Genomic DNA, 230,686 nt, shown 5'->3' with positions numbered 1-230,686 from the left:
TCACTTTCAAACCATTTAATATCAGCAGTATACCTATCATGCCGTCTTCGCCAATTGGGCTGAACAGCGAGCTGTTAATTGCGTCTATCATGCAGATATCACTTTATATGGGCAGAAACGAGCGTCTGATATTGGCCGTCGGCTTTCATGTTAGCCAGTGTTTTATTGATGCTCGCCAGCAGTTCAGGCTGCTCTTTCGACACGGCGAAACCATAAAACTCAGCAGGAAAATCCAGTTTAATCATCTTTAATTCAGGATTTTTAGCCAGATAGTTAGCGGCAGGTTCGCTGTCGAATAACACTAAATCTACCTTTGAATTTTTAAGCTCCATAATGGCTTCGAAACCCGTATTAAAGGCGGTGATATTTTGGGTGTATTTTTTCGACATAATGTCAGCGGTGGTGCCTAACTGCACCGCAAAGTGTTTGCCCTTAATATCTTCAAGCGTATGAATGCTATCGTTATCTTTGTTGACGAGTACGACTTGAGTCGCTTCGTAGTAAGGCTCAGAGAAGTTTACGTTTGCTTGACGTTCGGCGGTTATCGTCATGCCTGAGGCGATAAAATCAATCTTGCCTGAGTTGAGTGCGACGATCAGTGAATCGAACTTCATGTTTTCGACTTTGAGCGTTTTGCCCGCATCTTTAGCGATTTGCTTGGCCAGATCGATATCAAAGCCTTTGATTTCATCGCCACTTTGGCCGCCAACATATTCAAAAGGAGGGAAGGCGGCATTAGTGCCAACGACTAACACGTCATCGCTTTTTCCGCATCCAGCTAACAACAAGGTGGCAGTTAAGGTCAGGCCGCCTAATAACATGGATTTTTTCATTTAAGACTCTCTTGTTCGATTTCACTATCAGTGTGGCGACTATAGGCAGATGAGCATTAAGTGTCAATAATTATGCTGTTAATTTGATTAAAAATTCATTTCTATTTTGCGGTTTTCAGTCGCAAGATTGAGGGGCGCTGCTTTCCTGTACAAATTTGTGTGTAAGTTGTTTTCTCTGGGTTGAATTATTGTGTTTTGGTCTATAACTATTGTAACTGTTAGGTTTTTGGCTATCTATACTTCTGTGGTGTTTATTAGCGGCTGCTCAATGAGAGTGTCATAATTTGAACTATCGCCTATTATTCTTTGATTAAATTGGCTAGTTTAGCCGCTCTTTAACGGCAACCTTAGTTGGTGTTATTCCTATTTTATGCAGTTTAATCCTCTGGCTGATTTGATTATCAAGCTAGAAACGATGTTTCAGGAGTTAAAAGTGAACTATCTCAACTCAGCATTAGTGTGCTTAGCCCTGTGCTTATCGAGTGCACTGCAGGCCGAAGAGCAAACTCAGTGGCATTACAGCTTAGGCAGCCATGATTTTGTGGTCGAGGATTCTCACACCTTAGGGGTGAATGCGAGTCTATTGTTAGAACATAAAACCCAAAGCGATATTTTGCTGACGGCGGCGCTGGATGCCTATATAGACGTAGATGTCGATAAACTCGACCCTGACCACATCCCTGTGTGGTTTAAGTCTGCCTATGCCGCGAGCGGTGAACTTTATCGTGTTAATCCCGCGTTTTCATTTGGTTGGCAGTTCGATTTACAGGGAAAGCGTAATACCGTTAGCTCGGTTGAGAAACAAGCTAAGGTATTTCCTGGGCTGACAGCTAACTTTGATGGGCAAGCATTACAGGCTCAGTTCAATGCGGGTGCGGGTTATTACTATCTCGAAATCGATGACGATGTGCCTAGAACTCGAGGTTACGATCGTGGCGATTTTGGGAATGGTACGTTTGCTTATACCTTTATGGGAAGTGTAGGGGCAAATGTGACGCCTAAGCTACATATGCAAGTGGCCGCACAAACCTGGCAAGACGAAGACCAATGGTTAGAGAATCAATATCGCTTTGAGCTGAGTTACCAAACCGATTTTTGGCGGCCTAATAGCGTGTTAATGCTGAGTGCTGAGCACACGCAATACAATTTAGACCACTATGCCAAAGTCGATGTTAACTCGGCTGAGTATTTGCCTATTCTGCCATGGGATAGCGATACGCTAGTGCGTTTAAGCTTAGTGGTTCCTTGGTAAGAATAGGGTTATTTATGGGTTAAGTGCTTCTCGACTAAGGCGATCATGGCTTGAGCCGCGAAGGACAATACTTGGTCTTTGCGCCAAAAGAGGGATAACTCCCAGCGCAGCTCGTCACTCGCCAGTGGGATATTTACGACGCCGGGCACGCTGTAGCGCCGCGCGATGGAGCGCGGCAATACCATAACCCCTGTGCCCGCGGCGACTAAGGCAATACCGAAATCGGCTTGGCTAACGCGGGTGATGTTTTTAGGGACAAATCCGGCGTGTCGGCAGGCATTGAGCACTAATTGATAGAGAGTGTATTCGGTTTCGAACATCACCTGAGGGTCGGCACTGAGATCGCTAAACGATAATATCTGTCGGGTGGATAACGGATTTTCCTTGGGAAGCACCACTACCATAGGATCGTTAAACACGCGTATGCCGTCATAGCCCTCATCAAAATCAATAATCCCAGTAGCCAGTTCAATTTCGCCCTTTTGGATTGCCGCGGTTTGCTCTACACCGCCACGGACGAGTAAGTGCATCTCTATCTGCGGATATTGCTGGCGATATTTGGCAATAATCGGGGCAAAAATTTCGGCACTGCCTAGAGGAGCCAATCCGAGATTGAGTTCGCCCGCGGTTAAACTGCGTTGGGCCGTGAGCTCAGAGAGCATGCGTTGTCGGCCAGCGAGTAACTCTTTGCCATGTCGATAAACAACTTCGCCCGCGGGCGTGAGTTTGACTTGGGTGCCGCGTTTACCGCGTTCGAGTAAGATGAGGTCTAGCTCCTCTTCCAATTGGCGTACGGCTTTTGATAGTGCAGGTTGGGTGAGATGGACTTTTTCGCTGGCTTTACCGAAGCCTCCAGCATCGACGATTTCGATAAAATAGCGGATAACTTTGAGGTCCATTAAGGTTCACCTTTAAATGTATTCTTAAAATTCATGCATTACATTCTTAATATTCATTTTTTTTATCAAATAGGCAAGCCTAGAATAGCCCTATAGAAAACTTTGTTCTAACCGAGAAAATCATGTCATTCCCACAAGCCGCAATACGTCAGTGTCGACATTGGGCTTTGTTATTAAGCCAAATCGGCCTCTTCTGTTTACTGTCCTTCGCATGTCACTGGTTCGCCACTTGGGCACATTCTCCTATTCCAGGAAGTGTGATTGGCTTAGGCATACTCTTATTTTTATTAGGTTTTAAACTTATTCCTGAAAATGCCGTGCAACTGGGCGCTGCTTGGTTGATTGGTGAGTTATTGCTGTTTTTCATCCCGCCAGTGATATCCGTTATTAAGTACGAAGGTTTGTTTGAGCAATACGGCACCAATATATTGTTCACTTTAGTGATGGGCAGTGTGTGTGTGATGTTTGGTACAGGCTTTGTGGTCGATAGAGTGTTTCGTTTTGAGCGCCAACTGAACATCAAAAAGCAAGCCCGTCGCCACGCTAAGGCGGCTTAATGATGACTGACTCAAAAGTGGTGGATTTTGTGTTGTCGCAGACCGGATTAGCCTTATTCAGCTTATTGCTGACAATATTCTGTTACTTCGGTGCCAAGCGTCTCTATAAGTACCATAGAGTCTGGTGGTTAGCGCCCATAGTGTTAGCGCCAATAGTGATTACCTTATTGGTGTTTAATCTTAAGATCCCGCTGCCAACCTATTTTGAATACACCCATTGGTTGATGGCCATGTTAGCGCCAGCGACTATCGCCTTTGCTTTGCCGATTTATCGTGAGCGTAACTTGATCCGTCAGTATCCGCTGACGATAGGGTTAGGTGTAACGGCCGGATTGTTTCTGGGGATGATGTCTTCTTGGCTGCTGGTGAAGTTTGTGCCTCTGCCGGTGGAGTTGTCTAAGAGTTTGCTGGTACGTTCGGTGTCGACGCCCTTTGCGATGGAGGCGACCAGTGCCTTTGGCGGCGTGCCTGAGTTGACGGCCATGATGGTGTTAATTACAGGCGTCATTGGCATCTTGGTGTGCGATCCCTTATTCAAATTTATGCGTATTCGTACTTCGTTAGGTAAAGGCGTTGCTCTAGGGGCATCTGCCCATGGTGCGGGCGCCGCAAAAGCCAATGAAATCGGCAAGCAAGAGGGCGTTATCGCCAGTTTGACTATGATTTTTATTGGTATCGCTATGGTGTTAGGCGCACCCGTTTTTGCATTGATTTTTATCTAGGTTTTGAATGCTATCGTGTGAGTTTTATGGCTTGAATTTACACACCTCAATTTCGGCAAATTTGCCTCTTCGAGCGCTAACTCCTTCTCGGTTATGCGCTTTTTTTTTGAGCTTACCTTCATAAAATGTGGCATGCTGTACCAAGTTGAAATACATAGTATTAATGGTGATACCTATGTCTAGTAAGTCAGACAAACAACCAAACACGCAATACAGCGTGAGTTTACGCCAGATTATTGAAAGTGATCTTGAAGCTATTTTTGTGCATCAAAGCGATCCCATTGCTAACCAGCTTGCTCAATTTCCTCCTCGGGATCGGGAAGCGTTTTTTAAACATTGGCATCAAAATATTCTGGGACAAGTGAATGTATTACCAAGGGCGATAGTGGTCGATGGCAAGTTTGTGGGCAATATTGGGCATTGGCAAAGTGATGGACAAGCGCTTATAGGGTATTGGATTGACCGTGAATATTGGGGCAAAGGTATAGCGACACAGACCTTAGCGCAATTTTTGCCTTTAGTCAGTTTAAGACCCCTCTTTGCCCATGTGGCTAAACATAATTTAGCTTCACAGCGAGTGCTGCTCAGACACGGCTTTGTGCTGACAGACCAACTGATACAAGAGTGTGAAGATACTGAAGCTTTACTCGAATTTGTCTTACGCTAGCGGATAAGATGCTATAACGCGACATTTTAGGGCGTATGTTAACGCTTTCATTCGCCTAAAATGACGTATTTAGATGCTTGAAACCACTGTTGTACAGGGACTTTTGTTAAAAGTGCAAAAAGTCGCCCATTATTTTCATTTCAAATTATTCTACTGAAAAAAGCCTCTTCCTAAGATTTTGTCTCTACTGTAATTGAAAAGCCTAGATCTAGATGCTTTATTGCTCTGGATTGGTGACAGGTTAAGCTGGTTTTATATAAAAAAATTGAGAAGAAAGTGCTGATCTTACTGATAAAAGTCTAATTGCATTCTATTTCTTTCACTGTAGAACTCCTATACTTAGCCAAAACCTGTGCCATAGCACAATCGATCCCTTATCTATTCAGTGAAATCTATATGAAGATCCGTTTTCTGCTCAGTAGTTTTATTCTTGCGTGCAGCAGTCTCACCGTTGCCACGACAGCGCATTCAGCCGATTCGGCCTCTGTCGCATATAAAAGCACCAAAACTCAATCGACAGCAAAAACGAAGCAAGCACCATTAAAGCAAGAAATTGCAGGACGTAGTGCGATAGTCGTGGACTTAAAAACCAATGAAGTGCTTTATTCCAATAATCCTAATGCAGTAATGTCAATTGCATCTGTCACTAAGTTGATGACAGCTATGGTAGTGCTGGATGCAAAGTTACCTATGGAGCAAAAGCTTGCGGTAAACATCCGTGATACCAAAGAAATGAAAGGTGTTTATTCTCGAGTTCGTATCGGCAGTGAAATCAGCCGTAAAGAAATGTTATTACTGACCTTAATGTCATCAGAAAACCGTGCAGCTGCAAGTCTTGCACATCATTATCCCGGTGGTCATAAAGCTTTTATTAAGGCGATGAATGCCAAAGCAAAAGCGCTGGGAATGAAAAATACCCGCTATGTTGAACCTACAGGTTTATCCTATAAAAACGTTTCGAGTGCCAGTGATCTGATTGTATTACTCAAGGCCAGTGAAAAGTATCCTATGCTAGGCCAGCTGAGTTCGACCGAGAAGAAGACGGTTACCTTTGCCAACCCAAGATACAGTTTAGATTTTCGTAATACCAATCGTTTGGTTTATAAAGATAACTGGGATATTCATCTAACCAAAACAGGCTTTACGAATGCAGCAGGGCATTGCCTTGTGATGCGTACTGAAATGGCAAAACGCCAAGTGGCATTTGTCGTGCTCGATGCCTACGGCAAATATACGCATATTGCGGATGCTAACCGTTTACGTAACTGGTTAGAGACTGGCAAAGTCACTCCTATTCCTGCTGAAGCTAAGCAATACAAGAAACAACGTAGCCAGCAGCAATTAGCTAAGTTGAGTGAGACCTAGTTTCTCGGTTGCAGCTCTATAAAAGTACAAACATAAAGGCCAGATGAGCAATCAATCTGGCCTTTATGTTTTAACGCTTTGAGTTTCTACTCAATTTTGATAAATTTATGATGGATTTGAGCGTACCATAGTCGTTATTTTATGTTCTCAAGGATGACATTTGTGTGGATGTATTTTTAAAAAAAATTCAACTTATCTATTTTCCCTTCTTATTTCTCAGCCTGTTATTTGTTTCTGGTTACAGTTTTGTCCATTGGCTGTTGTTGGTTAACCTTGAGTTTTTTAGCCTAGATGAAGATATCGTTAATTTGTGGCTGCCGCAGATACTGTCTTGGCTATTGTCGATCATTTATATCAGGCCTAGGCTAAAACGACTCAAGTTTGTTAAAGATAATTCGCGCTTTTTCTATTTATTGATCGCGGTGCAATTAATGGCTGTTCCTTGCATCGTTGCGCAGGAATATCTCAAGACTACCACGGGGAAGTTAACGCAATTAGCATCGATACAAGAATTGTATCTCCATAAAAATACTCAGTATTATCAGTTTCAGCAATCTTATATTGATAAGACGCAAATTGGTTTGCAGCGAAGCCTAGAGGTTACAGGTAAACATAGTAGTCACTTAAATATGGCGCTGTATATCGCTATGCCTATTTTTGCAGAGCGTGCAGACAGTTGGCATGCTAAGGCCCTCGCTTGGTATGGTAAAGTTTATCAGCAGGAGATCAGTAATCGACTTGAACCCAATGAGAAAGAAGCGCAATTCAAAGCGTTTTTGGCTAAATCCCTAAATGAGTTCAATGAGTTGGATCCCCAGAGTTTTGTTTACCTTGAACGATTAGCCCCATCCTCTCTTCGTTCAGAGTTGCTCAGCGCCGCACAAAAAAGTCCGCTTTATCAAGCTGAACATCAAACGATTTTTATGCCCAAATTTGAACCATTTGAGGCTCGTAATGGCTATAAGTTAGTGTGGATTTTTATCTGGTTTGTTGTTGGCGCTTTAGTCTGGTTTGTACTCTTACTGCGGGTCAATCTGGATGAGAAAAGCGTAAAGCCGAGACGCAAATAAATCACGCTCGGCCTTGGATTTAATAAAGTTTAGGCATGTTCAAACATTAAGAACAAGTAAACGATAAACAAGACTATATGAGTCGCGCCGTGCAATGCATTGGTGCGACCGCTGCTAAAGCTTACCTTACAGACCATTAAACTGGTGATTAACAGCACCATGTCGGCGGGTGACAGGCCTAAATGGACTTCTTGATCTATCACGCTGCCAATAATTAATACCGCGGGGACTGTGAGTGCAATCGTCGCGAGCACTGAGCCAAAATACAGATTCATCGCCCGCTGTAATTGATTGTTTAACGCGGCCTTAAAGCCTCCCACAGCTTCGGGGGATAAAATCAAGCAGGCCACAATAAAGCCCCCTAATGCCTGTGGAGCGCCTAGGGTTGCTACGCTGTAATTGATGGGCATAGCTAAGGTTTTTGCCAGCAAAATGACTACGAGTAAGTAGCCAATTAATAGAATCGTATGGTAAGCATTACTGCGCAGTATGCCGTGGTGTTCCTCATGGTCTTCATGATCGGCATCGACAAAGAAATGGCTGTGGCTCTTCGTCTGTACCACTAAAAAGACGCCATAGAGCAGAATCGAAATAATGATCAGCATCCAAGACATGGCTTTAGACATGCCGCCAATAGTGCCACCTTCGGTAAAATTGGGCAGTACTAAACAGAGTAGGGCGAGGGGAATAATCGCCACGAGATAGGATTTTACGCCATCTAAATTGAAATGCTGGGTATGGTAACGCCAGCCGCCAAGTAATAATGTAAAGCCCACTAAGCCATTGATGATCAACATGACGACGGCGAACATAGTGTCGCGTGCCATGACAGGGTTGGGTTCTCCGGTCAGCATCACGGAGGAGATCATCACCACTTCGAGTGAAATGACCGATAAAGTTAAGATTAAGGTGCCATAGGGATCGCCAAGCTTAATCGCTAGTGCATCTGAGTGGCGTACCACAGAGAAAATGGCCCAAGTCACTACACCCAATAGGGCGAGTGAAACGGGAATATAGGTCGAGAGGGCGGTGCCATCGGCGAGTAAGCTATCGCCACCGGTTTTAAAGAATACTAAGGTCAGTATTCCCAGTAGCAGGGCTAACTCGTCTTTCATAAATGTCTTCATAGGCAATTTGTCCTAAACGAAAAAAAAGGCCGTTAGTATAGACACTGGTTATGGCACACTTTGCATGAAACTTCCTTTAGATTTGGAGTTAAGGATAAATGTTTGAACTAGATCGCTTTTTAATCTAAAACCCCATTTTTAAGCTAGCCATGGTGTTCTGTTTTAATCAGCTTGCCGAGTTGATCATAATGATTCCAATCCCCTGATTCTCGATCGCTGAGATAACTGCCTTCAGTGCGTTTTTCACCATTAGGCCAAAAACTTTGCCATAGACCTTCCTTGCGATCCCTAAGATAAGTGCCTTGTTCGGCTAACTTGCCATTGTTGTGGTAATAGCTGGCATCGCCTTCTTTTTGGCCTTTCACCCAAGTTTCAACGAGTTCTGGCTTACCGTTCTGGTGATATTGCTTAACTTGACCATCAAGCGACCCCTTAGCATAAATTGCCTCTAATTTGAGTTGGCCGTTACTGTAATATTCTTTCGTTTGGCCATGGCTTTGACCGTCTAAAAACTCAGTGCTAGCAGCTTGCATACCGTCCTCAAACCAGCTTTCCCACAATCCAGTTTGATTACCTTTATCCATAGCCCCGCTGAGTTTTAGCTGGCCATTGTTGGGATAGTACTCGGCATATGTGCCTGTTTTATCATTTTTATCATAGGTTTCTGAGCGGTAAACCACTTGCTTAAAGCTGTAAAACTCGCGAATTCCGTGGCGCTTGTTTTCCTGCCAATGGCTTTTTTGCTGGATATTCCCCTCGGGGATTGTGCCATAGGTAGGGTCTTTTTCTTCGTAGCGATAATCCGTCCATAGACCGGTTTTTTGGTCGTCCAGATACTCCCCAGTCACACGGCGGCGTCCGTGGTAATACTCTGTATAGTTACCATTAAGTTTGCCATTGGCGAAGGTTTGCTCCCGTTGTTTCAGGCCTTCGCTGTACTGTATCCATAGGCCTTCTTTATTGCCGCTTTGATATGTGCCTTCTTCATTGGGATCACCATTGGCATACCAGCGGGCGAAATGGCCATCAAGAGGGTAACGACTGGCATTGTCTTTTTTATCCCGTGCGTAGTGAGATACTTCCCGAGGTTTACCGTTATCGTAAAATGACTCATATTTTCCGACCCATTGGCCATCGATACGTTCGCCGCGCTCACTCACTGTGCCGTCGTCAAAATAGGTTTCTGATTTCCCTGTTGGTTTACCTTCAACGTATTGATCTAGCGTCCGCAGCTTGCCATTGTTGTGGTAACGGCGTGATTCACCGTGACGTTGCCCTTGTCGCCATTGCTCGGAGGATTGCAGCTTGCCAGCGTGATAGCGCTCAAATAGACCATCCTTAAATCCCATGTCGTAGTGGCTTTTTTCGAGCAAATTGCCTTCGGTATCATAACGCTCCGATGGTCCATGAAGCGGGTATTGGCCATTGTCAGTCAGCTTTGAGTCTTGGTAGTTACGTAATTCTTTAAGTTGGCCGTTGTTGTGGAAATACTTTTGCGTACCAGCGAGTAGATCCTGTTTATAGTTGAGAGTGCTGGTGAGAATGCCCTCGGCATTAAAATATTGCTGTGGCCCGTCTAATGCACCATTAACATACTGTTCTTCAACTTGTAATTTACCTGCATCATTAAATTGCTGGCATTTACCTTGGCGTTGCCCAGCGCTATATTGGCAGCGGCTGGCGAGTTCACCATTGGGGTAAAATGTCCGTTCTTCACCCTCGAGCAGATTGAGATTAAACTGGCTGCTGCTCGATTTAGTCCCGTCATCGAAAAAGGTTTCCCATGCTCCTTGGCGACGGCCTTCTGCATCGAAGCGGCCCGTCACTGTGGCTTGTCCATTGGGATTTTGTTCTAAATAAGAACCTGAGAGTTGGTTGTTCGCATAGCTCTGGCTTTGGGACAAGGTGCCGTTTTCATAGAAACTTTCCCATTTCCCGTGGCGCAGGTTATCGAGGTAGCTTTCTTGGGCTTGCAGTTTGCCACTGGCATAGAAACGTTTTACTTGCTCCTTTTTACCGTCTTTATAGCGCGTCGTTTGGCTGAGATGGCCGCTGCTGTTGTATTCCTTCCATTCGCCCGTGGGCACGCCTTTGGTAAATTGCTGTTCCTCAGTAACGGCGCCGCTCAAATCGAACATATGCCAAGTGCCATCTTGATAACCCTGCTGATAGTTTCCTTCGACTAGTTTGCTGTTATTGGTATGAAATACTTGCCATTTACCATTAGGGATCCCCTCGGAAAACTGCCCTAAGGTATAGCCTTGGTTATCGCGCACTATGGCGATATCGCCATTTAAGGGCATGCCAGTGGCGAGATTGTAATAGCTGGGAATTCCGTCCTGTTGGCGGATTTCGACCATCATGGAGGAGAGATTTTGCGCTGCTTGTACATGGACACTGGTTAAGCTGGCTCCCGCAATCGCGAGGCTGATAAAGCGAAATGGCGTATTGAACATGCTGATTCCTTGCTCTGTTCTGGGTCTTAAGGCCGCGCGGTTTGCAGCCTATACAAGAATCCTAATTTTTTGCTGTTGAGTTTATTTATCGGGCTGTGCACTTATATACAGTGCACAGCGCCAAGGGTTAAGTTAATCGATTAAGCGAATATTCTTAGGCTAAAAAATAGGGAAAACATGGTCCGAGGTAATCACCGGCGGCGGTATTTCCCGATTTAAAAACTCGCCATGATGGAAGCTATTGATCACTTCTATCCAGCCATTATCCCTAAATTCGTATTGTTTACCATGAAGCCTGCCCTGCTCGTCATAATTCGCTATTTCAAGCACATAGTCTTCGGTATTACGCAGTTCCCAGTGGCCGACTTGTTTACCTTGGTCGAAGCGTCCGTACCAATAGTGTCTCTCAGGATTTGGCATTGGGTTGAAACCGAACTCACCATGGGTGTACACCCAGTCGCCATCCTGTTGCCCATTGCGGTATTCGCCCTTTTCATACAATTGGCCGTCAGTGGCGTAGCGTTGTACTAATCCTTCGGGTTTGCCATGGTTAAAGTTTATTAATTCAAGCAATTGCCCTGAACTTGTCTCATTACGGAACTCACCATCGAGCTCGCCTTGGGCATCATAGCTAAAGGTGAGGGAGGCATCTTCTTGTTGTTTTTTCCATTTGCCTGAGGGCTTGTCATTGGCATATTGGCCTTGCTCGGCCAGCCATTGTTCCCCTGTCTCATGGTTAATTTTCAGCATTTCGTAGGGGCCTTCGCGCTTACCCTCTTTAAAATACTCGCGGGTAATCACTTTTACAGTTTGACTTCGGTTTAGGGTTTGTAGATATAAACCGGTCAATTGGTTATCGATATGCTCGCTGCGGCTAATTAACTCTCCTTGCTCAAATATTTCGTTGAGAACCCATTTTTTAAGCTTGTCTTCTTCGATGTTAGAGGTAAGTTGACCGTCACTAAAGCGTTGATGCTTACGGTAAACCCAGCTGTTGTTTTGGTGTTTTTCTTCGGTTGAACTGAGCATGTCACCCTTTTCATCGTATTTAACCGATAAGGTCACATTCCATGGTGCTTCTATGATTTCCTTTTGTGCTATCTGGCCATTTTCATAGTAATCCAGCTGTTCACCGACTTTATAGTCATTGTGGTAGCGGTAGTGGCGCTTTACCTTGCCATCGTCGAAATATTCGAAGTAATCCCCGTGTTTCTTACCTTTGACATAAGCTTGGGTCGAAATGATTTTACCAAAGCCCCAATTGGTCTCGTTGCCATGTGTAAGCCCATCCACCATAGGGATTTCGACGTGTAAGTTGCCATTGTCATAGTACTGGGTAACACAAGTACCACTATTACAGACCTTGCCCCTAAGCTTGCCCTCGCTATCAAAAAGCTCGCTTATACCGACCTCTTTGTCATCTTTATAGGTCGTTTTGTACCGGGTCTTCCCATCTTCCCAGTAACCCGTTTCAAGGCCTTGTTTAACACCATTTTCATAGTGCGATTCAACATACAATTGACCCGTGGCGATATATTTTTTGAGCAGGCCATGAAGTTGACCTTGCTCGTTGCGAAAGCCTTGTTCGTAGGGCTTGCCATCCTCAAAGTAGCATTGATAAGCACCGCGAAATTGTTCGCTTGTGAGGGTTTTGCCAATTTTGTTATCGGCGAGGGCACTGGCGCAGAAAAGCATATCGTTATTTTTGTAATAAACCTCAGCCTTATAATTTCCGTCGATAACTTCGGTCGATTTTTTTAGATAGTATTGAGCCTGTTTTTCATCTTTGACAACCTTCCAATGGGCATCGAGTAACACCTTTTGTGCATTGGCATTGGCATTGGCACTGGCACTGATAGTGATACAAATAAGTACCAGTGCTCCAAGGAGCAGTTTTACTGTAAATAGACGCATAACCGCTCCTTTTTATGGCAAAGGTTTAAAGGTGAATTCATAGGGGATGTCGACGGGGTTTTGAGAGAGAGTCATATAACTCACCTTCGCTGCAGGGCCCGCCACACTCAAATAGCGGCCATCGACCAGCGCCTCTTTAATCCGCAGTTCGGTGGTTTCGGGCAGTCGAATCGTTAGGGATTTGCCTTGGGCATCCTCGACTTTAAAGTAGTTCTTAAGATCTTTACTCGGCTCGTCACCATAACCGGTTTTTGTTAGCCAAGCTTGTAAATCGATTAACCAAGGACGTGGGTTAGCTGCCTGCTCTAAGGGTTGCCAACTGATATCACCTTGGCAATGGATTTTTCCTTGGATGTGTTTATCGTAGAAAAACTGCCGCTCGCGGTCGGGCGTCATCAGGGTATAGGCTGGTCCGTTTGGGGCATTATGCTCAAACAGCCAAGTGACTTCGTGTTTCCCTTCTTTAAAACCTTGTTCTATTTCAGGTTTACAGGCACTCGCTAATGCGGCTGACATGGGAATATACAGATTATGGCCATTTTCAGTCTCAGGTTTTATCCCTTGGATCGCACTGATTTCGGCGTTTGATGGCTCAAGATCTTGATAGAGGAAGTTATTGAGGCTCGAATCGCCAAACTCGCTTAAGGGATTGGCCAGATTTTGGTTGTAGTCGGTAAAGGTCACAAAGCGGATGTTCTTGGTTTGGCTTAACTCCGGCTGTGGCCGGCTCTCCAGTATTACAACGGTTTTAGGGATTTCATCTAGCTTAAGTAGCAGGGCGCGGGTGCTAAGGTGATGAGGATCATCGACACCGATTAATTCCCCCAGTAGTTCCTTATCCGTCACCGTTAACCATTTAGGATAATCACCATCGCGACGGGCTTCGGCCATCTTTCCTTTAAATTGTTGAAAAGGAAGGTTAATGTTTTTAGTCTTACTCTGCTTTGTCACGACTTTAAATAGCTTTGCCTCGGCGTCGAGCACCTGAATGGTGAGGCTCGCATCGCCGAAGGCGTAAGGATTCGCGACCAGTTCATCCCACGACTTTTCGACTATCTTATTGCTTTCGGGGATAAGGGTCAGCTTGGCGGTGATATGGTCTATCTGCTTGAGTTTATTGGCGGTGTTGTCCCAGCCTGTGGCGATAAGATCCACCGAAGACTCAATCGAGCGGTTGAAATTCATCGCCACACCTCTGCTGTGCTGCCAGAAGTGAATGTCTATCGGATTTCCACTGGCATCAAAGGCGGCTAAGTCTTCATAATGCACATTAGCAACCACATATCGCGGGCTTATATTATGCACAAAGCGCAATTGCAGCACTTCTGGCGTGTCAGCGCCCCATGGGCCAATATTATCAAGAATACCTTGCTGATCAGGTAATAAGGATTTTATAAAGTCCTTATCATGGGCTTTATATTCCCGAGGAACATCGCTGATAGGGTACAGCTCTTTTTGCAGATCATCTATATCACGCTCCGCATCGTAGCGAGCGTCGGCATGCCAAAGCATGCTCATAATATAAGGGCTATCCTTGGGCGCCATGGCGATGCGGCGGGTGAGGGTACTGCCTTTGCTCTCTTCCTGTTGAAAAAACGCCATGCTCTCTAACCAGCCGGTTTTGCGGTTAAGCTCGAACTTTCCATAGGCCTTAAAGTTGTCTTTCTCACCTTGTACTACTGCAAATAACTTATCTTCGGTCACTTGCTCAACCGTCCAAGTTAGGCGTGCATCCATGGGGGCGCTGATGCTATAACCGACCCTAGGCTCAAGTGCTACAGGCAAGGTTGGAGCTTGTTTAAACAAGCTATTAAGATTCACCCAGTGGTCAAATAATTCCTTGATATCTTTTTGATCCATCTTGGCAATGGGAGTCAGTTGGCGGACTTCACCATTGTTAAATTCCACATTAAAGCCATCTTTAACCAACTGAAAGATTTCATTAGAGTTACCTTTAGGGTCGATATTACTCACCGGAATCGGCATGCCATAATCGCTAATTTGCAGCATATTAGGTTGGATAAAAAAACGGGCGTTATGGGTTAACGGCGTTGTTAAGCTGGTCGCCTTACCCTCTGCATTCTGTAATTGGTAATCCAGCAGCAGTCGTGCCTGCAGCACTTTGCGGGTTTCAAAGCCATCATTGAGGTTTATGGTGGAGATAATCTGATATTCACGCTCTGTGGGTATGTTGGTATTAACTGAATTGGAGGGTGACGTTGAGTTATCGCAGGCGGCGAGCACTAAGGCTATGCCTAGTGCTGTTATACCGATTGCGGCGTTAACTGCCTTGTATTTCACTATGGCCATTCGTACTCCTTTGGCTACGCATGTTATTGAAATGTAAACTCATTAATCTTTTTCTGGCGACATTATACACAAAAAATATCTGAGGCATAAAAGAAAACCCAAACCAAGCTTGCTTGATTTGGGTTTGTGTTGATCGCGGTTTTGCTGCGCGCGAGTGGCTAACTTAGTGGCTAACTTAGTGGTTAACTCAATGGTGAGATGAGTGCCTAAAAAAGCCCAAGCTGATGGATTACAGCGAGAGGATCACGCTGGCAATGGCCGCACTCATGAGGTTAGCAAATACACCCGCGGCAATGGCGCGAAAACCATTACGGGCGATAAATTCGCGGCGTTCTGGCACCATGCTACCCAGTCCACCGATCAAAATTGCCATAGTGGAAATATTAGCGAAACCACACAGGGCGAAAGTCACAACGGCCTGAGAATGGGCGCTCAGTTGGTCTTCGACTTTCATTAACTGGATGAAGGCTACAAATTCATTCACTACGATTTTTTGGCCAATAAGTGAGCCTGCAGTAATGGCCTCATGCCAAGGAATACCCAGCAGCCACGCCATAGGGGCGAACAGATAACCGAGTAAAAATTCGAAGCTTAACTGGTAACCGAACCATTCACCCACAGCGCCTAACATGCCATTCAGTAGGGCGATAACACTGACAAAGGCCAGTAGCGTGGCACCAATCCCGACAGAAATCCGCATGCCAGACATAGCGCCATCGGCTAAGGCTTCAACCACATTGGTGGCGCGTGGCAATTCGACAGAGGTGATTTCATCGGCGCTGTTTTTGTCATTGTCGCTAGGCGGCATGAGGATTTTAGCCATCAACAGACCCGCGGGTGCCGACATAAAGGCGGCGGCAATCAGATAGTTAAGATCGACACCTAAAGCGGCATATCCGACTAAGGTACCGCCCGCGACTGAGGCTAAACCACAGCTCATGACCGCGAAGAATTGCGAATCGCTCATGTGCTTTAAATAGGGTTTAATCACCAGCGGCGCTTCAATCATGCCGACGAAGATGTTTGCCGTGGCAGATAAAGACTCGGCGCGGCCCGTGCCCAGTAAACGCTGCAGACCACCACCAATAATGTTGATCACCTTAGGCATTAACCCAATATGGTATAAGGCTGAAATCAGTGCCGAGAAAAAGATGATGATACCTAACACATTGATTGCAAATACGAAGCCGACTTTACCCGTGGCGAGATCCCCAAACAGGAAGCCAATCCCTTCGTTGCCATAGGCTATCACGCTCGACACGCCCGCCGTAACAGACTGTAATACGGCCTTACCCGCAGGGACGTAGAGCACTAACAGGGCAAATATAATTTGTAAGCCTAGGGCTAAAATCACAGTGCGGTAGGGAATATTCTTGCGGTTCACTGACAGTAACCAAGCAAAAAACAAGATACTAATCATGCCTAATATCGCGGTCATAAGGGGTTATTCTTTTGAGTTAAGGAAGAAGCCGCGCATTGTAGGCCGAGTCGCAGTAAGGGCAAGTCGAGGGCGTTACTGGGCTGTTACGATAAAACAGTCGAAAATAGCAACAGTTTAACTTGCTGTTTATGCAGGAGAATAAAAGCTATTTTAGCTACTGTTGCCCAGAGGAAATAATATTTGTGCCTGTGGCAATAATCGAAATCATGCCACAGACGACTTTAGGCTGGTGTCGTAGTCAGTGCTGGTTTGAAATGCAGCTTAAGTGGTTGCAGTTTAAATGATTGTCTTACCTAACCAAGGTTTGAGCTTTTTATCCCAGTAGGGCGGGTGGCCGATATGGGACTTTAAACACTCGATTATCACCTTGTACTTAGTCGGTAAATGGCGCCGCCTTGGGTAAACTACATAAACGGGCATCTGTTGCAGTGGTTTCCAATCGGGTAAGAGTTGGATCAGTTTTCCGCTTTGAAACTCATCACTGAGTAAATACGTGGCCACATAGCCTATGCCGCGCCCTGCAATCACCGCATTGCGCACGGCTTCGGCTAAGTCGACACGGTAATTTCCCGCCACATGCACGGTTTGTTCTAGGTCATCCTTAGCAAAACTCCAGCGATCATAATTACGGCTCTTGCTTTGATAGATAACGCAATTATGTTGCGCTAACGCCTGTGGATGGTGTGGCACGCCATGCTTGAGTAAATAATCGGGAGAGGCGACCACCACAAAGTTAGTCTCGGCGAGGTGCTGGGCGATATAACCTTCGTTCAGCTGTTCATGGTTAGTGATCCACAGATCGAGGCCTTCTTCTAGCATGTCGGCTTTATGGTCGAACAGGCTTAGCTCAAATCGCAATTCGGGGTATTTTTGCTGCAGCACTTCCAGCGCGGGGATAATGTGTAAGGTGCCAAAGGACTGGGAGGAACCGAGGCGAATTGTACCACTAATGTCATCGCGGGCATCTAGCATAATAGCATCGGCATTTTGTGTCGCTTCAAACACTTGCTCACAGTAATGGGCAAACTGTTGGCCCGCGTCGGTTAGCACTAAGGTGCGAGTGGTCCGCTGGACTAACAGCAAGTTCAGCTCGGCTTCCAGTGCGCCAAGCTGCTTGCTGACATAGGATGTCGAGGTTTTTAATTTGGCCGCCGCTTGGGTAAAACTACCACTGGTCACCAGAGTGTGGAATATCACCATCTGGCTAGCTCTATGTTGTATCACGCTAGGCCCTCTAGAATCTAAATCGCTATTTTAAGCTAGCCTTGCCCTAACCGACAGCCGTTTGTGCCGATCGTGTGCTATTTCAAAACAAACTTACCAAACGGCAAACGTTAAAGTCAGTTGCCCTAAGTGCGATTCTTACTTTACTCTTGAGTTAAATCTTAACACCCACAAGCTAGGGAAGACGTGTTACCTGTGGTTAGCTTGTTCAATGGAGGAATAACGATGATACAACAAGACAAGCAAGCCTTAGCAGAAACAAGTCAGATACATGCCCAGAAAGTACAACCGATACCGCAGGAAGCCTTTGACTGGTATGACGAATATGCCCATGGCATTATCGATCGCCGTGAGTTTATGGGGCGGCTCGCAGGATTGGTGGCGCTAGGTTTCACAATGACGATGCTCACGGGCGCACTCTTGCCGAACTATGCACTTGCTGAGCAAGTCTCCTTTAACGATCCCAGTATTCAAGCCAGTTATGTTAAGTTTCCCTCGCCCAATGGTTACGGTGAAGGGCGCGGCTACTTAGTCATGCCCGATGAGTTATTGCTCGCGGGCAGTGCCGCAGGTGAGCCGAAAACCTTAGATCCCACTAAAAAAGCCGCAGTGGTATTAGTGGTGCACGAGAACCGTGGCCTTAATCCCTATATCGAAGATGTGGCTCGCCGATTAGCCGCGCAGGGTTATATCGCCTTCGCCCCCGATGCACTTTATTCCTTAGGTGGTTATCCGGGTAATGATGATGCGGGCCGCGCCATGCAAAGCAGTTTAGACAGAGCCAAAATCGAGCAAGACTTTATTGCCGCTGCGCAGTTTTTAAAATCCCATCCTCAAAGCAATGGCAAACTCGGTGCCGTAGGTTTTTGCTTTGGCGGCTATATCGTCAATATGCTGGCCGCCACGATTCCCGATGAACTCAATGCAGGCGTACCTTTCTATGGCACGCCAGCGGCTGCAGAACTGCGTAGCCGAGTAAAGGGGCCACTTATGTTGCAATTTGCTGGGCTCGATCAGCGGGTAAACGACACTTGGGCCGAGTATGAAACCCAGCTAAAAACCAATAAAGCCGATTATGTCGCTTATCTTTACCCGAATGTGAATCACGGTTTCCATAACGACTCCACTGGCCGATACGATAAAGCCACCGCCGAACTCGCTTGGGCGCGCAGCTTAGCTTTCTTTGATACTCGACTGCGTGGCTAAGTGGGAGTGAAGTTCCGCTTACTCTGATCCCGCTTACTTTGATTAAGTCGATGAGTGACCGATTCTCGCGCTCTATATCATTCAAGCAAAAGCCGACGCTAGAGTCGGCTTTTATCTTAAATCTCCCACATATCTATGTGGGTTAGTCGTGCTCGAGGATCACTTCTTTTAAGCTTTGGATGGTCTTCACATCGAGATTACCAGCTTGTGTGCTCCAGGTGAGTCTTAGGTAATTGGCTAAGTCTTTAATCTGCTCGTCGCTTAACTCATCAGCATATCCCGGCATGGCATAAAAGCTGGTGGTAGCGTTGTAATGCTGGCTCTGAATACCTTTTAGTATTACGGCGACGATATTATGAGGACTCGCTTTATCTAAGGTGGCGTTTCCTGCCATCGCGGGGGCGACATTAGGACGACCTTCACCATTTTGACCATGACAACCGGCGCAGTAACCTTTGTAGAGCGTATAACCTGGCAGTTCAGGTTTATGGCCGTTAAAGGTGAGCGGATCCGGTTTAAGATCATCGTCGTTATCGAGCAGATAACTGCTCACCGCGCGCATATCATCATCGGTTAAGTGGCTAAAGCTGTGATACACCACGGGATACATGCCGCCAAAGACGGTGCCTTTACGGGAGTAGCCTTTGGTAAATAGCGACTTAAGATCCTCATGGGTCCAGTTTTGCCTGTTAAGCTCGGCGGGGCGAATGTCCGATGCCTCTAGCCCTTCGATAATCGCGCCCTCAAAGTGCTTGTCCTGCTCCATGGCAAACATAGTGTCTCTTGGGGTGTGGCATTCACCGCAGTGCCCTAGGGCATTGACTAAGTAATTGCCGCGATTCCAATGCTCGCTTTTTTCCTTGCTCGGGGTAAATTCCTTGGCATCGTGGGCGACTAAGTTCCAAGCTTTTAGGCCAAAACGCAGGTTAAACGGAAAGTAAACATCATTGTCGCGGTTAGCTTGCTTGATGGGTTTAGTACTCATCAAATAGGCATAAATCGCCTGAGTGTCGTCGTCCGTCAGCAGGCTGTAGGACGTGTAGGGCATAGCAGGGTAGAGGTTGCCGTTGACGCCAACACCGTGGTGCATGGCATCAAAAAAGTCCTCGTAACTGTATTTGCCAATCCCGGTTTCTTTGTCTGAGGTGATATTGGTCGAGTACACAGCGCCAAAGGGCGTTTCGAACGGCAAACCACCCGCGAGTTCGCGCCCGCCGACTGCAGTATGGCAGGCCACACAGTCGCCTATCTTCATCAGATACGCGCCGCGTGCGATGTCGTTATTCGTATTGCCGCCTTCATCGGCAACGCTGCTGGAACAGGCGAGTAAACCTAGCCCTAAACTCAGGAGTAGATTGTGGCTCAACAGATTTTTTATCCTACTAATGTGCGGGAAATAGCGCGAGAAATAGCGCAGATTGGCTGATGTCATCACAGGGTTAGCCCCTTAGTTTTGAGGATCAGATCTTTGACCGCCGCATAGTATTTTACGTAGCCAGTACAGCGGCATACGTGTTCACTCAAGGCATCTTCAACGACTTTTTCAACTTGATCTTTAGCGATAGGTTGTCGCTCTAATCGCTCAAGCAGTGCGGTCGATTCGTTGACAAAGCCCGAGGTGCACCAACCACATTGAAACGAAAAATGCTCCAAAAAAGCCTCTTGCACTGGGCTCAGGGCGGTGATTTCGCCAAGGGAGTTTTGTCTAGCATGACCTTCGACAGTGCGGACGCGTTTACCATTGAAACGCTCAACACCATTGATGCAGGTACGCACCACTTCACTCATGCCTTGCTCGTCGTCGACGATCACTGTACAGGCGTGGCATACGCCCGCGCCGCAACCAAACTTAGTGCCTGTGAGGTTCAAGTATTCGTGTAGAAACTCAATCATCATCACACCATCGGCGACTTCAATCGGGCCTACGGCTTGGTTATTAATGGTCAGTTTAATAGACTGGCTCATGCCATGGCCTCCTTAATTTTTTTCGCTGTCATAGGTAAATCGTAAAAGCGGACATGGGTTGCTTGATACACGGCTTCAATCAGCGCCGCGACCACAGGGATCATCACCACTTCGGCGATACCACGGCTGGGATCGTTATCAGATAACTGCGGCAATATGGTATGACGTTGATCCCACACGCCCACATGCCGCGCTAACGGCACCTGATAGCGATTGAGGTTCCAGGTACCATTGCCAGCGCCTGCTTCAAATGGCGGTAAGCCTTCATGCAGTGCATGGCCAATCCCCATCGCAAGACCACCTTGAATTTGCCCTTCGACTAATTCTTTAACAATCACTTTGCCCGCTTCTAACCAAGTATGAGAACTCAGTAGCGTGACTTCGCCATTGCCTTCGTTAACGGCCACTTCAACCAAAGTGGCGCAGGGGGCGTAGTAAGTCACCATGGCATTGTTCAGTTCGGCTCTGGGATAACTCATGGCTTGACGGTCGATCAAGTGATAGCCATTAGACTTCATGCTGGCTTGACGCGCTTTGATACTCATAGTCGTGTCAGAAGTGGCCGCAAACGTTGCGTTCCCTTCGCCGTATTGCAGCGCCAGCGCATCGAGTGCTAAACGCTCTTTAGTGCCAAGAATGTCGAAATCGGCTTCAGCCCAAGCCCAGCGATTAAAGGCATGGCCCATCACGCCGACCACTAAACCCATATCGTGGGCGCGTTTAGCGAGAATATCGATAGACAGTGGCGGAAAGCCCAAGGCGGTTAACTTGCCATCGACCCAGCGACCATCGCGTGAGTTATGCAAATTAGTCGAGCCCATCGGGGTGTTAAAATACAACTCGTTCCAAATCGATACCGCTGCAGGCCATAGGCCGTGGCGATAGATAATATCGGCGGCGATGCGGCTGACATGGCTTTGGTAATAGGCCGACATAGACGCCGACGATGCCATGGCTTTAACGGGCGTCCAGCGTGGATTGGCCGCCATTTCATCTTGGCGTTGCTGCGAAATAATATAAGGATTATCGGTTTGCACTAATTGCATCGCATCCCAAATATCCACTTCGGCGAGTTTTACCTCATCGGCAAAGTTGCCTAGAGCATCGCTGACCACCACGGCTTGGGAGGTTTGCGTGCCAGTGCCCATTTCGATAAAGCCGATTTCTAGGGTGATTTTACCGTCTTTAGCTAGGCGAACCGCCGCACTTGGCGCTGCTGCGCCCGTACCATAATCTTTAGTGGCGATACCAAAACCGACGCCGTAACGCATCCCCGGATGTTTGGCCTCATAGTCCTTTTTATTCACCGCGCGGTTTTGCCACACGGGAGCTTGCTCGGCCATCTCGAGCATTTCGCGGTAACGTAAAGTACCGTTAGGAATCGCGCCTTGAGTATTGCGCTGGCCGGATTCCATCACGTTGGCGGCGCGCAGTTTAAAGGGATCAACCTTCAGCTCATCGGCGATCTCGTGGATCATGCATTCCATCGCCGTCATCGATTGCAGCGTGCCATAACCGCGCATCGACCCCGCATCTGGGTTACGCGACGCATAGGCGGTGGCGATAATATCGTTGCGCGGCGTGTAATAAATGCTTTGCATCGCTGTTGCGCCAACCGAGGTCACAGACGGAGTAAAGTTGACTCGTCCGCCGCCATCGACTGTCATCTGCGAAGTTAAGGCTTGGATTTTTAAGGTCGATTTATCCACCGCTAAGCGGCTTTTCATGATGAACGGATGACGTTTAAGCCCAGATTGGAATTGCTCGAATCTGTCATTGGCGAGTCGGATTGGCCCCTTGGCATAAATGGCCGCGAGCACGCCGTAATAGGGGAATATCGAATGGTCTTTCGCGCCAAATCCACCGCCGATATAAGGCGAGTGCACCACCAGATGTTTTACCTTGCCTGCCAGTGGGCCAGATAACAGCATGTGCACTGCCATCTCTTGAAAGTCCTGCGGCGACTGCGAGGTAATCACAGTATGAAAGGTTTGGCTAGCCGCATCATACCAGCCGTTAAAGGCTTCGGGTTCCATCATCATAGGATCGATGATCTGGGTGCGATATTCCCGCTCTAACACTTGCCATTGTTGATTGGCTTGGGCGATAGCAATCTGCTTATCTATCTCACCCGCATAATAAAGCCCGCGCTCAGACACTGTCCCTTTGGCATTCGGATTGCCTAACCATTCTGGCTTGCGATCTTTTACGCTAGGGAAAAATAGCCCATCGTGGAGCGGGCTATATAAATCTTCCCGATCGCCATTTTCACCTTCCACTCGAATAAGGCGCCAACTGGCGTACGGGTCTTTCGAGTCCGACACAAACGGCGTTTGCTCACCAAAGCGCAGTAAGGTCTGGTCAAATTGCAGTAAAGACTTAGCTTGCTTAAAGGCGGGGAAACTGTCGAACAACAATATCGCCACCGCATGACCTAAGTAGTCGGCGGTTTGCCCCTCGGCCAGTAACATGTTGTCACCGTAAAAATCGGGCAGCTTGATTTTATCACGGGCCAGATCGGCCGCAGTGATCACTTTATAGGGCTTAGCCGACGCGGGCAGGTGGTCGAGTGAAAAGCCTTGATAAACATGGGAGGCATCGGCGGCGCGAAGTATAAAAGCATAACCTTGCTGCTTGGGCCAGCCCTCCATGTCCATAGCACGGTAATCACGGCCATAGACCTTTTGGCCTGTGACCTTCGCTATGCCGTCGTTACGAAACTTAGGTTTGGATTGACCATTAACCTGAGTTTGCCATTGGGCTGCCAGTTCAGGTGAGACAATCGCCGCATTCGCGCGACTCATTTCCCACAACAAAGGGGCCGAATATACGGCAACCCCGCCAATCACACATTGCTTGATAAAGGTCCGGCGTGACGTATTAGATGGTTCCATATCTCAACCTCAGTTGTGCTTCCGTGTAATATCAGCCGCGCTGCATGGTATCGCCCGATATAAGCTTGTTGTCGATCGACTTTTTATTGATTGTTGCGACATAGCTTTGATAAACACTGAATGTAAATTTACATTAGCCACGTTAGCATGTAGGGCCGAAAATGCAAATTTAGGCGGTTAATCGTTGCAGTTTTGACCAAGCTAAATCAGAGTGTAAAACCCGTGTTATCAGGCTTCTGCAGTGATGTTCGTACTGTGATTCAACTCAGTTACGTTATGGCTGAATTTTGCTCAGAGCTCTTTGCGCTGAGCCCTTGAGCAATGAGCTCAATTGGGGCTTATTTGCGCGCCAAAATTAGGTCGCATGTAATAGTGAGTTAATACGGCCTAGCGGCCGAGGTGAATCAAAGTCGTGGGGCTTCACCCCACACCCGACCAAAAGGGAAAAAACGCCTATTCCCCTTTTGGAAATCCCCCGGCGTCCCTAGCGAAGTTACATGCATTGATTAGTGGCTTCGTGCTTATTCGAAAATAGCTAACGCTTCCGATGGGGCGTCCCTTCCCCCCGAAAGCTACACAGACGTCCTGTCTGCGTCACGCTATTTTCTTCAACGCCCTTCAGCAACTTCGCAGGGGAAGGTGTATTCCTTCGACTAAGGAGTTGTTGGCCAGTACCAATAAGGCTAATTCACAAATTAGTCATCACTTAACTATCTAATTTGTAATGCTAAAGTTATAGACAAGTGTACGCTATGTCGCTATCTTAGGTTTTTAACAAGGATGAGCTTTAATCGCGTACCCGCGATTCGAGTCACTTGCATCAGGACGATGTGTCTTTTCTCTTTCTTAGATACCCAACTCCTCCTGCAAATTGGTGAATATGCTTTGGCACTTATTTTCTTGTTGCTCTGTGTTTGTAGCACTGTACTGAGTGTTATGGGTTAACCGTTTCGCGTTGAGTTCGTTGAGTTAGTGCGGCCTAACGGCCGAGGTGAATCAAGGTCGTGGGTCTTCACCCCACACCCGACCAAGGAGGACTGCTCGTCCTATCCTCCTTGGATGCTCCAAGACGCCCCAACGGAGTTGAAAGCCCCTTGTGCTCATTGGCAAATTTGCTATCGCTTCCGAAGGATGCGTCCCTGCACCTGCGAAAGCTAGCTCGCCATCCATGGCGAGACTCACGCAATTTGCCTATTCGCCCTGCGGCAACTCCGAGGGGATGGGCGTATTCAATGAGTTTTGGTGTGATGTAAGATATAAAGTTTTTACTATTTAATAACAATGACTTAATTGCGGCAATAATACTGAAATTATTTTTGTCAGAGTGAATAGTAATCTGACTCAATTGATCAGGATATTGGGAGATAAATATGGCAGGACGTCAAAGTCAGCGGAAATTCTTTAATTTCTTACAACATGCTGAGCACTCTGGGAAAAGTTTCTCTAGGGAAGAGTTAATCGTAGCCTCTGGTTGGAAGGTCAGTACATTTGAAACCTATTACAACAAAGGCCAGATTACACAGTTTGTCACAGAGACCGGTGATGGCATTTTCCGCGCAATAAATACGCTGGATTTAACTTTTGTCGAGTTCCAAAAGCGATTATCCCAAAGTAAGCACTTTCAGGAGCTTGGTCATAAATGTAAATCGCAACTTTCCAAAGCGTTACTTAAAAAATCTCGCGATAACATGATGTTGGCGTTAGAGCTTTATAATCGTCCATCATTAGAGAATAAGTTAGACGGCTTTGTTTTGCTATTCTGTACTGCGTGGGAGCAACTTTCTAAAGCACGCTTAATTGAACGTGACGGTGAAGATAGTATTTTCGAGCCAGCAAATAAGAAAGGTATACGCCAGACGATTTCATTGAGGGCATGTTTGGCGCGTTTGTATGCTGATAAAGATTTAGTTCGAAAGAACATTGAAATGGTAGCTGATTGGCGTGATCAAGCTGTACATCTCTTAATGCCAGAACTACAAGCTATTGCCTCTAGAATATTCCAATCAGGTGTACTTAACTTTTCATCTGAATTTGAGGCATTTTCACAAGTGGCTTTTATATCGGTTCAACATACTGGAATGATGACTATAGTTGGTGATTTTAAACTCCCTGCAATGTCTTTATTAAAAACACAGTATGGTGCTGCAGCATATGAAATTCTTGAATTAGCAACCAGCATTCAGTATGAAGTTGAAAAAGCTGATGATATGAACTTTGCAATACCATTGAAGGTTCATTTGGTCTTTGCACAAGGTGAAGGGGATGCACAAGTGGTATTGACCAAGGCCTCGGGTACTGCAAGTGATCTTAATGAATTACGTCAAAAGCTAAAGGTTATAGAAAAGACGATAGATTTAGATAAGTCGCATCCGTATTCGCAGACAAAACTACAACAATTGGTAAATACCAAATTAGAAACCGATCGTGACCAGTTGAAGTTAGAGAAATGTATCCCAGGAAGAAATAAATTTACCGGAAGACCAGAGCTTAACAACCATTGTATTCAAGCGTGTATACAGAGACTTGCTTGGCAGCAATCTAACAATGAATATCATTACCATGCCAAGCTTGCAAACCGGCATCAATACTCTGAATCTGCTGTAACTGAACTAGTTAAGCGCATTACTCAGGAAGATGATTTCGTTGCTAAAGCTAAAAAAATGCTAAGTAAAAAGAAATAACCTAGTAAGGTTTCTGCTAAGAAAAATAAAGACCCCATTATTAAAAATAATGAGAAGAAATTATACAGGCATAGTTTTCGGGTGAAGGGACACTTTATCGAAAGCGTTAGCTATTTTCAAATAAGCACGAAGCCACCAACTAATGCTGGTAACTTCACTAAGGACGCCGAGGGATTTCCAAAAGAGGAACAGGCGTTTTTAACCTTTTGGTCGTGTGTGGGGGAGGGAGTCTCATGACCTTGATTTAAGAATGACTACGAAGTTTGTAACTACTGGTAGATGAGTATTTTTAAGTTTTACTCTGACACCATTTGTGATTACTTATTAAGCAAGGTGTGTGGAATGAATAGATTACTATTTACGGTTATAAGAGGGATTTTTTTTCCGATTTTTCTGTTATTCGTTACAGCATGTGGTTCTAATGCAATTTCTTATCAGCCTACACTAATGAGTTACAGTGAGGCGTTGAATGTTGTCGAGGAATTAACTATGACGCAACACTCAGAATGGAAACCTGATGAATTTGGAATAACGGATAAATATGTTTTTTGGAATTACGGCTTTGTTACTAACTCATCGAGTTCTGCTGCAATAATTGCTGACACAGCAATAGTTGGGAAAAGTCAGGCTGAAACGAAATTAAACAATGAGCGTATTTACTTTAGAACAATTAAAGGTGTGAAGTTACTTGATTGGCAGCGCAAGTTTAAGCAGTGGTATGTAGTCTCATTAGTTGATGCTGAAGATCGTATCACAAAGCACGCCTTGAGAACTCGAAGTCTTGATGATGCGAAGAGGTTTATGGATGCAATGGAGTCGATAATTAGGGAAAGAAAAGACTCGCAGTAGTAGCTTGACAATGATGGTTGTTTTTAACGATTTCTTGCTCTGGTGTGGAATGGGATTCCACGACTTTGATATTTTATAAGAGTTTTTATGAAAAAAATTAGTTTTTTTGGTATGAGCATAGTGCTTGCTTTGACACTTGTTATCGGCCTTGCTGTTGATTTTTTGGTTGAATTTAAGTCTGAATCGATTTTTATGCAGATGAATATTTTTAGCTTTAAATTATTGTTTTCGTTACTTAGTATGCTCTGTTTGTATATTGCTATTGCAGTCACTTTTAATTTGAAACTGTTACCTATGCTTATAGGTAAAGATTATCCGTCAAATTACTTTAAATGGTCTAAATTTCGACTTATAGAAGTTTTCTTTTTATTTAACTTATGGGCTATGGGGCATTTTCAATATTTCACCGTCGTAATAGTTAATTTAGCTTTGGTTGAGTTGATACACTTATATTTAGTTTATAAAAGTATCAATGATAAGCTCGAGTCTACTATATAAATTGGTATGTTGAGGACAATAAGGCTTGTGGAGTTGGCATAACTCTTTCAATGCGAAAAGTTAACTCTAATGCCACAGAAGTTCACTGATCCCCTGCGAAGTTGCTGAAGGGCGTTGAAGAAAATAGCGTGAGCGAGGCATGGATGCCTCGCTAGCTTTCGGGGTACAGGATGTACCATCGGAAGCGTTAGCGATTTTTGAATAAGCACGAAGCCACTAATCAATGCATGTAACTTCGCTAGGGGCGTCTTGGAGAATCCAAGGAGGATAGGACGAGCAGTCCTCCTTGGTCGGGTGTGGGGTGAAGCCCCACGACCTTTCGGTCGCAAGACCGATCTTAGATCTCAAACTGCGTTAGCGTAATAAAGATCCTGACTATTTCTAAAAATCAGTCAGGATCATAATCCAACACTGGCGCCAGCCACTTCTCCGTTTCCGCAATGCTCATCCCTTTACGCTTGGCATAATCTTCCACTTGATCGCGGCCGATATTACTCACGCCAAAGTAGCGCGATTTCGGGTGGGCGAAATACCAGCCCGATACTGCCGCTGTGGGGAACATGGCGTAGCTTTCGGTGATGTTCAAGTCGATAGTTTCATCGGGCTTGAGCAAGTCCCATAACAAGCCTTTTTCTGTGTGGTCTGGGCAAGCTGGGTAGCCTGGTGCGGGGCGTATGCCTTTGTATTTCTCGCGGATTAAGGCTTCGTTGCTTAACTGCTCGTCGGCCGCATAACCCCAAAACTCTTTACGTACCCGTTCGTGCATCCGCTCGGCAAAGGCTTCGGCTAAACGGTCGGCTAAGCATTTGAGCATGATGGCGTTGTAGTCGTCGTTGTTGGCTTCAAAACGTGCCACATGTTCGTCTATGCCGTGGCCTGTGGTCACCGCAAAGCCGCCCATGTAATCGGCGACGCCTGAGTCTTTTGGCGCAACAAAGTCGGATAGGCAGAAGTTGTCATTGCCGACACGCTCAAGCTGCATCCGCAGGTGATGTGTGGTCATTTCGACTGTGGTACGCGACTCATCTGTGTAGAGCTCGATATCGTCGTAATTGACGGTATTGGCAGGGAATAAGCCGATAACCGCTTTCGCCGTGAGCCACTTTTCTTCGATGATTTGCTTGAGCATGGCCTGACCATCGGCGAACAGCTTTTGCGCTTCTTCACCGACCACTTTATCGGTGAGGATTTCGGGGTAGTGGCCGTGCAATTCCCACGAGCGGAAAAATGGTGTCCAGTCGATACGCTCGACTAAGTCTTCTAATGGATAATTATCAAATATTTGGCGACCGAGCACGTTTGGCGTGAACGGGGTGTAGTTGGCCCAATCGTGTTGGCAGCGGTTTTCACGGGCCGCTTCGAGTGACACTATCTCTTTGCGCTTGGCTTGGGATAGACGCTTAGTACGCATGTCGTCGTATTCAGCATAGGTTTCGTCTATGGTCGCTTGGCGTGTCTCGTTGTTGATGAGCTTACTCACCATAGGCACGGCGCGGGACGCATCGGCGATGTAAATGGCGCCATGGGGATAATGGGGCGCAATCTTCACCGCAGTGTGGATTTTCGAGCAAGTGGCGCCGCCGATAATCGCCGGAATGGTTAAGCCTTCACGGTGGAAGGTTTTCACGTTATGCACCATCTCGTCCAGACTCGGAGTGATGAGGCCCGACATGCCGATGATATCGATATTGTGTTCTTTCACGGCGTCGAGAATTCGCTCCACCGACACCATCACACCTAAATCGAATACCTCAAAACCGTTACAGGCGAGCACCACGCCGACGATATTCTTGCCGATATCGTGCACGTCACCTTTTACTGTCACCATCAAAATCTTGCCGTTAGATTGGCCTTCGACCTTTTCTAGCTCGATATAGGGGTTTAAGTAAGCCACGGCTTTTTTCATTACCCGCGCCGATTTCACCACCTGCGGCAGGAACATCTTGCCCGAGCCGAACAAGTCGCCGACCACGTTCATGCCGTCCATCAAGGCGCCTTCAATCACATCCAGTGGACGTTTCGCTTCTTGGCGAGCGGCTTCGGTATCTTCATCGATAAATTCGGTAATGCCTTTGACGAGCGCATGGGATAAGCGTTGGCTCACCGGCCAGCTGCGCCATTCTAAATCTTCTTTCTTGCCCACCTGCGCGCTATCACCGCGGAATTTTTCCGCGATTTCAAGTAACTGCTCAGTATTGCTTGAGCCTTCCACTGAGCAGGGCAAGTTAAGCACCACGTTTTCGACCCGCACTTTAAGCTCAGGATCGATATCGTCGTAAATGGCTAACTGACCCGCGTTGACAATGCCCATGTCCATGCCGACTTTGATGGCGTGGTACAGGAATACCGCGTGAATTGCTTCGCGCACTGGGTTGTTACCGCGGAACGAGAACGACACGTTCGACACGCCGCCCGAAATCATCGCGTGGGGCAGGGTGGCTTTAATCGCTTTAATGGCATCAATAAAATCGACGGCATAGTTGTCGTGTTCATCGATACCCGTGGCAATCGCAAAGATATTCGGGTCGAAGATGATGTCTTCGGGCGGAAAGCCGACCTTATCGACCAGCACCCGATAGGCGCGGGTACAGATTTCGATTTTACGCGCTTTAGTGTCGGCCTGACCTTGCTCGTCGAATGCCATGATAATGGCCGCCGCGCCGTAGCGTTTCACTAAGGTGGCTTGCTCGATAAACTTGGCTTCGCCTTCTTTGAGGGAAATAGAGTTAACTATGCCCTTGCCTTGAATACATTTGAGGCCAGCTTCGATGACTTCCCACTTGGAGGAGTCGATCATAATAGGTACGCGGCTGATGTCGGGCTCAGAGGCAATCAAGTTTAAAAACTTGTGCATGATCTCGGCGCCATCGAGCATGCCTTCGTCCATGTTGATGTCGATGATTTGCGCGCCGCTTTCAACCTGCTCGCGGGCGACATCGAGCGCCTGCTCAAACTTGCCTTCTTTGATCAACTTTAAAAACTTGGCTGAACCTGTAACGTTGGTGCGCTCACCCACGTTAACGAACAGGGATTGGGCGTCGATAGTCAGTGGTTCCAAACCTGCCAAGCGGCAAGCGACTGGAATGTCCGGCAAAATACGTGGATCGTGACGGCTCACCGCTTCGCGGATCACGCGGATATGTTCAGGCGTACTACCACAACAACCACCGATAATATTGAGCATGCCTTCGCGCGCCCAATCTTCGATCACGTTCGCCATGTCCTCTGGGGTTTCATCGTAACCGCCAAACTCGTTCGGCAGGCCTGCATTCGGATGCGCCGACACATAACACTCACTGATGCGGGATAATTCTTCCACATAGGGGCGCAATTCTTTTGGCCCAAGTGCACAGTTAAGACCGATAGATAAGGGCTTGATATGGCGAAGGGAATTGTAAAAGGCTTCGGTCGTTTGGCCTGTCAGTGTGCGGCCAGAGGCATCGGTAATGGTGCCCGAAATCATGATCGGCAATCTGTCTTTAGAATGCTGACCGAATAAGTCATCGAATACGGATTCAATCGCAAACAGCGCGGCTTTGGCGTTTAAGGTATCGAATATGGTCTCGACCATAATGATATCCGCGCCGCCCTCAATCAGCGCCTTAGTGGATTCTTTGTAAGCAGTCACTAACTCATCGAAGCTGACGTTGCGGTAGCCTGGGTCGTTCACATCAGGGCTAATCGAACACGTACGGTTAGTGGGGCCTAACACACCGGCGACGTAGCGTGGAATGCCTGTGGCAGCAAAGGCTTCATCACAGGCTTCACGGGCGAGGCGCGCGCCGACTAAGTTAATTTCGGCGGACAGCGACTGCATGTCGTAGTCGGCCATGGCGATGGTGGTGGCGTTAAAGGTGTTGGTTTCAATGATGTCTGCACCGGCGTTTAAGTAGTCGGTGTGAATTTGTTTGATGATGTGAGGCTGTGACAACACCAAGAGGTCGTTGTTACCTTTGACATCTGTGTGCCAATTTTTAAAGCGTTCGCCGCGATAGTCCTCTTCTTCCAGCTTGTAGCCTTGGATCATAGTGCCCATGGCACCGTCTAAGATCAGAATGCGCTCTGCAAGCTGTTTGCGTATGTCTGCCAATATCTGGCCGGCTTTGGTAGAGGGTATCGTCATAAATAATTACCTTAAATACAGCTAAGTTAAGTCCAAAAATCGGCCATTGTTATGCTAAGTGCATTTTATTGTCGTCAGCCGACATTTTTTTAATACTTGTTCTTAAAAATTTGTTTTGGACATTTAAACGTATAGACGTCCATAATACGCGACTTATGATTGTCAGGGCAAGATGAAAGTCAAAGGCATTAGGAGCGAGAATCGAGAATTTAGGCCCTTGGCTTGAGTTCCTAGCATCTAGTCCCTAACTAAAAAGGCATATATGAAACAAGTTCGATTGTTATTGTTACGCCACGGTGAGTGTGAAGGCGGCGCTATTTTGCGGGGTCGTGTGGATGTGCCTTTAAGCAAAAAGGGTTGGCAACAAATGTCGGCAGCAGTTGAGTCACAGGCCAGCGTGTGCAGTGCGATTTACAGCTCGACTTCACGCCGCTGCGCCGATTTTGCCCACGCTTTTGCCGCCGAGCTGCACTCGACGGCGGCACGGATATCTGAGTCAAGGCCATTGCAGGCACAGTGTTTGTCGGGTTTACAGGAAATTGATTTTGGTGATTGGGATGGTTGTCGGCTCGATGAACTGTATCAACAAGAGGGCGAACACTTAGCGGCGTATTGGCAAGACCCTTGGCAAACTCCGCCACCCAATGGTGAAACTATGGCAAGTTTTGAGTCGCGGGTGAATGGGACGATTGACCAGATACTCGCCGCTGAGTTTGAACGATTGACCCTTGACTCACATAAAATGGGTAATGAAAACAGTACCGTTAATGAAAACGCTGACAATATGCCAGCCACTCAAGTGTGGGTCGTGAGCCACGGCGGGGTGATCCGTCACTTAATGGCGCGTGCCCTAGGGGTTGAACGGGCGGTGGGGTTTTATAGTCAACTCGATTTACCCGTGGCGGCCGTGGTGACTATTAATGTGCTGCAAGATGAACAGGGTGCCTGCTATTGGCGTTTAGATTGGCCGAGTGGGCGCAGGTGTTGAGGCCTTATTTCACGACCTAGGCGATATGGTGTAGGCGTGATTGTTTGGCGAGAATAAGCTGACATGAAAATATTCTGATTTAAACAGCATTGCCTAATGGGATAGATGTAGGATAATGCTTTTCCCTGACGTTTGAACGAGATAGCGTATTACATGCGCAATGAGTGATAACGTCGCAGAAATAGGTGTTGGGAATAGACTCTCTTTGTTCGAATCGCTCCGTTGTTTTAATTCACAGTGGCGTTGTTAACAAAGAGCATATCAACCCAAACATAATAGGGAATCGGGGAGCTGCTCGTCAGTCAGCCCGAACTGTGCCCGCAACTGTGAGTAGTTTAAAGAAGCGCCTAGATTCTAGAGCCTAGCTCCTTCTTTTCTACAAGTCAGGAGACCTGCCTATTTCTGTTATCGCTGCGTGCAGCCTTAGTTCTCGAGCGGGTGACTCGAGGGAGCAGATGACAATATGCACAACCTTTTTTATACAGGTTTGGACTCGATAGGAGCGCCGCTTAGGTGAAACTTTCCGCAATCCAAACTAACAGCCCCGTGAATGACAGTGACACTAACCCATCATTGGGCCCGTCAGTCGCGCTCAATGTGAGTCATTTGAGCTGGTGTATCGATGGCAAAACCATACTTTCCGATATTAACTTTACGCTGCCAACGGGGCAGATGCTGGGGCTGATTGGCCCTAACGGTGCGGGCAAGTCTAGCTTGTTGCGCTGTTTGTATCGGTTTGTTCGCCCGACTCAGGGCAAAATTACCCTTTTTGATCAAGATATTGAGCGCTTGTCGCCCAAGGCGTTTGCCTGTCGCGTTGCCGTAGTGCAGCAGGATACACCGCACTATTTTGACCTCACCACAGAGCAATTGGTCAGCATGGGCTTAACGCCCCACAAGGGCATGTTCGATACCAATTCGAGCTGTGATATTGAGCGTATTGCAAAGGCTTTAGAGAAAGTTGGCTTGAGCCATAAGATGCACCAACAATATGAGCACTTATCCGGCGGTGAAAAGCAACGCGCTTTGATTGCCCGTGCCATAGTGCAGCAGCCGCAGCTTTTAATCCTCGATGAGCCAACGAATCACCTCGATGTGCGCTATCAAATTCAAATCCTCGAATTGGTGCGTAGTCTTGGTATCAGCGTGATTGCCTCTATTCATGATCTTAATTTAGCCAGTGCCCTGTGCGACAGTTTGTTGTTGATCCATAACGGGGAAGTCAGCGCTATGGGGACGCCAACCGAAGTATTAACCGAGGCGCGAATTGGTGATGTGTTTGGCGTGTGTGCTCAGGTATCGCCCCATCCACAGCATAAAAAGCCCTTAATCAGCTATTTTTATGGTTACCACCATGTAGATCATGGCCTGAACGAGCGAGGCGAGGGCGGATGACTCAGGGGAGTAAACAATATTTCATCTCATATTTGGGGCGTATCGTGACACCGTTGACGAGACAACAACTGATGCTGCTCGTATTAGGTATCATCACTTTGATAACGCCTATTGCCGCGACGAGTTTTGGTGCGGCGAACATCAGTTTTACGGATGTTATTCAAGTGTTTATCAATAAGGCGACGAACCTCACTCAAGCCAATGGCATGACTGAGCGCATTGTGATGGAGCTCAGGCTACCGCGCATTTTACTGGCTTTTGTGGCGGGTGCGGGTTTGTCACTGGCGGGCAGTGTGTTGCAAACCGTGACTCGTAATCCGCTCGCCGATCCCTATTTGTTTGGCATTAGCTCAGGCGCGTCCTTTGGCGCTGTGGTGATGTTGACCTTATTCACTGGCTCTGGATTTTTTGATAATGCGGGTATGACGGCACATTCTGGGCTTTTTAGCGGTTCGGGTGCCTTGTCTGGATTACTTTGGTTTAGCTTGCCCTTGGGCGCTTTTATTGGCGCGAGTTTGTCGGTGTTGATAGTGCTTGCTTTGTCAGGCTTAGGGCTCAATAGCCAAGTGGAGCGCATGCTGCTCTCTGGTGTGGCGACCTCCTTTATGTTCGGCGCATTAACGAGTCTGCTGCTGTATTTCGCCAGTCCGCAGGCGACAGCCTCTGTGCTGTTTTGGAGTTTAGGCAGTTTTGCAAAGGCCAGTTGGTCCTTGTTAGTACTGCCGACACTGGTGATTGGTGCGAGTTTATTCATTATTTTAGGCATGAAACGGCAGATCATGGCGTTGCAGGCGGGGGATGAAACGGCGCATACCTTAGGGGTGAATGTGCCTAAGTTGCGGCTCAATATGTTGCTGCTCTGCTCCTTGATTACCGCTATTTTGGTGGCTACCTGTGGCGGTATCGGTTTTGTCGGGTTAATGATCCCCCATACAGTACGCATGCTGTTTCCCGGTCGTCAGCCGATTTTATTAACGGCGCTGGTGGGCGGCTTATTTATGGTGTGGATTGATGTATTAGCGCGCTGTTTATTGGGTAATCAAGAGTTGCCCGTGGGCATTATCACGGCCGCCATAGGTAGTATGTTCTTTTTGCTGATTTTGCGTAAGCGTAGAGTCATGCCGTAAATACAAGGTCATGCCGTAGGCACCTAGTCAGGACGTAAACCCAGAGTTAAGTCGTCATCCTAGAGTCATGTCGTAAGCGCAGGCTGGCGGGATAATCAGTATTTCTGTTGATATCCCACCCGCGATTGGAAATGCACAATTGGACATGTTCGTCATAGACGCGGGATGCGTTGTGGTTATTTAATGTAGATTACAAAGTGGAGTGTGGATGTCTCAGTCAGCCGTGTCTTTTCAAATAAGCCCTGTGAGTAAAGCGCAGGATCTGGTGATTCTGCAGAAAATTGATCTTAAGACTAAGCCGCCCGGCGCTTTAGGTCAGCTCGAATCCTTAGCCTTGCAGATTGCCCGCGTGCAAGCGACTGATTTGCAACAAACGGAGCAGCCACAAACGGATGTGCTCAAAATAGTCCATCCAACCATGTTAGTGTTTGCGGGGGATCATGGCATTGCCGCAGAAGGCGTGTCGATTGCCCCTAGCGAAGTGACTTACCAAATGGTGCAAAACTTTGCCCATGGCGGCGCCGCGATTAACGTTTTTTGTCGGCAGGTGGGCTTTAAGCTCGAAGTGATCGATTGCGGTATGTTAACGCCAGTTGAAGGGGTTGAAGGTATTATCGATCAACGTCTTGGCGCTGGAACGGGTGCAATCCATTTAGAGCCCGCGATGACGCTTGAAACCGTCGATAAAGGCTTTGCTATGGCGCGCGATTTGATTGAGCGTCACCATCAAGCGGGTTGTAACTTAGTCGCCTTTGGCGAAATGGGCATAGGCAATACCTCCTCTGCTGCGGCCATTATGGCGGCGATTATGCAGCTGGATGTGATTGATTGCGTTGGCCGTGGTACTGGCATTAATAGCGAAACCTTAGAACGTAAATTGATGCTGATTGAGCTCGCGTTATTGCTGCATCAAAGCGCCTTAACTGGGCCTAAGTCAGTGTTAGCTTGCCTAGGAGGTTTTGAAATTGTGCAGATGACGGGGGCTATGTTAGCCGCCGCCGAACGTAAAATGCTGGTGGTCGTGGACGGTTTTATCGCGACAGCGGCGGCATTAGTCGCGGTGCAAATCGCCCCCAATGTGCGTGATTATTTGATTTTTGCCCATCAATCCGATGAGCAAGGTCATCTGCGAATGTTAGAATTTTTGCAGGCTAAACCTTTATTATCCCTAGGGCTGAGATTAGGCGAAGGTACGGGGGCGGCCTTGGCATTGCCGCTTATTCAAGCCTCAGTAAATTTTTACAATCAAATGGCGAGTTTTAGTGATGCGGGGATTGAGGCTGTTGTATGATGTGCTCTGCTAAGTCGCTTATTTTACTTATTTAAAATAATAGCCTTTTAGCCAACCGTTTTAATTTTAAACCTTGCAGCAAGTGTGAATTCACTAAGGATGCTTTATGTCAGAACGCGAAAGCTGGCACAAAGAGATAGATTTATTTTTAGTTGCCATGGGCTATTTTACCCGCATTCCTATGCCTAAGTGGGTCGAAGTCGATAGCGATAAGTTGAATAAGGCCAGCCGTTATTTCGGTCTCGTCGGTCTTCTGGTCGGCTTGTTAAGCGCCATAGTGTTTTGGCTGACGCAGAACTGGCTCCCCGCCGGCGTTTCTGTTCTTTTAGCTATGTTGGTTGGCGTCTTGCTCACGGGCGGATTCCACGAGGATGGCCTCGCCGATACTTTCGACGGTTTTGGCGGGGGTTGGACGGCTGAAGACAAGCTGCGGATCATGAAAGACTCGCGCCTTGGCAGTTATGGCGCACTGGCGCTGATGTTGGCCTTGCTGCTGAAATGGCAGTTGCTAGTCGAGTTGGCCCTGTACGATCCTGTCGTGGCGGGTTCAGCACTTATCGTCGCGCACACTGTGAGCCGTGTGGTATCTGCCAGTATCATTTTTAGCGAAAAGTATGTCCGCGATGACGAGACCAGTAAGTCTAAGCCGCTATCGCAACATCAAGGCATTAATGAGCTGCTTATCCTGATCGCCAGCGGCGTATTAGTGCTGTTATTCCTCAAGGGGTTAGCGGCATTATCATTGCTATTGGTGATGATAGGACTGCGCCGTTTGATCATAGTGATTTTTAGACGCCAGATTGGCGGTTACACGGGTGATACCTTAGGCGCGGCGCAGCAAATATCTGAAATCATGTGTTATTTTGTATTGCTCGTTGTGGGTAACATACTGTGATCCACCTCGTCCTAGGCGGCGCCCGTAGCGGTAAGAGCCGCTACGGCGAAGCCTTAGTGCGTCAGTACACTGCGCTTGGCTTCGATGCTTGCTATGTGGCGACGGCGCAGGCGCTAGATGATGAAATGGCGACACGTATCGCCAAACATCAAGCAGGACGATCGGACGATGGTATCGAATGGCAATTGTTTGAAGAGTCGCTCGCCCTCACTGCACGGTTAAAACAGTTAGCAAAACCTGGGCGAGTGATTTTAGTAGACTGTTTAACTCTTTGGTTAACTAATCAATTACTTGCATCGAACGTTAACATCGATGATGAACCCGCGCCGACTGAGTGGAATGCGACTGACTTTGCCGTTTCAACCTCTGCTACTTCAACCTCTGAAGATAAAGCTCATGCGAGTTGGCAGGCCGAGAAAACCGCTTTTGTCGATTCCCTCGCCGAGCTTGAGGGAGTGGTGGTGTTGATCAGTAACGAAGTCGGTTCTGGCATAGTGCCCTTAGGTGAGTTGAGCCGACAATTTGTTGATGAAGCAGGCTGGTTAAATCAAGCCGTTGCGACCTTAGCGGACAATGTCACCTTAGTGGTTGCGGGTTTACCCTTAGCATTGAAACCACTTTAAACTTTGGGCTCAGTCCACGTTTTAAGCTTAAGTTGCATACTTAAGTGATTTTTAGACTGAGCTGTTATGTTAATGACTGCAAACTAGAATAAGCCTTTTAAACCTATGTCCTCTCCAAACACAGACAACACAGCCTGTGCTAATGCACTCGATACCGCTGACACACCTGTAGTTAATACGCCCGCAATTAATACGCCCGCAATTAATACGCCAGCAATTAATACGCTTGCGGTTAATTCACCTCGGCGCGCGGCAGTCTTGATGGTGCAGGGCACAACATCGGATGCGGGCAAGAGCACATTAGTCGCAGGCATTTGTCGTTTGCTCGCTCGTCAGGGGATTAAGGTTGCGCCTTTTAAACCGCAAAATATGGCGCTCAATAGCGCTGTCACTGTTGATGGCGGCGAGATTGGCCGCGCACAGGCCTTACAAGCCGTGGCCTGTTATCTTGAACCCCATACCGATTTTAATCCCATACTGCTTAAACCTAGCTCGGACACGGGCGCGCAAATTATCGTTCATGGCAAAGCCCTGACAACACTCGAAGCCTCGGCCTTTTTTGGGCCTAAATCTAAGGATTACAAGGCAATGGCGCTTGGCGCTGTGCTGGAGTCCTTCGAACGATTGACGGCCCAGTATCAAACCATAGTGGTTGAAGGCGCGGGCAGTCCGGCGGAGATCAATCTGCGCGAGGGCGATATTGCCAACATGGGATTTGCCGAAGCCGTTGATTGCCCTGTGATTATCATTGCCGATATCGACAAGGGCGGCGTATTTGCCCATTTGGTCGGGACCTTGGCCTTATTATCAGAATCCGAACAAGCGCGGGTAAAGGGCTTTGTGATCAACCGTTTTCGCGGTGATATTAGCCTGTTGCAATCAGGGCTCGATTGGCTTGAAACTTATACTCAAAAGCCTGTTTTAGGTGTGTTGCCTTATCTGCATGATTTACATCTTGATGCCGAAGATGCGCTGGTTGATTCGCCCACTAAGCAGGCGAAGAGTCGTTTTAAGGTGCGGGTACTCGTATATCCGCGAACCAGTAATCATACGGATTTTGATCCGCTGCGGCTGCATCCCGATATCGATTTTGACTATGTGTCATTGCAAACCCAAGCTGCGAGTCACGCCACTCATTTGCCCGCCGCCGATGTATTGATCTTGCCCGGCAGTAAGAATGTGCGCGCCGATTTGGCCTTTTTACGCCAGCAAGGCTGGGATAAAGATATTGCCACTCACTTGCGTTACGGAGGCAAAGTGCTTGGTATTTGCGGCGGTTACCAAATGTTAGGTCAAAGCATTGCCGATCCCTTAGGTATTGAAGACAGTGCGGGTGATACCGCAGGACTTGGCTACCTGCCGCTGAGCACAGAACTCAAAGCCGAAAAACAGTTACGACGAGTGAGCGGTGAGCTAACGTTACTTGGGGAAAAGGTTGCTGTGAAGGGCTATGAAATCCACTGCGGTGAATCAAGCTATCTTATCCCTAGGCTTGAACAAACGAATGTGCCCTTGCAGTTAATCCCTGAATCCACATCTGTGAGCTTTGCCGATGGCCTGCAAAGCGATGACGGGCAAATCTTAGGTACTTATTTACATGGGCTATTTGATAGCCCGGATGCGTGTCAGCTGATTTTGCGCTGGGCGGGATTAAACGATGCTAAGGCGATAGATATCAATCAAATACGTGAGCAGCAACTCGATCGTTTAGCCGATGTGTTAGCCGAGCATTTAGACATGCACAAATTACAGCCAATTTTAGAAGCATAAGTTTTAGAAACATAAGTTTTAAAAGTAGACATTTTTAGCAGCAGAGTGAAGAGAAGACCATGACAGCACAGAACGACAACGAACAAGCACAAATCAAGGCCGAACGCCACAAGGCTCGCCAACAGAAAGTGAAAGCCGGTGTGGATGCTAAAATTGCCGCCGCCCAAGAGGAGAAGGGGATTCTGCTGGTGTTAACCGGTAACGGTAAAGGCAAATCGACCTCAGGTTTTGGCACAGTGGCCCGCGCCGTCGGTCACGGTAAAAAAGCCGCGGTAGTGCAATTTATCAAAGGCACTTGGGAGTGCGGTGAGCGCAATTTACTCGAAGGTGCAGGGGTTGAGTTTCATGTGATGGGCACAGGTTTTACCTGGGAAACCCAAGATAAAGAAAAAGATACCGCCGCCGCTGTACTCGCTTGGGAAGCCGCCGAAAAGCTGCTGCAAGATGAGAGCATAGATTGCGTGATGCTCGATGAACTCACCTATATGGTGAGCTATCACTATCTGGATGTGGAACGTGTCCTTAGCGCACTTAAGAATCGTCCACCCATGCAGCATGTGATTATTACGGGCCGGGCCTGTCATCGCGCCATTATCGAATTAGCCGATACGGTCAGCGAAGTGCAGCCGATTAAACACGCATTCGAAGCGGGTATCAAGGCACAGCAAGGTTTTGATTACTAATCGAACCTTGTAAAAGTCGGCGCATAAGTGACGCAGCTTTGTTGGTTGCAATGTTAAGTAAGACGCGCGAATGGCTTTAGCACAGGCATAAAATGCGCTAAGTTTGAGGACTAGTAACTGCCTATTAGCAACTAGCGACAATTTGTTGTTAGTGACTATGGGTTAGCCTCTAGCCGTTCAGTGTTCAAAGCGTTCTCAAGGATGATCCTATGAATAAGCGTATTGTGATTTGTGCCGACGGCACGTGGAATCGACCCGAGAAAGATCTTAAGGTCGATTTCCCCACCAATGTGCTGCGCCTTGCGCGTGCTATCAGCCCGATAGCGGCAGATGGTAAACCCCAGCAGGTATTTTATGATTGGGGCGTGGGTTCCTATTACGATCAAACCATCGGTGGTGCGACAGGGCGCGGTTTACATAAAAACATCATGGATGGGTATCGCTATATAGTGCAAAACTATTCCCCTGGCGATGAGATTTATCTCTTTGGTTTTAGCCGCGGTGCTTACACTGTGCGTTGCTTGTGTGGTTTGATTAATAACTGCGGCATACTTAAACGCCCCGATGCGGCGTTGATTCAACAAGCTTTCGACCACTATAAAAAAAGCAGTGCGCCCTTTGCGCCTGATGGTGAAAAATCCCTCGAATTTAGAGCGAGATACAGTCATGAATCTCGGGAAATCAAGTTTGTTGGTGTGTGGGATACCGTTGGTGCTATGGGGATCCCTATTTCATTTTTAGGCTTGTTCGAAGATAAAGACGAGTTTTATGACACTAAAATTGGCCGCAATGTGCGCGTTGCCCGCCATGCCTTAGCCATAGATGAACACCGCAGTGATTTTGAGCCGACTATTTGGCAACTACGTGACAATATGGACATGCAGCAAGTGTGGTTTGTGGGCGCCCATAGCAATATTGGCGGCAGTTATAAACCCGATAAAGACGGTTCATTGTTGTCGGATATTGCACTGTTGTGGATGATATCCGAGGCGCAGAAATTTAATTTAAGCTTAGAGCCACACTTAGCCGCGAGTGTGCATCCAAATCCGCTTGCGACCTTACATAACTCGAGACGCAGTTTTTATCGGATAAAACAGGAATATTTGCGACCACTCGACCCTGAGCAAGTCCCAGTACTTTTGCATCATTCGGTGAAGGCCCGCTGGGATCAAGATCCTCAGTATCGCCCGAAGAATCTACAAACTTATATCGAACACTATGGCTGGCCAGAGCAGCTAGTTTAACTCTATAACCCCAAGTGACCTGAAGAGACTACGCCTGCATCTTCAGGCGGTTTGGGGATAAATACTAAGGCATATCATGATTAAGCGACACTTAGCTGGACTCGTTTTTGGGCTCAGTCTGTTTCTCCCTCATAGCGTATTGGCCGAGCCCGCTAAACGCATTATTGCGCTCTCGCCCCATGCGGTGGAAATGCTTTACGCCATAGGTGCGGGCGATACGATTGTGGCCGCAACCGATTATGCGGATTATCCCGAGGCGGCAAAAAATATCCCGCGTATTGGGGGTTACTACGGCATTCAAATGGAGCGGGTGATGGAGCTTAATCCCGATCTGATTGTGGTGTGGGATTCGGGTAATAAAGCCGAAGATATCAACCAGCTTAGGACGTTAGGATTTAACCTTTATGGTAGCGATCCTAAAACCTTAGAAGGCGTCGCCAAAGAGCTTGAAGAGTTAGGCCAACTTACGGGGCATGTTGAAGAAGCAAGCAAGGCTGCGGCCGCTTATCGCGCTGAGCTTATCCGATTGCGGGTTGAAAATGCTAAAAAATCAGAACCTAAGGTATTTTATCAACTCTGGTCGACCCCCTTGATGACAGTCTCTAAAAACAGTTGGATCCAACAGATCATCAGTGTATGCCATGGACAAAATGTGTTTTACGATGCCGCCAGTGATTATCCGCAAGTCAGTTTAGAAAACGTCTTGCTGACCTTGCCTGAGGTGATTTTGCAGAGTGAAGAAGAAGGTAATGTGAAAGGGGTTGATTGGCGCCAATGGCCAGAAATTCCTGCCGTGAAGAAACAGCATATTTATCAACTCAATGCCGATTTATTACATCGCGCGACGCCCAGAGCTTTACTCGGCGTTCAAGCCTTATGTGATGCCTTGGATAAAGCACGTTAAATAAAACGCCTGACAGATTATTCCGTCAGGCGTTTAGTCAGATGTTGCTATTTTCTAAGCGTTTAGAAAGGCGCGTTGATGTCGACCACATTAATCAGCTTGTGGTTTACAAACTCTTTCAATCCTAAATCAATCAACTCGCGGCCATAACCTGAGCGGCGAACCCCACCAAAGGGTAAGTCGGCCTTGACCATAGTTGGATGATTGACAAACATCATGCCTGTGGAAACCTGCTTAGCGACCGAGAGCCCGCGTTGGGTATCGGCGGTAAACACTGAACCTCCAAGGCCAAAAGGCGAGTCATTAGCGATGGCAATCGCCGCTTGCTCATCCTTCACTCTGTGGATACTGGACACAGGACCGAAGAATTCCCAATAGTAGGCGGGGTTATCTGGCGTCAGGTTTGTCAGTATTGTTGGCTGCACAAAGGCGCCTTGCTGCGGCACTTTAGGACCCACTTCGGTCGCGGTTGCGCCGTGTTTTACGGCATCACGGATCTTCTGCTTCAACTCATCGGCCGCGCCTTGGGAAGACAGCGGTGCCAGCGTAGTCGTCGAGTCCATAGGATCGCCGGCTTTTAGCGCTTCGATCCCCTTGATATAGCCTTTCATAAATTCATCGTAAATGGCTTCAACTAAGATCATCCGCTTAGATGATGTACAGACCTGTCCCGCGTTCCAGTGACGGCCAAACACAGCCCAGTCGATGGTTTTAGGCAGATCGGCATCTTCAAGTACGATAAAGGCATCTGCGCCACCCAGTTCTAGGGTGGACTTTTTCAGTGTCTTACCCGCCAGAGCGGCAATGATCGATCCCGCATCTTCTGATCCCGTGAGCGCAACACCATGCACTTTGGGCGAATTGATGATCTGTTCTATCTGCTCTCGGGTGGCATACAGATTTTGGAATGCACCTGAGGGCAGTCCGGCATCGCGCATTAAGCCTTCAAAGGCCGCTGCGCACTGGGGCACGTTGGATGCATGTTTGAGTAGTAAGGTATTTCCGGCTGCAAGCTGCGGCGCTAAGATGCGCGCAATTTGGTAGTAGGGAAAGTTCCAAGGTTCGATAGCCAATAATACGCCCAGCGGTTCGTTAACCAGTATTGCTTCACCTTCGGCGGGATCGGCAACCGGCAGTTTTTGCGGTGCCAGCAGTCGCTCGGCATGTTCGGCGTAGTATTCGAAAATTTGCGCCGACAGTTCGACTTCAGCTTCGGCTTCTGCTGTGACTTTGCCCATTTCTAAGGTCAGTAGATTGGCGTATTTGGACTTGTTGTCTCTGAGGATCTTCGATGCCTTAGACAGTATTGCGGCCTTGTCGGCAAAGGGAGTGGTTCGCCAGCTTAAAAATGCCTGATGGGCGGATTCTATCGCCTGTGTGACTTCGGTATCTGTTGCATTTGGAAATTCTTTAATGAGCTTTCCCGTAAAGGGATTGGTTGTTGCATAAGCCATATGTGCCTCCAAGCGTTTAACAAATAGAGCGTAAATGCCAGCTTTGGCATCGAGGGTGGAAATGTCTTGTTTGTTGTGGGCTTCCTTGCCATTGATTATGTGGCAAGGAAGCCTAAGATGAACGGTAAATTCGTGTGGCAGTAGGAACTGTCTAGGAATAATTAGTCAATTAAATCAAATGTATAGTTGATTTCTACCTACGGTTTACACGTCATGTTGTTACGGTTAACAAGCTTCAGCTGTTTTATAGCGTTCAGCCATGGCATTGGCGGCTATCATGGCTTGATAGACGTCATCTGCGGTTAATTTCATCGGCATATTGCCCATAGTATCGCCCTCAGCACAGGCTATCTCAGCCACTTTGCGCCACTCGGCCTCGATAAAGGTTTTCAGCCCTAAATCTGCGAGTGTGAGCGGCAGTCCTGCCGTTTTGATAATGCGGATAACGTTATCGATTTCGGCTTTTGGGGCATTTTCGAGCACGAGCTGAGTTAGCAGCCCAAAGACGACTTTCTCGCCGTGCTGAGCTTTATGTAACTCAGCCACCGCTGACATACCATTGTTTACGGCATGGGCGGCGGCTAATCCGCCTGCTTCTGCACCAACACCACTGAGATAGATGGTGGCTTCAATGGTTTGCTCTAGCGCAGGTGTGACTATTTTGTTTTTAACGGCGTCCATAGCAGCTTCAACATTTTCAGTCAGTAACTGATAACAAAGTTGGGCCAATCCCAGCCCTGTGCGGGAAGGCTTTTTCAGGACTAGGTTGACGCCATCTGATTGATAGCAGGCACGAGCTTCAAAATAGGTTGCCAGTGCATCGCCTATGCCTGCCGCAAAAAATCGGGCCGGAGCCGCGGCGATAATAGCAGTGTCGGCAACGACAGCATCTGGGTTCTGTGGCAGAAACAGATAGCGTTCAAATTCACCGGTTTCGGAGTAGATCACTGCAAGTGCAGTACAAGGCGCATCGGTTGAGGCAATTGTGGGGTACAAGATGACAGGCCGTTTTTGATAGAAGGCGACAGCTTTGGCGGCATCTAAGGTTTTTCCACCGCCAACTCCAACAATAACGTTGGTATGATGCCGTTCTGCCAGCGCGCCTAAGCGCTTTATCTCGGCTTCGCTGCACTCATAGTTGAATTTTTCGAGGTGGCTGCTGATCCCATTTTGATCTAGCCCAGCGACCGCTTCATTCTTCACGCGGCTGAGGATAAATTCATCGCAGATGATAAAAGCATTGTCACCAAAGTCCTTAACATAATCATGCATTTGAGCTAATAGGCCCTTGCCGATAATGAATTTTTTAGGGGAAGTGACGGTACGTGGAACGACAGTGCTCATAGAGCCTCCTTTGCACTTATGACGGTTATCCTTTCATTCTTACCCTAGCATACGCCTAAATTAATGTCATAGCATGAATGGTGGCAATGTTTTTATTGCTAAGCGTAAATTACTACTTTAGTGCTTAATTGTTAGATTAATAATGTGGTTTATTGTTTTATTCTTCGAGTTAAATGCTTTGGTTTCTCCCTGATTTAAGGCAAGGATAGGGCTGAGAGAGCGAGGCGATCTCAGCGGGCGAAGAGATGTAATATCTCAAAAAAAGCTAACGGTGGAATGCGTAAATAGCGGTAAACGTCTGCTGTCTAAACACTGCATAGTCATTAATGTAATGGGATTTTATTACCTTAAACTCGTCCCAAGTCTTGCTCGGTGTTCATGCTTTATGTGATGCTCTGTACAGTCGTTCATTGGTGTCATAGCGAGTGAAATTGTCGGCTGAGATAAAAGACCAGTAATCAAGGAGTAAAGATGACACAGCAGAATGCGTTAGGACAATTGGTCAGTAAAGGTACGTTAATATTCTTTTGTGGCAAAATGGGCTCAGGTAAATCAACCTTATCGCGACAACTTGCTGAGGCCGAAAACGGTATTTTAATCTCGGAAGACGCATGGCTGGCGGCGCTATATCCCGATGAAATTAAAGATTTTGATACTTACTTGAGCTATTCCGCTCGCCTTAAGCCTTTGCTTAAAAAGCATGTGCAGGAACTGCTCTGTTCGGGTGTTTCTGTGGTCATGGATTTTCCCGCGAATACTATCAATCAGCGCCTGTGGTTTCGAAGCATTTTTACTGATTGCGCCGCCCATAAACTTATTTATCTTAATCACAGCGATGCGCTTTGTTTGAGTCAACTCGATAAACGCAGACAAAGCCACCCTGAGCGCGCCATGTTCGATACTGAGGCGATGTTCTGGCATGTGAGCGGTTATTTTCAGCCGCCGACTCTGGATGAAGGCTTTGTTCTTGAGGTGATTGAAAGCTAAATAGTTGAAAGCCAAGTGACTGAAAGCAAGTGACTGAATAAAACAATAGGAAATATCATGTACCAAGTGCTTGAGGAGGTTGTTTCAGCCAATGATTTTGTTCGCCTACGACAGATTTCTGGCTTAAGCCCTAGACCATTGGAGGGCGCGATTAAGGCCTTGCCAAGGAGTTTATATGGCGTGCAAATAAAGCTCGCTGAGCAGACTGTGGGTATGGGGCGTGTGGTTGGTGACGGCGCGCTCAACTTCGAAATTGTCGATATTGCAGTGGATCCTGAGCATCAAGGTAAGGGATTAGGGCGGCTTATTATGCAACACATCATGGCTTATTTAGATCGTGAGGCTTTTGAGGGCGCGTATATTACCCTGATGGCGGATGTGCCTGAACTCTATGAAAAGTTTGGCTTTAAATTTAGTCGTCCCGCAAGTGAAGGCATGTATATGGTGAAATAACGGCGCTAACCAATACACTTGTAACTTAGGCACTTATAGCAGTAGAACTCAAACAGTAGAGCTCAAAACAACAATCAAAGGAAGATTACCCCATGAATACCTTACTTATTTGCTTATTTGTCGCCATGTTATTGCCATATCTTGCGAAAGGTCCAGTGGCTTGGGCTATGGCAAAGACGGGTGGTTACGATAATAATCATCCCCGTGCTCAGCAAGCACAGCTAACCGGTTTTGGCGCTCGTGCTTTAGCGGGACATCAAAATGCCTTTGAATCATTGCTGGTGTTTGGCCTAGCCGTATTAGTGGTGATTGCCACGGGCAAAGTGAATCCCACCACTGAGTGGCTCGCAATCGTCCATGTAGGCGCCCGCTTTGTGTATCACATCCTCTATCTTGCCAACAAAGGCACCTTAAGATCCCTCACATGGTTTGTTGCCATCTTCAGTGCTTTCGGGATTTTCTTTCAGGCTTTTTAAGCTTGGATATTAAAGGATCTGCGCCAGTTTTTTGATACTTTCCCGCAGATCATCAGGCGTATGAGCGGCATAGCCCAGTAAGATAGCTTGCCTTGGATAGGGGGCTTGGCAATATCGAGACAAAGGCTGTGCCCCCAAACGTATTTGGCGGCATTTGTTGATCACTTCCTCTTCGGTCAAGTCGCCCTTCAGCCAACACACGAGGTGAATACCTGAGTCTGAGGTTTGAACGGACAATTTGTCGGGCAGATACTGCTCAATTGCCGCGATTAGCGCTGTTTGGCGTGCTAAGCAGGCTTTTCGCACTCGGCGAACATGCCGCGCGTAATGTCCTTCGGCGATAAACAACGCTAATGTTGCTTGCTCTAGGTGAGCCGTGTGCGTATCGGCGTAATACTTTGCTAGCTGGAAAGCCTGTATCAATTTAGGGGGCACCACTAAAAAGCCGAGTCGTAATTCGGGCAGCAGCATCTTGGAAAAGGTGCCAGCGTAGATCACCCTTTGATGTTTATCGAGCCCCTGTAATGCCTGTATCGGACGGGCGCTATAACGAAACTCGCTATTATAGTCATCTTCTAAAATCCATTTACTCTGCTCTGCGGCCCAATCGAGTAAGGCCAATCGTCGTGGCAGACTTAGCATACCGCCGAGGGGAAATTGGTGTGAGGGCGCGGTAAAAGCCAGTTTCACTGAGGGCCAACGCTGTATCGCATCGGCAATATTTGTGCCCTCATCATCAACACTCACAGGACGAACTCGCATATTTTGCGAGAGAAAAGCACCTAAAGCCCCGTCATACCCAGGTTCATCAAGCCAGACTTCATCTCCCTGTTGGAGTAGTACCTGCGCTGTGAGGTTAATGGCCTGCTGAGTTCCATTGACTATGATGATCTGCTCAGGTGTGCAATTGAGGCCGCGGGTCGAACGCGCATAGTCACTTATCGCCTCACGCAGCGGCAAATACCCCTCGCTATGGTTTGATTTACCTAAGGTTTTACACGATTGCCGCCAAACTCGGCCTAACAGCCGCCCCCAAAGTTGGTGCGGGAAAAGATCGATACATCCGACGCCAATATTAAACATGCTATGGCTGTGGTCCGTATTCCCCTTTGCTTTCAGTCGCACCATTTCTATTAACTGTGGATTAATTTCTAAATCGGAATCAAAGGCTTGAGCGCTTTCTCTGGCACGGTTTGGAATATCGATCAGTTCATCGGGAATGGTATCTGAAACATAAGTACCCGATCCCGGTTTAGTCAGCAGATAACCTTCATCAATCAGGCGCTCAAACCCTTGCAGTACTGAGTTACGTGAAATCTGCATGGTTTCCGACAAGGCTCTGCTGGATGGGAGCTTCATTCGCGGGTGTAAACGTCCATCAAGAATTGCCTCTCTAAACGCATGATAAAGCTGATCTTTGAGGATGCCATCTTTGAGTTGCAAGTGAGGGAAATTGGATTGAGGTTTTTTCATTTGCTAACTGGTACTGTAAAAAATACAAAAAGTGTACCTTATGCGGTACCACAATTGAATCTAGAATCTTGCTTCAGTAAAACTGAGACCATTTACTTAATTTCAAGGAGTGCGCTAATGTCCAGCCAATCACTAACAGTAACCATTGATATGGTTAAAGAAACAGACTATTCACTCTGGTTACCACACTGGCGTGATTACCAGACTTTTTACAAAGTGGCGTTATCAGAAGCGACCACCCAAGCCACGTGGCGCCGATTCTTCGATGACCAAGAACCTATTTATTGCGCCGTCGCAAGAGAGGGCCAAAACTTACTCGGTTTTGTACACTATGTTTTTCATCGTTCTACTTGGGCCGAAACGGATTATTGTTATCTTGAAGACTTGTTTGTTGCCCCAATGGCAAGGGGTCAACATGTTGGAAAACAATTGATTGAGCATGTAAAGCAAGCGGCCATTGAACACAACTGCGCGCGCCTGTATTGGCATACACAGGAAACAAATTTAACCGCGCAAAAACTCTATAACTGGATTGGTGAAAAACCGGGCGTTATTGAGTACAGAATGCCGCTATAACTGTCATAAACGCATTAACGGGCTAGCTTATTAATGTATTTATTATCAGTGACTTGATAGTCTAAAATCCTTTCAATCCTAATGCTAAAGGGCTTTTAGCATTAGGTTTTAATGCACGTTTTAATTGCGACTAATCGCAGCGATCACCGCATCGGTCAGCTCCCGAGTATTCGCCGTTCCGCCCATATCGCGGGTTAAAGACTGCTTATCTTTCAATACGTTTTCTATCGCGCTGAGTATCAGGTCGTGCATTGCGCCATAACCTAAATGTTGCATCATCATAGCGCCCGCCCAAATTGTGCCTAAAGGATTGGCAATACCTTGGCCTGCAATATCCGGCGCCGAACCATGAACTGGCTCAAACATCGACGGAAATTCATTGTTTGGATTGATGTTCGCCGAAGGGGCAATGGCGATAGTGCCAGTGCACGCAGGGCCAAGATCAGACAGGATATCGCCAAACAAATTTGAGCCAACAACCACGTCAAAATGCTCGGGTTTCAGCACGAAATTTGCCGTCAGAATATCGATATGATATTGGTCGACCTTAACATTGGGATACTGTTTTGCCATTTCCCCGACGCGACTATCCCAATAGGGCATAGAGTGAAATATGCCATTGGATTTGGTCGCCGAGGTTAAGTGCTTTGCCTCGCGGCTTTGGGCTAAATCGAAGGCATATTTTAAGATGCGATCTGTGCCGCGACGGGTAAAAATGCTCTGCTGGGAGACAATCTCATGTTCAGTGCCTTCATATTGAATGCCGCCGACGGCGGAATATTCGCCTTCCACGTTTTCACGTACTACATAAAAATCGATATCGCCGGGCTTTTTGCCTGCGAGTGGGCAGGGCACGCCTTCAAATAACCGAATAGGCCTAAGGTTCACGTATTGCTCAAAGGCTCTGCGGATCGGTAGTAGCAATCCCCAGAGTGAAATATGGTCGGGAACTCCTGGAAATCCAACAGCGCCTAAGTAGATGGCATCAAAGGATTTTAGTTGCTTAAGTCCATCCTCTGGCATCATGCGACCGGTTTTATGGTAGGTTTCACAGGACCAGTCGAAGTAGGTCCACTCAAATGTCACACCTAAGATTTTTCCTGCGGCTTCGAGTGTGCGTATCCCTTCGGGGATCACTTCTGTACCTATGCCATCTCCGGCAATTACGGCGATTTTTACCTTAGACATCTTCGACTCCAATAGGGGATTCTGCGTTTTTTGTATGTTATTCCATATTCGTATCGTGTATGAATAGGCTAAATGTTTTGTTAAGGATTACGAATCGTGAGTCAACTGCCGCCACTTGAAGATTTACGGGTCTTTGTTATCGCCGCAACAAGCGGGGGATTTACAGCCGCTGCGGAGCAATTATCTTTTTCTCCAGCGTATGTGAGTAAACGCATTGGCCTATTAGAAAAAGCGCTCGGAGTGCGCTTGTTTCTGCGTTCTGCCAGAAGTGTCAGCCTCACCTTAGAGGGCAAGATTGCCTTGGAATGGTCCGAACGTTTGCTCGATACCATGGAGCAAATGAGCCTTGAAATTAGCTTAGAGCAGCAAGTGCCACGGGGGCGATTACGTATCGCAACTAGCACAGGATTTGGCAGCCACTGTATTGCGCCGATTATTTCAGACCTCGTGTTCCACTATCCCGAATTAGAAGTTGATTTAGAGTTGCTCGACCGCCCGGTCGATCTGGTCTCTGAAGGTTTTGATCTGGAGATCCGTGTCGGTGGCGAATTGCCACCGCAAATGATAGCTAAGCGTCTTGCGAGTAATTATCGGGTATTGGCGGCATCGCCGACCTATATCGACACGCATGGTATGCCAAACAATCTCGCTGCATTAGCCGAGCATAAGTGCATAGGGATCCGCGAGCGCGATCAAAACCATAGAGTGTGGCGATTGGAAAGTACGGCTGGCATAGCCTCGGTTGATTTAGCGGCTTCCTTGATGACCAACAATGGCACAGTCGCTAAGCAGTGGTGCCTTAAAGGCCACGGTATTATGTTGCGCTCCATCTGGGATTTACAGCAAGATTTCTTAAGTGGCAGATTAGTCAGAGTACTCCCCGAGTATCATCAATCCGCTGAAATTCATGTAATTTATGCTTCACGATTAGAAACGTCTGCCAAACTTCGCACCTGCGTTGCCTATCTTGAAGAGACATTACCTCGTTTTGCTGGCACTGGAATAAGTTGATTTTATTTCGCCAAGCTCTATTGGCGAGTGAACGCTCGCTATTTTCATATTGAGTTTAAATAAATCAAGGTGTTGGATTTAATTGCTGACATTGGGTCAAGAGGCGGCCAAGAAGGCGCTCGTCCTATTCTCCTTAAAAAATGATCGTAATAGGTCATTTTGTATATCTATTAAGCAAACTGTCAGGTTTTTACTGTTACCTTACGCCCCCGATGTATTGGCTAATCCCATTGCTACCGTTTTACCTCAGTTAAAGAGATACCATGTTTATAAAGTTTAAGCTTCTCGTTGCTATGCTCGCACTCATTGCTTTGTCTGTTTTATGCTCTTCGGTGTATGTGCAAGAAACGCTAGCGACTAAGCTGATTTCAAATAGGCTGCCAGTTGATACTCTTAGTTTTCAGTCTCAGACGGCTTCCAATCCTTTAGTTGCCAGTCAGAGTGCTCTGCATCATATGCAGAGTTTGCCAAAACTGATGACGACTTCCTTGGTGCAAGCGAATCAAGGTGCTGTTGCAAACCCAACGGTTGCTGAACATTTCTCATCCCCAAAAATGCTTGAGCAGTTATCCTTCGACAATCCAGAGGCTAAACAACTGAGTCTGAATATCAGTTCTCTCGATGAACTCATGGGCTTGTTTGACTCGCTTAATTACACGCCAGAAAGCTTTCGTGATGGTAATAAATCGGTCCCTAGATTGACCTTTGATGCCGTGGGAGAGGGCTGGAGTTCAGTGTCAAGCCAACTCCCGGTGAAGCAAAAGAAAATGGTGTTTCTTAGAATGATTGCCCCTTTAGTCTTATTGGCGAATGAGAAAATTTTACAAGAAAGACAGGTCATTATGTCTGCCCCCCTCGATGATATTGCGTTATTAGCCTTAGGGGTAAAGTACAAAGTAATAAGCACTGAAGATAAACCGCTGTTAGAAGCCCAAAGACAAATGCTACTTAAAAGGGTGGATATCCTGCCGCCATCGTTAGTGTTAGCTCAAGCGGCAAAAGAAAGCGGTTGGGGCACATCGCGATTTGCCCGTGAAGGTAATGCATTATTTGGGCAGTGGGATTTCAAGGGTAATGGTATGGAACCTAGGCAAAAGCGCCAAGGTTTAGGCAATTATGGTTTAGCACGATTCGATACACCATTTGCTTCAGTAGAAGGGTATTTGTTGAATTTGAATACCCATAATGCTTATCAGAAGATGCGAGATTTTCGTGCCCAATCAAGACAAGCTAATCAAGCTGTGACAGGCTCTGCACTCGCAGGGACGTTAGACCGATATTCGGAGCGTGGGCACGCCTATGTTGAGGCGATTCGTCAGATGATCCGCACCAATAAGCTATATCTGGTGGATGATATTTATTTAAGTGATGACGCCCCATTACATCTATTAACAAGAACAAACTAAGCGATTGGTAAAATAACCATTTTTACTTAGCCTGAATAAAGCGCACTTTAATTAGGCTTATATAGGTCAATTTAATCAAGGGCATCCGCATTACCCTATATCCAAATTTTAAACTTTGCCTTTTTGCTGGTAATTGTCTTCAAGGTCTTGAGTTAACCATTAGGATAAAAGGAGAAGCAGTGCCTGATGTTCGATATTAATGTTTACCTTTCTGTAATCGCATAACTGCCATCTGTGTTATAGCGGATGATAAACCCCTTTTTGTTACCATCATGGTAATACTTCAGGGACAGTAATCGATCCTTGTTATCGATTTCATATGTCCAGCCACGTTGCTCATTGTCGCTGTAATTGGACAGTGAATAACCGCCATCCTTCTTGTAGCGGATGCTGATTTGACTGTCTTGCCCCTGTTCATTATTTTGCAGCTTTTGGACATGTCCCTCTTCATCGAATTCATATTCTTTGATGAGGTTGCCATGATGGTAGTCAGAAAATTTGTATAATTTTCCTTTACTATCATAATAATATTGTTCCCCATGCTTAATTGATGGCGTATTTCTATAGGAGGAATTCACTATATCCTTACAGTCATTGCTATAGGGTTTTTCTCGCATAATGCACTCGTCCTGAGAGGGTTTGACTGGCAGGGTTTCGTCATATTCATAATGACTTAACTCCATAAGCCTATGATTGTGGTTAGGATCAAAAATAGCCTGCATGCCATGGTACTCACCTTTGCGATAGTGCCTAATGCCGCTAACTACATCCTGTGCTGAGTACCAAATACTCTGACCATCGAGCAGGCCCTGTTTATAATACTTATTGGCAAAGAGCACATTTTCATCGCTGATTAGTTTTTCTTCACCTTCGCGTAATCCATTGAGATAAGTCACTTCGATCCGTGATTTCTTGTCAGTTTTAAATACCCAAGGGCCAGTGCGCTTGCCATCAAGGTAAGCCCCGTTACCCACATAGTTGCGGTATTCGCCAAGCGAGACTTTATCTACCCAAGGGCCTTGTTTAATGCCGTTTTGATAGTGACCTTTATTGCCATTGCTCTCAAGCCATTCACCGTCTTTGACGCCGTTGCGATAAATGCCTTTTTCAGACAATCGCTTATCTCCTGTGTCTGCGCCATATTCGGGCTCATAGATTTCATATGGGCCATCGAGCACTCCTTGATTGTAATGGGCAAAACCGTAGTTATCTGCCTCATCGAACATGGACTGTGCAATCCATTTACCTTGCTTTTTACCGTCAAGATATTCACCTTCCCAATAGCTTGCTTGGCCGTCAGCCTCCATCCATTTACCGACTTTTTTGCCTTGTTTGTACTGACCATTCAACATGATATTGGCATTACGGTTATCGTAGGCGATATAGGGGCCATCGAGCACACCTTGGGCATAATGACTTTCAAGCGCAAGTCCAGCCCAAGAACCACCGAGATTCATATAATCATAAGCTGGGCCCGTTTTTGGGATCTCACCCTCACCGCTGTTTAGCCAGTCCACATCATCGGCTTCAAAGACAACGCTCACCAACACAAAACTGCCCTGTTGTTCGCGATAATCATTGCGATAAAAGTGGGTCACTAAACTGTATTGATGCTCGCGGCCTTGGGCATCTTTATCTTTGCGGGTGAGGGGATAACGTAATTTATATTCGTCCGCGGTTTTCACATCGGCGGGTAAACCTTTAGCATTGCGATAGCCGATTAAGGTTGGTTTGAGCTTGGTTGATCCATCGATAATCGCTTTAATTGCAGGATCTTCAATCGCCTCAACATCATAGGTCATGCGATATTGCTGCGGCGGAATTTGGTTTAACACTTTGTGGGTGTCGCTGACGGTAAATGACGATAACGTCGGGGCGACTTCATCTAGCACAACTTGAAGGCGTGGTAGCTTAGTGAGCTTTGAATCCTCAAAACCATAACCCCGTAAATGCTGACCATCAGCATCTTTAAGCATGACCACGACTTCTTTGTCGCCACCCTTATCAAAGTCATAGTAAAAAACTGCCACAATTTCAGCCGCACCATAATCATCAAGATGTACGCCGGGCGCATCGCCGTCGGACATTTCGCTCCACACTTGATTGTCTTTTTGGTGGAAATTAAGCCATTGGCCATTTGGTAAATCGACAGTGGGATGGATGGCTTTGCCCGCAGCGCTTGCCGCAGGAATAACCGTTAAAGAGGATAACAACATCATGCCCGCTGCAGTGAATAAACTGCGAATCGAAAGTTCCATTTAACTACACCTTTTACACCGATAACTTGCGCCTCATGCGCACCAGTAAACGGGCCGAATTTTATGCGAAGACAAGCACTTCAGGAAGTAGCTGATACAAAAAAGGCCGCAATAGCGGCCTGTTAAGATCCAACATTTAACAATCAGCGATGCGATATAGCATTTATTTCGCGGGTGTCTTTTAGGGTAATCATTTAGATTTTATTGAAAACGGGTTTTAAAAGAAAATGAGCTAAAAATATTACAATAACAGCTGCTTAAATTTAATGGGGCACTGAAGCAGTGCTTCAATTTTGCTTTGTTTCGCTTGTTCTGAATCTACATTCCCAGTGGTGTAAAACGTTATTTCTGGATCGAGTATCGGGCTACACGTTTGGTGTTCGATTTTCAACAATGAGTGCGTTCGATTAGCAATGGCTAATCCAGAATCAATGACGGTAACCTGGTGGGGAAGGGCATTTTTGATTTCTGCATTGATAAGTGGAAAGTGAGTACAAGCCAGCACTAATACATCGGTATTAAACGCATCGGGTTTGCTAAAAATACGCTGAATTTCCTGAGTTACAATGTCGGGATCAAACCCATTGCCGAGAAGTTTTTGCTCTGAGGCGAGAACCAGCACTTCAGAGTCTTCTACTAAAACCTTACATTCTGTGGCGAAATTCGTGATCAGCATCTTCACATAAGCTGAGTTCACCGTGGTGTGAGTGCCAAGTACCATCACTACCTTTGATTTTGATAACGAAGCGGCAGGTTTTATCGCAGGGACAACGCCGACAATAGGTATATTGAGTTCAGCACGAAGTAAGTCTAGCGCAATGGTACTCGCAGTATTGCAGGCGATAACGATGATATCGGGTTGAGTCAGTGAGCTTGCTTTGGATATAACGTCTAAAATTCGCTTTTTTAGTATATCGTGCGGCTTTTTTCCGTAAGGGAAAAAGCCAGCGTCAGAGACGTAACTCAGCCGTATGTTGGGGATTCTCTTTTTTATTTCGGCCGCGACAGTTAGTCCACCTGAACCTGAATCAAAAACTAATATTGAGCTATCCATTGCACCTACCTTCACATAATCAACACATTTAATTTTGCCATAGACACAGGAGCGTTAGTCGAATTGGCATACAGCTTCAAGAGGCGCATTTTGCTCTTTCAGCCTATTTTGATCAATGAGGATATGTTTGGTTAAGACTTTTTCGTAAACAAAAAATCTTTTGGTGAGTTAATGCAATCTACCGCAGGGTGAGATTATGAATACTCAGTTTTGTCCGCAGTTTAGTTGGGATGCCAACTTAATCCTTCGTGCGTTTGTAAATATTGCTGGAGCTTTATTCCGTATATCCATTAAGCACTATCATTCCAGTGACACGCCGACTTTGGTTTTAAAATAGTCCGTCCATGAGGGCTCGATGGCGGCATCTGCTGTATAGGACATACTAATGTCGCGATCACATGGATGTGAATAAGCGAACATGCCACGGACGGTCACTTCCATGATAGTGCCTAATTTGGTTAATTCCTGTGTATGTCTGATAGTTGATTTGATGTATTTCTAAAATAGAAATCAAAGTCGTGGGGCTTCACCCCACACCCGACCAAGGAGGACTGCTCGTCCTATCCTCCTTGGATGCTCCATGACGCCCCTAACGGAGTTGAAAGCCCCTTGTGCTCATTGCCAAATTTGCTATCGCTTTCGAAGGATGCGTCCCTGCACCTGCGAAAGCTAGCCAGCCATCCATGGCTGGACTCACGCAATTTGCCTATTCGCCCAGCGGCAACTCCGAGGGGATAGTGTATTCCTCAGACTCTGGTGTTATTGGTACATTATTAAGGCATAAAAGCTCTATAAGTTCAGTTTCTTAATTTAGAACGTTGTAAAGTGTTATTTAGCTAGAATTACCACCTTTGTTCAAACAGTGAATAGCTTTTAATATGTTTCGTTTGATATTCAAGTTCAGGAAATAAAGTTGCTTCGTATATTCCGCAATATTTAAGTTCATTTAATATATCTTCCTTGAACTTAGCTGGGATAATGAAGGAATGTGAAAATTTATCAAATTCATCGTTAACTTTAACATATTGTTGGTTATACAATATTTTACCTGTATGGCAGGTAAAGCAACCTTGTTGTGTGACTAATCGTTTGTTAAGGCGTTTTGGTGTGTACATGAATCCAGCATGTTTTATCTGTTCATGGGCTCCTCCATTGATTGCTTTACAAATCAAATCAACCCCTTTGTCAGATAGCTGGCCATGATATTTCTTTTCTAATTCTAAAAAATCATCAAAACGTAATCCATTAAAGAGAATCTGGTTATTTAAGAATTCAAGATGATCTTCGCGGATGGAAGATGCGACCTGTTTAAAAATATTATCAAAGTCATCTGCATCATTATATTCTATTAATTTGGTGAGAAATATTTTACCAAAATCAAAGTTGTAATAATCGAAATCAAATATATCGTCTACAAAATCGGGTAAAAAAAAGAGTTTACCATCAAGGTTATTTTCTGTTGAGCACGCAAAATAAAGAGCAACTAATACATTTTCCGTCCAATCGAGAAGTCTTGTCGGTAAGCCATAGTGTTGGGCATAAGTAAGAAGCTCTAAAACATCGGTATGACGTTCTCTTGCTTCTGGATGCATCCTTACAAACTCATCGATGAGCATGTTCTCATCATAGTATTTTCCGTCTATTGGCCTAAATAAACTAGGTACAAGATTGTGGCGGGCGTTAGATTGTCCCCTAAACCACCATTTCTTAGAGTTATTTGAAGTTTCTGTCTTTGCTAATTTAATGGCATCAGCCACACACGATATTACTTGCTGGTTTTCTGTATCCGAGTTCGGCAATTTGCAACTCCATTTGTAGTGGTATATTAAACTTGGCTATTTAATAAGAAAGACTATGAATTTACTCATAGAACTCGACAACCTAGCTTTGCAAAAAGACGGTTCTGGTGCAACTCCTTTTGATTATTAAGATGAGTTGTAATCACCTTGCACTACAGGAATACGCTATTCTCTACGAAGTTGTTGAAATATATTGATAAAAATTACGTGGCGACATCATGGATGATGGCGTAGGCTCGGGGGCACATTCTGAGCCGTTAGGTGATTTTTATTGGAGTATGAGACTGGTTACTAAGGTGTTTACGGAGATATGAGTCATTTAGCTACAGACTACTCAAGTGTTGACGAAATTAAGCACTTGCATGTAAGTGGCCGTTGGCGGCATGGATGCCGTCGTCGAGCCCTCAGGGATGAGTTGATGGCGTGTCACTGGAATGTAAGTGATTAATTTTATGCATACAAAATAAAGAACTAATCACTCTCTTAAAGAGGGAGTTGCTGTTAATTCCCTCTTGGTTGGCTCTTGATTTAACATCAGAGGTCAAGCTCACACGACTTTGACTTTTTTTAAAATTATAAAAAAAACCAATCAATTGGTTGCAAAACTCCATATGGCTTGAATCAACTCATCATTAATCTCAAACACCATCACTTCAAAGAGATAATCTTTAATCTCACTAATGCGTTTGCCCAACAACGATGGCTCAGCACATCGTTGTCAGACATCTACTGAATGTTACTTCGCGGTAATTGAGCCTTGAGTTCCTGCATCGGTATCAATCCACGAGCTGTCTTTATTCATGCTTGCATCAGGGTAAATGGTGAACTCCACCATGCCTTGTTTGAATTTGATTGCGCCATCACTATGGCTCGATTTTACGTGTTTACCATTAACCCAAACCTGATTTTTATCATCGATTTGAATGTTGGCAACCGTCGCGCCTGAGCTGGCGGTTGCAAGCCATTGTCGGGCATTGGGAATGATTACCTTAGCGTCATCTGCGGTTTGGGACATGGCGCTTGCCTTAGCATTTTCCTCTTTGGTTTTGTGGATATCGCAGCCTTGGGCTTCTGACATTTGGGTGCAGCCAGAGCGCTCGAGTAACTTGCGATATTCGTCGTTAATGGCGTAGCTATTTGCCGATATTAATAGTGCAATGCTTGCTGTGATGATGATTTTAGTGTTCATGAGTTCCCTCGTTAGTATCAAGTTGTTAATCGCTCATTGCTAGTTTGCAGTGTGAGCTGATGGTTAATTGTAGAGGGTGCTTAGCAATTTTCTATTGGGCAAAAGTACATTTAATTCTATGCCGGGTTTAGCCGTAATGACCTTACCGCTATTGCTGTTTACATTGCGGGGCATAAGCCATGCGCTGTTTACACGCAATCCTTGCGAGGTGATGCGTTAAAATACAGTTGATCACATCGATAAAATACTTTGCGTCTATTGGTTGATGCAGTTGCCCCCGTTTGCTCCATGTTTAGCGATTAATGCTCCAGCTGCTTTTCAAATTGTTCGAACAGAAAATCTAAGAATAATCGCAGTCGTTTGGGCTGATATTGGCGGCTGATGTATACCACGTTGAGGTCGGCACTTGAGACTGTGGTCGAGCTATTAAAGTTTTTCATGTAGCCATTTAAAACTGTCACTAAGCGTTGCTGATTAATGTCATTTTGCACATCGAGCAGTGATTTTAACGCGATCCCCGCGCCTTCTAATGCCCAGCAACGGATCACTTCGCCATCATCAGAAAACCGTTTTGGGGTGACAGTGACTGAGTTGCGGCCTTCTTGGTCTTGAAAGTGCCAAGTTTTGAGCTCTTCATTACTGCGCAGCATAGCGAGGCAATCATGATGGCTGAGGTCTTGCGGTTTAACGGGAGTGCCTTTACGCGCAAGGTATTCCGGGGATGCGCACAGCACCCGTCGACTTGGTGCGAGCCGCCTTAAAATCAGATTGCTGTCAGTTAAATCACCGTAGCGAATAACGACATCTATGCCCGATTCGGCAATATTAGACAAATTATCATTGAGATACAGATAGGGAACGATATCGGGGTAGCGGTCGGTGAAGGCGGACAAAATCGGCAGTATATATTGTTTGCCTATATCTTTTGGCGCAGCAATTTTTAAGGTGCCTTTGACCTCTTTTACCCCATTCTGCAGCAAATTTTCGGTTTCTTTTACATTTTCGATAATCCCCAAGCATGCTTGGTGATACAGGGCCCCAGAGTCTGTGAGTGACAGATGTCGAGTACTTCGATTGAGCAGCTTAACCCCGTAGCGTTCTTCAAGTGCTTGTAAGCGCGCCGTGACGGTTGCTGGAGAAAGTCCGAGCTCGCGACCCGCCGCTGCCAACCCTTGATGTTTCACTATGCTGATAAACAGCGCCATATCTGAAAATTTATCCATTTTCACTTCTATTGTTTGTCTGGGCTGAATAATGAATTCATATATTAATCAATTATCAAAATATGTCGAATGAATATACTGGCTCTACTAACCAATCAGCAGTACAGAGAGTAGTCACATGAGCAGCCATATCAGTAATCAGATTAGCAATCAGAGCAATAGCGATAAAGCTGTGGTTGTCATCATCGGCGGAACATCAGGAATAGGGGCTGCGCTTGCTAGGCAGCTAACGGCAGACAACCAGATTGTCCATGTCGCCAGTCGTCAAACAGGCGTAGATGTGGCGGACGAACAATCGGTAAATCGATTTTTTGAATCCATTGGTGCGTTCGATCACTTAGTGATCACCGCGGGTTCTTCTGCGCCAGCTGGCAAGGTCGTTGATGTCGATATTCAACAAGCTAAAGCGGCTTTTGACACTAAGTTTTGGGGTTCAATCAATGCTACAAAACAGGCGGTTCGTTACATTAAACAAGGTGGTTCTATCACACTAACCACTGGGATGCTGTCACGAAAAGTGGTCGCTAATACCTATGTTAAAAGCACAATGAACGCCGCCTTAGAAGCCTTTACTAAGGTGCTCGCTAAAGAGCTTGCCCCCATTAGAGTCAACGCCGTTAGCCCTGGATTAACAAGAACCGGGTCAATGCCAGCGCAAACGGCGATGTACGAACAAGCCAAAACCACATTGCCTGTGGCAAAAGTGGGTGAGCCGAGTGATATCGCTATGGCCTATTACCTTGCCATTAACAACAGCTTTATGACTGGCGCCATTATCGATGTTGATGGTGGCGCGCTGATTAACTAATGCGCTGAATAAATAGTGCTTTTACCCATGATTGCACCGAGCTGATAACACATCGCCGGTATGTTCCCTACACAAAATTTAAAATAAGCGAGATTACAATGAACAAGGAAAAAATGCCGTTACAAGTGTGGATACTAACGCTAGCAGCGTTTGCAATTGGCACTGCAGAGTTTGTGATTGCTGGTATCCTGCCACAAATTGCCACGTCTTTGTCTATTAGTGAAGGTCAGGCAGGGTATTTGATCAGCGCCTATGCATTGGCAATTGTGTTTGGTGGTCCTATCCTCACGATTTACTTGGCGCGGTTCAATAAAAAAACCGTACTGACCAGCTTAATGGTGCTGTTTATCTTGGGTAATTTGCTGTCGGCATTTGCCCCCAATTACACCTTGCTGATGATTAGCCGAGTGATTACTGGCTTAGTTCAAGGCCCATTTTATGGCATAGGTGCCGTAGTGGCGACCAGTTTGGTATCTGAAAAAATGGCCGGACGTGCTGTGGGTCAGATGTTTGCGGGTTTAACCTTAGCTAACGTATTGGGTGTACCAGGTGGCACTTGGATTGGCTTGCAATTTGGTTGGCAAACCACCTTTATCACAGTCGCGATATTGGGCGTTATCTCAATCGCGTCTATCTTCAAGTTTATTAATGCGACCGGCCATGGTGAAGCTAAAAATGTTTCGGCTCAGCTGCGAGCGTTTAAAAACCCTATGTTGTTGATTAGTCTTGCTATCACAGTGTTTGCTTGGTCCGGTTTTATGACTGTTTACGGTTATATTGCGCCAATTGCGATGCACATTACGGGTTTTAGTGAACATGCAGTAACGTGGATTTTAGTTATCGTCGGCTTAGGTTTGATATTGGGTAACACTTTAGGTGGGCGTTCATCGGATAAAAACCTGCAGAAATCGTCGATGTTTTGGGCGATAGCCATGATAGTGTCGCTGCTACTGGTTGGTTTCGCGCTGGACAGCAAAGTGATGTTTGTGATTGCCGTTTTTGTCTTTGGTATCGCTTCGTTTGCTAATGTTCCTGCGATGCAGTTACGGGTAATGAATCACGGTGGTGAAGGCCAAGAGTTGGCAGCAACCGCTAATATTTCAGCCTTTAACCTAGCTAATGCGTTCGGTGGATTTTTAGGGGGGATGGTGCTGGATAGCCAGATGGGCGCAGGCATGATCCCTTATGCAGCAGTGATTGTCCCTGTGCTTGGCTTAGTGTTTATTTCGATGGTAAACAAACGTGAGACACGTGCCGCGAATGCTGTAGCTGTGCCTAGTATTTAAATGTGGTAGAAGGTCTGATTACTTCTGATATAGGCTGCCATTTATTTTAGCTAAAATGCTCAATGTAACTCATTGAGCATTTTGTATTTTAGGCTCAAATGTAGCTGACCTTTGTGATTCTGCAAGATTGATTCATCTATCGTCTATCTTGCTTAATTTATATTCGGACTAGACACACTTTTAAATTCCACTTAATAACTGGCCATGTTAAGCATCAGAAATATGCCAACTCCCGGCGAAGCTACTAATCAATACCTGTAACTTCGCTAGGGTGAGTGCTGTGTAGCAGTGTTACGAACGAGAGTCAGGGATGGCGAACTGGCAGTTAGGCATCATCGCCATGACTGCTTTCTTTCCCTCTAGTATTTTCTCAGTTAAGTACACTATTCCAATAGCTTAAGTTGTGTTTGTCCCCATTGGGTGGCATAGGGCATCGTTTCTTGCGGGCTGAGGACAAACTCATTTTCACAGCCATCGCCGCGGGGCGTTTCCCAGAATTTGATCCCCTTTGGCTCAAGGGTGAGCTGGTAATATCCTGAGCCGTCTGATGTGGGGCATTCTGCGTCCGGTGCTTTGCCAGCAAACAATTTGTCCCTTAATGCAGGGGGTAAAGGATGACTCATACCCTCGAGCATGCTTTGTGGTTGAGTATCGGCGAGAAACCATTGCCATGGGTGGAAAGGTTTGCCGTCGGTAAGGGAGAAACTCACAAATTCTTGGCTGATACCATTGGCGCCATAACCTGCCGCCCAGCGATATAGGCGCACACTGAGCCAATGCTGATTAATAAAAATCGGTTCGGCAAAGGTTTCGTCAGTCACAAAACTGCCCATTTGTGCCAGCATTCTGCGGCGAGTATCAAAGGTTTGTGCTAGTTGGGCTTCATCGGTGAGCTTATGTTCAAGCCATTGATTAATTGCCAAGATACCCGTTTGTGGGCCTTTAAATTCGATACCCACATCTGTGCCAAAAGTCAGCGGGCGATACTCAATATTTTCGTAGTTTTGCCATTTACCTCGGCTGAGTTTTGGCGTGGTTTCTAGCGGTAGATTGTAAGCATCGGCACCACAATCCTCGACCTTATCTGGGCTGATTTCTCGCTCAAGTTGCACTGGTAATGATTTACTCGCGGTATCTTTAAACCAATGGCCGCTCAGTTTTTGTGGCGTGACACTATCAAACTGCCAATTTCCTGTATTGCCTTCTTCTTTCCACAGTTCATCTTGCTGCTCGAGTCTTATCGGCGTTAAGTAGCGTTGATAGTAATAACTGCCTGTTCCATATTGATTAAAACAAATTCTGACCTTGCTTTTACCTAACTGTCCCTGCCAGATCCCTGTGAGTTCATTGGCCGCAAAGGTCGGCAAAGAGAGCGTGGCGGTCAGCAACAGGCTTGAAGATAAAACGGAGAATAACATCCTTGTGGGCATACTGATTTTCTCTTAAAAGGTGATAAGTAAGGGCCGTATTCTAAGCGCTGGATACTGACCGATTGTGGATTAAAAATCAAAACGAACGGATAAAAAAGTCGCCCGTAGGCGACTTGATGTTAAAGACTTAAGGCTTATTTAACTTGCCAATCAATGGCTTCTCCAGCACGGATTGGCACTACGTTAGTATCGCCAAGCGGGTAAGTGGCAGGGACATCCCATGACTCTTTGACCAGCGTGATGGTATCGGTATTGCGTGGCAGATGGTAAAAGTCTGGGCCGTTAAAGCTTGCGAACGCTTCGAGTTTATCCAGCGCATTGACCGACTCAAATGCTTCGGCATACAGCTCAATGGCGGCATGAGCAGTGTAGGAGCCCGCGCAGCCACAGGCCGCTTCTTTCTTATCCTTGGCGTGTGGCGCTGAATCTGTACCGAGGAAAAACTTCTTGCTGCCGCTTGCCGCTGCACCTAACAACGCCTGCTGGTGGGTGTTGCGTTTTAAAATCGGCAGGCAGTAAAAATGCGGACGAATACCGCCAGCCAGCATGTGGTTACGGTTATACAGCAAATGGTGGGCCGTGATAGTCGCGGCCACATTGTCTGAGGCTTGAGTGACAAAATCGACTGCATCTTTGGTGGTGATATGCTCAAGCACGATTTTAAGTTCTGGGAAATCGGCGACAATTTTACTGAGGATATTTTCAATAAAGACACGCTCGCGGTCGAAAATATCAATGGCTGAATCTGTGACTTCACCGTGGACTAAAAACAGCATGCCGACTTCTTGCATGGCTTGGAGTACGGGATAGATGTTTTTAACATCGGTTACGCCGGAATCTGAGTTAGTCGTCGCGCCCGCTGGGTAGAGTTTAGCGGCGACAATTTTACCCGAGGCTTTGGCCTTGCGGATTTCATCTGGGCTGGTTTTGTCGGTTAAATACAACACCATCAAAGGTTCGAATTGTGAGCCCGCGGGCACCTGCGCTTTAATGCGATCGTAATAGGCCAGTGCGGTTTCGGTATCGATAGCGGGGGGCACTAAGTTTGGCATCACGATGGCGCGGCCCATATAGCGGCTGATGTCGCGCACTGTATCTTTAAGCTGGGCGCCGTCTCTTAAGTGAATATGCCAGTCGTCTGGGCGAGTGATTGTTATTGTAGTCATAGGGTTTGGTCTTTTGATCGTTTTTGCTGCGAGGGTGGCGGGATCTTATGTGGCAAGGATTTTACTGTAAAGGGAAACTCGGCTGTTTTGGTTAATAAATCTAGATTCTAGACCCTAGAATCTAGGAACTGCTTTTTCAATCGGACACTTTTCATTTCACTGCTGCGGACACTTTTAAATAAAAGCGCCAGTGTCCGCGGACACTTTTATCTGTAATTTTTTATTAAGATTATGAAAGTAAATGATTTTACTTGTTTGGCATAGGCTTTGCTAACTCTAGGGTAGAGATTTCCAATAGTGTCCGTTGATACGTTCCGGCACTGATGATTCCAACAGGGAAGCGAGTAAAGCCATGATTAAAGATACTAGCGGCCAAGATACAGTACTTGTGCCATCGACCTCTAAACGTCTTAAGTTACCGCTGATCATTGGCGGTTGCGCCTTATTAGTCAGCGCCTTAGTTTGGGCGAGCTTGGGCACTGATAGCGTGAGCAAATCCCTTAGCCGCAGCGACATCACTACCGCAAAACTCTTCGTTGGAACGTTAACCCGCGATGTGGCGACCACAGGTAAAATCGTGGCGGCCAATGCGCCTATTTTGTATAGCACAGAGGAAGGCACAGTGACCCTGCTCAGCAATCCTGGCGATACTGTTAATAAGGGCGATGTGGTCGCCAAACTCGATAGTCCAAGACTCACTAATCAGCTAGAGCAAGCCAAGTCCCTATTAGCGGGTATGGAGAGTGCATTAGAGCGCGCTAAGTTGGATGCAAGACGCGATCAATTACAAGCTTATCAAACCTTAGATATCGCAACGGTCGATCTTGAAGCGGCGGATAGGGAAAGCCGACGCGGAGAGGAACTGATTCAAAGTCAGCTTATTGGCCAAATTGATTATGAAAAGGGCAAAGATGATTTACACAAAGCCAAGCTGAAGTTTAAGCATGCCGAACAAGAAGTTGCGTTAACGAAAGATACGTTAACCTTTGAAATTAAAAATAAAGCCCTAGAAGTTGAGCGTCAAACTCTCGCGGTGCGTGAATTAGAACGCCAAGTCGATGCCTTGAATATTGTTGCACCTGTTAACGGCATTATCGGTAACTGGATTACCGAGCAGAAAACCCGTCTTAGCGCTAACCAACCGATTTTAACCGTCGTGGATTTAAGCGCCTATGAGGCTGAGTTAGCCGTGCCTGAGTCCTATGCGGATGATCTGGGTTTAGGCATGGAAGTCGAGTTGAGTTTTGGCAGTATTAAGTTAATGGGCAAGTTATCGTCGATTTCCCCTGAAGTGCGTAACCGTGAAGTGACCGCTAGGGTGCAATTTGACCAAAGCGACAGCCTAACACTGCGCCAGAATCAACGCATCTCGGCCAGAGTGTTATTAGAGCACAGACCCAATGTTCTTATGGTAAAACGCGGCGCCTTTATGACCAGCGGTGGGGGTAATGTGGCTTATCAAATCGAGGGCGATTTAGCCAGTCGTCGTGAGGTTAAGCTCGGTAGTACTAGCCTGAGCCAAGTCGAAGTGCTTGATGGTGGCAAAGCCGGAGATGAGTGGGTCATTTCAAGTGTTGATCCCTTTAATCACGCCGAACAGGTCAGGATTCATTGATGACCGATATTCGTAAATTATTAAACAACCAATTTGATGAATTTAACAGCGCAGTGATCAAGGTGAATGACGAAACCTGCTGCGACATGGACAAGAATAGGAGCCGGATATGCGTGATAAACAATTTGATATCAGCGTGTTGATGTCATCCAAAATGTTTGGAGTACTAGCCTTATTATTACTGGTGGTTGCGGTGGAATTAAGTATCGGTGAGGCCAATAGCTGGTTTTTCCTCGGACTCAATTTGTTGGAATGGAGCAATCCTTTGGATGAGTTTCGCCAAGTGGGTGAGGTTTCTACCGAAACTGCCAACCTTATGCTGGGCGCTTTTATGTGGTTTTTAGAGTGTGTCGTTGAGCCATTCTTTGGCTGATAAAGGTGTGCTGATTACGGTCGTACATGAGTCGATGCCTAAGGTGTAGACGCAGAGTCTAGGCGCAAAAATAGATTTGATTATTTAAAGGAAATTAACATGTTATCAATGAAGAATGTGAGCAAGGTTTTTAAAACGGATTTAGTAGAAACTCACGCCCTGCGCGATTTTAACCTCGAGGTGAACGAAGGCGAATTTGTCGCTGTCACAGGTCCTTCTGGCTCGGGTAAAACTACCTTTTTAAATATTGCAGGTTTACTCGAAGGTTTTACCCACGGTGACTATTTTCTCGATGGGATTAACGTGTCTAACTTGAGCGATAACAAGAGCGCCACTATCCGGAATGAAAAAATTGGCTTTATTTTCCAAGGTTTTAACTTAATTCCCGATCTTAACTTAGCTGAGAATATTGAAGTGCCGCTGCGCTATCGTGGTTTTAATGCCAAGGAGCGTCAACGTCGTGTACAAGAGGCATTAGAGCAAGTGGGCTTAGCTTCACGGCTCAAACATTTACCTACTCAGTTGTCGGGTGGACAACAACAAAGGGTGGCGATTGCTCGTGCTTTGGCGGGGGAGCCACGCTTCCTACTCGCCGACGAACCTACGGGAAACCTCGACAGCCTAATGGCACGTCAAGTGATGGAATTACTCGAAAATATCAATCAAGCGGGCACGACCATTATCATGGTGACGCACGATCCTGAACTCGCTCGCCGCGCCCAACGCAACATTCAAATTGTTGATGGTCAAGTGTGTGACTTTACTATGTATCATCAAGGTCATCGACATGTCAGTGACATCACCGCTGCGACTGATATCGACAAACTTGTCGCCAACGCCGACCGTTAAGGATATGCATTATGTTCTTTTATTATGTTGATTTAGCTTGGCGCAGCATTAAGAAAACCCCAGTGCTGTCGCTGTTGATGGTGTTGGCGATTTCGATTGGTATTGGTATCACGATTACTACGTTAAACGTGTACAAAATGATGTCATTTAATCCTGCGGGTGAACGCTCTGATGAGTTAAATGCGGTACAGCTTTGGAGCCAAGGTCCTGATTCTTGGGATGAGTTAAACTCGTTAGTGACTTACCAAGACGCGATGAATCTGCGCAACAATACCTTACCTAAACGCCAAGCTGCGATGTTTCGCACTGGGATGGCAGTGCAAACGGAGGATGCCAATTTTGCGCCTATTTTAGAAAGCATTCGGGTGACGGACAGTGACTTTTTTAAGCTGTTTGACGTGCCATTTTTGTACGGTAATGCGTGGGATAAATCCGTCGACACTGAACCTGCTTATCAAGTGGTGATTAACGATAAACTCAATCAAAAGTTGTTTGCGGGTCAAAACAGTGTTGGCAAAGTTATCTATCTTAATCGTAAACCTTATCAAGTGGTTGGGGTGATTGATGCTTGGGATCCTAAGCCTAAATATTATGATCCCACTAACGGTGCCTTTAACGACACGGAACAAATTTTTGTGCCGTTTTCGCTGACGCCTATCGAAGAGTTTGATATATGGGGTAACACGTCAGGTTGGAAGTTTGAGACGATGAATAGTTACAGTGATCGCCTTAACTCTGAAAAAGTGTGGCTGCTGTATTGGGTTGAGTTACCAAATAAAGACGCAGTAGCCAGTTACCGTTCTTGGCTCAGCAATTATGTGGCGGAGCAAAAAGCCCTAGGCCGTTTTACGGATAATAAATCTGCCGCTGACTCAGTCAAAGTATCCGATGTGGCAACTTGGCTTGAATACAATCATGTGGTGCCCGAAGACAATAAAATCTTGGTTGGCTTGAGTGTGCTGTTTTTAAGTGTTTGTTTAGTCAATATATTAGGTTTAATGCTGACAAAGTTCCTCAAGCGAGCTCCCGAGGTGGGAGTGCGCCGCGCTATTGGTGCTAGCCGTGGTCAAATCTTCGCTCAATATATGGTTGAAGTGGGCATGATTGGCTTATTCGGTGGTTTGCTTGGACTCGCTTGGGCCTACGCTTCGCTTTATGGGTTATCGGCCCAGTTTGAGGTCGCGAAGGGCTTAACCCATTTATCGGCGAGTATGTGGATTATCACCCCAGGTATTGCGGTAGGCACAGCCTTGTTGGCTGGCTTGTATCCCGCATGGGTAGTGTGTCGTACTAAACCTAGCGTTTATCTTAAAAGCCAGTAAGGGACTCATTATGTTGCATATTAAACCTATTCTCAGCAGTTTATTGCGCAGTAAAAGCGGTCCAGTCTTACTGCTTATTCAGATTATCTTGTCTGTGGCGATTGTGGCGAATGCGAGCTTTATTATTCAAGAGCGTTTAGCTCTGATGCAGCGTGATTCGGGGATTAAAGAGTCAGAAGTCTTGACCTTTAGCTTGTTCAACTTTGATCCATTGATTGATAAAACCGCGCAAAACAAAATTGATCAGCAAATTTTGCGGGGGCTACCCAATGTGATTGATGCGACCTCAACCAATATGTTGCCGTTAAGCGGTGGCGGCTGGTCGAGCACGTTAAATCTGGGCCCCGACCCAGATAGCGCTAAATCGACACCGCAATTTGCCATGTATTTAGGGACAGATCACACCATTGAGACCTTAGGCATTAAGCTGATTGAGGGACGTAACTTTTACCCCCATGAACTTAAGGATAACCTCGATAGCCCAAGCCGATTAGCGATCATCTCCAGTGTGTTAGCCAAAGCCATTTGGCCTGATGAATCCGCACTTGGCAAAGTATTGTACGAGGGCAAGGATGCACAGATCACTGTGATTGGCGTAGTCGAAAAACTGCAAGGCGCGTGGATTGACAGTTCTAGCCTTGAAAACAGCGTGATTCAAAATGTGGATTATGGCAGCAGTTCTTACATGGTACGGGCCAAACCTGAGTTTCACGCCGAGCTTAAAGACGCGATAAAAAAAGCGCTGCTGGCCGAGAATCCAAACCGCGTGCTCGATGGCTTTAAGTCAATCGAGGCCTTAAAAGATAGTTCATATCGCGATCATAAATTGATGATTACTGTGCTAACTATGATGGTGGTGTTGCTGCTGCTTATCACCTCGCTCGGTTTAACGGGCATGGTGATGTTTAATATCCAGCGCCGCACTAAGCAGATAGGTACCCGCCGCGCATTGGGTGCTAAAAAGCGCGATATTATCAGTTACTTCCTTGTGGAGAACTATTTGATTTGCTTAGCGGGAGGCGTGCTGGGCGGCTTGTTAGCGATACAGTTAGGCCAACAGTTAATGAAAATCTATAGCTTGCCTATGTTGGACTTAAGCTACCCACTAATTACTGTGGCAGGTTTGTTTATTGTCACCACGTTAGCGGTTTACTTACCGGCGCGTAAGGCGGCAAATATTTCGCCAGCAACCGCAACTCGCAGCGTATAGCGGAATATTTGATGTTACTCAAGGTACGATAAAAGCGCGACAAAAGTGCGATAACAATAGGATGTTATTGCACTTTTTGTTACTTTACGGTTAACAGTTTCACTTAGGACAACACTCACACTTATGGATACTATCCTTATCGTCGATGACAATCATGCCATCTGCCAAGCCCTAGGTTTGATGCTAGAACTCAATGATTATCGGGTGCTGATTTGCCACAGTCCAGAGGATGCCCTTGGGTTATTGACGACGCAAGATGTGGATTTAGTGATCCAAGATATGAACTTTACCCGAGATACCACCTCGGGTGAGGAAGGTCGGCAGCTGTTTTACGCCCTGCGCGAACGCCAAGGGGATTTGCCGATTATTTTGATGACGGCGTGGACCCAACTCGAAACCGCAGTTGAATTAGTCAAAGCGGGCGCTGCCGATTATATGGGCAAACCTTGGGATGACGCTAAGCTACTCAATAGCATCACTAATCTGATTGCGCTTTATAAACTCTCCCGTGCTAACCACCGCTTGGAGCGGGTGAATCATCAACGCCAAGTGGCGATCGCCGATGCGGATCTCTGCGGTATTGTCTTTGGCAGCGGTGCTATGCAGCGTTGCATTGATTTAGCCTTGCAACTGGCACGCTCCGATGTGTCGGTCTTGATCACTGGCCCCAATGGCGCGGGAAAAGACAAACTCGCCGATATTCTCCACGCCAATTCCCCCTTAAAAAACAAACCTTTCATTAAGGTTAATGTCGGTGCTTTGCCGATGGATTTATTAGAGGCTGAGCTGTTTGGTGCCGAGGCGGGCGCTTTTACTGGCGCGACTAAAGCACGTATTGGCCGTTTCGAAGCGGCTGACGGCGGCACGCTGTTTTTAGATGAAATTGGTAATTTGCCGTTATCTGGGCAAGTGAAATTATTGCGGGTGCTACAAACTGGCGAATTTGAACGCTTAGGAAGCCATAAAACCCAGAAAGTAAAAGTGCGGGTGATCAGTGCGACCAATGCGGATCTGGCCCAAGATATCGCCGAAGGGCGATTCCGTGAGGATTTGTTTTACCGCTTAAACGTGATTGAACTGGCATTGCCACCGCTGAATCAACGCACCGATGACATTTTACCTTTAGTGCAGCATTTTATTGGCAGCGATTTTAGCTTGAGTAAACCTGCGTTGCAGGCGTTATTACAGCACCGCTGGCCGGGAAATGTGCGCGAGCTTGAAAATGCCTGTAAGCGAGCGGTATTGTTGGCGCAAAGCCATGTGTTGACGGAAGCTGACTTTGGTTTGGCACCTGTTGCGAGTGTTATAAAATCTGCTTCCAGTGTTTCGGCTGTATCTGAGTCGCGGCTATCTGGCTTGAGACAGTTTGATCCTCAGCCTGTTTATTTGCCGGCTTCCATCCCCGTAAATACCGCATTTTATCATGAGTCTGTTCGTGCCCAAGTGTCGGATGCCAATGAGGCGATAGACGTGAGTCGAGAAGATATCGAAGCGGCGTTAAAACAGTATCATGGCGTAATTGCTCGGGTAGCAAAAGCGCTTGGACTCAGTCGCCAAGCGCTGTATCGGCGGATGGACAAGTTTGGTTTAGATAAGTCATAGGCTAAGTGCAGATGCTAGGGTAAAGGCTATCGATTAAGGAATCAGAGTGTTAATTCGAACTAAACTTATCATTTTTTCAATGGCTTGCTGCGCCTTTGGCGTCTTGCTGAGTTTTGCTTTGGTGAAGTATATTTCACCCGATGCTTCGTCTGTTGCCACGTCTAACACGATTGAAATCCCTGATGTTAATGTGCAACTCGATTTTGCGGAGCTTGAGAAAACGGTCGCCTCCATCGAACTCGCCCTTAACAATAGTGAGCAATTGCAGGAGGCTGCGGCGATGCAAGCGCACCAGAGGGCCGAGCAGATTAAAGCCGAGCTGCAAAAGCTTGAACAACTTAAACAAGAGCAGTTACAAATAAAACTCTTCAAGTTAGAACAACTTAAAGAAGGGCTGTTTAATTCTATTCCTCATGTGGTTGAGCCTTTACGTGTAGAACCGCTATCCATTTTACCGCCCAAAGCACCTGTATCTCCTGCGATATCTGCTGAGATAGCTAAGGGAGAGCGTGTATCGAGTTTGACCTTAGGTGAAGGTTTGTTCGTGTTGTTTCTCGCTTGTACTGTCTGTGGTTTAGGTATTGCTTGGTTGACTCGACATCTCGGCCGCAGTTTAGATTCCCTTGAAGTCGGCTTGCTAAATTTTAGTGATAATGACTTTAGTGTGAGTATTCCTGAACATGGCGAAGGTCAGCTCAAAACCTTAGCGCAGTTATTTAACCATTCGGCGGCAAAATTGCGCCAAGAAAGGCAGTACATTTACCAGCGGGAGTTATTACTGGATAAGGTGATTCAAAGTTCTCCCAATGTGATGTTGTTACTGGACGATCATCAGCGGCTCATTTACGCCAATGATGCGGCGCGTCACCTATTCCATAAAAAGGGCAGAATGGAAGGCTTGAGCTTAGATGAATTGCTGGTGGATTTGCCCGAAGTATTGGCCTTAGCGCTTAAACATGAAAAGAACGGACTCTTCGCCATGGGTGAAGATGATGTGGAAACTTGGTATTTAAGTCGCGGCCAATTTTTATTGAATAACCAACAGCATAACTTGATTTTGCTCAAGCAGATGACCCGCGAGCTCAATCGTCAAGAGGTGGCAGTATGGAAAAAAGTGATCCGCATTATTAGCCATGAACTCAATAACTCAGTCGCGCCCATCGCCTCTATGGTGAACTCCGGCCGACTGCTCACCAAAGATATTGATAATCCGAAGTTAACTTTGATTTTCGATACTATCGAGAATCGTACCAGTCATCTAAGCCAGTTTATCTTCAACTATGCCCGTTTTGCTAAGTTGCCGCTCCCGCAACGGCGTCAGGTGAATTGGGGGCAATTTACTGCCCAGTTAACTCAGCATTATCCCTTTAAACTCATTCATGAGTTACCTGAGGTTGATGGTTTTTTCGATCAAGGACAGATGGAGCAAGTGCTCCTCAATTTACTTAAAAACGCCCATGAATCTGGCTCAAACCCCGAGGATGTCACTCTATCGATTCGGTATCAAACCTTAGTGGATGGTGGAGGTTTTAGTATTGTGATTGAGGATCGCGGCGCAGGTATGTCTGGTGAAGTATTAGAACAGGCGCTACTGCCGTTTTACTCAACAAAACAATCGGGTACAGGCTTAGGTTTACCTTTGTGCCGTGAAATTATCGAAGCTCACGATGGCAGTATTAGCATGCATAATCGCAGTGACGGTGGCCTGTTGGTTCGACTATGGTTGCCACAATAATGCTCGCGTTTTGAATTAACACCGTAATGCGACTCTTAAGTCGCATTTTTATTGCTTATCTTATCCGCTTGTTTAATGCATAACTCCTATCCTCAACAGCCTCTTGGCGTATTAGCCAAATGGGCTATTTTTGCATTTTTACCTTAGCTCTTCGGGCTAATTTGCCCCTCAGCGTAATGACGGGAGATCTTTAACCCTGTTAACCTGTTTTATCGAAAATTTGCGTTAAAACTCACCTTGTTCTAACAGAGGTTAGTGCGGTTTTTAAGGTTCGATTAAAAAGGTTAAGGAGGGATAAGTGAAACAGTTAAAACAGCGTCTGCTTACTTACGTTTTATGTCCATTCCTGCTGCTGGCTTCCCCTATCACTATTGCCGATAACGACATTGAAATTAGTGGCTTAGTAATAGATAGAACTTTGACTCGGTTTGGTAAGGACTTTGGCTTTTACTACTCAAGCTATTGGCGCGAACTGCCCTTTACCCAAGGCTTTAACGTCACTCTGTATGAGACAGTGTTTCCACAGGCTGGAACCGTTTTAACCTTAGAGGTAAACGGGACTCGGATTTACACCACCCATTTTGGTCGTCGTGCAAATCCGATTAAAGAGAGCGCAGAGCTGGCGATTTTGCTTACGATTGATTATTTAGCGCAAGTCAGAGCCAATGCAATAACAGGTGATTTTTCAGGAACATCGGACGACTTTTAGGATAATAATAATGACATACAGGACGTTACTTGCTCTTGTCACGCTATGTGTGGCAAGCAGTGGCCAAGCCACTGAATTGATTTATACGCCAGTGAATCCCAGTTTTGGCGGCAATCCACAAAATGGGGTTTTTCTATTAAATAAAGCCCAAGCCCAGAATGACAATAAATCTACCTCGACCGAGAAGGACTTTGTCACCCGTTTTAAAGAATCCCTAGAGCGTAACGTCATCAACTCGATCACTCGAGGCGTGGCCGATGGCGAAGTTAAAGATGGTGAATACAACACTGGGGATTTTCGTATCCAAGTTGCTACTGTAGGGGATGGAGTTATGTTAACTATCACTAATATTGCAACCGGTGAAATCACTGTGATTGAAATGCCAGTATATAAAGGTGGCAACTAATGGCCCGTCTAGTGTTAGTGAGTTTATTACTGCTAAGTGTGTCGGCCTGTAGCCTGATCTCCAAACCCGATTTAAATATCACGGCTGCCGAGGTGAACCCCTTGAGTGAGGTGATGCGTGGGCTGCAAACTCAACCAGGACCTAAGTTTCCTATCCCTGTGGCCGTGTATTCCTTTCGCGATCAAACTGGCCAATATAAGCCGCAGGCTAACGTGAGTTCGTTTTCGACCGCGGTTACTCAGGGTGCAACATCGATGTTGATGCAGACTTTGCTCGACTCTAAATGGTTTACACCCGTTGAGCGTGAAGGGCTACAAAATTTGCTTACCGAGCGTAAGATCAGCAACAAACAGAGCGGTACTAAGGGCGATGAAGTGCCTGTATTATCCACCGCCAGATTGTTACTCGAAGGCGGGGTGATTAGTTATGAGACCAACACTAGCACAGGTGGTAGCGGTGTCGAATACTACGGCATTGGCGCCTCTGAAATGTACCGTGAAGATCTGGTGACCATTTATCTACGCGCCGTGGATGTACACACAGGTAAAGTCATGATGTCGGTCTCAACCAGCAAACGAGTCTTGTCCCAAGAAATGCGTGCGGGTTTGTTCCGTTACACGAGTTTAAATCGATTAGCCGAGGCTGAAGTCGGTTTTACTACCAATGAGCCAGTGCAATTTTGCGTATTACAAGCCATTGAATTGGCGGTCGCTGAGCTGATTGATAAGGGTATCAAACAAGGTTACTGGAGCCCAACTCAAGTGGCGCAGCCAGCAGAAAAAGCCCAGGAGTTGAGTCAGGGCTAGGTGCCTGAAAGCCGGTATTAGATGCTAGAGCAAAGTAGGCTTCTGCTTTAGCACTTAGTCGCGATAGCAAAAAAGAAAACCGAGCCAGTTAAGCTGACTCGGTTTTTTATTGCAGTTATTGCAGCAGTCAGTTGATATTTGGCTATTTTAGTCCGCTTGCATGGCCTTCCAAAACAGTTCAAAACTGGCATCGCGGTATGTTTTATCTGTCCCCAAGTGCGGGTTATCGATAAAGAATCGGGTTGCTGCTAGATATTGGCCGTGGCAGTTTTCTAGCATCAACTCCACTGGATAATGGGCGATTAGCCCTATCATTTGTCCCTGCTTAATGAGTTCGCTAATAAAGCCTAAGATGCTATTCATCGCTTGATCGCGCACCTTAGCTGCAATCATGGGTGACAGTGAATATTGCTGAAAAAACAGTTGTTTGACAGGGTTATCCAGCGACCAATCTATCGCACTTTGCCATAGTTGTAGGGCATTGTGTTTAAGATCGCTGGCCTTATGGGTGTTTAATAGTAAGGCATCGGCAAATTCTTGTTTTATGGTAAGAAACAAAGATTCCATCAAGGCTTCCTTAGAAGGAAAGTGATGGAACAAGGTGCCCGTTGCTACGCCTGCTTGTTTTGCAATTGAGGCGGTAGACGTGCCATGAAATCCTTGGCTGACAAAGAGCGCTAAGGCAGTATCGAGAATAGCTTGGCGTTTATCTGTCATGGTTTTAATGGGTTGTGTTGTTGATGGTTTATTCAAGATTTATCCCCCAATGACTAGCGCAAAAATAGCTTCATTAAGATGCGCTGAATAAAAGTGCCGTAGGGCGGGTGAACAAATTTGCCTGTGTTGAATCGGCCACGGCTGAGTACCGTTTTAGCGTGGCTGAAGGTCAAAAAGCCTTCCTTGCCATGGTAATGCCCCATGCCCGACGGGCCTATTCCGCCAAAGGGCGCATCGTCGGCGGCGACATGAAACACGGTTTCATTGATACAAACACCGCCAGAATGGGTCTGCTGGAGGATCTTTTGCTGAGTTGGCTCATCGAAACTCATCACATAAAGCGCTAAGGGTCTGGCTCTGTGGTTGATGTACTGAATCGCTTCATCTAAGGAGTCGTAGCCAATGATCGGCAGTAATGGACCAAAAATTTCCTCTTGCATCAATAGCATGTCTTCACTGGTGTGAGTTATCAACTGAGTTGCGAGTTTACGATGTTGGCTATCTATGGCTTCGTCAGTTGCTGAAATAACACGGGCACCTTTTGCTTTAGCGTCTTCGAGCACTGTCATCAAGCGGTCAAACTGACGTGTATTAATGATGCTGCCATAGTCCTTATTGTGGTTAATGGTGCCGTACATGGCCTTAAACTTAGCTTGGTAGGCGGCGATAAAGTCATCCACCTTGGCTTTAGGGCAAAGCACATAATCAGGGGCGACGCAGATTTGTCCGGCATTCAAACACTTACCGTAAATCATTCGTTCTACTGCTATCTCAAGCGGCATATCGGGGGCGATAATCACAGGCGATTTCCCGCCTAATTCGAGTGTTACTGGGGTGAGATTATTCGCTGCGGCGCGCATCACATGGCGGCCGACTGTGGTCGAGCCTGTAAAGAGTAAATGATCGAAGGGCAGGGCAGAAAATTGGGCAGCAATATCCGCCTCACCTTCAACAACTGCCACGTGGGATTCATCGAAGACTTGTGCCAATAACTGTTTGATCACTTGGTTGGTCGCTGGGGTAAATTCAGACATTTTGAGCATGGCATGATTACCCGCGGCAATGGCAGTTACTAGCGGTCCTATCGACAGCATGACGGGGAAATTCCATGGCACGATAATGCCGATCACCCCCAAAGGTTGATAATGCACTGTGACTTTGGCGGGTGCGAGTAAGATGCCAGCATGGCGAGCGCTGGGCTTGAGCCATTTTTTGAGGTTTTTCAAGCTGTAATTGATGTTGTTGATGACAGGCATAATGTCTGAGATCAGGCTGTCATCAATCGATCTATGGCCGTAGTCTTGGCTTAAGGCTTCGACTAAGGGTGTTTGAAATTGCAGTATGGCCGCCTTCAGTCGAGTTAATTGCTCCACTCGCGTAGCGTAATTAGGATTCGGCGCCGCTAAATAACTGCTGCGTTGGCGTTGGAGCAACTGAGTCAGTGGCGAAGTATTAAGGTGTTCGGTGGCCATATTCATAGTGGTTGCTCCAAGGGAAATGGTAGGCTGAGTCTTATTCGGTACTTTATTTAAGTAATCGTCTAGATTGAGTCTTTTATTAAATCAGTACCGACTGATTAGTCGGTTTATCCTAGCTTGCTTAGTGAGATGGTGCAAGGTATCTGGTGTATTTTTGAGCAAGATCACGGCTTGTTGTGGCGTTAGCTTTTACACTAAATCAAGGGTTGTTACATAAGGAGTATGTATGGCATTGTTAAAGCACGGAATTTCGATTGGTATTGAGCGTTACGGTGATGATGATTTTTTCGTTACCTTTAAAGCTATCGGTACCTTAACTCATCAAGACTACGAAATGATGGTGCCTGTGTTGGAGTCTGCATTAGCTGGGGTGAAAGATCCTGATATCTTCGCCTTGGTAGATGTCACCGAGTTGGAAGGCTTGGAACTACAGGCCGCTTGGGACGATCTCAAACTTGGGGTGAAGCATATTCGTCATTTCGAGAAAATAGCCATCGTCGGTAAGACGACTTTGCAGGAAGTGTTGGCTAAATTGGCAAACTGGTTTACGCCTGCTGAGGTAAGGTTTTTTGTTGATAATGGCGATGCTGTTGCTTGGCTTAGAGACTAAGGTTGTGAGATGAAGTTTGTGGTCTGCCAATGCGCTAAATCGGGCGTTATAGCAGCACAGTATAGATTCACCCAGCAATCCATTCGCGCCATAGAAGGAGTACAAATTATGCGTACAGGTCAAATACTCTGGCCCACAGATTTTTCGGAAACTGCGGCCCATGCACTGAGCTATGCCATTGAAATGGCTAATCTATACCATGTAGGGCTAAAAATCTTACATGTGGTTGAACAGCCGATCGGTGATGAAAACTTTATGATTCTATCTATTACCCCTGAAGAGCTTGCTAAAAGCATGGAGGAAGCGGCGGCAACTAAAATGCGAGCACTATTGGATGGATTGAATACTGAGCTTCCCATCACTACCTTGATCCGCCGTGGCGATCCTGTCTATCAAATTTTAGAAGAGGCCAACAGTAAAGACATTGGCATGGTAGTAATTGCTAGCCATGGCCGAACTGGGATTTCGCATTTTTTACACACCAATGTCTCAGAAGCGGTGGCGAATGGTGCAGCTTGTCCTGTGCTTGTGGTTAAGTAACTGGCTTTGACTCTATAAATCCAAAGGGCGCTTATAGCGCCCTTTCTTTTTGATTGATAAAGAATAATTAATTGAAATGGGTACGCAAGAAGCATAGCAAACTGCTATAAAATAGTGGTATTTTGGCCTTAATAATTAGCTTAATTAAAAACTCAAATGATGGATAAGCTTATGCGTACTCAAGAAGTGTTATGCCCTACGGATTTTTCATCCACTGCGGCCCATGCGTTAAAATATGCGGTTGAAATGGCAAATGTTTATCAAGTCGATATTCGGTTGTTGCATGTGACTAGCCCTGCCCGTGGCGCCCATTGTTATGGTATTGCGGTCGATATTCCCACTACATTGGAAAATGAACTCAAAGCTTTCGTTGATGCAAAAATGCAAAGTTTGCAGCAGGAAATGCAGCAGAACCTTACCGAAGGGCTCAATATTAAGTTAGTCGTGCGCCATGGTGATGCTATTGATGAGATTTTAGCGGAAGCCGTCGATGTGGGCATGGTGGTTATCGCTAGTCATGGTAGCAGCGGTTTAGCTGACTTTTTAAAACCCCACGTTACACAGGATATTGTTAAGTATGCCAAGTGCCCTGTGTTGGTGGTGAAATAACACTATGAGCTAAGTTTAGTAGGAATCATTTTTGATCATTTTAGGTTCTGTTAACTTAGTCGACGCCTCGGCTTCATTGTCAAATGACATCAGGCGTCGATACTTTTCCTGCAGAGCTACTAAGCTACCATCTTGGGTAATTTGTTTGAGTCCCGCATTAAAATCATCCCGAATTTGCTCACTGAGAAACGCGAACTTGTATTCTGTAGGTGGGAATATTTGATGGCAAATTGCCTGTTGTTTTAAGTCTTTATCAGTGAGTTTGCCCTCAAGATAGGCCTGCTTTAAATAGTATTTGAAAATATTTTTATCCATCACAACGACATCGGCCCTGCGCTTCATCAGCATATAAACCTGCTGCACTTGCCTCGCTTGTTCTTGGTAGCCGCTATTGGTCTTAACCATGTTGGCAAACTCTTCCCCCAGTAACGATGATGCACGTTGAAAGGCGACGACTTGTTTGTTGTTTAAATCGTTTATGCTATTGATGTTAAATTGATTGCTTTCTAGGCTGATGGCGCAGTTTTGGTAGGTTATCGCAACGTTGGAATAAAAAACGTTGTTAATCATTCCTTCTTTGATGTTGATGATGCCATCGAGTTTACCTTCCCTGAGTTCATGGAAAGTGCGCGCCAGTGGTAAGTAGTGGATAGAAGCAGTATGGCCTTTAACTGCGAGGGCTTGGTTAAGTAATTCGAGTTCGATCCCGCTATTTGTTGCTTGGATGACATAGGGTGGGATAGACAGGCTGACGCCTATCTTAATTTCAGCCGCTTGGCCGAGCTGAGCGCCGCATAGGATGAGTAACCCCATTAATTTATAGCGGTTACGACGAGCCACTGAGCTATTTGGCTTATTTAGTTTATGCGCCATAAGTTACCAACACCTCCGCGGTATACACTTGTAACTGTGTTTGATACTCGCCAAGTCATTCCATGACTTTCTTGAGTAAGTGTAGTGTGTCTGTGAACTCAGCACGGCTTTATTTATCAAATACACATTAACGCTTTAACCTATTACAGGCTCAAAAGGATGAGCCCGGCTCAGTCAGAAAAGCAATTTCCTCCGCCGTAGACTCCCTGCCTAAGATAATATTTCTATGTGGATAGCGGCCAAACCTGTCGATAATCGCTTTATGGCGCAGTTCAAACGCGAGGTTTGTTATCGCAGCTTCGCGATTAAACAGTTTTACTGCTACTTGGTGAATGGCTGCCGATTCGCTGTGCATATAGGGCATAAATAGAAAAGGGACTTGTTTGGATTTTAGTGCTGTATCGACCCGTTGGGCAACGGCTTCTTGGGCGAGCACTAAGGCTATCGCATCGGCTTCGAATGCGGCAGGCGTATCGCGGTAAATATTACGGGAAAATTGATCGAGCACTATTATCTCAGCCAATCGACCTTGAGGCGTGATTCGCCAATGTGAAAGTTCTCCCCGTTTAGCTTGAAGTAGTACACCTTCGAAGCGCTGCTTGATCTGGGTATCAAATTCAACATCTTTAATCCACCAGAGCTTTGGGTCAATGTCTTCAAACCAAAATGTCAGTATTTGGTCTGCTGTGATTGTCTGGCTCATTTTAGCCTTTCTTCATAGGTGTTGAGTGATATTAGAAATAACAGTTGTTGGGGGAGGATGACAAGTCGTTTCGTTTGATTTAAGTGCAGATTTGTTATCTGATGATCTTGTCGCGAACCGTAAGTATTTAGTATTGGCTATTGCCTTATTGACTGAATATAAAGTAGTTTTGATGATAATTACTTTTGTTTCCAGACAGGTCATCCTATGTCACTTTCAATGCCAGCATCCCAACAGGTTTCAAAGCAAAATAAGGCGTTTCTGCGTAAGTTATATTTGGCGCATTTAATGGATGATGACCGCCATAATCTATTATCACTCAATAAGTTAACCGGAATGCCTCGCCGAACTTTACAGGATGCTATCGCAGCTTTTGAGGATATAGGTATTCGAGTCGAGTTTGTGCAGGAAGGCAGCCGTAACAATTCAGGTTATTACCGCATAGTCACCTGGGGGCCGATCAGCAGCGCTTGGGTCGATACCCATCTAAGCGAAATCGCTGAGCTGATAGGGTTTTACGAGAAGTCAATTTAAACGCTGTTTGTTACCAAGGACGAATTTGAGAACTCTTCAACTGTTAGGTTTTATTCTTGCCATCGCAGGCGTCATTTTAGGATATATAACGCTAGCATCTATTGACGGTCAAACATCTGAAGCTTCTGTTGGGGCTGCGGGTTTAGGCATGATTTTTATGGTATTACCAACCTTTGGCTGTTCTGCGTTAATATTGGTACCTTCTTCTTTAACATTATGCAAATCAGAAGTAAGGCTACGTACCTATTTTAAAGGGAGTTTTTGGTTGAGTCTGTGGAAATTGAATTTAGTTATTTCTGCTGTATATATTCTTGCTACTCTTTATGTAGGCTGTTTATGGCTACAAATCAGCATTGGTCGTTAACGAGTGAATCATCTCGTTCATCATGTGTTCATTTTTAGGTTTAACCTTCAACGCGAGTCTCACCCGAGGATATTGCATTCGTTTGTATAGATATTTGAGCATTTTCTCTTCGTTACTCCTTTGCCAATTTTCTGGCCTGACCAGCCTAAACTCCCTATAATCGGCTGCAAATGTCATCACGTTACATAGTGTTCACATCTAAATACCCTACATACTTAAAATAAAAAGGAACCTTGTTCCATGTTAGAAAAACTGTTCAAACTGAAACAAAATCAAACGAGCCTCAAGCAGGAAGCGGTCGCAGGTTTGACAACATTTATGACGATGGCCTACATCATTTTTGTGAACCCAATGATGTTAGCCGATGCGGGCATGGACCATGGAGCTGTATTTGTGGCGACCTGTTTGGCTGCAGCTGTCGGCTGTTTGGTTATGGGGCTGATGGCGAATTATCCAATTGCGCTTGCTCCAGGTATGGGACTTAATGCCTTTTTTACCTACACAGTCGTGGGTGAAATGGGTTACAGCTGGGAGACTGCGTTAGGCGCGGTATTCCTGTCGGGAATTTGCTTTTTAATCTTGTCCTTAGTGCGTATTCGAGAATGGATTGTAAATAGTATTCCCATGTCGTTACGTATCGGTATTGCTGCAGGTATTGGTTTGTTCCTTGCTCTGATTGGCCTTAAGAGTGCCGGTATTGTGGTGGCAAGTCCTGCTACGCTAGTGACGCTGGGCGATATCACGGCATTTCCGGCGGTTATGGCTGTGCTGGGCTTTTTCCTCATTATTGCTATGGTGCAGCGGGGAATGAAGTCGGCGGTGATTGCCAGCATTCTGATTATCACTGGCCTAGGATTAGTGTTTGGTGATGTGCAGTATCAGGGCATTGTATCAATGCCCCCTTCAATCGCACCTACATTTATGAAGATGGATTTATCTCAAGTATTTGAAGTAACTATGCTATCAGTCGTTTTTGCCTTCTTATTTGTGGATCTCTTCGATACCTCTGGCACCTTAGTGGCGGTTGCACAGCGCGGTGGTTTTCTCGATGATAAAGGCCGTTTACCACGTCTGAATCGTGCCTTAACCGCTGACAGTTTAGCAACGATTGCGGGGGCGGCTTTTGGCACTTCCACCACGACAAGTTATATCGAAAGCACTGCGGGTGTGAGCGCAGGTGGTCGTACTGGTTTAACGGCCGTTGTGGTGGGATTACTCTTCATTGCTGCGTTATTTTTATCGCCATTGGCGGGGATGATCCCGGCATATGCAACTGCGGGCACACTGTTTTATGTAGCGATTTTGATGATGTCGGGACTGGTGCATGTCGAATGGGAAGATTTGACTGAAGCCGCGCCTGTGGTGGTTGTGTGCATATTAATGCCGCTAACGTTTTCTATCGCGACGGGCATTGCCTTTGGGATCATCTCATATGCAGCAATCAAATTACTCACAGGTCGCTTTAGCGATCTTAATGTGGGCATTTTAGTATTAGCCGCATTGTTTGTAGCTAAGTTTGTCTATGGTTGATGCTGTCGATTAATTCACCTGCACAGTAAAAACTCGCAGCGTAGATTGTTTACATTTTTTGAGGGCCATCTAATCGATGGCCCTTTTTAATGCGCGATTCTAAGCAAAAACGAAAATTTATCTCGAGTTAATAACTCCTTGCTACCAATTACTCAGCGGATTAGGTATAAGGATTGTTCGGTTATTTTGTTACAAATGAATAATGAACTTAAGTGAGATTGCGTATCGCCGCGTGGTAGTGAAGTTAGGGACGAGTGTGCTGACCTCTGGCAGTAAACAGCTAGATAAAGCCCACATGGTTGAGCTTGCTCGTCAAATGGCCGCACTGATGAAGTCAGGGGTCGAAGTCGTATTATGCACCTCAGGGGCAATTGCCGCTGGGCGTGAACATCTCCAATACCCGACGCTGCCCGACACTATGGCCAATAAGCAATTGTTAGCCGCTGTCGGGCAAAGTCAGTTGATCCTCGCTTGGGCACAACTCTTTAGTATTTATGGGCTGCATGTGGGCCAATTGCTGCTGACCCGTGCCGATTTGCAGGATAGGGAGCGTTACCTTAACGCCCGCGACACGCTCAATGCCTTGTTGGCGAATAATATTGTGCCGATCATCAATGAAAACGATGCCGTTGCCACCAATGAGATCAAAGTGGGCGATAACGACAATTTATCGGCGCGCGCAGCACTCTTATGCGATGCTGACTTATTGATTTTACTGACGGATCAAAAGGGCTTATTCGATGCGGATCCACGCACTAACCCGAACGCTAAGTTAATTTCACAGGTGGTGAAGATTGACGATAGTTTGCGTATGCTGGCGGGCGGTTCTGTATCGGGTTTAGGCACGGGTGGTATGTCGACTAAATTGGAAGCGGCGGATATTGCTCGCCGTGCAGGCATCGAAGTGGTTATCGCTTCTGGCCATCACCCTGATGTGATCAAAAAAGTGGTCGCCAAAGAGTCAGTCGGTACTCACTTTAGTGCCATCGAAAACCCGCTCGAAAGCCGCAAACAGTGGATTCTAGCGGGACCTGCGACTCAAGGTTCTTTAGTGCTTGATGCGGGTGCGGTCAAAGCCGTGACTGACAAGGGCCGCAGTCTATTGTCTAAAGGTATCGTAGGCGTTAAAGGTCAGTTTGAACGTGGTGCGACGCTACAATTAGTTGATCAACAAGGTAAAGTGATTGCTAAAGGGATGACACGATACTGTGGCCAAGCCCTGAGTTTGATTGCAGGTAAGCATTCCGACGAGATCGAGTCTGTACTCGGTTACGATTATGGTGACGCAATAGTGCACCGCAACGACATGGTTGTCTTATAAGCGAGGTCTGTTTTGAGTCAAATGAATCAAGATCAGTATTTACAGCAACTTGGCCAAAATGCCAAACAGGCCAGTTATGCTTTAGCCAATTTAACGGCGAGCCAAAAGGCTGACTTACTCGAAGCTATTGCCGATGCGCTGACGGCAAACTCCGCCGCCATTTTAGCGGCTAATGCTAAAGACGTTGCCGCCGCTAAGAACGATGGATTAACTGAGGCGATGATCGACAGACTGTTGCTCGATGATGCACGTTTAGCGGGCATTATCGGTGATATCAGCGATGTGATCCGCCTTGCTGATCCCGTGGGCGAAGAGTTTGGCAGCAAGTTATTAGATAACGGTTTAAGGTTGACTCGTCGCCGCGTACCGCTGGGCGTGATTGGGGTTATCTACGAGGCGCGCCCGAATGTGACTGTTGATATCGCGGTACTCGCCCTTAAAACGGGTAATGCGGTGATCCTCCGTGGCGGTAAAGAAACCCTTGAATCGAATAAGCTTATCAGCGAAGTGATCCGCGGCGCGATTGTCGCCCAAGGTTTGCCCATAGATGCGGTGCAATTTATTGATTCTTCAGACAGAGCCCTAGTGACAGGTTTACTTAAGCTCGATCAATATGTCGACATGATCGTGCCGCGCGGCGGTCAAGCATTGCAGCGCTTATGTGCCGAGCAAGCGACGATTCCAGTGATTTTAGGCGGCATTGGTATTTGCCACTTGTATGTCGATAAAAATGCCGACCTTGAGCGTGCCTTAGGCGTAATCGCTAATGCCAAAGTGCAGCGTCCAACTGTGTGCAATGCTCTTGATACCTTGCTGGTGGATGAGCTCGTGGCGAGCAGCTTTGTACCGCAAATTGCCGAATATCTGCATCGTTTAGGCGTGCGTTTTTCAGTTTGTGATACAAGCTTTAGCCTGCTTGATGGTTTAGGGTTTGATGTGACGCTCGCCAAGGCTGAGGATTTTGGCATCGAATGGTTGTCGTTAACCTTAGGTATCAAAGTCGTGAGCGATATCGATGCCGCCGTTAGTCATATTCGCCAGTATTCTAGCGGCCATTCGGAAGCCATTTTGACCGATGATATTCATGCAGCGGCACACTTTGTGAATGAAGTGAACTCAGCCGCCGTGTATGTGAATGCCAGTACTCGTTTTACCGATGGCGGTCAGTTTGGTCTTGGCGCTGAAGTGGCGGTGAGCACGCAAAAACTGCACGCCCGCGGTCCAATGGGGCTTGAGGCATTAACCACATATAAGTGGTTAGCTTGGGGTGATTACACCAGTCGTGTTTAGCGGTAAATACTGATAAACCCAAAGCCGTTAACGCATTGCGTTGACGGCTTTTTTGTTTGCGGTATCCAACTGAATAGCGACATCAATATGTTTGGCTAACGAGTTTAGCTGCTTATGGTGAGCGGGGTATAAGTAACAAGTAACCAGATACAGAAAAATATCGTCGACATAACGACAGTGAATTTACGAAAGGCCTTGATGTATTCCAAGGTATAAATAAAGTACTTTTCTTGTACTCTGCGAGTGAGTAAAACCGAAGGCAGCATAAAACTGCAATAGAGCATGACTACCATAGTAGTAAAACTGTTTCCCCAGAAATGCTCATAAATAAATAAGGCGATGCAGAGTAGCATGGCGCACCAACTGATAGGGCTGATGCTATTTTCTGGATTCCATTGGGTTGATTTTTCCATCTGACTATCCTTAGTCGATTTGTACCTCAGTACAATTTATAGACGGATATCACGGCTTTATCAAACGCTTTCCACTGTTAGACTCAGTACGCTGGCAGTTTGTTGCCGTTTGAGCCTTGTTCACCATTTATCTAACATGAGTGCGTACAACTTAAAGTGGAGTGAATTGCTTACTTAACGTCGAATGACTTGTGCTTAATGTGGTCGAGATAGCTTAAAGCATCTAGCTTAAATCATCTTGATATCGGCAAATTCGCCTTTGCAAAGCAGGGCTAAGTCTGTGGCCGCTAAGCTTATCTCTAAACCGCGTCTGCCCGCGCTGACATAAATCCTGTCGAAGCCTTGAGCGCTGGCATCAATCAAGGTTGGTAATTGTTTCTTTTGCGCTAAGGGACTAATACCGCCAACCAGATAGCCTGAGGATTTTTGTGCTAGGTCGGCATCGGCCATTTGTAGTTTCTTTTGTCTTAAGCATTTAGCTACGGCTTTTAGATTAAGCTGATGATCGACGGGCACGAGCGCGACGGCAATCGGTGCATGGGCTTTGTCGATGGCAACTAAAAGGGTTTTAAATACTTGCGCTGGTTCGAGCCCTAAGGTGTTAGCGGCTTCTTCGCCGTAGGCGGCGCAGTGTGGATCGTGGCTGTACTCTAAGATATCAAACGCGATCTTGGCTTTTTTCGCCAATCGGACGGCCGGGGTCATTTTATACTCCTTCACAAAATGGGAGATATTAGCGCTTAATCTTGGCTTAAAATGTTAGCCAGCTCTTTTAATTGGCTCATTGCAGTGAGCTAACATTATTTAAGGCTGTTACTCAACGATTATTCCGCTAGCTTTGTGCTTATCTTGTTTTTACGCTCTAAATAACGGGGCAGAAGTTGCTGCAACATCATCCCCGATAAAATAAAGGCTAGGCCGAGATAGGTTGCCATCGCAATCGTTTCTTGCAAAATCCACGCGATAAAACCAATCGACATCACAGGGGATAAAAACACCATAGTGCTGATGTTCGCGGTGCGAGTGGCGGTTTTCAGCGCCATTAACCAGAGCACGAAGGTAATGCCCATCTCAAATAAGCCCACATACATACCTGCAAATATCGCCTTAAGACTAAAACTGGGCAGGGTATCTGTCAGCAATAAGGTGACGGCAATAAAAGGTAAGCCGATAAGAAAACTCAATAATAAACTCACCACGGGATCGCCTTGATCTTTGGTGTTCACGATCCAATATAGGCACCAGAGTAAAGTGCTGGTGAGAGCAAGACCGATACCGAGCGGGCTATCAAAACTAAAGCCGCTGATATCGCCGCCGGTGGCAATGATAAACACCCCAGTATAGGCAATCAGCGCGGCAGCAATATCGCTCTTACGCAAATGTTGCTTTAACAAAGGCGCAGCCAGTAACGGCAGTAATACCGCCCAAGTGTAATTAAGTGACAAAGCTTGCTGCGCTGGCAGTAAGGAATACGCTTTAAATAGCACGACATAGTAAAGGAAGGGATTGATGAGTCCAGTCACCAGATAAAACATGGGGCGGCGTAAAAACTGTTGCTTGAGTAAGGAAAGCTTTTTTTGCCAAGCAAGGATTCCGGCAAGGGCAATAATCGAAGTGAGTACGGCAACAAACACCAGCTGCAGCGGTGTGTAGTAACTCAAGGCAATCTTAAAGGCCGTGGCCACTGTCGACCAGAGAAAGACCGCCGCCATGCCATACACGTACGCTAAATTCGAAGACTTCACTCTGCTACCTTACGAGGATAAACATCCGCCAAATGTGGGCAGATTGAATAACAGCTTTGGTTGATAAGCAAGACTATTTTATGTGATTGGATATTTTATCCCGCTGTAGATGCGAGAAAGATAAATCAGAAAATTTTTTTGTTCGCCCTTGTAATTAAATTCCCTGTCCCAATATAGGTATCAAGGCAGAGAAGGTGGCCAACGATGGACTTGATATTTAAACCGTCTAGCCCCATATCAAAACCAACTAAACAAATTTAGATTGAATGAAATTTTTCGGAGGACCTCATGGGTAAAATTATTGGTATCGACTTAGGCACAACAAACTCTTGTGTAGCTGTCCTCGATGGTGGCAAAGCACGTGTGTTAGAAAACGCTGAAGGCGATCGCACAACCCCGTCAATCATCGCTTATACAGATGATGAAACCATTGTCGGTTCGCCAGCAAAACGTCAAGCTGTGACTAACCCGACTAACACATTCTTCGCGATTAAGCGTTTGATTGGTCGTCGCTTTAAAGATGACGAAGTCCAACGTGACGTGAACATCATGCCATTCAAAATCATTGCAGCCGACAACGGTGATGCATGGGTTGAATCGCGTGGCAACAAGATGGCTCCACCACAAGTTTCTGCAGAAATCTTGAAAAAGATGAAGAAAACCGCAGAAGACTTTTTAGGTGAAGAAGTAACAGAAGCGGTTATTACTGTTCCTGCTTACTTTAACGATTCACAACGTCAAGCGACTAAAGATGCGGGTCGTATCGCAGGTCTTGATGTTAAACGTATTATCAACGAACCAACGGCTGCTGCATTAGCCTACGGTATCGATAAGAAACAAGGCGACAACATTGTTGCAGTATACGATTTAGGTGGTGGTACATTCGATATCTCTATCATCGAAATCGACAGCAACGATGGTGACCAAACATTTGAAGTGTTGGCAACCAACGGTGACACCCACTTAGGTGGTGAAGACTTTGACAACCGTTTGATCAACTACTTAGCTGACGAATTCAAGAAAGAGCAAGGCTTAGATCTGCGTAAAGATCCATTAGCAATGCAACGTCTGAAAGAAGCAGCAGAAAAAGCGAAAATTGAACTTTCAAGCACCAACCACACTGAAGTGAACCTGCCATACATCACGGCAGACGCAACAGGTCCTAAGCATTTAGTGATTAAAATCACTCGTGCTAAATTGGAATCACTGGTTGAAGACTTGATTATCCGTACATTAGAGCCACTAAAAGTTGCCCTGGCTGATGCAGATTTATCTGTAACAGACATCAACGAAGTGATTCTAGTGGGTGGTCAAACACGTATGCCTAAGGTTCAAGAAGCAGTGACAAACTTCTTCGGCAAAGAACCTCGTAAAGACGTGAACCCAGACGAAGCGGTAGCCGTAGGTGCTGCAATTCAAGCGGGCGTACTGTCAGGCGACGTGAAAGACGTATTACTGTTAGACGTAACACCACTGTCTCTGGGTATCGAAACCATGGGCAGCGTGATGACTAAGTTGATTGAAAAGAACACCACTATTCCTACTAAGGCGCAGCAAGTGTTCTCAACAGCCGATGACAACCAAAACGCAGTGACGATTCACGTACTGCAAGGTGAGCGTAAGCAAGCGAGCGCGAACAAGTCATTAGGTCAGTTCAACTTAGACGGTATTGAGCCAGCTCCACGTGGCCAGCCACAAATTGAAGTGATGTTCGACATCGATGCCGACGGTATTCTGCATGTGTCTGCGACAGACAAGAAAACCGGCAAGAAACAAAACATCACCATCAAAGCCTCTTCTGGCTTAAGCGAAGAAGAAGTGGCGCAAATGGTACGTGATGCAGAAGCTCACGCAGATGAAGACAAGAAGTTTGAAGAGTTAGTGCAAGCACGCAACCAAGCTGACGGCTTAGTCCACGCGACTAAGAAACAAGTGGAAGAAGCGGGTGATGCATTGCCAAGCGAAGATAAAGAGAAAATCCAAGCTGCTATGGCCGCTGTTGACACTGCCAGCAAAGGCAATGACAAAGAAGCCATTGAAAAGGCAACTCAAAATTTGATCGAAGCATCTGCTAAGCTGATGGAAATCGCTCAAGCTAAGTCTCAAGCTCAAGGCGGCGACAATGCCGACGCGGGCAAACAGGCTAACGCTGCTGCCGATGACGTTGTCGATGCTGAATTCGAAGAAGTGAAAGACGACAAGAAATAATGACTTGTTTTCAATCAAATAGATTGATTTCAAAGCGTTAATTTCTAGGCGGGCGTTACGGGGCAACCCTAACGCCCGTTTGTTCAACACCAGCTGAGAAGCATGAGATTATGTCAAAGCGAGATTATTACGAAGTATTAGGTGTCAGTCGTGACACCAGCGAACGTGAAATTAAAAAGGCCTACAAACGTCTGGCCATGAAATTTCACCCAGATCGCAACCCAGGCGACAAAACCGCAGAAGCTAACTTTAAAGAAATTAAAGAAGCCTACGAGATCCTAACCGACGCCGACAAAAAAGCGGCCTACGACCAATTTGGTCATGCGGGTGTGGATCCTAATCGCGGTGGCGGTGGTTACGGTGGTGGTCAAGGCGATTTCGGTGATATTTTCGGTGATGTCTTTGGCGATATTTTCGGCGGTGGACGTCGTGGTGGCGGTCAACGCCAAGCGGCCCGCGGCTCAGATTTACGTTACAACCTAGAGTTATCACTGGAAGAAGCCGTTAAAGGCTTAACCAAAGAACTGCGTATCCCAACACTGGCGACTTGCGATCTATGTGAAGGCAGCGGCGCTAAAAAAGGCACCTCTGCAACCACTTGTGGCACCTGTCATGGCCAAGGCCAAGTCCAAATGCGCCAAGGTTTCTTTGCGGTGCAACAGCCTTGTCCAACCTGTCATGGCCGCGGCAAGATCATCAAAGATCCTTGCACTAAGTGTCATGGCGATGGCCGTGTTGAAAAGAGCAAAACCTTATCGGTTAAGATCCCTGCCGGCGTAGATACGGGCGACCGTATTCGTTTAGCGGGTGAAGGCGAAGCGGGTGAGTTTGGCGCGCCTCCAGGGGATTTATACGTTCAGGTCAGTGTGCGTGAGCATGCGATTTTCGTCCGTGATGGCAATAACCTTTACTGCGAAGTGCCGATATCCTTCAGTAAAGCGGCCCTAGGCGGTGAGATTGAAGTGCCAACACTGGATGGTAAAGTCAGCCTGAAGATCCCAGCCGAAACGCAAACGGGCCGTATGTTCCGTTTACGTGGCAAAGGCGTCAAGTCGGTTCGCAGCCATGCGGTAGGCGACTTGCTCTGCAAAGTGGTTATGGAAACCCCAGTTAACTTAAACGATCGTCAAAAAGAACTGTTACGCGAATTTGAAGCCACCTTAACTGGTGAGTCGAAAAAACACAGCCCAAAGGCTGAGGGCTTTTTCGATGGCGTGAAAAAGTTCTTTCAAGATCTGAATAGCTAACTTGGTTTCGCTGCTAATAATATTAGTAGCGATAAAATGAAAGCCCTGCAAGGTTAACCTTGCGGGGCTTTTTTATATTCGGATTTTGAGTTTTTAAAATCTAAATCAAAGTCAAAGTCGTGGGGCTTCACCCCACACCCGACCAAGGAGGACTGCTCGTCCTATCCTCCTTGGATGCTCCATAACGCCCCTAACGGAGTTGAAAGCCCCTTGTGCTCATTGCCAAATTTGCTATCGCTTCCGAAGGATGCGTCCCTGCACCTGCGAAAGCTAGCTTGCCATCCATGGCAAGACTCACGCAATTTGTCTATTCGCCCTGCGGCAACTCCGAGGGGAGTGAACTTCTGTAGGAGCCGTGTCGGCTGTGAATCCCATAAGAGTTATGCCTATTCCATCATTTATCCGTATAGAACTAAAAATCAATATCGGGCAATTGATCATTCTCGTTCCGTACAGGAGTTACCTGTCTCATTTGTGATAATTGTTCAGTTTCTTTTTCTAAAATTGGTTTGTAAAAGACATGCGAAGAAATAATTTCACTTGTCTTGGTATTTATAATTTCAATTGACTTGTATAAATAGTTTCTCTCAAAGATGTTAATGCCAATTATGTTGGCGAGATTTACATCACTAGGTGTATGTGCTTTTATTTTTATGAAATATTCAATTGCAACTTTAATATTCCAATTGCTAACCCATAGAAGATATGTGAAAAATGCATCTGTTATATTTATTGAATAATTACAGGTCATTATTTTATTTTTTTCTTTCTCTGTGCTGAAAAGAGTACATGACCTTAGAGCGTATACTGCTTTTCTATACTGTTCAATATCCTCTAGGTTTATTACAGAGTAATATTTCTTTATGGTATTTATTCCATTTTTTCCTAAGTAGTGTCTTAATTTAATTAGGTCATCAATATGCGACTTATTCTCTTTGACAAACTTAATTTTTGAAATGTATTCAGGGGTGAAGATTTTAAGGTGTTTTGAGTAATGATGTAAAGAATCAAGCTCTAAGAGTTCATTGTGATAGTATAAATCTGGGGGCATGTCATTTAATATTGCTTCTATAGATTCAATTGTATCTGGAGTCACTTCAAGTTCTATACTGTTAGCCTTTCTTATGTTAAATAACCAACGTCTGAAATCTTTCATGCTTTGTTGAGTGAAAATTCCAAGTTCAATTCCTGAACATGTCAGTTTTGCTATCAAAGTAGTAATGTTTTTTCTGCTATTTATTCTGAAGCCATACTGTGAGTCAGCAGAGTTATCACTAACTGAGTAGTCACAATATGGATCGTGATTATTGAACCTAAACGTTGCTTGCCTAATTTCTCTATTGTCAGAATATGCTCGAGCTGCAGACACTATAGTGCCACCTTTAGCTGAGCAAATTGGGCACTCCATATCTGTGCGGCAAAAAAGAGCACTATCAAAGCTCTCGTTTTCACATAGGTTGATATATTGCTCTACACTAATTTCCCTAGAGAAATAGTTTGAATACGCAGTTATAGGCATAGCTTTAGGTTCTCAAAATAAATTATTAGTTATTAGGTATCACATATTTGTTAAATTTTCAAAAGCGAAATGTCAAAGATATGGTGTGCATATCTTTTTTAGTAAACCACAGACAATACCAAAACCTCAGAAGTACACCTTCCCCTGCGAAGTTGCCGCGGGGCGTTGGAATAAATTGCGTGAGTCCGGTCATGGATGACCGGCTAGCTTTCGCAGGTACAGGGACGTTGCCTTCGGAAGCGATAGCAATTTATCCATAAGACCAAGGCCAGTAATCAATGCATGTAACTTCGCTAGGGGCGTTATGGAGCATCCAAGGAGGATAGGACGAGCAGTCCTCCTTGGTCGGGTGTGGGGCGAAGCACCACGACGTTGATTTTGATTTGGATTTAAAAATTCAAACGAAGTTTGGAAATGGGGTATGCGTGAGCCATCAATTATAATCAATGGCTCTTTTGAGAGGTTACTCTTCTGGAACAGTAAATGCGGCTTCGGCTTTCTCTAACTCTTGCTCGGTTTTAAGCTGAAACGCTTGCTGCTTTTTAAGCTTGGCTTCTTCTTCAAGTGCCGCTTCTCTTTGTTTAAATTCGTGTCTCTCTGGTTTAGTCAGAAACTTAAACGCGAGCTTGTTGCCTAGCACGTAGGCGACCACGTCTTCACCTTTTGTGCGGCGTTCATCGACGCGTTGTGAAAAACGGGCGTTATCGCGGGCTTTACGTTCTTCGGCATTTAACTTACTCATAATCTGTTCTCCTCATTTAGTTAATCACGGTAGTGTTCCACTACGCTCAGTTAAACAAATGAGTTGTGTTGCACATTCATAAAGCTGATTGGGCGGGATTCTACCATAAGCGCTCACGAAAGCTGTGGGATTAAAATCTACCATCCCATCACCTGCGTTAACTTTGCGCACATAAGAAAGATGCGGCTAGAGTCTCTTTTAAGATAAACCATGAACACCGAAGTGACAGGCATTCACCTATTCCTGCGAACTGGCCGTTAGACATGAACCTTGTCGGCAGGGGAGATCCAAGAGGAGATTGCAGTTGATTCTCTTTAGGTCGGCTATTGATTTGACCTTTGGTTTAGAAATTCAAACGAAGTTTAAAATTTAGACTTTCTTAGCAGCGTAACGCAAATGCCGTAACTGTATCGTTGCAAACCGTACCGTTGCAATGAGTAGCGTTGCAAACTGTGCCAAGGCTTGCGTAAAAGCCGAAACAACATTGGTATTCAAAGGCAACTCTCAGTAAACTTTCGCTCCCATGTTTTGATCCGGTGCTGTGATGTCCTTTCCCGAGCTTTCTTCTTCCCCTGAGTCGTTAACTTTTGCTGAGCTTGGCTTAAATTCGGCGTTACTTAAGGCCTTGCCTGCAAGTCTTAAACATCCGACAAAGGTGCAGCAATTGGCGATTCCGGCCATTCTTGCAGGACGGGATTTGTTAGCCTTAGCACAAACCGGTAGCGGGAAAACCTTAGCTTTTGGTTTGCCACTCCTACAACAAATTTTGTTGCAACAGCAAACACAGTTGCAGGGCGCTAAGTCTGTACAGCCTCCAAATGTACTGGCGTTAGTGCTGGTGCCAACACGGGAATTAGCGCTGCAAGTGACTGAGGCGCTGCAAACAGTGGCGAGTCAGTTATCGACTTCGTTGAACATTCAGCTTCTGTGTGGTGGGGTCGCGCTGGAAGACCAATTAGCCGAACTTGCAGCCAAGCCGCAGGTATTAGTGGCAACCCCTGGGCGTTTACTGGATTTATGCAAACAGGCCCACGTCAGCCTCGATTCGATAAAACATCTTGTGCTGGATGAGGCTGACCGTCTGTTGGAAATGGGGTTTTGGCCCGATGTGCAAAAGCTGATGGCGTTTATGCCTAAGCTTAAGCAAACCTCGTTGTTTTCTGCCACCTTGCCCGAGGCTTTGGATACATTGGCGGGCAAGCTACTGGTGAATAAGCCGCTGCGGGTCGAAGCTCACAAGGTGAATTCAGTGGCTGGTGAAATCGAAGAACAACTCTATTTAGTCAACAAGGGCAGCAAAGCACAAGCATTGATTGCGCTGTTAAAACAGTATCAATGGCCGCAGGTGTTGGTGTTTATCAGCGCCCGCGATGATGCCGATGCCGTCGCTAAACGGCTCGCTAAAGCGGGGATGAAAGTTGCCGCGCTGCACGGTGAAAAAGAGCAAACCGTTCGCAGCCAAACCTTGGCCGACTTTAAAGCCAATCGTATCCAAGTATTAGTGGCGACAGATTTGATGGCGCGCGGCATTCATGTTGATGCCTTGCCTGTCGTCATCAATTTGGATTTGCCCATGAGTGCGCCTGTATACGTGCACCGCATTGGCCGCACCGCGCGCGCTGGCGAAAAAGGGCTGGCGATTTCCCTCGTGTGCCACGGTGAAATGGCAACTTTAACGGCGATCCGCAGTTTAACCGCGCGGGAGTTACCGCTGGCATTATTGGCTGACTTTCCGGTAACGGATAAGCTGAGTGAAAAAATCACTGATGGCGCCACTGAGATCAAAGTTGAGCGTAAGCGACCACCACGGGATAAACAGGCGAATCGCCGTAGCATCAATAAGCACAGCGCCAAAGAGTTTAAAGGTAAGCGCTGAGCTTGAAGCTATTCATAGCGTTCAAGTTTGGCGTGCCATAATCACTAAACAGATAACAGAATAAAGCGCATTGGCCGCTGTTATCACTTTCGCTCTGGGTGTAACTTAGTGACTTATTTACATTAAGGAGCTAAGTCATGGGATCGACATTGGCGTTAAGCAAAGCACTTCATAAAGTGGTGAATAACGGTTTAACGACCGAGCACTTTGTACTTAGGCCATTCCAGCGAGCGGATCTTGAGGCTTTTACCGCCTATCGAGCCGACCCTAAGGTCGCCAAATATCAAAGCTGGACGGATTACAGCTATAGCGATGCACTCACGTTGTTCGAGAAGATGGATTATGCACAATTTGGTGCGGTTGGTACTTGGTTTCAGCTTGCAATTGTCACTGTCGCATCGGGAACTACACCAACCCAATTAGTTGGCGATCTGGCGCTGCAATTTATTGATGAGCAGCAGGTGGAAATTGGCTTTACGATTGCGCCTCAGCATCAAGGTAAACATATTGCTTTTGAGGCCGTCAGCGCATTGCTGGATTACCTCTTTATTGAATTGCATAAGCATAGAGTTATTGCCATCACCGATGCACAAAATCTTGCCTGCTGTCGCTTACTCGAAAAACTCCGCTTTAGGCGCGAAGCCCATTATGTGAAAAACATCTTCTTTAAAGGTGCGTGGGGCGATGAGTTCGTCTATGCCTTGTTAAAGGAGGAGTATTAATTCCTTTTAGGTGCAAAGTATCGCTAACGCGCGCCGCCAGTGTTTCTCTATTTGGCTTATCTTGTCTATCTCAGTAAAATCTTTCCATTAGTTGAGCCCGTGTTGGCTCAAAGATCTTCACGCCCGTCATGGGATTTAAGGAGTGCCACATGAAATCAATGCGTTTAGGCTTAGTGGGTATGGCGGTCGCGCTCGGATTATCGGCCTGTGCGACCACGCAATCGCCAACGGGGCGAGGGCAGACCTTGTTGTATTCAGCGGCGCAAATGCAGCAGATGGGCGATTCCTCCTTCGAGGAAATGAAAAAACAGCAAAAAGTGAGTAGTGATAAAAAGCTGACGCAATACGTCAATTGTGTCGCTAATCGTATTACTGCAGTGCTGCCGGACCAAACCCAACGCTGGGATGTGGTTTTGTTTGACTCAGAACAAGTCAACGCTTTTGCTCTGCCGGGTGGGCATATTGGGGTTTATACCGGATTGCTTAAGGTCGCTAAGGGACCTGATCAGCTTGCTACTGTGCTCGGTCACGAAGTCGCGCATGTGTTGGCGCAACATGGTAACGAGCAGGTTTCCCGTGGACAGTTAACGGGCGTTGGAATGCAGATTGCCGATGCAGCGCTAGGGGCGAGTGGTGTGTCGAATCGCGACTTATATATGTCGGCATTGGGACTCGGTGCTCAGGTGGGGGTTATTCTGCCTTTTGGTCGCGCCCAAGAGAGCGAAGCCGATATTATGGGCGTAGAGCTAATGGCTCGAGCGGGTTTCAATCCGGCTCAGAGTGTTGAGTTATGGCAGAATATGTCGAAGGTGGGCGGTAGCCAAGGGCCGGAGTTATTATCGACCCATCCATCGAACAGTAATCGCATTGCTCAGCTACAACAATTGCAAGCACAGATGCAGCCACTTTATGCCAGTGCTAAAGCGCAGGTGAACAATCAATGTGTGGCGCCGAAATAAGCTGAAGTCTATTTAAGATCTAAGTGCCCGTTTAGTGAGTGTTCGCTGTCGTTTGCGCAGAGATATGTCTCCTTAACCTATTTATGCTTTTGGATAAATACGCAATAAGTGTGTAAAAAAGCCTCCTTAGTTAAATAAGCAGTCAGTTTATCAGCATAGCTCGCTGAACTATGGTAAACTGGCGCGCAAAATTCCACTGATAATTGAGAGTCGTTAATTATGTCTGATAAATTCAGTACTGTTGAACAGCAAGCAAGCTACGGTGTAGGCCGTCAAATGGGTGAGCAACTGGCCGCCAATTCTTTTGATGGTGTGGATATTCCAGCCGTTCAAGCGGGTTTAGCCGATGCGTTTGCCGGTTTAGAAAGTGCTGTGTCTATGCAAGATCTGCAAGTTGCTTTCACTGAAATTAGCGGTCGTATTCAAGCTGCTCAAGAGCAAGCTGCTGCTGCTGCGTCTGCTGAAGGCGATGCCTTCTTAGCTGAAAATGCTAAGCGTGATGGCGTGACTGTGACTGACTCTGGTCTGCAGTTCGAAGTATTAGTCCAAGGTGACGGTGCTACTCCAACTTACGAAGATACTGTTCGTACTCACTACCATGGTTCTTTCATCAATGGTGATGTGTTTGACAGCTCTGTAGTTCGTGGCCAACCTGCTGAGTTCCCAGTTTCTGGCGTTATTGCTGGCTGGACTGAAGCACTGCAACTGATGCCAGTAGGTACTAAGTTGAAATTATTTGTGCCACATCACTTAGCTTACGGTGAGCGCGGCGCGGGGGGATCGATTCCTCCTTATTCAACTTTGGTATTCGAAGTTGAATTATTAGATATCATCTAATATTGATAAAACGCCTAAGCCTGTCTTAGGCGTTTTCTTATGGAAGACAAAGAAAGATTGAGGAGATTGAAATGAGTGGACAAGTGAGAGTGGCAATCGTCGGTGCCGGTGGTCGTATGGGACGCACTCTTATTGAAGCGGCTTACAATCACGACCATATATTGCTGGGTGCCGCTATTGAGCGCGCTGGTTCTAGTTTAGTGGGCGTGGATGCGGGTGAGCTAGCTGGTGTGGGTAAATTAAAGGTCATGATCATGGATTCGCTGGATTACGCGACCGATGATTTTGATGTCTTGATTGATTTCACTGCGCCAGACGCCAGTATTGTCCATTTAGATTGGTGTGTGCGTCATAAGAAAGCCATGGTGATTGGCACAACCGGTTTCAATCATGCTCAAAAAGAACAGATCAATGCTTTTGCCGAGCAAACGCCGGTAGTGATGGCGCCGAACATGTCTGTGGGTGTCAACCTGATGTGGAAATTACTCGAACTGGCTGCCGAAGTCATGGGTGATTACACGGATATCGAAATTATCGAAGGTCACCACAGACACAAAAAAGATGCGCCGTCGGGCACAGCCCTGAAAATGGGTGAAGTGATTGCTAAGACCTTAGGTCGCGATCTTGAGAAATGTGCCGTGTATGGCCGCGAAGGGATCACGGGTGAACGTGATCGTGAAACCATAGGTTTTGCGACTATTCGTGCCGGTGACTTAGTCGGTGAACATACGGCCATGTTTGCCGATATCGGTGAGCGTTTAGAGATCACCCATAAAGCCTCGAGTCGTATGACCTTTGCTAACGGCGCTATGCGCGCCGCCCACTGGCTAGTGGAGCAAAAACCGGGCTTGTATGATATGCAGCAGGTTTTAGGTTTGCATTAATATTAAAAACGCCGATATGGCGTTTTTTTTTGCACCCAGATACCAATGGGTGGACGGTTTCGCGTTTTTCCTGTAAACTCGCTGGAATTTGTCAAAATTTCGTAAATTAGCGGAAATTGGTATCTTAACATAACATAAAAACATTATATTTCAGTGGCTTGGCTCTTTATGGAGGTCGCGTTGACAAAGTCTGCCTTACTCGTACTCGAAGATGGAACTGTATTCTCTGGCACAGCAATTGGTGCCGATGGTCTCTCTGTTGGTGAAGTTGTTTTTAACACTTCCATGACAGGTTACCAAGAAATTTTAACTGATCCATCCTACTCACGCCAGATTGTAACATTAACCTACCCACACATAGGCAACACTGGTACCAATGATGAAGATGTTGAATCCGATGGGGTTCACGCTTGTGGTCTTATCATTCGTGATCTTCCGCTCATCGCAAGTAGTTTCCGTAATCAACAAAGCTTAAGTGATTATCTCAAAGCGAACAATGTCGTTGGCATAGCAGATATCGATACCCGCAAGTTAACTCGTATTCTCCGTGAAAAAGGTGCACAAGCCGGTTGTATTATGGCTGGTGCAGACTTAGACGAAGCAAAAGCGCTCGCCGCTGCCAAAGCCTTCCCCGGTTTAAAAGGCATGGATCTCGCTAAAGAAGTCACAACTAAAGCTGCCTATCCATGGCGCAAAGGTAGCTGGCGTTTAGTGGGCGGTTTACCTGCAGATACGCCAGCAAATGAGCTTAAATACAAAGTAGTAGCCTACGACTACGGCGTTAAGCAAAACATTCTGCGTATGTTAGTGGACCGCGGTTGCGACGTCACTGTTGTACCAGCTAAAACCTCTGCCGCCGACGTGCTGGCGATGAATCCTGATGGTGTGTTCCTTTCGAACGGCCCTGGCGATCCAGAACCATGCGATTACGCGATTGAAGCAATTCAACAAATTCTGAAAACTGACACACCGATTTTCGGTATCTGTTTAGGTCATCAGTTGTTGGCTCTTGCCTCAGGTGCAAAAACCTTAAAGATGAAGTTTGGTCACCACGGTGCAAACCACCCAGTGAGCAACATCGAGAAAGGTAACGTGATGATCACCAGTCAAAACCACGGTTTTGCTGCCGATGAAACCACGCTACCCGCCAACATTAAGGTGACGCATAAGTCGCTGTTTGATGGTTCACTGCAAGGTATCCATCTTACGGACAAACCTGCGTTCAGCTTCCAAGGTCACCCTGAAGCGAGCCCAGGCCCGAACGATGCCGCCCCGCTGTTCGATCACTTTATCGAGCTAATCGACATATACCGTCAGAACGCCAAGTAGTACGCTAGCTAGGAGAAGAGAGAAGCAATGCCAAAACGTACAGATATAAAGAGTATTCTTATCCTAGGCGCCGGCCCAATCGTGATTGGTCAGGCATGTGAATTTGACTATTCTGGCGCACAAGCATGTAAAGCGCTGCGTGAAGAAGGCTACCGTGTCATTCTGGTGAACTCTAACCCTGCCACCATTATGACTGACCCAGAAATGGCCGATGCCACTTATATCGAGCCGATTCACTGGGAAGTGGTCCGTAATATTATTGCTAAAGAACGCCCAGACGCGATTCTGCCAACCATGGGCGGCCAAACCGCACTGAACTGCGCATTAGAACTCGAAGCTAAAGGCGTACTGAAAGAATTTAACGTCGAGATGATTGGCGCGACCGCCGATGCCATCGATAAAGCTGAAGATCGTAGCCGCTTTGATAAAGCGATGAAAAGTATCGGTCTTGACTGTCCACGTGCGGGCATTGCCCACAACATGGAAGAAGCTTACGGCGTACTCGATCAAGTGGGTTTCCCTTGCATTATCCGCCCATCCTTTACTATGGGTGGCTCAGGCGGCGGTATCGCTTACAACAGGGAAGAGTTCGAAGAGATCTGTTCACAGGGCTTAGAGTTATCGCCAACGAGTGAACTGCTGATCGACGAATCACTGATCGGTTGGAAAGAATACGAGATGGAAGTGGTCCGCGATCGCAACGATAACTGCATTATCGTCTGCGCCATCGAAAACTTCGATCCTATGGGCGTGCACACGGGCGACTCTATCACAGTTGCGCCAGCACAAACCCTGACTGATAAAGAATACCAAATCATGCGTAACGCCTCTATGGCCGTACTGCGTGAGATTGGTGTTGAGACCGGCGGTTCGAACGTACAGTTTGGTATCAACCCGAAAGATGGCCGTATGGTTATCATCGAGATGAACCCACGTGTATCGCGCTCTTCAGCATTAGCATCAAAAGCAACGGGTTTCCCGATTGCCAAAATCGCCGCTAAGTTAGCGGTTGGTTTCACCCTTGATGAGCTGATGAACGACATCACTGGCGGTCGCACGCCAGCGTCATTCGAACCTGCTATCGATTACGTTGTGACTAAAGTGCCACGCTTTAACTTTGAAAAGTTTGCTGGCGCCAATGATCGCTTAACCACACAGATGAAATCTGTGGGTGAAGTGATGGCGATTGGCCGTACTTTCCAAGAGTCACTGCAAAAAGCATTACGTGGTTTAGAGGTTAGCCGTAACGGTTTAGACCCTATCACTGACATGTCTAAGCCTGAGGCGATGGCGCGTATTCGCCTTGAGCTGAAAGAGCCTGGTTGCGACCGTATTTGGTACATAGCCGATGCGATGCGTGCGGGGCTGAGCTTAGATGAAATCTTTAAGCTGACCAATATCGACCCTTGGTTCCTCGTACAAATCGAAGAGCTGATCAAGCTTGAAGGTGTGGTTGCTGAAGTTGGGCTGGCTGGTCTGGATCATGACTTACTGCGCAAACTGAAACGTAAAGGTTTTGCTGATGCGCGTTTGGCCGATGTATTAGGCGTGAACGAAGCCGAAGTGCGTAAGCTGCGTGATAAGTTCGACCTGCACCCAGTCTACAAACGTGTGGATACCTGTGCGGCTGAGTTTGCAACAGACACAGCTTACATGTACTCAACGTACGAAGAAGAATGTGAAGCTAACCCATCGACCCGTGACAAAATCATGGTGTTAGGTGGCGGGCCAAACCGTATCGGTCAAGGTATTGAGTTCGATTATTGCTGTGTGCACGCGGCGTTAGCGCTACGTGAAGACGGTTATGAAACCATCATGGTGAACTGTAACCCTGAAACCGTTTCAACCGACTACGACACATCAGACCGTCTGTACTTCGAACCCGTCACACTGGAAGATGTATTAGAAATCGTCCGTATCGAGAAGCCAAAGGGCGTTATCGTGCAGTACGGTGGTCAAACGCCATTGAAATTGGCCCGTGCCTTAGAAGCCGCTGGCGTACCTGTCATTGGTACTAGCCCAGATGCCATCGACCGCGCCGAAGACCGTGAGCGTTTCCAGCAAGCGATTCAACGCTTAGAGATGAAACAGCCTGAAAACGATACCGTGACTACGGTTGAAGGTGCTGTGATTGCCGCTGAGCGTATCGGTTATCCGCTAGTTGTGCGTCCATCCTATGTACTGGGCGGCCGCGCGATGGAAATCGTCTATGATAAGCAAGATTTGCTACGTTACTTCAACGAAGCCGTGAGCGTATCGAACGCGTCGCCAGTATTGCTCGATCGCTTCTTAGATGATGCGATTGAAGTGGATATTGATGCAGTATGTGACGGCGAAATCGTGGTGATAGGCGCGATTATGGAGCATATCGAACAAGCGGGGGTTCACTCAGGTGACTCAGGTTGTTCTCTACCGCCATACACGCTAAGCCAAGAAATCCAAGATCGTATGCGCGTTCAAGTCGGCAAGTTGGCGATGGAGCTCGGTGTTGTTGGCCTGATGAACGTACAGTTCGCCGTGAAAGATAACGAAATCTATATGATTGAAGTTAACCCACGTGCTGCCCGTACTGTGCCATTTGTGTCCAAAGCGACTGGTGTGCCTTTAGCTAAGATTGCCGCGCGTGTGATGGCGGGTCAAAGCTTAACGTCGCAAAACTTCACTAAAGAAGTGATCCCACCTTTCTACTCAGTGAAAGAAGTGGTGTTGCCCTTTAATAAGTTCCCAGGTGTTGACCCACTGTTAGGCCCAGAAATGCGCTCTACCGGTGAAGTTATGGGCGTGGGCGATACGTTCGCCGAAGCCTATGCTAAGGCGCAGTTAGGGGCAACTTCTGAGGTGCCTAAGTCGGGCCGTGCATTATTGTCTGTGCGTAACAGCGATAAGAAACGCGTTGCCGATTTAGCGGCTAAGTTAATTGAGCTCGGTTATCAAATCGATGCGACTCATGGTACTGCGGTTATCCTAGGCGAAGCGGGTATCAACCCACGTTTAGTGAACAAGGTGCACGAAGGGCGTCCACACATTCTCGATCGCATCAAGAATGGTGAATACACTTATATCGTGAACACTACCGAAGGTCGCCAAGCGATTGAAGATTCTCGTCAATTGCGCCGCGGTGCACTGCGTTACAAAGTTAACTACACGACGACCATGAATGCTGCATTCGCCACTTGTATGGCCCATGCCGCCGATGACCGTACTAACGTGACTTCAGTACAAGAACTGCATCTGCGCGTATTGGCTAAATAAGCCACAGCGTTAATGCCGTTAATTAGAGGGCCGCATAACTTAGGTTATGCGGCCTTATTATTTAGGCCTGTGTCTATTCTATTGAATTATTGGGTCTATTTTATTTAGCCTGTTTTATTGAGTTGTGCCGTTTGATTTGAGTATGACTTAACTCATTTTATTGCCCATTTAGGTAGCCTGAAAACTATGTCTGCACCTGCCGATAGCCTTGCTAAAGCTGATACTTTTATTGCGCCGCCTTGCCTCGGGCAAATACGCGTACTCTATCAAGATAGCGACATTTTACTGATTGATAAGCCGAGCGGATTATTGAGTCTGTCGGGGAAGAATCCGCTGAATCTCGACTCAGTGCATTATCGTTTAGTGCAGGATTTTCCGACGGCCACTTTGTTGCACAGACTCGATTTTGGCACTTCGGGCATCATGCTGGTGGCGTTGAATAAAAGCGTGAATGGCTTGCTGACAAAACAGTTTCAGGCGCGCACGGTTGAGAAGCGCTATATTGCCTTGCTCCACGGGCATTTAGCCGCTGACAGCGGTGTGATTAATCTGCCGATCGCTAAAGATAGTGACCATTTTCCACTGCAGAAGATCTGCCATAGCACAGGCAAAGTTGCGATCAGTGAATATCAGGTGCTGGAACGATTAACCGAACCTTTCGCCACGCGGGTCGAATTTATCCCTGTTTCTGGCCGAACCCATCAACTGCGGATCCACAGTCAGCAATTGGGTCACTCAATACTGGGGTGCGATCTCTACGGCGGCGTGGGTGAGTGCGTGACTGATAAGGCTGATGCAGATGAAGCTGATATCACTAATACGACGAGCAGCAGATTAATGCTGCATGCGACCTGCTTAGCGTTTAATCATCCTATCACGGGTGAGCGTATTGACTGGGTTTGTGAGTGTCCTTTCTAAGTGCTTTCTTAATAGTCATAAAACTCAGTATTCAGCACTCATCACTTAGCACGTAGAATTTAGAGCAATGGGTTTAGTTGCTAAACCCGATACGTTCGGTTTGCATGGGCGGCGCATCGTTGGGGAGCCAAGTACGGTAAATCGTTGCGAAGGTGCCATCTGCTTTTATCGCTTCTAGGCTGTTTTTCCACAGTTCGATCACATCATTGGGCGTGCCTTGTGAGAAGGCAATGTAAAGATGATTAGCACTAATCGTGAAGAGCGACTCTACATCATCAATGCTCGCGCCTGCATCCGACAGAATACTCGGCGCGGTGAGATTGGCATTACACCAAAGATCGACACGTTGCTTCATCAATTGTTTTGCACTCAATAAGGGCTCGGATGAGGCGGCAATATTCGTAAATCCCAGTTCGAGCAATAGGCGTTCTTCCACCGAGGCACGATAGACACCAATTGCCTTAGCTGTCTTTGCATCCTCTATAGTGGTTATTTTTATACCGCTATTTTTTAAGGCATAAAAATTAGTCGTGCCGACAGCAACAGGCCCAATCATAGTAAACATTTGCTCCCTTTCTGCTGTGCGCGTCATAGTAAACAACACAGTATTAGGTTGCTCGGTCAGCATTTTCCAGCCGCGAGCCCAAGGTACGACCTTGATTGGATCTGGGTTGTTTATGCGCTTTTGAATTTCTTGTACTACCTGTACAGCTAAACCATCGGGTTTGCCATCGACAGAAAAGCTGATTGGTGACCATTCTTCGGTATAGATGTTGAGCGGCTGCGCGCGAAGAGAAAATGCGCTGCTAAGGGTGAGTGATAGGAATAAACTTGTGACTAATTTCATTAATAACCCTAAAAATTAGAATGTTATAATTGAGTCTCACTGCTTGCTCTTGAAACGATTAAAGATGAAGGCTGTGCTCAAATCAAGTATAGCTAGGGGTTCATTTTCTAAGATTAAATTTACTATACCGTTTTGAACGATAAAAAAAGAGCGCGAGTATGGCGCTCTTAGGTAGGCTTATTTATGGGCGATAGCTTATCTTTCTGTGCCTGTATATCACGCTCGATATACATCTCGCATAAGGTTATCAATGCAATGGACAACACGCATACTGGCGTCTTCCATTGAGTGCAGTTGTTTGACCATCTCAGGCAAATTACCTTTTTGTCTCGCATTGAGCGCCGCTTTTCCTGCCTCGTGTACCGCTTTATGTGGTGCATCTAATGCTTTGAAGTTACTTAAATGCTGATAATTCTCGGCACCAAATCCTTTGAAATACCATTGCCCTAGGCGGCACTCAGTGTGTGAGTTCACGTTGTGGTTATGCTGTGGTTTTTCAATTAATTGATAAACGCTACTTTTCCAGACTGCGTGATCGAGCTTAGTGGTATTCAAGAATGACGCTGTGGCTGCGTTATGGATAACGTGCTGCATTTGTTTTGAGCGTTGCAGGACATCTTCAACGACTTGACCAATTTGGGTTGAGGAGGTGGCTACATCAACGGCACTGCTTTGATTGTTATGAACAATTTCTTTAATCTCAGCTGCTTGCGCGACGATTTGTTTCACGAGCTTTTCAATATGGCTACTGGCTTCATGGGCTTTGCTCGCAAGCTGGCGCACTTCATCGGCCACCACGGCAAACCCCCGTCCCGCTTCGCCTGCACGGGCGGCTTCAATGGCGGCGTTCAATGCCAGCAAGTTTGTTTGTTCTGAAATTCCTTGAATTGCCGCAACAAATTGATTGATTGAAGAGGTCGTAGCATCGAGTTCTGTGACAGCTTTCATGCTGTTTGATGCTTGATCATTAATATAAGTCGCTCTAGTGCCTAAATTAGCAATGGCCACACGGGTTTGATCAAAAACGTGATTGAGTTCAGACAGTGATTCTTTTTCCGCAGAGAGTAATTCGGCACTGCTGGCTAAGCCTTCGCGCACGGCATTAAGCATATCTCCGCCTTGGTTTTGGCAGGCGATCACTTCAGTGTAGTGGTCTGCATTTTGGCGCGACTGTTGCTGCATGCTCTCATTTTCACGGATCATGCCACGCAGTTCATCTACTTCATTTTGGTGTTGGCGTTCTAGTTGGATGAGTCGCTCTTTAAGCGCCTGGTTTTCAGCTTTGAGCTGGGAATTAAACCACATATAAAACCTCTCAAGTCGCTAGGACTATCACTATTGCTTATCGACTTACTGTGACTGGGCTCAGCGGTAAATACTGCAATGTTAATAAAAAGTAAAACGATTCAGGTATGGAAATATTAACTGATCTTTAAGCTTTATTCTTAATTTTTTTAAGGTTATTGAAGCTTTTATGCCTTGTCATAAATGGGTTAGCACTATCGAATGATAAGTGAACCACGCTAAGGTTAACTTAGCTTGGTTCACTTTGAGGTCTTAGGCCTATGGCCTATGGCATAGGTAAGTCGAGCACCACTGTGGCTATGCTGAAATACACGAGTACACCTATGATATCGGCGATGGAGGTGATGAGTGGCGCACTCGCGGCCGCAGGGTCCATCTTTAACTTGCTCAGCAAGAAGGGTAATGACATACCAATCAAGCTGCCAATAATCACCACAATTTGCATTGTGAGTGCCACAACCAGCGCGATTTCAGGTCCGCCGCGCCAAAATCCGAGCAAGGACACTGCCGCTGCCATGCTGGCTCCTAATAATCCGGCGACAAATAATTCACGCCCTAGCATAGATAACCAATCCTTGAGAACCACTTCCCCTGTGGCTAAGCCACGTACCATTAAGGTCGCCGATTGTGATCCCGCATTACCGCCGCTATCGATCAGTAGCGGCAGGAAGAAGACCAAGGATACATAACTGGCAATGGTGTCTTCGAAAAAGGCGATCCCCGCTCCCGAGAAAATATTACCAAACACCAAGATTACCAGCCAAACCACGCGCTTGCGGTAAAGTAAGCCTATGCTGGCAGTCTTTAGGTTATGGTCGATATTGCCTATGGCCGCGGTTTTTGTGAACTCAAGATCCGCCTGTGAGCTGGCGATATCCATTGCATCGTCATAGGTAACAATGCCGACCAATTGACCTTTACCATTGATAATGGGAAGTGCCATTAAGTCATAGTGAGCAATCATCTGCGCCGCTTCTTCGCGCAGGGCGTTGGCATCAAGCGCAACAGGATCGGGTTTCATAAAGTCGACCACTCGCTCGTGCGGCTGCGCCAGCAATAACTGCCTTAATGATACAGTTCCTATTAAGCGGCCTAACATATCCACCACATAGGTTTGATAAATCGTTTCTTTATCAGCAGCTTCAGTACGCAGAGTATCAATTGCTTCTGCCGCAGTATGGCGGCTATTGAGCAAGGTGTAATCCGAAGTCATGACCGCGCCGACTTTAGCTTTATCATAGGCGGCGAGGGTGCGCATATCTTCCCGTTTGGCCAATGCGAGCGCAGGTAAAATCGCCGCTTGCTGGGTTTCATTGAGCAGATTATAGAGGTCGGCACGTTCATCTGCTGCCATGTGAACCAGCAGCGCAGAAAGCGTAGTTTTATCTAATTGCTGTACTAAGCTGGCTTGCAATTCATCGGTCAGATAGCGAAACAAATTGGCGCAAACCTTAGGTGAGGCCAGTTGCAATAATAGGACTTGTTGAGCTTGATTAAAGACGTTAAATACGGCTGCAATATCGGCAGGGTGGCGTTTTTCGGCTAATTCAGCCATGGCGCTGGCACTGCGTTGCTCGATAATCATTTGCAGGTTATGGATGATTTTTTTAGTGTTGTTTGTGCTGTTATTCATGTTCATAGTTCATTCTCTCAACGATCTAGTGACCAAAGTAAAAGGTGATGTCTGCGCCAAGTTGCAGCGCGTTGCCACTAAGGGCATTGCCTAAGCTCAATTCCAGCTGTAGCTGTTGTTGCGGTGTGTGTTGATAAGCGAACTGATAGGTAGTTTCGCTCAATTCTTTTTGATAAATCTCGGCTATCACGCGATGGTGACTACTGAGTTCATACGCCGCCGCGATACCCACAAGTAATTGGGTTGATTGATTAAATTCATGGGTAAAACCTAAATTGGCATAGAGACTGACATCAGAATCGCCTAAGGTTTTGCCAAAAATGCCGAAGACTTCGGTGGCTAATTCGTTACTGGCATCGAGGTTTTTCTGCAAGTTGATTACCAGTGCGCTGTGCCAATCATCCTGTTGCTGCTCTGAATCTGAGTGGGAGTTTACGTTGAGCGGTAGCTTAATGCCGACTTCAGCTTGCTCCTCACGAATATCGTCATTGGCATTGGACGCTAATCCTAAATGCCATTCCCATTGATTGCGGCTGCAAGTCGTGGCCGCGTTTAATTGTGGGCGAGCATGATCCGACCTAGGTTGTTGCCAGCCCATTTCTAATTCACAGCGCTCCGCGAGGGCCGGATCATCTACTTCGAGATGGGATGCCGCTGCACTCATGCTGTAGTACAAGCTGATACTTGCACAGGATAAAGATCGCAAAATTGATGTGTTGTTTATGTAAGCCATATTTAGGCTCCTCAGATGTAAACCCATAGGTGTAAATCCATAGGGAAAACGAAGTCCACTGAGGCAAAAAACTTGCTTTGAGATGCAATAAATACACATAACTGAATCCCAGCAAAATGCTGGAATTGCTAAAGCGCAGCCATAGGCTCAGGCTTATTGTCTGTGATTGATATTTTGGGGGAGGCTGAGTGAAGAATGGTTCACACTACTACCCTGCTTAGCAGGTAGCAGCAAATATTGCGGGCTAGTGCTAGGCGTTAAATCCTGTCTTTTGGACAGGGCATCTACTGTCGCTTATGTGTGTGCCCACAGTGGGTCTCCGCAATGATTAAAGTCGCCACATTCTAAGGGACTGAAATGTAAAGTCAACCGCACATGTTATTACATATGTTTTTGTTTGAATTTACACTTTAAGTAAACGTTAGTTTTATGATCATTCTTGGGCTTGCGTGATTTTGTTGGGAGTGCTGGTGGTTTTGCGTGCCAACCATTGCTGTGTGATTGTTTGTTTTTTGGATGGTAGCGGTTAATTTTTGTTGTCGGATTTAACTGTGATATTGAATTGTGGTTTTTAACGGTATGACTTATTTCAGTAAGCTGTATTTGAGTCGCCAGAGATGAGTTAGCACTTTATCCATAATGGGGATTTGGCATTAGTGCACTTCGGGTATACCCTTGTCGTGCCTGCGGTGAGTCATTGTGCTCACTCAGATTAAGTCAGATTAAGTCAGATTAAGAGAGTTTGCTGTATTCAGATTTTGGGGGTATTAAGCTGTGGCACACAATATCGATGAGTTGGAATCAATGGCTGCACCTATCGATCATAAGTGCACCGCGAATATCAAGATCGCCAGTATCAATCTGTTTAACTTTATTGAGCCGCCTTTGGCTTACTATGATTTTGAAAATATCTATAGCCATGGGCAATGGCAGAAAAAGTGTCAGTGGTTGAGTGAGTTTCTCGCACATCGCCAGCCCGATATTGTGGGATTTCAAGAAGTGTTTAGCCCTGACCCGCTTAAGCGAATCGCTCGCGAGCAAGGTCTAGGGTATTTTGCGGTCGTTGATGAGCCAACTCTTATCAGTGATTACATTTATCGCAGCCCTGTGGTCGCGCTTGCCTCCCGTTATCCCATAGTGGAAATCAGCAGTGTCGAACCTGATGCGCGTTTAGTGGCAGCCATGGGATTATCGAGTGAATTTGCCTTTAGCCGTAAGGTGCTGCGGGCAACCGTTGAAGTGCCACACATCGGCAAGTGTGACTATTATGTGGTGCACTTTAAGTCAAAACGTGCCGGATTAGCGCTCGAGCCTAAGCTATTTGAACATCAGCCTCTCGGGCATCAGCCACTTAGTTTAGATAATTTAGCGCCCGCAGCGAGCATGAAACTGCATTCAGAAACCCAATTACTCACGGAGCAAGCCTTAGGTCGCTGGGCATCTACCATGCAGCGCGGCGCGGAAGCTGCGTTATTATTCAATGGCATATTGGTACGCAGGCAAGAATCTAAACATCCCGTCATAGTGATGGGGGACTTTAATGACAGTCTGACAATGGGCGCCTTAGATGCGTTAACGATACAGGGCGAGAGCATTCACAGTAATGACATTAAAGCCGCGGGCCTTGGGCATTTATCGGATGCGGCGTTAGCGGCGGTGTTTGCTCAGTATCAACTTAAGGATGCCTATGAGTTATTTATTGAAGCGAACTTGAGGGACAGTTTGACGGGCAATACCGCTTACCATAGGGAACACCGAGCGGCGACCCATTACTATGGCCCTAAAGGTTCAGTGCTGGATTATATTTTGCTTTCGAGTGAGTTTGATGCGAGCCATGGCCGCAGTTTAGCGCAAGTCGTAGATTATCAGACCTGCGATAGACACTTAGTCAGACCTGAATATGAACGCGACGCCTACAGTACTGACCATGCGCCCGTCATTGTTGAGTTAGCGCTACGTAGCTAAGTTCTCGTGTTTGCTTATTAATTCGTCTTATTTCAAATCATGTCAGTTGTCTTTATCGCGCATGCATCTTCTCGCTACGGTTTTGTTATCGTTGTTTCATTAACCATTCCAACATCATTTCGCATGAATATCATTCAGAATTAACCGTTAAAATAAGGTATGATCGGCCACCCGTGGATGATGGAAAATAAGCGCTGCGGCGCGTTCGGTACTCGCACTTAGGTGACATTGGGTATATCATCCGTTTCCCATTTTTTAGACAGCAGCCCTTTTTAGTGGCGGCACTATTTTTAAAGGCAACTATGGCTATCAGAATCAAACTTAAACCCGGCCGCGAGAAGTCACTCGAGCGTCGCCATCCTTGGGTATTTTCCAATGCTATTCATAACATTAAGGGAAAACCTGACGCGGGTGAGACAGTCGATGTGGTCGCGCATGATGGTCATTGGTTAGGTCGTGGTGCTTGGTCGCCTGAGTCGCAAATTCAAGTGCGGATTTGGACTTTCGATCGCGAAGAAGAAATTGATCGCGCGTTTTTTGCCAGACGTTTACAGCGGGCGCAAATCGGCCGTAACGATCTAATCCGCGAGCAAGGCTTAACAGGTTACCGTTTAGTGGCTGCTGAGTCCGATGGTTTACCTGGAATTACCATCGACAGATATGCCAATGTGCTGGTGTGTCAGTTACTGAGCACAGGTGCTGATTTATGGCGCGATACCTTAGTTGAGTTATTGGCTGAGCAATATCCTGATTGTGCTATCTATGAACGTTCCGATGTGGATTCCCGCAAGAAAGAAGGCCTGCTGCCTGTTACGGGTTTACTGCACGGTACGCTGCCAGAAATGCCGGTGATTATCGAAGAAAACGGCATCAAGATCTCCGTCGATGTGATCAAAGGCCATAAAACAGGTTTCTATCTCGATCAACGTGATAACCGCGCCATTGCCGCCCGTTTTGTGAAAGATAAATCCGTATTGAACTGTTTCTGCTACACAGGCACCTTTGGTTTGTATGCCGCGAAAGCAGGCGCTGCCAGCATTGAAAACGTCGATGTGTCTTCTCTAGCCTTGGCGACAGCGCGCCTCAATATGCAAGTGAACGGTTTGAGTGATGACAATGTGCATTACAACGAAGCCGATGTGTTCAAGTTGTTGCGCCAGTACCGTGATGAAGGCAAAACCTTTGATGTGATTGTGCTCGACCCGCCTAAGTTTGCCGATAACAAGGCACAGTTAAACGGGGCTTGCCGTGGTTATAAAGACATCAATATGATTGCATTGCAGTTGTTGAATCCGGGCGGCGTGTTATTGACCTTCTCTTGCTCAGGATTAATGCCTGCGGATCTGTTCCAAAAAATTGTGGCCGATGCCGCGCTCGATGCTAAACGTGAAATCCAGTTTATTGAACGCTTAAGCCAAGCGAGCGATCACCCTATCGGTAGCGCCTTCCCAGAAGGATTCTACTTAAAAGGTCTAGTCGCCAGAGCTTGGTAAGCCAAGCGTTTGATATAAGCTGTCTGCGATGGGCAGCTGAGTTAGATAACATTTAACTATAAAAAAGAGCTATAAAAAGAACCATAAAAAATGCCAGCCCTTTGAAAAAAGTGGCTGGCATTTTTACAGCGTATTTTGACAGTGTTTTTTACATCTGCAGCCGTGTGACTGGGATGTGAGTGTTAACGCTTAACTTATTTGGCGGTAAAGGTTTTTACGCCATCAGGGGTGCCAACGAGTAACACATCCGCCCCGCGTTTGGCAAACAAACCGTTAGTCACTACACCGACTATCTCATTGATCTGACTTTCTAATTCTTTTGGATTAAGGATCTTAAGATTGTACACATCGAGGATCACGTTGCCGTTATCGGTCACAACGCCTTCACGGTACACAGGATCGCCGCCAAGTTTAACGAGTTGACGCGCCACATAAGAGCGTGCCATCGGAATGACTTCTACGGGTAGTGGAAATTCGCCTAGTATGTCGACTTGCTTAGTGTTATCAACGATACAGATAAACTTCTCAGCCACAGCCGCGACAATTTTCTCGCGAGTTAATGCCGCGCCGCCACCTTTAATCATATCCATGCGGTCGTTGATTTCATCGGCACCGTCCACATAGACAGATAAACGATCGACGCTGTTTAAGTCATAAACGGGAATACCCAGCGCTTTCATTTTCTGAGTTGATGCCTCAGAGCTAGAGACTGCGCCTTCGATATCGGCTTTCATGGTCGCCAGTGCATCGATAAAGTGATTCACAGTCGAACCCGTACCAACACCAACAATGCTGTCTTTTTCAACGTACTTAAGTGCGGCCCAACCGGCAGCTTTTTTCATTTCATCTTGAGTCATGTTGACATCCTGTAACGGCAAATGAGTAAAAAATTCTGGGCTTAGTATACTCTTTTCCGATAAATAATGTGGCGCAATTCCACCGTGGGTGTGATCTAGATTGCTGGCATTTTCACATTAGCAAGCAGTCCCAATAACGTAAGTAACTTAAGCAGTTAAGTTGGAAAGCATTTCGCTATACGCAACTAATCTAACTAAGCTACTATGGCAAAAGTAGAATGATTTATTGAGGATTTAGCATGGCAGGAGCGAGTTTATTAACCTTACTTGACGATATCGCATCGATTTTGGATGACGTAGCGGTAATGAGTAAAGTGGCGGCAAAGAAAACCGCGGGTGTACTGGGGGATGATTTAGCCCTCAATGCCCAGCAAGTGACGGGCGTAAGCGCCGATCGTGAATTACCCGTCGTGTGGGCGGTGGCCAAGGGATCATTCCGTAATAAGTTGATTTTAGTGCCAGCAGCAATGCTTATCAGCGCTTTTATTCCCTGGGCTGTCACCCCTTTATTAATGTTTGGTGGACTGTTTTTATGTTACGAAGGGTTTGAAAAACTGCATCACAGCTATAGCCATAGAAAAGGCCAGCAACAACACGAAACCCAAGTAGAGAATGAGTTACCTGAGATTAAAGATTTCGCCGCCTACGAGGCCGAAAAAGTCAAAGGGGCGATTCGTACCGACTTTGTGTTATCGGCGGAAATTATTGCAATTACCCTTGGTATCGTGGCGGACAAATCTCTATCGACACAGTTTTTTACGTTAGCTGTCATTGGGATCGTCATGACCATAGGCGTGTATGGCTTAGTGGCGGCAATTGTGAAAATGGATGATGCGGGTTTGTACTTGAGTCAACGTGAAGGTGCCTCTGTATTAACTCAAATGAACCGTAAATTAGGTTTTGGTTTATTGAGCGCAGCTCCCGTATTAATGAAAAGTTTAACGATTATTGGCACTGCAGCCATGTTTATGGTGGGCGGTGGGATTTTAACTCATGGCCTACACCTAGTCGGCGAGCAAATCCACCATGCTGAACAAGCGGTTGCTGCCATTGGTGTTGTTGGACCTGTGTTTGCTGTGCTGACGCCAAGTATTCTTAATGGCTTATTTGGTGTCGTTGCTGGCGCTGTTGCACTTATTGCGATGACAGGAATACAGAAATTGCGTAGTTAACTAGCTGCGCGCATCAACCATCAAGGATGAGCACGATGAAGTTAATGAAGTACTGTGTCTCCCCGAGTAAGCTGGCTTGGTTACGTAAAGAGTTTGGCAAAGATGCCGATGGGTTAATGGCGGCAATGGATGCTGCTGGCACGGCTTATCTTGATAACCTCAATGCCTTGACCGAGCTGCAGAAAAGTGAGCAGGTATCGGCCAAGGCTGAAAATGCAATTAAAGCTAAAACTCAACTTCAAGCGCAGCGTCAGTGGGCATATTTGTGGCTGCAGCAACGTATCGCTTTGACTACACGTATTGATGATATTGAACTTGCAGCGTTAGCAGCTTTTGAATTTCAACATGTCCGCATCGAGGTAGTTGAGCCGTCGGAGTTTAATACAGTATTAGCACTATTACAGGCTGAGCAAGTCTTAGGTTTTGATACTGAAACCCGTGCAAGCTTTGAGCGCGGCGTGCAACATCCCTTGAGTCTTATTCAAATCGCGACAGTGGATACCTGTTATTTATTTCAGCATGCCATTTTGGGTGAGCAATTCACCCAGTTAAAAGCCTTATTAGAAGATGAAACCATACTCAAAGTCGGGGTTGGTTTACGCAGTGATGCACACGCTCTCAGGCGGCAATGGGGCATTAATGTCGCCTCAACATTAGATTTAAATTGGGCACTGGCTCAACTTGGAGCGGAGAAGGAAATGGGGACGCGCCAGTTAGTTGCGGCGCTTTTGGGTGTACGTATCGACAAACCTAAAAAAGTCACCTTATCGAATTGGCAGCACGTGCCGTTATCCAGTGCGCAAATTCATTATGCCGCCGCCGATGCCTTGGCCGCACTCAAATGCTTCAACGCGTTAATCACTCAACTGACACCCTTTTATCATGCATCGAGTGCCGCAAAAGCCGCATTATCAATTCCTTCAAGTTTGATAGTGCCATTGGCGAAATATTTTAAGGATGCAGAATGAAACACAAAACCCAAGATGCCGCAAAAGTTAAAATCATGTCATTACATTCGGATGCGAGCTCACAAGGCACCAGTACTTTAGGTTTGATTTACCGCGTACTTGGCATCTTGCTTCTGTTAAGTGTTATCACTTTTGGGATTAATGCTTGGGCATAGATAGCGGTATTGCCAGCAGTCGAAAATAAAGGAGAACACTATGTTAGATGCTATTTGTGAACTCGAAACAGAGGATCATTTAATTGCGAGAACGACTTATAGTGTTTTTAAGTTTCAACAATTACCCGATGAGGATATCGAGCGTTTGCGGCAATGGTTAATTTGCCCCGCCTGCGGTGGTAAAGCATATTTCCGTAAAGCCTCAAAAGACGGTAAAGCCGCTTGTTTTGGCTCGCGATATCACCAAGCTGATTGCATTGAATTTAAACCTTCGGCACAAAAATCCCGTGAAGAACAAGATGCCCTCGAAGTGCAGCAACAGCTGGTGGATGCCGATGCGTTAATGATCGATTTTAGCCGTAAACCTCGTCGCCATACGCCTGCAAACAAAGTTTCGACAACACAGGCATTAAGCGGCAAGACTGAGCCAACGCCTAAATTGTCCTCTATGCCTGAGTCATCGAAAGCGTCTGTTGCATCGTCAGTGGATGATCGGATACAAGAGTCGAAAACAGGCTACCAAGTTAACACCGCTGAACATACCACTGAAAAACGAGTGCCTAGCCAAGGGCTCGAAAAGTTACTCCACAGTTTATTGCGCGGTACAGATTTAGCAAAATCAGATCTCTGGGTATACACAGACGCTGAGCGAAAATACCGTTGGCGGGCGAAGAACCTGTTTGTCAATTTTGCCGATGCGGACCCAAGCGATAATAAACCCCGCATGTATTGGGGCACGATATCCCACACTGACCCGACGATGAGTTGGCTTAACCCCGCCGACAGCAAAGATATCGGCATTCCTATCGATGGGATAAAGCAACCATTATTAGCGCAATTTGAAATAGAAGATAAACGCTGCTTTGAAGGTGCGGGTTTGATTTTATTTGGTAAATGTTTTTGGAATAAAGAAAAGACCCGCAAAATTATTCAGCTATGGAATAACGATTTGCAGCGGATTTTTATCTCAAAGTTGGAAGATTAATTGGCTTTGGGGAGAGAAACTAAAAAGAGGGGAGAAAAGGGGCGATTCCCGACGCACAAAAGCGTTACAGCAAAAGTCCCTATCTATATACGCTGATGAAAGCGCTTACTTGCCGCAGCACTTCTTGAATTTTTGACCGCTACCACAAACGCAAGGCTCGTTACGATTCGGTTTTTTCTCGAAAGTCGTGGTCTTAGGCTTATTTAATAAACCTTCTAATTCAACAATATCTTCAGCGACGTCGGCATTGACTTCGATATTGGCGAACAGCTGGTGTTCGGCAACAATCGCGGCAACTTCGAGTTTACGCGCTTCGTCGGCAACAATTAATTGTAATGGTAATGCTTCTGTACCCGGTTTAGCGGCACGCTTAGTGTTGTAGCCATAGCTTTCGTGCTTCGGCTTAGGGGTTTTACGACCCTTGAAGAAAAATTTGTCAGACATGAGTGGTTCCGTCGAGCTGTGTATGAAATTGACGATGCTTATACTATAAAACGCCGATTTTATAAATCGAACTCAGATCTTTTTTCGATAAATGCGCGTCTTTAACCCTTAAGCACCTCAAAATGGCCGAAACGGCACACTTATTCGACGTCATCAAACTGATTTGTTGTGGGATCATTTAGTCGAGTTACTATTAACCTATGGGCTCTAAACTAAGTATCTACTACGTCATTAAGCTAATATGCGATGGCTTTTTAATCTCAGTGGCAGTTAAATCAACAGCAATAGCCTAACTTGTTTGAAAAACCTTCAGTTAATGAGTTTTGCCATAAAAAGTACTTTACCTTTGGAAGTGCTTTTAGCATAATGCCCCACGTCAACAGGGGTGTAGTTCCAATTGGTAGAACAGCGGTCTCCAAAACCGATGGTTGCGGGTTCGAGTCCTGCCACCCCTGCCAAATAAAACAACGGCTTGCATAGAAATATGCGAGCCGTTTTATTTTGTGTTGAATAAAGCGTAAAAAATGATTTTGCTTGGATTGAATAACTTGCCATTTTTTAACGCTACCAATTGCTGGTACTATTTCCATTTTTCTGTCGTAACCCTCCACATAACTGCGGTAGTAGGCTCATTTGCTGTCAATGCTTGTTCATCAAATAGGTTGTTGGCGAAGTCACTAATCCGCCAGTTTTTAGCTTGATAATCGACGCTAAAGCGAGTTACCACATAATCATCTGCAACTGTTATCGCCGTTATAAATTGAGCTGCCTGTGCTATCAAAGTCTTGGCTGTGTTCGAAATAAGATAGGCCAATCAGAGCCACGGTTATTTAAATCAAAACGGTATTTCTCCCATCTAAAATTTACCAATGTGTGACTGTTTGTGCCGTTACCTGTGTAAAAGTTTGCATTGAACCTTTGTCCGTCATGAACCCGCAGTACATTGATTAAGCCTATTAGCCGTCAGAAATGGTTATTCCACGACACTTTATTTTTTGTTCATCTTTGGGAGCTTAGTTCCAAAATCTAAGATTTAGTTTGAATTGAAGGTCATAACAGTACAACATAAGGGCTATATTGAATGCATCTTAAGTGTGTTCATCATCGTTCTGCTACTCGGCTAACAACTATGCTAAATATTGATGATCCTACACAAACCGAACGTACTCATGCGTTATGGCGCTTAGGCTTTAGACCTTTTTTCCTTGGGGGAGCAATATTAGCTGCGCTATATGTCCCTTTGTGGCTATTAACTTGGTTTACTCCCCAATATAGCTTTTTCCCTTCATCCTTTTGGAGCAAGATATTGCCGCTATGGTGGCATCCACATGAAATGCTGTTCGGTTTCGCTATGGCAATTGTGTGTGGATTTTTGCTGACTGCCGTTCAAAATTGGACCAACCAACCCACATTAAAGGGATGGCCACTCGCATTGACCTTTAGCTGCTGGTTACTGGCACGATTATTACTCTTACTCCCAATGCAAGTTCCGCTCATTTTGCCTGCCTTTTTTGATTCATTGTTCCTTGGTATGGCAAGCCTTACTTTATGGCGCTGCATTTATAAGGTGAAGCAATGGCGCAATATTGGTTTTCCGATCATGTTGTTTGCCGCACTCGTGATTAACAATGTCAGCTATTACGCTTTATTTGAACGCGACTTTATTCTTGCCAACCAGATCTGGCAGGCGATGTTATGGTGGTTAGCCTTACTTATCACCATAGTCGGTGGGCGTGTCATTCCATTCTTTACCGCGATGCGCATTAAGGCCACTAAAGCAGATCCCTTAACTTGGATTGAATACCCGCTGATCCTGACGATGATCTTGCTCGTCATTCAATCACTCATCCACCTTATACCTCTGGAAGTCGAGCGAGGTTTACTGCTCATTGCGGGGCTCTTGCAGATGGTCCGATTTGCACGCTGGTTACCCCATAAAACACTTAAGGAACCTATGTTGTGGTCCTTGCATCTTGCCTATTTAATGTTGCCACTCAGCCTGTTAGCCATGAGTTGGTATCTCGATAATGAATATGCCTATCGTAGTTTGCTTCACCTATTTGCTATTGGTTGTATGGCTACCCTGTGTCTTTCGATGATTTCCAGAGTGTCACTCGGGCACACAAGTCGAAATATTTATGAGGGCCCTAAGATGATCTTGGCATTTATTTGCCTACCGTTAGCGGCACTGCTCAGGGCGCTAATGCCCATCTGGTTTCCGGCCCACACCCAAGTCTGGTTATGGTTGGCTGGCAGTTGCTGGTTTATCGCATTTGCACTGTTTGTATGGCATTACTTGCCGATACTTTCTCGCCCCCGTATTGATGGGCGCCCAGGTTAATATTGATGTTAGGACAAAAGGATACAAAGTGAAAACTTATTTTAAAACAGTCACATTGCTAAAAATGATTTGCTTGCTCGCCATAACTACATGTACATCTGTAGCGGCTTCCGATACTAGCAATCAACAAAAATACCCTAACCAATATCATTCTTGGCAAGCGACCTCTGAACAGGTCGAGCGTGAGGATATGCTCGCCAATTATCCCGCCAGCATCATACTCTGGGCAGGATCTTCCTATGCCAAAGAGTACCATAGCCCACGTGGGCACCATTTTGCCGTTGCTGATGTGACGCATACTTTACGTACAGGTGTCCCCCCTAAGGCAGGAGAGAAAGGATTATCCGCCAGTTGTTGGACCTGCAAGACACCGGATGCCCCTAGATTGATTGAACAACTGGGATTTGAAGGATACTCCGCTAAAAACTTTACCGATCTGGGCAAAGAGATCCAAAGCGTAGTGTATTGCAGTGATTGCCATGAATCTGGCACTAATAAGTTAACTTTACCTCGTCCTCATGCCCAAGAGGCTATGGCTAAAATTCACCTGCCATTCGATAAACAAGATACCGATATGCAAGGTGCACAGGTATGTGGTCAATGTCATGTCACTTACTATTTCCGTCCGGAAAAAAGTAATGTTGTTAATATTCCCTGGATTTTTGGCAGCACAGCCGACGATATTGAAAAATATTATGACACTCGCCGCTTCTTCGAATGGATCCATCCTCTTTCGAAAACGCCCATACTCAAAGCACGTCATCCTGAGTTTGAACACTGGAGTCGCAGTAAACATGCCGAAGTCGGTGTCACTTGCATTACCTGCCATATGCCTACCCAGCAGGATGCAAAAGGTGTTGAATTTACTAGCCATAAAGTTGATAAAGCCTTACCGCATTTTGATAACAGTTGCAGTGGCTGCCATAGCAGTAAAACCAAAATTGAAACCAAGCTCGCGGCCAATAAATTAACGATTGAGACCAAAGCTCGCGAAGTTGAAGCTCTGCTCGTCAAAGCCCACTATGAAGCCAAAGCGGCATGGGATGCAGGTGCTAAATGGGAGAATATGAATGAGCCAATTATGGCGATACGACACAGTCAGTGGCGCTGGGACTTTGCCATGTCTTCACATGGTTTGTATGCACATAATCCACAAGAAGGTAAGCAGCTTTTAGATAAAGCCATCGAACAAGCGAACGAAGCACGTCATCTGCTCACTGGAATATTGAAGCAACTTAACGTGACTCAAGTTAGTTATCCAGATATCAGTACTAAGGAAAAGGCCCATCAAGCGATAGGGTTAGTTGAATCGGATTTAATCAAAGAAAAACAAAAGTTTATTGAAGATGATGTTAATAAAAACTGGCACCCTGTCGCAAAATATGGTTATTAGTTTATTAACGGGTGGCTGATAATTTGAGGGATTTTAAAGCTCAAAAGCGAGAGGAAGTTCGAGTATTTATGCTTTGATTCAGTGAGCGTTATGCCAACAAGGCTTGGTCGGTTCTACAGCGATGCTCATCTTATTTGCACGAGCAATAACTGCAGTCGAAATGATTCATGTCATTTCGGCTGCAGTACATAACTCATTGAGATGTGGTCAATAACGACAAATTAATCACTGTAATCTGTGTCTGACATCTGTAATTCAGTTTTCTAATGCGTAGAAAGCCGATCCTACTTTGAGGCAACTGATTGATGAAATTCTATTATCTTGGTTGGCTGCCAAAGTGATTGGTTTCGGTGCGAAACTAAAACCAATGTACAACTCTGTTCGCAAATAGCCTTGGCTACATGCTTTTCTGTCTCTTCATCCAATGCCGAGGTGGCCTCATCCATTATCAGAATCGGCGCATTTTTGATAAGCGCGCGTGCTAAGGCAAGCCTTTGGCGTTCCCCTCCCGATAACCCTGCGCCTTGCAGGCCGACTTCTTGGTAAATGCCCAGTTTTGATCTGTCTAATACTTCATCCAGCGCCACTTGGCGTGCCGCTTTATCTACGGCTTGATCGTCGGCATCAGGGTTACCAATACGAATGTTACTGGCAATGGTGCCTGTAAAGATGAGTGGATCCTGCGGCACATAGGCGAAAAAGCGGGCAAGTTCAGTTGCGGGAACTGACGTGAGCGGCACCTTGCCCAAAGTGATCAGGCCTAGGGTGGGATCATCAAAGCGCATCAATAGCTTAAGTAAGCTGGTTTTACCTGAACCGCTCGGGCCACAAATCAGTACGCGTTCACCTGGCTCGATAGTGGCATTGATATTTTGCACCGCAGGGGGAAATGTTACGTTATTCAATTCGATTGTATGATTGTTCGGTGTCTTTTGCTGCGCTTGGCTTGGCTCTTTGAGCGTTGGCGCATGAGTCGCTTGTCGATAGTGTTTAATAGCCGCTAGCTGATCATTAATGCTTATTGCCGCCACGGCGAGAGTCTCAAGTGGCGCCGCCGCGCGCATGGTCAACATCAAAACAGCGAGCAGCATTGTCGTATTGTTTATACCGGATAGCACCAGATAGAGTGCCATGCCTGCAATAGGTAAAAAGCTGGCGATAGCCGACAGTAATGTTGCTATAGCAGCGGCGCGATTAGTTCGTTCTAATGCGATTTCTTGTGTTTGCCAGTTTTGCTCTAACCGTGTTGTTGCGCCGCTATATCCTGCTGCTGTACGCAGTAACTCTAAGTGGTCGATCAGTTCAAGGGTTGACTGATCTGCTGCCAATTCAGTGTTGTTTCGGTCCATATCTGCGCGGGCAAGGGCTCGTTGCGACATACTCTGAATCACAAATGACACCAGCAACAAGCTAGCCAACATCAGTACCAGTGGTATGCCACCGATCAATCCTATGCCAAAGGTAATGCAGAGCGGAATAAGCGGTGCATGAATAAATACCTGAAATTGATGTGCCGGAATACTCATAAAGCCAGGAATACTTCGAGAGACAGTTTCTATGAGTAGTGTCCTGACACTCGGTGTAAACCAAGAGAGTTTAGCTTGTTGCATGGTCGTGCCTAATGCACTGTAGAGCGCATTGGCCAGCCTTGCGCCAGCCCAAAAACCTGAACGCGAAGCCAGTATTGTAGTGAGTATGGTTATTGCGGCAATCGATAGCACTTTTTGCGGTGATTGCTGCTCAATAATGGCTAAAGCCAGTTGAATGTAGCATGCGGCTTCCAATATGGCCGCCACAGCCCAACCGCAGGCAACAGGTATTAAGTGCTTTATGGCTGCGTAATCTTGGGGACGATTTATCATTGGCCTTCTCCTTCCCTGTGATGATGCTTGAGTGCGAGCTTGTCATCCGCCAGCTCGGCAAGCGTTAAGTCATGGGTGACCATCACAATGGTTTTGTGGTTTGTTTTTGCGTGATGGCGTAGTGCTGTGAACACGTTAAACGCCGTTTCGCTGTCTAGGGCCGATGTGGGTTCATCAAGCAATATCACCCTAGCAGTTGAAAGAAACACACGGGCAAGATTCACGCGTTGTATTTCACCGCCAGACAGTGTGCTTGCATGAGTATTTAAGGGTTTGTCCAATTGCGCGCAGTGTAATGCTGCTAAGTAATCGTCATCCGTGGCACAAGGTGCGGTGAGCGCGAGATTGTCGGCGATGGAGGTCGCCAGTAGTCCCGCACTTTGTGGTAATAGCATGATCGCGCGATTAATCGAGGCTTCATCCATCTCTTTGAGTGCAATACCAGCGAGTCGAATATCTCCGGCATTTAGCGGCTCCATGCCAGCTAATAAGCGCAGTAATGTGGATTTGCCAACACCACTGATCCCTGTAACTGCCGTCACTCTGTCAGATCTAAATTGATAGTTAATGGGCACAGATTGATTGCTTGTAGACAGTGAAGGCACAACATTCGTGAGGGTGAGCGGCATAGGTGTATTAAGCTCAATATTGCCGCTACCAACAGGGACTCTCGACTGCTCAAGAAAATCAGTTAGCCGCTGAGCGGCAGCGCGGCCCGTGGCGAGATAATCTAGCCCATGCCCGAGCTTTAGGGCTGGCGTGACTATGGCCAGACTGAAGAACAAGGCTGCAGCAAGGTTTTCTGGGGGCCATTCATACCCGATGGCATAGACAATGGCAAAAGTACAGACAGCCTGCAGTAGTGATGTGGCCACGGCGACTGAAGTTGATACCTTGCTTACCCGCTCAAGAATATCCTCAATAAAATGTGTCGTTGCCTTTTGGTAATCGGCCATAGCACCAGTTTGTACGCCATAAATGCGAAATACAGGCGCACCACGGGCGTAGTCATCTACTGCTGCAGTGATATTTCCCATCACATTGACTCGTGCTTCCCCCTGTTTTGCTGCAAGCCTTGGGATCACCACCAAATAGAAAAGCGCTGCGACTAGACCTGGGATAAGGGCAAGTAATGCAACTAAGCCCGCGCTTAAGATCAGCAAACCAATAGTGATGGCAGGGACAATGATAAAGGTCGCTAACTCTGAGGGTAAATGCGCGATCATATGATGCAATGACGCTATGTCATCGACCATTAATCGCTTTAACTTTTCGCCCTTATATTTTGCCAAGGTACTTGGTGGCAGCCTGACAAGATGCGCTGCAACATGACGCCTTAATCTTCCAGAAAATTGCGCCTCAGCATTGTGGTTAACCCAAGATGCGCCAGCTGATAGCAACGCTGACGCGACCCCAAATATGAGCGCCCCCGCTAACCATAGCGAGTGATGGCCAGCAATAAGCTGTATTACGCACCAGAGTGCACTTAGTGCCATCACGCCAGCACCTGCCGCTAGCAGCATTCCGAAAGTGAGTGCGGGAATCGCCGGACGTAGGGCGAAGGCTAATGTTGAAGTGGGACTGAAAAGTCGCTGCATTTTAATGTTCACCTAAAAAATCGAAGTGGAACAGGCTGGGCTTCAGTCTGGAAAGTGTGATTAACACAAGGCCAATGAAGCGATGAAGTCTTGATATTGCAGAGTAAAAAATAGTCTGAGTGCCAGAGTTTATGGGCAAATGAACATCCACGAGCCAAATTCCTTGTTTCATAAAAATTGAACCGCCATGAGATGGCGACCATATTAAGCGGTCATTTTTATTTATCAACACAGCGTTGATAAATCTTTTGAACGGCGATAATATAATTGATAACTATTCTCATTGGCAACAAATCTTTCGTATAAGGAGTTATTACACATGCCCCGATTTGGTAAGTTTTACCCACAATCAAAGTGGGTTATCGGTTCTCTTGCGCTGGGGCTTAGCGCTATTTCAGGCTCAACTATTGCTGACAGTGGAACTGCTCCAGATAAGCAATCCAAGCAAAAAGATGCAGCGGGAAATATTGAAGTTATCACAGTTTACGGTCAGAAAATCGAGCGGACGCTGAAGGAAACGGCGAGCTCAGTGACAGTAATCACCGAAGAACAGTTGAGGAAAAATGTCGACCAATCAACGATTTCTGAAATTCTCGGCGGTACACCAAATTTAATTTATGCCGGAAATACCGATGCGCCCATTATCCGCGGTACGGATACCAAAGGGCCTGTAGCAGCGGGTAATGCCTACTTATCTAAGCCTGTACCCGGGGCTACTATCAGTGTTGATGGTAAATATCTGAGCCCCGCAGAACTGGATTTAGGCGCCGCAGGCGTGTGGGATGTGTCGTCTATTGAAGTCTACCGTGGTCCGCAAACGACCAGTCAAGGAGCCAACAGTATTGCTGGCGCTGTAGTTATCCATACCCATAACCCCACTTATACGCCAGAATTTGCAGCGCAAGCACTTTATGGCAGTCGGAATAAGCAGCGTTTTTCGGTTATGGCATCTGGTGCGCTCAGTAATGACTTTGCCGCAAGAATTAGCGCAGATTACAGTGCTAGAGATACCTTTGTTGATTACGTTAACCCAGAGTTTACTGCCCATGATTTGGATTTTGAGTTTAAAAACCAAAATCTACGGGCGAAGTTGCTATGGGAACCCGAAAAATACAGCAACTTTTCCGCCATGCTGACTTATTCCTCCACGGAGGCTAAACGTCCCAGAAATGAGGTGGTATCAGAACCCTATGATGACTTAGAAAATCGTTCAATTTTTCAGGATAATCAAGAAGTCAGTAATCATGTCGGGATTTTTGATCTTGAATATGTGTTCGACAATGGGATGAAGTTACATAACCAACTGCAGTATTCAGAAGGGCAGTTTGATTATCGATTTGCAGCACCTTATCAAGGGATCGCAAAACGAGATAATGAAAACTTTTCGAATGATATAAGGCTGAACTTTGGTGACAAGAGTTCAGAGTTTAGTGGGGTTGCCGGTGTCTTCTACTGGGATGATAAAACCAACAACAAGCTGAACAACGTATTTGGTAATGCCGACGCCGACCTGAGACATACCAGTTTTGCCCCCTACGGTGAAGTCATATGGCGCTTCTCACCTAAGTGGGCATTCACCAGCGCACTCCGTTATCAGTCTGATGAAATTAGCCACGATGGTATTGCCAGCTACATCCCAAACGTGCGTCATCAATATGAAGAGACGTTTACGGCGTTATTACCTAAGGTTGCCCTGTCCTATGATCTGACAGATAACGTCTTGGTCGGCGCTACGATCAGTGAAGGTAACATTCCTGGGGGCACAGGCATTAACTTCCGCGGCGGCGAATATTATACATTCGATGCCGAATCGGCATGGAACTATGAACTTTTTACCCGTATCGATCTGCTTGAACAGCGCTTAATCATAAATAGCAATCTCTTTTACACCCGCTTTAAGGATTCACAACGTTCTGTTACTGATTACCTCGATGGACGTCCCTTTGGTTCTGTCATTATTAATGCCGATGAAGCGCAAAGCTATGGGATTGAATTAGATTGGAACTTTAAAGTGGTTGATAGTTTTAGCCTATATGGTGGGTTGGGTTTACTTGAAACTGAGATAAGTGAATTTAATGACTACCGTGGCGAGGAGTTTGTCGGCAACGAGTTTAGTAAAGCGCCAGGATATATGTTCAATGTTGGGTTTGACTATTCAATCACAGACACTATCAAAGTGAGCGGTGATGTGCGCCATACGGATGGATACTTTTCAACGGATACCAATGAGCCTGAGTTAAGAGTGGGGTCTTACACAACGGTAAACCTGAATTCTTCCTATCAAATCAACCAATATTTTGAAGCCTTTGTTTATGCACGCAATTTGCTGGATGAACGTGCACCCGTGGCAAAAATGGCTGACAGAAGTACCGGAGGCGTGGATGCATATTTACTTGAACCACGAGAAATAGGCGTGGGCGTTAGGGCGAAGTTTTAGCGGCTAGCTTCTACCCGCTGTATTGGGTATTGCCATGCAGCGGGTAGCAAGAGCGGTTAGAATGGCTTTTTTGCCTTGGAAACCTTATCGATATGACACAAGTACCGGATCAACCCACTCAAAAACGCCAGCGTGGCAGACCTAGTCGTATTTCCCGTGAGGCTATCGCCAGAGCTGCGTTGGAGATTGGGGTTGATCAAGCGACTATCCCAGCTATAGCGGCGCATTTAAAGGTCGATCATTCTTCCCTCTACCATCACGTAACAGGTCGAAATGATGTTATCTCCATTGCCGCTGAGCTTGCAATTAATGAGCTGGACTGGCGAGCGCCAGCAGCCACCGATTGGCGGAGTGAATTGATCATATTGACCGATGCCATTTGGGCACTGTATGAGCGTCATCCTGGCCTCGCTGAATCTATTCATCAGGCCAGTGTTACGCCGTCATCGGGTATACGTTCTTTTGCTGAATCGGTCGAAAAGCTGCAACGCAAAGGCTTCTCCCTCGATGAAGCAGTGCTGGCCGTTGATATCTTAGTTGACATGGTGGGGGAGTGCTTTTTGGGATGGTGGTCAACCACTAAACCAGAAGCCGATGGTCGGACACGTAAAGAGCGAATTATCGCAATTTGGGAAGATGAAGCCACCAAGCTCCCTGATAAAGCTGAGCAGATAAATGCGATGGTAGACATTATGAAGGTGGGCGCTCGCAAATGGTGGGAGCGAAAACGTGACTTAGTGTTAGCGGGTATTGCCGTTACCCATGCCCAAAAGGCAGGGGGATCTGATAAGGCTCAAACATAGCGCGTCGATATGAAAACCTCATAGCGGCTGCAGATTAGTACAAGATTTATTGCGTATAGGAAGTATCAGTTTGTGAAGGTGGTTTATGCACTGACGTGCTTTTTTGTGCTTTGTTTTGCCTCATTGCTGCTAGGCGCAAAGTATGCCTCTGTGGCGCAGATGCTGACGTTATCGGATGATGTTTGGTTGGTGTTATCTGCTAGTCGTCTGCCGCGGCTCTTTGCCTTGATTTGCTCAGGTGTCGGGCTCGCAGTCTGTGGCGTGATATTACAGCAGATTGTGCAAAACAAGTTTGTTGAACCTGCTACTTGTGGCGGGCTTGATGCCGCCAAACTAGGCATATTAATTTCAATCATTCATGCCCCGAGTATGGGGGTTACCGCCAGAATGTTGGGGGCTTTGGTTTTTTGCCTGCTTGCGAGCTTAGCCTTTATTCTGATTATTCGTGGTATTCGGTATAAGAGTCCGGTGCTCATTCCAATTATTGGGATTATGTTTGGCAGTGTACTCAGTGCGATAGCGGAACTTTATGCTTATCAAAACAATATGATGCAGAGTATGCAGGGATGGATGCTGGGTGATTTTTCAAAAATCGTGCAGGGCAACTACGAAATCATCTATCTGATCCTTCCCGTGGTCATACTGACCTACCTTTATGCACAGCGCTTTACCATAGTGGGAATGGGCGAAGGCTTGGCTACCACACTAGGCCTGAGTTATTTCAACCTAGTTATCTTAGGGTTAGTGCTGGTTTCCCTGACTATAGCGACCACAGTTATCACAGTCGGGAGCATTCCATTTATTGGTTTGATTATTCCTAATCTTGTCGCTATGCGTTACGGCGATAATTTAAAACGTACCTTGCCTATTATCGCCTTTGCTGGCGCAACGCTTCTGATTATCTGTGACTTGCTTGGTCGGATTATTTTGTATCCCTTTGAAATTCCTATAGGTCTAACGGCAAGCTGTTTAGGTGGACTCATATTTTTAGTTATCGTTTGGAAAATCAAATGAAAGACAGTGCATGGCGTTTTTTGAGCTGGGGGCTGCCTATTATGTTGGCAGTCACATTTTTATTGATGGGCTCAGGCTTTGATTTTGACTATGTCATACCGAATCGATTGGTGCGTTTGGGCACTATTTGCCTTGGTGGTGTCTGTATTGCGTTTTCTTCGATACTGTTTCAGACCTTAGCCGGAAATCGCATTTTAACGCCATCTATCATGGGGTATGAAGGGGTTTACTTGATTTTGCAGGCTCTGTTGATCCTTATCTTAGGGACGGGCAGCAGTATTCTGATCACCGCTAACAGCAATTTCTTTGTCTCAGTCGTGGTGATGTTGCTTTACTCAATGGTGATTCACCGCTGGCTATTTAGTGGAGATCGACATGATGTGTTCTTCCTACTGCTTGTGGGCTTAGTGCTCACTGTGGTGTTAGGCAGTTTTACTCAGTTAATCCAATATTCTATCAGTCCAGGTGAGTTTTCTATTTTCCAGAGCTACAGCTTAGCGTCGTTCAACCGCGCTCAACCAGAGCAATTGCTTATCTCTCTAGTACTTGTCAGTGCCGTGTGTATTGCCGCTTGGAGAGTGCGTGCTGTACTTGATGTATTACTGATGGGGCGGGAGCAAGCTATCTCTCTTGGTATTGATTATCAAAAAGTGGTGCGCCTGCTATTGGGTCTTATCGCGGTATTGGTCGCAATATCAACCAGTTTAGTGGGGCCGACTGCTTTTATGGGGATATTTGTCGCGAACATGGCCTATGCACTGGCAAGGCATCCGTCGCACTCATTTACTTTGATAACAGGATGCGCCGTTGCTATCTCGGTTTTTCTAATCGCGCAAATGCTCGTTGAGCATCTGTTTAATTATCAAACCAGTGTTGGGCTGTTAATTAATCTATTTTGTGGCGCCTATTTCTTTGTCTTAATTCTTAAACCTCGGAGCGCAGTGTGATAACCGTCAATAACTTATATCAGTCTTATGGCGCGAAACCTGTGCTAAAAAATGTCACTGCACAATTTCCCGAACATCAGATGACTTCTCTTATCGGCCCTAACGGTGCCGGCAAAAGTACCTTACTGATGTCGATTGGTCGGTTACTGAATATCCAGCAGGGCGAGGTATTACTCAAAGGTACTGCTATCCACAATATTCCCTTGAAGGATTATGCCAAGCAAGTGGCAACCATGCGTCAGTTTAACAGCCTCAATTTACGCCTGACGGTCAGGGAGTTAGTGGCATTTGGTCGTTTTCCCTATAGCCAAGGGGCACTCACAAAGGAAGATCATCGCGCCATTGATGAAGCGCTGTCGTTTTTAGCTTTAGAGTCATTAGCCAATGTATTTATTGATGAACTTAGCGGCGGACAACGCCAAATGGCTTTTCTGGCAATGGCGATTGCGCAGCAAACGGATTATTTATTGTTAGATGAACCGCTCAACAATCTGGATATGAAACATGCCGTTAGCATAATGCGGGCACTTCGCCATCTGTGTGACGATTACAAACGAACGGTAGTGTTAGTGGTTCACGATATCAATTTTGCGGCGAACTACTCCGACTATATTGTCGGCATGAAGCAAGGCGTTGTGCACTGCGCTGGACCCGTTGAAGAGGTCGTCACAGCACAAAGGCTAAAAGCACTGTACGAACTGGATCTTGAGGTGCTGAAAACGAGTCAAGGAACAGTATGTAACTATTTCAACTTCAACTTACAAGGAGAATACAAGTGACGTCGAAATGTAGAAGTGGGACTAAAGTGATAGCGATTCTGTTATTTAGCTCGGCTTTTTTGCTGGCCTGCGACAATAAAACCGAATCAGTACAGCTTGCATCATCGGATACGAGTGCTTCAACGGCTGAGTTGGAGTTTGCCCCGATAGAGGTAGAGCATAAGCTGGGCACTACTGTTATTACAAAACGGCCAGTACGTGTTGCGGCCCTAGATATGAATGAAGTCGACTATCTCGAACAGTTGGGTATTCCCATTGTCGGTATGCCAAAGGATTTTGTTCCTTACTACCTGAAAGACTACAGCAACAATAGTGATATCGTTGATTTAGGTGCTATCGTTCAACCCAATATGGAACGTATTTATGCACTTAAACCCGATTTGGTGCTGATGTCATCCGTTCAAGCTAGTCATTATCAAGCGCTTTCCAATTTGGCACCAACCATTCATTTGGATATTGATTATCAAGACAGCAACAGCGATTACTTTGATATAGTCACAAAACACTTATTGATGCTGGGTAAATTATTCGATAAGCAAACCTTAGCAAAACATAAAGTGGATGAACTGGAAACTAAGATCCAAGCCGCCAGAATGGTCATTAAGGACAGGCCAGAAAAAGCCTTGGTGGTGCTACATAATAATGGCGCTTTTCGATTTTTAGGTATTCGTTCTCGCTATGGTTTCATTTACAGTGCACTAGGGGTTAAACCCGCTAGCTTATCAGAGCAGATGGGATTGCACGGTCAACCTGTATCAAGCGAGTTTATTCTTGAAAACAATCCCGACATTATTTATGTCGTCGACAGAACCGCAGTGATGGAGCGAAGCCCTGTATTGGATAAACAGTCTATAGATAACCCTATATTGCGCGAGACTAATGCTTGGAAGACGGGGAATGTCATCTTTGTAGATCCAGAGGCTTGGTATATAACAGGGGCCGGAATAACATCCCTTAATATCATGATTGATGATGTGTTAAAGGGTTATGTAAAGTAGCAGACTGCAAATAGTCTATGGACGGCATAGCTAATGACTCATGAGATAAGTTACCTCTTGTAACATTTAAGCCCTACGGCTTAGGTAAATCGGTTTGCAACTTTAGTAGTGCTTAACATACAATCGCCTGCCAAATTATCTGAGGAAGTAGGGTTTGAATAGTGTGATACAAACAAGACGCACCCTAGCGATATGGCTTGCTGCCATATTGGTGCTATTGTCTGTTGCCATTGCTGTTCACAGTGTTTCCCATGCTAGTGAAGACTCTAAGGCCAATTGTTCGCTGTGCTTACATCAGCACCAGTTGCAACATGCGCTAACCAGTACACCCTTTCATTTTCAACTCGCTCAGCAGGGTTATATCTCGGTTGAGTTTCAGGCCGTTTCCTTTAAGCGACCTTTTAGTCGTTTCTTCAATAGTCGTGCTCCGCCCATAACAGCATAAGTTACTGTTTATTCAATTTATCTTAATTAACTTTGAGCGCCTTGGCTTAGCTAAGGCGCCGATGCTGTTTATTTTCGGAGTGAAAATGACTTCTTTTTATGTCCCTAAGCGCACTGCGCTGTTGCTGGGTGCCTTGTTTGTGCTCAATCCTATTTCAATGCTGTTGGCCGCAGAAAGCAGTCAATCGAGTTCACAAGCTATTGATACTGTGAGTGACGCAGTGCTTGACACTGATATTGAACGTTTAAGTATCCACTATCGCCAAGCCTATCGTGGCAATGTGTCCTCAACTGAACTTCCCCAAGCGATCAGTGTGTTAGACGAGCAATTGATAAAAGACGCGGGGCTGACGCGGTTTCAAGATGTACTGGACTATTCCGCGAGTGTGGCGCGGCAAAACAATGGCGGTGGTTTATGGGATAGTTTTTCCCTACGCGGCTTTCCGGGCAACGAAAACATGCCATCGGGGTATTTAATCAATGGCTTTAATGGTGGCCGAGGTTTTAGTGGTCATAGAGATTTATCAAACGTTGCCTATGTCGAGATTTTAAAAGGCCCAGGTTCGGCACTTTATGGCCGCTCGGAGCCCGGTGGCACAGTCAATATTGTGACTAAGAAACCTCAGTATCAAACCAGTGGTTATTTAAAGGCATCGGCAGGGAGTTTCGACCAATATCGGTTAGAAGGTGATGTGACCTCAGGTTTAACCGATAACTTGGCATTTCGGATTAATGGCGCTTGGCAGGAACACGATAGTTTTCGTGATTATGTGTTTAGCGATAAAAAAATCGTTACGCCGTCTGTGCGTTGGCAGATTTCCGAAAAAGCTTCCTTGTTGTATGAAATGGAATACCTCAAGCAGGAACAGCTATTCGATCGCGGCATTATTGTGCTCAATAACGATATTAATACCGTACCCCGCTCGCGTTATTTAGGTGAGCCTAATGATGGCGCAACGGAGGTGAATGCCACAGGGCATCAGCTGACCTATGACTATGAATTAAATGATGATTGGTCATTAACTGCTGGCTATAACTACCGAGACTCTAGCTTGAAGGGTTATTCGTCTGATGCTGAGTTAGCAAAGGGGCGGCAATCGCTATTTGATGATGGTCGCACGCTGACTAGGCAGCACAGATATCGTGACTACGCCTCTGAGGATAATTCGCTGCGTCTAGAGTTAAGTGGTCATGTGGATACGGGTTTTATTCGTCATAATTTGCTGCTCGGTGCCGATGCCTATCACTACAATTTGAAGACGGGGCTATATCGTTATCGGGGCAAAAAAGGTGAATACGCCATCGATATCTATACCCCTCAATACGGTGGGCCTCAGCCAGAGGTGAGTTTGTTGTATGAGAATAACGAGACTCAAAAGGCGTGGGGGACCTATCTGCAAGATCAAATGGATTTAACAGAAAAGTGGAAGTTGCACCTTGGGCTAAGGTTCGATAGTTATCAGCAAGATATCAGTGAAGTCGCGAAAGATACTCTGTCAGAGCAAACCGATAGTCGAGTCAGCCCCAAGGTAGGTCTGGTGTATTTATGGTCCGATGCCTTAAGTTTCTATAGTTCATATTCTGAAGGCTTTTTACCGCTTTCTGGAACTGACTTTGCGGGTAAGCCCTTCGAAGCGGAAGAGAGTCAGTCGGTTGAACTGGGGATGAAGTTTAATGGTACTTGGTTAAACGATCTTCCTATAAACGGTAGTTTAGCCGTGTTCGATGCCCAAAAGAGCAATATCTTGACCTCAGATCCTATCAATGTTGGTTTTTCTGCCACCTTAGGTAAAGCTAAAAGTAGCGGGGTTGAACTCGATTTAGCCGCCGAACTGACGGAGGATTTACAAGCAAAATTATCCTATGCCTATCTTAATACCCGTACCGCCAATGACAGCTTGAATCCTGATTGGGGCGTGCTCATTCCTGCAGGTAGTCCACTGGTGAATGTGCCAAAGCATACCGCGAGTGTGATTCTGAAACAGGATTTGAATCGGCTTTCTATTGATGGTCATCTAGGGCTTAGCTGGCGTTATGTGGATGCGCGCCTCGGCGATTCTGCCGATCCTAGTTTTCAATTGCCTTCTTATCAGTTACTTGGGGTGTTTATGAACACCCACTTAAGCGACAACTTAAGCCTTGGAGTGAATCTGGATAACTTACTGGATGAACATTACATCGCGAGTAGCTATTCCGCTCTTTGGGCCGTGCCGGGTGAGCCACGTAGCATTAAAGTGAGTGTCAGCTATGAGTTCTAATATCAGTGCTAACCCAGCGTTATCTTCAGGTTTTGCCGAGCAAGAACGGGGTCGTTCTATTGGCCGCACCCGGATTAATAGTATCGATATGATGCGCGGCGCCGTGATGCTTATCATGTTACTCGACCATGTGCGGGAGCGGTTTTTCTTTCACATGCAGGTGAGCGATCCTATGGATTTGAGTTCGACCTCTTGGGGGCTTTTTGTGGGTCGCTTTGCCGCCCATTTTTGTGCGCCAGTCTTTGTGTTCTTAACCGGGGTTTCTGCATGGCTTTATGCCAATCGTAGCCATGGCGAGCCACGTTCAGCACGTATGTTTTTGATTAAACGCGGGCTGTTTTTAATCGCGCTGGAAATTTTAGTGATTAACTTCTCTAACCTCTCTTGGATGGTCAGCTATTACACCCTTTGGTTACAGGTGATTTGGGTGATTGGTCTGAGTATGTTAGCGCTCGCTGCGCTGATAAACCTGCCTAGACCTTGGATGGCCCTTTTAGGATTTGCGATTGTTTTTGGCCATAATCTGTTGACGCCAATTGGTTTTCAGCCCAGTGAGTGGGCTTACGGTCTGTGGACCATATTGCACGACCGCGGTTATCTCGTCAGCGAAGGTGCACTTAGGGTTAAGGTGAGTTATCCCGTGCTGCCTTGGATTGGGGTGATTTTACTGGGTTATGTTGCAGGGCCACTTTTTAGTAATAAGCCGAACGGAAGCCATCTTGATGCATCGGCTCGCCAGCAAAAGCTGCTGTTTGTAGGGATCAGCTGTTGGGTACTTTTTGCGGTGCTACGTGGGTTTAACCTTTATGGCGAAACCTTGCCTTGGCAGTCGGGGGCACATTTGGGTGAAACCTTGATGTCGGTATTCAATTTAACGAAATACCCGCCATCATTAAGCTTTTTACTGGTGACCTTAGGCGGCATGTTTTTTTGCTTAGTGGCCTTTGAGCGGTATTTTGCATCAAGTGGGAAAGTGGATGGGATATTAGCGCGAGTGGGCCATGGGTTGTCTGTGTTTGGCTCAGTGCCTATGTTCTTCTATATCTTGCATTTGTACGCGCTGTTACTGCTGTATACTTTAGCGAAATTCATCTTTGGCGTAAACCATGGTGAGTACTTTGGCGTGAGCAATATAGGATGGGTTTGGTTTATCGCGGGCGTGTTAGCCATCGCATTGTATTATCCCGTTAAACGGTTTAGCGAGTATAAAAAACACAGCACTCAGGCTTGGATTAAGTACCTCTAATCTATTCTGTTTGATCAAGCTTTAAATGCAAAAGTCGCCAAGTGTTTACTTGGCGACTTTTTGTTTTGGTTAGAGCAATCATCTATTTAGCGATTATTCTGCGAGTAAGCTGCGTAGCATCCAGGCATTTTTCTCATGCAGTTGGATGCGCTGGGTGAGCAAGTCCGCAGTCGCTTCATCATTCGCTTGATTCACCAGCGGATACAAGGCTCTGGCATTGCGGATCACCAGTTCCTGATCGCTTAATAGTTCGCGGATCATGGTTTCGGCTTGAGTGACACCTTGATCTTCTTTTATCTCGGTCAGCGCGGCATAGGCTGAATATGAGCCGAGTGCTCTGGCACCTAATGCACGTACACGCTCTGCGATAAGGTCGACCGCAAGGGCAAGTTCGGTATACTGCTGTTCAAATAGCAAGTGTAAGCTAGTGAACATTGGGCCAGTAACGTTCCAGTGAAAGCTATGGGTCTTAAGGTAAAGACTGTAGCTGTCGGCCAATAGTTGGTTTAGCCCTGCGGCGATTTCTTCTCTGTGAGCTTGATTGATACCTATGTTAATCATGGCGTTTTCCTTCTATTGTCTTACTGAGTGTGTTTAGTCTAATCTTCTGATATTAAATGTAAAATGAGTAAATTAGATTCTGTAAATCTATAAATTCGATTGAACTTTCGAGTGTTAAATCTCGTAATCGATAAAGCCTGATATCATCTCCTTTCGCCGTGCTGCAGTAACAATGCCATGGCAGAACTGCTATCCTAGCGGCATATTGTGAGTCGATACTTTAATTGAATAAAACTGACCCTAATGAATAAATCAGCCTATTTAACCGCCATGAATGTGACAACTTGGCGAGTGCGCGACACTAAGGTGAAACCTTATTTAGTGATTTGGGATGAAAATGGTGAGTTACCAGAAGCAGAGCCGCTTATTGACGCTGTGCTAACGCTTATCGACATAAAGCGTGACGAATGTGATTTTGACTGTGAGCCCCATACGGGTAAACAGATCGTTTGGGATCTGCGACGTCACAAAGTCAGGCCACGTACCGCATGGTTAGTGTCTGAGCCGTTGGCCGATTTATTAGTGGGTTGGCAGGCTAAAAGCGCGCTCTGGCAGCAGATTTACCAATGGCGCGACCAAGTTAGCGGCCAAGCGCCAAGCAAGTCTTAAGCTTTACTCGTAAATACATTAATAACCAATACTTTGGAATACCAGCGTTGAACATCCCACCAGTAGATAGTCTATTCACGACACCATTCGCAGCACAATTGACAGTAGGTTTGCCTGTTGAGCTTGTGGCTCTCACGCTTGAAGATGTTCCCCAAATGGCGCAGCTTGAATCCTTGGCCCATAGCCATCCCATGAGCGAGGGGAATCTTGCCGATTGTTTTGGTCACTTGTACCGTGTCCTAGGTTTAAAGCTGAGTGCTCACTTAGATGTAGGTGCAAATACTGAGGCAAATATTGACGTCGATTCGGATTCAGATACTTATCACATCGAAGGACTTTTAGGGTTTGCGATAGTGCAGCAAATTATCGATGAAGTGACTTTATTGGATATTTGCCTATTACCGAGTCAGCAGGGCAAAGGTTACGGCAAGTTATTACTCAAGGCTGTGATGGCATCGGCCAAGGTATCGGGCGCTGTGGTGCTTATGTTAGAAGTGCGAGAGTCTAATCTTGCCGCCCGTGCTTTATATCAACAGGCTGGCTTTATTGAATCGGGACGACGTAAAGGTTACTACCCGATAGAGGGCGGTAAAGAAGATGCTATCTTGATGGATTTAGCGATAACCCAAGAATAAGCTGAGCATTCATGTCGTAAAACGACAGCTATACGAATCACTCTTCATAAACAACAGTCATAAAAACAGGCAATAAAAAACAGCGCCTAAGCGCTGTTTTTCTATTTTAATAACCCTGAACTCTATATCACTAAAACTCAGCATCATCTGAAGTTTGCATCAAGGTTATCTGCATCTAAGCAAAAAGGTTATTTCACTTCTTTACCTTGGGCCTGCAAGTCTGCATGGTAGCTTGAGCGCACTAATGGGCCACAGGCTGCATGGGTAAAACCTAACTCATCGGCTAAGGCTTTAAGCTCGTCAAACTCTGCTGGTGGCACATAACGTTCAACCGGCAAATGGAACTTAGACGGCTGTAGGTATTGGCCTAAGGTCAGCATTTCAACTTTATGTTCACGCAGATCACGCAGTACTTGAGCGATCTCTTCGTTGGTTTCACCCAGTCCCATCATCAGGCCTGATTTAGTGGGCACATTTGGATGACGTTCTTTAAAGCGTTTTAGCAGATCGAGCGACCATTGGTAATTCGCACCTGGGCGCGCTTTACGATAATGCATGGGCGCCGTTTCTAAGTTGTGGTTAAACACATCAGGCGGCTCAGTCGATAAAATATCTAAGGCAGCATCGATACGACCACGGAAATCAGGCACTAAGGTTTCGATCTTGATGTCCGGATTAAGTTTGCGGATCTCACGGATACAATCAGCAAAATGCTGGGCGCCACCATCACGTAAATCGTCACGATCTACAGAGGTAATCACCACATATTTTAGCTTCATATCGCGGATAGTTTGCGCCAATTTAACTGGCTCTTCAGCATCAGGCTTAAGCGGACGACCATGGGCCACGTCGCAGAATGGGCAACGACGAGTACAAATCGCACCCAAAATCATAAAGGTTGCTGTGCCGTGGTTGAAGCATTCAGCGAGGTTAGGGCAAGAGGCTTCTTCACAGACAGAGTGCAGGCCATTTTTACGCAGCGCTTGCTTGATGTCTAAAATGCGTTGATTCGATGCCGGCAGTTTAACCCGTAACCAATCGGGTTTACGCAACATAGTGTCGCGCTCTGATGGGACGATTTTGACCGGAATACGAGACACTTTATCGGCATCTCTTAGTTTTACTCCGGGTTGTAAACGTTCAGGCCTATTCATGACGCTGCTAATCCTTGATGATGAACTAGGTGTTGATAGCCCAGTAATTGGCTAAAAGTAATAGTAAGTTGCTCGCCCGCTTCAATCACGGTTTGTGGTCCGCCAAGTGCTTTGCATTGCACCATTTCAAGACCGGCATAACCACAAGGGTTGATACGGCGAAATGGTGCTAAATCCATATCGACATTAAGGGCTAATCCATGGAATGAACAGCCTTTACGGATGCGTAATCCGAGGGAGGCAATTTTACGTTCGTCCACATATACGCCCGGCGCATCGGCCTTGGCATAAGCGTTAATTTCGTACTTGGCGAGCATATCGACAATGCTTTGCTCTATATGAGTAACGAGTTGACGCACGCCGACTTTACTACGTTTTATGTCGAGAAGAGGATATACCACTAGTTGTCCAGGGCCGTGGTAAGTGACTTGGCCACCACGGTCCACTTGGATCACAGGAATATCGCCAGCATTCAAAATATGCTCGCTTTTACCAGCTTGGCCTTGGGTAAACACGGGTGGGTGTTCTACTATCCACAGCTCATCTGGGCTCTCACTATTACGCGTGTCAGTGTAGTGCTGCATAGCATGCCACACTGATTCGTAATCTTGTTTTCCAAGATGCCGAATGTGCAAAGTCGTGTCTTGCAAGGGCAACCTCTCCCCTTAGAATTGAGTGGCGCTATTATACGCCTCTTGACCATAAATGTAAGACAGATCACATTTCATGGCCTTGAGGAATATTTATAGTACGCGGCGTACGCCTTCGATGGCGGCAAGTTCAGTGTACAAAATTTCGATATGGTCTTTGCTGGTCACTGTCACGCGGATAGTAATGGAGTGATAGCTACCTTTGCTCGACGTTTTTGTCGAAGGTGAATAATCACCCGGTGCATGTTTTTGTACCACAGCCACGACTTTGTCAGTTAGCGTTTCGTGGGCTTCACCGACGACCTTAAAAGGAAATGCGCAAGGGAAATCCATCAGTTCATCAAATTTAGTGTCTAACATACTCAGTACTCTTAGCGGCTATATTGGGATATATATGGTGGCGATTATACCCGATTCAAGGGCGATGCACTCCCCAAAAAAATAAAGCCACCCTAGGGTGGCTTTATTTATGGGACTTAGCTTAGCTAAACCATCCAGAAAACATCTGCTTAAAGTAATCGACTAATTTACTAAACCAGCTACCTTCGTTGACTTCTTGCAACGTCACCAGTGGGAACTGGGCAATGTCTTTACCATCTAGTTGGAAGAATAGACGGCCTACAGTTTCACCTTTTTTCAACGGTGCATCTAATGGCTTAGTCAATTCGAAGTTTGCTTTCAAGTCTTTACCGCGGCCACGGCTGATCGTAATAGGTGTATCAGTTGCGACGCCTAAATCAACAGTGCTCTTGTCACCGTACCATATTTGTTGGGTTGTGAAGCTATCACCCGCTTTGTATGGCGTGACAGTTTCAAAGAAACGGAAGCCATAGGTCAGTAACTTTTTACTTTCAGCTTTACGGGCTGATTCACTTTGAGTACCCAGAACCACAGAAATCAAACGCATGCCGTCTTTGGTTGCAGATGCGACTAAGTTGTAACCTGCACCAGAGGTGTGGCCTGTCTTGATACCGTCCACGCTCATGCTGTTATCCCACAACAAACCATTACGGTTATATTGTTTGATACCGTTGAAGGTATAAAATTTTTCGCTATAGATGCGGTATTCTTCTGGAACGTCGCGGATTAAGGCTGCACCTAACAATGCCATATCATAGGCAGTTGTTTTGTGGTTTTCTGAGTCTAATCCATGGGAGTTTTCGAAGTAGCTATCACGCATACCCAGCTGTTTTGTCCATGAGTTCATCATGTCAACGAAGGCGCCTTCGGTGCCAGCGATATGCTCTGCCATAGCTACACACGCATCGTTACCCGATTGGATGATGATACCGCGGTTTAAATCCCCGACTTTAACGGTAGTTCCAACTTCAATGAACATCTTAGAGGAGTCAGAGAAGTTTTTAGACCAGGCATTTTTACTGATAGTCACATCATCATCGACCGAGACATTGCCCGCTTTGATTTCTTGACCTATGACATAACTGGTCATCATTTTAGTTAAGCTGGCTGGGTTAAGGCTTTCATAAGCGTTACTCTCAGCGATAATCTGGCCCGAATTATAATCCATCAAGACGAAAGCCTTGGCGGCCACTGCTGGTGCATCAGGTGTAATAATAGGCTGCGCAGCATAAACGGGGAGAGACACACTGGAAATTAGCAGCAATGTTTTAATGGGACTTTTTACAAAATTCATCATTAACTTGGCACGTCTTTTGGTTGTATTAAATGGAAAGGATTCGAGAAGATCTCCAACAGTGTACCACTTTCTGACTGTGGGTTTTAGTGAAGGTTCCTTCATCTCTATTTTTAAATCAATTCTGGTCCGAGCAAACAGTGATTACTCATGGACTATATAGCCCTCAGGAAACCCATTTTGCTGGACGTTATTGAGCAGTTTGTCTGCTAATTCAGGTTGGCCTATGGGGCCGAGCTGTAGTCTAAACATATTGTTTGCGGCTTGTACACGGGTCTTTACCTGATATTTTCGCTCCAGATTTTTCGCCATGGTATTGAGTTTGGCTTTATCTTTCGATGCGACTAACTGAATGTAATGATTACCTGTATCTTGCGCGCTGGCAATAGCCGAATTAGTGGCCGCGACACTGCCGACATACACCACATCGAGTTTGATCCGCGCGGTTCCTTTGCCGAGCATGCCGAGTTTATAGGCGGCGGCGTAGGAGACGTCGAGAATACGGTCTGAGTGGAATGGCCCGCGATCGTTGATACGAATGATCACTTGCTTATTGTTATCTAAGTTAGTGATCCGAGCATAACTTGGCAGTGGTAGCGTTTTATGGGCACCTGACATGGAATACATGTCATAGGGTTCGCCATTGGATGTCTCATAGCCATGAAATTTTTCACCGTACCATGAGGCACGGCCCGTTTCACTAAAACCTTGGCCTGTGTTCATCACAGTGTAAGACTCGCCGTAAACCGTATAGGGCTTGTTACCGCGGCGACTATAGGGCTCGTACTTAGGCTTGGCATTTGGCACATGGTCCACATTGGGTGGATTGAGTGGCAGCTTGTCATTCTTTAGCGAATAGCGCCCCTTGTTGGGGTCCATATTTTTTTTGTTTGTGCTGGAGCTAGCTTGGTTTGGGCTCGAAGAACACGCAACAAGTGTGAAGCACGCAACCAAAGCGACAAGCTGTAAAAGATTATTTTTTAGCGGCATGCTGTTCCTTTAATTGTTGGCTAAATTGATAAACGGCCATTGAATACAAAGGACTGCGATTATAGCGAGTGATTACATAAAAATTGTTTAAGCCAAGCCAATAATCATCGTGATCGGCTTGTTCCAGTTTAATGAGTAAGGCTTTTTGCGAGACATCCAAGTCCCTCGCATCAGCCAAGGACAAGGTTGGCGTTAGAATATTGGCGACTTTATAATTGAGCTTTTCGCCTGCCCATACTTTCGCTTTTGGCGCTGTTTGGCTGCTATTGACCAGCGGTAAAGCAACGGGTGCATTGGCTTGCCAACCGTGTTCATGGAAATAATTGGCGACACTGCCAATCGCATCCTCTGGGCTTTGCAATAAATCGCGGTTACCACTGTTATCGAAATCGACGGCGTAATGGCGGTAACTTGAGGGAATAAACTGTCCATAACCCATGGCACCCGCATAGGAGCCTTTGAGGGTATTGATATCTAAGTGCTCTTCTTTGACTAATTTCATCAACTCACCAAATTCCTTGCGGAAAAAGGTGGCGCGAGGCGGATAGTGAAAACCTAAGGTATAGAGGGAATCAATTACAGGGTAATTACCTGTGAACTGGCCGTAAAAGGTTTCAATCCCAATAATGGCAACGATAATCTGTGGGTCGACTTGGTACTTAGCCGCCGCTTTAGCAATGGTTTTCTCGTGTTTTTTCCAAAAAGCGAGCCCAGCATCAAGACGTTTTTCTGTTAAAAAAATCGGGTAATACACATGCCAAGGTTTTGCTTCCCATGGACGGGTCATCGCATCGATAACCCCTTGGTTATATTTTGCTTTGTCTAGAAAAGCGAGCACTTCTGTCCGAGTAAAACCTTGTTTTACTTGAGCTTGGATAAACTCTTCTTTGAGCTCAGCGGGAGTTGCGGGTACTAGTACTTTATCCACTGCGGGAGCCACTGGGGTGCTTGAAGCGGGTGCCTGCGCGGGTGTCGGTTCATTTGCCGTGGTGCATGCGACTAAGCATGAACTTAAACACAGTAAACCGAGTGGAGCCAAATAAGCTCGGAGAGTAGGCATAAAAAAGTCCCTAAAATTATCTATCTACGAAACGTCTATGGGTATGAATGCTCATAAGAATGCCAAACCCTGTCATCAATGTCAGCATGGAGGTTCCACCATAACTGACAAGGGGCAGTGGTACACCTACCACGGGCAGGATACCTGAAACCATGCCAATATTCACAAAAACATAAACGAAAAACGTCAGCGTGATACTGCCAGCCAGTAGACGAGCGAAACTGGTTTGTGCGCGGGAGGCGATGACTAAGCCACGGCCTATGATGTAAAGGTACATAATTAACAGTAAGATACTGCCAATTAAACCAAATTCTTCACCGATCACCGCAAAGATAAAATCGGTATGACGTTCAGGGATAAATTCAAGCTGTGATTGAGTGCCTTCGAGCCAACCTTTGCCCCAAAGTCCACCTGAGCCGATGGCGATTTTCGACTGGATAATGTGATAACCCGCGCCGAGGGGATCTTGTTCAGGATCGAGCAGGGTTAATACCCGCGTTCTTTGGTAATCGTGCATCAAGAAATACCAAAGGATAGGCAGGAAGGCGAGTACTGCCGCGATAAAACTGCCAACAATGATCCAGCTCATACCCGATAAAAACAGCACAAAAATCCCCGATGCGGCCACCAAAATTGAGGTGCCTAAGTCGGGTTGTTTAGCGATCAATAGGGTTGGTACGAGTAAAATCACTCCTGCGCCAGCGAGGTAACGTTTCTTGGGGGGAAGAGGGAACTTACTGATATACCAAGCCATTGTGATGGGGAAGGCGAGTTTAATAAGCTCTGAGGGTTGGAACTCCATAAAGCCTAAGTTCAACCAGCGCTGCGCGCCTTTATTGATTTCACCGAAAAAGTGTACCCCAAGCAGCAAGACAACCCCCGCAAGATAAATGGGTAATGCCCAACGTTTAAGCGCTTCAGGATTGATTTGTGCCATGGTAAACATGATGCCTAGCGACAACACCATACGGAATAGTTGTCGTTCCATCATCTCTAAATCTGCACCGCTGGCAGAATAGATGACAAACAGGCCAAAGCCCATCACAGCTAATAGTCCGAGCAATAAAGGCAAGTCTATGTGCAAGCGTTGCCAGATGTTTTGATATTGGCTATGGGTACTCATGGTATGGGTTTCCAAGTATCTCTAAGCATATATTCATCGAGCATAGCTCGAGCGACTGGGCCAGCATTTGCGCCGCCCCAACCTGCGTTTTCCATCACGACGGCGAGGACAATTTTAGGATCCTCGAAGGGTGCATAGGCCACAACTAAGGCATTATCGCGGAAATGTTCGGCAATTTTACTGGCATCGTATTTAGTATTTTCCGCCACGCCGATGACCTGTGCAGTACCGGTTTTCATTGCGGCAGTGTAAGTGGCATCGGTAAAGCGTGACTTATTTGCGGTTTGGCGCATAGCTTCGTTGATGATATTCCAGTTACGGGGATTTTTAAGTTCAATTGGTGGTAACTCATTAATCGGTGAGTCAATTTTGGCAGTATTGTCTTTAATTGATCTCAGCAGATGTGGCGGGAGACGGCGGCCTTTGTTGGCCATAATCCCAACGGCATTAGCGAGTTGTAATGGCGTTGCCGTCCAATAACCTTGTCCAATACCGACGGAAATGGTGTCGCCTATATACCAAGCTTGATTGTACTTTAAGCGTTTCCATTCCTTGGATGGCATGTTGCCAGCCGATTCTTCAAAGATATCAATCCCTGTATTTTGGCCAAAGCCAAATTGTTCCATAAAGCGGGCGATATGATCGACACCGACCTTATAGGCTAACTCATAGAAAAAGGTATCGCAGGATTCTACAATCGCGCTATAAACGTTGACCCAGCCATGTCCCCAGCGTTTCCAGTCGCGGTATTTACGTTCAACACCAGGAATTTGCCAAAAACCGGGATCCCACACTCGGGTACTCTCGCTAATGGCTTTCTCATCAAGGCCTAACAGTGCGAGGTGAGGCTTGATGGTAGACGCAGGTGCATATTGACCTTGAGTCGCGCGATTGATCAAAGGGCGTGATTTATCATTGAGTAACGCACTGTAATCTTTACTATTAATGCCTTGTACAAACTGGTTTGGATCATAGCTTGGGCTCGATACCATAGCTAATACTCCACCGTCACGGGGATCGATGGCAACAATAGAACCACGCAGACCTGTGAGTAGTTCCACCGCTTTTTGTTGCAGCTTGAGATCTAAGGTGAGGTAAATATCTTGCCCCGGCTCTGGCGGAACAATTTTTAAGGTGCGAATGGCGCGGCCGCGGTTGTTCACTTCTTCTTCTAAGTGTCCGGGTTTGCCATGCAGCAAAGATTCATAAAATTTTTCAATGCCTTGCTTACCAATGTCTTTGGTCGCCGCATAGTTTTTCCACAGATCGCTGCGTTCAAGTTGGGCGCGATCTCGGGTGTTAATTTTGCCTACATAGCCCAGCACATGGGTGATTTGCGCGCCGTAGGGATAGTTACGTTTAAGACCCGCTTCGACCGAAATACCCGGAAATCTGTGTTGGTTAACACTGAAAATGGCCACTTGTTCTTCGGTGAGCTGGTTTTTCAGTGTTAGCGGTTTGAAACGGCGATGAAATTTCAGGGCGTCAGTAAAGGTTTCGCGCTCATCATCACTGATCTCAATTAACTTGCCGAGTTCATCTAAGGTCTCTGACATGTTACTGATTTTTTCGGGCACGAGATCGAGGGAATAAAAGGGTAAATTTTCAGCTAAAAGTATACCGTTGCGATCGTAAATGAGACCACGACTAGGGGCAATTGGAACAACACGGATGCGATTATCATTTGAGCGAGTTGCATAATCTTTATAGGATTCAACCTGTAAATGATAAAGGTTGGTGACTAATACGCTAAATAGAGCGAAAACGCAAAAAAAAGTGAAAAGCGCCCTGCGCTTAAAAAGAGACGCCTCGGCGGCGTGATCATGCATTGTTATCCGCTTTTTTGGCGACACTTATGCTATCTCCGGCTGATCCCATGACGGGTGGTTGACACTCGTTAACATCAAGATCCCGCTATTCTCTATGGTAGGGGTGATTCGTGTTCACGCTCCACGCGCGGTACAAACTTTCGGCAACCACCACCCGTACGAGTGGGTGAGGTAAGGTTAATGCCGAAAGACACCAACTTTGGTTTGCCGCTTCTTTGCAAGCTGGCGCTAATCCTTCAGGTCCACCAATCAGTAAACTGACGTCGCGACCATCGAGTTGCCATTTAGTCAGTGCGGTTGCTAGCTCGGGGGTCGTCCAGTTTTTGCCGGGGAGATCTAAGCTAACAATATGATTGCCTTTGGGAATGGCCGCCAACATTTGTTCGCCTTCTTTTTGAAGTATCCGGACAATGTCGGCATTTTTCCCCCGCTTTCCAGCGGGTATTTCGATAAGCTCCAGCGCCATATCACGGGGAAAACGGCGCTGGTATTCTTCGAAACCACGGGTAACCCAATCGGGCATCCGTGTTCCTACTGCGATGAGCTGTAACTTCATCAGTCTTGCTTTTCTGACCAGAGCTTTTCAAGCTGGTAGAAATCACGGGTTTGATCTTGCATAACGTGCAGGATCACATCGCCCATGTCCACAAGAACCCATTCGCTGCTTTCGCGGCCTTCAACACCTAAAGGTGGAATACCGGCTTTTTTCGCTTCAACCACAAGGTTTTCGGCGATAGCTTTAACGTGAGTCTTTGATGTACCTGAACATATGACCATGTAGTCAGTGATGTTAGATTGCTTGCTGACATCCAGAACAACAACGTCTCTGGCTTTCAAGTCGTCGATCTTGTCGACAACAAACTGTTTTAATTCCGCGCTCTGCACGCTGGCGTACCTCATTAATTTTAAATAGCGCGGTAGTATACCAGTGTTGCTGCTGGGAATACATTGTCATTGGCAGTTGAGTTGGCGATATCTGCTTACGGTTCGAGCTAAGGTAAGTAAAGTCGTTGATTTTTGATGTAATCTAGCGTGACTGGCATGAGTAAATCGGCGGGAATTTCGCCTTTTGCCAGTTGTTCACGAATGAGCGTCGAGGAAATATCCTGTGGTGTAATCGCTACAGGGAAAATCTGCCCACAGTTTTTATGGACACAGCTAGTACGACCTTCGTCTGTCCCTTGTGGCGCTTGACTGCGGGCCGTCAATATCTGCTGCATAGGATGTTCTGCATCGAGCTGCCAACCCGGGCGCTGGCAGACAACGAGATGGGCAAAGTCGAATAGGCGTTGCCACTCATACCAGCTTTTTAATTGGAGGAAAGAGTCCATCCCCATGATAAAAAACAGCTCGTCTTCCGGATGTAAGGCTTTCAGTTGCTCAAGCGTCACAACTGTGTAGGAAGGCGTGTCGCGTTTAGCTTCGATGTCGCACAGTGCAAATCCGTCGAGTTGCTGACAGACATCGGCTACCATTTTGAGGCGCTGTGTTGTGGTTAAGTTCGGCTGCTGTTTATGGGGCGGAATATGGTTCGGCATCAGCAGGATTTTATCCAAGGCTAATGCTTGCTTCACTTCAATCACGGGACGGATATGACCATAGTGTATCGGGTCAAAGGTGCCGCCTAAAATACCAATACGCATATCAACTCTTTGGTTAATCAATGATTAGTCTATGGCTATATGTGCCAGGTGCCGATGGGCTCTAGGATCAAATAACAGACACAGGTGGCTCAGACCAGTCCAATCCTCTTTCCCCTGTTGCTTTAAGTTGAGCTCAAGTTTCGAGGCAAGGGCGAGCATATGTTCGAGTTGTTCAAGGCTGAGTCGTTGCAGCGCCGCTTGATACAGTGGTTTACGTTTATCCCAAATTCGATGTTTACCCCAGAGTGCACTCAGCGCAACGCCTTGGGCTTGCTCGCATTTCAAATTGAATAACAAACCGAGTTCTTTAAACAAGGCCCACAGCAGGATAGGTAAGGCAGTGCCTTCGCCATTGAGCTGGGCTAGCATGTGCTGCGCGCTATCCTGTTTATTATTCAATAATGCATCCGTGAGTTGGAATACGGTGAAGCGCGACTGATCTTCAAAATAGTGGCCCAGTTCGTCAGCACTGACGGGTTTTGTTGGGCTCAGGAGTTGCAGCAACTGCATGGCTTGATCGGCAGCCAGTAAATTCCCTTCATACAGAGAATGCAGCATAGCACGGGCATCATGCTGCAGATTGAGCTTAAAGTGCTTGATGCGGCCATCGAGCCAGCGCATAAACTGCTCGCCCTCTGGCGTGGCGCAGGGCAGATACATGCCATGGGCATCTAAGGTCTTAAACCATTTACTGTTGGTTTGCTCTGTGGCGAGCTTTGGCCCTTCGATAATCAACAGCATATCGGGATTGGGCGTCTGCAATAGGGCTTGCAGTGTGCTAGAGCCTTCGGCACCGGGCTTAGCTTGGGGAAGGGTTAGCTCAATCAAGCGTTTACTGGAAAACAGACTCATGGCCTGCCATTCCTGAGTCAGATCGTTCCAATTAAAGCCCGTCTCTTGAATGAGTTGGACTTTTTCATCGAATCCCTGACGCTTGGCGAATTGGCGGATCTGATCTTTGGTGGTTTCAATCAACCAAGGATCATCCCCAAAAATCAGATAACAAGGAAATAACTGGTTAAGGTGGCGGGAGAGTTGGTCTGGATAGACTCTCATTTAATGATAGCCCCACATTAATTCACCTCAGTACTGGCCATTGCTTGCAGAATACGATCGGCAGCTTGGATGCGCATTTCCTTCGTCAGCAATTCCATTTCACGGCTCTTTGCCAATGCGGTACGTGGATCGTCTAAGTAGTCGCGGCGAATTTCAACCTTGAAAGGCTGCGCTTCTTTACCTGGCAGTGCCACAGCAAATTCGACTAAATAAATCAGCTCATACTCGGCGACGTTACCTGTGGGGTACAAAGATAAGGTCGAGCGTTCAAGGGAGTCGGTGATTAATCTTAATACTGGAACATTATCTGCGGCGTCGACAACTTGGATATTGTTCAAGCGCAGGCGTTCACGCACCAGACGGGTGAGTTCACTGTATTCATCCACGCTGCTCAAACTCAAATGATTGAGGGCATCAGGGATCTGATAACTGCGTTGAAGCTTAAAACCGCAACCAGCACTGGTCATTATGACCAGTGCCATGATTGCGAAGCATATGCGTTTGATTAGCATAGATTTCGCGGTTTCCTATTCGTGGTATACCCTGCTGACTTGAAGTTGCAGCTATGCTGCAACTTCATTGGCTTTGAGTATAGCGAGTTATTAGCAGCCGTTAATTGGCCACTATGCTGAGCAGTTTGCCCGGCACATAGATCACTTTACGTACTGTCAGGCCGTCTAGGTATTTGATCACGTGTTCATCACTCATGCCTAAGGCTTCTACTGATTCTTTATCAGCGTCGGCGGCTACTGTGATTTTTGCGCGAACTTTACCGTTAACTTGCACAACGATGAGCTTACTGTCTTCAACTAGCGCAGCTTCATCAACGACTGGCCATTGGCTATCTTCGATGTTGCTCACATTACCTAGCTCGTTCCACAAGTTAAAGCTCACATGTGGAATGATAGGGTACAGCAAACGTACGATGGCGGATAAGGCTTCGCCGATAATGGCGTTGTCTTGGCCTGTCGTTTGTGGCGCTTTTTGCAGATGGTTCATCAGTTCCATCACGGCGGCAACCGCAGTGTTGAACATCTGACGGCGGCCGATATCGTCGGTCACTTTCGCGATCGTCTTGTGGACTTCACGGCGCAGCGCTTTTTGATCGGCAGTTAACTTGCTGACATCTAAGGCTTCGCTGTTATCTTGGTTCACATGCTCGTTTGCAAGTTTCCACAGACGTTTAATGAAGCGGTGTGCGCCTTCAACGCCAGACTCTTGCCATTCCAGAGTTAATTCTGGTGGTGAGGCGAACATCATAAATAGGCGAACGGTATCGGCGCCGTATTTTTCAACCATGACTTGAGGATCGATACCGTTGTTTTTCGACTTAGACATCTTGCTCATGCCGGTATAAACCAGCTCGTTGCCGTCTTTATCGATAGCCTTAGTAATGCGGCCCTTGTCGTCTTTTTCTGTGGTTGCTACATCTAAAGGAGAAACCCACACTCGGGCGCCTTTTTCATTGATGTAGTAGAAGGCATCGGCCAACACCATACCTTGAGTCAGCAATTGTTTGGCTGGCTCGTTAGAGTTAACCAGACCTGCATCACGCAGTAACTTGTGGAAGAAGCGGAAATATAACAAATGCATACACGCGTGTTCGATACCGCCAATGTATTGATCCACGGGTAGCCAGTAGTTGGCTTTAGCTGGATCTAACATTTCGTCTGCATGCGGGCTGCAGTAACGGGCGTAATACCAAGACGATTCCATAAAGGTATCGAAGGTATCGGTTTCGCGCAGCGCATCTTGACCGTTGACTTGGGTTTTCGCCCATTCTTTATCGGCCTTGATTGGGCTTTGAATACCGTCCATCACCACATCTTCTGGCAGTAATACTGGCAGTTGATCTGCTGGCGTTGGGATCACAGTGCCGTCGGCTAAGGTCACCATAGGAATAGGTGCGCCCCAGTAACGCTGACGTGAAACACCCCAATCGCGCAGGCGATAGTTGACTTGGCGATTGCCTTTACCTTCGGCGACTAACTTGTTAGCGATGGCATTAAAGCCCGCTTCAAAGTCTAAACCGTCAAACTCTCCCGAGTTAAACAGTACGCCTTTTTCGGTATAAGCGGCTTCGCTGATATCAACGTCGCCATCAACTGGCTTGATCACAGCTTCAATCGCCAGACCGTATTTTTTCGCAAATTCGAAGTCACGTTGATCGTGGCCTGGAACTGACATCACAGCGCCGGTGCCATAGTTCATCAACACAAAGTTCGCTGCCCAAATCGGGACTTGCTTGCCAGTGATAGGATGAATGGCGAAAAGCCCTGTAGCGACACCGCGTTTTTCCATGGTCGCGAGTTCGGCTTCTGATGTTGTGCTGTTTTTGCACTCATCGATAAAGGCGGCAAGCTCAGGATTGGTGTGCGCGGCGATTTCAGCCAATGGATGACCTGCAGCAATCGCCACATAAGTCACGCCCATTAAGGTATCAGGACGCGTGGTATAGATATCGAAGCTTTTATCGTGGCCTGCGACGCCGAAGGTCATTTCTACGCCTTCGCTGCGACCAATCCAGTTACGTTGCATGGTTTTGACCTGTTCAGGCCAACCATCTAAGGTATCGATATCGTTTAATAATTCTTCTGCATAGGCAGTGATCTTAATGAACCACTGTGGAATTTCTTTTTGTTCCACAGGGGTATCACAGCGCCAGCAGCAACCGTCTTGAACTTGCTCGTTCGCCAGTACGGTTTCATCGTTTGGACACCAGTTGACTGAAGCTGTCTTTTTATAGACTAGGCCTTTCTCGTACAACTTAGTAAAGAACCATTGTTCCCAGCGATAATATTCTGGGGTACAAGTGGCGATTTCACGGCTCCAATCGTAACCAAAACCCAGCAGTTTCAGCTGGTTCTTCATGTACTCTATGTTTTCATAGGTCCATGGCGCAGGCGCAGTCTTGTTGTTAATCGCGGCATTTTCTGCGGGCAGACCAAATGAGTCCCAACCGATAGGCTGGAGCACGTTTTTGCCTTGAAGACGTTGAAAGCGTGCAACTACGTCACCTATGGTATAGTTGCGTACGTGTCCCATGTGGAGTCTGCCAGAAGGGTACGGAAACATCGAAAGGCAATAAAACTTTTCTTTGTTTGCGTCTTCAGTGACTTCGAAGGTTTTGTTGTCATGCCAGTGCTTTTGCACTAAGGCTTCAATTTCTGAGGGATTATATTGCTCTTGCATCACTCTATTTCCGGCAGTGCCGCCTATTATTGGATCTAACGCCATATCAGCGCGAGTAAGATCTGCATAGAATAAACTAGAAGCGATGCATTAAAAAGGTTCGTATGAAGGAGTATTGGTTATGAATGATAGAAGTAACGCGTTACTAGGACTGTATCAAGCCTTAATTACCGAAGTGAAATCTCAATTTGCAGAAGATAACACTATGACTGTAAAGAACTTATTCAATTCTGTCACTCAAGGTAAGGAGTATTTACGTCTTAAAGAACAGGCAGGGGAAGATGAACTCGCTTTAGTCGAACAATTCTTAAAGCGTGATATTACGAGTTTTCTCCGTGAGCAGAACGCGGATAGTTTGAGTCATAGCCCAACCGTGATTACTTTAGAGAATACGCTTTGGCATTGGCTCAGTGAAATCACCGACCGCAGCCAAGTAGAATGGCATGAGTTAACGCAAGATTTTAAGCACCAGGGCTACTACAAGAGTGGTGACATAGTGAATCAGGGCATCATGGTGTGCACTAACTGTGGCAATGAAATGAGTATTGAATTTCCAAGTCCCATCCCAGATTGTCCAGAGTGTGATCATGAAGAATTTACCCGCGAGCCGCTAACGCCTTAATCAAGGTGGTGATGTTATGCAGCTAAAACGACGCCTCAGCGTCGTTTTTTTTGAGTTCTATTAGACTAGACCTAAATTGCTCATATCTGCATTAATTAGGCTGTATCAACTGTTGGTACGAGAGTAGTTGAGGATTTGACCGCCAAAGGGCGCTAATAAAAATTCAGTGTGAATGGGTCTATGTTGCGTGTGTTCGTAACCTAAGGTCACCATACGTTTACTGAATTTTGCATGATTACCACGGCCTGGATCGACTAAGACTACATCACAAATTGGTTTAGCATGCTGCTCAATAAATTGTGATAAGAGATCGGCATGTTCTTGTTCGTACAAGAGATCGCTGCCAATAATGAGGTCAAATAAACCTAAATTAGTTTGTGCATCTGCCCATCCTGTTCGAACAAACGGAATCGCACGACCATGATTTAAATCGACATTTTGCTTAAGGAAATTTTCCGACTCGGGGTGATAGTCGGTTGCTGTGATGTCGGCATGTCTGTGGTTTAGCACTAGACTTGCCAGCCCTATACCGCAGCCAACTTCAAGAATGCGTTTATTATCAATTTGATAATCGGCCATATGATGGGATAGCACTTGGCTAGATGGCCAAACTATGCCAAATAATGGCCAAGTTGCGGAGGAAATACCGAGCTTTTCAGCTTCGCCATCGATGTCTTCAAATTCTTGGTTATTTCTTAGGGTTCTGACATGAATGTCGAGATCCCCAAATTCGTGGGTTTGGTAGCGCACGCGAAGCTGTGCCATAGAGTTGCCTTGACTGTGTACCTTGGTTAAGGAACGAGGTAATGGTACCAATCATATTGGCTATGCAGACACAGTCACTGTGATTGGTATAAGGCCACGTCTAATCGTTCACCTTAACGTGGAACGCGTAATCAGCCTAATGTATTCGCAGACAATTGCGTGATAACACAGGTTAACTGAGTGTCAGCCTAACAACCTTGGGTGTTGATATCATATTGCGGCGCAGTGCTGGCATCGCTGGCTTGGGTGTAGCGGAAATAGCATTGGTCATCATTCACTAAGGAATTGTTGTTAGGATCGTAGCCTATATAAGTGATATCAATGCCTTGATATTGAATGATAAGTTTATCATCTGAGGTGATCCATTTTTCCACATCGGTATTATCGAGGTAACCCCATTTTAATCGTGTATCTGGAGTGCCATCACCATTGAGGTCGATATCAATAATATCATCGCGTCCAGCTACCGCTTGGCTCAGTAGGCTAGGCATTTGGGTTTTTGAGTAAGCTAGCATATTGGCTGTTTTAACGCTGGCCTGTACTTGGCTTAAGGTTTGTACCCGCGCTTCTTTACTTAAACCGATAAATTTAGGCGCGGCGATCACAGCCAAGATCCCAAGCACAATAATCACAACGACAAGTTCAATTAAGGTAAAACCTGCCACATCTTGTTTATTGACTTGGTAATGCATGGCCTAAATCCTATTGCGCTTTAAAACGTCGGGCAAGACCGAGTAGAACGATTAAACCACAGAGTATCAGTAGGGGCATTTGGCCTAATTTTGCAAACCAAGTTTGTCCTGTGACTAATGGAATGGTTGCACTTAGCACGCCTATTTCAAACTGTGGCAATGACGCTGTGATATTGCCACGCTCATCGACTATGGCTGTCACGCCATTGTTGGTTGCGCGTAATAGAGGCCGACCCAATTCAACCGCGCGCATTTGAGCGATTTCCATATGCTGTAATGGCCCATTTGAGCTACCAAACCATGCATCGTTAGAGACAGTTAATAGTATATCTGTCCCTTGATTAACGTTGTCGCGCAACTGTTCCGGAAAGGCTATTTCATAACAAATCGCGGGCGCGATTTTATGGCCTAGGGCGCTGAGGTTCGGCTGTTGATATTCGCCTCGTGTAAAGGACGACATGGGCAAATTAAAGAAAGGTGCTATCGGGCGCAGCAGCGCTTCAAAGGGGACAAACTCGCCAATTGGCAACAGATGGTGTTTCTTAAATTGATTACTACCATCGCCCTCATAGTCAGGGCCTGCTTGTTGTTTCTGATTATGATTACCAAGCACAATCAATGAATTATAGAACTCATTGTTTTGATGGCTAATAATGCCAGTGATAATTGAGGTATGGTTTAGATTGGCGACTTTATTGGCGTTATCTAAAAAGTCCTGCACCATAGATTCTGGCGCTGGAATTGCTGCTTCTGGCCAAATAATGATATCGGCATCCAGATGTTCGCGGGATAAATCCATGTATTTTAACAGCGTCGGCCACAGGGCATCGGGTTCCCACTTCATGCTTTGGGGAATATTGCCTTGCACCAGTGCCACTTTAACATTTTCACCCGTAGGATGAATGTCCCAAAGTTTAGGCGCAGCCCAAACGGCCAGGATACTGAGCGGCAGTAAAAGCAGTAAACTCTTATAACGCTTAGTAAAACAAAGTGCTAATGCACCAGCGAGCATGGCCAATACAAAACTTATTCCCAGTGTGCCTATGATACTGGCAAGGGGTTTTAACGGCCCTTGAGTTTGCGAGTAACCCGCCCATAACCAAGGGAAGCCTGTCATTACCCAGCCACGAGCCCATTCGGTCAAGGTCCATAACGCGGGGAATAGGGCGAGATTACGCCAAAGACCAAATCGAGTTTTACCATCATGGCTCAGCGTTTTAGTTAACCAAACCAGCGCTAAACCAGTTAGCGCGGGATACAAGGCTAAATACAAGGCTAACAAGGCCATTAACCCAACGGAGGCAATGAGCGGCATACCACCAAAGGTATCCATGCTCACGTGAACCCAGCTGATCCCTACGGAAAAACAGCCAAATCCAAAGCTTAACCAATAGTAAAAGCTTGCCTTAGCGCTCAGCGTTCGGCTGTGCCAGAGGGCAATAGCCATGGCAAACGGATAGATTATCCAAATGGAATAAGGCGCAAATGAAAGCGCCGTACTGGCGCCAAGGGCAAATGCCAGTACGAGTCTCACAGCACTAGGTTGGGACTGTTGTTGGGCAAAAGCCCGGATTTTTTTTAGCACGAGTGATTATTCTACGTCTTCGCCAGTATTAGGATCGGGGAGTTTAACTCTGAGTTGGATTAAACGCCTAGTGTCAGCATTGATGACTTTAAATTCTATGCCTTCAATGATGATGCTCTCGTTGCGTTCTGGCAGATGGCCAAAGGCGTGTGAGACTAAGCCACCGACGGTATCAAACTCTTCATCGCTGAATTCAGTGTTGAATTCTTCGTTGAAATCTTCGATTGGCGTCAAAGCTTTAACCATATAAACCGTGTTACCGACTTTGCGGATCTCGGTTTCTTCAGTGCTATCGTGGTCGAATTCGTCTTCAATCTCGCCGACAATTTCTTCAAGAATATCTTCGATAGTCACGAGTCCCGATACGCCGCCGTACTCGTCAACCACAATCGCCATATGGTAGCGTTGAGAGCGGAATTCTTTTAGCAGAACATCGACGCGTTTGCTTTCGGGCACAACCACGGCGGGACGGATCACGCGATCCAGTGAGAAGGGCTCATCACTGTTGGAGAAACCGTAAGGGATCAAATCTTTGGCAAGCAATATGCCTTCGATATGGTCTTTATCTTCGTTAACGACGGGGAAGCGTGAGTGACCTGAACCAATCACAGTCGCAAGTAACTCTTCGACCGAATTGTCTATCTGGAGGGCGACAATTTGAGCTCTTGGGATCATGATATCCCGAACACGCATATCAGAAACGTCTAATACACCTTTTATCATCTCGCGGGTATCTTGGGTGATCAAATCGCGCTGCTCGGCACCATCAATCACATCGACTAGATCTTCGCGATTTTGAGGTTCGCCCTGAAATAGCTGACTTACTCTATCAAACCAACCTTTCTTGTGGGCGTTCGTACTAGGGGGGATATCGTCACTCATAGTTTTCTCATTAGCTTTTGATAGGGATTATCTTAGCTAATTATTGTTCCTTATATGGGTCAGTAAAACCTAAGCTTTCAATGAGTTGAGTCTCTAATGACTCCATCTCTTCGGCTTCTTCATCGTCGATGTGATCATACCCTAGCAGATGCAAGCAACCATGTACAACCATGTGTGCCCAGTGCGCTTCTAGTGGTTTTTGTTGTTCACGGGCTTCATTTTCAACGACTGCCGCGCAAATGACAAGATCTCCGAGTAAAGGAAGTTCAATTTCTGGTGGTGCTTCAAAGGGAAATGACAGTACATTGGTCGGTTTGTCTTTACCGCGATAGGTATTGTTGAGCATTTGGCTCTCGCGGCTATCGACGATACGTATGGTTAATTCAGCTTCATCCATGCTATTGCCAATTGCGGTAGTGACCCAAAGGGCGAATTGTTCGTCCGTTGGTAGCCACTCACTGGTGCTGGCATGTTGAATATCTAAGGCTAACTCAAGACTCATGTGTTGCGGCTTCCTGCTGTTGCTTTTGGTACTGGCTTTCTTTTTTGGCTTTTAAGGTTTGCTCTTTTAACTCGAAGGCTTCATAGGCTTCAACGATACGGGCAACCACAGGATGGCGCACTACATCTTGGGAGACAAAAAAGTTAAAGCTGATTTCTTCGACTTGGCTTAACACTTCAATCGCGTGACGTAGTCCTGACTTTTGATGTTTAGGTAAGTCGGTTTGAGTGATGTCGCCTGTGATCACCGCACGGGAATTGAAACCGATACGGGTAAGGAACATCTTCATCTGCTCGATTGTGGTGTTTTGGCTTTCATCGAGAATAATAAAGGCATCGTTCAAGGTACGACCGCGCATATAGGCAAGCGGCGCCACTTCAATCACGTTTTTCTCGATTAAGCGTTCCACTTTTTCAAAGCCAAGCATTTCGAATAACGCATCGTAGAGGGGGCGTAGATAGGGGTCGACCTTTTGACTTAAGTCACCGGGTAAGAAACCGAGTTTTTCACCCGCTTCCACTGCAGGGCGAGTCAGCAGAATGCGGCGCACTTCTTGGCGCTCTAACGCATCTACTGCCGCTGCTACGGCAAGGTAGGTTTTGCCTGTTCCAGCTGGACCGATACCGAAGGTAATATCGTGACGCGTAATATTGGCCACATACAAGCTTTGATTCGGATTGCGTGGCTTAATGACACCGCGGCGGGTTTTGATATTAATACCGCTGTCGTCGTTAGCGTCTGCTTGCTCTAGGGCAATGGCCGCTTGAATAGCGATATGGACTTGCTCAGGCTCAAGATCGGGCGTGCTGCCTTTAACCGTTTGGGTCTCGATGTAGAGTTCTTTTAGTAAGTTGTTGGCGCTTAAACAATTGCGTGGCAGTCCGGTGATCTGGAAATGATTGTTCTTACGGACGATTTCAACGCCAACGCGACGTTCTATCTGCTTGATATTGTCATCGAATGGACCGCACAGTGAAGCCAAACGGCGTGTTTCTGCGGGTTCGAGATACAGATTCATGGTAGTTAATTTACTGGACAAATAGCACTCCCAATAGCGAATAAGAAAGCAAGGTACGAGGTTGGTTAACCATCGCAAGATAATTTTAGTTTACGAGCCATAGCCGATAATTGCTAACGGAAAATAGCAATTGCCTCGGTAGACTTAAACAAAAGTGCGTTAAAGCAAAAGGGCGACTAAGTCGCCCTTCTTTATATAGGTACCGATATCGGTACTGTTTAAGCCGATTAAACGCTTATGGCTTAAATTGAGTCACACCCAGTTCATCATCTTGCTTGCGCTTGGCCAGAATTTCAGCAGGGCGCAGGCTACGACGTAGATCCATTTCATCTTCGCCGCGGATAAAGACACCGCGCAGTGAGTTAGTGTAAACGTCGACGATTTCGACATCCACGAAAGTACCAATGTGTTTTGGTTGACCTTCGAAGTTCACCACTCGGTTGTTCTCAGTACGGCCGCGCAGTTCCATAGGATTTTTCACCGATGGTCCTTCAACCAGAATACGTTGCACTGTGCCCATCATGTGGCGGCTGTAGCGCATGGCTTGCTGGGTGATGCGGTCTTGCAGAATCGCCAGACGTTGTTTTTTCTCTTCCATATCGACGTTATCGGGTAAATCCGCCGCTGGCGTGCCCGGACGTGCGCTATAGATAAAGCTGAAGCTGTGGTCGAAACCTATGTCTTCAATCAACTTCATGGTATCGGCAAAGTCTTCTTTGGTTTCGCCTGGGAAGCCAATGATAAAGTCTGAGCTGATTTGAATGCCTTCACGGGCTTTACGCAGGCGGCGGATGATTGACTTATATTCAATCGCCATATGGCCGCGTTTCATCGCCGTGAGAATACGGTCAGAACCCGATTGCACTGGCAAGTGCAAGAAGCTTACAAGCTCAGGGGTATCTTCGTAAACGTCGATGATATCTTGTGTAAATTCAATCGGATGACTGGTCGTGAAGCGGATACGGTCGATACCGTCGATGGCTGCCACGAAACGCAGTAATTCCGCAAAAGTACAAATTGCGCCATCGTGAGTTGCGCCGCGATAGGCATTCACGTTTTGGCCGAGCAAGTTTACTTCGCGCACACCTTGCTCCGCCAATTGGGCGATTTCAAGGATAATATCGTCCGATGGGCGGCTGACTTCTTCGCCGCGAGTATAAGGCACAACACAGAACGAGCAGTATTTGCTGCAACCTTCCATGATAGACACAAACGCGGTTGGGCCTTCGGCGCGTGGCTCTGGCAGACGGTCGAATTTTTCGATTTCAGGGAAGCTGATATCGATAACCGCTTTGTCGCCACGGCGCACTTGCTCGATCATCTCGGGCAGACGGTGCAAGGTTTGTGGTCCGAAAATAATGTCGACACATTGGGCTCTGTCTTTAATGGCTTTGCCTTCTTGTGAGGCAACGCAGCCGCCCACGCCAATAATCAAATTAGGATTTTTATCTTTAAGCGTCTTCCAGCGTCCTAGCTGATGGAACACTTTTTCTTGCGCTTTTTCGCGGATAGAACAAGTGTTGAGCAGGAGAATATCTGCCTCAGACGCTTCTTCAGTCAAGGTATAACCTTGGTATTCGCCTAACAGATCAGCCATCTTGGATGAGTCATACTCATTCATTTGACAGCCCCAAGTCTTGATATGGAGTTTCTTACTCATCAGTTGTGTCGCCCTAAGATGACCAATAAAAATAGCGCGACATTTTACCTGCTGTTACGGCTGCTGACCAGCTTTGTCCACACTTTTAGCTGTTGGCTTTTGCCAAGGGCGATACCCTCACAAATGCTAGGTTTTTATTGTTAGGCTGCATTTGGGCAAGATTAATATTGTTAACAGGCTGAGCTTTCGTTATTTCCAGCAAACTATTCGGGCTTGAATGCCTATGTCTTCACGGATTTCGAATCGAAATGCGCTCAACATTTCCGTGGTATCTTGATATAAGGCATAATCGAGCGGGTTTGTGAAAAGTCGCTTGGGCAGAAATACAGAAGGGCTTAAAGGTGGTAACTAAGGTCGTAACTAAGGTGGTAAGTAGGATGAGCCAGATTGAAGAGACACATGCACAGATGATATCCGACACCACAGATTTTAATGTGACTCATGCTGACGTCACTCATGCTGAAGGCACTCGATTCGATGTCATTCTTGTCGGCGGCGGCATGGTTGGTGCGGCGACGGCAATTGGATTAGCCCAACAGGGTTTGCAAGTGGCGGTGATTGAATCTTTTGCGCCAGAGGCTTATCAAGCCGAACAGCCATTAGATGTGCGAGTCTCGGCCATCAGTGTGGCTTCTGAAACGCTGCTTGAACGTCTTGGCGCCTTGGACTCATTGCTCAAGATGCGTAATGTGCCTTATTTGGGCTTAGAAACTTGGGAGCTCGATGGCTGCATCACCCAATTCCACTGTTCGCAAATTGGTGCCAGCCATTTAGGTCATATAGTCGAAAACCGTTTAATCCAACTTGCCCTGTGGCAACAGATGACACAATTAGCTGGCATCACCTTATATTGTCCCGATAAAATGGTGGCATTTGCCCGCGATAGCGACGGTGTGAGCGTGCACTTACAGTCAAGTAGTAAACTGACCGCTAAGTTGTTGGTTGGCGCCGATGGTGCTCACTCGCAGGTACGCCAATGGGCGGGAATTGGCATTTCGGGTTGGGATTACGCTCAATCGGCGATGCTGATCAATATCAGCACCGCACAGGGCCAGCAAGATGTCACTTGGCAGCAGTTTACGCCCAAAGGGCCACGTTCCTTATTACCTTTACCTGGCAATAACGCTTCGCTGGTGTGGTACGACGATGCCAACCGAATTAAGCAGTTAATGCAGCTTAATCATAAACAGTTGGCCGAGCAGATACGTTTGCATTTCCCTGCGCGCTTAGATGCCGATTTCACCGTTGAGAATAAAGGCAGTTTTGGCCTCACTCGTCGCCATGCCCAGCGCTACTATAGTCATAATGTGGTGATTTTAGGCGATGCCGCTCACACCATTAATCCCCTCGCAGGCCAAGGGGTGAATCTTGGCTTTAAGGATGTCGAAGCGTTTTTGGCGGTCATCAAGGATGCATTAGCCCAAGATAATATCTGGTGGTCGAATGAGGTGCTTGCCCAATATCAGCGCAAACGTTATCGCGATAATCAATTGATGATGACTGCGATGGATTTGTTTTACGCCGGTTTTAGCAACGATATTCTGCCGCTAAAGCTGCTACGTAATGGCGCGTTAAAGTTGGCAAACATCAATTCCCCGCTCAAAAAGACTGTCCTTAAATATGCTATGGGACTTAATTAACGCTGAGTTGTTCTGTGTTCTGCTCCTGTGCGATGACGTGGCATTTGTTGACTTGGGGTTTGAGTGCTAAAATGCCGCGTTTTTAGCTGGTATGGTCAGTTCAGTCGGCACTTTGCGCGGCTGTCATCGACGAAATAACGATATTGAGTGTCATGAGCGAAATAAAATTAATAGTTGGTCTGGCTAATCCAGGTGCTGAATATGCACACACTCGCCATAATGCGGGGGCTTGGTACGTATTAGAGTTGGCTCGAATTTGCGGCGTGACTTTAGTGGCCGACAGTAAGTATTTTGGCTTGACTGCTAGAGCCGTATTGCACGGTAAAGATGTCCGCTTATTGATCCCGACGACTTATATGAATTTAAGCGGTAAAGCGGTTGGCGCTTTGGCGAATTTTTTTCGTATCACGCCGGAAGAGATTCTGGTCGCTCACGATGAACTCGATCTGCCGCCCGGTGTGGCTAAGTTTAAGCTCGGTGGCGGTCATGGCGGCCACAATGGTCTGAAAGATATTATTGCTAAACTGGCTAACGATAAAAACTTCTACCGTTTACGCTTAGGTATCGGTCATCCCGGTGATAAAAATCAAGTGAGTGGTTACGTACTGGGAAAAGCACCTGCTAAAGAGCAAGAACTTATCGAGGCGGCGATAGATGAAGCCGTGCGTTCTACCGAAATTTTGTTTAAACAAGACATGGTGAAAGCCATGAACAGATTACACTCCTTTAAAGCGGAGTAGGTTTTGCCTTTGGCGAGACTTAAGTGTTAAGTGATTCAAGTGATTTAATTATTCAGTAATGTGCTGCCATAGGGCAGGACGACTAAACCTCGCTGATGAGTGTGACTTGTCAGCCAATAATCGAGAGAAAGGTAAGCATATGGGTTTTAAATGCGGCATTGTTGGTCTTCCTAACGTAGGTAAATCAACGCTTTTTAATGCGTTAACTAAGGCTGGCATCGAAGCGGCTAACTTCCCGTTTTGTACCATTGAACCTAACACTGGTGTTGTACCTGTGCCGGATCCACGTCTGGATGCGTTAGCTGCGATTGTGAATCCACAACGTGTGTTACCTACCACCATGGAATTCGTGGATATTGCGGGTCTTGTGGCTGGCGCATCTAAAGGCGAAGGCTTAGGTAACAAGTTCCTCGCTAACATCCGTGAAACCGATGCTATTGGTCATGTAGTACGTTGTTTTGATGATGACAACATTGTTCACGTTGCTAACAAGGTTGACCCTGCTGGCGATATCGAAGTCATCAACACTGAATTAGCCTTAGCTGACTTAGACAGTTTAGAGCGTGCGGTTCAGCGTCAGCAGAAACGTGCTAAAGGTGGTGATAAAGACGCTAAGTTTGAAGTGGATGTATTAGAAAAAATGCGCCCCATTTTAGACGAAGCTAAAATGTTGCGTTCTATGGATTTATCGAAAGAAGAGCTGGAAGCGGTGGCTTACCTTAACTTCTTAACCTTAAAACCGACCATGTATATTGCTAACGTTGCGGAAGATGGTTTTGAAAATAACCCGCACTTAGATGCCGTTCGCGCCATTGCTGCGACTGAAAACGCTATCGTTGTTGCAGTATGTGCGGCGATTGAATCTGAACTGGCCGAGATGGAAATCGAGGAGCGCGATGAGTTCATGGCGGATCTGGGTATCGAAGAACCAGGTTTAGATCGTGTGATCCGCGCAGGTTATGAATTACTGAATCTGCAAACCTATTTCACCGCAGGCGTGAAAGAAGTGCGTGCTTGGACTGTGCCAGTGGGTGCGAGTGCTCCGCAAGCGGCAGGCGTTATCCATACCGATTTTGAACGCGGTTTTATCCGTGCCCAAGTGATGGCATTTGACGACTTTATTGCCCACAAAGGTGAAGCTGGCGCGAAAGAAGCCGGTAAGTTACGCGTGGAAGGTAAAACCTATATTGTTAAAGATGGCGATGTGATGCATTTCCTGTTTAACGTATAACAAAGCTTATTCACGCTGTAAGTCTCGATAAATTAAGCTAAGTATGAGCAACAAGGTGTTATTTAGCACATCTGTTGCTCAGTTTGGTGAAGTAATAGCCGAACAGCTTAACCTAAGGGAAATAGCGAAAAAAAGCTGTTGACCTAGATACCTCGAATAAGCATAATACGCCCCGTTCCTCGCTGAGAGGGGCGCGTAATATCGATGTGGCAATGTAGCTCAGCTGGTTAGAGCACAGCACTCATAATGCTGGGGTCGCAGGTTCAAGTCCCGCCATTGCTACCATTTTATTTAAGATAAATTTCTTATATAAAATGAATCACGATTTTACTCTAGCATTGATTGCTAGCATCTCTTCACGATGTAAACATGAAACTGTGCGGGAATGGTGAAATTGGTAGACACGCCAGATTTAGGTTCTGGTGCCGCAAGGTGTGAGAGTTCAAGTCTCTCTTCCCGTACCATTTTTTAGATATATGAATTTAGAAACATCGGCGATAGCGGATGTTTGAAACAGAGTTAGTTGGGGTATCGCCAAGTGGTAAGGCACCGGGTTTTGATCTCGGCATTCCAAGGTTCGAATCCTTGTACCCCAGCCATTTTTTCTCAGTTTCCAAGTTGATTGGGGTATCGCCAAGTGGTAAGGCACCGGGTTTTGATCTCGGCATTCCAAGGTTCGAATCCTTGTACCCCAGCCATTGGCAATGTAGCTCAGCTGGTTAGAGCACAGCACTCATAATGCTGGGGTCGCAGGTTCAAGTCCCGCCATTGCTACCATATTTAACTCTGTTAAAGTAATTTATCAGAGAAAAATCCAAAAATGTTGAATAGACAATTTTGGTACATTTTGATGCGGGAATGGTGAAATTGGTAGACACGCCAGATTTAGGTTCTGGTGCCGCGAGGTGTGAGAGTTCAAGTCTCTCTTCCCGTACCATCAAAATGCAATCTTCTATAGAAGATTAAACACAGTTTATTGGGGTATCGCCAAGTGGTAAGGCACCGGGTTTTGATCTCGGCATCCCAAGGTTCGAATCCTTGTACCCCAGCCAAAAAGTTAAAAAGCCTGTCTTCGTACAGGCTTTTTGCTTTCTGACTTTTAACTCTTTTCAGCTTAGTGTTATTTTGCTTTCAGTTTCCCTTCAATTAGCCCTTCCAGCCTTTCCCTTGTCTCTATAATTCCCGTTGGTTGTGGCAATTCAGTTATTTTCAAAGTTAATCCACAGTGCCATTTGAGCTAGCACTGTGGTGATCCGTTTTATTGCTTTTTGACTTCAGGAGTAACGGGTGGCGATTTTATTTCTGCTGGAGCCACTGGAACGGCGACTTTTGCAGCTGCTTCAGTGATATTGATTAGCATTGCAGCATTCTTAATGACGGCATTCTGTGTGACCGCACTATCAATAACGGCACTTTGGGCCGCTTTAGCATCACCTGTTGCAACGGCTTTGACTGTATCAGGTATTGCTAACTGTTGCTGTACTTGATTTGCCCCCGCTTCTAAGGCTTTTTGTTGTAACTTCTGTGGATCGGTATAGTCGGCTAATTCCTTCGGCCAACTTGGGACCCGTTTTTCTGCCTGATTACTGAATTGCTCAGAAATCACTAAGGGTGCACCGCCTTTCATCAGCATGACTGCCATTTGGTTGGTGTCTGAGTTCCAAACTAGACCCGCTTTTTCGGCCATTTCGGGGACCGGGGTGTAAGTCGACACTAAGTAGATGAGTGGACCTTCCTGTTGGATCTTGTCGGCCGTTTTGAGCAGGGACAGGGTGGTATCGTAATTTTTACCCAGCAATTCCTGCATACGGTTCTTGATGAGCGGTTGTTCGAATAATCCGACATCGTTCGGGTCTAAACCGACAAGGGGTTTAAGCAAGGCCCACATGAGCTGGCCTTGGGGTGACATTAATAAGAGTGGTGCAACGCAGGCGTTGAGCATTAATGCGAGCCACACAATATGTAGGCAGCGCATTTTTTTGAGCAGAGATGTACTCAAGATGATATTTCCTTGGAAGTACCAGCAAGTCGCCGGCGGCGGATTGTAGCTGATTGGCGTAAGGTAAACGAGAGGGTGGTAAAGTAAATTTTAAGCAAAAAAATTAGCCCAAATGTTGGATTTTATCCTCCTGAATTTGAAAGGTATTTACAGGTGATACAATAAATCATTTGCTGCTAATTTAATCGAAGGTAATGGTTTTTGAGTGTTAAAAACAGATTTACCCCTAAGTGCTTTATTTTTGGCACTTATTTTTCTTCTTACTTTTTAACTTCTTTTTCAGTATTGAATATGTAAAGTTTGTAAACTTTGTTCTGTTTGATAATCGATCTCATTTAATCTCGGCGCATTAAATTAGTTTAATGCAGTTCATTTCTATCTTTAGCTGCATAGGGAAAGCAGACTCTGGAGGTATTTCTCTTCGGTTTGTTTTTGAGAGTGCATCATTGAAATTAAGAGTCAGTAAGTCGTCTTTGTCCTTTGCCCGCATTATTCATGTTTATGTGTCTATGGCTTTATTGTTGCTGATGCTGTTTTTTGCGGTGACAGGTATAACGTTAAATCATCCTAATTGGTTTTCTCAAGCTGATCAGGAACCTAAGCGGGAACAAGTGCCAATCCCTGCCTATTTGTTACCCGTTAATGCCCAAGACTCACAATGGCGTCTGGCTGCGGGTCATTGGTTGAAAAGTGAATGGGCTATGGATATGGCGAGTGCCGATATCGATGAAGATGAAATTAGTTTAGTCAGCAAAGGGCCCGGCACTTACCGCAGCCTGACATTGGACTTGCTCGACGGGCAAGCCTATGTCGAAACCTTAGATTACGGTGTCGTTGCCGTAGTGAATGATTTGCATAAGGGCCGTAACACAGGCACAGCTTGGGCTTGGATACTCGATCTCAGCGCTGTGCTTATCATTTTATTTTCGCTCACTGGGGCTTATTTGTTGCTGCCTCAAACCAAGCGCCTCAAAAAGTCATTGTTATACATGGTACTCGTCAGCAGTAGTTGCGGGCTTGTGTATGTTTATTTTGTTCCATAAAGGAGTGTAGGCCGAGTATGCGTCATCTTATTCGCACCATTGCGGTGAGTGCTTTGTTTGTCAGTTCTGTGGCGTTTGCGACGCCTAAAATGACAGTCGATTTAACCTTGCCTGAAATTACCGAAGGGCAATATCACAGACCTTATGTGGCCGTATGGGTTGAGGATGCCAAGGGGCAAACGGTTAAAACCTTAAGCCTTTGGGTTTGGGATGAAGGCCATAAATGGTTGAAAGATATCCGTCGTTGGTGGCGTAAAGCCGGACGCGAAGATATGAGCTTTGTTGACGGTATTGCATCTGCGACACGTCCCGCGGGTCATTACAAAATCGATTGGGATTTAAAAGATGAGGCGGGAAAAGTGCTTGAACCTGCCACTTACACTGTATTTATTGAAGTGGTGCGTGAACACGGTGGTCGCGATCTTGTACGACAAAATATCGATTTAGCTGCAGGAGATTTCTCTGTGCAGTTGCCCGCCACGACAGAAACTGGCGTTATCGACATACGCTTAAGCGGCATGGCTCGTTGAGTCAATCCATTAAATATTTAGCCCGTATATTAATCGTTAAACTTAAGGAAAAGGCATGAAATTACGTCTTATTACATTACTTGGCACACTTTGTATTAGCCCATTGGCAAGTAGCCACGACAGATGGATTTTACCTAGCCACTTCAACGTTTCGGCTGAAAGTGAAGAAATTGTGTGGATTACTTCAGATGTGTCTGCCAGCAATCAAGTGTTTATGATGGATAAACCTTTTAGTGCCAGTGATGTGCGTGTGTTACAGCCAAATGGAAAACCAACGTCTCCAAGCTCAAGTTACACGGGCGGACGTAAGTCGGTGTTTGATGTGCAACTGATGCAAGATGGCACTTATAAGTTTGAAAAAGAAGTTTCACCTCGTTATTTTTCTCAGTATAAAGTTAAAGGAAAAGAAGGGGTTGTACGCAGCCGTATGGATAAAAAAGCCACAACTGCTGCTATGCCAAAGGGAGCCTATGAACTTGAAAGTTCTTTAAATGTATCGCGGGTTGAAACCTATGTCACACGTAATAAGCCAACTGAGGAAGTGTTAAAGCCTAAGGGGGAATATTTAGAACTAGTGCCTGTGACTCATCCTGCAGATATTGTTGAGAACGAAGCTGCTACCCTGCAATTTGTTTTCGATGGTAAGCCCGTTGAAGGCGTTAAAGTCGCCATTATGAAAGACGGTAGCTTATATCGTAACAAACCAGAGGAAATCGAATTTACCTCAGATAAAGACGGTAAAGTTTCAATGATCTTACCTTCAGCAGGACGTTATCTCTTACATGCGGCAATTGAGCGCCCTAATGCAGATAAATCTCTTGCTGATAAAACGGTTAGTGAAATCTTTTTGACCTTTGAGGCTGGGCTTGAATAAATGAGTTAACCTCTAATTTGAGGTTTTTTGCTTTGAGTCTTAATGCCCACGGTCTAAATGGCGAGTGGGCATTTTTTGTATTCATTTCGTACTAAAACGTGTGCGAAATTTCCTTAGGTATACAGATTTGAATTTGATTACTGGTAACTCTGCTTAAGGTTGGGTAAGCTGCGTCAATGCATTGTTCTTGGTGCATCAAAAGCGCATAACGATTAGAATAGCGCAATTCCACCCTCATTTGACTGTGTTGACCTTAGCGTTGGCACGGGTTGCTTTTGTTTTAAAGGAGACGAAAGAAGTTATGACTAAGGTTCCTATGACAGTTGTCGGTGCAGAGCAGCTGCGTAAAGAGTTAGATATTCTCAAGTTTGACCGTCGCCCTAAAATCACTGAAGCAATTGCTTCAGCGAGAGAGTTAGGTGACTTGAAAGAAAACGCGGAATACCATGCGGCTCGTGAGGAACAAGGTATTTGTGAAGCACGTATCCGTGATATTGAGGGGAAGTTATCTAACGCGCAAATTATCGACGTCACTAAGATGGTGAATAACGGTCGTATCATTTTTGGCGCCACTGTGACTATTTTAAATCTCGATACCGATGTTGAAGTGACTTATCGCATAGTCGGCGATGACGAAGCGAATATTAAAGAAAACCTGATTTCAGTGAATTCACCAATAGCCCGCGGTTTAGTCGGCAAAAATGAAGGTGATGAAGTGTCTATTACTACGCCAGGTGGTATGACAGATTACGAAATCATCTCAGTACAGTATTTATAATCTGCTTATAATACTTTACTTATAGTGTCGTGAGCGTGACTCATGCGATATCGCTAAAACCGTCCTAGGGCGGTTTTTTGTTATTCGCGAATTAAGTTTGTTTACGGCTTGAATTTAGGGCTCGAATTTAGGGCTTTAGCCAAGGATATCGACCGCGCTTCAGCGTTGAATTCGGGGTAAGATGGACAAAGTTTAATTTGTCTCTTTGTAGGTTTTTACCTAAGCTGCCATCCTAGCAAAATCAACATTGGCGAAATGTGTATGTTGTTTTTTTGCGCGAGTTTCACTTTATGGACCCACAGTTAAGCATCAAAAGCGAACAGTGAATAGGTTCATGTTTAGTTTGATAATGTTTTATAAGAGGGCACGCTTTGGTCAAACATTGGCGTACAGGATTGATGTTAGTTTGCGTGGCGATCATGTTGATTGCGCACTCGGCTAGCTATGCGCCAAAACCCTCAGTACAGCGCAGTGATGCAACTCGCCATTATGTTCAGATGCATATGGGTCAGAAACACACTGCTCTGAAACAAACGGCTCAGATGCATACTGTGAGTCTTGATAGCTCGACTCCCCATACAAAACTAAGCGCTGAGCCTCAAAGCTTGCCCAATGCCGATGTTATCGCCCAATCTAATGCACAGTCTGATGCGCAAACCGTTGAAAGCTGCGGCTCACCGAATAGTCATGATACCGATCTAGTCAGTGCAGACTCAGAATCACAGCCAGCACCTTGTCCGAGTTCTGACTATGTAAGTCATTCAGATGATTTAGATTTTGCCCCGATAAATTCGCCGCGTTTTATCAGTCTTGCCCAGCACGATGTGCGTGAGGTCAAGCCAGTATATGTACTCGCTGTAGATTTTACTGCCGAACCGACATCCAATGTTGTTGAACCCACCGATCTTGATATCACATCAGATTGGACGCTTTCTGCTGTATCTTCCCCCGCCCGAATTTCGGGTTGGAAAGTCTCAAATCTTCAATATCGATTTAGCCAACAAGCCGCTTAGCTCGCCTATTTAGGCATGACGTTGATAGGAGCCTACTCTTATCGATTTTTCATGCTGTTGCCTTTTTGTACTCTCCGAAACTTTTTATAGCTGCTTAAGTAAGCAGTGATGATTTGAGCCTTACGAGCTTAGCCGCTGGTACTCAATCATGTGTTTCGGACTGATATCAATATGTTCGCTTAGCGATTTTATTCAAATGCTGAGCGTTAAATAGCGAGTTAATCCCATGGAAAGAAAACCCAATCAACGGCTGCTAAATCACTATTCAGCTTGGAAATACTTAGTGCTTATCGTCACTATTATCGTGATGCTATTCAGTGCGTTGCCGACATTTTACGGTGAGGATGCTGCGGTGCAGGTGGGCGCGAAGGCGGGGTTAACGCTCACACCTATTGCCCTTCGAGATAAGCTACAAGCTGAAGGCGTGACGGTAAAACGTATCGACCAAAAAAATGGTGAAACCTTAATTGTCCTCGATGCGGATAACCAACAAACCTTAGTCAAAACTTTAGTCTCTTCTATGGTCGCAGAGCCAAAAGAATTGACTTTATCCCTTGCCAGTGCGGCGCCAAGTTGGTTACAAAACTTAGGCTTTCAGCCGATTAAACTCGGGCTCGACTTGCGCGGTGGCGTACAGTTCTTACTCGATGTTGATATTGATCCTGTTTATCAAACTCAGGCCGAGACGCTTGTTGATTCGCTACGTCAATTCATCCGTGAGCAGAAAATTCGTGGTGCCAGCGTGCATTTGGACCAAAGTCATCAGTTAAACATGACATTGCCCGATAATGATGCCCGTGCTGCCGTGCGTCAAATGATGAAAGAGTCCTATCCTAATTGGCAGCTATCCAATGCAGATGGCGCGGGTTTACTGATTAAGTTGAGCCAAGAAGAGCAAACGAAACTGCGTAATTTGACAGTGCAGCAAAACTTACAAGTGATGCGCAGCCGTATTGAAGAACTCGGTATCACTGAAGCTTTAGTGCAGCGTCAAGGGGAGCATCGAATTCGGATTGAATTGCCTGGAGTCCAAGATCCTGCCGCCGCCAAAAATGTTATCGGTGCTACGGCGAGTTTGGCCTTCTTCGAGGTTAAAGAGTCTGGCTCCGTTAATGCTATGGTACTCAATGACAAGTCTGGTAAGCCTATTTATGTGAGCCGCACACCAGTGCTGGGTGGCGATCATATTGTCGATGCGAGGGCGAGTTTAGGCGAGATGGGCATGGCGGAGGTGAACATTAACCTTGACCGTGTGGGCGGGCAGAAAATGTCTGAGTTTTCCCGTACCAATATCGGCAAACCTATGGCGACGTCTTACAGCGAATACAGCCGTGATGAGCAAGGTAAGGCAAAGCAGACACAAGAGATTATCAGTGTCGCTACTATTCAATCCCAACTTGGAGATCGTTTTCGCATTACGGGTGCAGGCTCCTATCAAGAAGCACAACAATTAGCTCTGTTACTGCGAGCTGGCTCTATGACGGCGCCAGTGACTATTGTTGAAGAGCGCACTATTGGCCCGACGCTGGGTGCTGAAAACATTGAAAACGGTTTTGCGGCCCTTGGCTTAGGGATGGGGATTACCTTGCTGTTTATGGCACTTTGGTATCGCCGTCTCGGTTGGGTGGCGAATATAGCGCTGATCTCCAATATGGTGATCCTGTTTGGTTTACTGGCGCTTATCCCTGGCGCTGTGTTGACCTTACCTGGTATTGCGGGTTTGGTGTTAACAGTCGGTATGGCGGTTGATACCAACGTACTGATTTTCGAGCGAATAAAAGACAAGTTAAAGGAAGGTCGCAGTTTTGCGCTGGCAATTGATACGGGGTTTGATAGCGCGTTTTCTACTATTTTTGACGCCAACTTCACCACTATGATCACTGCAGTGGTGCTTTACTCCATAGGTAATGGTCCAATTCAAGGTTTTGCCTTGACCTTAGGTCTAGGTCTATTGACCAGCATGTTTACCGGTATCTTTGCTTCAAGGGCTTTGATCAACTTAGTTTATGGGCGTGATGCTAGCCGTCATGTGAAGGTATAATCATGAAAAATATCAATCTAACTAAATGGCGTTATGTTTCGAGTGCTATCTCTATTTTGTTGATGCTAGTGTCATTAACCATCATCGGCGTGAAAGGTTTTAACTGGGGCTTAGATTTTACTGGCGGTGTCGTCACCGAAGTGCAGATCGATAGAAAAATTACCAGCAGTGAATTGCAACCTTTACTCAACGCCGCTTATCAGCAAGAAGTGAGTGTAGTTTCCGCCAGTGAGCCGGGACGTTGGGTGTTGCGCTATTCCGATATAAAGAGTGCCGATACAGAGCAAGGTAATATCGATATTCAGCAGGTATTAGCGCCGCTTAACTCTGAAGTGCAAGTGCTTAACAGCAGTGTTGTCGGGCCGCAGATTGGTCAAGAATTGGCAGAGCAGGGCGGTTTGGCGCTGTTAGTCGCTATGCTGGCGATATTAGGTTATTTAAGTTACCGCTTCGAATGGCGACTCGCATCGGGTGCCCTATTCGCCTTAGTGCATGACGTAGTGTTCGTGTTGGCATTTTTCGCCTTGACTCAGATGGAGTTTAATTTAACGATACTTGCGGCTGTGCTGGCGATTTTAGGTTATTCCTTAAACGATTCGATCATTATCGCTGACCGTATTCGTGAATTATTGATTGCTAAGCCAAAGCTTGCTATTCAAGACATTAACAACCAAGCAATTGTGGCGACGTTTTCTCGCACTATGGTGACCTCAGGAACAACCTTAATGACGGTCGGTGCGCTGTGGATCATGGGCGGTGGGCCGCTGGAAGGATTTTCGATTGCAATGTTTATCGGTATATTAACCGGCACATTCTCTTCGATTTCAGTTGGTACCTCATTGCCTGAGTTATTAGGCTTAACGCCTGAGCATTATAAGGAACAAGTGATTTCTGAAACACCTTAGGGCTATGCTAATCGCTTAAATTAACAGCGAAAACAAAAAGGCCACTCGATTGAATGGCCTTTTTGTTAACACGATAAAATCAAGAAAAATTACTTTGCCTTTGGCAAAGCAATTTTCATTTCTGGTGATTGACGATAAATCACCAGAATATGACCAATAAGTTGCACTTTTGCGGATTGAGTTTCACGTACTATGGCATCAACGATGGCATTTTTTAGCTCTCTGTCGGCAGAGGCTACTTTCACTTTAATCAGTTCATGATAAGCGAGTGCGCTTTCAATTTCAGCGAGTACACCTTCAGTCAATCCATTGGCACCAAGCAGCACCACTGGCTTTAGCGGATGCGCTAGACCTTTTAAATGCTGTTTTTGTTTGGTTGTTAAGTTCATTTCTACCAACTTTTGCTGAGTTACTGTTGAAAAACGGCTATTCTACCCTTATATAGCCTTTGTGTAACTCTCAATTGTTGCGGATTTTAAATGTCAGGTATAAAACGTACGGCCAGTTCTAATCGCTGGATGCTAGAACACTTTGATGATCACTATGTCAAACTCGCCCAAAAAATGGGCTTGCGATCTCGCGCTGCGTTTAAGCTTGAGGAGATCCAGCAAAAGGATCAACTAATTCGCCCAGGCATGACTGTGGTTGATCTCGGTGCAGCTCCTGGAGGTTGGTCTCAAGTGGCAGTTAAATTAGCGGGAGATAGAGGTAAAGTCATCGCCTGTGACATTTTGCCTATGGATCCCATCGTCGGCGTCGATTTTTTGCAAGGGGATTTTCGTGAAGATAAAGTCCTTCAAGCATTACTTACTCGCGTCGGTGATGCTAAAGTTGACGTTGTGTTGTCTGATATGGCACCCAACATGAGTGGTTCAGATAGTGTTGATCAGCCCCGTGCCATGTATTTAGTGGAATTGGCGTTAGATATGTGCCATCAAGTATTGGCTCCTAATGGCTGTTTTGCGGTAAAAGTCTTTCAGGGGGAGGGCTTTGACGAATACATGAAAGCGGTAAAAGCAGTGTTTAAAGTCGTTAAAACACGTAAACCAGACTCTTCACGGGCTCGTTCCCGCGAAGTCTATCTTGTGGCGACTGGGTACAAGTTGTAGTAACCTAGCGTTAATAATCGCAAGACTTAATGAGGTCTAGTAATTTGAGTGACATGGCAAAAAATCTAATACTCTGGGTTGTCATCGCCGTTGTGCTGATGTCAGTGTTTCAGGGTTACTCCCCCTCTTCTTCGTCATCGCAGAAGATGGATTATTCTACCTTCTTAGATAATGTCCGTGATGGACAGGTCGCAACTGTTGAAGTTAAGAGCGACCAACGAACTATTGAAGGTGCTAAACGAACTGGTGAAAAATTCACTACTATCATGCCGTTATATGACCAAGATTTAATTAATGATCTTGATCGTAAAGGCATCACTATGAAGGGCCAAGAAGCTGAAGAGTCAGGGTTCCTTACCCAAATCTTCATCTCTTGGTTCCCGATGTTATTGCTTATCGGGGTATGGATTTTCTTCATGCGCCAGATGCAAGGCGGCGGTGGCAAAGGCGCTATGTCCTTTGGTAAGAGCAAAGCCAAGCTGATGAGCGAAGATCAGATTAAAACTACTTTTGCCGATGTTGCTGGTTGTGATGAAGCAAAAGAAGAAGTGAAAGAGCTGGTTGATTACCTGCGTGACCCAACTAAATTCCAAAAATTGGGCGGCCGAATTCCAACGGGCGTACTGATGGTGGGTCCTCCAGGTACAGGTAAAACCTTGCTGGCGAAAGCCATTGCGGGTGAATCTAAAGTCCCTTTCTTCACTATTTCAGGTTCTGATTTCGTGGAAATGTTCGTTGGTGTCGGTGCATCCCGTGTGCGTGACATGTTTGAACAAGCGAAAAAGTCTGCACCTTGTATCATCTTCATCGATGAAATCGATGCGGTCGGTCGTCAACGTGGCGCGGGTTTAGGTGGTGGTCATGATGAACGTGAGCAAACACTGAACCAAATGCTGGTTGAGATGGATGGCTTCGAAGGTAATGAAGGCGTTATTGTTATCGCGGCAACTAACCGTCCAGACGTACTCGATTCTGCGTTATTACGTCCGGGTCGTTTTGACCGTCAAGTGGTCGTTGGTTTACCAGACGTTCGTGGTCGTGAGCAGATTTTGAAAGTGCATATGCGTAAAGTGCCGCTTTCTGAAGATGTGAAAGCAAGCGTGATTGCCCGTGGTACGCCAGGTTTCTCGGGTGCTGATTTAGCTAACTTAGTGAACGAAGCTGCCTTGTTTGCGGCTCGCGGAAATCGCCGAGTTGTAGGCATGGAAGAATTTGAGCGTGCAAAAGATAAAATCATGATGGGTGCTGAGCGCCGTTCTATGGTGATGTCTGAAGCTGAAAAAGAAATGACCGCTTACCATGAAGCAGGCCATGCTATTGTGGGTTGTTTAGTACCAGAGCACGATCCTGTGCACAAGGTGACTATCATTCCTCGCGGCCGTGCGCTGGGTGTCACTTTCTTCTTACCTGAAGCTGACTCAGTGAGCCAGAGCCGTCGTAAGTTAGAAAGCCAAATTTCGGTCGCCTACGGTGGTCGTTTAGCAGAAGAGCTTATCTACGGTACTGAGAAAGTGTCGACTGGCGCATCACAGGACATCAAATACGCGACATCTATTGCGCGTAACATGGTGACTCAGTGGGGCTTCTCGGACAAGTTAGGTCCATTGCTGTATGCAGAAGAAGATGGTGAAGTCTTCTTAGGTCGCAGCATGGGTAAAGCTAAAGCGATGTCCGATGAAACTGCAACCATTATCGATGCTGAAGTAAAAGTCTTTATCGACAAAAACTACGCTAGAGCGAGACAGATATTGACCGATAACCTCGATATTCTGCACTCAATGAAAGAAGCTTTAATGAAGTATGAAACCATTGATTCACTTCAAATTGACGATTTAATGAAACGTCGTGAAGTGCGTCAGCCTGCCGATTGGCAAGTGGATGACAATGGTTCTAACGATAAAGGCAATGGTCATGGTGAACCAGCAGCGAAAGCTGAAGACAGTGTGACTGCACCTGCTGAGCCAGAACTGAAAGATCCTGATGAATCTCCAGCTAAGTAATGTGTTGTGAAACCAAAGAAAACCCCGTAAAGGGGTTTTCTTGTTTTACCTTGTTAGCAATTTGACTGCGCTGTCATTGATACTCTCGGCCACCATTGATATTTATCTTCTGACAGTTAGTCATTTCGGATAGAAAATGAAGGCTTGAAATTAATGACGCAAGTTATGCCAGTGAGTAAAATCGTAAGTGTTCGTATTACAGGAGTAAATGCGTGTTTGAACTGATTGCTGGCACTAAACGCCTCGCGTTATCTTCACCCATTGTGATGGGGATTCTTAATGTTACTCCCGATTCTTTTTCCGACGGTGGTCAATATTCTTCCTATGAGCTTGCCTGTCAGCATGCCGATGACATGGTGGCTCAAGGCGCGGGAATGATAGACATTGGCGGAGAGTCGACAAGACCTGGCGCCGCCGAGGTGAGCTTAGCCGATGAACTTGCGCGGGTGATCCCGTTGGTGAAATATGTTGCGGCGCACCATGATGTGTGGATTTCGGTCGATACCAGTAAACCTGAAGTCATGCGTCAAGCTGTTGCTGCGGGCGCACATTTGATTAACGATGTGCGCGCCCTGATGGAACCCGGTGCGCTTGAAACTGCTGCAGAGTTACAAGTCCCCATATGCTTAATGCATATGCAAGGTGAACCCAAAAGTATGCAATTTGCACCGACTTACCATAATGTTATTGAAGAAGTTTCTGTCTTTTTAACTGAGCGGATTGAAGCTTGCTTGCGAGCAGGGATCCCCCGTGAATTATTAATACTCGATCCGGGATTTGGTTTTGGTAAAAGCTTAGAACATAACTATGAATTACTGGCGAAGCTCGACTGTTTTGCCCTGTTTGATTTACCGATATTGATAGGATTGTCTCGTAAGAGCATGATAGGAAACCTCTTAGCAAAACCGACCTCAGAACGTCTTGCTGGGAGCCTTGCTGGCGCTATGATAGCGGCCCAAAAGGGCGCTCATATCATTCGTGTGCATGATGTTACTGAAACTGTGGATATGCTCAAGGTGTTACAAGCGACACAAGCGTATTTTTAAGCATCGTTATGCTCTCGTTAAGCATTTAATTAATATTATGATCCCAAATCATTGGGACACATTTGAGTTTGTGGAGCGATATGAAAGAACGTAAATTTTTTGGAACTGACGGTATTCGGGGAAAAGTCGGTTCAGGTCAAATGACGCCTGAGCTCGCGCTTAAGTTAGGTTGGGCGGCGGGGCGCGTGTTATCCCGCAGTGGTACCAAAAAGGTGATTATAGGTAAAGATACCCGTATTTCGGGCTATATGTTTGAGTCAGCATTAGAAGCAGGCCTTTCTGCTGCAGGCCTTAATGTGATGTTAATGGGACCTATGCCAACGCCAGCAGTAGCCTATTTGACGCGCACGTTTCGCGCCGAAGCTGGGGTGGTGATCAGCGCGTCACACAATCCGTATTACGATAATGGTATTAAGTTTTTCTCCACCGACGGCAGTAAGTTAGACGATAACCTAGAGCTAGAAATTGAAGCCGAGCTTGAAAAGCCCCTCGTTTGTGTTGAATCTCATCTATTGGGGAAGGTATCGCGTATTGAAGATGCCCGTGGCCGTTATATTGAGTATTGCAAAGGTAATTTTCCTGCAGAACACACGTTAACTGGGCTAAAAATTGTGGTTGATTGTGCCCATGGCGCAACTTATCACATAGCGCCAGCAGTGTTTCGTGAGTTAGGCGCCGAGGTGATTGCCATTGGTGATAAACCCAACGGGATGAACATCAATGATAAAGTGGGCGCGACGTCCATGGGCAAAATTTGTGAAACCGTTCTAGCCGAAAGTGCCGATTTAGGCATCGCACTCGACGGTGACGGTGACCGTATTATGATGGTCAACAGCAAAGGCGAAGTGATCGACGGCGATCAAATTTTATATATTCTGGCCTGTGATGCGAAATCCCGTGGCGTATTACGCGGTGGTGTAGTTGGTACGTTAATGTCAAATCTTGGGCTTGATCTCGCCTTGCAAGCATTAGACATCCCCTTTGCGCGTTCGAAAGTGGGCGACCGTTATGTGATGGAACTACTTAAAGAACTCGATTGGCGCATCGGCGGTGAAAATTCAGGGCATATCCTCAATCTTGATCACGGCACAACTGGTGATGGCATTGTTGCGGGGATTTTAGTGTTAGCGGCTATGCGTCGTCAGAATGCCACGCTAGAAGAACTGACTTCTGCGATGGAAATGTTGCCGCAGGTGTTAGTCAATGTGCGCTTTGAAGGCGAGCACGACCCTCTTAAGTCAGATAAAGTTAAAGCGGCGCAGGCACAGGTTGAATCTCAACTGGGCGTGCGTGGCCGAGTATTATTACGTAAGTCAGGTACTGAACCTTTGATCCGTGTCATGGTTGAAGGTGACGATCATAGTGCAGTATTGGCGCACGCAAATTTGATTGCGGATGCGGTAAAATCGGCAAGCTAATATTTGCTAATTTTGTAATGAGTGCGGCTGATACCAATTTAAAATTAAGGTGTTAGCTGCACAAATGAACAGAAAACAGCTTTGGCGTGTAAAAAATAAGCATTCCAACCTGATATCTGAAAAAATTCGAATTTAGCTATTGTAACTTAATAAGTGGTTCGCTATTATTCACGCCGCTTTCAGAGGAGACAGTGATGGCACTCAGACGTCCTATGGTAGCTGGCAATTGGAAGATGAACGGCAGTGCGGCATTAGCACAAGAGTTGTTCAAAAAATTTGCCTCTAAGCTCCAAAATGATTCAGCTGAAGTGGTTTTATGCCCGCCTTCTATCTATCTAGAGAGCGTTAGGCAACTGCTAGAAGCAAACAAGGAAGCGTTAGACGGTTCACTTGTTAGGATGGGCGCACAAAACCTAAGTCAACATGACTTTGGCGCTTATACCGGAGAAGTTTCAGGTCAGATGCTCAAAGATTCAGGATGTCGATATGTAATTATCGGGCATTCAGAACGTCGCCGTATGTACGGAGAGACGAGTAATATCGTAGCGGAGAAATTCGCCGCTGCACAAAAGCATGGCTTAACTCCAATTTTATGTGTGGGTGAGTCAGGTCCAGCACGTGAAGCAAGACGCACCTTTGAGGTGATTGCTGAAGAGTTGGATATAGTGATCCAGAAAAATGGCACTATGGCTTTTGATAACGCTATTATCGCCTACGAGCCGCTTTGGGCTGTAGGAACAGGTAAAAGTGCTACACCAGAGCAGGCACAAGAAGTTCATGCGTTTATTCGCAAACGCCTCTCTGAAGTGTCTCCGTTTATCGGAGAAAATATCAGGATTCTCTACGGTGGTAGTGTGACACCGAGTAATGCTGCAGATTTATTTGCCCAACCTGATGTTGATGGTGGACTGATTGGCGGTGCTAGCTTAAACTCTAGCGAGTTTTTAAGTCTGTGTACCATAGCGATGAGCGCATAATATGTATGAAGTTCTAGTAGTTATTTACTTGTTGGTTGCATTAGGTCTAATCGGCTTAGTATTAATTCAGCAAGGTAAGGGAGCTGACATGGGGGCCTCTTTTGGCGCCGGTGCATCAGGTACTCTTTTTGGTTCAAGCGGTTCAGGTAACTTCCTGACACGTAGTACGGCGATTCTTGCCATTGCGTTTTTCACTTTAAGTCTGCTTATTGGTAACTTAAGTGCAAACCACGCAAAAAATGAAGATTCATGGAAAGATTTAGGTTCAGACACTGAACAGGTTACCCAACCTGTTGAGCAAGGAACCCAAAAGTCAGAAACGAAAATTCCTGACTAGTAAAAGGTGTCGCCGAGGTGGCGAAATTGGTAGACGCGCAGCCTTGAGGTGGCTGTGACCTAACGGTCGTGCGGGTTCAAGTCCCGCTCTCGGCACCAAATATAACTAAGATAGACGAGATAAGTTCTCTCTTAGTTATTGCAAGAAATGACGATAGTCAATATACTTGCACACAGTTGACGCGGGGTGGAGCAGCATGGTAGCTCGTCGGGCTCATAACCCGAAGGTCGTCGGTTCAAATCCGGCCCCCGCAACCAGCTCCTAGTAACGAATAGTGTTTAAATTCGTTATGGTTTACAGGTTCTTGAAATTAATGACCTCGTGATTACGGGGTTTTTTGTTATCTGGGACTTTTAAATTTGTCGCATGCTTCGTATGTGGCGTTGTACTAGGGCTATTAAGCCCTTTTTTGTTTTTTCGGGGGTCAATCTTGGCAACGTTAGAATTCAGACTGGCAGAAATGCTCAAAGTACCTGTGGAAGCATTAGGCTTTCAGCTGTGGGGCATTGAATATGTTCAAGCGGGTAAGCATTCCACACTGCGAGTGTTCATTGATGGTGAGAATGGTATCAATATTGAAGATTGTGCCAATGCAAGTCGCCAAGTCAGTGCTGTACTCGATGTTGAAGATCCTATTTCTACAGAATATACCCTAGAGGTTTCTTCGCCAGGCGTAGATAGACCCTTATTTACTGCTGAGCAGTACGCGGGCTATGTAGGCGAGGATGTAAAGCTTCAATTGACTATGCCGGTTGACGGCAGTCGTAATTTAAAAGGCGCCATCACTGCGGTCGACGGGCAAATGCTCTCGCTGAAAGTGAATGGTAAAGAGTTAGTTGTCGCATTGGATAATATCCGCAAAGGCAACTTAATCGCTAAGTTTTGATGGTTTCAAGGTGAACGAGGCAAGACGAGATGAATAAAGAGATTCTGCTAGTCGCTGAGGCGGTTTCAAATGAAAAGGCCGTTCCACGCGAGAAAATTTTTGAAGCGCTAGAGATTGCTCTGGCCACAGCAACCAAGAAAAAGTACGAAGGTGATATTGACGTTCGTGTTGCTATCGATCGTAAAACCGGTGGTTATGATACTTTCCGTCGTTGGATGGTAGTTGATGATCACGGTGAAGCGTTAGAAAACCCTTATCGTGAAATCACGTTAGAAGCGGCACGTTACGAAAATCCGGACATCCAGCCTGGTGAGTTTATCGAAGACGATATCGAGTCAGTGGTGTTTGACCGTATTACCACTCAAACCGCTAAGCAAGTGATCGTACAGAAAGTACGTGAAGCTGAACGTGCGCAAGTAGTTGAGCAGTTCCAAGATCAAGAAGGTGAGTTAATCACTGGTGTGGTCAAAAAAGCGACTCGCGAGAGCGTAGTGGTTGACTTAGGTAATAACGCTGACGGCGTATTGTTCCGTGAAGACTTAATTTCACGCGAATCTTTCCGTCCTGGTGACCGTGTGCGTGCATTATTGTACTCAGTACGTCCAGAAGCTCGTGGTGCACAGTTATTCTTAAGCCGTACTAAACCTGAAATGCTGATCGAGCTTTTCCGTGTTGAAGTGCCTGAAATTGCTGACGAACTGATTGAAATCATGGGCGCTGCTCGTGATCCAGGCGCTCGCGCTAAGATCGCCGTTAAGTCGAATGATCGCCGTATCGATCCTATCGGTGCGTGTGTGGGTATGCGGGGTGCGCGTGTACAAGCCGTTTCGAATGAACTGGGTGGCGAACGTGTTGATATCGTGTTGTGGGATGATAATCCAGCACAATACGTGATCAATGCCATGGCGCCAGCCGATGTTGCCTCTATCATAGTCGACGAAGATAACCATTCTATGGATATCGCTGTTGAAGCCGATAGTTTGGCACAAGCCATTGGACGTAATGGCCAGAACGTACGTTTAGCAACACAACTGACTGGTTGGGTTCTGAACGTTATGACAGTGGAAGATATGAATAAGAAACATCAGGCAGAAAGTGCCAAGGTGGTTGATTTATTTGTTAACTCACTGGATGTCGATGAAGATTTTGCACAAGTACTGGCAGATGAGGGCTTTACGTCGCTCGAAGAAGTTGCCTATGTGCCTGTGTCTGAACTATTGGCGATTGACGGTTTTGACGAAGATCTCGTCGAAGCTTTACGTGAACGTGCAAAAGCGGCGATCTCAACTCGAGCTCTCGCTACTGAAGAAGCACTGGATGGTGTGGAGCCAAGTGAAGAGTTGCTAGCACTTGAAGGTGTTGAAAGACACTTAGCCTATGTTTTCGCTAGCAAAGGTATTGTGACTCTAGAAGACTTGGCTGAACAAGGCATTGATGATTTGATCGAAATTGAAGAATTGACAGAAGAAAAAGCAGGTGAGCTCATCATGGCAGCCCGCAATATCTGTTGGTTTGGCGAAGAAGCATAAGTCGATCAACAGGGGGATTTAACTGATGGCAGATACTACCGTAGAGAAATTGGCCACGGAAGTGGGTAAAAGTGTTGAACGTCTGATTGAGCAATTCTCTCAGGCTGGAATTAAGAAAGGCCAAGCTGATAAAGTGACTGAAGCTGAAAAGCAGCAGTTACTGGATTATCTGAAAAAGCAGCACGGTGGCGAAAATGCGCCAACGAAAATGACGCTGCAGCGTAAAACCGTATCGACCCTAAGTGTGGCCGGTAATGGTGGTCAATCTAAAGATGTTAAAGTTGAAGTTCGTAAAACACGAACTTTCGTTAAGCGTGATGCTAATGAGGCTACTCTGAAGGCTGAAGAAGAAGCGAAAGCCGAAGCAGAAGCTTTGGCAAAAGCAAAGGCCGAAGCAGAAGCTGCTGCGGCAGCAAAAGTGAAAGCTGAAGCAGATGCTAAGGCAAAAGTGGAAGCAGAAGCCAAGGCGAAAGCTAAAGCAGCAGCCGAAGTGAAAGTGGTTAAAGATATGTCACCAGAAGCAGAAGCGGCTCGTCTAGAAGCTGAACGTTTGAAAGCGGCGCAAGAAGCGGCAACCAAACGTAAGCAAGACGAAGAAGCGGCTAAAGCGGCAGAAACTGCTCGCTTACTCGCTGAAGAACATTCTAAGCGCTGGGCCGAAGAAGAGCGCCAACGTTTAGAAGCCGAGAAAAACGGTGATCATCACATCACGACATCTAAAGTAGCTCGTGCTGCTGAAGATACTTCTGATCTGGATGAAGAAAAACGCGGACGTCGTGCTCGTAACAAGAGCAACGCGAAAAAACGTGGCGGCAAAGATGCCCGTGACGGCCGTGAAAAACACATGCGTAACCGCAGTACTGCACCTGAGTCTATGGCGCATGGCTTCAATAAGCCTGTGGCAGCAGTGAGCCGTGATGTGCGTATCGGTGAAACTGTTACTGTTTCTGAACTTGCGCATTTAATGGCAGTGAAAGCGACTGAAATCATCAAACAGATGATGAAAATGGGTTCTATGGTCACGATCAACCAAGTGTTAGATCAAGAGACTGCCCAGCTAGTTGCTGAAGAAATGGGTCATAAAGTTGTGCTTATCCGTGAAAACGAGCTTGAGCACCAAGTGCTACAAGACCGTGATGATGAAGATGGCATCAAGCTAGAATCTCGTGCACCAGTTGTGACTATCATGGGTCACGTTGACCACGGTAAGACTTCGTTACTCGACTACATTCGCCGCGCTAAAGTGGCTGCTGGCGAAGCCGGTGGTATTACTCAGCATATCGGTGCATACCATGTTGAAACTGAAAATGGCATGATTACTTTCCTTGATACTCCTGGTCACGCCGCGTTTACCGCAATGCGTGCCCGCGGTGCCAAGGCAACGGATATTGTTGTGCTAGTTGTTGCTGCCGATGACGGTGTAATGCCGCAAACAATCGAAGCTATTCAACATGCTAAAGCTGGTAACGTGCCATTAATCGTGGCTGTGAACAAGATGGATAAACCGGAAGCGGATATCGATCGCGTTAAGAGCGAATTGTCACAACACGGTGTTATGTCTGAAGATTGGGGTGGAGACAACATGTTTGCCTTCGTTTCAGCTAAGACAGGTGAAGGCGTTGACGAACTGTTAGAAGGTATCTTACTGCAAGCTGAAGTTCTCGAACTGAAAGCGGTACGTGATGGTATGGCTGCCGGTGTGGTCATTGAATCACAATTGGACAAAGGTCGCGGCCCTGTGGCTACGATTCTGGTTCAAGAAGGTACGCTGCGCCAAGGTGATATCGTTCTGTGTGGTCTTGAGTACGGTAAAATTCGTGCAATGAAAGACGAAAACGGTCGTTCAATCACTGAAGCGGGTCCATCTATTCCTGTTGAAATTCTAGGTCTGTCAGGCGTTCCGTCTGCAGGTGATGAAGCAACAGTCGTACGTGACGAACGTAAAGCTCGCGAAGTTGCCCTGTATCGTCAAGGTAAGTTCCGTGATGTGAAACTGGCACGTCAGCAAAAATCTAAGCTAGAAAACATGTTTGCGAACATGACAGACGGCGAAGTGAAAGAACTGAACATCGTTCTTAAAGCAGACGTACAAGGTTCACTCGAAGCGATTACTGATTCGTTAACAGGTTTGTCTACCGACGAAGTGAAAGTGAACATCATCGCTCGCGGTGTGGGTGCACTGACTGAAACGGATGCAACCTTAGCGGCTGCCTCTAACGCTATCATGGTTGGCTTTAACGTACGTGCCGATGCACAAGCCCGTAAGACTATCGAAAGTGAAAGTGTTGATTTACGTTACTACAGCGTTATCTATAATTTGATTGATGAAGTGCGTGCAGCGATGACAGGTATGCTGTCTCCTGTGTTCAAACAACAAATTATCGGTCTGGCTGAAGTTCGTGATGTGTTCAAGTCACCTAAGCTGGGTGCAATTGCTGGCTGTATGGTGACCGAAGGTACCATCAAGCGTAGCGCGCCAATTCGCGTACTACGTGATAACGTTGTTATCTACGAAGGTGAACTCGAATCGCTACGTCGCTTCAAAGACGACGTTGCTGAAGTTCGCAATGGTATGGAATGTGGTATTGGCGTTAAGAACTACAACGATGTTCGCGTAGGCGACCAAATCGAAGTATTCGAAACCGTCGAGATTGCTCGTACTCTGTAACGATAATAAGGGCGGCTTTAGCCGCCCTTATCAATTTAAGCTATGGTAAGAAATATTATGGCAAAAGAATTCAGTCGTACTCGTCGAATCGCTCAGCAGCTTCAGCAAGAACTTGCTCAAGTGCTACAGCGCGACATGAAAGATCCTCGTATTGGCTTTGTGACTGTGAATGACGTCGACGTCTCTCGCGATCTCAGCTATGCCAAAGTGTTTGTGACTTTTTTTGAAGAAGACAAAGCTGTCGTTCAAGAAAAGCTAAACGCTTTGATCAGCGCAGCTCCTTATATCCGCACTTTAGTGGCGGGTCGTATGAAGCTGCGTGTCATGCCTGAACTGCGTTTTATCTACGATAGCTCGCTAGTTGAAGGTATGCGCATGTCTAACTTAGTTAGCCAAGTGATCAACCAAGACAAAGCGAAGCAACAGCAATTTGGCAGCGAAGACGCATCGGTTGAAGATGAAGTCTTAGGTGATGATATTGCTGATGACGCAGATGAAACGGAAGGTAAAGATTAATGGCTCGTCGTCCAAAAGGTCGTTTTATCGATGGGATAGTGCTGCTGGATAAATCCACTGGCATGAGTTCTAACTTTGCATTGCAAAGGGTAAAGCGCTTTTTTAATGCGAATAAAGCTGGGCATACGGGCGCACTCGATCCGTTAGCGACAGGTATGTTACCTGTATGCTTAGGCGAAGGGACTAAGTTTTCTCAGCATCTATTGGATGCCGATAAACGCTATTTAGTCACGGCAAAGCTTGGCGAACGGACAGATACCAGTGATTCCGATGGTGAAGTGGTGCAAACCCGCGCCATTGATTTTACCGAGGCGCAGTTATTAACCGCGCTTGATTTCTTCCGTGGTGAAACTCAGCAAGTGCCTTCTATGTATTCCGCGCTGAAATATCAGGGTCAGCCCCTGTATAAATATGCCCGTGAAGGTATAGAAGTGCCGCGTGAATCTCGCCCTATTACGGTATTTGAGCTAAATTTCATCGGTCTTGAAGGCGATGAGCTGACCTTAGACATTCATTGCTCTAAGGGCACTTATATTCGCACTATCATAGACGATCTCGGTGAGATGCTCGGTTGTGGCGCCCATGTGATTATGCTGCGCCGCACCCAAGTTGCACAGTATCCCTATGCCAGAATGGTCACTTTAGAACAACTTGAAGCGCTAGTTGCTCAAGCACATGAACAACAGATAGATCCGAGCGTATTACTCGACCCTCTGTTATTGCCTATGGACACGGCCGTGGCCGATTTTCCAGAGGTGAATGTGCCGGATGCGATAGCTCCTTACTTAATGCAAGGTCAAGCGGTTCGTGTACCGGTTAATGCAGAATTGAAAACCGATGAGTTGGTACGTATCACTTTAGGTGACATTCGCCGATTTGTGGGGATTGGCACAATGAACGAAGATGGCTTATTAGCGCCGAAACGACTCATTGTTATCCATGACGAACCTGCAGAAACGCATTAGCCCGCTATCCATCGACAAATGATTAAATTAGTTGATGCATTAGTCCCCGCCTTTTATTGCGCTAGGGTGGGTTTATGGGTAAAATAGCGCGCCCTCTGGCTGAGTTAGTGATCGGCTAGAGATTCATATTATTTATTTGGAGATATACATGTCACTAAGTCCTGAAGCAAAAGCAAAAATTTTGGCTGATTTTGGCCGTTGTGAAAACGATACTGGTTCAACTGAAGTTCAAGTTGCTTTGTTAACTGCGCAAATCAACCATTTGCAAGATCACTTCAAAGAGCACATTCATGATCACCACTCACGTCGTGGTCTGTTACGTATGGTTAGCTCACGTCGTAAGTTAACTGCTTACCTGAAACGTACTGATTTAGCACGTTACACTGCTCTGATCCAAAAGTTAGGTCTACGTCGTTAATTTCGCGTCGACTAACGTGAAAAAGGAGGCTTAGCCTCCTTTTTTATTGCCTAAAATTTAACAGAATATTGATTGTGCAAACGAGAGATATACAGAAGTTACAGCCAAAATCAGTCTAATGTTTAGGTCTGTTACGCTGAGCTTGATGTGATTAAGCATCGAATCGAAACTTAAGTGCCAATGTAAGTATCCTAAGCCCCACGTAAACCATCAAGACTGCTTATTGTTGCTGTTTGTGTTGCTATATACAGCGCTTCAAATTCTGCTTGGGGTAGAGGCTGACTAAAATAGAAACCTTGGCCGACTTGGCACTGATTTTCTTTCAACCAATCCAATTGCTGCTCGTTTTCAATACCTTCGGCCACAATGGTCAAATTAAGCTGCTTTCCCAACATTAAAATGGTCGATGCAATTGCGCTATCCCCTGGTAGATCAGAAACGAAACAACGATCGATTTTCATGGTAGTGATAGGCAAATGGCGCAGGTAAGAGAGTGAAGAATACCCTGTGCCAAAGTCATCGACTGCAATACCAAATCCGGCTGATTTCAATTGTTCAAGCTTAGCGATAGCGAGTTCAATGTCGTTCATCAACGAGGTTTCAGTGATTTCAATTTCCAGCAACTCAGGTTGGATTTGATAGCGTAATGCCATCTGTTTGATATCGGGAACTAAACTAGCATCGGCAAATTGCTGTGAGGCAACATTAATTGCAATTGGGATGGCATAGTTATATTTTTTCTGCCATTCCCTAAGTACTTTACAGCTTTGCTCTATCACCCAACGACCTATAGGAATGATGATACCGGTCTCTTCCGCGACGGGAATAAAGGAAATGGGGCTGATGAGTCGTCCGTCTTTTTGCCAACGGATCAAGGCTTCACAGGCGATGACTTTGCCTGTTTGCAGATCAAGTTTCGGTTGGAAATACAGCAAAAATTCATTGTTTTTTAACGCATCATGTAAAGATGCTTCAGTGCGTAAACGAACTGCTGCTCGCTCAGTCATCTGTTGTTTGAAGAAGGCCCATTGATTCGAGCCTGCAGCTTTCGCGCTGTACATGGCAATGTCAGCGTGACGGATCAAATCTTCAGCGCTGTTACCGTCTTCGGGATAAATAGAAATCCCAATCGATGCCGCAGGATGAATTGCATGTTCATTTAATTGAATCGGGACATTGAGCTGGATCAGTAGCTTATCTACAAAATCTGCCGCTTGGTCTGGGGTGTGAACTGTATCGGCCAGAATAACGAATTCATCGCCACCTAAGCGGGAAACTGTGCCTTTATCACCAACGAATCGTTCGAGAATGCGGGCGATACGAGCGAGGAATTGATCTCCTAATGCGTGGCCAAGGGAATCGTTGATATTCTTAAAACGGTCTAAGTCGATAAACATCAATGCAAAGCTGCGTTTGTGTACTCGCGAGCGTTGGATAGTGACTGCGATGGTTTCAAGCAATAATGTGCGGTTCGGTAAGCCAGTTAGCGGATCTCGGGTCGCCATTTTGCGCAGTTTGGACTGGGTTTGGCTAAATTGAATAAGAATTTGGTTGAATTTTGAGGTTACTAAGCCGAGTTCATCATCCTTGTGTGCGTTGGACATAGGTAAGAGATTTTCATCCGGAGAGTCGGGTTCGATCTTATCGATGGCTTCACTGATGCGTGCGATAGGCTGAGTCAGGAAGCGATGGAATACCACTGACAGCACTAAGGTGAGTAAGAGTGCACGAGCGAGAGTGGCAAAAAAACTAAATCTTAACTGCGAGAAGAGGGTGTTTGTTAGTTCTTGGGTATCGTAGAAAACCGTTAATGTACCAATGAGTTGCTGTTGTTGGGTACCTTCAAAATAAAAAGGCCTATACAAAGGGCGAGAAATTTCTTTGAGATCATCAAATAATTTATTACTTAAACTGATAAAAGTCTGTGAGTTATTCTGCTTATTATTACTGACAGAAACAAACATTGAGCCATCGTCCAGCTCAATCACCGCCGAGCCAACATGTTCGACTTTGATGGCACCCTCTAAAGTTTGACGGGCTAAATTATCATCTAATGCCCATACGGCATTTGCTGCAGGTTGTTCAACTGAATCAAGGAGTTCTTGCTGAGTGGTCGTGAGTTGTTGTTTGGTTGATACGACGACTAAAGCGATTTCAACAATAAAAATGGCAATGGCAAAAAATAGGGCAGTAAATACGACTAGGTTAGTTTGTTTCCACGTCAGTGACTTAAAACGGCCTGTCATCGGGCGCATCCTTCATGATAATTATTCACCATCGGCGAGATTTTCCGTATCAATATAAACCGCAACTCTTTGTTGATTTAACCACTTTAGTGAAAAGTTACGTATTTGTCATCATTATCTGCTCTTTATCTATTGATCCGAATTGCAGTATACTTACGCGCGTAATTCAAGGTCATTAATTAAGGAATGGGTCACGTGAATCCTATTGTAAAGAGTTTTGAGTATGGTCAACATACAGTCACCCTGGAAACAGGTGTTATAGCGCGTCAAGCTGATGCAGCCGTTTTAGCGAGTATGGGTGACACGACAGTGTTAGTCACTGTTGTCGGTAAAAAAGATGCAGATGCAGGCCGTGACTTTTTCCCTCTGACTGTTAACTATCAAGAAAAAACCTACGCAGCGGGTAAAATTCCTGGTGGTTTCTTTAAGCGTGAAGGCCGTCCTTCAGAAGATGAGACATTAATCGCTCGTCTGATCGACCGTCCAATTCGCCCTCTTTTCCCTAATGGTTTCAAAAACGAAGTTCAAGTTATCATTACCGTAGTATCTGTCGATCCACAAATCGAGCCAGATATCATCTCCATGATCGGTACTTCTGCGGCACTGGCTATTTCTGGTATTCCATTCAGCGGTCCTTTAGGTGCTGCACGTGTGGGTTACATTGATGGCGAATACGTGTTGAACCCAAGTGTTGCACAACTTGCAACCAGCCAACTGAACTTAGTGGTTGCTGGTACTGCTGGTGCAGTATTAATGGTGGAATCAGAAGCCCAAGCATTACCAGAAGAAGTGATGTTAGGTTCTGTAGTTTACGGTCACGATCAACAACAAGTGGTTATCAAGGCGATTGCTGAATTTAAAGCAGAAGCCGGTAAACCAACTTGGGATTGGACTGCACCAACGCAAGATGCCGATTTAGTTGCCCAAATCAAAGAGCTTGCTGAAGCTGGTTTAGGTGATGCGTATAAAATCCAAGTTAAACAAGATCGTTATGCTCAAGTTTCTGTTGTTAAAGCAGCAGCAAAAGAAGCCTTGTTAGCGAGCAATCCAAGCGTTGATTTACGTGAAGTTGACAACTTACTGGGCAGCTTAGAGAAGAAAGTGGTTCGTGGTCGCATCATCCGTGGCGAGCCACGTATTGATGGTCGTGAACCAGACATGATCCGTGCCTTAAGTGTGTTAGCGGGCGTATTGCCACGTACTCACGGTAGCGCATTGTTCACTCGTGGCGAAACTCAAGCGTTAGTCACTTGTACTCTAGGTACTGAACGTGATGCACAGAAGATTGACAGCATCATGGGCGAGCGCACTAACCGTTTTATGCTGCACTATAACTTCCCTCCATACTCTGTTGGTGAAACAGGCATGGTGGGATCACCTAAGCGCCGCGAAATCGGTCATGGTAAGTTAGCTTGGCGCGGTATTAACGCTGTTATGCCTTCAGCGGCTGAATTCCCATACAGCGTACGCGTTGTATCTGAAATCACTGAATCTAACGGTTCAAGCTCTATGGCGTCAGTATGTGGTACTTCTCTCGCGCTGATGGATGCCGGTGTACCTATCAAGACTTCTGTAGCGGGTATCGCTATGGGTCTAGTGAAAGAAGGCGATGATTTCGTTGTTCTTTCTGACATCTTAGGTGATGAAGATCATTTAGGTGACATGGACTTTAAAGTTGCGGGTACGCGTGATGGTATTACTGCACTGCAGATGGATATCAAGATCGAAGGTATCACTAAAGAAATCATGGATATCGCACTGCAACAAGCCTATGGTGCACGTGTACATATTCTAAACGTGATGGATCAAGCGATTGGTTCACACCGTGATGATATTTCTGATCACGCTCCACGTATCACTGTTATCAAGATCAACCCAGAAAAAATCCGTGACGTTATAGGTAAAGGTGGCGCAGTTATCCGTGCTCTGACCGAAGAAACGGGCACTACGATTGAACTGGAAGATGATGGTACTGTGAAAATCGCTTCTTCAAACGGCGAAGCAACTAAAGAAGCTATCCGTCGTATCGAAGAAATCACTTCAGAAGTTGAAGTGGGTCGTATCTACAATGGTAAGGTTATCCGTATCGTTGATTTCGGCGCATTCGTGAATATTCTGCCGGGCAAAGACGGTTTAGTACACATTTCACAAATCAGTGATGAACGTGTTGCTAACGTGTCTGATCACCTTGAGCTGAACCAAGAAGTTGCCGTTAAGGTGATGGAAGTGGATCGTCAAGGCCGCGTACGTCTGTCAATTAAAGAAGCACAAACGAAAGAAGCTGCTGAATAATGAGTTTTTGACTTATTTATAGGCACACACTTTTTAAGTGATTGCATCAAAAGGAGATCAAATGATCTCCTTTTTTGTTTTGGCATTAAGAAAGTCACTATTAATCTTAATTCCCTAATAGCGGTCCTGTGGTGGGATTGCTATCATGAAGATTCTTCTGCGTATGTTGGGAATCTAAAAAGGTAGAAATGGATGAGTCTTAAAATTAGAACCGCTGTCGTTGCTGTGCTGGCGAGTGCCAGTCTGTTGTTAGCCGGATGCGTAACCACCCAGTCTCCTTTAGATAACCATAATGATGTTGAAGGTAAATTGGTTGTCGCGCCGGTTATGCCTGATTATAAAGTCGAAGTGACACTGGCAAAACTCAACGAGATTTTGGCTACGGTCGAACTGACGAATGAACAGAGAGCCAGATTTCATTACGATCGTGGTGTGATTTACGACAGTGTGGGCTTAAGACTGCTCGCACGGATTGATTTTATGCAAGCGTTAAAACTTCAGCCTGATCTTGCTGATGCCTATAATTTCCTTGGAATTTATTACACCCAAGAAGGTGAATACGACAGCGCCTATGAAGCCTTCGATGGCGTATTAGAGTTAGCACCTAATTATGATTATGCCTATTTGAATCGCGGTATTGCTTTGTACTATGGCGACCGTATTGATTTAGCGACTAAAGATATGCAGGCGTTTTATGCAGGCGATAATAAAGACGGTTATCGGGCATTATGGCTGTATTTGATTGATTTGAAAGCTGACTCTGTTGAAGCTAAAAAACAGTTAGCGCAGCATCGTCAGAATTTAGAAAATGATGCTTGGGCGACCGTTATCGTCGATTATTATTTAGGTAAAAAAAGCCGTGATGAGGTGTTTTCTGCCGCTAAAGTAGGCTTAACATATCCGAAAGAATATGCTGAACGTTTATGTGAAGCTTATTTTTACCTTGCAAAAATGGCGATAGAAACTAAGCAATATCAAGATGCTGCAAACTATTTTCGCTTAGCATTGGCAACCAATATCTATGATTTTGTCGAACATAGATATGCGCGTATTGAACTCGCCAAAGTCAAAGGTTTGCTCGAAGCCACAAAATAACCTCTCTCAGCCCGAGTTCATCTCGGGCTTTGCCTAGCCAAGCTCGAACTGAGGCGCTATAATTTGCGCCTTTTTAGCGATACAAGTGCATAGGTTAACATGTCAGGCAATAAAGTAGAGGTCGATAAACGTCGCACCTTCGCGATCATATCGCACCCCGACGCGGGTAAAACAACCATTACCGAAAAAGTGCTGTTATTCGGAAACGCTTTGCAGAAAGCGGGTACGGTTAAAGGCAAAAAATCGGGTCAGCATGCTAAGTCTGACTGGATGGAAATGGAGAAAGACCGTGGTATTTCTATTACTACGTCTGTCATGCAATTCCCCTATGGTGGCGCCCTTGTTAACCTACTCGATACGCCTGGTCACGAAGACTTCTCTGAAGATACTTATCGTACTCTGACAGCCGTTGACTCATGTTTGATGGTGATCGACTCTGCTAAGGGTGTTGAAGACCGTACGATCAAGTTGATGGAAGTGACACGTCTGCGTGATACGCCGATTGTGACCTTTATGAACAAACTCGACCGCGATATCCGTGATCCTATTGATCTGATGGATGAAGTCGAAAACGTGCTGAATATTGCCTGTGCACCTATTACTTGGCCTATTGGCAGCGGTAAAGAATTTAAAGGTATTTACCACATACTGCGTGATGAAGTGGTCTTGTATCAAGGCGGCATGGGACATACGATCCAAGAACGTCGAGTGATTAAAGGCATTAATAATCCTGATCTTGAGAAAGCGATTGGCAGTTATGCCGCCGATTTGCGTGATGAGATGGAATTAGTACGTGGCGCGTCAAATGAGTTTGACCATGCGGCTTTTTTGAAAGGTGAGTTGACCCCAGTATTTTTTGGTACTGCTTTAGGTAACTTCGGTGTGGACCATATTCTTGACGGTATCGTTGAGTGGGCACCTAAGCCACTTCCTCGCGAAAGCGATGTGCGAGTGATCATGCCTGACGAAGAAAAATTCACCGGTTTTGTATTTAAGATCCAAGCAAACATGGATCCTAAACACCGTGACCGTGTCGCCTTTATGCGTGTGTGTTCAGGCCGTTACGAGCAAGGCATGAAAATGCACCATGTGCGTATTGGTAAAGATGTTAACGTTAGCGATGCATTGACCTTTATGGCGGGCGATCGTGAGCGTGCTGAAGAAGCTTACCCAGGCGATATCATCGGTTTACATAACCATGGCACTATCCGTATTGGCGATACGTTTACCCAAGGTGAAAAATTCCGTTTCACTGGCGTACCTAACTTCGCCCCTGAAATGTTCCGCCGTATTCGTTTGCGCGATCCGCTTAAACAGAAGCAACTCTTAAAAGGCTTAGTACAGTTATCTGAAGAAGGTGCTGTACAAGTATTCCGCCCAATTGATACTAACGATTTGATTGTTGGCGCTGTGGGTGTACTGCAGTTTGAAGTGGTTGTTGGTCGTCTGAAGAGTGAATATAACGTCGAAGCTATTTACGAAGGTATTAGCGTGTCGACAGCTCGCTGGGTTTATTGTAAGGATGAGCGTAAGCTTGAAGAGTTCCGCCGTAAGTGTAGCCAAAACTTGGCTCTCGATGGTGGCGATAACTTAACCTATATTGCGCCAACTATGGTTAACCTTAATCTTTCGATGGAAAGATATCCTGATATTGAGTTTGCGAAAACCCGCGAACATTAATAGGGTTCGGTCTAGAATAGTGGTTGAAATGGCGGTGAATTCACCGCCATTTTTGTATCTAATGAAAATTAAAAATCGGTTCTGGATGTGAATGATGGCGAATTGGATCACAAAAACATGGCAGGCTTATATTCATTGGTGTGACCGAATGGGGCTGACACCTGAAAATCGTCGCTGTTGCATGCCACGCCTTGAAGATCCTCCATTAGCGGTAAAATGCGCCAAAGCTTTGGTGGTTGACGAAACCGTATCACCACCTGAACCTCATTCAATTGGTAAATCGACCGCAAAGTGAGGCATTTACTGTGATTGATACCCACGCCCATTTGGATTTTGCTGAGTTTGATGTTGACCGCGACGATGTGGTGTTGCGAATGCACAGTGTTGGCGTAGATAATCTGATTATTCCCGGTGTGTCGCCGCAGCACTGGTACAAACAGCTCGCCGTTGCCGAACAATACCAAACTTATTTTGCCCTTGGTATTCATCCTTGGTTTTGTCCAGAGGATGTTGATGCTGGGATCTTAGCATTAACATCTCAAGTTTCGGCGTTACTAGAATGTCCTCGCTTTGTTGCTATTGGTGAATGTGGCTTAGATAAGCTCTATTCCTCAACCTGGCCTCAGCAGCTAGCGTTTTTTGAGGCACAATTAGCTTTAGCTAAGTCCGTTAATCTGCCTGTTATTATTCATAGCGTAAAAGCACATTCAGAGGTTTTAGGGTGTTTGAAAAAGCATCAATTGCCTAGAGGCGGTGTGATACATGCTTTTTCTGGCAGTACTGAAATTGCACTGGAATATATCAAATTAGGTTTTAAGCTGGGAATTGGTGGTTTGATTATGAACCCTAATGCCAAAAAATTGCTTAAAACTGTCAGCGAATTACCACTTCAGCACTTCATACTTGAGACTGACTCTCCTGCAATGACACCGATAAATGTTACTGAAAAACGTAACCAGCCCGCTAACCTTGTTCTTTTTATAGACAAAATTGCCAATTTGCAAAAAAAATCAAGTGTTCTAATATCAGAACACTTGGTGTCGAATGTAATGCAACTGTTTGACCTTTAGCTGTTTTTAAATAAACAGGTGTAGGTCGCACTAGCATTCTGCACTAAGCGATTGAAATTAAACTCCAAAAATATGATCAAAACGACGATTTTCGACTTTGCCTCGGGTATAATCTGACTCGGAAATAGGTTGATTAACAACATAATTAAAAAGTGTTAACAATAGGGTGATGGTTAATGGATATATTAATGAGTTTAGTAGGGGTGGTCACCCTACTTGCGATAGGTTTCCTCCTATCGAATAACAAAAAAGCAATTAATTTACGTACAGTGGGTGGCGCGTTAGCTATCCAAGCTGCCTTCGGTGGTTTTGTACTGTATGTTCCAGTTGGTAAAGACATTCTGAAAGGGATGTCTGATGCGGTTTCTAGCGTTATTGGTTACGCACAAAACGGTATCGGTTTCCTGTTTGGTGATTTAGCTAACTTCAAACTTGGCTTTATCTTCGCAGTTAACGTGTTACCCGTTATTGTGTTCTTCTCTTCTCTGATTGCGGTTCTATATTACTTAGGCGTTATGCAGTGGATCATCCGTATCATCGGTGGTGGTTTACAAAAGGCATTGGGCACAAGCCGTACTGAATCTATGTCAGCAACTGCTAACATCTTCGTTGGTCAGACTGAAGCCCCATTAGTGGTTCGCCCATTCATTCCAACTATGACGCAGTCTGAACTGTTTGCGATCATGGTGGGTGGTTTGGCATCAATCGCGGGTTCAGTATTGGCTGGTTACGCGCAGATGGGTGTACCTATCGAATACTTAGTTGCCGCTTCATTCATGGCAGCACCAGGTGGTCTATTAATGGCTAAACTGATGCACCCTGAAACTGAAGCTGCTAAAAATGACATGAGCGATTTACCAGAAGATCCTGACAAACCAGCTAACGTATTAGACGCCGCTGCTGCAGGTGCTTCATCTGGTATGCATTTAGCCTTAAACGTAGGCGCTATGTTGTTAGCCTTCGTTGGTTTGATCGCTATGGTCAACGGCATTATTGGTGGTGTGGGTGGTTGGTTTGGCGTTGAAGGTTTAACACTTGAACTGATCCTTGGCTATGTGTTTATGCCATTAGCATTCCTTATCGGTGTGCCTTGGAATGAAGCATTAGTAGCAGGTTCTTTCATCGGTCAAAAGATCATTGTTAACGAATTCGTTGCTTACTTAAACTTTGCTCCATATATCTCTGATGCTGCCACTACTTGTACAGCGGTTGCTGCTGAAGTTGTTAAAGGCCTGCCGTTATGCGTTGCTGAAACTCAAGCTGTGATGACTCATAGAACACAAGCGATTATTTCGTTTGCTCTGTGTGGTTTCGCTAACTTGTCTTCAATCGCGATTTTGCTTGGTGGTTTAGGTGCTATGGCTCCTAACCGTCGTCATGATTTAGCTACAATGGGTATTCGTGCGGTTATCGCCGGCTCTTTAGCTAACTTAATGAGCGCAACACTTGCTGGTTTGTTCTTAGCTATCTAAGTAACAACAGCAGGGGGAAACCCCACTAACTGGGTCCTGACCATGCAGGGCAGGGCCTAAGTTAATTCAACCATTTTCCAGTAGTGATTCCTGTAGTGAATAGTTTCTCCAATTGAAAGATACAGAATGCAACTGAAGTGTAGCTGTCATTCTGTCTTAAATGTCGTGAGTCTACGGTTACGTTAATTAATCGTAATGCAGAAGTCGCGACTTTGTTCACAATTAAGAATTTTGTGTTTGTGATTTTACGCTAGATTATTGAGATTTTTTTTAATCTAGGTAGAATGCGAACGCCACAAAAAGAACGCTACCCTCGATGGTAGCAAACAAGATAAATGGGGTTGATGATGAAAAACGTTAAAACTTTAGCTTTAGCCGCTACTGCAGTAGCAGCAATCTCTGGCAACGCATTTGCTGCTGATCGTTCAGATATATATGCAACTGACTACAAGTGGATGCAGTTCAACGCTATGTATGCAATTGATGAACATCCAATTGCTCCAGGTGCCGATGCAGAACATAATTACCTTGAAATGGAGTTTGGTGGCCGTAAAGGTGTTGTTGACCTATATGGTTATGTTGATGTGTTCAATTTAGCCAATAGCGGTTCTGGCGACAAGGTCGATGGCGCTAGTAAGATGTTTATGAAGTTTGCACCACGTTTTTCGTTGGATGCAATCACTGGCTTAGATCTTTCAGCTGGTCCAATTCAAGAAGTTTATTTTTCTACTCTATTCAACTGGGGTGGCGGAGCTTTTAATAAAGATGGTTCTGGCGATGTAAACATGTCTTTCTGGGGTGTTGGTGCTGATGTTATGGTACCTTGGTTAGGTAAAACTGGCATGAACTTATATGCCACTTACGATATCAATGCTAAGGATTGGAATGGTTATCAATTCTCTGCTAACTGGTTCAAACCTTTCTACTTCTTTGATAACAAGAGCTTCCTGTCATTCCAAGGTTATGTTGATTATCAATTTGGTGCTGATGAAGTAAATGCTTATGACACAAATGGCATTTATCAGAATACGACTTTCACTACTAACGGTGGCAACGTGTTCTTTGGCCTATACTGGCATTCAGATAACTATGCTCTAGGTTATGGTCTGAAAGGCTTTAAAGATGTTTACCTGCTTAAAGACGGTGGCACTTATGGTCTAGATACGACTGGCTGGGCACATTACTTCACAGCTACTTACAAGTTCTAATTACTTGTCATAGTTGCTTGTTGGAGCCGCATTATGCGGCTCCATCTTTGTTTTACCATGAGTCTTTATCTAAGCCTATTAGGCTAACAAGTGGGTTTATATAAAGGTTTGTGTTTTTCTCGCGCTAAAATGGATTTTTCGCGGAAAAGTAGGAGCAAGATTTTATTCGTATCCTCTCTTCCGGTCTTCAAGGATTCAAGTCGTGGTCACTTATAAGTTATTTTAAGTGTCAGGATGCCTATTGTTCTTTATGACTTAGGCAAGATTGAATACCTACAACAAGGTAGTTTGTACAAGCAAATTACTCGGCACCGCCTGAAGGCCCGGCCATATAAAAATAATCAAAATAATGCCACCTCTCAAGCGTTGCTTTTATGCGACTGATTTCTATTCATTTAATTTTTATTTTGGAGAGCTATTATGACTGATTTAAAAAAAGCAGCACAACGCGCCATTGAGTTAATGGACTTAACGACTTTGAATGATGACGACACAGATCAAAAAGTGATCGACCTGTGCCACAAAGCGAAAACGGCTGCGGGCAATACCGCCGCTATCTGCATTTACCCACGTTTCATTCCGATTGCACGCAAGACGCTAGATGAAATCGGTGCTGAAGATATCCAAATTGCCACTGTGACTAACTTCCCCCATGGCAATGATGACATTGCCATTGCTGTGCTAGAAACTCGCGCCGCTGTTGCCTATGGTGCCGACGAAGTTGACGTGGTATTCCCATACCGCGCACTGATGGAAGGCAATGAAACAATTGGTTTTGAATTAGTTAAAGCCTGTAAAGAAGCCTGTGGTGAAGTCTTGTTAAAAGTCATCATCGAATCTGGCGTGTTAGCTGATCCTGCGCTTATCCGCCGTGCATCTGAGCTTTCAATCGATGCGGGTGCTGACTTTATTAAAACATCTACTGGTAAAGTGCCTGTAAACGCCACACTTGAAGCGGCTGAAATCATGTTAACTGTGATCAGCGAGAAGAATACCAAAGTAGGCTTCAAGCCTGCCGGTGGTGTGCGTGATGCTGCACAAGCGGCTGAATTCCTCGGTGTTGCGGAGCGTATTTTAGGTGCTGACTGGGTTTCACCACGTACCTTTAGATTTGGTGCTTCAAGTTTACTAAACAGCTTGTTACACACACTAGAATTAGCTGATGCGCCTAAGCCGACTCAAGGCTATTAATTGCAAACTATCGCTGATTAATACTATCAGCGTATAGCGAGCCTAATTAAGTGTGACCTAAATCTATTTGGCAAACTCAAAACTTCGATAGTATGAACTTGTAATATTGCTACAGTTTTGATGTTTCATTGCAAAGATAAGCACTAGCGACAGGGTTGTTAGTGCCTATCTTGGAGGCAGTATCATGTTTCTAGCTCAAGAGATTATTCGTAAAAAACGTAATGGTTTAGCGCTAAGTTCCGCAGAAATACAGTTTTTTGTTCAAGGCATCACTACTAACGCAGTGTCCGAAGGTCAGATTGCCGCATTAGGCATGGCTGTGTACTTTAATGACATGAATATGGATGAAAGAATCGCTTTAACGACAGCGATGCGTGATTCTGGCACTGTACTTAATTGGCAATCATTGGGACTCAATGGCCCTGTTATTGACAAGCACAGCACTGGCGGTGTGGGCGATGTGATTAGCCTTATGCTTGGCCCTATGGCTGCGGCTTGTGGTGGTTATGTACCTATGATTTCTGGGCGTGGCCTAGGTCATACGGGCGGCACGCTCGATAAGTTTGATGCCATTCCGGGTTATCAAACTGAGCCATCAAGTGAATTGTTCCGTAAAGTGGTTAAAGAAGTCGGTGTGGCGATTATTGGTCAAACAGGCGATCTCGTTCCTGCCGACAAACGTTTCTATTCTATCCGCGATAATACCGCCACCGTTGAATCCATTTCCCTCATTACAGCGTCGATTCTGTCTAAGAAATTAGCCTGTAATTTAGATGCGCTAGCGATGGATGTGAAAGTTGGTAGTGGTGCTTTTATGCCAACCTATGAGGCATCTGAAGAATTAGCTCGCAGTATTGCAGCTGTTGCTAATGGCGCGGGCACTAAAACGACAGCTTTGCTTACCGATATGAATCAAGTGCTTGCATCTTGTGCCGGTAACGCGGTTGAAGTGAAAGAAGCCATTGACTTTTTAACGGGTGCTTACCGTAACCCGCGTTTATATGAAGTCACTATGGGTCTTTGCGCTGAGATGTTGCTTCTGGGCGGTCTTGCAAGCAATGAAGCCGACGCTCGCGCTAAACTGAATCGTGTGCTCGATAATGGTCGCGCTGCAGAACTCTTTGGCAAGATGGTGTCGGGTCTTGGTGGCCCAGTCGATTTTGTTGAAAACTACAGTAAATACCTACCGCAATCACAAATTATTCGTCCAGTTTTTGCCGATATGCAAGGTTATGCCTATAGCATGGATACCCGTGAATTAGGTTTAGCGGTTGTGACCTTAGGTGGCGGCCGCCGTAAGCCCGGTGATGCACTAGACTATAGTGTTGGCTTAACTCAAGTGTGTGCTTTAGGCGATAAAGTAGATTCATCGACTCCGATTGCCGTTATCCATGCACAGTCTGAAGCCGCCTTCGCGGAAGCTGAACTTGCGGTGAAAAAAGCGATTCACATTGGTGAAACCGCTCCAGAAAAAACACCTGAGATCTATGCCTATATTCGTGCATCGGATCTTTAAGGAAGAATTATGAAACGTACCATTATTATGATGTTGGACTCCTTTGGAGTCGGTGCTTCTGCTGATGCAGCAAGCTTTGGTGATGTCGGTTCCGATACCTTTGGTCATATTGCTAAAGCATGTGCCGAAGGCAAAGCCGATATTGGCCGCGAAGGTCCGCTGAAATTACCTAACTTAGCGCGCTTAGGTTTAGGCCATGCAGCGATGGAAAGTACTGGCGCCTTTGCCCCCGGTTTTGGCGATAATGTTGAGCTGATTGGTGCTTATGGTCATGCACAAGAGTTAAGTTCGGGTAAAGATACGCCGAGCGGTCACTGGGAGATGGCGGGCGTGCCCGTACTATTCGAGTGGGGTTATTTCAGCGAGCACCAAAATTCTTTCCCTAAAGAACTGACGGATAAGATCTTAGCCCGTGCAGGTCTGGATGGATTCTTAGGTAATTGCCATGCCTCAGGTACAACCATTTTAGAAGAGTTAGGCGAAGAGCACATGCGCTCTGGCAAGCCTATTTTCTACACCTCTGCTGATTCAGTATTCCAAATCGCTTGTCATGAAGAAACCTTCGGTTTAGACAATCTCTATCGTCTTTGCGAAATAACCCGTGAAGAGTTAGAGCCTTACAACATAGGTCGCGTCATTGCCCGTCCATTTGATGGTACTGGTCCAAGTGATTTTGCCCGTACCGGCAATCGTAAGGATTATTCGCTCGCGCCACCTGCAAAAACTGTACTCGATAAGCTGAAAGAGGCTGGCGGTGAAGTGGTGAGTGTAGGCAAGATTGCCGACATTTATGCTTACTGTGGTATCACTAAAAAAGTGAAGGCGAACGGCTTAGAAGCACTTTTCGATGCGACCTTAGCCGAAGTGAAATCTGCGGGTGATAACACTATCGTGTTTACTAACTTCGTTGATTTCGACTCTCACTACGGTCATCGCCGTGATGTTGCTGGCTACGCCAAAGGGCTGGAATATTTTGATGCCCGTTTGCCTGAAATGCTCGCATTATTAGGTGAAGACGATCTGCTGATTTTAACGGCGGATCACGGTTGCGATCCAACATGGCAAGGTACGGATCATACTCGTGAATATGTGCCAGTATTAGCCTTTGGCGCTGGATTGAAAGCAGGTTCTTTGGGGCGTCGTAAGAGCTTTGCCGATATCGGTCAATCTATTGCTAGCCACTTTAAGCTTGAACCTATGGCCTATGGTGAATCTTTCCTTTAGGCAAATTAGCATTTATTTCGATTTGGCGGCTGACATTTGCCGCCAGTAAACAAAGACTTAAGTCTTAATAAAATAAACAGGGGTTATTTCGATGGCAACACCACACATTAATGCTGTAGAGGGCGCATTCGCTGAGACAATGCTGTTTCCAGGCGATCCATTACGTGCAAAATATATTGCTGAAACATTCTTAGAAAATGTTGAGCAAGTGACTGATGTTCGAAACATGCTAGGTTTTACTGGTACTTACAAAGGTAAGCGTATTTCAGTAATGGGTTCTGGCATGGGTATTCCTTCATGCTCTATCTATGCAACTGAATTAATTCGTGATTACGGCGTTAAGAACCTGATCCGTGTGGGTACTTGTGGTGCGATCAGCACTGACGTTAAAGTACGTGACGTGATCATCGGTATGGGTGCATGTACTGACTCAGCGGTTAACCGTTTACGTTTTAAAGGCCAAGATTTTGCCGCTATCGCTAACTATGAGCTGATGAATGCGGTTATCGAATCTGCGAAAGCTCGTGGCACTAAAGTTCGCGTAGGTAACATTTTCTCTGCGGACCTGTTCTATACTCCTGATCCACAAATGTTTGACGTGATGGAGAAGATGGGCGTATTAGGCGTTGAAATGGAAGCGGCTGGTTTGTACGGCGTTGCCCATGAGTTTGGTGCGCGTGCCCTGTGCGTTGTGACTGTATCTGATCATATCCGCACCGGTGAAAAGACTTCTGCAGAAGAACGTCAAACCACATTCAATGACATGATCATCATGACATTAGAAGCGGCGATTACACTGTAACTGTTACGCTGTAAGAGTGTGCTACTGAAAAAGGGTTCGCAATGCGAACCCTTTTTTATGCCAATTTTTAGCGGCTTTTCTATTCAACTTTATTATTAATGGTTTGGTTATTAGAAATTGCTTGTTTATGGCTTATCTAGAGCTTGGCTATCAATAGATTAGTGATTTGCCTTATCTATCGAAATAGAGATTAACCTGTTGAATCTGTGTCGAGATCACTTGGTTCACTGGGTGTTTTTGGCGTCGAGGTTTCGGCTGCTGCTGTTGCTGTTGATTTAGTCGCGTGTTTTACCCGACGGACACTTTTCACTTTAGGTTTAACCTTAACAGGTGCCGCTTGTTCCGCATCGTTTGCCGCGTTTTCAACTGCTGTATTATCCTGTAATTCCAATGATTTTTCTGACGTTTTTTCGGCCTTAGTTTGCACGCTGGTCTGAGTGAGCTTATCGGTATTTGCCTCTGTCACTGCTTTTGGTGCCTTAGTGGGCTTAGTCACTTTCTCTTGTGGGTTATCAGTGGTTGCCACCGGTTGATCTTCGTTTAGCTCTTGCGCCAAACCATCATTAACACTTTCTGATGGCTCTTCAGCTATGGATCGTTTCTTAGGTTTTTTCGGCGCTTGACGCAACGTAACCCGAAAGCGGCGGCGGTCGAAGTCGGCACGTTTGAAAGACAAAGAGCGCGAAAGCAACATACCAATCAAGCCTGCAACCAACAGCATGATTTGTTGTTGCTCCATGTTTAAATTATGGGCTTCTTTGATTTCGTTGAAAAATAACTTGGTATCAAGCCTAACTTCGACATAACCTAGATTTTTCCCTTCTTGGATCACGGGCTCTACATAGGGAGGATATTTGCTTAGCAGCAAATTCATATCTTCAGAGTCAGGATCAACTACATCCTTAGTGATGCTTTGAGCGAAGGATAGCCGCATGCCTTGGTCACTGAAGATGGCGGCGGACATCACCTTAGGATCTTCCACTAAAGCGCTGGCGAGCCATTGCAACTGCTCGTCATTTTGCAGTTGTAGCGCGGGTGCGGCACCATAAGCGGTTTGCTGTACCAGTAATCTGGCCATCTTTTGAGTTTGGGACTTTAGAAGCAGCTGACCTTGTAGTAGGCTTGTTTGCCACAATTGCACTAAGCCGAATATTAAGGCGAATGCGGCGGCAATTTGGATCAGTCTACTGATTTTATGGCTTTTCTTTAGCCCTTTAAGATATAACACTTTGACCCTTAAAATGTAGAGCGCTTGCCTAATCATAATTGATTCTGAGTGAGCCCGATAGTTGGAGAATTTAAGTCCGATGGAAAGCTTGAACCAAGATGCGCTTTTTTTGTGGTTAGTCTCTGACCATTCCCCAAGGTTTGAACGCCAAGGGCAAGTGTTTGAACGTTATCAAGAGTCAGCAAACCCCGCAGGTGTTTCACGTGTGCGAATTATTTATCAAGATGCCGTGGTAGAGGCGACAATATCGGCATGGATAGCGCAATTATCTCAGTCTAACGTTATCGGTATCGCCCATATCGAACGACAAGTTGGTTTACATTGTATCGAGTTGGCACTGGTAAATTTGCCTTCTCAGGCGCAGTTAGCGGCATTCCCGCAATCTTTAGCTGAGCTGCATGTCATCAATTTTGATTTGCCTCGCTTGAATCAGCCCGGTTTATTAGTGATGGATATGGATTCCACTGCGATTCAGATTGAATGTATTGATGAATTAGCGGCCATGGCAGGCGTGGGTGAGCGCGTGGCGGCGATTACTGAACGTGCTATGCAAGGTGAGCTAGATTTTGAGCAGAGTCTGCGTCAGCGTGTGGCACAGCTTAAGGGCGCCGATGCCAGAATTATAACGACCTTGTGCGACAACTTGCCTTTGATGCCTGGGCTTGAGCTTATGCTTTTAGAGCTTAAATCCCATGGCTGGCGTTTAGTGGTTGCATCTGGCGGCTTTACTCCTTTTGTTGGCCATTTAAGGCAGCTTTTAAACTTAGATGCGGCCTTTGCTAATGAGTTAGTGATCACTGATGGTAAACTTGCGGGTGAAGTAACAGGTAAAGTTGTGGATGCGCAGTTTAAGGCGGATGTGGTTGAGCGTTGCAGTGAGCAGTGGCAAATTCCAAAAGGCCAAAGAGTCGCGATCGGCGATGGCGCGAATGATATTCCTATGGTGATGGCAGCGGATTTTGGTATCGCTTTCCATGCCAAACCTAAGCTGGCAGCGGCGGCGGATGCCAATATTTGCCATCTCGACCTGCGGGTTCTACCTTATCTGCTACAAATCTAGGTTATTCATTTATTTAAATATAAGTCTGGATAGAGACTGAGTTAGAGTAAGGACTCTTGTCTTTTATTGATGAGCTGGTAGTTTAGGGATATTGATAAACTACCAGTGACTTATTTTGACTCAGCTCGCCCAAGGCTCAATTTCGACCATTTCACAGTCTTCAATCTACCTGCCGTACCGCGATGGTCAACTGCATCTACGCCAGTTATTACCGGCTGCGCCTGATTTTTCTAAAACGCCTATCCTCATGCTTCATGGTGCTATGTCTAACGGTCGAGTGTTTTATAGCCAGAGTGGCCGTGGTCTTGGTTGTTATTTAGCTAAGGCGGGATTTGTGGTGTATGTGCTGGATACTGCAGGAAGAGGGCTCAGCTTGCCTAAAATCGATCGTGATTTTACCTTAGGGCAGGGTGAAGTGATCCGCGAGCAGTTACCTTTAGTGCAGCAGGCGATTCTCGATTTACATCAAAAAGTCTGCAAAGGCGCCACGGCTCGTAAAGCCGTGGCGCCTTTGCAGGTGCATTGGTGCGCCCATTCATGGGGCGGCGTGTTGATGGCGAGTAGTTTGGCCCGATATCCTGATTTGCAGCAAAGCGTTCGTTCACTGCTTACTTTCGGTAGCAAACGGACAATTCGGGTTAAGTCCTTCAAAAAGTGGTTAATGGTTGATGTTTTTTGGAATCGTTTAGCGCCAGGTTTAGCGATGGGCCAAGGTTACCTCGCCGCCGATAAGCTGCGTATTGGTATGGATAATGAAAGTCGCGCCTCATTAGTTCAAAGTATCGATTGGGTGCGGGGTGATTGGATCGATCACGATGATGGGTTTGATTATGCGAAAGCGGCAAAGCATGCTCATTGGCCACCAGCTTGGTTTATCTCAGGGCAAAACGATACTGTGTTGGGGCATCCAGAAGATGTGGCGGATATGGTCGTAGAGTGTGGTTTTAAACGGGTTAAATCGACGCTTCTCTCTAAGGATAATGGCTTTAAGCATGACTATGGTCATGCAGATATGCTGACGCATTTAGATGCCACCAGTGATCATTTTCCTAAGATAAGGGATTGGTATTTAAGTTTTGATCTGGCGGTATTAAACAATTAAGACTGCTTTTTATGAAGTACTGGGTATCTTAATTCAACTTCTTGGGTAATATCTAACAGTTCGCCGACACCAATCACACGCCATAACTGTTCTTCTAACTGCTTAGCTTTATGGTTTGCATGAATATTAATGTATTCCAATTCACGGCGTAGGTAGTTCATATCAGGCTTCTCTGTCGCGCCGCGATAAATCCGTAGGGCGAGAAACCTGCCTAGTGCTTTGCTCTGATTGATAAAGGTTATCTGTGCTTCGACATCGCCGATTTCAGTTGCAAGAGTGCACTTTAAAAAGATTTTTCCGCGAGATTGGCGAATTAACTGAATAAACACTTCAATAAAATCCATGTCCTGTTGGGGTTTCATTTGACGGATAGGTTCGAGAATATCTCGCTTAAAAAAACCGTCTTTTAGCAGTGGCGCTAAATTATATTGCAGGGTATCTGAGGTGCCTGCGGCAAAAATATCGCTGATCTCATCCTGTTGTGTACCAACGCCTAAACAAGCGACTTGGGCTGATTTTGTCGTTTTTTCAACAAAATAGGGCACAGAATGTAAATCATGCATCAAAATATTTTTTAAACCGTCAGCAAGTTCTTTGATTTCACTATTGTTTTCGGTGAGTTGCTCTAATTTTTCTTTGTTATGGGCAATAAGTTTATTTAAAAATTCCACTCCAACATGGGGCGTATGGCCCATAACGGCGGTTAAATGCAAGGTTACACCATTCTTGCGGGTACGTACTAAGCGGTAGGGGAGGTTATCTAGCTGTGTTTTGCCTGCAATGGTTTGGAGCTTTGGGAAGCTTAACAGTAGTGGTTTATTTGATGAAAAATCGGCAGGATTATCCAAGGTTAATTGCATGCCTCGGCTTGAAATATCTAAAGTAATGCCCGTGGCTTTGTGCTTGTCTTGAGTCACATTGACTAAGGTTTTAAAGGCGAAACGCGCTTCTTGGCGTCGCTCGCTAAACTGCATGGAAACTAACTTAATTTGATTGGTGGTCAGTCTTTGTTGACCAAAGGTTTTTAGGGCGTTGGCATTACTATCGTCTTGCCAAGCTTTGTAATGGCCTCTGGTATCTTCGTTGCTGATTTCGATGAGCTGAAGCAAATGACTAAATTGTGATAATTGTTGTTCGACCAATGGGCTAAATTTTGCTTCATCTCCAGGGAGGGTCGCACGTCGATAACCCTTATCATGATAAATTTTATCTTGGGTGACTTTGAAGATCCGCCAGCTGGGCTTGGTCGATGCAAAGCCTAAAAATAAAGGCATCATGCCCTTAGCTTTAAGCTCTGCTAAGGTGGCAGAGTAAAAATATAAGCAACCTTGGGCATTATAGGTAAAGCTAAAAAACAGCCCATGGTCGGGATTTTCAGGATGATTAAGTAGCGCAGATAAACGGCTTGGCGTCAGCATGGCTGGTAACTGGCTCACATCATTTTCATCTTGAAAATAATGCACTATCTGCTGGTTATCTCGGCTGAGTAGCATGTGGCTCAAACCTTGAGTTTGAGTATTGAAATATAAAGGTAAGTGCGGCAAATGGGGTAAATAATGACGCTCAAATCCGAGTCCAGATGCAGTTACTATCACATCATTCACATCTACTTTGTAACGCAGTTTGTAGCCGCGGATTAAATTGCCAAGCATTTCACTTAAGGCTTCGCTGCCCCCAATACGCTTGAGTCTTAACCAAATGTATTCGCCATTGGTTTGGCTATCGACAACCTCATAGTCAACACCGAGCTGGAGATCGGGATAGTAAAACTCTTCACTGAGTTCCAGCAACTTTATTTTAATGGGATGGTCGAGATCGAAGGGATGGTTGGCTGCAAGACGAATACGGGCACCACCTACGGATAAATCTGCAGTTATCCCTTGTACTTCACCACGGCCGGTTTGCGATGCTGCGATGCGAATACTGTAATTCATCCGCTCTTCTGTGCGGTTGAAATAACTGCCTAATACCACGCCGGGCACCATAAAAGGCTCTGACTCAGCGGCTTCCACTTGCGTGATATTTTGGCGCAACTTTAACCGACGTTGTTGGTGAGCATTGAGCACATACTCGTATACTCCCAAGGTATATTGGTTGCGAAACAGTGACATGGCCTCATGCATACTGTTTTTGGCGGGTTCATCTAAAAAATGTCGCTGTTGACCTAACATCACTTCAACACAAGGAAGCTCTGATTTATCCCTGAGATCGATAATTCGCGTGCATGGTGAAGCCAAACGACTGAGTTCCATTTTCACTAGAAAACGGGTCGAATTGGTTTCATCTATCGTCAGCTGCTGGAAAATCTCTTGGAAGTTAGGTTCCATGAGCAATGGCTTGAGCTGTTCGATGAGTGCACTATGGTTATCTAGACTCATGTAGGGTTCTTTTTAATGCTTATTTTGTATTGGGCTGTTAGTCTTATGTCGGCAGTATTCGCAGTTACTTAAATTGATTTTATACAGATTTTAATGAGTTATGGCAAAGAATAAAACGGCGTACGTATGTAATGAGTGTGGGCAAGACTTTCCCCGTTGGCAAGGGCAGTGTAGCGCTTGTCAGGAATGGAATACGATCACTGAGGTGAGGCTCGGTGCAGCTTCGCCTGGGCGCAGCACTAAGTTTGTCGGTTATGCCGGAGCAAGCAGCAATGAAGTGAAGACATTAGATCAAATCGATCTCAATGCCTTACCGCGGATCTTGAGTCATTTTGGCGAATTAGATCGAGTGCTCGGTGGTGGGATTGTACCAGGTTCTGCCATTTTGATAGGCGGACATCCAGGCGCAGGTAAGAGTACGCTTTTATTGCAAACTCTGTGTCATCTGGCCGAGCAAATGCCTGCACTGTATGTCACGGGTGAAGAATCGTTGCAGCAGGTAGCTATGCGCGCCCATCGCCTTGGTTTACCAACCAATAAATTGCGGATGTTGTCTGAAACCAGCGTCGAGCAAATTTGCGAAGTTGCCCTTAAAGAATTGCCTAAAGTCATCGTTGTTGACTCGATTCAAGTGATGCACATGAGTGATGTGGCATCGAGCCCTGGCAGTGTGTCGCAGGTGCGTGAATCCGCTTCTTACTTAACCCGTTTTGCGAAAGAAAATGGCATTGCCGTGATCATGGTCGGCCATGTAACCAAAGATGGCAGTTTGGCTGGGCCCAAGGTATTGGAGCATTGTATCGACTGCTCTGTGATGTTCGAAGGGGATAGCGATAGTCGTTACCGCACCTTGCGCTCCCATAAAAATCGTTTTGGCGCGATCAATGAATTAGGCGTATTTGCCATGACAGAGCGCGGCTTAAAGGAAGTCGCCAATCCTTCGGCAATCTTCCTTTCTCGTGGTGAAGAAGAATCTTCTGGATCGCTTGTCATGGTGGTTTGGGAAGGCACGCGGCCCTTGCTGGTGGAGCTGCAAGTGCTGGTGGATAACTCGGCCATGTCTAACCCGCGCCGCGTGGCTGTGGGTATGGATGCAAACCGTTTGGCCATGTTGCTTGCCGTAATGCACCGCCATGGTGGTTTGCAGATGTCGGATCAGGACGTGTTTGTTAACGTGGTGGGCGGCGTGAAAGTGACTGAAACCAGTGCCGACTTAACCTTGCTGCTTGCTATGGTATCGAGTTTTCGCGGTGATATTTTGCCTAGCGATTTAGTGGCCTTTGGTGAGGTCGGGCTGTCCGGCGAAATTCGTCCTGTGCCCAATGGGCAAGAGCGATTAATCGAAGCCGCTAAGCATGGTTTTAAGCGAGCAATCGTGCCCAAGGCCAATGTGCCGAAAAAGCCTCCTGCTGGGATGGAAGTGGTGGGTGTTTCTAAGTTATCCGAAGCGCTAGAAGCGATTTAGCATCAAATGCTCGCGAAGTGAGTTAACACCTGCAAGCAAAACAGCGCCATTAGGCGCTGTTTGTGTCTGTGAGCGAGTGTCTTAATCTGTGATATTGTGTTTTTCGATAAACAACATGAGTTCACGATTCAGCAAAGAAGCATCACCTAGGTTCAGTTCCACCATACGTTTTAGGTGGCTGATACTATCAACATCGATAAAGTTACACTTCAAACCTAATTGGGCATTTTTTTGATGGACCAACTCAGTTTCCATACGGATCTCAATGTCAGATTCTGGTAAGGCAAAACTGAGGGTAATAGCATCACCCGAATTAATAAAATTTTGCGGTTCTTCTACCAAGGCGCCATTTAGACTCAAATCGAGAATGGTCGTCTCCCACTGTGCACCACCTTGTTGTAGATGTGCGCTCGTGGCAAATAGAATCCGCGAAAACTTACGCCTTTCGTCCATACCCAATCCTTTTTCTTTCATAGTCAGCTAAGTGTAGTCCCATCAGTGCCTCTAAGCATAAGTCATATTGATGTGGCTGTAAAAGCAGAGTAATTTTTTGTTCAATAAAGCTACCAAGATCGCATATTCACGCAGGCGGTGTGAATGACGAGGTGTTCGTTACAGAAAGCGTAAGTGTGGCTCCTGAACAACAACCACTGAAACGTTAATACGCCAAGTATCAATACACAGTATCAAGGTTTGGTTGACTTGCCATATTCTAATATTGGGAGATGAAGGAGGGGGGAAGTTAGCGTACGTTTACGCGGCACTGGCAGACTCTTATCGTGATTAATGTGATATTAAGTAGCAGTTATTACATAGGTTTAGGCGTTTTTTTAAACAACAGATTTCAGTTTTTGCCGCTAATTTTTTATCGAAGTGTAGGCGATGTCTTAGCTATCTTTGGGAGATTCCAGTATCATCCGCGGCCAACAACGGCTGCGTCTACATGGTTAATGGCTTTTTAATCATCGCGAGGCATCACTGCTTGCAGATCATGGATTTTTCCCACAGTAGGAAAATGATGTGGATCTCTCACCCAAGTCTGATGGATTTGGGGCTCTAATCTGCCGCAGCCAGCGTCGCCAATTGCGTTTTAGGGTAATTGGTACCGACCCCATTTTAAGAGATCACAAGGTATAACAATATTATGTCTGAGCAATTGAGTTCAACAGCCGTATCCTCTGGTTCGTTTCTGGACCGTTATTTTTCTATTCAACAACGTGGCAGCACAGTTCGCCAAGAAGTGATTGCGGGATTCACAACCTTCCTCGCTATGGTCTACTCAGTGATTGTGGTGCCTAACATGTTAGGCCAAGCGGGATTTGATCCCGGCGCCGTGTTTATCGCCACCTGTTTAATTGCTTCATTTGGTTCTTTGCTCATGGGTTTATGGGCTAACTTACCTATGGCGATTGGCTGCGCTATTTCGCTCACGGCCTTTACTGCGTTTAGCTTAGTCCTAGGTCAGGGAATGTCGATTCCAGTCACCTTAGGCGCTATTTTCCTAATGGGTGTGACGTTCACACTTGTGAGTGTGACAGGTATTCGCCAGTGGGTGCTGGCGAATTTACCAAAGGGCATAGCCCACGGTACAGGCATAGGTATCGGCTTGTTTTTACTTTTGATTGCGACTAACAGTGTGCAGTTGATTGTGGCCAATAGCGCAGGCTTACCTGTGAAGTTAGGCGACATTAACAGCTTACCTGTTATCGCTACCGTTATAGGTTTAGCGGCGACAATTGGTTTAGAGCGCCGGGGTGTACCTGGTGGTATTTTGTTGGTGATTATCGCGCTATCGGTATTTGGTTTAGTGTTCGATCCGAGCGTTAAATACCAAGGTTTGTTCGCTTTACCTGATTTTACCTCAGAGCATTCACTGATTGGTCAGCTCGATATTATGGGTGCCTTTAATCCTGTGGTCTTGCCTATCGTATTAGCGTTAGTGATGACGGCGATTTTTGATGCGACCGGCACTATCCGTGCTGTGGCTGGCCAAGCTAATTTACTCGATAAAGACGACAATATTGTCGGCGGCGGTAAAGCCTTAACTTCAGACTCAGTCAGCAGTATGGTGGCAGGTTTAGTCGGCGGTGCACCAGCGGCTGTGTATATCGAGTCGGCGGCGGGTACTGCAGCGGGCGGAAAGACAGGTTTAACTGCTACCATAGTTGGCGTACTGTTTTTATTGATGATGTTTTTAGCACCATTAAGCTATTTAGTGCCTGCCTATGCGACAGCGCCTGCTTTGATGTATGTGGGTTTGTTGATGCTGAGTAATGTGGCGAAACTCGATTTTGACGATAAAGTTGATGCCATGTCGGGCTTAACCTGCGCTGTGTTTATCATCTTAAGCTGTAATATCGTTACCGGTATTATGCTGGGTTTTGTGACACTGGTGGTAGGCCGTATTTGCAGTGGCGAATGGCGTAAACTGAAGTTAGGCGTGCTTGCCATCACTTTAGGTTTAGTGGTGTTTTATATGGGTGGTTGGGCGATTTAAGTTAGGCAAACTGAGTGATTTGAACTTAGTTATTGAGAACAGAAGCGAGTGCAGTCTTAGGATTAGCACTCGCTTTGATTTTGTGTCCTGTATTCACAATAGGCCCGCAGTAAGTCTTTCCAAGTAACAATCCCAACCAATTTACCGTCCTCTAACACGGGTAAGCAGCCGATATCGTTATCTAATAACATGCGGGTGGCCGTGTCTAAATTGATGTGGGGTGCGACGGTAACCGGATTACGCGTCATCACTTGATGTACACGTTTTTGTAGAGTTTCTAAGTCTCTTGCGGTTTCCGCGCTACTGCCCAAGTTCGGGCTAATCGCGCGCAATAGATCCCGCTCCGATAACACGCCTTCAAGTTGGTACTCATCGACGACCAACAAGTGATGAAAGCTCGCTTGGTCGAAGATTTCCTTCGCCACAGTTAATCGATCGTCCATTTCAACCGTGACGACTCGGGTACTCATAATATCGGCGATAATGATCGGCATGATGATCCCCTGTTAAGCTTGCGCATCCTAAGATGCGCTCTGTTAATGCGCTGCATTACAGTTACTTATAACAGAGTGGTGCAAGTTTAGCCAACACCCATTACAAAGTTTTAACTCAAAGATCTTGGACCTCTGGCTCATCATCCGCTGTGATTGGCATCCGCTCCGATTCGGGCAAGTGTGCGCCTATGTAGCGTTGATACTTTTTACCTTTCAGTTTGTGGGTGTCCACCAGCACTAAGCCATCGATACAATCGCCAAAGTCGGCGTCGATACCAAAGGCGAGAAACTTAACCCCATCGGCTTTACACAGTTCACCATATTGTTTGTAGAGCGTAGGTACGGCCGCCCCCATACTCGCGAGCACTTGTTTGAGTTGCTTAAAGTTACTCTGATAATCCTCGGAGAAATACAAGTCATCTAACTTAGCTTTTTGGGATTTAGATAAGCCAAAGGGCGACATGGAAACTGCCATCTGCTGTGCAGGTGCAAATTCCCGCGCATAGAAGTGCACTAGCATTTCCCTAGCACTTCCAGGCAGTTGATTGCTGATGGACACAGGGCCAAATAGATAACGATATTCAGGATGCTTGGCGAGATAAGCCCCAATGCCAAACCACAGATAGTCTAAACTGCGTTTACCCCAATATTTAGGCTGCACAAAGCTGCGACCGAGTTCTAACCCTTGCTTCACAAAGGGCATAAAGCTGTCGGCGTATTGAAACAGGGATTGGCTGTAGAGGGCGTTATCGCCGTATTTCGCTAACACTTGGTCGCCACTGGCAAATCGATAGGCGCCGACGATTTCAAACTGCGCTTTATCCCACAACACTAAATGCTGGTAGTAGGAATCGTATTTGTCGATATCGCGGCGTTTGCCTGTGCCTTCGCCGACGGCGCGAAAGGCGATTTCCCGCAGGCGACCAATTTCCCGCATGATGGGATTACTGTCGTGGTGCTGATATAGGTAAATCAACTTGTTATCTTGTGTTTCCCCCAGGAGTTCACACTGCTGAAGTGCGGCCTGCAGTTCACGGCGCGACTCGGGATGGGCGATGGCACTCTGGGTGATAAACAGTGGATCTTTATCTTTGCCGATACGATACAAGTGATTTTTAAGCAGTTTTATCTTTGTCTTGAGTGGAAAGTCCATTGAGCGTACGGCTTCATTGGGAATGAGCTCGCCAATGCGGATCGGCATATTACGTTTAGCCTGCTTGAACATTTCCTTCACTAGCAGCAGTGTCGCAAGTGGCTTGTAAATCATAGATGCGCCGTAGAAAGTGGCAGAGTTTTTGGCATCTAAAAATATTGGCAGTAGGGGCGCATTGCAGGAAATCGCCATCTTTAAAAAGCCTGAGTGCCATTGGGTATCACGCACGCCGTTAGGACGCAGACGCGAGACTTCGCCCGACGGAAAAATCAGCACTGCGCCTTCGTTACGCAGGTGCTGGTGGATTTTTTCTAAATGCTGTTTCGGTGTGCCGCCGGTCATATTGCGCACTGGCAGTAGGATTGAGTGCAGCGGTTCCAGCGCCATCAAGAGTTCATTCGCGACGACTTTAATATCAGGGCGAACTTCACTGATGAGTTTGATGAGCGCTAATGCATCGAGTGAACCTATAGGATGGTTCGCGAATATGACCACTCGGCCTTCACAGGGAATATTTTCTATTTCGTTGGCAGGCACGGTAAAACTAAAGTCAAAACTCGCCAGCATTTGTTCGACAAAGTCTACGCCCTGTAAATAGGTATATTGATTGGCGATATCGTTGCACTGTTTTTCATTGAGCAGGTAACGCAGCATGGCCTTGGCAGGTTTAGCGAGCCAAGGTTTGTCATTGATCGCTGGTAGATTTTGTTCAACCACATTATCAACGGTAAAAATCATGTTATTCGCCTTAAACGGCACAGTATGCTTGTTATGGCTAAGGTTGCTGTTTAGCGTTTTTTCATTGTATTCCATAGCGTTATGTAATTGATTCATAGTGTTAGGCAACATCCCTTGGGCGAGTTTCGCCGGTATTTATGTTTGGCATTTGCTGCGCTGCCGTTTTTTGTTGCTTGTCTTTGTGCATCTCAGGCGGCTGTTGTACCAGCGCTATACTGTTGAGAATATCGAGCTTGAGCGTTTGCTCGTTCCAGCGGCAAAGTTGTAATTCGCCGCTTAAGGTTTCTGTGATTAAACTGCAGTTTTCGACCCAGTCACCGTCGTTGGCGTAGATGATCTGCCTCTTTTCTGGGGGACTGAGTGGTGAGTAATATTGGGCGGCTCTGGGGTGAGTCGAGAGTTCGGGCTGATGGATATGACCGCAGATCACACCGTCAACATCAAAGTGCTGGGCATAGTTGAGTACTGCTTGACGGTAATGTCCAATAGCGGCTTGAGCCTTGCCCACTTTGGACTTGATATAACTTGCCAGTGACCAATAGGGGTAACCTAAGCGTTCCCGCAAGCTATGGAGATTGCGATTGAGGAACAATAATAGGTCATATAAATGGTCGCCCAATATGGCGTAGAAACGGCCGACACACACATCGGCATCAAACTGATCCCCGTGGAGCATCAAGAGTTTATGGCCGCCAATTCCGTGGTGAATATGTTGGCGGGCAATTTTAATATTCCACAGGCTTAGCTCGGCGTAGGGTTTAATCAGTTCGTCGTGGTTGCCCGGCAGATAAATCACTTGGGTGCCGTTTTGTGCCAGTTCAATGAATTTCTGCAGTACCTTATTGTGGCTATCGGGCCAGTGTAGCTTACGTTTCAACGCCCATAAATCGACTATGTCACCGACCAGATACAAGTGCTGACAACGCACGGTTTCAAGCAAGCTGAGCAGGTAGTCAGCCTTGCAATCCTTACAGCCTAAATGGATATCTGACAACCAGAGGGCGTTAACTGTGATGCTTGCTGTATGGGCTGAAGTTAATGCGGATGGGGTAATCGCGGCACAATTGAATTGATTTGAGGATGTTGGTGCTAATGTTGGCGTTTGTGTTGAGCGATTAAAGATGGGAGGAGAAAGGCTGGGGTCATTTATCTCTTCCCGCGTAGACCTCTCAAGTTTCCTGAAATTAAATCCTGTCATCTCGTATTCACCCCATTAGGCTGTTAACGAATATGAGCTTAGTGGGGGGCTTTGACCGAATGATGAAGTTTAGATGACATGCAGATGACAAAAGGTGAATTAGCCTGGACTGAACCTGCAAGATTCACATCAGGATGCAATTAGATCCGATAGGTTGGTTTAACTTACTTCTGCCCCAAAGCAAGATAACTTTGTTGTCAGTTTGCAGCATGAATTGTCATTGTTTCCCCTGTGACTCGCCATAAACTCGTCCCTGAGGGCTCGACGACGGCATCCATGCCGCCAACGGTCACAGTTGCAACAATGCCAATCTTAATTAACACTTCTGCTGTTCGTTTAGCTAAAAAGCTATTGCTCTATTCCGTGTTTCGGCTCGTTAGCTCAATCGAAAATTCCTACACCTGTTGCCATACAAATTCTCATCTAGTTACCTATGTTTGGCCCTACCATAAATCGACTAACAATGTATGGGTATACAGTCATATTTAAATTTAGGTATTTTTGAATGATTTGAAGACAATATCAGTGCGCATCAACTCCATCTGAAACAAATAAAACGCTATAAAATCAAATAACTATAGTATCTGGCTTTTAGTTAATAGGCTTGGAAAACGCGCATGTGCGTTTTTCCAGATAGTGTATTTGGCAGAAAGCTGATAAGTTCTTTGCATACAGATAGTTAACCGTGTGCGTTTTTACTGGTCCAATGAGGTAAACGCGCATGCGCACGAATAAAATGTTGAACTAAGCCGCTGCGCGGAGCTTAACTGCGATTTAGTGGAATGATTAAGCCTGCTCGAATCAGCTAGACTTAAAAAAGATGCGATGGAACACAACCATGACAAAGGATTTTCAATGAAATACGCAGAAACCACGCAATATTATTTGCTCAAAACAGCTCTGCAGCTCAGACCTTGCCTCAAAAAAAGCAAATTCCTATAGCATGAAGCATACCAATTAATCTGGATGAGGCATCGGCCAAGTCCAACAAGCGATTTATGCCCTGCAAACAGCGCAGCGCATAAATACTAAGACGTTAGCAGTTTCGGCACATTTATAGGAAGTTAGTAGTGAGTAGTAGAGATAATTTCACTCAGAAAACCAAAGATACTTTAAAAGACAGAGCTGGAAATAAATGTTCTTTTCCTTCGTGTCGTGCTCCAACTTCTGGTGCTAGTGATGAGTCTGACGAATCAGTCGATCGTACGGGTATGGCTTGTCATATATTTGCAGCTGCACCAGGAAGAGGAGCTAGGAGATATGACCCAAATATGTCCTCTGAAGAACGTAAGTCAGTTCGCAACGGTATTTGGATGTGTTACAAGCATGGTAAGCAAATTGATAATGATGAATCTCGATTTACCTCAGAAATCCTACAGAAATGGAAAGAAGTAGCAGAAAGACGTGCTCAAATTGAAAATGAGTTAGGGCGTGAAATTGGTGAAGAACATGAGCATTTATTGTCGTTGGGATTGGCTGCACATAATGTGTCTATTGATTCAGTTTGGTCAAACGAAAATGAATTGATTGGTGACGCCCTTAAGCATTCGTGCGTTGAAGCTATTTGGGGGAAAGGGTTAGTTAGTTATTTACGTTCATTTATCATCGAAAAGGTGCGAAATTCATTTATTCATGGTGGAGCAAGTAGTGTCAAACTTGAAATTGATACTAAGTCCGTAATCCTTATTGATGATGGTGATGAGTTCACGCCAAGTAAACTTGTCAAGCATGATCAAGCTAGAGGTGGTGCTCACTCATATAAGCACCTAATCGAAAAATATGGTACTAAAGTGATCCCATCAACAATGAGAAAGGATTCAAAGAATATTACATCGTTTCAAATTCTCACAAGCATTGACGACTTGAAGAACATAACACCTTGTAGTCTAGAGTTATCATATGAGTCGGTTCGTGGCGGTGGATATGAGTTGGATGTAATTGATCTTTGTGAAGAGTTGTATATTACGGTTCCTCGGTATTTTGCTCTTAGTGACCTATATTGGCTTCAAAGGATCTCACCAGGTATCCAAGATGGTAAAAAGCAGCTTGTTTTTGTTCTGGACGAAGTTGCAGACTATGTTACTGCTCAAATTAAACAGGCATATCCATCAGCTCGAGTAATCGACTTAAGTAACTGCTAACAAACGGTTAAAGAGGGATTCGCAACGCGCGGCATTTTGTAATGCGTTGATTTTTGTGGTTACGGTGTTGTGCGGTGAGTTAGTCGTTGCGTTGCTCACCCCTTAACCGGGCGTTAGCCCATAGAAATTTTCATCCGAAAATGACGAGTTAGAGTTAATAACCTAACTCATTTTTGTCCCAAAGCGTGCTGGGTATCTCCTTCAAACCCGCATGTTCCACTAATGCCAAAAGGTGAGCCGTGGTGATTTGCGAGACGACCGTCCGCCCCATGGACGGGGCGGTCGAGCATCCAAGGACGGACTTGCTGCGAGTCGACGAGCAAATGGTATGGCACACCTATAAGTCGGGGCCTATGCATTAAGTTCCCTACAGCTTAAGTTATAAGTCACTCAATCGTACTATTCGTGCACTTTTGTCCCAAAGCGTGCTGGGTATCTCCTTCATACAGACTGGTTACACTATTGCCCAAAAGGTGAGCCATGGTGATTGGCGAGACGACCGTCCGCCCCATGGACGGGGCGGTCGAGCATCCAAGGACGGACTGGCTGCGAGTCGACGAGCGAATGCCATGGCAAGCCTGTGAGAGTGGATATCAGCAAACGCTAAACTGCTAACAACTAAAATTACTGGTCCCAAACATTAGTCTCCAACACATATCGGTCCAAAAGTATGTTGCGTATGTCTTTAAATCTACAGATTACGCGAATGCACGAAAGGTGGAACCATGGTGATTAGCGAGACGACCGTTCGCCCTATGGCCGTTCTTTGGCGTCCATGCCATCGCGGCATTTGTGAATCTTTTCATATCAGACGGGGCGGTCGAACATCCACGGATGGACTATTGCGTGTTGCCGAGCAAATGCCATGACTCATCCATCCATCAGATCCAGCTTTTAAGTGTCCAAAAGTGAGTTGTGTGGTTACGAGTGGAGGTTGTACGATTAAGTAACACGATATAATCAAAACGGTCAGTTTGTGTATGAGTTACTACAAAAAAGGGGAGCCAGTTAATCTGACTCCCCTTTTAGCTGAGCTATTGTTGCCGTTAGCTTTTAGAACAATAAATGCGCTACACCTGCGATAACAGGCAGTGTCACTAAGGTGCGTAGAATAAATACTACGAAAAGCTCAACGAAGTTGACGGGAATTTTACTGCCGATAAGCAGTGCACCGACTTCACTCATATAGATCAACTGAGTCACAGATAAGGCTGCAATTACAAAGCGGGTCATATCTGATTCAATTGAGCTGGCAAGGATTGACGGAATAAACATATCCGCAAAACCGACCACGATTGTTTTAGAGGCTTCAGTGGCTTCTGGAATATGCAGTAATTCGAGTAATGGAATAAACGGCATACCCAGATAGTTAAATATGGGCGTGTGCTCGGCAATAATCAGTGCCAGCGTACCAATGGCCATTACCACAGGGATAATGCCAAATACCATATCGACAACGTTTTTAATGCCTTCATTTAAGACAGCTTTTATGCCACCAGCACTGGCGGCTTTTTCTAAGGCTTTATCAAAGCCCCAAGATAAGGCGCCATGTCCAGCAGGGATCAGCTCATCATCTGGCATGCGTGGTGTGTCATCTATGTAGTTGTCTTTCTTCCACGATAATGGTGGCAACTTAGGTACAATCACAGCGGCGGCAAAACCCGCGAGGCACACAGTCAAATAAAAGGGCACAAACATATGCTCTAACTTAACTTGAGAGATCACCACTAAGCTGAAGGTAATTGATACCGCCGAGAAGGTTGTACCAATAACTGCGGCTTCTCTCTGGGTATAAAAACGGGCTTCGTATTGTTTGCTGGTCAGCAAAATGCCGACACTGCCATCACCTAACCATGAGGCCATACAATCGATAGCGCTACGACCCGGTAGATTGAACACGGGACGCATGACTTTCGTTAAGAGTGTGCCAAAGAGTTCGAGTAGGCCGAAGTTCAGCAGCAGCGGCAGTAACATACCCGCAAAGATAAATACTGAGAACAACACAGGTAATAAGTCGTTTAAGACTAATGCGCCAGTGCTCGAGGAGTTGATGATCTCTGGACCTAAACCTAAGTAAGTCAGTACGATAAACACTGCACCTAAGATCCGAGTCGTCAACCACATAGGGCTGACATTCAATAAACCATTAAGGAAGTGATTTTGCGTAACGAATGTGGGCTTAAACACTTTTGACAGTAAAGAGGCCAGCGCCGTAGTCACAACAATAATAGTCACTATGAGGGTTAGCACACCGCTCAATGCGCCTTGCAGTGCTTTAGATATGATAGCGATAGGAATTGTGATCGCATCGTTGTAGCTGATAGGGGTCATAAATAACAACAGACCAATCAGCGAAGGGACGATAAAGGTGAGTATCGTCTTAATGTTTCGGTTTTTATTTTCAGTAGCCAATGTTGTACACCTTAAAGTACGAGTCGTACATGGTAAATTTGAATAAATAGCCGCACGTAACAAGCTGTCGACGCTAATTAAGGTGCATTTAAATTCAACTCAAAAACGAGAATGGGGAAGATTACTCGCTTAGCTTCTCTATGTAAAACGATTCGCTAGCTAGTTTGATATAAGCAGCAAAACAGCATAGTTATTTTACTTCAGTTGTCGATAAATTAAGAGTGGCTATATTGGCTTGCATTACTGTAAAAGCATTATTAAACATAGTGTTACCATCACTTACCTTAGGTGGGTTAACGACTGGTTAATTACTTGTTTACTGATGTGTGTGAAACTATCTAGATGTTATTTCTGCACAAAAAAACATCAGCAACTTTAGCCCTACCGCCATGTTGGCTGGTTTTCTGTTCGATTTGAAAGTGCAATAGAGATAACTCTGGCTATATAGCGTTGACGAGAACCTGTTGTGCATATCGCGGTCATGTTAAGGAGCCTTGGGCATTAGGACACATTTTTATGCGATAAGCCTTTAAATCGACTTATCTCTAAAAGTGACCTTCTCCATTATCTTGATGCTTTTGTGATTGACTAAAAAGTCGTAAATAACGATGAAAGTAAAAATATTATTCATAAAGCGGATACCCGCCGCTTTAAATCTTCTCATTTCCATGTAAGTTAGTATTACTCCCATCCAGCTCTAGTATTCATGATCGCAAAAGTACAGAAGGTTACGATTAAAGGCGGCTCAACACTGGCCATTAAGTTTGGTTTTTTGGGGATCTTTGGGCTTTTAATTGGCATTGTTATTACTGTTTTGGGGTTCGATGATTCTGAATTCCATCGCTTCAATTTTTTGAATCACACCTTAAGTGAATTAGGGACTTATGGTCATTCGTCTTTCGCTGTTATTCTTAACGGTGGATTGTTTTTTGGCAGTTTAAGCCTCGTTTTCTATTGTTTGTCTTCTTTGCAACAGGTGACTTCTTGCTGGGGATACCCTTTCTTTATCAGTTTGGCTCTCACTTTTCTGGCTTTAGCGAGCGTGGGATTATTTCCGGTGAACGTGTATCACTTGCATGTTCTTGGGCTGAAATGGTTTTTCTATCTGGGGAGTTTGAGTGCGATCTTCTATTTAGCCTTGGTCTGTTTCGGCAAGTCTAACTTTGGCCGTTGGACTGGGTTGTTGGCGTTAATAGTCTTATGTAGCATGTTGACGTTTCTGTATGCACCACAGCTCAATTTAGGCTTGACCGAAGGTGATAGACCGTTTTATCAGGAGATGGTATTGCAACTGCCGCGTCCTACTTTGTGGTGGCCAGCCCTACTAGAATGGATTGGACTGGGAAGTTTATTGTGTTGGACAAGTGTGCTGCTTTTTAGCCAGTTAAGCTTCAGCCAAGATCCCAAAATCATTGGCTGAGTTATCTTTAAATTTAGGCTTATCTTCAGCTTTAGGCTATGGATTCACATGCACAGCAAGGCCCGCTTCACCAAACCAATAACCGTTGCACTGGGTTGTACCAAGTTTGCTATTCATCGAAAAATCCTGAGTATTTTTAGTCGCTTGAATCGTATCGACCAAAGCATTGGCTTTAGTGATGCAGTCAAGACTACTGGGTGATACTCGAAACACATCGACCCCCATTTGTGTCATTGCCGCTATTTCACTGCGTAAATCTAAACAGCTAGCGGATTGGGTTTGAATTCCATTGAGCCTGAGTAAAGGTTGCTGCTCTTGGGTTTGCGCGAGTAGTCCTTTACTGTATTCACGGCATACCGTTTCGCAATGATCTTTCGTGAGCTGTTTGTGTCTAGCGGTAAAGCAGCGCGCTGAATGGGCGAGTGGTAAATAGCCGTGGCCGAGCACTTCCACCTCAAATGATGGCTGCTCTTGAATCACTTGTTGTAACCAAGCCTTAGATAGCTCCACTGGCATCACAAATCTTTGCATTCCAAACCGCTGCAAGATGTCTAAACTAGCACGATTGTAGTTATTGATACTCGCGCCGCAGACAAAGGGTAACTTACGCTCTTTAGCAAGATACACTGCCGCCATATCGTTTGCTTCGACGATAAATTCACCGTTATCGACCTGGCGTTTGAGCTCAGTATATTCAGATGGCGCTTCGATTAAGGCCAGCGTTGAAAGCACGACTTCTTTACCCGCCTGCTTGAGCATTTGCGCCAGCTCTAGATAATCGCCCCACTTGAGTTCGCGTCTGCGGCTACAAACCGCCTCACCTAAATACACTAAGGGAATTTGACTGGCGGCGACTTGCTGGTAAAAGTCAGCGACTTGCTGTTTCTGCCAGCAATACAACAGTGGTCCTAGGGAAATCTTCATAAGGTGTCCTTTGTCAATCTTGCTCTCTATTTACCTTTTATTGCCAATCGCGCTCGTAGGCGCCAAGCGTAGTGATCTGACCCTCGGATACTTTCGCTAGGACTTGTTCCCAATGGGGTTTATTTTGGCTTTGTGAGTACAGCGCTGGATTATTTAGATAGGTGTCTATGGCTTGACGCCATACTCGAGTGACTTGTTCAACATAGGCAGGGCTGCGTTGACGTCCTTCGATTTTCAGCGACACTATGCCAGCTTTGGCTAGCTCTGGAAGTAAGCTTAAGGTATTCAAACTGGTTGGTGATTCGAGTAAATATTGCGGCGAATCTTGATCTGCTGTGATGTAACGGCCTTTGCATACCACGGGATAACCCATTTGTTCGTCGAGGGCCGATTTATCAATTAACACATCGTTGAGCCGGGTTAATCTGTTCTGTCCTTCTTCTTGCCAGCGTACGTGTTTTGCTGGTGAACAAGATCCACCTGTGTTGGGCGATTGGCCCGTTACATAGGATGACAGCTGGCAACGCCCTTCGGCCATAATGCACAGACTACCAAAGGCGAATACTTCCAAATCCACTGGGCTGACTTTAGCAAGATCCCGTACTTGTTTCATGGATAACACCCGTGGCAATACTACTCGGGTGATGTTAAAGGCTTCCTTATAAAAGCTCAGCGCACCCAGATTGGTTGCACTGGCCTGCACCGATAAATGCAGTGGCAGGTTTGGATAGTGCCTATGGGCATAATCGAGTAAAGAAAGATCGGCGACAATTAATGCATCCATACCCAGTTTTGCCGCTAAATCGATAGCCTGATACCAACGATGCTCTTCACCGGGCTTTGGAAAAGTATTTAAGGTCAAAAAGATTTTTTTGCCGTGCTTTTGCGTCAGCTCAGTGGCTTCTTGCAATTTTGCGGGGGTGAAGTTTAATCCTGCAAACGAGCGCGCATTGGTGTCGTCTTTTAACCCTAGATACACAGCGTCGGCTCCGGCATGTAATGCCAACTTTAGCGAGGCCAGATTTCCTGCTGGACACAACAGCTCCATAGTGATGCTCCCGATAAAATGATAGCCGCTGAGTGTAGGTAAGATTGAATGGCGATGAATTGATTTAAAACAGGTTTAAGATCATAAAATCCCGATAAACTGGGATATATCATGTTTTATTCTTGTAGGGTTCCCGCTATGTCCGCTGTTTTTTTCGCAAAATTTGCTCAGCAACTTTTAGAGTTCACCCCAAAAGCCATCGGCTTTCCCCTTGCTAAGATGCCGTTTAGCCTCAAAGCAAAAGCCATCAGCCAATTGCTTGAACTCTTACTTGCCGAGCAAGCTGCTGACGATGAGCTTGGATTTTTGATGGATAAATGGGTCGCGATTCGAGTGGAAGATATAAACTTAGCCTTCGAAGTCAGTTTTAATGGAAAATGGCAAGTCAGAGAGCTCACGGATGCGCAGGTGACCTTCAGTGCCAACTCTGCTGAGCTAGTATTAGTGGCGGCGGCGAAGGAAGATCCCGACACGCTATTCTTCCAGCGTAAGCTGAGTATTCAAGGTGATACTGAATTAGGACTTGAAGTGAAAAACCTGCTGTTAAGTATCGAATTTGCCAGTATGCCAGCCCCAATTCGTCTTAGTGTTGAAAAGCTTGCCGCTGTGATTGAGCGTCTGCAAATTGAAGCGAAACCGACAATTATTCTCGCCAAATCCCCAAGCTTTTAACGTTATTTAGTGAGACTACACACTGCTAATTCCATAAAGAAGCCCGCTAAGTTGTTATCTTAGTGGGCTTATTTTTATTTAAACTTTATTGTATGGTTTGGTCAATGAGTTAGTAGCTTGCACTCAGTTGTAGTCCCGAGTAGCTCGAATAAGCGCGTAACATCACATGGTAAGTTCCCGCTTGAGTCACGGTAATCGAACAGCTTTCATTGTTCCCGTTTTTATAGGGACGGCAATCATAGCTGGTGGTCGTTGGGGTAGTGCCTGCTTTAACATACAGGTCTACATCTCCAGTTCCGCCACTGGTGGCAATGTTGAGTTGGCTATTGGCTGGAACCACTATCTTATACAGTTTCTCTGTTGCCGTTGCCCCGCTTAAATTCGTGACAGGTACGCCATTGGTTAAGCAGTTTGCATCGGTGCAGCTTCCGCCACCATTCAGGTTATAGCTGGCTGTCAGTTGGGCATTGGCGTAATTATTATAGCCTTGCACCATCACATACCACCGACCCGCCGTAGGTGTGGTGAAGTTACAGCTCTCGTTGTTGCCATTTTGATAGGGGCGGCATTGGTAGCTTGTTGTCGTCGGTTTTTGTCCTTGGCTGACATAAATATCCGCATCACCAGAACCACCCGCTAGATTGATCCCTAAACTTGCCGCATTGACTGGGACATCGATGTAGTAATACGTCGCAGAACCTGTGGCACCACTGATTGCGACACCCACATTATTTTGCAGCGGTGTTTCATCGACGGGGCAATTATTGCCACAGCCACCATCATCGCTTGCAAGTGAAAACAGTAACTTATTCGGTGAACCTGTTTTAGCGTCTGTAACTTTATTTGACGTGGCGCGCGTCGTGAGTAAGTTTGTCACCTGTGCGGGAGAGAGATTTGGATTTTCATCTAAGTATAATGCGGCAACGCCTGCCACATGTGGGGCAGCCATTGAGGTACCACTTATGGTATTAGTCGCTGAATTCGAGTTATACCAAGCGGACGTAATGCTCGAACCAGGCGCATAGATATCAAGGCAAGTCCCGAAGTTAGAAAAACTCGAGCGGGAATCGTTACTGGTGGTTGAACCAACCGTGATGGCATTTACCGCCCGTGCGGGTGAGTAATTACAAGCGCTGCTGTTGTCGTTACCCGCCGCCACTACGAAAGTGACCCCTGCGGCAACTGCGGCATTGACTGCATCATCAGTTGCTTGGGAGGCGCCGCCTCCTAAACTCATGTTTGCGACGGCGGGGCCGGAAGCATTGTTTTTCACCCAGTTTATCCCTGCAATCACGCCAGAGTTACTACCTGAACCTGAACAGTTGAGTACTCTGACGCCCACAAGATTGACGTTTTTAGCCACACCGTAGGTAGCGCCGCCAACAGTTCCTGCCACATGGGTACCATGGCCGTTACAGTCAGTCGCATCGTAATCATTATCCACAAAATCATAGCCACTGCTGGCGCGACCACCAAACTCATTGTGAGTATTAAGCACGCCAGTATCGATCACAAAGGCGGTTACACCAGAGCCGTCGAAATCCGTGTGATAGTTACTATCCAATGGCAAGTTTCGTTGATCGATTCTGTCTATGCCCCAGGTCGGACTCGGTTGATTGGCATTGGCTTCAACCATAGGCGTTACTGACATGATTTGATCTTGTTCTATGTATTTCACATTTGGATCTTTACGCAGTGCTTTAATCTGTTGGGCGCTGGCCTTGATGAGCACACCATTGAGCACATTGCCAAAGTTTTTCATCACAGTGACATCATATTGGTTGACTAAACTCTCGGCTTGTTTCGTCGCGAATTCAGCTATGGTGTTGTTATTACTTAGATTAAGAGCGCTTGGGGTATTGAATACAACAATGTAAGTATCTTTGATGGCTTTAGATTGCGGGACACTTACCATACTCGCTTGGTATTCATTAGCGTTAACAGGGAAGTAAGCAAGTCCAGTTGCGACCGCGACTGCAATTAAATGTTTCTTATGCATGTTGAACTCCATTTTCTTTTTATGTCTCCACGGACTTCGAGACATAATTCAATGTAGAAGGTATTTTCAACCTGCCCAGTTCGATGCTTAAGGTATATCTAATTCATAGGGTTGAAATGTAACACTTGATTTACAATTTGACCGTGGGTGACTTTTTACTTAGCTAAAGAGTGAGGTGTACAAATAAGCGTCAAAATAATAACTATTAGTCTATTAAAACAACCGAGTTTGTAAAAGTGGTGATTTATCAAGCGACATTTAGTCCGAATCATAAACTGTGAAGCAGCGATAAATTCCGTCTGCTACTTTTTTGACATTCACCGCTGAAAAGAAGTCAGTCTAAAGTAGTGTTTTGACTAATGCTGAAATAAAGGCTTGGATTTAAGCGATTTAAAGGTTTTCCATACCGTTAAATGCATCTTTATTGTGATTTATTATGCGGGTTGTTTTGCACAGGTTATGGCAGGTATTAGAGCCGATGTGACCGAGAGGCATTATAGCCACTCGGTCAGGTGACGTGATTAAGCTTTTTGCGTTAACACGGCAAATTTCACTAACAATTCGTCGTTAGATTCGACACGGTTTTGATCTGGGTCGATGCAATCAATGGGGCAGACAGACACGCAAGTCGGTTTGTCGTAGTGACCCACACATTCGGTGCAACGGTCTGGATCGATTTCATAGATCTCTTCGCCCATAGTGATGGCCTGATTAGGACATTCAGGTTCACACATGTCGCAATTGATGCAGCTATCGTCGATCAGTAGTGCCATGATCTTAACCTAGTTCATGTGGGTTGCGAGTATCCTGACCTTGGGGCAAGTTACGCAGCAAAATACCGTGGCTCAAATCGACTTCTTTCGGCACGGGTAGATACACAGTGTGCCCAGAACCTAAACCGGCTTCAACTGCTTCAGCTTTGCGATTTTCGAGTTGTTCAATCGTCAAACTGATATTGCCTTGCGGCGTCATCAGTTCAACACTGTCGCCAACGGAGAACTTGTTTTTTACTTCAATTTCGGCCAATCCTGCAAGATTACGTTTTCCCGTCAGTTCACCTACAAATTGTTGGGTGTCACTAACTGAGTAGCCATAGTCATAATTTTGGTATTCATCATGCACATGGCGACGTAAAAAGCCTTCGGTATAACCACGGTGGGCTAGGCCTTCTAATTGATTCATTAGACTGCGGTCGAAATCTTTACCCGATGAAGCATCTTCAATCGCGCGGCGATACAGTTGTGCGGTACGGGCAACGTAATAGAAGGACTTAGTGCGGCCTTCAATTTTGAGCGAGTCTATGCCCATTTTAGTCAGGCGCTCAACGTGCTGAATGGCCCGTAAGTCTTTAGAGTTCATGATATAAGTGCCGTGCTCATCTTCGAAGGTGGGCATGTATTCGCCGGGGCGATTGGCTTCCTGTAGTAGGTAAATTTGATCTGTGGGGGCGCCTGCGCCTAAGGTCGTTGGCGTTTCAATTTGCACCGCATTTGGCAAGGCAATGATGTCACCGCTGTCATTTTGCTGCGCTTCGTGTACATCGTATTTCCAGCGACAAGCATTAGTGCAGGTGCCTTGGTTAGGATCGCGTTTGTTGATATAACCCGAGAGTAAACAACGGCCTGAATACGCCATACACAGGGCACCATGCACAAACACTTCAAGCTCGATATCGGGGCAGCGCTGACGAATTTCTTCGATTTCATCTAAGGACAGTTCGCGTGACAGGATCACGCGTTTGATGCCTTGGGTTTGCCAAAACTTTACCGAGGCCCAGTTGATGGCATTCGCTTGCACGGATAAATGCACCACTTGATCAGGAAACGTTTCACGCACCATCATAATTAAACCGGGATCGGACATGATCAGTGCGTCAGGCTTCATCGCCACTACGGGTTCCATGTCCTTGATATAGGTTTTTAGCTTGGCATTGTGGGGCGCGATATTGCTCACCACATACAGCTTTTTACCGAGTGCATGGGCTTCTTCAATCCCAGTGGCAAGGTTTTCCATTTTAAAGTCATTGTTACGTACCCTTAGACTATATCTTGGCTGACCGGCATACACTGCATCTGCGCCATAGGCAAAGGCGTAGCGCATGTTCTTTAAGGTTCCAGCTGGAGACAGCAGCTCAGGTTTAAACATAATCACTCTCAAATGGGTTAATAAATGACGCGGTGCGCGGGGGCGGCATTTTACACAATGAAAGTAGGGGTATGCAAATTGCCTTAGTTAACTTTAGCAGTACTTCACATTTTACGAATATAGTGAGTTTGGCTTAGATCAACTGGAGCGGAATATTTCAACTTGAGTGATGATTAAGGTCGATGATCAAGACAGATAAGTAAGGCAAAATTGATAACGCAATCATACAAATTATTAACGTCTGCAGTTTTTTCTACGCATCTAATGACAGCCAACTGATATACTCCAACAATCCAATGTTGATGTTTACAGATTGATGGGAGTTAAGATGTCTACCGAACATCTACTGTTAGTCAGTTTATTAAAAAAACTAAAAGACGATGCCTTAGTACTACCGACCTTGCCTGAAGTGGCGATGCGGGTGCAAGAAGTGGTTGGACGCTCCGATGCGAGCCTTAAACAAGTGGCAGAAGTGATCGGCCAAGATGCCGCGATTTCTGCGCGTATTATTAAGGTCGCTAACAGCGCGCTATATAGCCGAGGCGTACCCGCTGAAAGTATCAACAGTGCGGTTTCTCGTATTGGGTTAATTCAGATTAAAAGCATTGCCACTTCGGTGGCGATGGAGCAATTATTCATTTCCACCAATGAAATGGTGTGGGAAGTCATGGACGAAGTGTGGCGTACCTCAATCGATGTAACCGCTGCGTCTTGTGCCATGCTGCAGATGTATAATAAGCGCCATTCAACCAGTCGGTTAAATTTTGATACCTTAACCTTAGCTGGACTCGTGCATAACATTGGCGCCTTACCTGTATTAACAGAAGCGGAGGCGCATCCCCATTTATTCACTAGCATTGATCAATTACGCGCGCTCGTACGTAAAATGCAAGGGCCTTTGGGTCGTGCTGTTTTGAAAAGTTGGGATTTCTCTACCGAAGTGATGGAAGTGGTTGAGCGTTGGGCTGATTTACCTTATCTACCCGATCATGTCACCTATCTCGACTTTATCCGTGCAGCGGCCTTTTATACCGGTGAATTGCGAGCGGGCACTGAACTAGAGCAACGTCTCGGTGTGTTTGTCGCCCGTGGATTACCTGTGACGACCGATGATTTAGCCAGTGATGAGTTTATGGAAAAATTCCATTCAATTAGAGAAAGTTACCAATAATCGTTAGGCCTAAATGGAATTCAAATGGCGCTGATATTCTTTATCGTGTCATTTGAGAACAAGCTTACGTGGTATGGCAGAGGCCAAGGTATGTTCGTAATCGGGTTAGTTGTCGCTTCTCTCGCTTTATTGATATTTTCATTGTATATCCTGCAGTCAAAGTACAGATCTTTACGGTCGCAGCAAAAATTTTTAGCACAGCTTTGTACCCAGCTAGAGCAGCAAAAGGTTGAACGCCAAGCTTTAGACATTGGCATCGTCCCCCAAGCGTTTGTTCCTCTCTACCATACTTTAAATGAATTATTAAAGGCGTTACCGGCAAGTGTGGGTAAGGATAAGCTAACAGGACTTGTTAATCGTGTCGGCTTGAAACGTACTCTTACTGGCATGATGCCGCTGACTCAAGGGACATTAGTGCTAATTGATATTTATCGATTTCGCTATGTGAATGATCTCTTTGGTTTTGTGTTTGGCGATATCCTGCTGAAGCAATTTGCCGAACGCTTAAATAGCTTAAGTTTATCCCCGAGATTAATCGCACGCCTCAATGGTGATGAATTCTGTTTATATTACGAGCAAGCGTTGACTGAGGAGCAATTAGTCCACTTAAGAGGGCGGTTGCAAGTGCCTTTTAACATTAAGAACACGCCAGTCAGCGTTAAGCTTCAAATCGGTTGTCTGCATTTACAAGAACACCACGCCGACACGAGTCAGATGCTACGTCGAGTCGATTTGGCGCTGAAGAAAGCCCGCCATTCTCGTAGTGCGATTGCTTACTATGCCCAAAATGATGATATTCGTCAGTTAAGGGAACTGAAAATTATCGATAGTTTGCCTAAAGGTTTGCAACGTAATCAAGTATATATGGTGTATCAAGCTAAACAGGATATTGCCACGGGTCGATGTTTTCAGGTTGAAGCCTTGATGCGTTGGGAGCATGACGAACTCGGGATTATTTCTCCTGGAGAATTTATTCCCTTAGCTGAATATGCTGGCATGATTGATTTAGTCAGCCAATGGGC

Annotated in this window: 198 protein-coding genes, 10 tRNA genes and 1 riboswitch (2 of these 209 only partly in view); of the genes, 128 read left to right on the top strand and 80 right to left on the bottom strand. The window is 45.9% G+C overall.

The window, feature by feature from the left end:
* Together KFE26_RS01275 and KFE26_RS01270 are read right to left on the bottom strand one after the other, a co-directional pair.
* A protein-coding gene (locus KFE26_RS01275; protein ID WP_006082866.1) for an amino acid ABC transporter permease crosses the window boundary here: on the bottom strand, positions 1-91 show its start. It extends 590 nt beyond the left edge of the window; the window shows 91 of its 681 coding nt (coding positions 1-91); it begins with the start codon at positions 89-91; the stop codon falls past the left edge of the window.
* 7 nt (positions 92-98) lie between these two features.
* Positions 99-833 carry a basic amino acid ABC transporter substrate-binding protein gene (locus KFE26_RS01270; protein WP_011847627.1) on the bottom strand — a complete coding sequence of 245 codons (735 nt, stop codon included), beginning with the start codon at positions 831-833 and terminating at the stop codon, positions 99-101.
* 433 nt (positions 834-1,266) lie between these two features.
* Between KFE26_RS01270 and KFE26_RS01265 the strand changes: the two genes are divergently transcribed.
* Positions 1,267-2,085, top strand: a complete 819-nt coding sequence (locus tag KFE26_RS01265; protein ID WP_409437971.1) for a hypothetical protein — start codon at positions 1,267-1,269, stop codon at positions 2,083-2,085.
* 8 nt (positions 2,086-2,093) lie between these two features.
* Here the strand turns inward: KFE26_RS01265 and KFE26_RS01260 are convergent, their stop codons facing one another.
* Positions 2,094-2,984 carry a LysR family transcriptional regulator gene (locus KFE26_RS01260; protein WP_212599405.1) on the bottom strand — a complete coding sequence of 297 codons (891 nt, stop codon included), beginning with the start codon at positions 2,982-2,984 and terminating at the stop codon, positions 2,094-2,096.
* A gap of 122 nt (positions 2,985-3,106) precedes the next feature.
* On the opposite strand from KFE26_RS01260, the gene KFE26_RS01255 reads away from it, so the two are divergent.
* From KFE26_RS01255 to KFE26_RS01235, 5 genes are all read left to right on the top strand, one after another.
* Positions 3,107-3,541, top strand: a complete 435-nt coding sequence (locus KFE26_RS01255) for a CidA/LrgA family protein (protein ID WP_028761649.1) — start codon at positions 3,107-3,109, stop codon at positions 3,539-3,541.
* A gap of 2 nt (positions 3,542-3,543) precedes the next feature.
* Entirely contained in the window at positions 3,544-4,263 is a 720-nt protein-coding gene (locus KFE26_RS01250; protein WP_028761650.1) for an LrgB family protein, read from the top strand.
* 175 nt (positions 4,264-4,438) lie between these two features.
* On the top strand, positions 4,439-4,930 hold the full coding sequence (locus KFE26_RS01245; RefSeq protein WP_212599404.1) for a GNAT family N-acetyltransferase: 492 nt from the start codon (positions 4,439-4,441) through the stop codon (positions 4,928-4,930).
* Between the two features lie 396 nt (positions 4,931-5,326).
* Positions 5,327-6,295 (top strand): D-alanyl-D-alanine endopeptidase, encoded by a 969-nt coding sequence (gene pbpG, locus KFE26_RS01240; protein WP_105251600.1) that lies wholly within the window; start codon positions 5,327-5,329, stop codon positions 6,293-6,295.
* A gap of 164 nt (positions 6,296-6,459) precedes the next feature.
* Complete coding sequence (locus KFE26_RS01235; protein ID WP_249195546.1) at positions 6,460-7,365, top strand: hypothetical protein; 906 nt, start codon at positions 6,460-6,462, stop codon at positions 7,363-7,365.
* A gap of 29 nt (positions 7,366-7,394) precedes the next feature.
* On the opposite strand, the gene KFE26_RS01230 is transcribed toward KFE26_RS01235, so the two are convergent.
* From KFE26_RS01230 to KFE26_RS01205, 6 genes are all read right to left on the bottom strand, one after another.
* Positions 7,395-8,492, bottom strand: a complete 1,098-nt coding sequence (locus KFE26_RS01230) for a calcium:proton antiporter (RefSeq protein WP_025008445.1) — start codon at positions 8,490-8,492, stop codon at positions 7,395-7,397.
* A 143-nt stretch (positions 8,493-8,635) separates the two neighbouring features.
* On the bottom strand, positions 8,636-10,948 hold the full coding sequence (locus tag KFE26_RS01225) for a toxin-antitoxin system YwqK family antitoxin (RefSeq protein WP_212599403.1): 2,313 nt from the start codon (positions 10,946-10,948) through the stop codon (positions 8,636-8,638).
* Between the two features lie 159 nt (positions 10,949-11,107).
* Complete coding sequence (locus KFE26_RS01220) at positions 11,108-12,862, bottom strand: toxin-antitoxin system YwqK family antitoxin (RefSeq protein WP_212599402.1); 1,755 nt, start codon at positions 12,860-12,862, stop codon at positions 11,108-11,110.
* Between the two features lie 12 nt (positions 12,863-12,874).
* Complete coding sequence (locus KFE26_RS01215; RefSeq protein ID WP_212599401.1) at positions 12,875-15,172, bottom strand: hypothetical protein; 2,298 nt, start codon at positions 15,170-15,172, stop codon at positions 12,875-12,877.
* Positions 15,173-15,401: 229 nt separating this feature from the next.
* Positions 15,402-16,610, bottom strand: a complete 1,209-nt coding sequence (locus KFE26_RS01210) for a NupC/NupG family nucleoside CNT transporter (protein WP_105251603.1) — start codon at positions 16,608-16,610, stop codon at positions 15,402-15,404.
* 279 nt (positions 16,611-16,889) lie between these two features.
* Positions 16,890-17,837 carry a LysR family transcriptional regulator gene (locus tag KFE26_RS01205; protein ID WP_212599400.1) on the bottom strand — a complete coding sequence of 316 codons (948 nt, stop codon included), beginning with the start codon at positions 17,835-17,837 and terminating at the stop codon, positions 16,890-16,892.
* A gap of 225 nt (positions 17,838-18,062) precedes the next feature.
* Here KFE26_RS01205 and KFE26_RS01200 point away from each other — a divergent pair, with 225 nt between their 5' ends.
* On the top strand, positions 18,063-19,043 hold the full coding sequence (locus KFE26_RS01200) for a dienelactone hydrolase family protein (RefSeq protein WP_212599399.1): 981 nt from the start codon (positions 18,063-18,065) through the stop codon (positions 19,041-19,043).
* A gap of 142 nt (positions 19,044-19,185) precedes the next feature.
* On the opposite strand, the gene KFE26_RS01195 is transcribed toward KFE26_RS01200, so the two are convergent.
* The 3 genes from KFE26_RS01195 to KFE26_RS01185 are packed head-to-tail and all read right to left on the bottom strand — an operon-like array spanning position 19,186 to position 23,902.
* Positions 19,186-20,475 (bottom strand): cytochrome c, encoded by a 1,290-nt coding sequence (locus KFE26_RS01195; protein ID WP_212599398.1) that lies wholly within the window; start codon positions 20,473-20,475, stop codon positions 19,186-19,188.
* Positions 20,475-21,008: a (2Fe-2S)-binding protein gene (locus KFE26_RS01190; RefSeq protein ID WP_006082848.1), complete on the bottom strand. Its 534-nt coding sequence runs from the start codon at positions 21,006-21,008 to the stop codon at positions 20,475-20,477. Before KFE26_RS01190 ends, KFE26_RS01195 begins: the two co-directional genes overlap by 1 nt.
* On the bottom strand, positions 21,005-23,902 hold the full coding sequence (locus KFE26_RS01185; protein ID WP_212599397.1) for a xanthine dehydrogenase family protein molybdopterin-binding subunit: 2,898 nt from the start codon (positions 23,900-23,902) through the stop codon (positions 21,005-21,007). Before KFE26_RS01185 ends, KFE26_RS01190 begins: the two co-directional genes overlap by 4 nt.
* Before the next feature lie 1,370 nt (positions 23,903-25,272).
* Here KFE26_RS01185 and KFE26_RS01180 point away from each other — a divergent pair.
* From KFE26_RS01180 to KFE26_RS01170, 3 genes are all read left to right on the top strand, one after another.
* Positions 25,273-26,583: a DUF3644 domain-containing protein gene (locus KFE26_RS01180; protein ID WP_212599396.1), complete on the top strand. Its 1,311-nt coding sequence runs from the start codon at positions 25,273-25,275 to the stop codon at positions 26,581-26,583.
* A gap of 342 nt (positions 26,584-26,925) precedes the next feature.
* Positions 26,926-27,432: a hypothetical protein gene (locus tag KFE26_RS01175; RefSeq protein WP_212599395.1), complete on the top strand. Its 507-nt coding sequence runs from the start codon at positions 26,926-26,928 to the stop codon at positions 27,430-27,432.
* An 87-nt stretch (positions 27,433-27,519) separates the two neighbouring features.
* Positions 27,520-27,930 carry a hypothetical protein gene (locus KFE26_RS01170; protein ID WP_212599394.1) on the top strand — a complete coding sequence of 137 codons (411 nt, stop codon included), beginning with the start codon at positions 27,520-27,522 and terminating at the stop codon, positions 27,928-27,930.
* A gap of 388 nt (positions 27,931-28,318) precedes the next feature.
* Here the strand turns inward: KFE26_RS01170 and metH are convergent, their stop codons facing one another.
* Positions 28,319-32,053 carry a methionine synthase gene (gene metH / locus KFE26_RS01165; RefSeq protein WP_212599393.1) on the bottom strand — a complete coding sequence of 1,245 codons (3,735 nt, stop codon included), beginning with the start codon at positions 32,051-32,053 and terminating at the stop codon, positions 28,319-28,321.
* A gap of 262 nt (positions 32,054-32,315) precedes the next feature.
* On the opposite strand from metH, the gene KFE26_RS01160 reads away from it, so the two are divergent.
* From KFE26_RS01160 to KFE26_RS01115, 10 genes are all read left to right on the top strand, one after another.
* A complete protein-coding gene (locus KFE26_RS01160) occupies positions 32,316-33,041 on the top strand; it encodes a histidine phosphatase family protein (protein ID WP_212599392.1) in 726 nt (241 codons plus the stop codon).
* A 221-nt stretch (positions 33,042-33,262) separates the two neighbouring features.
* Positions 33,263-33,456, top strand: a riboswitch (cobalamin riboswitch).
* 98 nt (positions 33,457-33,554) lie between these two features.
* On the top strand, positions 33,555-34,436 hold the full coding sequence (locus tag KFE26_RS01155) for an ABC transporter ATP-binding protein (protein WP_212599391.1): 882 nt from the start codon (positions 33,555-33,557) through the stop codon (positions 34,434-34,436).
* On the top strand, positions 34,433-35,563 hold the full coding sequence (locus tag KFE26_RS01150; RefSeq protein WP_212599390.1) for an iron ABC transporter permease: 1,131 nt from the start codon (positions 34,433-34,435) through the stop codon (positions 35,561-35,563). The genes KFE26_RS01155 and KFE26_RS01150 overlap by 4 nt, the downstream gene beginning before the upstream one ends.
* 208 nt (positions 35,564-35,771) lie before the next feature.
* Positions 35,772-36,854, top strand: a complete 1,083-nt coding sequence (gene cobT, locus KFE26_RS01145; protein WP_212599389.1) for a nicotinate-nucleotide--dimethylbenzimidazole phosphoribosyltransferase — start codon at positions 35,772-35,774, stop codon at positions 36,852-36,854.
* Between the two features lie 106 nt (positions 36,855-36,960).
* Positions 36,961-37,749: an adenosylcobinamide-GDP ribazoletransferase gene (locus KFE26_RS01140; protein ID WP_212599388.1), complete on the top strand. Its 789-nt coding sequence runs from the start codon at positions 36,961-36,963 to the stop codon at positions 37,747-37,749.
* Complete coding sequence (cobU, locus tag KFE26_RS01135; RefSeq protein WP_212599387.1) at positions 37,746-38,372, top strand: bifunctional adenosylcobinamide kinase/adenosylcobinamide-phosphate guanylyltransferase; 627 nt, start codon at positions 37,746-37,748, stop codon at positions 38,370-38,372. Before KFE26_RS01140 ends, cobU begins: the two co-directional genes overlap by 4 nt.
* A 105-nt stretch (positions 38,373-38,477) precedes the next feature.
* Positions 38,478-40,142 (top strand): cobyric acid synthase, encoded by a 1,665-nt coding sequence (locus tag KFE26_RS01130; protein ID WP_212599386.1) that lies wholly within the window; start codon positions 38,478-38,480, stop codon positions 40,140-40,142.
* A 59-nt stretch (positions 40,143-40,201) separates the two neighbouring features.
* Positions 40,202-40,825, top strand: a complete 624-nt coding sequence (cobO, locus tag KFE26_RS01125; RefSeq protein ID WP_113941149.1) for a cob(I)yrinic acid a,c-diamide adenosyltransferase — start codon at positions 40,202-40,204, stop codon at positions 40,823-40,825.
* Between the two features lie 209 nt (positions 40,826-41,034).
* Positions 41,035-42,069 (top strand): DUF2235 domain-containing protein, encoded by a 1,035-nt coding sequence (locus KFE26_RS01120; protein WP_212599385.1) that lies wholly within the window; start codon positions 41,035-41,037, stop codon positions 42,067-42,069.
* A gap of 76 nt (positions 42,070-42,145) precedes the next feature.
* Positions 42,146-42,973 (top strand): cobalamin-binding protein, encoded by an 828-nt coding sequence (locus tag KFE26_RS01115; RefSeq protein WP_113941151.1) that lies wholly within the window; start codon positions 42,146-42,148, stop codon positions 42,971-42,973.
* Positions 42,974-43,035: 62 nt separating this feature from the next.
* Here the strand turns inward: KFE26_RS01115 and KFE26_RS01110 are convergent, their stop codons facing one another.
* Together KFE26_RS01110 and KFE26_RS01105 are read right to left on the bottom strand one after the other, a co-directional pair.
* Positions 43,036-44,427 (bottom strand): NAD-dependent succinate-semialdehyde dehydrogenase, encoded by a 1,392-nt coding sequence (locus KFE26_RS01110; protein WP_212599384.1) that lies wholly within the window; start codon positions 44,425-44,427, stop codon positions 43,036-43,038.
* A 225-nt stretch (positions 44,428-44,652) separates the two neighbouring features.
* Complete coding sequence (locus tag KFE26_RS01105; protein ID WP_212599383.1) at positions 44,653-45,771, bottom strand: glycerol dehydrogenase; 1,119 nt, start codon at positions 45,769-45,771, stop codon at positions 44,653-44,655.
* Between the two features lie 471 nt (positions 45,772-46,242).
* Here KFE26_RS01105 and KFE26_RS01100 point away from each other — a divergent pair, with 471 nt between their 5' ends.
* From KFE26_RS01100 to KFE26_RS01090, 3 genes are all read left to right on the top strand, one after another.
* Positions 46,243-46,758 (top strand): ATP-binding protein, encoded by a 516-nt coding sequence (locus tag KFE26_RS01100; protein WP_212599382.1) that lies wholly within the window; start codon positions 46,243-46,245, stop codon positions 46,756-46,758.
* A gap of 57 nt (positions 46,759-46,815) precedes the next feature.
* Positions 46,816-47,211: a GNAT family N-acetyltransferase gene (locus KFE26_RS01095; RefSeq protein WP_173243103.1), complete on the top strand. Its 396-nt coding sequence runs from the start codon at positions 46,816-46,818 to the stop codon at positions 47,209-47,211.
* Between the two features lie 92 nt (positions 47,212-47,303).
* Entirely contained in the window at positions 47,304-47,687 is a 384-nt protein-coding gene (locus tag KFE26_RS01090) for an MAPEG family protein (protein ID WP_105251622.1), read from the top strand.
* 9 nt (positions 47,688-47,696) lie between these two features.
* On the opposite strand, the gene KFE26_RS01085 is transcribed toward KFE26_RS01090, so the two are convergent.
* The gene (locus tag KFE26_RS01085) at positions 47,697-49,160 is read right to left on the bottom strand and encodes a PLP-dependent aminotransferase family protein (protein ID WP_212599381.1); all 1,464 of its coding nucleotides are present in this window, start codon (positions 49,158-49,160) and stop codon (positions 47,697-47,699) included.
* 117 nt (positions 49,161-49,277) lie between these two features.
* On the opposite strand from KFE26_RS01085, the gene KFE26_RS01080 reads away from it, so the two are divergent.
* Positions 49,278-49,736, top strand: coding sequence for a GNAT family N-acetyltransferase (locus KFE26_RS01080; protein ID WP_212599380.1), 459 nt, complete (start codon positions 49,278-49,280; stop codon positions 49,734-49,736).
* A gap of 120 nt (positions 49,737-49,856) precedes the next feature.
* On the opposite strand, the gene KFE26_RS01075 is transcribed toward KFE26_RS01080, so the two are convergent.
* On the bottom strand, positions 49,857-50,924 hold the full coding sequence (locus KFE26_RS01075; RefSeq protein ID WP_212599379.1) for a tartrate dehydrogenase: 1,068 nt from the start codon (positions 50,922-50,924) through the stop codon (positions 49,857-49,859).
* Positions 50,925-51,020: 96 nt separating this feature from the next.
* On the opposite strand from KFE26_RS01075, the gene KFE26_RS01070 reads away from it, so the two are divergent.
* A complete protein-coding gene (locus KFE26_RS01070; RefSeq protein WP_212599378.1) occupies positions 51,021-51,935 on the top strand; it encodes a LysR family transcriptional regulator in 915 nt (304 codons plus the stop codon).
* A gap of 263 nt (positions 51,936-52,198) precedes the next feature.
* A complete protein-coding gene (locus tag KFE26_RS01065; protein WP_249195545.1) occupies positions 52,199-53,341 on the top strand; it encodes a glucosaminidase domain-containing protein in 1,143 nt (380 codons plus the stop codon).
* Between the two features lie 203 nt (positions 53,342-53,544).
* On the opposite strand, the gene KFE26_RS01060 is transcribed toward KFE26_RS01065, so the two are convergent.
* The 6 genes from KFE26_RS01060 to KFE26_RS01035 all read right to left on the bottom strand — a co-directional run bounded on the left by KFE26_RS01060 (position 53,545) and on the right by KFE26_RS01035 (position 60,864).
* Complete coding sequence (locus tag KFE26_RS01060; protein WP_212599377.1) at positions 53,545-55,599, bottom strand: toxin-antitoxin system YwqK family antitoxin; 2,055 nt, start codon at positions 55,597-55,599, stop codon at positions 53,545-53,547.
* A 241-nt stretch (positions 55,600-55,840) separates the two neighbouring features.
* Complete coding sequence (murI, locus tag KFE26_RS01055; RefSeq protein WP_212599376.1) at positions 55,841-56,653, bottom strand: glutamate racemase; 813 nt, start codon at positions 56,651-56,653, stop codon at positions 55,841-55,843.
* Between the two features lie 300 nt (positions 56,654-56,953).
* A complete protein-coding gene (locus KFE26_RS01050) occupies positions 56,954-57,094 on the bottom strand; it encodes a hypothetical protein (protein WP_212599375.1) in 141 nt (46 codons plus the stop codon).
* Positions 57,095-57,495: 401 nt separating this feature from the next.
* Entirely contained in the window at positions 57,496-58,452 is a 957-nt protein-coding gene (locus KFE26_RS01045) for an FRG domain-containing protein (protein ID WP_212599374.1), read from the bottom strand.
* 736 nt (positions 58,453-59,188) lie between these two features.
* Positions 59,189-59,641 (bottom strand): hypothetical protein, encoded by a 453-nt coding sequence (locus KFE26_RS01040; protein WP_028761683.1) that lies wholly within the window; start codon positions 59,639-59,641, stop codon positions 59,189-59,191.
* A 299-nt stretch (positions 59,642-59,940) separates the two neighbouring features.
* The gene (locus tag KFE26_RS01035) at positions 59,941-60,864 is read right to left on the bottom strand and encodes a LysR family transcriptional regulator (protein ID WP_168822696.1); all 924 of its coding nucleotides are present in this window, start codon (positions 60,862-60,864) and stop codon (positions 59,941-59,943) included.
* 118 nt (positions 60,865-60,982) lie between these two features.
* Between KFE26_RS01035 and KFE26_RS01030 the strand changes: the two genes are divergently transcribed.
* Together KFE26_RS01030 and KFE26_RS01025 are read left to right on the top strand one after the other, a co-directional pair.
* Positions 60,983-61,672: an SDR family oxidoreductase gene (locus KFE26_RS01030; RefSeq protein WP_168822697.1), complete on the top strand. Its 690-nt coding sequence runs from the start codon at positions 60,983-60,985 to the stop codon at positions 61,670-61,672.
* A gap of 98 nt (positions 61,673-61,770) precedes the next feature.
* Entirely contained in the window at positions 61,771-62,958 is a 1,188-nt protein-coding gene (locus KFE26_RS01025; RefSeq protein WP_168822698.1) for an MFS transporter, read from the top strand.
* Positions 62,959-63,341: 383 nt separating this feature from the next.
* On the opposite strand, the gene KFE26_RS01020 is transcribed toward KFE26_RS01025, so the two are convergent.
* Both KFE26_RS01020 and pyrC read right to left on the bottom strand, forming a co-directional pair.
* On the bottom strand, positions 63,342-64,388 hold the full coding sequence (locus KFE26_RS01020) for a hypothetical protein (protein WP_212599373.1): 1,047 nt from the start codon (positions 64,386-64,388) through the stop codon (positions 63,342-63,344).
* Positions 64,389-64,522: 134 nt separating this feature from the next.
* Complete coding sequence (pyrC, locus tag KFE26_RS01015; RefSeq protein WP_212599372.1) at positions 64,523-65,554, bottom strand: dihydroorotase; 1,032 nt, start codon at positions 65,552-65,554, stop codon at positions 64,523-64,525.
* Between the two features lie 352 nt (positions 65,555-65,906).
* Here pyrC and KFE26_RS01010 point away from each other — a divergent pair, with 352 nt between their 5' ends.
* The 10 genes from KFE26_RS01010 to KFE26_RS00965 all read left to right on the top strand — a co-directional run bounded on the left by KFE26_RS01010 (position 65,907) and on the right by KFE26_RS00965 (position 76,181).
* Positions 65,907-67,169, top strand: a complete 1,263-nt coding sequence (locus KFE26_RS01010; protein WP_113941198.1) for an efflux RND transporter periplasmic adaptor subunit — start codon at positions 65,907-65,909, stop codon at positions 67,167-67,169.
* A gap of 109 nt (positions 67,170-67,278) precedes the next feature.
* On the top strand, positions 67,279-67,542 hold the full coding sequence (locus KFE26_RS01005; protein ID WP_028761690.1) for a hypothetical protein: 264 nt from the start codon (positions 67,279-67,281) through the stop codon (positions 67,540-67,542).
* A 99-nt stretch (positions 67,543-67,641) separates the two neighbouring features.
* Positions 67,642-68,391, top strand: a complete 750-nt coding sequence (locus KFE26_RS01000; protein ID WP_028761691.1) for an ABC transporter ATP-binding protein — start codon at positions 67,642-67,644, stop codon at positions 68,389-68,391.
* A gap of 11 nt (positions 68,392-68,402) precedes the next feature.
* Positions 68,403-69,713 (top strand): ABC transporter permease, encoded by a 1,311-nt coding sequence (locus KFE26_RS00995; RefSeq protein WP_212599371.1) that lies wholly within the window; start codon positions 68,403-68,405, stop codon positions 69,711-69,713.
* A gap of 10 nt (positions 69,714-69,723) precedes the next feature.
* Positions 69,724-70,923 (top strand): FtsX-like permease family protein, encoded by a 1,200-nt coding sequence (locus KFE26_RS00990; RefSeq protein WP_028761693.1) that lies wholly within the window; start codon positions 69,724-69,726, stop codon positions 70,921-70,923.
* Between the two features lie 123 nt (positions 70,924-71,046).
* Positions 71,047-72,525 carry a sigma-54 dependent transcriptional regulator gene (locus KFE26_RS00985; protein ID WP_212599370.1) on the top strand — a complete coding sequence of 493 codons (1,479 nt, stop codon included), beginning with the start codon at positions 71,047-71,049 and terminating at the stop codon, positions 72,523-72,525.
* Between the two features lie 46 nt (positions 72,526-72,571).
* Entirely contained in the window at positions 72,572-74,260 is a 1,689-nt protein-coding gene (locus KFE26_RS00980; protein WP_212599369.1) for a PAS domain-containing sensor histidine kinase, read from the top strand.
* A 298-nt stretch (positions 74,261-74,558) separates the two neighbouring features.
* Positions 74,559-74,969, top strand: a complete 411-nt coding sequence (locus KFE26_RS00975) for a curli production assembly/transport protein CsgE (RefSeq protein ID WP_105251642.1) — start codon at positions 74,559-74,561, stop codon at positions 74,967-74,969.
* 10 nt (positions 74,970-74,979) lie between these two features.
* Complete coding sequence (locus KFE26_RS00970; RefSeq protein WP_212599368.1) at positions 74,980-75,375, top strand: curli assembly protein CsgF; 396 nt, start codon at positions 74,980-74,982, stop codon at positions 75,373-75,375.
* Positions 75,375-76,181, top strand: a complete 807-nt coding sequence (locus KFE26_RS00965; protein ID WP_105251644.1) for a CsgG/HfaB family protein — start codon at positions 75,375-75,377, stop codon at positions 76,179-76,181. The genes KFE26_RS00970 and KFE26_RS00965 overlap by 1 nt, the downstream gene beginning before the upstream one ends.
* Positions 76,182-76,328: 147 nt before the next feature.
* Here KFE26_RS00965 and KFE26_RS00960 read toward each other — a convergent pair whose 3' ends face one another.
* Together KFE26_RS00960 and KFE26_RS00955 are read right to left on the bottom strand one after the other, a co-directional pair.
* Positions 76,329-76,934 carry a TetR/AcrR family transcriptional regulator gene (locus KFE26_RS00960; RefSeq protein ID WP_212599367.1) on the bottom strand — a complete coding sequence of 202 codons (606 nt, stop codon included), beginning with the start codon at positions 76,932-76,934 and terminating at the stop codon, positions 76,329-76,331.
* A 17-nt stretch (positions 76,935-76,951) separates the two neighbouring features.
* Positions 76,952-78,376 (bottom strand): coniferyl aldehyde dehydrogenase, encoded by a 1,425-nt coding sequence (locus KFE26_RS00955; RefSeq protein ID WP_168822710.1) that lies wholly within the window; start codon positions 78,374-78,376, stop codon positions 76,952-76,954.
* Between the two features lie 226 nt (positions 78,377-78,602).
* On the opposite strand from KFE26_RS00955, the gene KFE26_RS00950 reads away from it, so the two are divergent.
* The 3 genes from KFE26_RS00950 to KFE26_RS00940 all read left to right on the top strand — a co-directional run bounded on the left by KFE26_RS00950 (position 78,603) and on the right by KFE26_RS00940 (position 80,135).
* Complete coding sequence (locus KFE26_RS00950) at positions 78,603-78,986, top strand: STAS/SEC14 domain-containing protein (RefSeq protein ID WP_028761699.1); 384 nt, start codon at positions 78,603-78,605, stop codon at positions 78,984-78,986.
* 108 nt (positions 78,987-79,094) lie between these two features.
* Positions 79,095-79,526 carry a universal stress protein gene (locus KFE26_RS00945; RefSeq protein WP_028761700.1) on the top strand — a complete coding sequence of 144 codons (432 nt, stop codon included), beginning with the start codon at positions 79,095-79,097 and terminating at the stop codon, positions 79,524-79,526.
* Between the two features lie 171 nt (positions 79,527-79,697).
* Positions 79,698-80,135: a universal stress protein gene (locus tag KFE26_RS00940; protein WP_212599366.1), complete on the top strand. Its 438-nt coding sequence runs from the start codon at positions 79,698-79,700 to the stop codon at positions 80,133-80,135.
* A 15-nt stretch (positions 80,136-80,150) separates the two neighbouring features.
* Here KFE26_RS00940 and KFE26_RS00935 read toward each other — a convergent pair whose 3' ends face one another.
* Both KFE26_RS00935 and KFE26_RS00930 read right to left on the bottom strand, forming a co-directional pair.
* Positions 80,151-81,008 (bottom strand): ABC transporter substrate-binding protein, encoded by an 858-nt coding sequence (locus KFE26_RS00935; RefSeq protein ID WP_131523191.1) that lies wholly within the window; start codon positions 81,006-81,008, stop codon positions 80,151-80,153.
* 151 nt (positions 81,009-81,159) lie between these two features.
* On the bottom strand, positions 81,160-81,711 hold the full coding sequence (locus tag KFE26_RS00930; RefSeq protein ID WP_212599365.1) for a DUF924 family protein: 552 nt from the start codon (positions 81,709-81,711) through the stop codon (positions 81,160-81,162).
* Between the two features lie 207 nt (positions 81,712-81,918).
* Between KFE26_RS00930 and KFE26_RS00925 the strand changes: the two genes are divergently transcribed.
* The 5 genes from KFE26_RS00925 (at position 81,919) to KFE26_RS00905 (ending at position 86,750) form a co-directional block, all read left to right on the top strand.
* Entirely contained in the window at positions 81,919-82,245 is a 327-nt protein-coding gene (locus KFE26_RS00925) for a winged helix-turn-helix domain-containing protein (RefSeq protein ID WP_028761704.1), read from the top strand.
* 25 nt (positions 82,246-82,270) lie between these two features.
* Positions 82,271-82,609 (top strand): carbon starvation protein CstA, encoded by a 339-nt coding sequence (locus KFE26_RS00920; protein ID WP_131523193.1) that lies wholly within the window; start codon positions 82,271-82,273, stop codon positions 82,607-82,609.
* A 240-nt stretch (positions 82,610-82,849) separates the two neighbouring features.
* On the top strand, positions 82,850-84,139 hold the full coding sequence (locus KFE26_RS00915; protein ID WP_131523194.1) for an NCS2 family permease: 1,290 nt from the start codon (positions 82,850-82,852) through the stop codon (positions 84,137-84,139).
* Between the two features lie 202 nt (positions 84,140-84,341).
* Positions 84,342-85,460, top strand: a complete 1,119-nt coding sequence (gene proB, locus KFE26_RS00910) for a glutamate 5-kinase (protein WP_105251651.1) — start codon at positions 84,342-84,344, stop codon at positions 85,458-85,460.
* A gap of 12 nt (positions 85,461-85,472) precedes the next feature.
* Positions 85,473-86,750: a glutamate-5-semialdehyde dehydrogenase gene (locus KFE26_RS00905; RefSeq protein ID WP_131523195.1), complete on the top strand. Its 1,278-nt coding sequence runs from the start codon at positions 85,473-85,475 to the stop codon at positions 86,748-86,750.
* Positions 86,751-86,854: 104 nt separating this feature from the next.
* Here the strand turns inward: KFE26_RS00905 and KFE26_RS00900 are convergent, their stop codons facing one another.
* From KFE26_RS00900 to KFE26_RS00890, 3 genes are all read right to left on the bottom strand, one after another.
* Positions 86,855-87,163: a hypothetical protein gene (locus tag KFE26_RS00900; protein ID WP_212599364.1), complete on the bottom strand. Its 309-nt coding sequence runs from the start codon at positions 87,161-87,163 to the stop codon at positions 86,855-86,857.
* 228 nt (positions 87,164-87,391) lie between these two features.
* Entirely contained in the window at positions 87,392-87,868 is a 477-nt protein-coding gene (gene ybaK, locus KFE26_RS00895; RefSeq protein ID WP_212599363.1) for a Cys-tRNA(Pro) deacylase, read from the bottom strand.
* Positions 87,869-87,987: 119 nt separating this feature from the next.
* Positions 87,988-88,908 (bottom strand): DMT family transporter, encoded by a 921-nt coding sequence (locus tag KFE26_RS00890; RefSeq protein WP_131523197.1) that lies wholly within the window; start codon positions 88,906-88,908, stop codon positions 87,988-87,990.
* 288 nt (positions 88,909-89,196) lie between these two features.
* On the opposite strand from KFE26_RS00890, the gene dnaK reads away from it, so the two are divergent.
* Complete coding sequence (gene dnaK, locus KFE26_RS00885; RefSeq protein WP_105251655.1) at positions 89,197-91,116, top strand: molecular chaperone DnaK; 1,920 nt, start codon at positions 89,197-89,199, stop codon at positions 91,114-91,116.
* A 110-nt stretch (positions 91,117-91,226) separates the two neighbouring features.
* Positions 91,227-92,363: a molecular chaperone DnaJ gene (dnaJ, locus tag KFE26_RS00880; RefSeq protein WP_113941183.1), complete on the top strand. Its 1,137-nt coding sequence runs from the start codon at positions 91,227-91,229 to the stop codon at positions 92,361-92,363.
* Positions 92,364-92,775: 412 nt separating this feature from the next.
* On the opposite strand, the gene KFE26_RS00875 is transcribed toward dnaJ, so the two are convergent.
* Entirely contained in the window at positions 92,776-93,732 is a 957-nt protein-coding gene (locus tag KFE26_RS00875) for a hypothetical protein (protein ID WP_212599362.1), read from the bottom strand.
* Positions 93,733-94,345: 613 nt separating this feature from the next.
* Positions 94,346-94,624, bottom strand: a complete 279-nt coding sequence (locus KFE26_RS00870) for a hypothetical protein (RefSeq protein WP_006082790.1) — start codon at positions 94,622-94,624, stop codon at positions 94,346-94,348.
* Positions 94,625-95,168: 544 nt separating this feature from the next.
* On the opposite strand from KFE26_RS00870, the gene KFE26_RS00865 reads away from it, so the two are divergent.
* From KFE26_RS00865 to KFE26_RS00830, 8 genes are all read left to right on the top strand, one after another.
* Positions 95,169-96,500, top strand: coding sequence for a DEAD/DEAH box helicase (locus KFE26_RS00865; RefSeq protein WP_212599361.1), 1,332 nt, complete (start codon positions 95,169-95,171; stop codon positions 96,498-96,500).
* Positions 96,501-96,637: 137 nt separating this feature from the next.
* Positions 96,638-97,222 (top strand): GNAT family N-acetyltransferase, encoded by a 585-nt coding sequence (locus KFE26_RS00860; RefSeq protein WP_212599360.1) that lies wholly within the window; start codon positions 96,638-96,640, stop codon positions 97,220-97,222.
* 149 nt (positions 97,223-97,371) lie between these two features.
* Complete coding sequence (locus KFE26_RS00855; RefSeq protein WP_212599359.1) at positions 97,372-98,181, top strand: M48 family metallopeptidase; 810 nt, start codon at positions 97,372-97,374, stop codon at positions 98,179-98,181.
* A gap of 219 nt (positions 98,182-98,400) precedes the next feature.
* The gene (locus KFE26_RS00850; protein WP_212599358.1) at positions 98,401-99,018 is read left to right on the top strand and encodes an FKBP-type peptidyl-prolyl cis-trans isomerase; all 618 of its coding nucleotides are present in this window, start codon (positions 98,401-98,403) and stop codon (positions 99,016-99,018) included.
* 71 nt (positions 99,019-99,089) lie between these two features.
* On the top strand, positions 99,090-99,902 hold the full coding sequence (gene dapB, locus KFE26_RS00845) for a 4-hydroxy-tetrahydrodipicolinate reductase (protein ID WP_006082785.1): 813 nt from the start codon (positions 99,090-99,092) through the stop codon (positions 99,900-99,902).
* A gap of 168 nt (positions 99,903-100,070) precedes the next feature.
* On the top strand, positions 100,071-101,231 hold the full coding sequence (carA, locus tag KFE26_RS00840) for a glutamine-hydrolyzing carbamoyl-phosphate synthase small subunit (RefSeq protein WP_126492600.1): 1,161 nt from the start codon (positions 100,071-100,073) through the stop codon (positions 101,229-101,231).
* A gap of 27 nt (positions 101,232-101,258) precedes the next feature.
* Positions 101,259-104,483 carry a carbamoyl-phosphate synthase large subunit gene (gene carB, locus KFE26_RS00835; protein ID WP_212599357.1) on the top strand — a complete coding sequence of 1,075 codons (3,225 nt, stop codon included), beginning with the start codon at positions 101,259-101,261 and terminating at the stop codon, positions 104,481-104,483.
* Between the two features lie 186 nt (positions 104,484-104,669).
* Complete coding sequence (locus KFE26_RS00830) at positions 104,670-105,401, top strand: RluA family pseudouridine synthase (protein ID WP_212599356.1); 732 nt, start codon at positions 104,670-104,672, stop codon at positions 105,399-105,401.
* Positions 105,402-105,474: 73 nt separating this feature from the next.
* Here KFE26_RS00830 and KFE26_RS00825 read toward each other — a convergent pair whose 3' ends face one another.
* The 4 genes from KFE26_RS00825 to KFE26_RS00810 all read right to left on the bottom strand — a co-directional run bounded on the left by KFE26_RS00825 (position 105,475) and on the right by KFE26_RS00810 (position 109,919).
* Positions 105,475-106,248, bottom strand: a complete 774-nt coding sequence (locus KFE26_RS00825) for an ABC transporter substrate-binding protein (RefSeq protein WP_212599355.1) — start codon at positions 106,246-106,248, stop codon at positions 105,475-105,477.
* Positions 106,249-106,464: 216 nt separating this feature from the next.
* Complete coding sequence (locus tag KFE26_RS00820) at positions 106,465-107,553, bottom strand: methyl-accepting chemotaxis protein (protein ID WP_212599354.1); 1,089 nt, start codon at positions 107,551-107,553, stop codon at positions 106,465-106,467.
* Between the two features lie 265 nt (positions 107,554-107,818).
* Complete coding sequence (mgtE, locus tag KFE26_RS00815) at positions 107,819-109,192, bottom strand: magnesium transporter (protein WP_212599353.1); 1,374 nt, start codon at positions 109,190-109,192, stop codon at positions 107,819-107,821.
* A 19-nt stretch (positions 109,193-109,211) separates the two neighbouring features.
* Entirely contained in the window at positions 109,212-109,919 is a 708-nt protein-coding gene (locus tag KFE26_RS00810; protein WP_212599352.1) for a hypothetical protein, read from the bottom strand.
* 774 nt (positions 109,920-110,693) lie between these two features.
* Between KFE26_RS00810 and KFE26_RS00805 the strand changes: the two genes are divergently transcribed.
* Positions 110,694-111,884 carry an endonuclease/exonuclease/phosphatase family protein gene (locus KFE26_RS00805; protein ID WP_212599351.1) on the top strand — a complete coding sequence of 397 codons (1,191 nt, stop codon included), beginning with the start codon at positions 110,694-110,696 and terminating at the stop codon, positions 111,882-111,884.
* A 302-nt stretch (positions 111,885-112,186) separates the two neighbouring features.
* Entirely contained in the window at positions 112,187-113,377 is a 1,191-nt protein-coding gene (locus KFE26_RS00800; protein WP_212599350.1) for a class I SAM-dependent rRNA methyltransferase, read from the top strand.
* Between the two features lie 194 nt (positions 113,378-113,571).
* Here KFE26_RS00800 and rpiA read toward each other — a convergent pair whose 3' ends face one another.
* On the bottom strand, positions 113,572-114,234 hold the full coding sequence (gene rpiA / locus KFE26_RS00795; RefSeq protein ID WP_028761507.1) for a ribose-5-phosphate isomerase RpiA: 663 nt from the start codon (positions 114,232-114,234) through the stop codon (positions 113,572-113,574).
* 239 nt (positions 114,235-114,473) lie between these two features.
* Here rpiA and KFE26_RS00790 point away from each other — a divergent pair, with 239 nt between their 5' ends.
* The 4 genes from KFE26_RS00790 to KFE26_RS00775 are packed head-to-tail and all read left to right on the top strand — an operon-like array spanning position 114,474 to position 117,514.
* On the top strand, positions 114,474-115,406 hold the full coding sequence (locus KFE26_RS00790) for a DUF808 domain-containing protein (RefSeq protein ID WP_105251669.1): 933 nt from the start codon (positions 114,474-114,476) through the stop codon (positions 115,404-115,406).
* Positions 115,407-115,441: 35 nt separating this feature from the next.
* A complete protein-coding gene (locus KFE26_RS00785; protein ID WP_212599349.1) occupies positions 115,442-116,374 on the top strand; it encodes a 3'-5' exonuclease in 933 nt (310 codons plus the stop codon).
* Entirely contained in the window at positions 116,371-116,529 is a 159-nt protein-coding gene (locus tag KFE26_RS00780; protein ID WP_168822757.1) for a hypothetical protein, read from the top strand. The genes KFE26_RS00785 and KFE26_RS00780 overlap by 4 nt, the downstream gene beginning before the upstream one ends.
* Positions 116,530-116,569: 40 nt before the next feature.
* A complete protein-coding gene (locus tag KFE26_RS00775; protein ID WP_212599348.1) occupies positions 116,570-117,514 on the top strand; it encodes a hypothetical protein in 945 nt (314 codons plus the stop codon).
* A gap of 105 nt (positions 117,515-117,619) precedes the next feature.
* Here KFE26_RS00775 and KFE26_RS00770 read toward each other — a convergent pair whose 3' ends face one another.
* Positions 117,620-117,958, bottom strand: coding sequence for a PBPRA1643 family SWIM/SEC-C metal-binding motif protein (locus KFE26_RS00770; protein ID WP_028761503.1), 339 nt, complete (start codon positions 117,956-117,958; stop codon positions 117,620-117,622).
* 381 nt (positions 117,959-118,339) lie between these two features.
* On the opposite strand from KFE26_RS00770, the gene KFE26_RS00765 reads away from it, so the two are divergent.
* The 3 genes from KFE26_RS00765 (at position 118,340) to KFE26_RS00755 (ending at position 121,692) form a co-directional block, all read left to right on the top strand.
* Positions 118,340-118,416, top strand: a tRNA-Trp gene (locus KFE26_RS00765).
* Between the two features lie 671 nt (positions 118,417-119,087).
* Positions 119,088-120,299 carry an NnrS family protein gene (locus KFE26_RS00760; RefSeq protein ID WP_212599347.1) on the top strand — a complete coding sequence of 404 codons (1,212 nt, stop codon included), beginning with the start codon at positions 119,088-119,090 and terminating at the stop codon, positions 120,297-120,299.
* On the top strand, positions 120,283-121,692 hold the full coding sequence (locus KFE26_RS00755) for an ammonia-forming cytochrome c nitrite reductase subunit c552 (protein ID WP_212599420.1): 1,410 nt from the start codon (positions 120,283-120,285) through the stop codon (positions 121,690-121,692). The genes KFE26_RS00760 and KFE26_RS00755 overlap by 17 nt, the downstream gene beginning before the upstream one ends.
* A 284-nt stretch (positions 121,693-121,976) precedes the next feature.
* On the opposite strand, the gene KFE26_RS00750 is transcribed toward KFE26_RS00755, so the two are convergent.
* Positions 121,977-123,554: an ABC transporter ATP-binding protein gene (locus KFE26_RS00750; protein ID WP_212599346.1), complete on the bottom strand. Its 1,578-nt coding sequence runs from the start codon at positions 123,552-123,554 to the stop codon at positions 121,977-121,979.
* Positions 123,551-125,152: an ABC transporter ATP-binding protein gene (locus KFE26_RS00745; RefSeq protein WP_212599345.1), complete on the bottom strand. Its 1,602-nt coding sequence runs from the start codon at positions 125,150-125,152 to the stop codon at positions 123,551-123,553. The genes KFE26_RS00750 and KFE26_RS00745 overlap by 4 nt, the downstream gene beginning before the upstream one ends.
* Before the next feature lie 319 nt (positions 125,153-125,471).
* Between KFE26_RS00745 and KFE26_RS00740 the strand changes: the two genes are divergently transcribed.
* The 9 genes from KFE26_RS00740 to KFE26_RS00700 all read left to right on the top strand — a co-directional run bounded on the left by KFE26_RS00740 (position 125,472) and on the right by KFE26_RS00700 (position 136,078).
* Positions 125,472-127,589, top strand: coding sequence for a TonB-dependent receptor (locus KFE26_RS00740; RefSeq protein ID WP_212599344.1), 2,118 nt, complete (start codon positions 125,472-125,474; stop codon positions 127,587-127,589).
* A gap of 92 nt (positions 127,590-127,681) precedes the next feature.
* Positions 127,682-128,392 (top strand): TetR/AcrR family transcriptional regulator, encoded by a 711-nt coding sequence (locus KFE26_RS00735; RefSeq protein WP_212599343.1) that lies wholly within the window; start codon positions 127,682-127,684, stop codon positions 128,390-128,392.
* Positions 128,393-128,464: 72 nt separating this feature from the next.
* Positions 128,465-129,406, top strand: coding sequence for an ABC transporter permease (locus KFE26_RS00730; RefSeq protein WP_287480675.1), 942 nt, complete (start codon positions 128,465-128,467; stop codon positions 129,404-129,406).
* Positions 129,403-130,353 (top strand): iron chelate uptake ABC transporter family permease subunit, encoded by a 951-nt coding sequence (locus KFE26_RS00725; protein ID WP_041420603.1) that lies wholly within the window; start codon positions 129,403-129,405, stop codon positions 130,351-130,353. Before KFE26_RS00730 ends, KFE26_RS00725 begins: the two co-directional genes overlap by 4 nt.
* On the top strand, positions 130,350-131,132 hold the full coding sequence (locus KFE26_RS00720) for an ABC transporter ATP-binding protein (RefSeq protein WP_011791040.1): 783 nt from the start codon (positions 130,350-130,352) through the stop codon (positions 131,130-131,132). Before KFE26_RS00725 ends, KFE26_RS00720 begins: the two co-directional genes overlap by 4 nt.
* Positions 131,129-132,130, top strand: a complete 1,002-nt coding sequence (locus tag KFE26_RS00715) for a siderophore ABC transporter substrate-binding protein (protein ID WP_212599342.1) — start codon at positions 131,129-131,131, stop codon at positions 132,128-132,130. The genes KFE26_RS00720 and KFE26_RS00715 overlap by 4 nt, the downstream gene beginning before the upstream one ends.
* Before the next feature lie 154 nt (positions 132,131-132,284).
* Entirely contained in the window at positions 132,285-132,575 is a 291-nt protein-coding gene (locus KFE26_RS00710; protein ID WP_028761491.1) for a DUF2607 family protein, read from the top strand.
* Between the two features lie 85 nt (positions 132,576-132,660).
* Positions 132,661-134,832, top strand: a complete 2,172-nt coding sequence (locus KFE26_RS00705) for a TonB-dependent siderophore receptor (RefSeq protein WP_212599341.1) — start codon at positions 132,661-132,663, stop codon at positions 134,830-134,832.
* A complete protein-coding gene (locus tag KFE26_RS00700) occupies positions 134,822-136,078 on the top strand; it encodes a DUF1624 domain-containing protein (RefSeq protein ID WP_212599340.1) in 1,257 nt (418 codons plus the stop codon). Before KFE26_RS00705 ends, KFE26_RS00700 begins: the two co-directional genes overlap by 11 nt.
* A 93-nt stretch (positions 136,079-136,171) precedes the next feature.
* Here KFE26_RS00700 and dpsA read toward each other — a convergent pair whose 3' ends face one another.
* Positions 136,172-136,639, bottom strand: a complete 468-nt coding sequence (dpsA, locus tag KFE26_RS00695; protein ID WP_028761488.1) for a DNA starvation/stationary phase protection protein DpsA — start codon at positions 136,637-136,639, stop codon at positions 136,172-136,174.
* Between the two features lie 243 nt (positions 136,640-136,882).
* Between dpsA and KFE26_RS00690 the strand changes: the two genes are divergently transcribed.
* Positions 136,883-137,248 (top strand): hypothetical protein, encoded by a 366-nt coding sequence (locus KFE26_RS00690; protein ID WP_028761487.1) that lies wholly within the window; start codon positions 136,883-136,885, stop codon positions 137,246-137,248.
* Between the two features lie 47 nt (positions 137,249-137,295).
* Positions 137,296-137,883: a ribosomal protein S18-alanine N-acetyltransferase gene (gene rimI, locus KFE26_RS00685; protein WP_409437970.1), complete on the top strand. Its 588-nt coding sequence runs from the start codon at positions 137,296-137,298 to the stop codon at positions 137,881-137,883.
* Positions 137,884-138,071: 188 nt separating this feature from the next.
* Here the strand turns inward: rimI and lipA are convergent, their stop codons facing one another.
* From lipA to leuS, 14 genes are all read right to left on the bottom strand, one after another.
* Complete coding sequence (gene lipA, locus KFE26_RS00680; RefSeq protein WP_028761485.1) at positions 138,072-139,037, bottom strand: lipoyl synthase; 966 nt, start codon at positions 139,035-139,037, stop codon at positions 138,072-138,074.
* Positions 139,034-139,687 (bottom strand): lipoyl(octanoyl) transferase LipB, encoded by a 654-nt coding sequence (gene lipB / locus KFE26_RS00675; RefSeq protein WP_173243224.1) that lies wholly within the window; start codon positions 139,685-139,687, stop codon positions 139,034-139,036. The genes lipA and lipB overlap by 4 nt, the downstream gene beginning before the upstream one ends.
* Positions 139,688-139,780: 93 nt before the next feature.
* Entirely contained in the window at positions 139,781-140,047 is a 267-nt protein-coding gene (ybeD, locus tag KFE26_RS00670; RefSeq protein ID WP_006082758.1) for a DUF493 family protein YbeD, read from the bottom strand.
* Between the two features lie 121 nt (positions 140,048-140,168).
* Positions 140,169-141,344: a serine hydrolase gene (locus KFE26_RS00665; protein WP_028761483.1), complete on the bottom strand. Its 1,176-nt coding sequence runs from the start codon at positions 141,342-141,344 to the stop codon at positions 140,169-140,171.
* Positions 141,345-141,485: 141 nt separating this feature from the next.
* Positions 141,486-142,331: a septal ring lytic transglycosylase RlpA family protein gene (locus KFE26_RS00660; protein ID WP_212599339.1), complete on the bottom strand. Its 846-nt coding sequence runs from the start codon at positions 142,329-142,331 to the stop codon at positions 141,486-141,488.
* The gene (mltB, locus tag KFE26_RS00655) at positions 142,315-143,391 is read right to left on the bottom strand and encodes a lytic murein transglycosylase B (protein WP_105251681.1); all 1,077 of its coding nucleotides are present in this window, start codon (positions 143,389-143,391) and stop codon (positions 142,315-142,317) included. The genes KFE26_RS00660 and mltB overlap by 17 nt, the downstream gene beginning before the upstream one ends.
* A gap of 16 nt (positions 143,392-143,407) precedes the next feature.
* Positions 143,408-144,514, bottom strand: coding sequence for a rod shape-determining protein RodA (gene rodA, locus KFE26_RS00650; protein WP_028761480.1), 1,107 nt, complete (start codon positions 144,512-144,514; stop codon positions 143,408-143,410).
* Positions 144,511-146,367 carry a penicillin-binding protein 2 gene (mrdA, locus tag KFE26_RS00645; RefSeq protein WP_168822786.1) on the bottom strand — a complete coding sequence of 619 codons (1,857 nt, stop codon included), beginning with the start codon at positions 146,365-146,367 and terminating at the stop codon, positions 144,511-144,513. Before mrdA ends, rodA begins: the two co-directional genes overlap by 4 nt.
* Before the next feature lie 61 nt (positions 146,368-146,428).
* Complete coding sequence (rlmH, locus tag KFE26_RS00640) at positions 146,429-146,899, bottom strand: 23S rRNA (pseudouridine(1915)-N(3))-methyltransferase RlmH (protein WP_006082752.1); 471 nt, start codon at positions 146,897-146,899, stop codon at positions 146,429-146,431.
* Positions 146,899-147,228, bottom strand: coding sequence for a ribosome silencing factor (gene rsfS, locus KFE26_RS00635; RefSeq protein WP_006082751.1), 330 nt, complete (start codon positions 147,226-147,228; stop codon positions 146,899-146,901). The genes rlmH and rsfS overlap by 1 nt, the downstream gene beginning before the upstream one ends.
* Before the next feature lie 107 nt (positions 147,229-147,335).
* Positions 147,336-147,986 carry a nicotinate-nucleotide adenylyltransferase gene (nadD, locus tag KFE26_RS00630; RefSeq protein ID WP_212599338.1) on the bottom strand — a complete coding sequence of 217 codons (651 nt, stop codon included), beginning with the start codon at positions 147,984-147,986 and terminating at the stop codon, positions 147,336-147,338.
* Between the two features lie 24 nt (positions 147,987-148,010).
* Positions 148,011-149,042, bottom strand: coding sequence for a DNA polymerase III subunit delta (holA, locus tag KFE26_RS00625; protein ID WP_212599337.1), 1,032 nt, complete (start codon positions 149,040-149,042; stop codon positions 148,011-148,013).
* Between the two features lie 17 nt (positions 149,043-149,059).
* Positions 149,060-149,554, bottom strand: coding sequence for an LPS assembly lipoprotein LptE (gene lptE, locus KFE26_RS00620; RefSeq protein ID WP_012089938.1), 495 nt, complete (start codon positions 149,552-149,554; stop codon positions 149,060-149,062).
* A gap of 100 nt (positions 149,555-149,654) precedes the next feature.
* Positions 149,655-152,234, bottom strand: coding sequence for a leucine--tRNA ligase (leuS, locus tag KFE26_RS00615; RefSeq protein ID WP_212599417.1), 2,580 nt, complete (start codon positions 152,232-152,234; stop codon positions 149,655-149,657).
* Between the two features lie 121 nt (positions 152,235-152,355).
* Between leuS and KFE26_RS00610 the strand changes: the two genes are divergently transcribed.
* Positions 152,356-152,856: a zinc ribbon-containing protein gene (locus tag KFE26_RS00610; protein ID WP_028761474.1), complete on the top strand. Its 501-nt coding sequence runs from the start codon at positions 152,356-152,358 to the stop codon at positions 152,854-152,856.
* 105 nt (positions 152,857-152,961) lie between these two features.
* Here the strand turns inward: KFE26_RS00610 and KFE26_RS00605 are convergent, their stop codons facing one another.
* The 7 genes from KFE26_RS00605 to miaB form a co-directional block, all read right to left on the bottom strand.
* Positions 152,962-153,621 (bottom strand): methyltransferase, encoded by a 660-nt coding sequence (locus KFE26_RS00605; RefSeq protein ID WP_212599336.1) that lies wholly within the window; start codon positions 153,619-153,621, stop codon positions 152,962-152,964.
* Positions 153,622-153,809: 188 nt separating this feature from the next.
* Positions 153,810-154,313: a type II secretion system protein gene (locus KFE26_RS00600; protein WP_212599335.1), complete on the bottom strand. Its 504-nt coding sequence runs from the start codon at positions 154,311-154,313 to the stop codon at positions 153,810-153,812.
* Between the two features lie 10 nt (positions 154,314-154,323).
* Complete coding sequence (lnt, locus tag KFE26_RS00595; RefSeq protein WP_212599334.1) at positions 154,324-155,898, bottom strand: apolipoprotein N-acyltransferase; 1,575 nt, start codon at positions 155,896-155,898, stop codon at positions 154,324-154,326.
* 6 nt (positions 155,899-155,904) lie between these two features.
* Positions 155,905-156,780 carry a CNNM family magnesium/cobalt transport protein CorC gene (corC, locus tag KFE26_RS00590; protein WP_006082742.1) on the bottom strand — a complete coding sequence of 292 codons (876 nt, stop codon included), beginning with the start codon at positions 156,778-156,780 and terminating at the stop codon, positions 155,905-155,907.
* A gap of 40 nt (positions 156,781-156,820) precedes the next feature.
* The gene (gene ybeY / locus KFE26_RS00585) at positions 156,821-157,282 is read right to left on the bottom strand and encodes an rRNA maturation RNase YbeY (protein WP_105251690.1); all 462 of its coding nucleotides are present in this window, start codon (positions 157,280-157,282) and stop codon (positions 156,821-156,823) included.
* Entirely contained in the window at positions 157,272-158,321 is a 1,050-nt protein-coding gene (locus KFE26_RS00580; protein ID WP_028761469.1) for a PhoH family protein, read from the bottom strand. The genes ybeY and KFE26_RS00580 overlap by 11 nt, the downstream gene beginning before the upstream one ends.
* Positions 158,322-158,535: 214 nt before the next feature.
* A complete protein-coding gene (miaB, locus tag KFE26_RS00575) occupies positions 158,536-159,960 on the bottom strand; it encodes a tRNA (N6-isopentenyl adenosine(37)-C2)-methylthiotransferase MiaB (protein ID WP_006082739.1) in 1,425 nt (474 codons plus the stop codon).
* Positions 159,961-160,337: 377 nt separating this feature from the next.
* Between miaB and KFE26_RS00570 the strand changes: the two genes are divergently transcribed.
* From KFE26_RS00570 to KFE26_RS00525, 10 genes are all read left to right on the top strand, one after another.
* Complete coding sequence (locus tag KFE26_RS00570; RefSeq protein ID WP_212599333.1) at positions 160,338-161,600, top strand: FAD-dependent monooxygenase; 1,263 nt, start codon at positions 160,338-160,340, stop codon at positions 161,598-161,600.
* Positions 161,601-161,752: 152 nt separating this feature from the next.
* Positions 161,753-162,340 carry an aminoacyl-tRNA hydrolase gene (gene pth, locus KFE26_RS00565; RefSeq protein WP_028761467.1) on the top strand — a complete coding sequence of 196 codons (588 nt, stop codon included), beginning with the start codon at positions 161,753-161,755 and terminating at the stop codon, positions 162,338-162,340.
* Between the two features lie 139 nt (positions 162,341-162,479).
* On the top strand, positions 162,480-163,571 hold the full coding sequence (ychF, locus tag KFE26_RS00560; protein WP_212599332.1) for a redox-regulated ATPase YchF: 1,092 nt from the start codon (positions 162,480-162,482) through the stop codon (positions 163,569-163,571).
* A 208-nt stretch (positions 163,572-163,779) separates the two neighbouring features.
* Positions 163,780-163,856 (top strand) — tRNA-Met (locus tag KFE26_RS00555).
* 94 nt (positions 163,857-163,950) lie between these two features.
* Positions 163,951-164,035: transfer RNA gene (locus KFE26_RS00550), tRNA-Leu, on the top strand.
* A gap of 60 nt (positions 164,036-164,095) precedes the next feature.
* Positions 164,096-164,170: transfer RNA gene (locus tag KFE26_RS00545), tRNA-Gln, on the top strand.
* 24 nt (positions 164,171-164,194) lie between these two features.
* A tRNA-Gln gene (locus KFE26_RS00540) sits at positions 164,195-164,269 on the top strand.
* Positions 164,270-164,271: 2 nt separating this feature from the next.
* Positions 164,272-164,348 (top strand) — tRNA-Met (locus KFE26_RS00535).
* A 75-nt stretch (positions 164,349-164,423) separates the two neighbouring features.
* A tRNA-Leu gene (locus KFE26_RS00530) sits at positions 164,424-164,508 on the top strand.
* A gap of 40 nt (positions 164,509-164,548) precedes the next feature.
* A tRNA-Gln gene (locus KFE26_RS00525) sits at positions 164,549-164,623 on the top strand.
* 206 nt (positions 164,624-164,829) lie between these two features.
* Here KFE26_RS00525 and KFE26_RS00520 read toward each other — a convergent pair.
* A complete protein-coding gene (locus tag KFE26_RS00520) occupies positions 164,830-165,546 on the bottom strand; it encodes a hypothetical protein (protein WP_212599416.1) in 717 nt (238 codons plus the stop codon).
* A gap of 470 nt (positions 165,547-166,016) precedes the next feature.
* Here KFE26_RS00520 and KFE26_RS00515 point away from each other — a divergent pair, with 470 nt between their 5' ends.
* The 7 genes from KFE26_RS00515 (at position 166,017) to secF (ending at position 172,754) form a co-directional block, all read left to right on the top strand.
* Positions 166,017-166,613, top strand: a complete 597-nt coding sequence (locus KFE26_RS00515; protein ID WP_212599331.1) for a PepSY-associated TM helix domain-containing protein — start codon at positions 166,017-166,019, stop codon at positions 166,611-166,613.
* A 17-nt stretch (positions 166,614-166,630) separates the two neighbouring features.
* Complete coding sequence (locus tag KFE26_RS00510) at positions 166,631-167,143, top strand: DUF2271 domain-containing protein (RefSeq protein ID WP_105251693.1); 513 nt, start codon at positions 166,631-166,633, stop codon at positions 167,141-167,143.
* A 55-nt stretch (positions 167,144-167,198) separates the two neighbouring features.
* A complete protein-coding gene (locus KFE26_RS00505) occupies positions 167,199-168,017 on the top strand; it encodes a DUF4198 domain-containing protein (protein WP_212599330.1) in 819 nt (272 codons plus the stop codon).
* Positions 168,018-168,318: 301 nt separating this feature from the next.
* Positions 168,319-168,795: a transcription elongation factor GreA gene (gene greA / locus KFE26_RS00500; protein ID WP_028761461.1), complete on the top strand. Its 477-nt coding sequence runs from the start codon at positions 168,319-168,321 to the stop codon at positions 168,793-168,795.
* A 398-nt stretch (positions 168,796-169,193) separates the two neighbouring features.
* Complete coding sequence (locus tag KFE26_RS00495; RefSeq protein WP_212599329.1) at positions 169,194-169,808, top strand: hypothetical protein; 615 nt, start codon at positions 169,194-169,196, stop codon at positions 169,806-169,808.
* A 226-nt stretch (positions 169,809-170,034) separates the two neighbouring features.
* A complete protein-coding gene (gene secD / locus KFE26_RS00490; RefSeq protein ID WP_105251696.1) occupies positions 170,035-171,849 on the top strand; it encodes a protein translocase subunit SecD in 1,815 nt (604 codons plus the stop codon).
* Between the two features lie 2 nt (positions 171,850-171,851).
* Positions 171,852-172,754, top strand: a complete 903-nt coding sequence (secF, locus tag KFE26_RS00485) for a protein translocase subunit SecF (protein WP_028761458.1) — start codon at positions 171,852-171,854, stop codon at positions 172,752-172,754.
* 89 nt (positions 172,755-172,843) lie between these two features.
* Here secF and yhbY read toward each other — a convergent pair whose 3' ends face one another.
* On the bottom strand, positions 172,844-173,143 hold the full coding sequence (gene yhbY / locus KFE26_RS00480; RefSeq protein WP_006082725.1) for a ribosome assembly RNA-binding protein YhbY: 300 nt from the start codon (positions 173,141-173,143) through the stop codon (positions 172,844-172,846).
* 90 nt (positions 173,144-173,233) lie between these two features.
* Between yhbY and rlmE the strand changes: the two genes are divergently transcribed.
* The 14 genes from rlmE (at position 173,234) to rpsO (ending at position 186,623) form a co-directional block, all read left to right on the top strand.
* A complete protein-coding gene (gene rlmE / locus KFE26_RS00475; protein WP_006082724.1) occupies positions 173,234-173,863 on the top strand; it encodes a 23S rRNA (uridine(2552)-2'-O)-methyltransferase RlmE in 630 nt (209 codons plus the stop codon).
* Positions 173,864-173,892: 29 nt separating this feature from the next.
* On the top strand, positions 173,893-175,863 hold the full coding sequence (gene ftsH / locus KFE26_RS00470) for an ATP-dependent zinc metalloprotease FtsH (RefSeq protein WP_168822810.1): 1,971 nt from the start codon (positions 173,893-173,895) through the stop codon (positions 175,861-175,863).
* A 212-nt stretch (positions 175,864-176,075) separates the two neighbouring features.
* Entirely contained in the window at positions 176,076-176,909 is an 834-nt protein-coding gene (gene folP, locus KFE26_RS00465) for a dihydropteroate synthase (protein ID WP_212599328.1), read from the top strand.
* Positions 176,910-176,989: 80 nt separating this feature from the next.
* Positions 176,990-178,327: a phosphoglucosamine mutase gene (gene glmM / locus KFE26_RS00460; protein ID WP_028761454.1), complete on the top strand. Its 1,338-nt coding sequence runs from the start codon at positions 176,990-176,992 to the stop codon at positions 178,325-178,327.
* A 194-nt stretch (positions 178,328-178,521) separates the two neighbouring features.
* Entirely contained in the window at positions 178,522-179,304 is a 783-nt protein-coding gene (gene tpiA / locus KFE26_RS00455) for a triose-phosphate isomerase (protein ID WP_006082720.1), read from the top strand.
* Position 179,305: 1 nt separating this feature from the next.
* On the top strand, positions 179,306-179,641 hold the full coding sequence (secG, locus tag KFE26_RS00450) for a preprotein translocase subunit SecG (protein WP_028761453.1): 336 nt from the start codon (positions 179,306-179,308) through the stop codon (positions 179,639-179,641).
* Between the two features lie 11 nt (positions 179,642-179,652).
* Positions 179,653-179,739 (top strand) — tRNA-Leu (locus KFE26_RS00445).
* An 82-nt stretch (positions 179,740-179,821) separates the two neighbouring features.
* Positions 179,822-179,898: transfer RNA gene (locus KFE26_RS00440), tRNA-Met, on the top strand.
* Between the two features lie 173 nt (positions 179,899-180,071).
* Positions 180,072-180,527, top strand: coding sequence for a ribosome maturation factor RimP (gene rimP, locus KFE26_RS00435; protein WP_006082718.1), 456 nt, complete (start codon positions 180,072-180,074; stop codon positions 180,525-180,527).
* 29 nt (positions 180,528-180,556) lie between these two features.
* On the top strand, positions 180,557-182,056 hold the full coding sequence (gene nusA, locus KFE26_RS00430) for a transcription termination factor NusA (RefSeq protein WP_028761452.1): 1,500 nt from the start codon (positions 180,557-180,559) through the stop codon (positions 182,054-182,056).
* Between the two features lie 25 nt (positions 182,057-182,081).
* Positions 182,082-184,724, top strand: coding sequence for a translation initiation factor IF-2 (infB, locus tag KFE26_RS00425; protein WP_105251699.1), 2,643 nt, complete (start codon positions 182,082-182,084; stop codon positions 184,722-184,724).
* A 57-nt stretch (positions 184,725-184,781) separates the two neighbouring features.
* Positions 184,782-185,240: a 30S ribosome-binding factor RbfA gene (rbfA, locus tag KFE26_RS00420; protein WP_105251700.1), complete on the top strand. Its 459-nt coding sequence runs from the start codon at positions 184,782-184,784 to the stop codon at positions 185,238-185,240.
* Positions 185,240-186,205, top strand: a complete 966-nt coding sequence (gene truB / locus KFE26_RS00415) for a tRNA pseudouridine(55) synthase TruB (protein WP_028761448.1) — start codon at positions 185,240-185,242, stop codon at positions 186,203-186,205. Before rbfA ends, truB begins: the two co-directional genes overlap by 1 nt.
* 148 nt (positions 186,206-186,353) lie before the next feature.
* On the top strand, positions 186,354-186,623 hold the full coding sequence (rpsO, locus tag KFE26_RS00410) for a 30S ribosomal protein S15 (protein ID WP_028761447.1): 270 nt from the start codon (positions 186,354-186,356) through the stop codon (positions 186,621-186,623).
* A 191-nt stretch (positions 186,624-186,814) separates the two neighbouring features.
* Here rpsO and KFE26_RS00405 read toward each other — a convergent pair whose 3' ends face one another.
* Complete coding sequence (locus KFE26_RS00405) at positions 186,815-188,869, bottom strand: putative bifunctional diguanylate cyclase/phosphodiesterase (RefSeq protein ID WP_105251701.1); 2,055 nt, start codon at positions 188,867-188,869, stop codon at positions 186,815-186,817.
* Positions 188,870-189,064: 195 nt separating this feature from the next.
* On the opposite strand from KFE26_RS00405, the gene pnp reads away from it, so the two are divergent.
* The 11 genes from pnp (at position 189,065) to deoD (ending at position 202,419) form a co-directional block, all read left to right on the top strand.
* Entirely contained in the window at positions 189,065-191,161 is a 2,097-nt protein-coding gene (pnp, locus tag KFE26_RS00400) for a polyribonucleotide nucleotidyltransferase (RefSeq protein ID WP_212599327.1), read from the top strand.
* Between the two features lie 192 nt (positions 191,162-191,353).
* Positions 191,354-192,256, top strand: coding sequence for a lipoprotein NlpI (gene nlpI / locus KFE26_RS00395; RefSeq protein WP_212599326.1), 903 nt, complete (start codon positions 191,354-191,356; stop codon positions 192,254-192,256).
* A 99-nt stretch (positions 192,257-192,355) separates the two neighbouring features.
* Positions 192,356-193,936 (top strand): peptide chain release factor 3, encoded by a 1,581-nt coding sequence (gene prfC, locus KFE26_RS00390; RefSeq protein ID WP_198572942.1) that lies wholly within the window; start codon positions 192,356-192,358, stop codon positions 193,934-193,936.
* 91 nt (positions 193,937-194,027) lie between these two features.
* Positions 194,028-194,231 carry a hypothetical protein gene (locus KFE26_RS00385; protein WP_212599325.1) on the top strand — a complete coding sequence of 68 codons (204 nt, stop codon included), beginning with the start codon at positions 194,028-194,030 and terminating at the stop codon, positions 194,229-194,231.
* Positions 194,232-194,241: 10 nt separating this feature from the next.
* Positions 194,242-195,006, top strand: a complete 765-nt coding sequence (locus KFE26_RS00380; protein WP_212599324.1) for a TatD family hydrolase — start codon at positions 194,242-194,244, stop codon at positions 195,004-195,006.
* 176 nt (positions 195,007-195,182) lie between these two features.
* On the top strand, positions 195,183-196,478 hold the full coding sequence (locus KFE26_RS00375; RefSeq protein ID WP_131523244.1) for a NupC/NupG family nucleoside CNT transporter: 1,296 nt from the start codon (positions 195,183-195,185) through the stop codon (positions 196,476-196,478).
* A gap of 347 nt (positions 196,479-196,825) precedes the next feature.
* Positions 196,826-197,686 (top strand): outer membrane protein OmpK, encoded by an 861-nt coding sequence (locus KFE26_RS00370; protein WP_212599323.1) that lies wholly within the window; start codon positions 196,826-196,828, stop codon positions 197,684-197,686.
* Between the two features lie 420 nt (positions 197,687-198,106).
* The gene (gene deoC / locus KFE26_RS00365) at positions 198,107-198,877 is read left to right on the top strand and encodes a deoxyribose-phosphate aldolase (protein WP_212599322.1); all 771 of its coding nucleotides are present in this window, start codon (positions 198,107-198,109) and stop codon (positions 198,875-198,877) included.
* A 184-nt stretch (positions 198,878-199,061) separates the two neighbouring features.
* Positions 199,062-200,393, top strand: a complete 1,332-nt coding sequence (gene deoA / locus KFE26_RS00360) for a thymidine phosphorylase (RefSeq protein ID WP_173243376.1) — start codon at positions 199,062-199,064, stop codon at positions 200,391-200,393.
* Positions 200,394-200,402: 9 nt separating this feature from the next.
* Positions 200,403-201,617, top strand: coding sequence for a phosphopentomutase (locus tag KFE26_RS00355; protein ID WP_212599321.1), 1,215 nt, complete (start codon positions 200,403-200,405; stop codon positions 201,615-201,617).
* A gap of 91 nt (positions 201,618-201,708) precedes the next feature.
* Complete coding sequence (gene deoD, locus KFE26_RS00350) at positions 201,709-202,419, top strand: purine-nucleoside phosphorylase (RefSeq protein WP_113939310.1); 711 nt, start codon at positions 201,709-201,711, stop codon at positions 202,417-202,419.
* Between the two features lie 190 nt (positions 202,420-202,609).
* On the opposite strand, the gene KFE26_RS00345 is transcribed toward deoD, so the two are convergent.
* Positions 202,610-203,683, bottom strand: a complete 1,074-nt coding sequence (locus tag KFE26_RS00345) for a YtjB family periplasmic protein (protein WP_249195541.1) — start codon at positions 203,681-203,683, stop codon at positions 202,610-202,612.
* Positions 203,684-203,726: 43 nt separating this feature from the next.
* Here KFE26_RS00345 and serB point away from each other — a divergent pair, with 43 nt between their 5' ends.
* Together serB and KFE26_RS00335 are read left to right on the top strand one after the other, a co-directional pair.
* Positions 203,727-204,707 (top strand): phosphoserine phosphatase SerB, encoded by a 981-nt coding sequence (gene serB / locus KFE26_RS00340; RefSeq protein ID WP_212599320.1) that lies wholly within the window; start codon positions 203,727-203,729, stop codon positions 204,705-204,707.
* Positions 204,708-204,822: 115 nt separating this feature from the next.
* Positions 204,823-205,809, top strand: a complete 987-nt coding sequence (locus KFE26_RS00335) for an alpha/beta fold hydrolase (RefSeq protein WP_212599319.1) — start codon at positions 204,823-204,825, stop codon at positions 205,807-205,809.
* On the opposite strand, the gene KFE26_RS00330 is transcribed toward KFE26_RS00335, so the two are convergent.
* Positions 205,806-208,187 carry a PilZ domain-containing protein gene (locus KFE26_RS00330; protein ID WP_212599318.1) on the bottom strand — a complete coding sequence of 794 codons (2,382 nt, stop codon included), beginning with the start codon at positions 208,185-208,187 and terminating at the stop codon, positions 205,806-205,808. The genes KFE26_RS00335 and KFE26_RS00330 overlap by 4 nt on opposite strands.
* A gap of 100 nt (positions 208,188-208,287) precedes the next feature.
* On the opposite strand from KFE26_RS00330, the gene radA reads away from it, so the two are divergent.
* A complete protein-coding gene (gene radA / locus KFE26_RS00325) occupies positions 208,288-209,652 on the top strand; it encodes a DNA repair protein RadA (protein WP_006082696.1) in 1,365 nt (454 codons plus the stop codon).
* 81 nt (positions 209,653-209,733) lie between these two features.
* On the opposite strand, the gene KFE26_RS00320 is transcribed toward radA, so the two are convergent.
* Entirely contained in the window at positions 209,734-210,105 is a 372-nt protein-coding gene (locus KFE26_RS00320) for a PilZ domain-containing protein (protein ID WP_173243387.1), read from the bottom strand.
* A 691-nt stretch (positions 210,106-210,796) separates the two neighbouring features.
* Between KFE26_RS00320 and KFE26_RS00315 the strand changes: the two genes are divergently transcribed.
* Positions 210,797-212,149 (top strand): NCS2 family permease, encoded by a 1,353-nt coding sequence (locus KFE26_RS00315; RefSeq protein WP_105251716.1) that lies wholly within the window; start codon positions 210,797-210,799, stop codon positions 212,147-212,149.
* A gap of 62 nt (positions 212,150-212,211) precedes the next feature.
* On the opposite strand, the gene KFE26_RS00310 is transcribed toward KFE26_RS00315, so the two are convergent.
* The 4 genes from KFE26_RS00310 to KFE26_RS24160 all read right to left on the bottom strand — a co-directional run bounded on the left by KFE26_RS00310 (position 212,212) and on the right by KFE26_RS24160 (position 216,055).
* Entirely contained in the window at positions 212,212-212,643 is a 432-nt protein-coding gene (locus tag KFE26_RS00310; protein ID WP_028761428.1) for a CBS domain-containing protein, read from the bottom strand.
* Between the two features lie 115 nt (positions 212,644-212,758).
* On the bottom strand, positions 212,759-214,645 hold the full coding sequence (locus KFE26_RS00305) for a lysophospholipid acyltransferase family protein (protein ID WP_212599317.1): 1,887 nt from the start codon (positions 214,643-214,645) through the stop codon (positions 212,759-212,761).
* Entirely contained in the window at positions 214,635-215,732 is a 1,098-nt protein-coding gene (locus tag KFE26_RS00300) for a UDP-2,3-diacylglucosamine diphosphatase (RefSeq protein ID WP_212599316.1), read from the bottom strand. Before KFE26_RS00300 ends, KFE26_RS00305 begins: the two co-directional genes overlap by 11 nt.
* A gap of 197 nt (positions 215,733-215,929) precedes the next feature.
* Positions 215,930-216,055 carry a hypothetical protein gene (locus KFE26_RS24160; RefSeq protein ID WP_012089862.1) on the bottom strand — a complete coding sequence of 42 codons (126 nt, stop codon included), beginning with the start codon at positions 216,053-216,055 and terminating at the stop codon, positions 215,930-215,932.
* A gap of 747 nt (positions 216,056-216,802) precedes the next feature.
* Here KFE26_RS24160 and KFE26_RS00295 point away from each other — a divergent pair.
* Complete coding sequence (locus KFE26_RS00295; RefSeq protein WP_212599315.1) at positions 216,803-217,873, top strand: hypothetical protein; 1,071 nt, start codon at positions 216,803-216,805, stop codon at positions 217,871-217,873.
* Positions 217,874-218,926: 1,053 nt separating this feature from the next.
* On the opposite strand, the gene KFE26_RS00290 is transcribed toward KFE26_RS00295, so the two are convergent.
* Positions 218,927-220,285, bottom strand: coding sequence for a YjiH family protein (locus KFE26_RS00290; RefSeq protein WP_173243401.1), 1,359 nt, complete (start codon positions 220,283-220,285; stop codon positions 218,927-218,929).
* 706 nt (positions 220,286-220,991) lie between these two features.
* On the opposite strand from KFE26_RS00290, the gene KFE26_RS00285 reads away from it, so the two are divergent.
* Positions 220,992-221,705, top strand: coding sequence for a hypothetical protein (locus KFE26_RS00285; RefSeq protein ID WP_028761881.1), 714 nt, complete (start codon positions 220,992-220,994; stop codon positions 221,703-221,705).
* 36 nt (positions 221,706-221,741) lie between these two features.
* Here KFE26_RS00285 and KFE26_RS00280 read toward each other — a convergent pair whose 3' ends face one another.
* Together KFE26_RS00280 and KFE26_RS00275 are read right to left on the bottom strand one after the other, a co-directional pair.
* The gene (locus KFE26_RS00280) at positions 221,742-222,629 is read right to left on the bottom strand and encodes a U32 family peptidase (protein WP_212599314.1); all 888 of its coding nucleotides are present in this window, start codon (positions 222,627-222,629) and stop codon (positions 221,742-221,744) included.
* 37 nt (positions 222,630-222,666) lie between these two features.
* Positions 222,667-223,677 carry a peptidase U32 family protein gene (locus KFE26_RS00275; RefSeq protein WP_212599313.1) on the bottom strand — a complete coding sequence of 337 codons (1,011 nt, stop codon included), beginning with the start codon at positions 223,675-223,677 and terminating at the stop codon, positions 222,667-222,669.
* Positions 223,678-223,815: 138 nt separating this feature from the next.
* Between KFE26_RS00275 and KFE26_RS00270 the strand changes: the two genes are divergently transcribed.
* Complete coding sequence (locus KFE26_RS00270; RefSeq protein WP_113939323.1) at positions 223,816-224,349, top strand: SCP2 domain-containing protein; 534 nt, start codon at positions 223,816-223,818, stop codon at positions 224,347-224,349.
* A gap of 109 nt (positions 224,350-224,458) precedes the next feature.
* On the opposite strand, the gene KFE26_RS00265 is transcribed toward KFE26_RS00270, so the two are convergent.
* The 3 genes from KFE26_RS00265 to yegQ form a co-directional block, all read right to left on the bottom strand.
* Complete coding sequence (locus tag KFE26_RS00265) at positions 224,459-226,348, bottom strand: S8 family peptidase (protein ID WP_212599312.1); 1,890 nt, start codon at positions 226,346-226,348, stop codon at positions 224,459-224,461.
* Between the two features lie 521 nt (positions 226,349-226,869).
* The gene (locus KFE26_RS00260) at positions 226,870-227,121 is read right to left on the bottom strand and encodes a YfhL family 4Fe-4S dicluster ferredoxin (protein WP_212599311.1); all 252 of its coding nucleotides are present in this window, start codon (positions 227,119-227,121) and stop codon (positions 226,870-226,872) included.
* Between the two features lie 4 nt (positions 227,122-227,125).
* Complete coding sequence (yegQ, locus tag KFE26_RS00255; RefSeq protein WP_028761422.1) at positions 227,126-228,493, bottom strand: tRNA 5-hydroxyuridine modification protein YegQ; 1,368 nt, start codon at positions 228,491-228,493, stop codon at positions 227,126-227,128.
* A 328-nt stretch (positions 228,494-228,821) separates the two neighbouring features.
* On the opposite strand from yegQ, the gene KFE26_RS00250 reads away from it, so the two are divergent.
* On the top strand, positions 228,822-229,664 hold the full coding sequence (locus tag KFE26_RS00250; protein WP_028761421.1) for an HDOD domain-containing protein: 843 nt from the start codon (positions 228,822-228,824) through the stop codon (positions 229,662-229,664).
* A 90-nt stretch (positions 229,665-229,754) separates the two neighbouring features.
* On the top strand, positions 229,755-230,686 hold the 5' portion of the coding sequence (locus tag KFE26_RS00245) for a bifunctional diguanylate cyclase/phosphodiesterase (protein WP_212599414.1). The gene runs 562 nt beyond the window's last position; the window shows 932 of its 1,494 coding nt (coding positions 1-932); its start codon is at positions 229,755-229,757; the stop codon falls past the right edge of the window.

It is taken from the genome of Shewanella sp. M16, from assembly GCF_018224605.1.
Lineage (GTDB): Bacteria > Pseudomonadota > Gammaproteobacteria > Enterobacterales > Shewanellaceae > Shewanella > Shewanella oncorhynchi.
The sequence above is the reverse complement of the archived record's forward strand: the minus strand, read 5'-3'. Positions and strand labels throughout refer to the sequence as shown.

Bases quoted from the DNA above. Each gene is read 5' to 3' on its own strand.
- KFE26_RS01270 (WP_011847627.1), bottom strand. From the start codon at position 833: ATGAAAAAATCCATGTTATTAGGCGGCCTGACCTTAACTGCCACCTTG.
- KFE26_RS01260 (WP_212599405.1), bottom strand. From the start codon at position 2,984: ATGGACCTCAAAGTTATCCGCTATTTTATCGAAATCGTCGATGCTGGA.
- KFE26_RS01255 (WP_028761649.1), top strand. From the start codon at position 3,107: ATGTCATTCCCACAAGCCGCAATACGTCAGTGTCGACATTGGGCTTTG.
- KFE26_RS01250 (WP_028761650.1), top strand. From the start codon at position 3,544: ATGACTGACTCAAAAGTGGTGGATTTTGTGTTGTCGCAGACCGGATTA.
- KFE26_RS01245 (WP_212599404.1), top strand. From the start codon at position 4,439: ATGTCTAGTAAGTCAGACAAACAACCAAACACGCAATACAGCGTGAGT.
- pbpG (WP_105251600.1), top strand. From the start codon at position 5,327: ATGAAGATCCGTTTTCTGCTCAGTAGTTTTATTCTTGCGTGCAGCAGT.
- KFE26_RS01230 (WP_025008445.1), bottom strand. From the start codon at position 8,492: ATGAAGACATTTATGAAAGACGAGTTAGCCCTGCTACTGGGAATACTG.
- KFE26_RS01225 (WP_212599403.1), bottom strand. From the start codon at position 10,948: ATGTTCAATACGCCATTTCGCTTTATCAGCCTCGCGATTGCGGGAGCC.
- KFE26_RS01220 (WP_212599402.1), bottom strand. From the start codon at position 12,862: ATGCGTCTATTTACAGTAAAACTGCTCCTTGGAGCACTGGTACTTATT.
- KFE26_RS01215 (WP_212599401.1), bottom strand. From the start codon at position 15,172: ATGGCCATAGTGAAATACAAGGCAGTTAACGCCGCAATCGGTATAACA.
- KFE26_RS01210 (WP_105251603.1), bottom strand. From the start codon at position 16,610: ATGACCGCGATATTAGGCATGATTAGTATCTTGTTTTTTGCTTGGTTA.
- KFE26_RS01200 (WP_212599399.1), top strand. From the start codon at position 18,063: ATGATACAACAAGACAAGCAAGCCTTAGCAGAAACAAGTCAGATACAT.
- KFE26_RS01195 (WP_212599398.1), bottom strand. From the start codon at position 20,475: ATGACATCAGCCAATCTGCGCTATTTCTCGCGCTATTTCCCGCACATT.
- KFE26_RS01190 (WP_006082848.1), bottom strand. From the start codon at position 21,008: ATGAGCCAGTCTATTAAACTGACCATTAATAACCAAGCCGTAGGCCCG.
- KFE26_RS01185 (WP_212599397.1), bottom strand. From the start codon at position 23,902: ATGGAACCATCTAATACGTCACGCCGGACCTTTATCAAGCAATGTGTG.
- KFE26_RS01180 (WP_212599396.1), top strand. From the start codon at position 25,273: ATGGCAGGACGTCAAAGTCAGCGGAAATTCTTTAATTTCTTACAACAT.
- KFE26_RS01175 (WP_212599395.1), top strand. From the start codon at position 26,926: ATGAATAGATTACTATTTACGGTTATAAGAGGGATTTTTTTTCCGATT.
- KFE26_RS01170 (WP_212599394.1), top strand. From the start codon at position 27,520: ATGAAAAAAATTAGTTTTTTTGGTATGAGCATAGTGCTTGCTTTGACA.
- metH (WP_212599393.1), bottom strand. From the start codon at position 32,053: ATGACGATACCCTCTACCAAAGCCGGCCAGATATTGGCAGACATACGC.
- KFE26_RS01160 (WP_212599392.1), top strand. From the start codon at position 32,316: ATGAAACAAGTTCGATTGTTATTGTTACGCCACGGTGAGTGTGAAGGC.
- KFE26_RS01150 (WP_212599390.1), top strand. From the start codon at position 34,433: ATGACTCAGGGGAGTAAACAATATTTCATCTCATATTTGGGGCGTATC.
- cobT (WP_212599389.1), top strand. From the start codon at position 35,772: ATGTCTCAGTCAGCCGTGTCTTTTCAAATAAGCCCTGTGAGTAAAGCG.
- KFE26_RS01140 (WP_212599388.1), top strand. From the start codon at position 36,961: ATGTCAGAACGCGAAAGCTGGCACAAAGAGATAGATTTATTTTTAGTT.
- KFE26_RS01130 (WP_212599386.1), top strand. From the start codon at position 38,478: ATGTCCTCTCCAAACACAGACAACACAGCCTGTGCTAATGCACTCGAT.
- cobO (WP_113941149.1), top strand. From the start codon at position 40,202: ATGACAGCACAGAACGACAACGAACAAGCACAAATCAAGGCCGAACGC.
- KFE26_RS01120 (WP_212599385.1), top strand. From the start codon at position 41,035: ATGAATAAGCGTATTGTGATTTGTGCCGACGGCACGTGGAATCGACCC.
- KFE26_RS01115 (WP_113941151.1), top strand. From the start codon at position 42,146: ATGATTAAGCGACACTTAGCTGGACTCGTTTTTGGGCTCAGTCTGTTT.
- KFE26_RS01110 (WP_212599384.1), bottom strand. From the start codon at position 44,427: ATGGCTTATGCAACAACCAATCCCTTTACGGGAAAGCTCATTAAAGAA.
- KFE26_RS01105 (WP_212599383.1), bottom strand. From the start codon at position 45,771: ATGAGCACTGTCGTTCCACGTACCGTCACTTCCCCTAAAAAATTCATT.
- KFE26_RS01100 (WP_212599382.1), top strand. From the start codon at position 46,243: ATGACACAGCAGAATGCGTTAGGACAATTGGTCAGTAAAGGTACGTTA.
- KFE26_RS01095 (WP_173243103.1), top strand. From the start codon at position 46,816: ATGTACCAAGTGCTTGAGGAGGTTGTTTCAGCCAATGATTTTGTTCGC.
- KFE26_RS01090 (WP_105251622.1), top strand. From the start codon at position 47,304: ATGAATACCTTACTTATTTGCTTATTTGTCGCCATGTTATTGCCATAT.
- KFE26_RS01085 (WP_212599381.1), bottom strand. From the start codon at position 49,160: ATGAAAAAACCTCAATCCAATTTCCCTCACTTGCAACTCAAAGATGGC.
- KFE26_RS01080 (WP_212599380.1), top strand. From the start codon at position 49,278: ATGTCCAGCCAATCACTAACAGTAACCATTGATATGGTTAAAGAAACA.
- KFE26_RS01075 (WP_212599379.1), bottom strand. From the start codon at position 50,924: ATGTCTAAGGTAAAAATCGCCGTAATTGCCGGAGATGGCATAGGTACA.
- KFE26_RS01065 (WP_249195545.1), top strand. From the start codon at position 52,199: ATGTTTATAAAGTTTAAGCTTCTCGTTGCTATGCTCGCACTCATTGCT.
- KFE26_RS01060 (WP_212599377.1), bottom strand. From the start codon at position 55,599: ATGGAACTTTCGATTCGCAGTTTATTCACTGCAGCGGGCATGATGTTG.
- murI (WP_212599376.1), bottom strand. From the start codon at position 56,653: ATGGATAGCTCAATATTAGTTTTTGATTCAGGTTCAGGTGGACTAACT.
- KFE26_RS01050 (WP_212599375.1), bottom strand. From the start codon at position 57,094: ATGGAAGTGACCGTCCGTGGCATGTTCGCTTATTCACATCCATGTGAT.
- KFE26_RS01040 (WP_028761683.1), bottom strand. From the start codon at position 59,641: ATGAACACTAAAATCATCATCACAGCAAGCATTGCACTATTAATATCG.
- KFE26_RS01035 (WP_168822696.1), bottom strand. From the start codon at position 60,864: ATGGATAAATTTTCAGATATGGCGCTGTTTATCAGCATAGTGAAACAT.
- KFE26_RS01030 (WP_168822697.1), top strand. From the start codon at position 60,983: ATGAGCAGCCATATCAGTAATCAGATTAGCAATCAGAGCAATAGCGAT.
- KFE26_RS01025 (WP_168822698.1), top strand. From the start codon at position 61,771: ATGAACAAGGAAAAAATGCCGTTACAAGTGTGGATACTAACGCTAGCA.
- KFE26_RS01020 (WP_212599373.1), bottom strand. From the start codon at position 64,388: ATGCCCACAAGGATGTTATTCTCCGTTTTATCTTCAAGCCTGTTGCTG.
- pyrC (WP_212599372.1), bottom strand. From the start codon at position 65,554: ATGACTACAATAACAATCACTCGCCCAGACGACTGGCATATTCACTTA.
- KFE26_RS01010 (WP_113941198.1), top strand. From the start codon at position 65,907: ATGATTAAAGATACTAGCGGCCAAGATACAGTACTTGTGCCATCGACC.
- KFE26_RS01005 (WP_028761690.1), top strand. From the start codon at position 67,279: ATGCGTGATAAACAATTTGATATCAGCGTGTTGATGTCATCCAAAATG.
- KFE26_RS01000 (WP_028761691.1), top strand. From the start codon at position 67,642: ATGTTATCAATGAAGAATGTGAGCAAGGTTTTTAAAACGGATTTAGTA.
- KFE26_RS00995 (WP_212599371.1), top strand. From the start codon at position 68,403: ATGTTCTTTTATTATGTTGATTTAGCTTGGCGCAGCATTAAGAAAACC.
- KFE26_RS00990 (WP_028761693.1), top strand. From the start codon at position 69,724: ATGTTGCATATTAAACCTATTCTCAGCAGTTTATTGCGCAGTAAAAGC.
- KFE26_RS00985 (WP_212599370.1), top strand. From the start codon at position 71,047: ATGGATACTATCCTTATCGTCGATGACAATCATGCCATCTGCCAAGCC.
- KFE26_RS00970 (WP_212599368.1), top strand. From the start codon at position 74,980: ATGACATACAGGACGTTACTTGCTCTTGTCACGCTATGTGTGGCAAGC.
- KFE26_RS00965 (WP_105251644.1), top strand. From the start codon at position 75,375: ATGGCCCGTCTAGTGTTAGTGAGTTTATTACTGCTAAGTGTGTCGGCC.
- KFE26_RS00955 (WP_168822710.1), bottom strand. From the start codon at position 78,376: ATGAATATGGCCACCGAACACCTTAATACTTCGCCACTGACTCAGTTG.
- KFE26_RS00950 (WP_028761699.1), top strand. From the start codon at position 78,603: ATGGCATTGTTAAAGCACGGAATTTCGATTGGTATTGAGCGTTACGGT.
- KFE26_RS00945 (WP_028761700.1), top strand. From the start codon at position 79,095: ATGCGTACAGGTCAAATACTCTGGCCCACAGATTTTTCGGAAACTGCG.
- KFE26_RS00940 (WP_212599366.1), top strand. From the start codon at position 79,698: ATGCGTACTCAAGAAGTGTTATGCCCTACGGATTTTTCATCCACTGCG.
- KFE26_RS00935 (WP_131523191.1), bottom strand. From the start codon at position 81,008: ATGGCGCATAAACTAAATAAGCCAAATAGCTCAGTGGCTCGTCGTAAC.
- KFE26_RS00930 (WP_212599365.1), bottom strand. From the start codon at position 81,711: ATGAGCCAGACAATCACAGCAGACCAAATACTGACATTTTGGTTTGAA.
- KFE26_RS00925 (WP_028761704.1), top strand. From the start codon at position 81,919: ATGTCACTTTCAATGCCAGCATCCCAACAGGTTTCAAAGCAAAATAAG.
- KFE26_RS00915 (WP_131523194.1), top strand. From the start codon at position 82,850: ATGTTAGAAAAACTGTTCAAACTGAAACAAAATCAAACGAGCCTCAAG.
- proB (WP_105251651.1), top strand. From the start codon at position 84,342: ATGAACTTAAGTGAGATTGCGTATCGCCGCGTGGTAGTGAAGTTAGGG.
- KFE26_RS00900 (WP_212599364.1), bottom strand. From the start codon at position 87,163: ATGGAAAAATCAACCCAATGGAATCCAGAAAATAGCATCAGCCCTATC.
- ybaK (WP_212599363.1), bottom strand. From the start codon at position 87,868: ATGACCCCGGCCGTCCGATTGGCGAAAAAAGCCAAGATCGCGTTTGAT.
- dnaK (WP_105251655.1), top strand. From the start codon at position 89,197: ATGGGTAAAATTATTGGTATCGACTTAGGCACAACAAACTCTTGTGTA.
- dnaJ (WP_113941183.1), top strand. From the start codon at position 91,227: ATGTCAAAGCGAGATTATTACGAAGTATTAGGTGTCAGTCGTGACACC.
- KFE26_RS00870 (WP_006082790.1), bottom strand. From the start codon at position 94,624: ATGAGTAAGTTAAATGCCGAAGAACGTAAAGCCCGCGATAACGCCCGT.
- KFE26_RS00865 (WP_212599361.1), top strand. From the start codon at position 95,169: ATGTCCTTTCCCGAGCTTTCTTCTTCCCCTGAGTCGTTAACTTTTGCT.
- KFE26_RS00860 (WP_212599360.1), top strand. From the start codon at position 96,638: ATGGGATCGACATTGGCGTTAAGCAAAGCACTTCATAAAGTGGTGAAT.
- KFE26_RS00855 (WP_212599359.1), top strand. From the start codon at position 97,372: ATGAAATCAATGCGTTTAGGCTTAGTGGGTATGGCGGTCGCGCTCGGA.
- KFE26_RS00850 (WP_212599358.1), top strand. From the start codon at position 98,401: ATGTCTGATAAATTCAGTACTGTTGAACAGCAAGCAAGCTACGGTGTA.
- dapB (WP_006082785.1), top strand. From the start codon at position 99,090: ATGAGTGGACAAGTGAGAGTGGCAATCGTCGGTGCCGGTGGTCGTATG.
- carA (WP_126492600.1), top strand. From the start codon at position 100,071: ATGGAGGTCGCGTTGACAAAGTCTGCCTTACTCGTACTCGAAGATGGA.
- carB (WP_212599357.1), top strand. From the start codon at position 101,259: ATGCCAAAACGTACAGATATAAAGAGTATTCTTATCCTAGGCGCCGGC.
- KFE26_RS00830 (WP_212599356.1), top strand. From the start codon at position 104,670: ATGTCTGCACCTGCCGATAGCCTTGCTAAAGCTGATACTTTTATTGCG.
- KFE26_RS00825 (WP_212599355.1), bottom strand. From the start codon at position 106,248: ATGAAATTAGTCACAAGTTTATTCCTATCACTCACCCTTAGCAGCGCA.
- KFE26_RS00820 (WP_212599354.1), bottom strand. From the start codon at position 107,553: ATGTGGTTTAATTCCCAGCTCAAAGCTGAAAACCAGGCGCTTAAAGAG.
- mgtE (WP_212599353.1), bottom strand. From the start codon at position 109,192: ATGAACATGAATAACAGCACAAACAACACTAAAAAAATCATCCATAAC.
- KFE26_RS00810 (WP_212599352.1), bottom strand. From the start codon at position 109,919: ATGGCTTACATAAACAACACATCAATTTTGCGATCTTTATCCTGTGCA.
- KFE26_RS00800 (WP_212599350.1), top strand. From the start codon at position 112,187: ATGGCTATCAGAATCAAACTTAAACCCGGCCGCGAGAAGTCACTCGAG.
- rpiA (WP_028761507.1), bottom strand. From the start codon at position 114,234: ATGACTCAAGATGAAATGAAAAAAGCTGCCGGTTGGGCCGCACTTAAG.
- KFE26_RS00790 (WP_105251669.1), top strand. From the start codon at position 114,474: ATGGCAGGAGCGAGTTTATTAACCTTACTTGACGATATCGCATCGATT.
- KFE26_RS00785 (WP_212599349.1), top strand. From the start codon at position 115,442: ATGAAGTTAATGAAGTACTGTGTCTCCCCGAGTAAGCTGGCTTGGTTA.
- KFE26_RS00780 (WP_168822757.1), top strand. From the start codon at position 116,371: ATGAAACACAAAACCCAAGATGCCGCAAAAGTTAAAATCATGTCATTA.
- KFE26_RS00775 (WP_212599348.1), top strand. From the start codon at position 116,570: ATGTTAGATGCTATTTGTGAACTCGAAACAGAGGATCATTTAATTGCG.
- KFE26_RS00770 (WP_028761503.1), bottom strand. From the start codon at position 117,958: ATGTCTGACAAATTTTTCTTCAAGGGTCGTAAAACCCCTAAGCCGAAG.
- KFE26_RS00760 (WP_212599347.1), top strand. From the start codon at position 119,088: ATGCTAAATATTGATGATCCTACACAAACCGAACGTACTCATGCGTTA.
- KFE26_RS00755 (WP_212599420.1), top strand. From the start codon at position 120,283: ATGGGCGCCCAGGTTAATATTGATGTTAGGACAAAAGGATACAAAGTG.
- KFE26_RS00750 (WP_212599346.1), bottom strand. From the start codon at position 123,554: ATGATAAATCGTCCCCAAGATTACGCAGCCATAAAGCACTTAATACCT.
- KFE26_RS00745 (WP_212599345.1), bottom strand. From the start codon at position 125,152: ATGCAGCGACTTTTCAGTCCCACTTCAACATTAGCCTTCGCCCTACGT.
- KFE26_RS00740 (WP_212599344.1), top strand. From the start codon at position 125,472: ATGCCCCGATTTGGTAAGTTTTACCCACAATCAAAGTGGGTTATCGGT.
- KFE26_RS00735 (WP_212599343.1), top strand. From the start codon at position 127,682: ATGACACAAGTACCGGATCAACCCACTCAAAAACGCCAGCGTGGCAGA.
- KFE26_RS00725 (WP_041420603.1), top strand. From the start codon at position 129,403: ATGAAAGACAGTGCATGGCGTTTTTTGAGCTGGGGGCTGCCTATTATG.
- KFE26_RS00705 (WP_212599341.1), top strand. From the start codon at position 132,661: ATGACTTCTTTTTATGTCCCTAAGCGCACTGCGCTGTTGCTGGGTGCC.
- KFE26_RS00700 (WP_212599340.1), top strand. From the start codon at position 134,822: ATGAGTTCTAATATCAGTGCTAACCCAGCGTTATCTTCAGGTTTTGCC.
- dpsA (WP_028761488.1), bottom strand. From the start codon at position 136,639: ATGATTAACATAGGTATCAATCAAGCTCACAGAGAAGAAATCGCCGCA.
- KFE26_RS00690 (WP_028761487.1), top strand. From the start codon at position 136,883: ATGAATAAATCAGCCTATTTAACCGCCATGAATGTGACAACTTGGCGA.
- lipA (WP_028761485.1), bottom strand. From the start codon at position 139,037: ATGAATAGGCCTGAACGTTTACAACCCGGAGTAAAACTAAGAGATGCC.
- ybeD (WP_006082758.1), bottom strand. From the start codon at position 140,047: ATGTTAGACACTAAATTTGATGAACTGATGGATTTCCCTTGCGCATTT.
- KFE26_RS00665 (WP_028761483.1), bottom strand. From the start codon at position 141,344: ATGATGAATTTTGTAAAAAGTCCCATTAAAACATTGCTGCTAATTTCC.
- KFE26_RS00660 (WP_212599339.1), bottom strand. From the start codon at position 142,331: ATGCCGCTAAAAAATAATCTTTTACAGCTTGTCGCTTTGGTTGCGTGC.
- mltB (WP_105251681.1), bottom strand. From the start codon at position 143,391: ATGCCTACTCTCCGAGCTTATTTGGCTCCACTCGGTTTACTGTGTTTA.
- rodA (WP_028761480.1), bottom strand. From the start codon at position 144,514: ATGAGTACCCATAGCCAATATCAAAACATCTGGCAACGCTTGCACATA.
- rlmH (WP_006082752.1), bottom strand. From the start codon at position 146,899: ATGAAGTTACAGCTCATCGCAGTAGGAACACGGATGCCCGATTGGGTT.
- nadD (WP_212599338.1), bottom strand. From the start codon at position 147,986: ATGCGTATTGGTATTTTAGGCGGCACCTTTGACCCGATACACTATGGT.
- holA (WP_212599337.1), bottom strand. From the start codon at position 149,042: ATGAGAGTCTATCCAGACCAACTCTCCCGCCACCTTAACCAGTTATTT.
- lptE (WP_012089938.1), bottom strand. From the start codon at position 149,554: ATGCTAATCAAACGCATATGCTTCGCAATCATGGCACTGGTCATAATG.
- leuS (WP_212599417.1), bottom strand. From the start codon at position 152,234: ATGCAAGAGCAATATAATCCCTCAGAAATTGAAGCCTTAGTGCAAAAG.
- KFE26_RS00610 (WP_028761474.1), top strand. From the start codon at position 152,356: ATGAATGATAGAAGTAACGCGTTACTAGGACTGTATCAAGCCTTAATT.
- KFE26_RS00605 (WP_212599336.1), bottom strand. From the start codon at position 153,621: ATGGCACAGCTTCGCGTGCGCTACCAAACCCACGAATTTGGGGATCTC.
- KFE26_RS00600 (WP_212599335.1), bottom strand. From the start codon at position 154,313: ATGCATTACCAAGTCAATAAACAAGATGTGGCAGGTTTTACCTTAATT.
- corC (WP_006082742.1), bottom strand. From the start codon at position 156,780: ATGAGTGACGATATCCCCCCTAGTACGAACGCCCACAAGAAAGGTTGG.
- ybeY (WP_105251690.1), bottom strand. From the start codon at position 157,282: ATGAGTCTTGAGTTAGCCTTAGATATTCAACATGCCAGCACCAGTGAG.
- miaB (WP_006082739.1), bottom strand. From the start codon at position 159,960: ATGAGTAAGAAACTCCATATCAAGACTTGGGGCTGTCAAATGAATGAG.
- KFE26_RS00570 (WP_212599333.1), top strand. From the start codon at position 160,338: ATGAGCCAGATTGAAGAGACACATGCACAGATGATATCCGACACCACA.
- pth (WP_028761467.1), top strand. From the start codon at position 161,753: ATGAGCGAAATAAAATTAATAGTTGGTCTGGCTAATCCAGGTGCTGAA.
- ychF (WP_212599332.1), top strand. From the start codon at position 162,480: ATGGGTTTTAAATGCGGCATTGTTGGTCTTCCTAACGTAGGTAAATCA.
- KFE26_RS00520 (WP_212599416.1), bottom strand. From the start codon at position 165,546: ATGCGCTGCCTACATATTGTGTGGCTCGCATTAATGCTCAACGCCTGC.
- KFE26_RS00510 (WP_105251693.1), top strand. From the start codon at position 166,631: ATGCGTCATCTTATTCGCACCATTGCGGTGAGTGCTTTGTTTGTCAGT.
- KFE26_RS00505 (WP_212599330.1), top strand. From the start codon at position 167,199: ATGAAATTACGTCTTATTACATTACTTGGCACACTTTGTATTAGCCCA.
- greA (WP_028761461.1), top strand. From the start codon at position 168,319: ATGACTAAGGTTCCTATGACAGTTGTCGGTGCAGAGCAGCTGCGTAAA.
- KFE26_RS00495 (WP_212599329.1), top strand. From the start codon at position 169,194: ATGTTAGTTTGCGTGGCGATCATGTTGATTGCGCACTCGGCTAGCTAT.
- secD (WP_105251696.1), top strand. From the start codon at position 170,035: ATGGAAAGAAAACCCAATCAACGGCTGCTAAATCACTATTCAGCTTGG.
- secF (WP_028761458.1), top strand. From the start codon at position 171,852: ATGAAAAATATCAATCTAACTAAATGGCGTTATGTTTCGAGTGCTATC.
- yhbY (WP_006082725.1), bottom strand. From the start codon at position 173,143: ATGAACTTAACAACCAAACAAAAACAGCATTTAAAAGGTCTAGCGCAT.
- rlmE (WP_006082724.1), top strand. From the start codon at position 173,234: ATGTCAGGTATAAAACGTACGGCCAGTTCTAATCGCTGGATGCTAGAA.
- ftsH (WP_168822810.1), top strand. From the start codon at position 173,893: ATGAGGTCTAGTAATTTGAGTGACATGGCAAAAAATCTAATACTCTGG.
- glmM (WP_028761454.1), top strand. From the start codon at position 176,990: ATGAAAGAACGTAAATTTTTTGGAACTGACGGTATTCGGGGAAAAGTC.
- tpiA (WP_006082720.1), top strand. From the start codon at position 178,522: ATGGCACTCAGACGTCCTATGGTAGCTGGCAATTGGAAGATGAACGGC.
- secG (WP_028761453.1), top strand. From the start codon at position 179,306: ATGTATGAAGTTCTAGTAGTTATTTACTTGTTGGTTGCATTAGGTCTA.
- nusA (WP_028761452.1), top strand. From the start codon at position 180,557: ATGAATAAAGAGATTCTGCTAGTCGCTGAGGCGGTTTCAAATGAAAAG.
- infB (WP_105251699.1), top strand. From the start codon at position 182,082: ATGGCAGATACTACCGTAGAGAAATTGGCCACGGAAGTGGGTAAAAGT.
- rbfA (WP_105251700.1), top strand. From the start codon at position 184,782: ATGGCAAAAGAATTCAGTCGTACTCGTCGAATCGCTCAGCAGCTTCAG.
- truB (WP_028761448.1), top strand. From the start codon at position 185,240: ATGGCTCGTCGTCCAAAAGGTCGTTTTATCGATGGGATAGTGCTGCTG.
- rpsO (WP_028761447.1), top strand. From the start codon at position 186,354: ATGTCACTAAGTCCTGAAGCAAAAGCAAAAATTTTGGCTGATTTTGGC.
- KFE26_RS00405 (WP_105251701.1), bottom strand. From the start codon at position 188,869: ATGACAGGCCGTTTTAAGTCACTGACGTGGAAACAAACTAACCTAGTC.
- nlpI (WP_212599326.1), top strand. From the start codon at position 191,354: ATGAGTCTTAAAATTAGAACCGCTGTCGTTGCTGTGCTGGCGAGTGCC.
- prfC (WP_198572942.1), top strand. From the start codon at position 192,356: ATGTCAGGCAATAAAGTAGAGGTCGATAAACGTCGCACCTTCGCGATC.
- KFE26_RS00385 (WP_212599325.1), top strand. From the start codon at position 194,028: ATGATGGCGAATTGGATCACAAAAACATGGCAGGCTTATATTCATTGG.
- KFE26_RS00375 (WP_131523244.1), top strand. From the start codon at position 195,183: ATGGATATATTAATGAGTTTAGTAGGGGTGGTCACCCTACTTGCGATA.
- KFE26_RS00370 (WP_212599323.1), top strand. From the start codon at position 196,826: ATGAAAAACGTTAAAACTTTAGCTTTAGCCGCTACTGCAGTAGCAGCA.
- deoC (WP_212599322.1), top strand. From the start codon at position 198,107: ATGACTGATTTAAAAAAAGCAGCACAACGCGCCATTGAGTTAATGGAC.
- deoA (WP_173243376.1), top strand. From the start codon at position 199,062: ATGTTTCTAGCTCAAGAGATTATTCGTAAAAAACGTAATGGTTTAGCG.
- KFE26_RS00355 (WP_212599321.1), top strand. From the start codon at position 200,403: ATGAAACGTACCATTATTATGATGTTGGACTCCTTTGGAGTCGGTGCT.
- deoD (WP_113939310.1), top strand. From the start codon at position 201,709: ATGGCAACACCACACATTAATGCTGTAGAGGGCGCATTCGCTGAGACA.
- KFE26_RS00345 (WP_249195541.1), bottom strand. From the start codon at position 203,683: ATGATTAGGCAAGCGCTCTACATTTTAAGGGTCAAAGTGTTATATCTT.
- serB (WP_212599320.1), top strand. From the start codon at position 203,727: ATGGAAAGCTTGAACCAAGATGCGCTTTTTTTGTGGTTAGTCTCTGAC.
- KFE26_RS00330 (WP_212599318.1), bottom strand. From the start codon at position 208,187: ATGAGTCTAGATAACCATAGTGCACTCATCGAACAGCTCAAGCCATTG.
- radA (WP_006082696.1), top strand. From the start codon at position 208,288: ATGGCAAAGAATAAAACGGCGTACGTATGTAATGAGTGTGGGCAAGAC.
- KFE26_RS00320 (WP_173243387.1), bottom strand. From the start codon at position 210,105: ATGGACGAAAGGCGTAAGTTTTCGCGGATTCTATTTGCCACGAGCGCA.
- KFE26_RS00315 (WP_105251716.1), top strand. From the start codon at position 210,797: ATGTCTGAGCAATTGAGTTCAACAGCCGTATCCTCTGGTTCGTTTCTG.
- KFE26_RS00310 (WP_028761428.1), bottom strand. From the start codon at position 212,643: ATGCCGATCATTATCGCCGATATTATGAGTACCCGAGTCGTCACGGTT.
- KFE26_RS00305 (WP_212599317.1), bottom strand. From the start codon at position 214,645: ATGTTGCCTAACACTATGAATCAATTACATAACGCTATGGAATACAAT.
- KFE26_RS00300 (WP_212599316.1), bottom strand. From the start codon at position 215,732: ATGACAGGATTTAATTTCAGGAAACTTGAGAGGTCTACGCGGGAAGAG.
- KFE26_RS00285 (WP_028761881.1), top strand. From the start codon at position 220,992: ATGATCGCAAAAGTACAGAAGGTTACGATTAAAGGCGGCTCAACACTG.
- KFE26_RS00280 (WP_212599314.1), bottom strand. From the start codon at position 222,629: ATGAAGATTTCCCTAGGACCACTGTTGTATTGCTGGCAGAAACAGCAA.
- KFE26_RS00275 (WP_212599313.1), bottom strand. From the start codon at position 223,677: ATGGAGCTGTTGTGTCCAGCAGGAAATCTGGCCTCGCTAAAGTTGGCA.
- KFE26_RS00270 (WP_113939323.1), top strand. From the start codon at position 223,816: ATGTCCGCTGTTTTTTTCGCAAAATTTGCTCAGCAACTTTTAGAGTTC.
- KFE26_RS00265 (WP_212599312.1), bottom strand. From the start codon at position 226,348: ATGCATAAGAAACATTTAATTGCAGTCGCGGTCGCAACTGGACTTGCT.
- KFE26_RS00260 (WP_212599311.1), bottom strand. From the start codon at position 227,121: ATGGCACTACTGATCGACGATAGCTGCATCAATTGCGACATGTGTGAA.
- yegQ (WP_028761422.1), bottom strand. From the start codon at position 228,493: ATGTTTAAACCTGAGCTGCTGTCTCCAGCTGGAACCTTAAAGAACATG.
- KFE26_RS00250 (WP_028761421.1), top strand. From the start codon at position 228,822: ATGTCTACCGAACATCTACTGTTAGTCAGTTTATTAAAAAAACTAAAA.